Raw genomic sequence first — 230,686 nt, 5'->3', positions numbered from 1 at the left:
AGGGAAAAAATTATATATATACGTAATGAGTTCATGATTAGGCACAACCTGAATAAATGGACGCCTGTCTCTGGCTTTCCGCAACAGAAAGCGGGAGACTGCGATAATTAACCGCACCGGCAACGGGAGTACGCGCTGATGCGGAAACAACAAAGAAAATCAGGAAAGCCTTGCAGGAGGGCCGCGAGGGCTGTCGGGAACTACCCGGTACGCGTCAAAATCGAAAACCCGGATGCTCGTTAAGCATTCCTCCGGGAGCACGACGGCCGCCATCTGGAACGGCGCCGGCAGATCACTGCAGTAAAGCTGGTTGCTGTGCGCGTCCAGCCATGAAAGGTCCGAAGCGCTGTGCGGATTGGATTGAAAAGGCCCCTTCTCCCCTGTCCACTTATACGGGTGAATGTGCGATACGATCCGTCCGTTCGGCAAGCGGTGCGCATGGCGATACAGGATATTGGTGCAGAGAACAAATCCCCACATCAATAGCATTCCAATCGCCAGATTCCGATTTTGCCGCATGAAAAGGTATTCAGGTCAGAAGGTCACTCCTGCAAAGATGATGACATTTTTCGGTATCTGCAATCGGCCTCTCCAGACCGCTGTAGTTTTCTGCCGTTCGGGAAACCGTAATCTTTTGTTAACAAAAAAAGGTCTTTTTAAAGTCAAAAACCGTATACTTTTACAGATACTACGTTAAATCCAATTGTCTGAGTTTATGAGAAGAAGAGATTTTTTTAGGAACGGATCCCTCGCTTTTATAGGTACCTCGCTTTTTTCAACCCAACGCCCGCTCACGTCTGAAACGCTTCTGAAGGGCAAAACTGCCCGAAATATCATATTCATGGTCAGTGATGGCATGAGCACCGGTACGCTGAATATGGCCGACCTTTTGTTACAAAGAAAAGAGGGCCGGCGAAGCAACTGGCTGAAGTTGTATGAGCAGAATCTGGTCCACCGCGGACTGGTTGATACTTCCTCTGCCAATGCGTTGGTTACTGATTCGGCAGCAGGCAGTTCGGCCTGGGGCGGAGGCGTAAAGGTCCCTAATGGTTCCCTGAACGTAAATGCCGACGGCAGTTTTAATAAGCCTATTCTTCAGAAATTCCAGAGTGCAGGCAAATCGGTAGGTTGCGTGACCAGCGTTCCGATCGCGCATGCCACTCCGGCCGGGTTCTCAGTCAACAGCGCTTCGAGGGGGAGCATGGATGACATCGCGAAGCAATACCTCGATCTGAAATTTGATGTTCTGCTCGGTGCCGGAAAAGAAAATTTCAGCAGCGAAAAGCGCAAAGACAAAGCCGACCTCTTTGACGGCTTCAAAAAAGCAGGTTACGATGTGGTGAACAGCCGCGACGAGCTCCGTTCCGTAGAATCTTCAAAGAAGCCGCTCCTCGGGGCTTTCATCGAAAGTGCACTGCCGTTTGCGCTCGACGCTTCCAGTGATCGCGAGCTGGCGGCCAAAATTCCCTCCCTGGCCGAAATGACGGATGCAGCGATCAAAAAGCTTTCCAAAAACCCGAAAGGATTTGTGATGCAGGTAGAAGGCGGAAAGGTTGACTGGGCCGCCCACTCCAACGACGTAGGCGGGTTGCTGTACGACCAGATTGCTTTTGACGAAGCGCTAAAAGTGGCAATTGACTTCGCTCAAAAAGACAAGGAAACGCTGGTGATCTTTACTTCGGACCATGGAAACGCCAACCCGGGACTCTTCGGCAGCGCCGCCAATTTCGACAAGATACAGACCTTCAAAAACACGAATGACTGGATATTGAGAGGTATAACGCATCGTTTCACACCTGCACAGGTAATTGAAAGAGTAGAAGCCGCACAGGGATACGCCATTAAGAAAGAAGAAGCAGAACGTCTGCTGACCTTCTATGTCGCGCCCAAGGAAGAAGGACTTTACAATCCCTATAAGCTACCTTTCAAACAGCTCGGTGAAATTCAGTCAGCCTATACATCGGTAAGCTGGGCCGGAACAGGACACTCCGCCGACTTTGTGGAGTTGGGCGCCTTCGGCCCCGGTAGTGAACTGATCAAGCCCTACCTGAAAAACAGCGATCTGCACCAGATTATGCTGACCGCCGCCCAGGTACGCGTCTGACGCCGTATCATTCCGGAGCCGGGAAATCTGCCCCGTTTCTGCGCCACGAATTCACGAAAAAACTGTTTTTATTCGTGAATTCGTGGCGTCGATATTTAGCTCCTCCTACCGCTTCTCGGCAAATTCCCAAAAAAAATCTCGCAAAAAGAAAAAAAGTCAGATTGACAATTGCATCCATTTTAGTTTAATTTGTGAAATACCATAATTAAACTTCCGGTCCAAAAAGTGCGTGCGTTGGCGAATTACAGTGGATACCTGGCTTTTAAGGTCCTGGCTTTGTTGCTCCTGGTCTCTTGCGGAAAGAAAGTTGACTTGAAGGGAGCTTTTACCCCCGAAAACGAGGTCAGCTATAATTTCGACGTGCGGCCTATCCTTTCCGATAAATGTTTCGCTTGTCACGGGCCCGATGAAAAGAAACGCGAAGCCGGCCTCCGTCTTGATCTTGAAGCAGAAGCATTTAAGGCGCTCAAAGACCATCCGGATCGCCATGCGATTGTACCGGGAAAGCCTGAACAATCGGCAGTTTATCTCCGGCTGATTGCCGGGGATGAGGACGAAATCATGCCGCCTAAGTCTTCCAACCTCTCGATGACCGAGCAGGAAATAGCCATCATCAGGAAATGGATTGACCAGGGAGCGAAATTTGAACGTCACTGGGCGTTTGCCAGGCCCCGTAAACGTTCGCTGCCGGAGGTTGAAAACGAGGATTGGCCGGTCAATGAAATTGACCATTTCACATTGGCGAAGATGGAAGCGGCGGGGCTTGAACCGAACGAGCCTTCCGATTCGGAAAAACTTTTGAAAAGACTAAGCCTTGACCTGACCGGCCTGCTTCCTGACCTGGAAACCATGAATCGTTTCCCCGATTTGTCCGGAGCGGCCTATGATCAGCTCGTGACCCGGCTGCTTGCACAGCCTGCTTACGGAGAAAAAATGGCCGTAGGCTGGCTGGATATTGCGCGGTATGCCGATTCTTACGGGTACCAGATGGACAATTTCAGAACGCAGTGGCCGTGGCGGGACTGGGTAATCCATGCCTTCAACCGGAACCTGCCTTATGACCGTTTCATTACATGGCAGCTTGCCGGAGACCTGCTCCCCGGCGCAGATAAGGAACAGATCCTGGCTACAGCTTTCAACCGGAATCATAAAATTACCGAAGAAGGAGCAGTTGATGAAGAAGAGTACCGGACCGCGTACGTGTCGGACCGGACAGACACCTTCGGCAAGGCGTTCCTGGCCATGACCGTAGAATGCGCCAGGTGCCACGACCATAAATACGATCCCATTTCCCAGAAAGAATATTACCAGCTTTTTTCTTTTTTTAACCAGGTAGATGAGCTGCGGCCTGTTTATACAGCCATCGACCCTACGGTAGGTACGCCCGCCGCGTATGCCAAGAAACCCATTCTGTCAGTTGAAAAAGAAGACCTGGCCGGTGTTCTCTCCTTTATACATAAAACAGATACCAACCGCCTGATTGTCTCTGTAATGGGAGACCTCGATACCCTCAGAAAAACTCATGTGCTGCTTCGCGGGGAATTTAATCAATATGGCGATCTGGTGGAGAACGGGACGCCCGCGCAGATCCTCCGGTTCGGAAAGCAGTATGAACGAAACCGCCTGGGGCTGGCACATTGGTTGACGGACCCGGAAAATCCGCTTACTGCGCGCGTTTTTGTCAACCGGGTATGGCAGGAATTTTTCGGAAAAGGTTTGGTGAAAACGGCCGGGGATTTCGGTATGCAGGGTGAACTGCCAACCCACCCCGAGCTACTGGACTGGCTGGCGGCCGATTTTATTGAAAACGGATGGAATGTTAAAAGACTGGTGACACAAATTGTATCTTCCGCTACCTACCGGCAGTCTTCCAACCTCACAAAAGCCAAATCAGCCGCCGACCCTGAGAACAAATTACTTTCAAGAGCTCCGAGGCTCCGGGTGCCGGCAGAGTTTGTACGGGATATCCTGCTCGGCAGCAGCGGGCTTCTCCAACGGGAAATCGGAGGCCCGAGCGTAAAACCATATCAACCGCCCGGTTTGTGGGAAGCCGCAACGGCCGGCGGCGATCTCCTGCTTTCGAAGTACCGGCAGGACTCAGGCGCGGCGCTCTACCGGCGGGGCATATATTCATTTGTGAAGAGAACGGTTCCCCCGCCTGCCATGGCGATTTTTGACGCTTCCAACCGGGACCAGTGCGAGGTGTCGCGCCTGACCACCAGCACGCCGCTGCAGGCCCTGGTGATGATGAACGACCCGACCATGCTGGAGTCGGCGCGGGTTTTGGCTCAAAAGATTTCAGAGGACGGCAGTCCCCCTGAAAAAACAATTCCCCTCGCATTCCGGACAATCCTGTGCCGAAAGCCCAAACCCAGAGAGCTGGAATTACTGGCTGCCTACTACAAGGAAAGCCTTGCAGCTCTGAATCCGCGAAAGGCCGCCGAATTGCTATCTGTTGGCGAATACCCCGCTTATTCCGGTACTAAACCGGTGCCTACGGCCGCTTTGATGCAGGTCATCGCCATGTTGTACAACCTCGAAGAAACCCTTGTAAAATCGTGATGGAAAAAGAGTGGATGGAATATGGTTTATCGTTCAGCCGGCGGCGTTTTTTTTCAAAACTAAGCCTCGGCATCGGTGGGGCCGCCCTCGGCTCACTTCTTATCCCGAAACTATTTGAGGGTAACGCCGAAGCGCAAGACGACGTGCTGGCCGGCGCCCGCTTACCGCATTTCGCCCCAAAGGCAAAGCGAATTATTTACCTGTTTCAAAACGGCGCTCCCTCCCAGCTGGAGTCATTTGATTACAAACCCGGACTGGCCGGGATGCTGGGCAAAGATCTTCCGCCATCCGTGCGCAACGGTCAGCGCCTGACCGGGTTTACGGCCGGACAGGCCTCGCTTCCGCTGGTGGGTTCTTTTACTCCTTTCAAACAGTACGGAGCAAATGGTACCTGGGTCAGCGATCTTTTCCCTTATACGGCACAGATACTGGACGACATTTGTATTGTCAGATCCATGCACACGGAGGCGATCAACCACGACCCTGCGATTACTTTTTTCCAAACCGGTGCGCAGCAGGGAAACCGTCCGAGTATGGGCGCATGGCTCAGCTATGGGCTCGGCAGTGAAAATCAAAACCTGCCGGCTTTTACCGTACTCATTTCCAGGGGACGCGGAAACAGCCAGGGGGTATATGCCAAGCTCTGGTCAAACGGCTTCCTGGACTCGATTCACCAGGGCGTGCAGTTTAACAGCGGCGAAAACCCGGTACTCTACCTGAAAGATCCCAAAGGCATGGATCCTACCGACCGGCGCAAAATGCTGGACAAACTTGCCGCTTTGAACCAGGTGGCTTTTGAAGAAAGCGGCGACCCGGAAATAAATGCCCGGATCCGCCAATACGAAATGGCTTACCGCATGCAAACGGCTGTGCCCGAAACCCTCGATTTGTCACGCGAGACTGACGAGACATTCGAGCTATACGGGCCGGACAGCCGCAAACCCGGTACTTTCGCCGCCAATTGTATCCTGGCAAGAAAGCTTTCTGAGAACGGGGTACGCTTCGTACAGCTTTACCACCAGGGCTGGGACCAGCATGCCAACCTTCCCTGGGAAATTACCGGTCAGGCCAAAGACGTCGATCAACCCGCAGCCGCGCTCGTAACAGATCTGAAAAGGCGCGGGCTGCTGGATGAAACGCTGGTCATCTGGGGTGGCGAATTTGGCAGGACGTGCTTTAGCCAGGGCAATATTACAAAAGGCAATTACGGGCGCGACCATCATCCGCGCTGCTTTTCAATCTGGATGGCCGGCGGCGGGATAAAGCCGGGATTGGTATACGGTGAAACCGACGAATTCAGCTACAACGTAACCCAAAACCCGGTTCATGTCCACGATTTCCAGGCTACAGTACTGCACCAGATGGGCCTCGATCATGAAAAGCTTATTTTTAAACACATGGGCCGGCGTTTCAGGTTAACTGACGTTGCGGGAAAAGTAGTAAACGATATATTGGTATGATTGGTCAAAGACTTTACTGGGGAGTATTGGCAGGGGTTTTCCTTTTATCATGTCAGAGGGAAAAGACGGAAAACCAGTCGGCGGAGGGTACGGAAGGCCTGGTCAGCTACAATTTTGAGATTCGCCCGATCTTGTCCGACAAATGCTTTGCCTGCCACGGGCCGGATGCGGGGAAACGGGAAGCCGGGCTCAGGCTGGACGACCCTAAAGTTGCATTTAAGGTGCTGGATGAAAACCCGGGGGCATACGCGCTCATTCCCGGAAAACCCGCTATGTCGGAAGTCTACAAACGGATCACCGCATCGGACACCACCCAACTGATGCCGCCTCCCGCTTCTCACCTTAAACTTTCAGCTGAAGAAATCGCGCTGATTGAGAAATGGATTCGCCAGGGGGCAAAATACGAGGAACACTGGGCGTTTACGGTTCCGAAAAAAACGAAAGTACCCGAGGTGGGACAAACCGAATGGCCAAGAAATGAAATAGACCATTTTGTGCTCAGGAAAATGGAAAACCAGGGATTCGAGCCCAACGAGCAGGCCGACAAGGAACGCCTGCTCAAAAGGCTGAGCTTCGACCTGACCGGACTACCGCCGTCACTCGCGCTGATGAATCAATTCGACGGGTCCGATCAGTCGTATGAGAAAATAGTTGACCAGCTCCTGCAATCGCCTGCCTACGGTGAAAAAATGGCGGTACATTGGCTTGACATCGCCCGTTATGCAGACTCTTATGGCTACCAGGACGACGGCTACCGTACCCAGTGGCCCTGGCGGGACTGGGTGATCCACGGGTTCAACCAAAACCTTCCGTATGACAAATTTGTTACCTGGCAATTGGCAGGTGACCTTCTTCCGGAACCCACCAAGGAACAACTCCTGGCCACCGGCTTTAACCGGAACCATAAAATTACGGAAGAAGGTGGAGTGATCCCGGAAGAATACCGTGTCTCGTACGTATCTGACCGGACGGATCTGTTCGGAAAGGCCTTTTTGGGTATTACCGTTGAATGTGCCCGGTGCCATGACCACAAATACGACCCTGTTTCCCAGGAAGATTATTACAGCTTATTTGCATTCTTCAATAATGTCAACGAGCTAGGTATTGAATCGGTTATCGGCGGGCCGGAGACTTATGCCAAGAAGCCCTTTATGGAAGTCACCCGGCATGACATAGACTCGCTGCTTACCTTTATCAACAAACCCGATACCAACCGGCTGATCGTATCGATCATGGATGATAAGGCGGAAAAGCGCCCGACCTATCTTCTCAACCGGGGGGTATACGATGCCCCCGGCGAGCAGGTTTTTCCCGCGACACCGAGAAGTATCCTCGGGTTTAACACCAATTATCCTAAAAACAGGCTGGGATTGGCCAAGTGGCTGTTTGATCCCAGCAACCCGCTGACCGCACGTGTATACGTCAATATTCTGTGGCAAGAGTTTTTCGGAACCGGGTTGGTCAAAACCACCGGCGACTTCGGCATGCAGGGCGAGCTCCCGTCCAACCCGGCGCTGCTCGACTGGCTGGCGGTTGATTTCAGAGAAAACGGCTGGAATGTGAAACGCCTGATCAGGCAAATGGTCACGTCGGCTACCTACCGGCAATCGTCGGTCGTATCCAAAGAAAAGTACGAGGCCGATCCTGACAACCGGTTTCTGGCCAGGGGACCGCGTTACCGCATCGCAGCTGAATATATCAGGGACATTGTGCTCGCCAGCAGCGGGCTGCTGAATACTACCGTTGGCGGTCCGAGTGTTAAACCCTACCAGCCCGCCGGTCTGTGGGAAGGGGCTACTTCAGGCCGGGGACTGTTGTCGATTTATAAGCAGGACAAAGGGAGCCGCCTGTACCGGCGCGGCATTTACACCCTTATCAAGCGGACGGTGCCGCCTCCTTTTATGTCTATTTTCGATGCCAGCAACCGCGATATCTGTGAGACCAAGCGGCTTAAAACCAATACGCCGCTGCAGGCATTGGTCATGATGAACGATCCGACCGTACTGGAGGCGTCGCGTGTGCTCGCGTCCAACCTGCTGAAAGAGTCTTCCGATACGGATCAAAAGATAAAAAAAGCTTTCCAGCTTATTGTTTGCAGGGTTCCGAAGGAGGAAGAGGTAACTGTGCTGCATGACTACTTTACCAGTCAGCTCGGGAAAATAGACGCGAGGTCAGCCGAAAAGCTCATCCGGGTCGGCGAATATCCCATTGACAATCAGGTAGATGCCCGCGAAACCGCGGCCCTGATGCGCGTTATTTCAACGCTTTACAACCTTGAAGAAACCATTACGAAAACCTGAAGGGTAGTGCCTACCCTCAACATGATATCACCATGGAGAAAGAAATTATCGAACACGGATACAGCTTTAACCGCAGGCGGTTTCTATCCAATCTCAGCCTGGGTGTGGGCAGCGTGGCTTTGGGTTCTTTGCTGATGCCCGATCTTTTCAGCCGCAAAGGTGGGGAAGCCGACGCGATGCCGCTGGGCGTGCCGCATTTTGCGCCGAAAGCCAAACGGATTATCTACCTTTTCCAGAACGGCGCCCCCTCCCAGCAGGAGCTGTTCGACTATAAGCCCAAACTCCGGGAGATGCGCGGCCAGGAGATCCCGCCTTCGGTAAGGGGTACCCAACGGCTGACGGGTATGACCGCCAACCAGGCCTCGTTTCCCTTGGTCGGTTCTTTTGTCGACTTTGCCCAATATGGACAATCGCGCGCCTGGGTGAGCGAACTGATGCCTCATACCGCAAAAATCGTGGATGAGCTCTGCTTCGTCAGGTCCATGTACACCGAAGCCATCAACCACGATCCGGCGCTCACTTTCCTGCAGACCGGCGCCCAGCAGGGAAACCGCCCGAGCATGGGCGCCTGGCTGAGTTATGGTCTGGGTAACCTGAATCAAAACCTGCCATGCTTTACCGTTTTGCTTTCCAGGGGGATCGGAAACGGCCAGGGGGTATACTCCCGGCTCTGGACAAACGGGTTTCTCGACTCGGTCCACCAGGGCGTGCAGTTCAGCAGCGGCGAAGACCCTGTACTTTACCTGCGCGACCCGGACGGAATGAACCGTTCGGAGCGGCGGGAAATGCTCGACAATCTTTCCAGGCTCAACGACATGTCGTACCAGGAATTTGGCGACCCGGAAATTGCAACCAAAATTCAGCAATACGAGATGGCCTACCGGATGCAGACGGCCATACCGGATGTTATGGATGTTTCCAGGGAGTCGGATGCCATGGTGAAACTTTACGGCCCGGAGTGTTTTATTCCGGGTACCTATGCGGCTAACTGTCTCCTGGCGAGAAAGCTCGTGGAAAACGGTGTTCGCTTCGTACAGTTGTATCACCAGGGTTGGGACCAGCATGGCAACCTGCCCTATGAAATTACACAGCAGGCAAAAGACGTGGACCAGGCATCGGCCGGGCTGATTATGGACCTGAAGCAGCGCGGGCTCCTGGACGACACACTGGTGATCTGGGGCGGGGAATTCGGAAGAACAAGCTATACCCAGGGAAAACTGACGCCCGACAACTACGGCAGGGACCACCATCCCCGTTGCTTCACCATCTGGATGGCGGGCGGCGGCATCAAGCCGGGTATTGTGTATGGAGAGACCGATGAACTGGGCTACAACATTACCCAGAATCCGGTGCATGTGCATGATTTTCATGCCACGGTATTACACCAGTTGGGATTGGACCACGAAAAACTAATTTACAAGCACCAGGGACGACGCTACAGGCTTACTGATGTGGCGGGCAAGGTGGTTTCCGATTTATTAAGCTAACCTCTTGCTATGACCTTAAAAATTGAGGGTTTCGCTGCCAAGGCGTTGTGGGCAATGACCGTTTTGATTGCCTTTTTGCTTGCATTTGAATCTCACCTGAGTTTACCGTTATGGCTGCAGGCCGCCGGGAGAATGCACCCGCTACTGCTCCATTTCCCGATTGTTCTCATTCTTGCTTCCGTTTTGTCCGGCCTCCTGGAAAGACGCCCGCTCACACCGGGCTGGACCCGGCTTACAGAAATCTTGTGGCTTTGCAGCGCGCTTACCGCCGGTATTACCGTGCTGATGGGGCTTTTTCTCTCCAGGGAGGAAGGTTACGCCGGCAATACCCTGAACTGGCACAAGTGGACCGGCGCCGCTACTTTTTTCATGGCTGCATTCTGCTATTGGTTCCGGCAAAACAAAATTGCAAAGCTGCCGGCCGGCCCGCTGTACGTATTGTCTGCCTGCCTGGTAGTAGTTTCAGGTCATTTCGGCGCGGAGCTCACACATGGAGAAGGTTTTATCAGCGAACCGCTGCGCAGGAATACGGAAACACAGAACGTACCGATCGATCAGGCGCTTGTATTTGATCATGTCGTTTCGCCTATCCTGGAAGCCAAATGCACCGGGTGCCACAACACCGAAAAAGCGAAAGGAAAGCTCGTCCTGACAGACTCTTCGGCCATCGTGAAGGGCGGCAAAAACGGCGCGGTCATTACCGCGTTCCAGCCCGATGCCAGTCCTCTGATTGAACGCCTGCACTTATCGCCTGACGACAAAAAGCACATGCCTCCGAAAGGGAAACCTCAATTGACGCCCGATGAGGAAGCTATCCTGGTCGCATGGATCAAGGCCGGTACGCCTTACCGCCTGAAAGTGACGGCGCTTTCGCACCAGGATACACTCGGCCTGCTTGCGCAAAAAAAATTCAGCCGTCCTTCGGTCGAGGAACCTCTGCCTGATTTTGAAGCGGCAGATGCATCGGTGATCGAAAAACTAAACCATGAGTACCGCACGGTCGCACCCCTTTCATTCGGTTCCCCCGCATTGTCGGTGGATATTTATGGCAGCCAGGCCTACACCCCGAAAACACTCGAAGAGCTGGATCCCATAAAAAAACAGGTCGTAGCGCTTAACCTTAGCCGGATGCCGGTGTCGGATGCTGATCTGAAACAGGTTGCGGGATTTCAAAATCTCAGGAAAGTGAACCTTAATTTCACCGGCATCACCGCCAAAGGACTGGAACAGCTTACCGCGCTGAAACACCTGCAAACCCTTTACCTGGCAGGTACAAAAATCACATCAGAAGGCCTGCTGCAATTCCTGTCAAAAGCCCGGAAGGTCAGGAGTGTAATCTTATGGGATACCGGAATTGCCGCCGACCAGATAGCCAATATCCGGAAAACGTACCCGGGCGTGGCCCTTACCGGCGACTTCTCCACGAATGACACCACCCGCCTTAAACTGAACAAGCCGCTGGCCAAAAGCGACCAATGGGTATTTGACGAAAAAACTTCGGTTCGGGTTTACCACCCCGTCCGGGATGTCAAGCTGCTTTACACAACCGACGGGTCCGATCCTGACAGCCTGTCGAAAACGGCTTCGGAACCGATTGTTTTAAACAGTCCTACCAGGCTTCGGGTAAGGGCTTATAAAGAAGGATGGCTCCCCAGCGATGTAGCGGAATTCCAGGTTTTCAGGAATTCTTTCCGTCCTGACAGCGTCTTTTTGCTCAACCGGCTTAACCGGGTCCACCTGGCAGAGGGTGCGCATACCTTTTTCGACCGGCAACTGGGCGCCATCGGGGCAAATAACCCGGCGTGGGCCAACTATTTTGCGGGCGTAAGAAACACGGACCTTCAGCTGCTTTGCTGGTTCAATACGCCTGTTCCGCTGAAAACTGTCGGAATCAGGCTCATGGTGGAGGAAGAGACAGGAATTTACCCGCCTGCCGTTATCGAGATCTGGGGGGGCGAGAACGAGGACAAGCTGAAACTCCTGGCCAAAGATATAAAACCCGACCTGCCCGAGCCGCGCGAAAAACCCACCTTACGGAAGATTGAGCTGCCGGTTCATACGACAGTTCCCCCGAAGTGTTTGAAAATAGTGGTAAAACCATTCCAACGCCCGAATGAAGGCCCGAAACTGGTACTGATAGACGAAATGTTCCTGAACTAGGAAATACCTGCTGCAATCCTGTTAAAATCTCGCGGAACTTTCAGACTGTGCTTCGAGATTAAATAGGTCATTGAGCACATCTATGAGCGTTTCTGCTTCACCGCGTTTGCAGGCTGCTTTCAGCTGCAGTACAGGCAGTTTGATAATTTTCTGCATCATGGAAGAGGTCACCTTCTCTACAATCGCCAGCTCATTTTCCGAAAGGCCCTTCATGTAGCGGCTCAACTCTTCACGCCGGATTTGTTCAAGCGCTGCTTTCAGTTTGTTGATGGTAGGTGAGACGATCATCTCCTTCGACCAGTCATTAAACTCTTCTACAGAATCGTCAATGATCTTTTTTACATCCGAAACCGCGGCCACTCTTTTTTCAAGCGCGGCATCGGTCTTGGCCTTGATGGCGTCAATGTCATATAGCACCACACCGTTCAGCTCCTCCAGCGAAGCTTCAACGCTGCGGGGTACCGACAGGTCAATAAAGTATTTGTATTTGTGCAGGCTTCCGAGCGCTCCGACTCTTTCCCTGGTAAAAAGCGGCTCGCTTCTGGTAATGGTCGAAATAATGACGTCTGCCTCTGCCATTGCCTGGTCAAGATTTTCCCAGTCGACTACTTTTCCGCCGATCTGCCCGCCTACATCGTCCGCGCGCTTGCGGGTCCGGTTTACGATCGTGATCTCGGCAGTTCCGCGATTGGCAAGATTCTTACAGACGTCCTCCCCTATCTCTCCGACGCCCACGACCAGGATTTTAGGCTGGTGCATGAAAGATAGTGCCAGGTCAGCCGCAGCGTAGGAAACGGAAGCTGCGCCGTCACGAAACTCTGTTTCGAGCGCCACCCTTTTATTGGCAAAAAAAATGGTGTGCATCAACCGGTGCAAATACGGGCCGGCCAACTGGAGGTCTGCTGAAGCCTGGTAGGCACGCTTGATCTGGTTGGGTACCTGCATGTCACCGACCACCTGGGAATGAAGCCCCGTCGCCACCTCGAACAAGTGGCGGGCCGGAAGGTCTCCTTCCTCGTAAAACTCAAAAAAAGGCAAATATTCCTGGCTGTCAGTAATTCCTTTAAAAGCAATCAGCAGCTTCGCGAGCTCTTCATTCAGCGTTTGAGGTGCATTTACATACACTTCCGTTCGGTTACAGGTAGAAACAACCAGCAAATCGGAAACATCGAAAAACTCCTTTACCTTGAGCATAAAAGCCTTGGCTTCTTCCTCAGATAATGCAAGCTTCTCTCGTACAGTGAGGGGGGCTTTGTGATAGGTCAGACTAACAACCTGAAACCAACTCTGCATAACGCTTTACTTCTAAAGAATATAATGTACAAAAATAGGATTAATCCGGTAGATACCCCCCAAAACAACCCCTTGAAACTTCAATTTAGAAGGGCTATAAATTAGGTATGAGGGGTGAGGTGTGAGCTGCGAGCTGTGAGCTGTGAGCGGCACCTCACCCCTCACGACTCACCCCTCATACCTCATACCTCACACCTATTCCCCCACACCTCACCGCTAATACCGCCATCGTCCTTATATTTGACTTTCGATACCGTATTTTTTGTCAACGCGGCATACCAACGTGAAGCGGGCCAATGGAAGTAACCGAAGAGAAAAGCAAGTCAAAAATCAGCTTTAACGCGGAGTCTGTACTGAGCAGCATGCGCTGGGGGCGCTCTTTTTTTGCGTATGGTCCCAAGGAGCGGCTCAAAATCATTATCGGCGTTAACCTGATCCTGATCAGCATTGTCTCATTGATATATACGGACACCCTGGTCAGCAAGTTCGAAGAACGTGAACGGCGCCAGGTCAACCTGTATGCCCAGGTGCTTGAAAATGCGCATAATACCGTCGACAACCAGGATGTGACGCCGGTTTTCTCCATTATCGAGGAGGCCCATGATTACTACCAGATACCGGCAATTTATGTAGACGATACCGGCGAGCCGGGCTTTCACAACAATATCGACATGCCGGAAAACCTGTCGGTAGTGGAGCAGCAGGCCTTTCTAAGGGATAAAATTGCTTCCATGGCGCAGGAGCACCACCCCATCCCTGTAAAGCTGGACGGCGACAGGACCGGCTATATTTACTACAGCAGTTCGTCGCTCCTGACACAGCTTCGTTTTTACCCATATATCCAGCTTTCGGGTATATTCATCCTCGTGTTCCTGGCCTACCTCGCGTTCAGCTCGACACGGAAAGCGGAGCAAAACAAGGTGTGGGTCGGCCTGGCCAAAGAGACCGCCCACCAGTTGGGGACGCCGATCTCCTCACTTATCGCCTGGATCGAATATTTCCGTGCGGATCCTTCTTTCGACCATTCCATAGCAGATGAAATGGAAAAAGACGTACAACGCCTGGAAATGATTACCAACCGCTTTTCCAATATAGGCTCCGCTCCTACCCTTAAGACAGAAGACGTCGGCAAAGTAGTGACCGACTTTATTACCTACCTACAGAAACGGGTTTCGACAAAGGTCGAATTTTCGGTGATCAACCAGCTTCCGCCGGGGCAAACGGCGATTATCAATAAAAATCTCTTTGAATGGGTTTTTGAAAACATCTGCAAAAACGCGGTAGACGCAATGGGCGGAGTGGGAAAAATCCAAATCAGGATGGAGGCCGCTCCCAAACGGAATGAATTGATTTTCGACATCAGGGATACCGGGAAAGGGATCAGCGCAGCCAATCTCCGCAAACTGTTCAACCCGGGATTCAGCACCAAAAAAAGAGGGTGGGGCCTGGGGCTTACCCTGGCGAAAAGGATTGTTGAAAATTACCACGGCGGCAGGATCTTTGTCAAATCATCCGAGCCCGGCAAGGGCACTACTTTCAGAGTGATTATCGCCACCGATCCTACCAGGAAAATTGACCTCGCCTGAACGACCGGCCAATCGCCTACTTTTCTCCGCTTTGTATCCGTTCTTTATTTAACTTTTCCGAGGTATTTGCATTAAATTGCCCGCCATGTACAAAATCATTGTCGCAATAGATGGCTTTTCCAGCTGCGGAAAAAGCACAACGGCCAAAAAGGTTGCAGAAAACCTCGGTTACGCCTACGTGGATACCGGCGCGATGTACCGGGCTGTTACCCTTTATTTTATCGGGAAACATGTGGCGCTTACCAATCCCAGGGAAGTTGCCCAGGCGTTATCCGACATACATATTTCATTCAGGCGGAACCCGCAGACGCAGGTCAATGAAACCTACCTGAACGGATTAAACGTTGAATCGGAAATCAGGAAAATGACCGTCTCGGACCACGTTAGCCCCGTTAGTGCTATTCCTGAGGTAAGACGCGCAATGGTCGCCCAGCAAAAGCAGATGGGGCGTACCAAAGCCCTTGTCATGGACGGCCGTGACATCGGCAGCATTGTTTTCCCGGAGGCGGAGCTGAAAGTTTTTATGACCGCCGACCCTGTCATCCGCGCCCAGCGAAGACAGGCCGAGCTGCTGGCAAAAGGTGAAATGGTAGAGTTGAATGACATTCTCGAAAATCTTAAAAAGCGGGACCACCTGGACACCACACGTGCCGAAAGCCCGCTTGTGCAGCCCGAAGATGCCATTCTTCTCGACACCTCCTTTCTTACGATCGAGGAGCAGGTAGAATTGGTTACCGGTTGGGCGGATGCCAGAATTGCACGCTTGAACAGGCTTTCCGAAGCGCATAGAAAAGTCTGAGAAAATGCCTGAAAGCCAATATCTCATCGTCGGCCAGGGGATTGCAGGCACCTCGCTTGCCTGGGAATTGCTGCGGCGCGGTCAGAAGTTCCTGGTCATTGACGACCCGGCCCTCCCATCGTCATCTTTGGTAGCAGCAGGGATTTTCAACCCGCTTACGGGCCGAAAGCTCGTAAAAACCTGGCTTGCCGACACCATTTTCCCGCATGCCCTTGCCTTTTACCGGCACGTTGAAGCCGAACTCGGCATCACCTGCCTGCACACCACAGATTTGTTCAGGCCTTACCGCAACGAGGAAGAAAAAACCAGTTACCTGAAATGGGCGGCATCAGACGAATATGCCCCCTTTGTGGCATCCGGACAACCCGATTTTTCAGACGACGCATTCATCAGGGCCCCGTACAACGGACTTTCGGTGAACCGTTCGGGATGGGTCGATTTGCCACGTTTTTTGGAAAACAGTCGTAATTACTTTGAGAAGCTTGGCTGCTTTGAACCTGCACATTTCAGATCTCAGGACCTGGATATCGGGGAGGAAGCTGTGCAATGGCAGGGGCGGAGTTTTGAAAAAGTAATTCTTTGTATGGGAGTCGGCGCCGAAAACGATCCATTGTTCAACTGGTTACCTTTCAATCCCGTGAAAGGCCAGATACTGAATTGCCGGATCGAACGTTACCCGCATAGCCGGATTATCAACCAGGGTATTTTTATACTCCCGGCCGGAAATGAAAAAGTCCGGGTCGGCGCCACTTATTCCTGGCATGACCTGGATTGGGAGCCAACCGAAGACGGACGGGACTACCTTGCAGGCAAGCTGAAAAGCCTGTTAAAGGTGCCGTTTGAAATCGAAAGCCAGGTAGCCGGGATACGGCCTTCTTCCAAGGACCGGCGCCCGTTTGCGGGCCGGCACCCGGAGCATGACCGCCTTTTCATCTTTAACGGCCTGGGCACAAAAGGTGTTACCCTGGCTCCCTATTTTGCCGCTCAGCTTGTCAAATTACTTCTGGATGGACAAGAAATAATGGCCGATGCGAATATCGGGCGCTATTTTTCGTTATATTCCAACCCTAGAAAGCCGTAAAACCTCATTATGAACCTATATTCCGGACGTTTAAAACGCTCACTGTTGCTGTTGTTTGTGCTGGCCCTGGCAGTACCGAAGGCTCATGCCCAGCTGTATCCCAGCAAGGAAAAGTTCGGTAAAAACCGTATCCAGTACAGGAATTTTAAATGGCGCATCTTTCAAACCTCCAACTACGAAGTCTATTTTTATCAAAACGGGGACAACCTGGCGCGGCTGACGGCCCAGTTCGCCGAGACCGAGTTTGACCGGGTAACCGATATGCTGGGTTACACCCCCTACAACAAAATCAAGATATTTCTTTACAATTCTCCCGAAGAACTCGAACAGAGCAATATCGGGATCGCCACTTTCGACGAACTGAACGAGACGGACATTGACCTGGCGCAATCACGCCTGGAGGTGGCGTTTACGGGTGACCAGATCAGCTTCAGAAAGGAATTGGTGAATAAGATTGCCCAACTCTTTGTTTATGACATGCTGTATGGCGGCAACCTCAAAGACGCGCTCCAAAGCTCGATCCTGCTGTCGCTGCCTGACTGGTTCATGACCGGGATTGCGCGTTATGTGGCAGACGGTTGGTCGCCGGAGCTCAACAATTACATGCATGACGCCATCCAGAACCGGAACATCAGGCGCCCTTCCCTTCTGGAAGGCGAGGATGCTGCCCTCATCGGCCAGTCTATCTGGAATTACATCGCCGAGGAATACGGGAAAGACAACATATCGAATATTCTTAACCTCACCCGTATTATCAGAACCGAACAGACCAGTATTACCAGCACGCTGGGTGTTCCTTCTTTCGGCAAGTTTCTTTCCAACTGGCGGGCCTTCTACGGCGACGTCATTAATTCCGCACAGGGAAGCTACCAGACGGCAAAACCTTCCTGGACCTATAAAATCGGGGGATTGGAAAAAACTAAACCCGGCACTCACGTAGATCTTTCGCTCGACAATAAGATACTCGCCGTCAGCGAACCCAACAAGCGTAACTACAAGGTGACCACCTATAATCTCGAAACCGGGCGAAAAATGGTGATCAGGCAGGGCAACATCCTGTCTAACCACATTTCCAAGGGCGGAAGTATTCCACAGGTCGGGTGGACCAAGGACAACAACCTGGTGATACTGGTACCGGGTCACAATCGCCACCAGTTATTCCTGTACGAGAAGCTTGACACGAAAAAGCCGAAAATCGCCAGGAAAACTTCGCTTCGCAACCTGGATCACATTGTGGACATGGACGTCTCCAAAGACGGGACCACGCTGGCGGTCAGTGCCGACAAAGGCGGTCAGAATGACCTCTACCTGATCAACATCAACCGCGGGTCCACTGTGCCGCTTACAAACGATATTTACGATGACCTTTCGCCGCGGTTTGTGGGCAATTCCAACAGGAAACTGATTTTCGCCAGCAACCGGCCGAGCGACAGCCTCCGTGTGCGGGGCAATTTCAAGACCATTCGCAATTCATTGGGTCTTTTTGAGCATAGCGGCGTTCCGAGAAGCGCAAGCGCCCCGAAGCTGCTTGATTCGCTGGGGACCTACAACCTGCCCGTCTACAGTACGGAAAATGACCTGTACTTCCTGTCTGACATGAAGGGAGTCAACAACCTCTTCCGGTACAATTACAATAGCAAAACCGTTTCGCAGAATACCAATTACATACAAGGTTTAAAGGAACCGGTAGTACGGACTGCCGGGAATGGCGGGCTGGCTTATCTCCAACTGGAGAAAGGTGAAGTCAAAGTGGCTTACCTCAATCACTATTCGCCCGGGAGCATTGCAGAAACCCCTGCTTTCAGGAAGGGCATCCACGGTGTGACCTCCTTCTCACGCAGCAGTAACGCCGAAACCGGAGAGAGTACCATAGCAAAAAATGACACCGTTCAGAAGGCGGCTCTGGAAGAACCCGTCAAAAAACTTGAACTCCGTGCCGGTGAGGTGGATACCGAGAATTATGTTTTTGACGAAGATGTTATTCAGACCATCGGCGGCCGATCAGTCAGCCGGATCGGTTCGGGCCGCGGGACTTCGGCTATAGCTCCTCGTAGCAGGGTCCGGGAAAATATCAATATCAACGGTCCTTTCAATTACAAAGGCCTGTTTATTGCCAATGATTCCAAATCGGAATGGGCGGCCGACCCGATCCGGGGATTTGGTTACCGGCAGTCGATCTCGATGAATGACCTGCTTGAAAACAATGTTCTGAAGGCCGGCGGGTTTCTGGGTATGGATGGCCGCAGCTTTTTCAAAACATATGACCTGTTCCTTGAATACAACCTAAACAAGTACCGGGTAGATTTCGGTCTCAGGTACGACCGGACCAACTTTTACCAATCCGAAGCGCTGGCCGGCCCGCAAAAATACCGGTATAACCAGGTACTCCTGACCGCCGCCTATCCGTTCACCCGTACGGCACGGTTCAGCTTTTCCCCGGCCTACACCTCTACCTACCTGATCCGTACCAACGTTTCCACCCGCGACAAATCATCGCATTACGTCGGGTTTAAATCGGAGCTTGTTTTTGACAATTCCATAGTAAACGGGCTGAATATGACCGAGGGAACGAAAATGAAGATCCGGTACGAGAATCACATGGGCTTATCCCGTATTTCCGACAGTTTTTACCGGGTGAGCATTGACTTGCGCCGGTACCAGAAAATCCACCGGGACCTGATCCTTGCTATTCGTGTGGCGGGAAGCCATTCGGGGGGAAAATCGCCGAAGAAGAGTTCTATGGGGGGCATGGAAAACTGGATAGGACCGCGTCACTCCAACAATGAAACCGCCTATAACCCCTTTTTTTTCGGAGAAGCCATCGACAACCGCGATGTATTCTTTACCGAGTTCGCTACCAATATGCGGGGCTTCGGGTTTAACCGGTTAAGCGGCACAACCTATATGATGTCAAATGTGGAACTGCGCATACCACTGGTCAAGTACCTGTATCGCGGCCCCATTACCTCCAATTTCCTGCGTAACCTGCAGTTCGCGGGCTTTACCGATATCGGTACCGCCTGGACGGGCAAAGGGCCTTTCAGCCAGGAAAACAGCCTCAATACCGAGATCATCGGCGGAAACGGGCTTCCTTTTACGGCATCGGTTGTTAACTTCAGAAATCCTTACATCTGGGGATACGGCGTCGGTGTGCGTACCACGCTTTTCGGGATCTACGGGAAATTTGATTACGCCTGGGGCGTAGACAATTCCATTGTGAAAAAGCCGATCCCATACCTGACACTCGGGTATGATTTCTAACCTCCCGAAAACCCCAATAAAAAACCCGGGCCTCTGAAGGTCCGGGTTTTTTATTGGCCCGTAACCGACCCGGGTTAGCTATCGACCAACAGGCCGTCTTTCATCATCAGACGACGATCTGCCATTTCCGCCAGCTGTTCATTGTGGGTTACTATAACAAACGTGCAACCCATCTCTTTGCGCAGTTCAAAAAACAGGCGATGCAGTTCTTCTGCATTGTGAGAGTCCAGGTTCCCGCTGGGTTCGTCGGCAAAAACGATATCGGGACTATTGATAAGCGCCCGCGCTACCGCTACACGCTGCTGCTCGCCGCCCGAAAGCTGCGACGGCAGGTGCTCGCCCCTGTCGGACAGTCCCAGAACGCCAAGCAATGCTTTTCCCTTTTCGCGAATCTCCTTTTCGGTTCCCCATTTGCCGATATAGGCAGGCATGCAGACATTTTCGAGAGCAGTAAATTCAGCCAGGAGATTATGAAACTGGAACACGAAACCGATATGCCGGTTCCGGAATTCTGCCAGCTCGGTTTCGCTCAGCCTGAAAAGATTTTTATTATCGAAAGACACAGTTCCGGAGTCGGGCTTGTCGAGCGTCCCCATTACATGGAGCAAAGTGCTCTTTCCTGCCCCCGACGCTCCTACAATCGCCACCACTTCCCCGCGCCGGATCACCATATCTATTCCCCTCAAAACCTGAAGATTACCATAAGAGCGCTTAACACCCTTTACTTCTAAAAGACTCATTTGCTATAGTTTATTGGCGCATTTAACTGGCCGCTGCGAGCGGTGTACGGCGACAATCCGATGACCTCATTCTGCCCTGACAATGAATTATAAACAAGAAAATCTGCAGGGCATTTTGAATATTTCGCTAATTTGGCGTGAAAATACCAATTCTTACCATAATACTCATGAATATTCACGAATATCAGGGCAAAAGCATTCTTAAGAAATACGGCGTACGTATCCAGGAGGGTATCGTAGCCGATACTCCGGATATAGCCGTTGAAGTGGCCAGAAATCTTTCCGAACAAACTGGTACTAAATGGTATGTGGTGAAATCCCAAATTCACGCCGGCGGGCGCGGAAAAGGAAAAATTGTAGGCAGCGAACAACGCGGTGTTGCGCTGGCAAAATCGGTTGAAGACGTCAGGACCATATCAAAAAACATCCTGGGTAAAGTACTGGTGACGCACCAGACCGGACCGGAAGGGAAACAGGTAAAAAAGGTCCTCATCGCTGAGGATGTGTACTACCCGGGACCGACCGAACCCAAAGAATACTATCTTTCTATTTTGCTCGACCGTGGTCTTAACCGCAATGTGATCATGGCCAGCACCGAAGGTGGTATGGACATTGAGGAGGTTGCCGAAAATCACCCGGAAAAAATCATCAAGGAGTGGATTGATCCGCTTGTTGGGCTCCAGGGTTTCCAGGCCCGGAAAGTAGCATTTGAGCTCGGTCTTTCCGGTGAAGCTTTTAAAGAAATGGTTAAGTTTATCACTGCGCTTTACAAAGCTTACGCAGAGAGCGACGCCTCCATGTTTGAAATCAACCCGGTTCTTAAAACTTCCGACAATAAAATTCTTGCGGTTGACGCTAAAGTGAACCTGGATGACAACGCGCTGTTCCGTCACCCGGAGCTTGCCGAAATGCGCGACACGAACGAAGAGGACCCGCTGGAGGTTGAGGCAAGCGCCAATAACCTGAACTACGTGAAGCTGGACGGAAACGTGGGTTGTATGGTAAACGGAGCCGGACTGGCGATGGCTACCATGGACCTTATCAAACTTTCCGGCGGCGAGCCTGCCAACTTCCTTGACGTAGGGGGCGGCGCTAACGCACACACGGTTGAAGCCGGTTTCCGGATCATCCTGAAAGACCCGAACGTTAAAGCCATCCTGATCAACATCTTCGGCGGTATTGTACGTTGCGACCGTGTGGCTACCGGCGTAGTGGAAGCCTACAAGGCCATTGGCGAAATACCGGTACCGATTATTGTACGTCTGCAGGGTACCAATGCTGCGGAAGGTGCTAAAATTATTGACGAGTCCGGTCTGAAAGTATACTCGGCCATTGAATTCAAAGAAGCCGCCGCGAAGGTGAGCGAAGTGCTGAAGTCTATCGGCGCGTAAGCGACCGTTTAATAATGTCTTTAAAGAAGCCCGTGCACCTTGTTGAACGGGCTTCTTTGCATAGGATCCGGAATTTTCCGCCTGTTAAATCCCACCCCGATGTTCTCCTGTCAATTTGCGGCCCAAAACCATTTCTATTCGATAACCGGCCTTGCCTTGCTGCTGGCTTCGGCCGTCTTTTCCCAACCTGCCGCTACCGGGGCGGGGACAGGCGTATTCGTAAAAGGGACAAAGATCACTATGGTTCCGCCCGAAGCATTTGTCCCCGCCGGAAATTTTGCCGGTTTTCAGCAGGAGGCCTCGGGTGCCAGCATCATGGTGGTGTCCATTCCCGCGCCCTATGAAACCATTGCTGCTTCAATGAACAGCCAGGGATTTGCCAGCCAGGGTATTGTAGTGGACAACACGGAGAAGCTGCAGATTTCCGGTCTTCCGGGGATTCTCATGTCGGGCAGCCAGAAAGCGCACGGGCTTACCTACATCAGGTATTCGCTAATCTTTGGAAACGAGAAGGAAAGCATTATTATCAACGGCGCCTGTCCCGACAAAAGCGCCGGGGTCCCGGCGAAAATAAAGGCATCGATCCTGACGACCGTTTATCACCCTGATGTTTTGATTGACCCGGTTGCCGAGGCCGATTTTGAACTGGACACGAAGCCGTCGCAGCTGCGCTTTGCCGGGAATGTGGCCAATTCACTCATTTTTACGATGGATGGAAACCTACCACCGGAAGTAGCGGATAAGACCATGCTGGTTGCGGCAAAGTCTTTTTCAGAGCTCGCGGTAAGCCAGCAAAAAGAGTTCGCCACCCGCCGGCTACAGGGGCTTCCGATGACTATTGAAAAAGTAATTTCAACTGATTCGGTGATGACCGACAGCCTGGCGGGATACGAAATCCTGGCGGAAGGGACCAGCCGTGAAACCGGCATCCGCGAATTTGTCCTGCTCCATATACTTTACGGGGAAAGCTATTACTACCTGATGGTGGGGACAACGGAAAAGGAAACCATCCTGCCTCGCCTGAAAACTGTAATCAGGAGCTTCCGGAGAAAGAAACCGTAACGGAGGTACCTGTCAAAGCCCGGCGCAGCGGTCGCAGAGGCCATTAAAAACCATGCTGATCCCTTTCAGGAGGAACTTTTCAGGAAGCTGAATCTGTGGCAGATGGTACTCGGTAAGACAGTATGTTCCGTTGCAATGGTTACAATGAAAGTGTGCGTGCACATCCTGTGGGCGGCATTCGCATTCGGCGGCACAAAGCGCGTACTTGACGCTTCCCGATCCGTCATCAATGCTGTGTACCAGCTTGTGCTTTTCAAAAGTCTTTAACGTCCGGTAAATCGTCACCTTGTCGGCACGCTCCATACTGGTTTCAAGATCCGCAAGGCTGATAGCAGTATCTGCCTTTTTCAGTTCGTCCAGGACCAGAAGCCGCATGGCAGTCGGGGCAATGCCCCGTAATTGCAATATTTCCTCTCTGTTCATTGGCGTTGCGAGATGTGAGTCTTGAGGTGTGAGCCTTGAGGTGTGAGGTGTGGGGGGCTTATACCTCAAAGCTCACCCCTCATACCTCTAACATAACCGGCGGCAAAAAGATTTCTATTTCCCGGGCCGGTACCGTTTCCGGTATTCCAGTGGGGTACACCCTTTCAGAAGCCTGAACTGCCGGGCGATATTTTTGCTGTCGGTGAAGCCCAGGTCCATGGCAATTTCGAATACGCTCATCTCCGTTTCCAGCAGCCGGGTGGTGAATTTTTCCATGCGCAGGTTAAAAATGTACTTGTAAACCGGCAGTCCCGTCATTTGCTGAAACCGTTTTTCCAACGCCCGCCTGGACAGCGGCACCTGCTTCACCACATCATCCACCTGCAGGTTCTTTTCAATATTCTGGTGAATGAACTTGAGCGAAGTGGCTATGTCGTCATCGTTGGTAGCATAAATATCGGTTGACTGCCGCGTAATTACCTGGGTAGGATTTACGATGACATCGTAAAACTGCGCCGTTCCCTTTTCCATCATCTGGTGCAGCAATTTTGCGGTGTCATAGCCCCCTTTTTCAGCGTCCTGGCCGATGCTGGAAAGCGGGGGATCGGAGAATTCACAGATCATTTCATCGTTGTCCACACCGAGTACAGCCACCTCTTCCGGGATACGTATACCCGAGTGGCGGCAGGCTTCTGTAATATGCTGACCCTGGTTGTCGTCGCAAGCCATGAGCGCTATGGGTTTGGGCAACGATTTCAGCCAATGGCTGAGGGAACTGGGTTTATAAAACCAAAGCTCGCCGGTGCGCGACATTCTGTGCTCGAAATAATGCACATCGTGGCCGGCGTTTTTTACCGTATCTTCAAAGCCCTCCGCCCTTTCCCTCGACCAGACGATGTCGCTGAAACCGTAGAAAGCAAAATTCTTAAACCCTTTTTTAAGGAAGTAGTCGGCACCCATCACGCCGGCCTCATAGTGGTTCCCCGTGATATTGGGCAAATTGGTAAACCGTTCCTTAAAATCCTGTGCAATTACGGGAATACCGGCATTTACGATAAGGTCAATCTGGGGATCGTTATAGAGCTGGCCGATGATACCGTCTGCTTCCCATTCCAACGCCCATTCCAGGATCCCCTTGATCCCTATCGTCTCGCGCTGGTAGAGCGGCATCCGGCAAAAAATCCAGGGGCCATGTTCACGCGAATACCGTGCGATGCCCCTGAGAAGGCCCTTGCTATATTCCTCAGCAAAATCAATTAAAAGAATGATCTTATACATGGCTGCGTCATCTGAGGTCTACCCCGCCGATATTCAGAAATTACTTGTGATTCTTGATAATATTTTCCAGTCTTTCGTCAGGAATAAAGTCCAGCGTGTCGATCAGTTCCACTTCTTGATAACCCTTGTGGAGGGTATTAATAACGATATTGCAATTTTCCGGTACCACGGCCGATGGGACTTTCAGGCACAGATGCCCGGCGCGGTCAAACCATTCATCCCCTATTTTCCGGCAGTCCTGGTAATTTCTAAAATCCCGCCAGTTCCCGGGTAGCTCTGTTTTTATTACTTCCAGGAACAATGCGGTTGAAGGCAGCCTGATAATCATGATCCTGAAATCCGAATTAAACCCGAAGCCTTTCCGGTAATGCATCGTTTCAAGATAAGCAAGCGAGACGCTTTCGGCTGTATAAAGCACTTTTTTGCCTTCGCTGTTCCATCTTCCTGCCAGTCCGCCCGCAAATAAGGCATTTGCGTACTTTTTATGTACAATCCTGTAAACCAGCATTATAAAGGATAGCCCTGCGCCAGCTTTTCAATCTCCTCATACACAAGGTCCACGCCTCCGGAAGTAGTGATAAGATCGATCGGTTTCTCCTCAGAATTCCAGAACGGCCGGTTCATCCATAACGTAAGTTCCTCCAATGAGCCGAATACTTCTTCGCCAAAGCTATAAAGATTGATTAGCTTTAGAAGATGCTCACTGTAAGTCGGATCCAGGTATTTTTCCTGTTCTTTGTAATTACTTATCGTCCGGGGCGAGAGGTTAATGACAGAGGCAAGGGTCTTCTCCGGCATTTTGATAGCGTTGGCCAGGGAATAAAATACCTCTGTTTTCACGCCCGATCTCGCCTTTTTGACGAGCGCATATTCATCTTTTATAACAAAGTGACGAAAAGCCGGCCTCGTGCCATAAGCTCCTGCAGGTTCTGAAGCTGCAGGAGCAACTTTTTCTGCTTTATTTTTTTTATAGCCTGCCATCTTACGGTTCCTTTTCAACAAATCTAGAATTTTTTCGTTTACAAAAGCGCTTTTTTTCCATTGATTTTCTCTATTGCCATTACATGCACGATTGCTGGAACTGCAAGGGCATTTCTGATTCAGTATCAATATTAATCCCGAGAATGAGGAAAGACTTTTCCCATACAAATGTAAAAAGTACATTTGTGAAAAATTTCAATTCATTCAAGGGTAAATCCATCAACTGCATGTTTTATCAACCCATGAAATCAATCCGGCGTTTGGCGCTGGTAGGTTCGCTGCTTGTTTCAGTTCCTTTTGTCTCACACGGACAGGAGGGTAAAAGAATTCTGGTATTTTCCAAGACCAAGGGCTTCCGGCACGCTTCTATTCCGAGCGGGAAGAAAGCCTTGCAGAAGCTTGGCCGGGAAAATGGCTACGCGGTTGATACTACCGAAAACGCCACGGTTTTCACCGAGAATAACCTGCAGCGGTACGGGGCGGTTGTGTTCCTGAATACAACCGGCGACGTGCTGAACGATGAGCAGCAACAGGCTTTCGAACGGTATATCCAGGGGGGCGGCGGCTATGCGGGGGTACATGCGGCTACCGATACCGAGTACGACTGGCCCTGGTACAACAAACTGGCGGGGGCTTACTTTTTGAGCCACCCGGGCAATCCCAACGTACAGGAGGGGGAGGCCTATGCCGTCAGGAAAGATCACCCGTCTATGTTTGGTTTTCCGGACCGCTGGAAGATAAAAGACGAGTTCTATGATTTCAAGTCGTTTAACAAGGATGTAGACGTCCTGGTAAAAATCGATGAAAAGACCTACAAGGACGGCAAGATGGGCGACGACCACCCGATGTCCTGGTACCACGAATTTGATGGCGGAAAAGCGTTTTACACCAATTTCGGCCATGAAGATGCTACCTATGAAAACCCGGTTTTCCTGAAGCACCTCCTGGGCGGGCTTCAGTATGTGTGGGCAGATAAAATTGACTATAGCAAAGCCCGGCCGGAAGAAAACCGCTTCAGCAAAAACGTGCTGACAGAAGGCCTTGACGAACCGACCGAGCTGGTGGTACTGGACGATCAACGCGTACTTTTTTCCGAAAGAAAAGGAAAGGTGAAACTTTGGGACCCCAGGAAAAAAGCAATCAAAGTTGTGGCCGACGTACCGGTCTTTACCAAGTTCGAATACGGCCTGATGGGGCTGAACATCGACCCCGGCTTCAAAACCAACAAGTGGGTATACCTCTTCTACTCACCGGTCTCCGCCGCGTCCGACACCGCACAGCACCTGTCGCGGTTTGTGTATGACGACGTACGCGATACCTTGCTGCTCGATACCGAAAAGGTGGTGCTGACTGTCCCGGTCAAACGGACCGACTGCTGCCATACCGGCGGTTCCATTGAGTGGGATGCCAAAGGCAACCTCTATTTATCTACCGGCGACGACACCAACCCATTTGCATCCAACGGGTTCAGCCCCTCTGACGGGCGCCCGGGGCGCGAAGGCTGGAACGCCATGGCTACGTCGTCGAACACCAACGACCTGCGCGGAAAGATCCTCAGGATCAAGCCAAAGGACGACGGCACCTACACCATCCCGGAAGGAAATCTTTTCCCGGCCGGCAACCCGAAAGCCCGTCCGGAAATTTATGTGATGGGCAACCGGAATCCTTACCGGATTTCTGTCGACAAGCGCACCGGTTTCCTATACTGGGGCGAGGTGGGGCCGGATGCCGCGAATGATTCGCCGGAAAGGGGGCCGCGCGGGCACGACGAAGTCAACCAGGCGCGTAAAGCCGGATATTATGGCTGGCCCCTGTTCGTAGCTGATAACCGGGCCTACAACCGCTACAATTTTGACACCAAAGAATCGGGTGAAAAGTATGACGCGCTTAAGCCGGTCAACGATTCTCCCCACAATACGGGCTTAAAAGATCTGCCGCCGGCGCAACCTGCATTTATCTATTATCCCTATGCCGACTCACCGGAATTCGGTCCTATTGTCGGGAAAGGCGGCCGGAACGCAATGGCCGGACCGGTTTACTATTTTGACGACTTCGGAAATGGAAAAGACAAATTCCCGCGGTATTATGACGGAAAATTCTTCGCCTACGATTGGATCCGTGACTATATTAACGTGGTTTCGATGAACCGGAAAGGTGACCTAACCCATATTGAGCGTTTCATGCCCAATGAAAAATTCAGTCACCCGATTGATATGCAGTTTGCCGGAGACGGGTCTTTGTACCTGTTGGAGTACGGTAACAAATGGTTTGCGCAAAATGACGATGCCCGGCTTGTCCACATTACTTTCAACGCAGGTAACCGCGCTCCAAAACCGGTGATCAGCGCCGACAAAACGGTGGGCGCAGTACCTATGACCGTAAAATTCTCTTCCGTCGGATCAATCGACTACGATGGCGACGCCATCAGCTACCAGTGGGATTTCGGCCGGGGCCAGGGGAAGAGCACGGAAGCTAACCCTACCTTCGTATATAAAAGGTCCGGAGAGTACACAGCCACGCTGACGGTGACCGACGCACTCGGAAACGCCAAAAGCAGTAGCGTAACCGTCAAAGCGGGCAACGAGCCGCCGCAGGTTCAGATTGCCATCAAAGGCAACCAGAGTTTTTACTGGAACGGTAAACCGGTGGTATATGAAGTGAAAGTTGCCGACAAGGAAGACGGTACGCTTGCCGCACGGAAGATTGCACCGGAAGATGTTTACATGAACATCAATTACCTGGAAGGATTCGATAAGACCTTGCTTGCCCAGGGCCACCAGGCCAATACGGGCTTTGCGACCGGGAAAAGGCTGATCGAATTAAGCGATTGCCAGGCCTGCCATACCGTTAACCAGAAATCGATCGGCCCGACTTACAGCGAGATTGCCAGGAAGTACGAAAAAGACAATGATGCCCAGAAACGGCTGGCGAAGAAAATTATCGAAGGCGGTGGCGGCGTTTGGGGCGAGCAGGCAATGGCGCCGCACCCGCAGCACAAGATGTCGGAGACCGAGGACATGGTGAAATACATCCTGTCCCTGGCGAAGGAGCAAAAAAGCAGCAAGCCGCTGAAGGGCAGCTATATGCCCGAAAATAAGGAAAAGCCGGGCGCGTACGTCTTTTCGGCGAGCTACACCGACAAAGGCACCCACGCAATCGGGCCGCTGACGGGTGGACAAACCGTTTCGCTGCGTCCTGCTTTGCTTCCCGCGGGTGCATATGACGACGGTATGAATGTTCTGAAATACAAACTGCCCGAAGGCGCGCCGAATGCCGGGAAAGAAGTGGTCGTAGGCTCTTCCGATAAGGCATTCATCCGGTTTGACGACATCGACCTTTCACAGATCAAAAACATTTCGGTATCGGCGATGTCGGCAAAAGGACGGACATCCGGCGGTAAGCTCGAAGTCCGGTACGATTCTCCGGCAGGTCCGAAAATAGGCGAGGCAAAAATCGGAGAAGAAACCAGTCAGCCGGTGAAAATAGCGGTAAAACCTGCGGCAGTACCCGGCAAAAGGCCACTGTATTTTATTTATATCAACCCCGACGCCAAAGGCAGGCCTTTGTTTACTTTGGGCGATATTTCGTTCGAAATATGATCATCCGGTAGTGAACCGAACCATTGAGGTGGGTGTCAAAAAGGAAAACCCTTTCGGACACCCACCTTTTTTTGCGTGCCTCAGAACGTTGCCCGGAAGTACGGCACAGGGAAGAACCCCTGGCCATACTGATAGACCAAAGCATTGGTCCGTGGGTTATACGTCTGTTGAAATACATTTTTGTGAGCAGTCACATTTTGCAGGTCAAGGGCAAATTCCATGGTGCTTTTACCCATTTCCCAGCGGTAGGAGATCCGCAGGTCTGTCCGGAAATAAGGCTTTTGTCTTTCTGAGAAAGCTTCCGGCTCACGGTAAACCGCCTGCCCTTTCCTCCGGGATGCCGCAAGATCAAGCGGTGTGAAGTAGCGCCCTCCCACCAGGCTCGATTTCAGGTTGAAGCTCAGTACGTTGGTATGTGCTATCTTAATCTCTTTCCCGCCGAGTATGTTGGCGACGTATTGTGTGTTGAAGGCGGTGTTGCGCGTTACTTTGTCGCTGCCCTTGTACCTGGAGTCGAAAAGAGAGGTCGTCACCAGGAAATAGTAACCGTCGTTAAAATACCGCTCCAAGGTCAGCTCCACCCCCAGGTTTTTCCCCGAGCCGTTATTGACCAGGCTATCCTTGTCACTGGGACCGAACAGCGCGCCGGTGTTCAGCAATGAAAACGACGAGGCCTTCTGTTCTACCGGTACCCCCGAAATCATTTGCAGGTAAGGCTCTACCTTAAGCAGAAGGTGTTCCGAGAGCCGGTTTTCGTAGCTGAGCACGAAATGGTGGCTCCGTGTAAAGTCGAGGTCGCGGTTGGTACGCACGCTCCCCGATTCTGCCGGTGTCCGGATAAAATAGGTATAGATATTCTGCGACTGGCTATGCAGGCCGTAGCTTATGCCCACGGCCTGTCCCCTTCCAAAGCTGTGGCGTACTCCGGCCCTGGGCTCCAATGCGCTTTTGCCGTTGAGACCCAGGTGCTGAAAGTGAAGCCCGGCGGTGGCCATCAGGCTTCCCGACAACCTGTAACGCAGCTGGGTGTACGCCTGGGTAAGGACGGAGAACTTTCCTTTTTCGTCCACACGTAAAGAGTCGATCGTTCCTCCCGCGTGAATAGTTTTGCTGTACAGATCGAAATTGAGCAGGTCTGTCGTAACGCCGCTGTAAAGGCTGCTTCTTGCATTGAATTTATGGCGGAAGGTCGCCACAGCAGAGTATTTCCGGGTATTAAACTTCGATTCTGCAGATGGAAAAGCTTCTCTGGTAACGATGCTGATGGAATCACCACTGAACTTTTCTTTGGTCATACTGGCCCCCAGGAGCAACTTGAGGTGGGTTCGCGGCGAAAGGGTATGCTCATAGGCCCCCCCCGCTATGCTGGTCCCGTACCGTGCACGCATATTGGTATTTTCGCTGCCATAGAGATTGGTAAGGGTCGTATCGGTCTCATTACCGAGAAACTGCACCTCGCTGCTGCCCGTTATCCCGAAAAGCGAGAATTTCCCTTTCCGTCCTGCCGGTAATGACAGTTTAAAGTTAAGGTCCTGGTAGTCCGGAATCGAGCTGCCTGTGCCAAAGCGGATGCCAAGCGCTTTGAATACTCCCAGGGTGGAGTAACGGTAATTCAGCAGGAAAGAAGCTTTCGAATTCTTAGAAAACGGCCCCTCGGCGCCTATTTCAAACCCGTTGAAACCTATTTGCCCGATAAACTCATGCTTCCGGTTGTTTCCCTCCCGCATGCGGAGATCGAAAACGGCTGCGAGCGCATCGCCATACTGTGCGGGAAACGCGCCGGTCAGGAAGTCGGACTTAGCCAGCACATTGTTGTTGAGCATACTTACGGGCCCGCCGGTGGCAAAATAGGAGCCGAAGTGATTCGGATTGGGTATGTTGAGCCCCTCCAGTTGCCACAGCATGCCGGTTGGTGAGTTTCCGCGGACCACAATGTCATTCCTGGCGTCATTCCCGGAAACAACACCTGCAAAGCCCGCGGCCATACGGGAAGGATCACCAAGTGAGCCGGCATAACGTTTGGTGTCATCCACGTTAAATGACCGGCCGCTTGCCAGGACCAGCTCATTATTCGTATTCCCTTTATCTCCGGTCCTGTCGGCCACCACCATTACTTCGTCCAGCATTTGCGTTGATTCGGCCATAATCACGTCCAGTACAACTTCTTTTCCGCCGGTAATGATAAGATTGGAAAGGAGCTGGTCCTCATAACCTACAAGGGTAAGGCGAAAAGAATGGCGGCCGGTGGGTACCCCGGTAATCTGGAACTCTCCGCCCGCATCGGTCATCGTGCCCTTGTGCGGCGCGCCTTCAGGCTGGATCAGCAGCACCGAAACCCCGGCCAGCGGGCTCCTGGAAACTTCGTCCCGAACAATCCCCCTTACCGTCTGGAATAGCTGCTGTGCCTGGGAAGTGCCTGTTATCAGGAAAAAAATAGCAAAAAATATGTTTTTCATGGTTGTAATGAGGTTTGAGGGGTGAGGGGTGAGGGATGAGGTTTGAGGTTTGAGATGCGCCCACACCTCACGCCTCATACCTCACACCTACCGATAAGATTTCAGCGCTTCAGACAGTTCACGGTAGCTCTTCCGGGTCAGGCCATTGTTGTCAGTAATATCCCAGAGTGCTCCCTGGATCAGCATATATATTTCCCGCCAGGATTCCGGCTTGTAGTCGGGTTCAAACATCTCCTGCGGATTGTAATGACGTGTGAGCCCGAGGCCCGGATAGTCTTTCAGCAGGTCGAGCAATTTCCTGAGATTGGGATCGGAAGTGACTACACCCGGTTTGTACATATCCTTCCCGATCGGGTAGTCCCGGGTGTCCTCTTCCTGGTTTTCTTCCCATGGAAAAGCCTTGGAATAGTTAAGGCATCCCAACCCCAGATAGATGGTAGTAGTGTCTGTATCCGATTTTTCGTCTGAAAAAGTAGGCGGTACGTCCACCTTTACCGTAGATGTCAGGAGCCCGTCCTGCGTGCGTCCTTCACGGTTAAATACCCAGATCAACCCGGCCGGGATCAGGATGCTGACCGATACATCCAGGTGGTTGACAAAACTGACGTCCGCATAAAATGTATTCAGACTCCCGTAAAGCATCTGAGGGTTGGGGTCGAAGGATTTTCCCGGGCGCCGTACCAGCTCTATCCCGTCGGGCAGTTCCCACGGTGTACCCTGATGAGGCCCGTCGGTATTCCCGATGCCCGGCGCATGTTGTGAAGAAGGGATCACGATATCCCAGTCATTTCCGTCTTTGAGCGGGTCGTTGTTATCGCGGCAGGAGATGAAAGCTGCCAGGATAAAGAGGTATGAAACCAGTTTTTTCATTTGAATGAATACGATTATTATTAGTTGTGCAACCGCATGTCTGCGCAGTCATAATTGATGCTGCAAAACTATCCCGCCCGGCGACCCGCGCTCCGAGATTTCGACGAACCGCCTAATAGCGCTATGAAAGAGATTGTATCCGCGATAAAGCGTTTTTCCCCCGTCGCCCATATCCGTTATTTCATCGACGCAATCGTGCGTTCATCGAAACGGGAAACCGGGTATGACCATTCCCCACGATTATTGCAGGAGAAATCATTTCATACCCAATCAACTTTATTCCATGAAATCTCCTTGGACTGTCAAAAACCGGGAACCAGCTCATTCTCCCTTCCCCCCATCCCCTCATCAACACATCAAAAAAAAACGTTCGTCGCTTCTTTTGCTGGCGGTACTGGCGCAGCTTCAGATCGGGTGCTCCGACAGCGGGGTCGATCCCGGCGGTGACATGCAGGCCGAAAAAGGCTACGCTACCGGGGTCGTGAGAGACGGCTCAGGCAAGGCGCTGCCGGGGGTAAGGATCATTGTCGATAACAGTATATTCTTTAACTCAAATATTACCACTTATACCAACAACGAGGGAAAATACAAGGTACGGGTGCCCAATGGCTCCTGGTACGCGTTTGCTACCCACAACGTCTCTTATAATAATGAAAACTACTCATTCTATTTACATCCTGACAACGCGGCCGGCTTCGGTGGAGAGGGTGGCGAGCGCAACTTCGTCTGGCGCCTGTCCGGCGTTGCGCCCCAGCCTCTCTCGGGGCACTACGGCGGACTGGTCACTTTTGATAATTTCCCGGGGGTATACATTGAGCCTGCGGGAATCGAGTTTGAGCTGACCCCGCAGGGTAAGCTGGTTGACGGCAGCACAGGTACTGTGATCCGTCGGCGCGGCGACAACAGTTACGAGCTCAGCGACATTCCCATCGGAAGGTATAAGCTGAAGGCCCGGTACGAGGGAAAGCCGGTAAAATTCCGGCGATGGAACTCGGATGAGGAATTCCGGGACGAATTCGACCTGGTGTTTAAGCCGCAGATAGCCGCACAGTGCGACAACTGCGCGATGCTGGAATATTATTGGCAACCCTGAGAATGTTGCCGCCACGAATTCACGAATGGTTTAGTTTGATTCGTGAATTCGTGGCCAAAATAATTTTTAAAGAATCAGATGCTTGATATTCTGGTGATAATTCTTGCCGACCGCTTAAGCCGCAGATAGCCGCACAGTGCGACAACTGCGCGATGCTGGAATATTATTGGCAACCCTGAGAATGTTGCCGCCACGAATTCACGAATGGTTTAGTTTGATTCGTGAATTCGTGGCCAAAATAATTTTTAAAGAATCAGATGCTTGATATTCTGGTGATAATTCTTGCCGACCGCTATCTCCTGCCCGTTTTCCATTACCAGGTAAAGCCTCCCTATGTCCCGGTAGCAAAAGTCGATACGTTCGGCGTTGATAATAAAAGACCGGTGTACCCTCGTGAACCGTGCGGGATCCACTTTTTTCTCAATGGATCCGATGCCCGACGAGCTGAGAAATTCTCCGTTTACCGCCGATACGGTCGTATAATCGCCCGCCGCCTTGAAGTAAAGTACAGCATCTACCGAAATACGTTTAAGGCGCTTTCCCTGCTCTACGAACAGGCTTTGCCGGTAGGTTGTACCAACCGACGTGTCAGGCAAACGAACGCCGGATGCCTGCCGGTCCGCAATTTTTTGCAAGGCTGTTTCAAGACGCGCAGTGCCGTAGGGTTTCAGCAGGTAATCGAGCGCCTGGTGGTCGAATGCCTCCCTGGCAAAGGAATCACTGCCGGCCGTATAGATGATCTGTGGCAAATGCGCCATTTGCCCGATCAGTTCAAAGGTTTTTTCGCCGCCAAGCTGCACATCGAGAAAAAGTACATCCGGCTCGAGCGCATCAATCATCCGGATTGTTTCATAGCAGTTTTCGCTCTCTCCTATCACCCGGAACTCACCGCGGCCACCAATATGCTGGCGGATCTGGTGCCTGTATGCCTGCTCCTTGTCTGCAATCAAAATGGTATTCATAAGTATGTCGTAGTTTTTGCTGCCACAAAGCTAGATCACCCTTTTTTCCCGCAGTAGCGGGGTGGCCGGGGAAAAAAAAAATCAGTAGTAATACTGAGATTTGAGGGGATGAGGTATGAGGGGGATGTAAGTAGTTAAATGAAGAAGGTAGGACAATGCCCTCAAAATGCGTATATTGGACCGCATTGACGGCCGCAAAGCGATAACGGCAACTTCCGGTGCATACTACTTTTGCCACCGCTTTTCTGTTGTCTGCTAAAAACCATACTATCGGATACAATCCCTAAAGCCCGGTCCGGATCGCAGCAGTAAGCGTCCGGAAAAGCGACCTTATGAAAAAAATACCTCTTCTGCTGCTCCTGCTGTCGTTATTTTTCACTGCCCGCAGTGGCGAGCGTTCAGCCGATACCAGCCGTGTGTACGAATTCGTGGAAACGGCAAAATCCTTCCAGGCCCGCGGGCAAGCCGATTCCGCCGCCGGTTATTTCAAAAAGGCGGGTGAATTGTCGGAAGCCATAGGCTTTGATAACGGCCGGCTGGCATACGCCGGTAATTATGCGGCTTTCCTGTACGGGCAAATCCGGTACCAGGAAGCGCTTGAACTGGCCACCGAGGCACTCGCGATCGCGCTTAGAATCGGTAACAAGCCGAGAGCCGCAGCAGCTTACAGCACGATCGCACTGCAGCATCAGGCCATGGGAAAGCTCCGGCTTGCCTCCGAATACCTGATGAAAGCACTGGAAATTTCATCTGAAATCGGCAATCCCGGCGTAAAGGATTTGTCGGATCGCCGGAAATATTACAATAACCTCGCGTCACTCCTGATGGACCTGAAGGACGTGGAAAAAGGACTGCTGTATGCCCGGAAAGCCTATGAAATTGCCGTGTCGCTGAAAGATTCGGTGGCTATGGGACGAAGCCTGGTAAATGTGATGGTGGCCGAGGTATTACTCGGAGATCTTGAAAACGCCGAGCAGCACGGCAAAGAGTTCCTCACGATTGGGACCGCGCACAACGATAAGCAAATGCAATTCCAGGCCTACAATAACCTCGGCGATATATACCGCAGGCAAAAGAAGTTTGAGCTTGCGCTGGACAACTACCGGAAAGCCACCGCACTCCTGCCTGAAAGCGCCCCGGGGAACGAGGTATATGTGCTAACCGGAATTTCGTCGGTCTACAAGGACATGAAGCAATATCACCATGCCGATACTTACTACAACCGCGCGGCTTCACTGGCGGAACAGGAACTGGCAAAACCCCAGCTCAAGGAGCTGCTGCTTTCCGGTGCCGAAATCAAGGAGGCTACCGGGCATTACCGCGAAGCCCTTCAGCTCCGGAAGCGCTATGAAATACTCAGCGACTCACTGCTTAACCTGGAAACCCGCAACACCATACAAGAGTTGGAAGTAAAGTACCAGACTGTCGAAAAGGAAAAAGGACTGGCGGAGCGCGACCTGAAAATAAGCCAGCAGCACGGTGAGCTCGAGCGAAAAAACAAGTGGATTTTGCTATCGGTTTCGCTGGCGGTGATTCTGCTGCTGGCCTATATTTCCGGCCGCCTGATCAGCCGTCAAAAACGAAAAACAGAAGCTTCTCTACAGGAAAGGCGCTTGCTGGAAGCCCACCTTAAGGGCGAAGAAGCAGAAAGAGCCCGTACCGCCAGGGAGCTCCATGACGGGGTAGCAAGCCTGCTCTCGGCTGCGAAGCTGCAGCTCCATTCCATGGAAAAGCCTCCCGCCGGCAACGGTACTCTCCGGGAACTCATCGATATTGCCATGCAGGAAATCCGGAATATCTCGCACAATCTTGCCCCCGAAATTGTACTGAACGAAGGATTTGAGTATGCCATACGTGCATTTTGCGACCGGATCAGGCATCCCGGCCTCAACCTTGAATTTTACGTGGTCGGTATACTTCCGGAACTGGATAAAAACACGGAATTACTACTCTACAGGATCATACAGGAAGCGGTCAGCAACATGATCAGGCACGCTGAGGCTACAGAAGGAATTGTTCAGGTGGTGGGCGAAGACAGCAGGATAACCATCACGATTGAGGACAATGGAAGGGGCTTTGACCCGAACGAATTGAAAAAGACCGGAACCGGGTTACAAAACCTGTCTTCCCGGATCAATATGTTGAAGGGGATCCTGGAGATTACGTCCCGGCCGGGAGACGGGACGTCCGTATATGTTGAAATTGATACGGAAGCTTTCGGAGAATCGGGCAAAAACCGGCCTGTTGTTACCCTGTAAATCCCCCTAAAAATGAAGTTAAGTAAAACTACGGAGAAACATTCTGAGGTTTCTCTTTTACTTTGTCGAAAAACTGATGCATCCCATGATCACGCTAGGAATTGCCGATGACCATTCGCTGATCGTCAGCGGCCTGACTCATATGTTAAGCGAGGAAACGGGCGTCCGTATCCTGTTTACTGCGCATAGCGGCGCAGAAGTAAAGGCCGCCCTGAGGCAGCAGGTCCCCGATGTGCTCCTGCTGGATATTGAACTGCCTGACATAAACGGGATAGAACTCTGCACGGAAATTTCGACCCGCTACCCACAGCTTCCCGTGGTAGCGCTTACCAACCACGACGAAATTGTTTACGTGCGCAAAATGATGCGTGGCGGCGCAAAAGGCTACCTGCTGAAAGGCACTGACAAACAAACCCTGTTGCGCGCAATCAGAACGGTAAAGGGGGGGGAGCAATTTATTGACAGCCAAATTGAGCAGGCGATCCTTCAGCACACGATCATGGGTAAAAAACCGGCCGGCCAGATCAGGCTCACCAGCCGTGAAAAGGAAATCCTGACACTGATCGCCCATGAATTTTCCAACCAGGAAATAGCGGACAAGCTGTTCCTGAGCATACGCACCGTGGAATCACACCGGCACAGCCTCAACCAGAAACTCAATATCAAAAATCCCGCAGGACTGGTCAAGGAGGCCTATCTGCGCGGCCTGATTTCGTAGGCTCTGCCTTCCTGTTTTTATTTTTCACCACAGCGTGCGCCGCCATTGCAGCAATGCTTCCGTGCGCCGGTCTGAATCCCGGCACAGCCCACCACTCACACCTCACACCTCACAACTCACATGACAAGACAATTCATCCTATTTCTTATGTGCTTCTGGGTCGCCGGGAGCTGCCGTGAAAAAAACGATACCCCGACTCCGCCGGTGATGAAGCTGCTTACGGGCACAATTGCCAGGATCAGCGGCCGTACGGTTACCTATCAATTGACATACGACGGCAAAAACCGGCTGTCGGAATACAGCAGCCCCGAAGACCGCTACCGGAGCAAAATAATTTACGATGCTGACGACAAGCCGGTCAGGTTCGAAATCGAGTCTGACCGGACCGTTCAGCTCTTCGATGTGGTCTACGGTGAAAACGGTGAACCCGCCCACGCTGCGCACAAGGTTTTCGACCCGCAAAAACCGGAAGAAATTATGGAGAGCCGGATTACCTATGAAATTTCAGGCGGTAAGATCAAAAAAATGAAATTTTCCGACCAGTCAGGAGTTGTATATGCTTATACGCTCATTTATACCGGCAATAACCTGGCCAGGGTTACCAATGACGCCGGTGAGCTCATGCTGGGCTGGAAGCATGGTTCTCAAAAATCGCCTTATAGCTCAGCCAGGTTTCTGTACCCGGTAATACCTGACCTCTTCCCGCTTTTTTCAAGTGAGAACGAAATTATTGAAACGACGATCATCCTGCCCGAAAACCGCCCGGTGATTTTCAGGGAGGAATACCGCTACGATACCGGCGGCTATCCGACATCGTCGGTGATGAAGGACGAAACAGGAAACCTTGTTCACGAAATGGAATTCCGCTACCGGTGATCTGATTATGGATCCAGACCCGGCAAACCGCCCTCCGAAACCGTTTTTCCCTTGCTGCCGACAATATTTGCAGGCCCGGGTTAGCCCGGAAACTATCAAAACCAGTACATAAATTAAGCAACCGGACGATGGATACAACATACAGCCGCCATCCGGCAACCATTAGAGTTAATAGTTTTCCTCGATGCAAGTACTGAAAGATATATACCAGGTAGGCGGTGATTTGAACGGAATCACATTTGACGAACCACGCGCACTCTGGAACGATGCCAACAGCTATGTAATCAAAACAGAACAAGGCCTGATTATGATCGACTGCGGCTGCGGTGACACACTCGACCAGATTTTCCGGAATATGCGTTACTGGGGACTCCAACCCGAGGAGATCCGTTACTGTATACTCACGCACCCGCATTTTGACCACGCAGGCGGTGGACACAAACTAAAGGAAATGGGGGTGAAATTTGTGGCTATACAGGAGACTGCAGAAGCAGTAGCTACCGGTGATGACCGGTGTTGCGGGTTCCTGTACCACAAGACCTTCGTGCCTTTTGAAGTGGACCAAAAACTGGCCGACGGGGAGGAATTCGGGCTGCTGGGCCTCACCTTCAAAACCGTACACGTTCCCGGCCACAGCATGGGCTGCACGGCCTACCTGCTGACCTGGGAAGGCCGCGTTCTCAATTTCAGCGGCGATGTAATCGGTACTTTGCTGGGCGGTGATTTTGGCTGGGACGGCAGTATAGACTTCAATAAGCCGGTCTACATCCAATCCCTGTTAAAACTTTCCAGGATTGATGTAGACATAATGCTGCCCGGTCACGGGCTCATTTATTTTCACAAGCCGAGAATCCGGGTGGAAGAGGCGCTCAATTCCGCGCTGAGCCAGTGGCGCTAGCCTTTTCAAAAAAAATATAAGCATCACTATTGCATGACAATAAAACTTCTTCTACCTTTGCGCAAAATTTAGCGAACACATCCGTTCGTTTCTCTGCTTCTCAAAGGGGATATTAACGTGTTCCCGTCAACTACGTCGCCAACTCGTTTGGCCTTCAGTATGGTCCTGCAGAGCCTCCCGGGTGTATCGCGGAAGGCTTTGGTAACCCAAAATGGTGAAATTGGCTTTGTGAAACTTTTGAAACACGCTGGTCGGCCCGCGCCGGTTCGGTTGTGCCTTTACAAAACGCTTGCAAACAGAAAACAGCACAATTACTTGCCGCCGGTATCAGCTATCGGTTACCTCTGTCAAACTAAAAACAGGTAATCACTAAAAGATTAAAAAAGGTAAAATGACAATTATTGAAAGTAATTCGACCGTTGAAACATTCCAAGAGCTGGGTATTTCCGAGGAGATTCTGAAAGGGCTGGCTTCAATGGGGATTGAAAAACCCTCTCCTATCCAGGCGCAGGGTATCCCGCCGGTATTGGAAGGTAACGACGTAATCGGGCAGGCGCAAACCGGTACAGGAAAAACCGCTGCGTTTGGTATCCCCGTACTTGAAAGGGTTGACGCCAGCGAAAACGCGATACAGGCGCTCATCCTCTGCCCTACCCGCGAACTGGCGGTGCAGGTATCCGAAGAGTTGCGTAAAATCGCAAAATATGTTCCCCAGATTAAAATTGAAGCCATTTACGGTGGTGATTCCATAGAACGCCAGATTCGTTCGCTCAGGAAAGGAGTCCATATCGTGGTGGGTACTCCCGGTCGTGTAATGGATCACCTGGAGCGCGGCACACTCCACCTTGACAGCGTCAAAATGATGGTGCTGGACGAGGCGGATGAAATGTTGGATATGGGTTTCAGGGAAGATATCGAAAGTATTCTTACCGACATGCCGGAGGAAAGGCAAACTATTCTTTTCTCGGCCACCATGTCCAAGCCGATCATGACCATTACCCGCAAGTTCCAGCAGAACCCGGTATTGGTGAAGGTTGTTCGCAACGAGCTGACCAACCAGAACATTGAGCAGGTGTACTTCGAGGTGAAGCCCCAGGCCAAAGTAGAAGTAATGACCCGCCTGATCGATACGCATGATATCAAGTCGCTGCTGGTTTTCTGTAATACCAAACGCAAGGTGGATGAAATCGTGGAAGAGCTTCAGTTGCGCGGTTACGCCGCAGAAGGACTTCACGGTGACCTTCGCCAGCAGCAGCGGAACAACGTTATGAGCAAATTCAAGGCGGGTGTCACCACCATCCTGGTTGCTACCGACGTTGCGGCCCGCGGTATTGACGTCAGCGGACTGGATGCCGTTATTAACCACGACATCCCGCTCGATGAAGAGTACTACGTGCACAGAATTGGCCGGACTGGCCGTGCAGGTAAATCCGGGAAAGCGTTCTCTCTCGTTGCACGTGATGAGAAATTCCGTCTGAAAGGAATCGAAGCTTATGCCAAGGCCAAAATCGAGAAAGGGGTAATTCCTTCTTTCGAAGACATTCTCGGCGTACGGAAAGCGCGCTTTGTGGCTACCATTGCCAGTACAATTGAAGAAAACAACGACGTTACTTCTTACGAAGACGTTTTGGAATCACTGCGCCACAGTGGTTATACCATTGAGCAGGTAGTAGCTGCAATGGCTCAGAAAATAATGGGCGTGCAGAAAAATGAGTATGCCGACAGCAACCTGGCATGGGAGGAAAGAAGAGGCGACCGGCGCGGAGAAGAACGCGGCGACCGGCGTGGCGACAGAAGAGGAGGCCGTTTTGAAAGTCGTGGCGAACGCCGCAACGACAGCCGTTTCGGCGAGCGCCGGGGGAACGACCGCGGCGGTGACCGGGGTGGTTTCGGTGGCCGCAGCGAAGGACGCCGTGGCCGGGCCGAAGCCGGTATGACCCGCCTGTTCTTTAACCTGGGCAGACAGGATCACCTTGCTCCTCGCGACTTCGTAGGAGCTATCGCAGGCGAAGCCAATATCCCCGGCACGTCGATCGGTGCGATTGATATCCATGATAAATTTACCTACGTAGACATCCCGGAGCGCGATGTCCGGACTGTCCTCCAGGCAATGGACGGCAACACGATCAAAGGCAAATTTGTGAATGTAGACGTAGCCAAGTAAGGTTCTGACACCTTTTTTGAAAGAGAGAGGGGGCGCTGAGCGCCCCCTTTTATTTTTCCCGTTCAAAATAGAATATGCCCCGCTTGTTCCCGATTACCAGGTCATTCCTGCCATCGCCATTCATGTCCTGAACCACCAGTTGCAGCCCCGAACCCGAATTTTCATCAATAACGTGACGGATCCACGACGGATTTTTCCCGGGCACAAACTCATACCAGATCAATAACGGCGGATCGTGCTCGCCGGGATCATTACCGTTGTGCGCGAAGAAACGCTTCCCGGTCACAAGATCAGGCTTTCCGTCGCCGCTGAGATCAGAAACCGCCAGGCTATGGGTCTGACCAAGCGACTTATCGATCAGGTGCGTTTTCCACGTCGGGCTTCCCCCCGGACCTTTTCCCTGCTCGTACCACCATACGCCAAACTGGTGTGCAGAGGTGGCAATTACATCCAACAGGCCGTCTTTATTAAAATCGCCGGTGTACATCTGAGCGCACGGCTCGCCAAAGTCCGCCGGATGGAAAACCCAGTTCTTCTGCTTCCGGTCTTTCGGCGCCTCCCACCAGCCTTTGGTGATAATGACATCCTTTCTGCCGTCACCATTCATATCGGCAAATCCCAGTCCATGGGTATACTTGTGTGTGGCTAACGTGTCGTTATCGCTGATCACGAATTTTTCCCACTGCGTAACCCCTTTCCCTGAAGGTGCTTTGAGCCACACAAACTCTTTGGTTTTCGAATCATTGCAAATCAGGTCCGGCCGGCCGTCACCGTCCACATCTTCAAAAAGCGGGGACTCGTTCCCAACCGAGCTGTGAAGCAAATGCATGGGCCAATGCCCCGGTTTACCTTTCGGGTTCTCATACCAATACGCGGCCTCGCCAGGATGATCGATCCGGATAAAATCAACCCAGCCGTCCCGGTTCACGTCCATCGTAAAATGCAGGAAAGCATTGCCATAGGTATTTACTGCAAATGAAAGCGGCGGGGCGAGCTCGTGCGACTTCCACTCCGGCGCTTCAAACCAGTATGAGCCGGCCAGGATGTCGGGCTTGCCGTCGCGGTTGACATCGCCCACGGCTACGCCTTCGGCAAAAAATTCCTTGGTCAGGGTATGCTTTTTGAACTTCACCGGGCTTGGCGCCGGCTGTCCGTTCATACAACTTCCCGAGCCCAGCAAACCGAGCACAACCGGGATCAAAATCTTTTTCATTGGTATTCAGTTTAAGTATCAGGAATCGCCGGCGACCTCGCTATTTGGCGCTTGTGAGATAGGTCAGCAATTCATAAAAATCATTTTCAGGGATAGTATAACGGAACTGGTCGGGCATAATGGTCATGTTAACGGCCGTGTAATCCGAAATCTGGTTCTCCGGCACCGAAAACTCCTGGCCGGCATGATCGGCAAAAACCAGCGTGGCGCCTTCCTTTCGGCGGTACAGTCCCAGTTTTTGCTCACCGGAGGTAAGATTGATCTGGTAAGTCTTGAACGCTTCCGTAATGTTCCGGTTGGGCGACAGTACTTTCTCTATCAGCGCCTTTTTTCCCCAGTTACCTACTCCGTCCAGCTGCGGTCCGACCAAGCCGCCCACGCCTTTTATCTGGTGACATCCGGAGCAGTTCTGCATGAAAACCTGCCTGCCTTTTGCAGGGCTGCCTTGGTACTGGAGCGCCCCTTTCTCCCGCGTAACGAGGATGGTCTCGAGCTCTTTTTCCGACGCCTCGCTTTTTGCCAGAAGCGCGCTTAACCGCTTATTTTTCTCCTTGCGGTTCAGTTCATCCAGGTAGGTTTTTACCCGCTTGACCTGGAGCAGGTCGACAGGCGCTTCATTGGCTTCCAAGGCATCCATCACGATCTCAAGCCCCCCGGGTGCGCCCACCAGGGCCATGATAATCTCGGTCTGTAAATTACGGGAGCTGCCCGGCAGGCGCTTGCGCAATTTTTCAAGATTTTCGGCAGCGGGATTAGCTGCAATAGCCGGCACGAGCTTTTCACGATAGACGTCCGAAGTTCCGGGATTGGTAAACAAGTCGGTAAAAACCTTGGTGTAGGCATCCGGCGCGTACCGGGACAACGCGCTCACCGCCGCCTGCTGAAGCTCCAACGGGTAACCCAGGGGCAATACGGCTAGCAGGGGACCTTCCATTTTGTGGCTGCGCAGGCGGGCAAGCACCCCGGCCGCGTCCACAAATACCCGCTTCCGTTCTGTCGGGAGGCGATGCAGCTCTTCCGGCTTCATACGGCTCATCGTCGCGATCACATCGGCAGCCGACACCTCCAGCAGGCCCGACAAACCGGCCGGCGTCCCTTTTCCTGTCTTTTGAACCCCGTCGGCAATTGCCTGAAGCCGGGCCAACCGGCGCGGGTCTGACGACTGAAGTCCTTTTGTTACGCGGGAAGCGAGTGTTTCTACCTGGTCAGTCGTGACATAGGAGGCTACATAAGACAGCGCCTGATCGGATATGTCTCCTTCCGGTGCCTGCTTCAGCAAATAGGCCACCACGAAATTGGCAAGTGTTTTGTCAGGAACATCCAGGGCCGCCCGTACCAGTATACGCTCATCTTCCGGGGCCCAGTCTCTCTGTATCAGCCCGGCCGCGACGCCGCTCCCGGCCACGTTGTGGCGCAGGGCGAGTAAAACGGTGTATTTCAAATGCGAATCCAAATCAGGAGTCGATTTATACATATTCAATAACGTTGTTAGATTTTCTAACGAAACGAACTTATCCAGTACTTCAGCTGCGGAGCGCCTCACAAACGGGCTTGCGTCTCCGCAGGCAGCCGTGGCAATGCGTTTTAGTTCAGGGTTGATATGCTTTCGCTGGGCCATAATACGGAGTGAGTGGACTTTGATATTTTCCTCCGGGTCCCCGGCCGCCTGCACCAGCATATTGTCGTGCAGCACGTTTAGCCGGTACAGGAGCCACATGGCTTGTACCCTTGCCTGCCAGGACGTTCCTTTCGAGGCAAGCACCTTTTGCAGCGGCGCCACCGCTCTGGCTCCGAAAGTATCAAAAATACGATCGGCGATTCGCATCCTGATATTGAGCTGGGGATAATTGAGTTGTGAAATGAGCTCATCAAGCCCCGCTTTGGACCAATCCCGCGGTGCAGGTATAGCGCCGCCTTTGTAGGTAATCCGCCAGATTCTGCCGCTGGTATGGTCGCGGCCCGGGTGTTTGAGGTCTACTTCATAATGGCCGATAATACGGTTATAAAAATCGGCGACATAAATCGCACCGTCCGGGCCCAGCTTAATGTCAACCGGCCTGAACCAGGGGTCGCTGCTGACCAGGAAGTTTTCCTCGAATTTCAACGCCGGGGTAGACCCTTCAAAACGCACCGAATTGCGGCTGATACGGCTCGTCACCACATCGCCGATGTAAAAATTCTGCCGGTAGCCTTCCGGGAAATTGCTCCCGGTATAGTAAACCAGCCCCGAAAGTGCGGTGGAAGCCAGTTGGTAGCTGGTCATCTCGGGACCAAAACCTATGCCGGTCGGTTTTTTACCGAAATGCGGGTAGTCGGCGCCCGGGATAAGCTGGTAAAGCGGCTTGGAATGGCAGTCGACCGAGTACAGGTAGCCCTTTTCATCATAGCTGAAGCCAAAAGGGTTGACCCGGCCGAAAGTAGTCTGCTCGGCGCGGCTGCCGTCGGTACGGAACCGGAAGGTATTCCCTGAGTACATAACAAGCGAGTCGCCATCAGCGCCGGCTATCCTCGAGGTATTGGAAAAACCATGACTGGCGTGTACCCATCCGTCAAAACCCCTGGTCAGGTTGTTGATCATGCCGTGGGTGTCTTTGTAACCGAAGGGCCCCAGCAGCTTCACCGATTCGTCGGCTTTTCCGTCGTGGTCTTTGTCTTTGAAATAGTACAAGTCGGGTATGCTGTAGGCAATGGCGCCGTCGGTCATGGGCATAATGCCGATCGGGATGTTAAGACCGCTTTTGAACTCCGTAAAGACATCGGCTTTGCCGTCATGGTCGGTGTCTTCCAGGATCATGATCTTGTCCTTCCCGTTCTTTTCGTCAGCCGCCATGGGGTATTCGGTGGACTGTGTCACCCATAGCCTGCCCCTGTCGTCAAACTCTATGTTCATAGGTTTGCCGATCTGTGGTTCCGACGCAAACAGCGTGATTTCAAAACCGGGCGGCAGCCTGAAACCTTTCTGCTCCTGTGCCGGTGTCTGGAAATCGGTGGTCCGGACGTGCTCCGCATACTTGCTGTCGTCCTGGGCAACGGAAGCGGGCTTACGGGGTTGCGTGCATCCCGCTGCCAGCGCAAGAAAAAGTGCTGTCCGGAAAAGCTTACTCTCTGGAATAAAATGCATATAGGTGTTTCAGGGTATTTCAGGAATTATACTTTGCCGGCTCAAAAAACTGAAGCCGGCAGCTCCGGGCAAAAGCCCGCTTTTCAGACCTTGAGCGGATCGGGATGTACCCAGGGCCCGCGGTAGGCGCGCGTCAGCCTGGCCGTTGCTTCGGGGTCATTTTTGACCGTCCTCGTTTTCGGGTCGTAAACAAGCGGGCGACCCAAATCCATGGAAAGGTTGGCCAGGATACAGGAAGCGGTCGAGATATGTCCTTCCTCGATATCGGCAACCGGCCTGCCGCCGGACTGAATGGCATCCAGGAAGTTAAGCATATGCAGGCGGGTAGCCGGGGCCGCATTCAGCTCAATTCGCTCTTCTTTCAGGTCCTCCGGGTACATCTCCTTTTCATACACCACATCTTTGTGAATTTTCTCGCCTTTTCCCTGCGGGATAAAATCATACGCCATCGTACTGCCCCAGAGTGTTCCCTTGTCGCCGTACAAGGTAAAGGACCAGGGATAATCCGGGTTGGCCGGCGTGCCCCAGGTGCGGTGCTGCCAGACACAATTCAGGTCGTCGTATTCAAAAACCGCATTCTGGGTATCCGATATATTGGATTTCCCTTCTTTCTGAACATAGACCCCTCCTACTGAGCTGATACTTTTGGGCCAGCCCAACTTCAGCATCCACCTGACCGTATCGAACATGTGGACACACATATCGCCGGTGATGCCGTTTCCGTACTCCCGGAAGGTACGCCACCAACGGATGTGCGGCAGGCCGTCATAGGGGCGCAACGGAGCGGGCCCCGTCCACATTTCATAGTCAAAGTAGTCGGGTACCGGCTCTACAGGCGGGTTCCCGTTGGCCCGCATATGGTAGTAGCAGCACATTTCCACATGCGAAATTTTACCGAGGAGACCGGCGTCCACAATATTTTTTTTGGCGTCGATGAGGTGCGGTGTGCTCTTGCGCTGAGTACCTACCTGGACAACCTTGCCGTACTTCCTGGCGGCGGCCACCATCGCCTCCCCTTCCATTACGTCTACACTGATGGGCTTCTGAACGTACACGTGCGCCCCGGCCTTGACCGCGTCAATCGCCTGCAGGGCATGCCAGTGGTCCGGTGAGCCAATGATGACGATATCCAGCTTGTTTTCGGCAAGCAGCTTCCGGTAATCATTATAAAGCCGGGGCACTTTGCCGGATTTCTGGCGCTTGCTTACCAGTTGCCCGGCGGCATTCAGGATATTCCGGTCGGGGTCGCAAAGGGCCACCACGTCTACATCTGTGACCTGGATCAGTCTGAACAAATCACTTTTACCATACCAGCCGGTACCGATCAGCGCCACCCGGTAAGGTTTGGGCGGATGGATGAGGTCCATGCCGCGTGCGCCGAATGATGCCAATGCCAGAGATGCTGTGGCTCCCTGCAAGAATTTCCGCCTGTTGATATAGAATGCGCTCATGCTCGTTAATGTTGAAAGAATAGTAAATCGTACTCGTTACGTCCAAAAGAAAATTAATTGTCTTTTTTACTTTTTTTCATCGGTACCGGCGAGGGTACGAAATGGCATTATGTCCATTTCTTCCATTTAAAATAGGCATACAGCCCAATTGCGGTTACAATCATTACCGCCCAGACGATATAATAGCCGTTGGCAAGGTGGAGCTCCGGCATGTTGTCGAAATTCATGCCATATACACCGACCAGAAAAGTCAGGGGCATAAAAATGGCTGAAAACACGGTAAGGGTTTTCATGACCTGGTTCATCTTGTAGCTCATCGACGACAGATGGACATCCACAAGACTGGCCATAAGATCACGGTAAATTTCAATGGTTTCAATGACCTGGATAGCGTGGTCGTAAAGGTCCCTGAAATAGGGTTCCACTTCCGGTTTAACAAACCCTGATTCGTCCCGCATTAAGTCCAGCAACATTTCGCGCAACGGTAAAACACAGCGCCGCATGACGGTAAGATCCTGTTTGAGCCCATACAGATCGCCGAGCTTGTAATTGGCGCTGCCTTTCATGATCTCATCCTCGATACTTTCCAGTCTTTCTTCAAGCTTTTCCAGGACAAGGAAGTAGTGGTCGACAATAATATCGATAAGCGAAAACAGCAGGTAATCCAGCCCGTTCGAGCGGGTTTTGCCTACGGAGGTTTTCAATCGCCTTTCCACTTCCACGAAGGCATCTTCGCTGATTTCCTCCTGGAAGGAAAGCAGGACGCCGGGCTGGACCACGAAACAGATGTGCTCCACTTCCATCCCGGACTCGATTCCCGGCGCTTTTTTTCGCGGCCCCGATTCCGGAACCCGGTAACTGAGCGCCTTCAATACGATAAAAAGCGAGTTTTCCCCCAGCCATTCCATTTTAGGCTTTTGTATGGTATTGAGAATATCTTCCAACACCAGGGGATGAATTTTAAAGGTTTTGCCGAGATGCGCAATAATCGCGGCATTGTGAATCCCGTTGACGTCGAACCAGTTGACAGTGCCGGGATGTGAAAAAGAAAGGAAGTCCTCGATGTCCTTTTTCCCCGTCAATTGCTCTTCACGATAAAATTCCTTGTTGTATTGAATCCTGGTTACGATCGTATTCAGGTCTATGTCCGGCCCCACATAGGTTAACGTCCCCGGGGAGGTCAGCAAGTTCTGGTTCTTTCTGTGCTTTCGTTTTGCCATGGCAGGTGTGGGTCTTGAGGTGTGAGGTGTGAGGTGTGAGGTGTGAGGCGCCTCTCACAGCTCATAGCTCATACCTCACCCCTTCAATTAAATTTCATCGAATACAAATTTGCATCTTTCATTTCGATCTTCAACCTGACCGTCTTGCCGGCCAGGGCAGAAACGTCACGTTTGCCGCCCCAGTTGACGATCCGGCGAATTTCATTGCCGATTACCGGTTGACAGTCCTGCAGCCCGAAACCGCTTACCGGCTTACCGTCGGCCCCCAGGACCGCGATCCGTATGGCCCCGGCAGCCGAAGTCGAATAGTTGATTTCAAGCTCGGTCCCCGAGAAAACAAACGGCTTCGTAAGCACTGTGCCTCCATTGTAACCAGCTTCCAGGGAGGCAAAACCATCGATCCGCATGGAATACCGTTTGATGTGCGCAGTTGGCTGCGCATAGTCTTCATTTACGTAGACCGACATTTCTTCCGGCCCTGTCTCGACTACATTCAGCAGCGGATAGTTAGATCTTGAAACCCAGTTGCGCAGCCCGACGCCCGGGCGTATAAACGACTCCATAAAGGTCCGATCGTATACATTACTGCCCCTGCTGGTCATAAAAATGGCATCGGAACAATCCTTGTAGTATTTAGGGTTTACATTCAATGCCGCCGCCTGCGATTCACTGACCACCTGCCGGTCGGGCATAAAACGGGCCCCGATGGCCACATAAATCTGGGGAGCACGGTAATAGGCAGAGGTTTGCTGTGTATACAGGTGCTCCAGCGGCGTATTCCCGAAAGTCATCGGGGCAGTTGTGCTCCAACTGACAAAATCTTTGGAAGTTGCGCGGCTCACCGAGCGAAACCCTTTGTACCCGCCGTCCGACCAGGTTCTGAAATAACAAACGTATTGCTGTTCGCTCTCTGACCAGAAAACGACGTTCTGAGAGTCAAACATCCCATCCCGAATCACCGGTCCATCGCCAATTTTCTCCCAGTGAATTCCGTCAGCCGATCTGTAGGCAAGCAATCCGCTGGCGTCTGTACCGCCAACGGCCTTGTAACGCGCGTTGGCAGGGGCCTTGGGATTGGTATCCAGGAACGGGCTGAAGTTGTGCGTCGCCGGCGCCGCCGCTGCCAGCACCACATTGTTTTGTTTACTCCCGTTCAGCTCATAAAGGCCAAGATTCGGCTTCACCCAGTTTTTCCCGTCACCGGACTCCGCATAGCAGGTTACCTCGTTCGGGTTTCCATCTTTTCCGGCAACCGGCACGCCCCTGTAATACATCCTGAAAAGCGGGCCGTCTTTTATGACCGTTCCATAACCACAAAAGGCCCCCTCCCAGGGGCTGTCAAAACGCAGCACTTCGCCCTCAGCACGCGGGTGATGCAAAGTCAAGCGGACATGGTCCGCTTTTTCAATCAAGTAAGAGTCAACAAATAACTCCCGCTGATTGCCAATCCGCACAGGTTCATTCTGGGCAACTGAAAAGGAAAGGCCGGCCGGCCATAAAACGACTGCAAGATAAAACCAGGTAAAACGACTTGGGGCTTTCATTGGGTAGGTATGAGGTTTTAGGTATGAGGTTTGAGGGATTGCAGGCCCGGCACAATATAAGGTAAAAGTAACTTTGGAGTGCAATGGAAGGTGGAAATCAGAAGTCGGAAGTCAGAAATCGGAAGTCGGGAATTGGGAAACACTATCCGACCTGTACGGCCGCCCTCAAACCTCAAACCTCACCCCTCAAACCTATTTTCCAACGAAATGCCTATCTTTAAAGGCGTGCAGGTAGCTGCGCCGATTTTCATTTTGTCAAATTAAATACCAGACCGTTATGTCAAGGAAAATTTTGTTGCTTGCCGGCGATTATGTCGAAGATTATGAAGCGATGGTACCGTTTCAGGCCATGCTCTCAGTTGGGTTGAAGGTTGACAGCATTGCGCCGGACAGGAAAAAAGGCGATACGGTACCGACAGCCGTGCATGATTTTGTCGGAGATCAGACCTACAAGGAAACTCAGGGTCACAGGTTTGCCATTACCGCCGATTTCGACCAGGTAAACCCCGAAGATTACGACGGGCTGTACATTACCGGGGGCAGAGCGCCCGAGTATATCCGGCTTAATAAAAAAGTGCTGGACATAACCCGTCATTTCTTTGAAGCCAATAAACCGGTAGCCGCTATTTGCCACGGTATCCAGGTACTAACCGCCGCTAAGGTGTTATCGGGAAGAACTTTAACCGCCTATGTAGCCGTAGGACCGGACATAGAGCTGGCCGGTGGAACCTGGAAAAATGTCCCTGCAGACCAGGCGGTGGTGGACGGTATGCTTGTCACTTCTCCCGCCTGGCCCGGGCACCCGGCCATCCTGCGGGAGTTTTACAAGCTTTTGGGTGTGAGAATTGAGATGTGAGGTGTGAGGTGTGAGGGATGAGCCGTGAGGGCTGAGGAATGCTCCTTTTCCCCAGCTACTCTTAAACCCAATACCTCCCACCCAACACCTCATACCTTACACCTCACACCTCACACCTCATACCTAACACCTCATACCTTACACCTCATACCTAACACCTCATACCTAACCCCTCATAGCTCTCTACATGTTTCTTTCTGAATTTTCCCTTAAAAATGGCGCTGCTGTCCTGGTTTGGGCCGGGCTCACCTTTTCTTCTTTTTCTTCGTTTTCCCAAAAGCTGTCGGCAGGAACGCCCGAATCGGCGGGCATGAGCAGCGAAAGGCTGAAGCGGGTTGACCGCATCCTGCAGTCGTTTGTAGACGAGGAACGGGTAGCGGGAGCTATCGGCTTTGTGGCCCGTAACGGCAAGATCGTATACCATAAGTCTTTCGGCTACAATGACCTGGAGGCCCGTACCCCGCTTTCGAAAGACGCCATCGTACGTATTGCCTCCCAGACTAAGGCCATTACCAGCGCCGCAATTATGCTGCTGTATGAGGAAGGGCATTTTTTGCTGGACGACCCGGTTTCCAGGTACCTTCCCTCGTTTGCCCATCCAAAGGTCCTGGAGACTTTCAATCCCGGTGATTCTACCTACACCGCCCGGCCGGCAAAAAGAGAAATCACAATCCGCGATTTGCTGACCCATACTTCCGGGATAGGTTATGCGGTAATCGGTACAAAAGAGGCCAATGCCATTTACGCCAAGCACAACATACCGGTAGGTTTGGAAGGGCCGTCGGCCAGTCTTAAAGAGGTGATGGAGCGCCTTGGTGGACTCCCGCTCTTCCATGAACCTGGTACCAGGTACCTCTACGGGCTCAATTCGGATGTATTGGGGTACCTGGTCGAGGTGATCAGCGGGAAAACACTGGCCGACTTCTTCCGGGAAAGGCTCTTTAAACCCCTGGGAATGGACGACACCTATTTCAACTTACCTTTGCAGAAACAGGAGCGGCTGGCCGTTTTGTATACGGAAAATGCCGACCGGAAAACCGTGAAGGTATCCGACCACGGAAGCCCGCTGGCCAAAGACGGTAAAATGCTTGAAAACTATCCCCGGTCAAACGGAACCTATTTTTCAGGTGGCGCCGGCCTGTCTTCCACGGCTTATGATTATGCTATGTTCCTGCAGATGCTCCTCAACCGCGGGCGTTACAACGGTCACCAGATCATGAGCCCCACTACCGTTAAAATGTTTACTGCCAACCAGATCGGCCACCTGACTGAAGGTAAAAACAATTTTAGCCTGGGTTTTGGAATTACCACCGAAGCACAGGCATTGAAACTGCCGATGGCCGCCGGCACCTTTGATTGGGGCGGCGCCTTCGGCACACAATACTGGGTAGACCCGGTTGAAGGAATTGTAGGCGTGGTCATTACCCAAAAGCAGCCCAGCTCCTGGGGCGGCGAGCTATCGGGAAAGTTCAAGGCCGCTGTTTACCAGGCGATCACGCAATCGAACCAGCCGCATTAAACGAGCGGATCCGATTTTTACTGTTAAAATGCCTTCGCCGGCGGTCTATGCTTTCAACCATTGGTCAAACCAGGCGAAGGCATCTTTTTGCATCTGGCGGTCGAACTTGTGACGTCCGTCGTAAAAGCCGCTTTTATACCGGTCGGCAGCGCCCGCTTTTTTGAAAACATCGGCCAGCACCTTGTCGGCAATCTTCATTTCAGGAAGCGTATACAACTCATCCTGGTTGTTGTTGAGCACCATCGTCGGAAGCGGTACGCGCAGGCCAAGGATCTCGGGAAATTCGAGGTAATTGGGAAGCAGGGGCGTATAGGTCATCCAGGTATGCGTAAAAGACTTGTTCAGGGCGAAATCCTTCCAGGTCGACATAAACCCTACACAAACCGCACATTTTATTCTTTCGTCCAGCCCTGCGAGGTAGACCGTTCTGAGGCCGCCGCCGGATAATCCGCCGCAGCCGAGTTTACCGGCGTCCACGTCCGGTCGCGCGGCCAGGATATTCAACGCGATCTGGTCTTCGCTGAGGAATACGCCCGGCCAGGTAGTGCCGGCGCAAAAAAGTGATTTGGCCATAACGTTTTCATGGTACCCGGCCCAGGTATTGTACTTTTCGATGTTCTCCGGCAGCTCCGGGTCTGCATCCGATTTATCGGAGGTCTTCAGCTCTCCCCAGGGTATCGGGGACATGTCTTCATAAAACACGCGCCGGCTGCCGAAAGTAAAGGCATCGTGCACCAACACCACATAGCCCTTTTTTGCGATTTCATTGGCCCATGCGAGGCCATCGTAATCTTCCTTCTGGTGCTCCGCGATCATCGGGTGCTGCTCGTCGGAGGTTTTTGTAATCTTCCGGATTCCGAAATATTTTTTGCCGCCGTGATCGTGCAAAGCCAGTATGCCGGGCAGTTTTCCTGTTGCATGCTCCGGCTTCAGCACAAGCGCGCTTGTAGGTCTGCCATAGGGCAATTGCCAGGAGACCTCTTCGATCAATAACCCGTCATACCGGTATTCCTTACCTTTTCTGACTATCGGAACCAGGTCTGCGCCCGGCGCCGCAATTAGCTTGAGCGTCTCGGTGCGGGCTTCTTTTTTCCATTGAGCGAGGTTTTGCCGGTCCGGGTTCCTGAACGAAAGCGCGGGGAGGCTCGTCTGCCTGGCGACGGCCCAGGGGCCGTAATTGCCGATAATACTTTTTTCTGGTAACATAACAGGGTTAGGTTCGGGATAATTACCGGTTGAATAAGGGAAATTCAACACGGGAAAGGTCAGCGCAAGCGCAGCGGATTTCCGCAAAAAAGCCCTTCTGTCAGAAGGGAGGGAAGCATCATGCAGGTCATCCATAACTTGGGTTGGATAAATGTTGCGTTAAGATAGAAAAAGGCCGGCAAATTACCTTTTGCCGGCCCTCAATTTACTATCATCGGCGCGTTACCCGCTTGTTTTCAGGAATTACGCCAGTGCCGACACCGAAGCCCCATCAATTGAAATGAGCGATGCGGAAGCCTCGTCCAGGTAATAATGGCAGCTGGGGTGCTGCTGCAGAATGCTCGCGGGGAACAGGTTGCTCACTTCCTGCGTGAGGCTGTTTTTTACGGCCTCAGCCTTTCTCTCGTCCGGAACCGAGCAGATAATGTGTTTTGACTTCATAATCTGCCTGATCGACATGCTGATGGCTTGCTCCGGTACTTCCTGTAGCGAGCCAAACCAGCCTTCATTCAATTGCTGCATGCGGCAGGGACCGTCCAGGTCCACCGTCAGGTACGGCTCCTCCGTGTCAAAATTTGCGGGCGGATCGTTAAAAGCCAGGTGCCCGTTCTCACCAATACCTACGAGCGCCACGTCAATCGGGTGAGCAGTAATGAGGTCGCCCAGCTTTTTACGCTCGGCCGCTACATCGCCCTCGCCGCTGATCAGGTATGCGGCCTCAAGCGGCGGAAGCATCTCCAGGAAGCGTTCTTTCAGGTATTTCCTGAAGCTGGCCGGATGGGTTACAGGCAGACCTATATATTCATCCAGGTGAAACATCGTCACTTTTGACCAATCAATTCCCTCTTCCGCTACGAGCTGTTTAAGCGTTTCAAACTGGCTGGTACCGGTTGCCACGATCAGGTTGGCATGTCCTTTTTCTGCAATTGCGCTGCGTAAAAGATCGGCTGCATGCACGCCTGCTGCGCGGCCCAGCTCCTGCGCATTTTCAAAAACTGAAATACTCATTGTCTATGTTATCTGTTACATCAAAAAAGTTTATGAAAATCGCCGGAGGATTAACCCACAATAACAATTTCAGTGTTACCGCCCGTCGACATTGAAATATCCACCGGTTTATTGCTTTTCCAGGAACCGCCGGTAAAATCCGGAAAGTCGATGGAATTTGAACGGTTGGCAATCGACCATTCGCTAAGCGGTATGGTAGCGCTCCAGGCTGCCGCGTCATATACATCCATTTCCAGCGGCAAGCCATTCCTGAGACAGTCGATCATGCGCCAGTCCATCAGGAAATCCATTCCGCCGTGGCCACCTACTTTTTTGGCGAGCTCCCCGATCCGTTTCACGATAGGCGGTTCATATTGTTTCTCCAGCGCTTTGAATTCTTCTTCTTTCAGCCACTCATGCCCCTTGGCTACCCGCCCGGGCAGCGGGTATTGCTGTGCCACTCCTTCGGTGCCACTCACCAGGTGAATACGCGAGTACGGGCGCGGGCTGGTGACATCATGCTGTACCATCAGGGTCTTGCCTTTTTTGGTCCTGATGGTGGTCGTATTCATATTTCCCCGGTAAGACTTGCCGCCAAACTCCTTATAGTGCGGGTCGGAAGCTGCAAGTTTGTCGGCGCGCGGTTTCAGCATGAAATCGTTGCTTGACATGGAAACGAGGTAATCATACTGGTCGCCCCGGTTGATGTCCAGGACCTGGCTGATGGGGCCAAGCCCGTGCATGGGGTACAAATTGGCATTGCGTAAGTTGGCCCGCAGCCGCCACAGGTCGTACCGTTTGCTCTGGTCAAAAAGTGAATCGAACAGGTCGTGGATATAAGCGCCTTCCACGTGCAGGACCTCGCCGAAATACTTCTGGCGGGCCATATTGAGCGTCAGCAGTTCAAAGAAGCCATAGCAGCAGTTTTCAAGCATCATACAGTGCTTTTTGGTGCGCTCCGAAGTCTCCACCAGGCTCCAGCATTCTTCAAGCGTGAGCGCCGCAGGGATTTCCACCGCCACGTGCTTGCCTTTTTCCATTGCATACAGGGCCATAGGGGCGTGCAGGTACCAGGGCGTACAGATGTATACCAGGTCAATGTCATCACGGTCTACGGCCTTCTTCCACGCTTCGTCACTGCCGGTATAGACTTCCGGTTTATGCCGGGTTTTGTCAAAAAACTTTTTCGCCCGGTCCAGCTTTTCAGGCACCACATCGGCAATGGCCCTGATGTCTGTGTTGGCAATGTTGACCATCCGCTGAATGGCACCATACCCCCGGTTTCCGAGGCCGAGGTAGGCAATTTTAACGGTATCAATTTTCGGGGCGGCATAGCCGGTCATATTAAAGGTCTGCTTATGTACCTTTTTTGACAAGTCATAAGTATTGGTAAAATGAGACGAAGCATGCGCGCCGGTAGTTCCTTTCGCACAGGCGCTCCATCCGTTCAGCGCCAGACCGCCCAAACCGGCCGCTTTTAAAAACTCTCGTTTATTCATAGTTATTTACAGATAAGGTGTTTAAGATGAATAGCAACGTCGGAACTCCCTGAAGAAACAGGGACTATTTCGGCAATTCTACAAAAATAAACCTGTATCAAAGCGAGTTCCGTCACGAATAATACTGGTAACGTTCTCGAAACGGGCCGGTTCAGGCGGCCTGGAGAAAGCTAACATTAGAACCTGCATTTTATTAGCTTTGCATAGTTAGCGTCATTCCGACACTATTAAAGCGTCAAAATTCAAATTCACCAACCTAAAGTTCCTTTATGAAGACATGGATTACTGCATTCCTGTTAATTTTTTCCGCCATAAGTGGTTTTGCGCAGGAATATTATGAGCTAAAGAAGTACACCCTCAGCAATGAAGCACAGGAAAAACGATTGGACGACTACCTGAAGAACGCTTACCTTCCGGCTGCAAAAAAAGCCGGGATTCAGGCCATAGGTGTGTTCAAGCCGGTGGCAAGCGATAAGGAGAATTTCGGAAAAGTTGTTTTTGTACTCACGCCTTACCCTAACCTGGGTTTATTTGAGAAACTTCCGTCACTGCTTGAAAAAAATGCCGAATATCGCGAGAAAGGCAAAGACTACCTGGAAGCTGCGCACGACAATGCGCCTTATAAGCGAATCGAGGGTACGCTCATGCGTTCGTTTTCGGGCTCTCCCCGTCACAAGAAGCCGAACCTGAAATCCCCGGCCCCGGAGCGTGTATATGAATTGCGCAGCTACGAGGGGCCGACCGAAAGGCGGTACCTCAACAAAGTCGCCATGTTTAACAAGGGCGGCGAAATTCCTATTTTCAACCGGCTGGGATTCAATCCCATGTTTTATGGAGAGGTGTTGGCAGGAAAAGATCAGCCCAATATGATCTACATGACCACCTTCGAAAACATGAAATCAAGAGATGAGCATTGGGAAGCTTTCCGGACGGATGCTGAATGGGGGAAGCTGAAAGCAGACCCTAATTATCAGAACAACGTTTCGGGGCGATGGACCTTTCTCCTTTTCCCGACCGATTATTCCGACCTTTAAGACCCGGTCTTAAAGGGTATCGTACCCTACTTCTACCAGGTACAAACCATGTGGCGGCGCCTGCGGGCCCGCCATTTTTCTGTTCTTTGCCAGGATCAGCGCTTCGAAATCCGCAACGCTCCGTTTCTCCTCCCCGACCTGCAGCAAAGTCCCAACCAGGGCCCGTACCATCCCGCGCAGAAAACGATTGGATTTAACATGGAATTGCAGCACCCGCGGATCCTCATTTTCCCAATAGGCCTCCGTGATGGTGCATTCGAAATGGTTGACATCGGTATGAATCTTGCTGAAACTCTCAAAGTCCCGGTGGCGGAGCAACAGGGCCGCTGCTTCATTCATGCGGGACAGGTCGACGGGCTTCCGGTAATAATAGGCGCCATATGGCGAAAACGGGTCTTTCCTGCGCGTGATCCGGTAGCAATAACGGCGGTGCGTGGCGTCGAACCTTGAGTGAAAATTTGCGTTTACCGGGATTACCCTTTCCACTGCAATGTCAAAGGGCAGCATCCCGTTCAACCGGAAAGCCAGGTCCTCAGGATTCGCAATAGCTCCCTCCACGTCAAAATGTGCAAATTGCTGGCGCGCGTGAACGCCTGTGTCGGTCCTGCTGCTGCCGGTTAACCGGATCGGCTCACGAAGCAGAACGGAGAGCTTTTCTTCCAGCACCTGCTGAACGGTAATCCCGTTGTCCTGGATCTGCCACCCGCAATAGGCGGTACCGTTATAAGCGTGTTCTATAAAGTAACGCATTTGATAAGTATAGAGGCCGGCTTTCGCCTAAAAATCAACCCGCGTATAGTCCTTGGGTTCTACGTGAACCAGGACATTCCCGATGTTAGGGATCTTCTCTTTGAGCGTATCCGACAGCGTATGGGCCAGGAAATGGCCTTCCGAGACAGTCAGCTCGCCATCTACGATCGCGTGCAGGTCTACATAAAAAAACATACCGGACTTACGCACATAGCATTTTTCGGTACCGAGCACGCCTGGAACCGTATCGGCGACCAGCCTTATTTCATCGACAAGGTCATCATATACCTGTTCATCCATTAATTCCCCCAGGGCAGGCCGGAAAATCCGGTAGCAATTGTACAAAATAGCGACTGCTGCCAGTAAAGCCGCCCAGTCGTCGGCGGCCTCCCAGCCCTCTCCCATCACATTGGCTATTGCAATGCCGGCAAATGCGGCAACAGAAGTGATGGCATCGCTCCGGTGGTGCCAGGCATCGGCCTTGAGCGCGGAGCTGTGCGTTTCTTTTCCCCTTCGCATTACCCACTGGTAAGAGATTTCTTTCCAGCCAATGATAATTCCCAGGATCCAAAGCGTCCAGGAAGCCGGGAGCTCGTGCGGCGTTCCTATGTTCTGAACCGCTTCGTGCGCGATGATCGCCGCCGAAACCACCAGGAAAGCCACTACCGCGAACGTAACCAGAGGTTCAATCCGGCCGTGGCCATAGGGATGGTTGTCGTCGGCATCCCGGTGTGCATACTTCAGCCCCAGTAACACCAGGACTGAAGAAAACACATCCGAAGTAGACTCAATTGCGTCGGCGATCAAGGCAAATGAATTGCCGAGTACGCCGGTTATGCCTTTCGCAAGGGCAAGCCCAAAACTACCCGCAATGCTGAAATAAACGGTTTGTATCGCGGTCTTTTTTTGAGACATCGTACCTGTTCCGATTTATTGCTCCATCCACTTCCGGGCATTCACAAATGCTTCCATCCATGGGGTCACTTCATCATTTCGGTCTGCCGGGTAGTGGGCCCAGTGCCACTGGAACAAGGAACGTTCAATATGCGGCATGATTACCACGTGGCGCCCGGTTTTGTCGCTCAGCACGGCGGTATTGTAATCCGAGCCGTTCGGGCTTGCCGGGTAAGCATCGTAACCGTATTTCCCGAGAATCCGATATTCACTCTCGGCGTAAGGCAGGTAGAATTTACCCTCGCCATGCGATACCCAAACCCCCAGGGTTGCCCCCGCCAGGGAAGAGAACATTACGCTGTCGTTGGGTTGAACCGCAATGGAGGTAAAAATACTTTCGTGCTTGTGGCTGTCGTTGTGGAGCATCTTCGGATGCTGCTCATGTTCCGGGTAAATCAGCCCCAGCTCGACAAACAGCTGACAGCCGTTACATATGCCGACCGAAAGCGTATCCTCGCGCCGGAAGAAATTGGTAATGGCAGTCCGGGCTTTTTCGTTGTATTTGAAAGCACCGGCCCATCCTTTCGCAGAGCCCAGCACGTCGGAATTCGAGAAACCACCTACCGCGCCGATGAACCTGACATCTTCAAGGGTTTCACGGCCTGAAACAAGGTCCGTCATGTGAATGTCCTTCACGTCGAAACCTGCCAGGTAAAGGGCATTGGCCAGCTCTCTCTCTGAATTGCTTCCTTTTTCCCGGATAATGGCCGCTTTGGGCCGGGGCTGATTGCCGGCAGCCGGCATCTTACCCGTAAAGCCTGCAGGGAAACGGTATTGAAGCGGCTGCACTTTGTAGTGATCGTAACGCGCTTTGGCAAGCTTTTCCCCGGTCTGGTGAATATCAAGCAGGTAGGAAGTCCTGAACCAGGTATCCCGCAAATCGGGTATGTTCAACGTCAGTTGGGTATCGTAGTGCCTGATGGTCATCTGATCGGCTGCTACAACATTCCCGATTTTGTGGAATGCAATTCCCTTTTCGGAAAGCAGCGCCTCGACTTCGGCCGGGGCCTGGATGATGACACCGATATTCTCGGCAAACAGTGTTTTGACCAGGTCACTTTCGCCTAATGAGGTTAGATCAAGCCGCGCGCCCAGGTTTACATCTGCAAATGTCATTTCCAGCAGGGAGGTGATCAGACCACCGCTGCCTACGTCGTGACCGGCCCGGACAAGCCCCTTGCCGACCAGTTCCTGCAGGGTGTTGAAAGCCAGTTTGAATTGCTCTGCGTTCTGTATGTCTGGCGCTTCGGTGCCTATCGCGTTCAGTACCTGGGCCAGTGACGAACCGCCCAGCTTGAAGCTGTCACCTGACAGGTTCAGGTAATAAATGGATCCACCGTCCTTTTTAAGCACCGGTTCAACGACTTTCCGGATATCGGCACAATGGCCGGCAGCCGAAATGATAACGGTTCCGGGTGCAATCACCTCCTTGTCCTTATACTTTTGCTTCATCGACAGGGAATCTTTTCCGGTAGGAATATTGATCCCGAGCGCAATAGCGAAATCCGAGCAGGCTTCTACCGCGTTGTACAGGCGGGCGTCCTCACCGGGGTTGCGGCATGGCCACATCCAGTTTGCCGATAGCGAAACACTTTTCAGGCCGTTTTCCAGCGGCGCCCAAACCAGGTTCGTCAGTGCCTCCCCGATCGCGTTGCGGCTGCCGGCTCTTTCGTCGATCAAAGCGGCCAGCGGGGAATGACCGACCGAAGTGGCAATCCCGTCTTTACCGTTAAAATCCAGCGCCATTACACCGCAGTTATTCAGCGGCAATTGAAGCGGGCCGGCACATTGCTGTTTGGCAACTCGTCCGCCCACGCAGCGGTCTACCTTATTGGTGAGCCAGTCTTTCGAAGCTACCGCCTCCAGTTGAAGCACCTGCCGGAGATAGCTTTCCACGCGGGCGGCGTCATAAGCAAGGGGCCGGTACGCCGCTTCTACCGAGCGGTCGTCCATAATCGTTTTGGGAGAGCTTCCGAACATATCGGCCAGCGCAAAATCCATCGGCTTGGCCCCGGTCGTCTCCGATTCAATTGTGAAACGATGGTCGCTGGTTACTTCTCCTACTACGAACATGGGGGCGCGTTCACGCTCGGCCAGTTCCCGGAGGGTGTCCAGGTGCTCTTTGCCGATCACGAGCCCCATTCTTTCCTGGGATTCGTTACCGATGATTTCCTTGGCCGAAAGCGTTGGATCGCCAACCGGGAGTTTATCAAGATCAATATGCCCGCCAGAGCTTTCCACCAGCTCAGAAAGGCAGTTGAGATGCCCCCCGGCGCCGTGGTCGTGGATGGAGACGATGGGGTTTTCCTCATTTTCTACGAGGCCCCGGATCGCATTGGCTACCCTTTTTTGCATTTCCGGGTTGGATCGCTGGATGGCGTTAAGCTCAATCCCCGAACCGAACGAGCCGGTATTGGCCGAAGAAACGGCCGCGCCGCCCATCCCGATCCGGTAGTTGTCACCGCCCAGGATTACCACCTGGTCGCCGGGCTGAGGCTCTCTTTTCTTAGATTGTTCGAGCTTGCCATAGCCAATCCCCCCAGCCTGCATAATAACTTTATCATAGCCCAGCCGGCGGCCGTTTTCTTCATGCTCAAAGGTAAGTACCGACCCGGCGATGAGCGGCTGCCCGAATTTATTACCAAAATCGGAAGCCCCGTTCGAGGCCTTGATCAGGATATCGATGGGAGTTTGATACAACCACTCCCGTTCTTCCATGCCGTCTTCCCACTCCCGCCCTGCTTCGAGGCGCGAATAGGCCGTCATGTAAACGGCGGTCCCGGCCAGCGGAAGCGAACCCTGCCCGCCGGCAAGGCGGTCCCTGATCTCACCGCCCGAACCCGTGGCAGCACCATTAAACGGTTCTACCGTGGTGGGAAAATTATGAGTCTCGGCCTTAAGTGAAATAACTGAATCAAACGGTTTTGTCTCGTAGTAGTCGGCCACATTCGCTTTTTTGGGTGCGAACTGCTCTACTTTCGGTCCTTTTAGAAAGGCGACGTTGTCTTTGTAAGCCGATACAATGTCGTTCGGATTGGCCTGCGAGGTTTTTTTGATCAGTTTGAAAAGCGAATCTGTCTTTTCCTCGCCATCAATTACGAAAGTCCCGTTGAATATCTTATGACGGCAGTGCTCCGAGTTTACCTGTGAAAACCCGAACACCTCCGAATCGGTCAGTTTTCTGCCCAGTTTTACGACGAGCTCATTCAGGTAGTCAACTTCCTCCCGGCTCAAAGCGAGCCCTTCCTGTTCGTTGTAGGCACCGATATCCTCAATTTCCAAAATGGGTGAGGGCTGAATGTCTACCGTAAATATCGACTGGCTCAGCGATTCAAATTTCTGGTGGAGCATGGGGTCAAAATCCCGGAAGGTCTCCTCTACCTTTTCAAACTGCTCGATACGGAGAATATGCCCAATACCCATATTCCGGGTAATGTCGACTGCATTAGTACTCCAGGGGGTAATCATGGTAGCCCGGGGGCCAACAAAAAAGCCATCCAGGCTTTCAGCTTCAATCCGGAAGGCTTCTCCGAAAAGCCAGTTGAGCTTCTCGATGTCTTCATCGGTTAAACGCTGATCGGATTGTACGGCAAAAACTGAAGCGGATTTGTTTTCAAAAAAGTAAATCATGGTAGCGATTAATGACTATGCAAATATAACTCCTTTTTCAGCCTTAACCTGCTAAAAAGGGGATAAGTATCAGCGTCGCGGTAGCAAAACTCGTTTCAGGTTTGTATCTTTTCAGTCGGCAATCATCAACCCGATCCAAAAGCCGTCGGCGGCTAAACAATCCTGGTGATTAGAAAAGAGAAGGATAGCCACTTTAAGCAGGTATCCGATGTGGTAGCGGGCGCGTTCCCGGAAATTAGTGGCCGGCCATAGCCGGCACTTACGGGATTTTCCGGCCGTTGGATGTATAAGGGAGATTGCGGTTTGCACGTTTTTGCCTTTCTTGATCGTTAACGAATTAGAATCCAGACCTAAGCAAAATGAGCCTTCACACAGAAATACCTTTTCAAAACGGCTTCGCCGAAGTAAACGGCCTGCGGATGTACTATGAGCTGTACGGAGAAGGGGAACCGCTCGTGCTGCTTCATGGCGGCGCATCGACGATCCAGACCTCTTTCGGGCGGGTGATCCCGTTCCTGGCTCAAAAACGCAGGCTCATTTGCATGGAGCTGCAGGCACACGGCAGAACCGGCGATCGCGACGCCCCGATTTCCTTTCAACAGGATGCCGACGATGTGGCTGCGCTGCTTGTGAAGCTGGGCATTCAACAGGCAGACCTCCTGGGCTTCAGCAATGGCGGTATGACGGCCCTGCAACTTGCGATTCGCCATCCGCGCTTTTGCAACCGGGTGATTGCCGCCTCGGTGCTGTTAAAACGGAACGGCGCACCCGATCTGTTTTGGGAATTTATGCGCAACGGCACCTTTAACGACATGCCGCAAATTTACAAGGAAGCTTTCCTGGCACTCACCCCCGATCCGGAGAAACTCATGCGCCTGTACCGGAAGTGCTCGGACCGGATGGTGTATCTGGAAGATTTCCCCGATGAACAGCTTCAGAAAATAAAATCACCGGTATTGTTTATCAATGCGGTACAGGACGTGGGGTCAAGAGAACACATGGAAGCGATGGTCCGGCTTGTCCCTGGCAGCAGCCTGGTAGTACTGCCGGGTGGGCACGGCGGTTACCTGGGCGAAGCCACCGGGCCTGCCATCCCCGACGGAGAGATGCCGTCGGCTCTTCCGATCATTGACCAATTTTTGAGCAGCCGGGACAGCCAGGCCGGATAAACCCGCTCATCGTTAACTTTAGGGACCAGGCCCGCTACCTGCGTTTACCAAACTCGAAACTGACTATGGATAACTCCGAAAAACACCACCAGCGCATAGCCAATATGACTTTTTCGTCCGTTTACCCCCATTATGTTGATAAAGTCGAAAAGAAAGGGCGGACAAAGGAAGAGCTTACCGAAGTAATCACCTGGCTGACCGGGTTCGACGATAAACAAATTCAAAGCCTGATCGAGGAAAAAGCCACTTTCGAAACTTTTTTCCAACGGGCGAAGCTCAACTCCAACGCGCACCTTATCACGGGCGTTATCTGTGGTTACCGGGTGGAGGAAATTGAAAACCCGCTTACACAGAAAGCGAGGTATCTGGACAAGCTCGTGGATGAGCTGGCAAAAGGCAGGAAGATGGAAAAAATTCTGAGGACCTGACAGGCCGGGCCAACCTTAAAGAGCGCGACTCGCTCCTGCTTTTACGACACAAAACACCTATATGAGGATTTTCCGTATACCGTGGAAACATCAAACGGCCCTGCTACAGGCAGGCGCCATCTTCCTGTTGATCCTTTCGGCTCCGGGTTCCTATGCCCAGACTACCAGGTGGACGCCGACTTTCGACCAGTTTAAAATCGTACCCAACTACAATTTTCCAGACCATCACATCAGGACTTTACGGGACTACCTGTTTTTCGGTTTCAGCAGAATTTCAAAAGAAAGCGGCATTGTCTATTTTCGTGTAAACGGGAAGGGACAGGTCGATTCTATCCGGATTGACGGCTTTTTTAAGCCCGAAATCCAGAATTGGCTAAGAAATAACATAGAAAGTACGAACGGGAAATGGACCTTGCCCCAAGGCACGAAAGAATCGGATTTCTGTTGGTTTACCGCCTTCTTTTCCAACCGGAAAATACCCGTCAGGACAACGCTCTCTATTTTTTACCCGGTTGGAAATTTTTCCGTGGCCATAAAAAAGCTGCATCAGGCTCTCCTGAACCAATCGGAATACTTCGAGGCCGAGCAGCGCCGACTAAACCACCGCCAGCACCTGGTTCATACCGACGCCGGCGTTATCGTAAACCCGCTGGTCTACCCGGAAGAAATGTCTTATAAATAACCTTTCAGATTCAGGCACGCCGTTATACCACGCTGTAAATTTTTACATCGGGCCTTCCCTTCAGATAAGGCTGCAGGGAAACCAGCAACGGCCCGATCCCTACCGATCCTGTTCATTTGGAAGCGCCTGCATTTCCAGCGCTTTTCCGTTCGCGTCATAATACATTTCCTTTCCGTCCACCTGTGCTGAATAATAGGTATTATCTCCTACCTTGATTTCATATGGCGAAGTCACGTTTTTTCCGGTCAGCGCGCTCTGAACGGCAGAAGGCAGACCGTTCATGGTGGTGCCGGTTCGCGCTTCGATTATTCTGCCGTCCCGGCCATATAGAACCGCTTTGTTTTTGCCATCCTGCATGAATGAACTTCTATACACGTCGTTGTTATATTCCCATCGCGCGTCCTGAACACCCGAATAATCGGTACCGAAACTGGATTGGATATTTTGAGGAACCGTGTTCATTTCTACTGAGCTATAGGTTCCCTGGCCCATGTAGGGAAATCGTAAAGCCCGGCTGTCCTGGGCCGGTGGAACCGGGGCCGAGGGAGCGGCCGGTGGCGTTACCTGTGCAACAGCTCCGACAACCCAACCGGTCATCAGTGCTGTCAATAAAATAGTGCGTTTCATAACGATCTGATTTAATTTGTTAATCCTGACCGACAAAAATACCTTGCCAAACTCCTGTTAATCAAACCCATAAATAACCCAAAAACACTATACGTACGCTACCGGAACCTGTCCCGCCGACGGAAAGAGGGATTGTGACCGGGCTTCCACTGCACGACCACCCTGTCGCTTCAAAAAGGTAACTGAGGTATACGGCGCAAAAAGTACCACAGCCTGTTTCACCCGGCACGACATACCTCTCATTCACCTTTATATTTTGCCGAAACCCACCCAAAAGGCGTCAACGGGCTAAATCCGAAAGATTTCAAACCATTCATGCCGCCTCTTAGCCGCAACGGTACGGCTTTTGTTGGTACCTCTACCTAAACGTTATGGCCCAGATGTATAACAAGGAAGAAAATACCAGCCGGCAGCCCTGGTGGGAAACCGGGGTCATCTACCAGGTTTACCCCCGGTCATTCCAGGACACCAACCAAGATGGCGTAGGCGACCTGAATGGTGTTATCCAAAGACTCGATTACCTCAAATGGATGCAGGTGGATTGTATCTGGCTTTCACCGGTATTCCGCTCACCCATGGCTGATTTCGGCTACGACATTTCAGACTACACGGGTATAGACCCGCTCTTCGGGTCTATCGACGATTTTGACCGGCTGATCAGTGAAGTCCACAGGAGAGACATGAAACTCATTCTCGACCTGGTACCTAACCATACTTCCGATCAGCACCCCTGGTTCCGGGAATCCCGCAAAGACTTGCACAACCGGAAAAGAAACTGGTACATCTGGCAGGATGGAGGCCCCGACCATACCCCACCCAATAACTGGAAAAGTGTTTTCGGGGGGCCCGCCTGGGAATACGACTCCGCCACCGGCCAATTCTATTACCATGCATTCCTGAAAGAACAGCCTGACCTTAACTGGCGGAACCCCGAGGTGTGGCAGGCCATTCTGGATGTAATGAGATTCTGGCTTGAAAAACATGTGGACGGGTTCAGAGTAGATGTAATGTGGCACATGGTAAAAGACGAGCTGCTGCGAAATAATCCGTCGCAGCCCGGGACAGACCCGGCCAGCGATTTTTACGACGATTACCTGCCGGTCTACTCCACCGACCAGCCCGAAGTTCATGAAATCGTACGGGCCATGCGGGAACTGCTTGAAAGCTATGGTCAGAAAGTACTCATTGGTGAGATTTACCTGCCGGTAAGCAAATTGATTCATTACTACGGAAAAGATAATAAAGGAGCGCACCTCCCCTTTAACTTTCAATTGCTGACTGCAGAATGGAAGGCTGAGCAGATATCCGCGATCATTAACGAATATGAAGGTGCGCTCCCCGAAGGCGGCTGGCCGAATTGGGTCCTGGGCAACCACGACCAGCGCAGAATTGCAACAAGGATAGGCCTTCCGCAAGCCCGGGTAGCTGCCATGCTGCTGCTGACCCTGAGAGGTACGCCGACCCTGTACTATGGTGAAGAAATCGGCATGACCGACGTGGCGATTCCCCGGTCGGAAATTGTAGACCCGCAGGGCCTGGGATTCCCCGACCTGTATGCCAGCCGCGACCCGGGCCGCACGCCCATGCAGTGGGACAGCTCACCGTACGCCGGTTTTTCCCAAACAAAAGCCTGGCTGCGGCTGGCTCACAACTATAATGAGGTCAACGTGGCCAACCAACAGCACGCACCTGCTTCCATGCTGAATCTTTACCGGAAATTAATCGATTTGCGAAAAAATGAGCCGGCATTCACCAGGGGCGCTTACACACCGCTTTACACCGACCAGCAGGTGCTCGCCTATGTAAGGGCAGCTCCGGAAGGTGACAAGTTCATGGTGGTACTCAACCTGACTGCCGGTCCGGCACGTTTCGACCCGCCCCACCAGCAATGGCACGGAGAAGTTGTGATCAATACCCTCCCGGGCCGGGAAGGATTACCGACATCAGGCCCTATCTTGTTAAATGGCGACGAGGGCCTGATTATCCGCCTGGAGCCCGGAGCCGGCCAACCGGAGGATCCTGCTTCCACGGAGGGGCTCGCCACTACAGGTTCTACTCCGCCGAGGATCAGGTAATAGCCTGCATGATCAGGCCATCTCTCCCCACAAGGCGTCGACCAATGCCTGCCATTGTACGCCGGAGAGGCCCGAGGCCGCGAGGTTCCCCACTACCGCATTCCTCATTTTGTCAGCCAGATTGGTTGTATGCTCCGTGTTCGCGCTAAGGTTGCGGTCATAGATGGCACAGGTAACGCTCAGATCATCCCGGTATACCACCATGGTGCTGGTAGATTGCGGGTTATAGAAGTGGGCGACCTCACTTTTTTTCTTTTCAGGGTTCGCGGCAGGCCGTACCCTGAAAGCCACGTACTCCAGGTCTTCCCTCGCATCTTCTTCCATTTCCTCTATCAATGCCCAGTCAAAACCCTCTCCTTCGAAGGTCCCCGGGCCGGGAATATCGATTCTTATCCTGAGCCCTTTCGCCGCTTTTCCCGATACTTTCTCGCCATTTTCATCTACGAGCTGAAAGTCAGCCAGGGCTTCATTCGTATAGGCGCCCCACTCGTTCACGTTCAACAGTCGCTCCCTGGCTTTTAGATAAGCCATATTCGCTGCGTCGGTATCGGCAAAAGTCTTTGTACTTCGGGCGCTGAGCATCCTGCCAACAAACTGTTCCGGCAATATTTCGGGCTGAAAACCGAACCATTTTTCTGTGAAGCTTTCCATAGGTTTCATAATATTTGCGTTGATTTTGAGCTGATGTTTATAGCAAATTCTTTCGTTTTTTGGCGATCGGAACGCGGCATAACGTGTGCGTTCCGAAGCTTTAGCGATCGTACAGTGCCGCGTATTCTCTGAGTACCCCCGCATGCCGGGCGGTAAGCTGACCCTTTTTCAGGCGCCATACCCAATTCTGACTGCTAACCGAACCGGGGCGGTTCATCCTGGCGTTTTCATCAAGCCCCAGCAGGTCCTGTACGGGAATAATGACTGCCCCCGCCACTGAAGCGTAAAGTAGCCTGATGAGCTTGAAAGGCAGGTTTTCCTCGTTCACGTTTTGCCCCAGATAGGCGTTCACCCGCCGGCGTCCGCCCGCGCTCAGTTCGTGGCGGTACCACCCTCTTACAGTATTGTTGTCGTGCGTGCCGGTGTAAGAAAAAAAATCGGCGGTATAGTGGTGAGGGATAAACCCGGAAACCGGCATATCCCTTCCGAAGGCGAACTGAAGCACCTTCATCCCCGGCAGCGCCCATCGTTTCCGCAATCGACAGACGTCATCAGTCAAATCTCCAAGATCTTCGGCAATGAATGGCAAATGTCCCAGCCTGCGTTTCATGGCCTTGAAAAAACCTGAGCCGGGCCCCCGCCGCCAGGTTCCACCTGCGGCAGTTTCTGCTTTTGCCGGAATTTCCCAGTAGGAAGAAAATGCCCTGAAATGATCCAGGCGGATGCATAATCAACATTTCCCGGGGCCCTTTCGTATTCTTTCAAATCCCCGTTTGTCAGCCATCCTTCCTCCCGCATCAGATCGGGACTGATCAACAAGCTGTTGCCGGCCATACCGGACAAAGCAGCGTAGGGAGAATGGGACTGGCCGCCATCGGTAGGCCCAACGGGAAGTACCTGCCAGATTCGCTGGCGGGCCGCATGCAAAAAATCAATAAAGCGGTAGGCTTCAGGACCGAGATCCCCAATGCAATACGGCGAGGGTAGACTGGTTACAGGCAAAAGGAGTCCTCCATACCGGCGGTGTTCGTTTTTCCAGGCAGAAAAGTCCGTCTGCCTCTCTTCCAGGCGCTTGTCCTCCGGTTTAGGTGTGTAAGTCATGGCTTCTGTCTCTTCCGGGTGGGAAAGGCCAAAAGCATGCCACTTTCATTTGGACCGCCCTGCGGGAAAGGTGGTTACAGCATTGTGTTATTAAAAGCATATTTCCCCCAATCTGTAGAAAACCTACTCAACCGCCTTTCTATATTTCCGGAGCGGCGGTACCGCTTTTTTGGCGAAAGGCCGGTCTTCCCGGCGCCGTTTTCCGGTTTCCCTTTTTGGAATTTAGTCCCTGGAATGGAATTGGTCCGCTTGTTTCAGACTGGGGTCATTCTTAATTCGCCGCACCGGCAACCTTTATAACCAATCTGCCCCTCCCACCTAATCCACACATCTATGTTAAACGCGGGTTCTTATTACAGGAAAAACGGTTCATGCCTGTTCAGGGTCTGGGCACCGTTCAGCAAGCAAATGACGCTGCACCTAGTTTTCCCGGACGAACGGGAAATTGAAATGATACCAAAACCGGAAGGGTATTTTATAGCGGAAGTTGAAAAGCTTCCCGCCTCTACACTTTATTTCTATAACCCGGACGGCGAAGCAGATTACCCGGACCCGGCATCACAATTCCAGCCCAAGGGCGTGCATGGTCCCAGCAAGGTTGTGGATCATCATACTTTTGCATGGACCGACCACGAATGGAAAGGAATTCCTTTACAGGAGCTGGTGCTTTATGAACTGCATGTGGGTACCTTCACACCCGAAGGCACATTTGAAGCGATAATCCCCCGCCTCGAGACGCTCAAAAGCCTGGGTGTCAATGCGCTTGAACTCCTTCCGGTAGCGCAGTTCCCGGAGAACCGGAACTGGGGCTACGATGCCGTTTACCCCTATGCTGTGCAGGATTCTTATGGCGGGCCGGAAGGGCTGAAAAAACTGGTCGATGCCGCTCATCAGGCTAACGTCGCCATTTTCCTGGACGTTGTCTACAATCACCTGGGACCCGAAGGGAATTACCTCGGAAAGTTCGGCCCTTATTTTACCGACCATTACCGGACGCCCTGGGGTGACGCCATAAATTTTGACGGTGACTATTCGGACCCGGTCAGAGCGTACATCGCCGATAATATTCTTTACTGGGCGCATTATTTTCACGTCGACGGCCTCCGGCTGGACGCCATCCACGAAATATATGACCGCGGGGCGGTATCCATCTGGGAATTGATCCATAAGAAGCTGAAGGCCAATCCGCCTCTCACCGGCAACCGGTTTTATCTCATTGCCGAATCCGATCTGAACAGCCCGCGGGTGGTACAGCCGCCGGAATCGGGCGGACATGGGCTTGACGCGCAGTGGCTCGATGATTTTCATCATGCGCTGTACGTATTGCTTGATAAAAAAGGGAGATCACGCTACGCCGACTTCGGAACGACCCGACACCTTCAAAAGGCTTATGAAGCCGGTTTTGTCCATAGCGGCGAGTACGTCGGTTTCCGGCGACGCCGCTACGGCAGGTCGTCGGCCGGAGTACCCGGAGAGCGCTTTATCGTTTTCAATCAAAATCACGACCAGGTCGGCAACCGGGTAAACGGTGAACGGCTGAGCGTACTGGTAGATTTCGACCATCTGAAGCTTGCAATGGGAGCCTTGTTGACTGCTCCCTATATCCCAATGCTTTTCATGGGGGAAGAATACGGGGAGGACGTCCCGTTTTACTACTTTGTAAGCCACTCAGACCAGGACCTGATCAATGCGGTTTCCGAAGGGAGAAAAAGCCTGCTCGCTGCTTTCAGTAACGAAAAGGAATTTCCCGATCCAGTCGACCTGGAAACTTTCCGGAGGTCAAAAATCGATTGGGAAAAACGCCGGGTCGGCAGGCACAAAGTCTTATGGGAGTGGACAGAGCGTCTCCTACACTTGCGGAGGACGCATCCTGCACTGAAAAATTTCAACAAAGACGCCACCTGGACCGACCTTATCGGTAACAATGGACTGGCGCTTTACCGCGCGGGCGAAGAGGCGGAGCACCTGGTGCTGGCCCTTTTGAATTTCTCTGAAGAGAGCCTGTCATTCCGCCTTCCGGATGATCGTAAATGGGGAGTTCTGCTCAACTCTGCCGACTTACGATGGCAAAGCACCTACCAGGAAGGGGGAGCGCATACCGCCCCGCCGGAACCGGAACAGAAAAGTGTCAGGGTTAAACCGCTTCAATTCATCCTGTTGGACCGTTATGCCGGCGAGCACGACTCACGGTAAATGCGGGAAGGCGGCTTTGAGGAATCAAACCGCCTTTTTATCAGGATTCATCCAGGTCCCGGCCTTGCAGTCCGGATAGTGCCGGACCAGTCAGAAGGGAGCCGTCAAATGAAAACCTGCTGCCGTGACAGGGGCAATCCCACGACCGTTCGGTATTGTTCCAGCTGACCTTGCAGCCGAAATGTGGGCATACCGCATTCACTGCATAGATTTTTCCCGTTTCCGACTTATAAATTGCGAGCGATTTGCCCTCCCATTCGACCACCCGTGCATCTCCGGGTGCGAGCTCGGTCAGCAGGCTGATTTTGTCATTTTTCCAAAAACCGGCCAGCCATTCCGCCACTACATCCGCGTTTTCCATTACCAGGTTTTTGGCCGAAGCGAGCGGTTTAAGCCGTGAAGGGCTAAAAAGCGATTCAAACTCGGATTCGCCGGACATGATTAGCTCTGAAATCAAAATGGCTGAAAACGTGCCAAAGGTGAAGCCATTCCCGCTAAACCCGGTGGCCACGAAAGTTTCCTCCCGCCCGGGGTAACGTCCGATATAAGGCAGGCCGTCAGCGGGCTCAAAGTATTGGGAAGACCATTTATAGGCTATTTCAGAAACGTTGAAATACGCTCTCACCATTGCTTCAAGCTGTCGAAACACGTTTTCGGTATTTTCTTCGTGGCCGCATTTATGATCAAAGCCGCCCGCAATGACATAATCCCGGTCACCAACCCGCTGGGTCCTGAAATAATTGTAGGGCTCTTTCATATCGTATGCCAGCCCGTCGGGATAGTGGCCGTCGGCGAGCGTAAAGGCAACTGCGTAACTTCGGTAGGGGGCGCATAAGACCGAAAACTGATTTACACCCGGCGGTATATGTGTGGCATATATCAGCCGGCGGGCCTTGATAACACCTTCCATCGTAGACACTTTGTGGTAGTCAGTCTCCCTTTCTGTTTCGTCAACCAGCGTATGTTCCAGGATGATCCCCCCGCTTTCTTCGAATCTTTGTGCCAATGAACAGAGGTAGGCGCCCGCGTTTACCTGCCCCTGCGCTTCAAAACAACAACCGGCAAGAAAAGGCAGCTTTACCGGACAGTCCGACACGGGGTATGCCGTAAGACCGGCACGCAGGGAGGCCTCCCGGATTTCGTCAAGCCGTTGCCGCTCTTCCGCTGTTGCCGCTACCAGCCAGGCGGTCTTGCGCTCAAAGTTACAGGCAACAGCCGTTTCGGCGGTAAACGTTTCCACGAGCGCTATCGCCTTTTCGCCGGCTTTGGCTACCAGGCGGGCTCCCGATAGCCCGAACCTTTTTTCGATAAGGGGATAAGGCGTATCCATGAGCGTGTTGAGGTGAGCGGTTGTGCCCAGGCTGGTTCCGAACCCGATGGTGCGCGCCTCTGCCAGCAGGCAGTCAAGGCCTGCTTCCTGCAGGAGCACGCCGGTAGTAAGGCCGGTTATCCCGCCTCCTACGATAAGAGCGTCATAAACTTTATTGTAATCACAGCCTCCACTGTTCAGCGGCTGGTAGGGTGCCGGCCAATCCTGCCACAAGCTCCTGTTTTTCCCATCTCTGTTCATAATAGTAGTGTATAATGCAAAGGTTGATCTTGGGCCGTTTTTTTCTAAAAATACTCAGACAGCTGCCGGCCCATTCATTGAAGCGTCGCGGCTATTTTCCCGTTTGATTGTGAGGAGCGTCGACGGGCTTGGATTCCGGAGATCCTTTTTGCCGCAAAAAAATAGTCAGAATGACGATGGAAGCGATGGATAAAAATTCGCTTTGCCAGTTTTGGAAGGTTTCAAACCAAAAATCGGGTTCAGCCAGGAACTCGCTTAGCGGTACCGCAGGCTCGTCGTTTAAAAGTTTTTCCTCGTTAAAATTCCGGTAGCTCCCCAGCAGGTGCCCACCCCAGCTTCCCGCAAAAAGTAAGGCAAAAACGATCGACAGGGAATGTTTGTAAATACGTAGGCGCCATCCACCGGCCTTCACCGGGGCCGGTGACGACGCCGAGGGCAATGGCTCCCGATCTACCTCTTCCGGCAGCTCAGGATCTTTGGATTCGGCAGACCCCACCTGCCGGAGGAAAATCGTCAGCACCACATACAGGAACATCTGGAAAAATTCGCTTTGGAAATTTTCGAAAGTAGCCGAAATAGAGTGCCCTGACCAAAAATAGGCAGAAAGGCTCACCGCTTCTTTTCCACGTTCCTCCAGTTCATGGGTGTACAGGCGCCAGCCAAAATAGATCTGTGCTCCCCATGACAACAGGAACATCAGGATAAAAATTATTGAAAGGCTGTTCCGGTAAAAGATATTTCGTGCGGGCAGTTTCATGGCTGTCTTTCATTTCGTGCCAAAAATTTATATCTCCGGCTTCCGGTAACCGGCGTCCTGTCAGCCATTATTTAAAAACGTATACCAACCTGCGCCTTGTACTATCGTTAGGAGGCAAATCTGTCGTTCTCAACCAGGAGAAGAAGCAGATTATAAACGGCCGCAGCCTGCGGGCAATCCCGACCTGGCGACTTTGGTAGATGGTTTGGGACAATGTGCCCGGCGGGATGCTGCAGATTTCCTCAGATCGGGTGAAAAAGCGAATCTCCCATAAAAAGCCGGTTGGGATCAAACCTGCGGACCACGGTCGCCGCGCTCCGGCTTACCCGATTTGCAGAAATTAACGCGCGCCTGGCACGTGCTTTGAAACTGAGTCAGCCAGGCGGACATCGAAAAGTGTCTGCAACTGCATTCACTCACTACAAAATATGAAAAACGTTCACCGGAAATTCCATAAGAAAACGCGAGTTCTCCCGGGAAAACCTTTCCCGCTTGGCGCCAGATACGATGGCAGCGGCGTCAACTTCGCTATCTACTCAGAAAATGCCACGGCCGTCTTCCTGTGTCTTTTTGACCGGAACGGCCCGCCGGAAGAGACCGACCGGTTTCAGCTTGAAGAAGTTTTGCACAATGTATGGCATATTTACCTGGAGGGGTTAATGCCCGGCCAACTTTACGGTTACCGGATCGATGGCCCTTACGATCCGGCCAACGGTTTTCGTTTCAACGTCAATAAATTGCTGATCGACCCATACGCCATGGCGATAACGGGTAGCCTGCGGTGGCACGACGCGCTGTTTGGCTATAAAGTCGGGTCGCCGGAAGAAGACCTGAGCTTCGACGATACCGACAGCGCACCCTTTGTACCGAAGTCGGTTGTGATTGATCATCATTTTGACTGGGGAAACGACGCCCCTCCCGACATCCCCTACCATAAAACGATCATCTACGAAGCGCACGTGAAGGGGCTCACTTACCTGCATCCCCGGACTCCTAAAAAACTGCGCGGAACTTACGCGGCGGTAGCCCATCCGGTCATGCTCGACTATTACCGGAAATTAGGAATCACAGCCATAGAGCTCATGCCGGTTCACTATTTCCTTTCAGACCGCCATCTCGAAGAAAAATCGCTCACCAATTACTGGGGTTACAATACGATCGGCTACTTCGCTCCCGATCCCCGCTATACCCGTACCAAAGCCCCGCACACGGTAATTTCGGAGTTCAAAACCATGGTAAAAAAGCTGCACGAGGCGGGTATTGAGGTGATACTCGACGTCGTATACAACCATACCGGCGAAGGGAATCAACTGGGCCCGACGATTTGCCTTCGCGGAATTGACAATTCGGCCTATTACCGGCTTACAGAAGATCGCCGCTATTATATGGATTATACCGGGACCGGCAATACCCTCAATTCAACCTTGCCGAATGTACTGAAACTTATCATGGACAGCCTTCGCTATTGGATTTCAGAAATGCACGTTGACGGCTTCCGGTTCGACCTGGCTTCGGCTCTTGCCAGGGAACTGCACGAGGTAAATCGCCTGGGCACTTTTTTCGACATTATTTACCAGGATCCTGTCATTTCCCGCGTAAAGCTAATCGCTGAACCCTGGGATGTGGGCGAAGGCGGTTACCAGGTAGGCAAGTTCCCGATGGGATGGGCTGAATGGAACGACCTTTACCGCGATTGCGTACGGGATTACTGGCGGGGTGAAAGCGGCATGCTGGCCGAACTGGCGGCTCGCTTCACCGGCAGCTCCGATCTTTACCAGAATGACTTCAGACTTCCCACAGCGAGCATCAACTTCGTGACCGCTCACGACGGTTTTACACTGCAGGACCTGGTTTCGTACAATGAGAAAAACAACCTGGCCAACCAGGAAGAAAACCGGGATGGCGAGAACTATAATCGCTCCTGGAACTGCGGCCACGAGGGGCCCACCACCGATGAAGCCGTTTTAAAACTCCGGTTGCGCCAGAAGAGAAACTTTCTTACCACGCTTTTCCTTTCGCAAGGGGTGCCCATGATCCTTTCCGGCGACGAATGGGGACGCACCCAGGGGGGAAATAACAACGCTTACTGCCAGGACAATGAAATCTGTTGGCTGAACTGGGACCGGGCCGACCCGCAGTTCCTGGCTTTTACGCGCAAACTGATTCATTTCAGGAGAAAGCACCCGGTGTTCTTCCGGCGCATGTGGTTCCGCGGCCAGCCGATCAAAGGACATTGGATCGAAGACATCGCCTGGTTCACCCCCGACGGGCTGGAAATGCCGGATGAAAGCTGGCAGCATGACCGGGCGGCCTCGGTGGGCATTTACCTCAACGGATACGGAGTACCTACAGGCGATAAGGGCAAAAAAATTGTGGATGACAGCTTCTACATTTTATTTAACGGGATCCCGATAGACGTTTCCTTCCGGCTCCCGCCCCCTGTCTACGGAAACAGCTGGATAAAGGTAATTGACACCGCTGCCGGCATGTCCCGCGAAAAAAGCAAAATATACGCACCGGGCGACTACCTCCACGCCGAGCGTTTCAGCCTGGTTGTACTCAAATCACCCAAACCGAAACAACTGCCGGAGCAGGTGGCTCCGCAATAAAATACGGTCACCTTCACTCCCGCGCCAGGCGGCGGGTACCCGGTAAGGGAATTCACTTACAAAACAGGCGGCTGACGGGTCAAAGCGTTCAGCTCCTTCGAAAGTACCTTCTGAAACCGGTGTGAGAAAAGGGCGGCGACATGCTTTCCCAACTTTCCGGCAGGCGGCAGATAGCGGATCAAAACCCGCACGTCGGTGCCGCCGCCTTCGGCATCCGTAAAAGTTACCTCCCCTGCGTTCCCGATATCGGACCCCTCCAGGGACTGCCAGCTGATGCGCTCGTCGCGCTGGTCGTGGCTTATTTCGGCGGTCCACTGCACTGTGGCGTAAGTGTTGGGCACGCTTACGGTCCAACGGGAATGAACGGGGTCGATTACTTCTATCTTTTTAATGTGCGGGAAGAGAGCCGGAAGATTGCCGAGGTTTTTCCACATTTTGTACACCTCCTTTCTGGGCTTGTCGACCTTTACCGTTGCCGAGAGCTCTATCGGCACAAAATCGTTGCCTTCTGCCGTATTGCGGTTTATCGCTTTGTTCAGGGTACAATAGCCGGTAACACCCCGCTTAATCAGGTACATGCCAACGGGCACCGCAGAAAGTTCATACCATTTGCTTTCCCGCGGGTGACCCGACCCGCGGGTTGCCCATATACCATATACAGTCAGGGCGACTCCTGACAGCGTTGAGACGATCCGCTCACCAGTGCCGATGTTGATATAGCTGTAGTTGGACGGATCCAGGACGATTTCGCTTTCCCGGTCGGAAACCCGCAAAAAATTGTTGGCAGTTTTCATAGTCATAACGTTGATTTTCAAACTAATAAACCATCAACCGCCTGGCGGCGGCTTGCTTTACCCGGCTGCCATTTCCGTGCCATCCCCGGCCCTGTCCCCTTTTTCTGCGCGGGCAACTCAAGCGCCGATGCCTCCGGGGGGAAATTAACAACAGTATGCGTAACAAATCCCCAAATAACGCCAGGAACGTTTTGCCGACGGAATGCCCGGCAGGCACCCCGCCCGTCCTTTTTTAAAAACGTTCCATCGTAAGCCCGTGATTGAGCATGGCGCCGGCAATATTGCCGGTAGAAACCGCAGAAGCCACCGAACGCATCGGGGAAGAATTGTCGCCACAGGCAAAAATCCCGTTGACAGTGGTTTTCTGCCCCGCATCTACCTTGATTCTCCCGTGTTCGGTTAGCTCACAACCCAGCAAAAACGGGAGATCCGAATGCTGAGTGAACGGAATGGCGGCATACACGGCATCGAGCTCCATTTTACGCCCGTCTTCAAAAACTACGCTCCTGACATGCCCGCCATCGTGCTCAATTTCGGAGACGGGGGTGCTGACCACCTGTATACCGCGGCTGTCCAGCTTTTCCAGCTGTCCGGAACTGAAGTCGGGCTGGCCGGATGTCAGTATCGTAATTTTACCGGTAAGATTGTTTACCAGCGAGGCCAGGTGCAAAGCCTTTTCACCGTTGGCCATAATGCCTGTATTTTGTCCCCGGTACTCGTAACCATGGCAATAGGGACAATGAATTACGGAAATTCCCCAGCACGCCGCAAACCCCTTTATGGCCGGCATCGTGTCTTTTATACCCGTTGCAAAAATCAATTTCTCAGCGTTAAATGTCGCCCCGGACCGGGTAGTCAGCTCGAAGCCGCCCATGCTTTTTGTCCCCCCCACCACTTCGTCCCGGCGGAAAGTAACGGTGTCGTATTTCAGTACCTGCGCTCTTGCCTTTTCCGCAATTGCACCGGGCTTCTCACCGTCATGTGTGATGAAGTTATGAGAATGAGGCGTTTGGCGGTTACAAGGTAACGCACTATCAATAATCAGCACTTTGCGCAGGGCGCGGCCCAAAGCCATCGCCGCCGATAGTCCTGCGTAGCTCCCGCCGACAATAACAGCTTCGAAACTCCGGCCTTCCGCCGGAGAATGTGCTTCCTGCTCTTTCATTAAAATACACTTTAAGTTGGTTTATATTTGCAACATTGTTGCAAATATAAACCAACTCTTTCCATACCTGCAACTGCATTGCCGATAAAACCTGCGTATTCTTCATTTACCCGGTAGTCAGCGGGATCAACAAAATGGTCGGGTCGCCGCGAATTTTACCGTATGCGGTTGACAAGATATTTGCCATGCTCTTAGCTTTCGGGGAAAGCGCCGGAAGAACTGACACACGCACAAACCCGAAATTGTACAAAGTTTCATTCCCCGACATGAAAACAGTTTGCGCGTGCGTTTCATCCGAAACGCATAGAAACCGATAGAAAAATTTCTATACAGATAACAAGAGATCCATCTAATCAACCACTCCTTTGGCTTACCCGGGGAATCCATAATCAACTACCCGGAACAGGTTTTTACGACTGCATCGTGCGATGTATCAGCAGGGCTGCAAGTCATCCTACTTCTTCTTCCCAAAGCCTTTAAAATGACCTCTTACGTATTAATGACAAAATTGCCACACCATTTAGCCAAAATTTTCTACTACGCCAATAGAATTATGTTGGGATATTTGTCACATCTCTATTATTAGAAAATCGTCTTCACTATTAATAAAACAAATTCCTGTCGCTATGGCTATGGGAAATCATGATACACGTTATGATCTGTCACGTCAATTTCCTTTTCTAAATACCCGGCCTATGTAACCATGGATTATCCAATTCCATGGACATGCTGCACAACTGAACTGTGATCGAGATAAGGCAAAGCCTTTCGGGAAACGGGAACCAACTCCCGGGTGGGACAATTGTGCCCTCCCGGTATTGAGGGACAATGATCAGACAACCGCATAAAGTACTCCTAATTTCAAACTATTAACCCCAAATATTCACATGATTAAATAAAAAACCACGTAAAAAGTACAAACTCTTTATTAATTAATGCAAACAACTTTATGAAACGAAATGTACTAGTTGCCACTGCCGCGCTTGCCTCAGCAATGCTCGCGGGATTGGGCGCCCGGGCTCAAACGCCCGGTGGGGTTTCGCCGGCCGTCTGGTACCGGGCCGATGCCCCCAACTCAGTGTTTTCTGATGCGGGTACTACTGTCGCCTCCAACAACGCAACGGTCCAGCAATGGAATGAAGCGCGGGGAAACGGGCAGAACCTGTTGCAGGCCACATCCAGCGCGCGGCCGGTGTTTTCCAACAGCTCCGCGCTGGCCAACTTTAACCCTACTGTTACCTTTGACGGGAGCAATGACTTCCTGCAATTCACGGCCGGGGCAGGTGTAAACCTGATCGACCGCGCCAACGGCTCCATTTATGCCGCCGGGTACGTGAACAACCTGAAGCAAAGCGGGTTTGCGGGTTTTCACGCAACCATGGACTATCCCGGGCTTCATGTTTTCGGGAGCAACACCAAGCTTCTCTTCTTTACCGGCGGGCCGGGCTACCAGGGTCTGAGCGCCGCGTCAATGACAAAAAGCACCTTCTTTACAGCAGGTTCGGGCTGGCAGAACGGTGCAGGTACCAACGCCAGCTATGCGGCCGCTACCGTTTCACTGAACGGTACGCGCACCGACTATTCGGCAAGTGAGTTGTATAACGCCAACCTGAGCACCGGAGCACGTGATTTCCGGATCGGGGCCGATAACAACTATGGTGCATTCAGCGGTCAGCTGAACGAGGTCATGGTGTTTGAAGACAAGCTGACTTCAGACCAGATGGACCGTGTAGAGACCTACCTGGCCATCAAATACGGAACCACCTATGCCGCCGGAACCCGGGATTATAAGAATTCTGCCGGAAACACGGTATGGAGCGCATCCGCAAATACAGGTTCTCATAACAACATCGCAGGTATCGGTCGCGACAACAATGGCTCCCTGCATCAGAAACAGTCCTGGAGCACCAACCCCGGGTCACAGGTTCTGATCGGTACCGGCACGCTGAACGCAACCAACGCCGGTAACACTGCGTCACTGACCGACGGTCAGTTCCTGGTTTGGGGGGATAATGGCCTGGCTAAATCGCCAAACGTAGTCATTTCCGGTATCAGTGGCATCAGCCACAGGTTCGCTTCCATCTGGAAGGTGCAGAACACCGGGAACGTAGGTACCGTTCGCGTGGCCTGGGTAAAAAACCTGCAGAACCTCAGCCTGATCCAGAGTTCAGACGCGGTAATCAACTCGTCTGATGTTGTCACGAATATGTCGGCCAATGAAACCGAAATCAATGGTGTTACCTACAACTATGCGGATGTAACGCTGGCCAACGGTCAGTATTTTACTTTTGCGGCCAAAGTGGCGGCCCCGGGCGGTGTCTTTACCGACCTCAGGGTCTGGCTTAAGTCCGACGCGGGCTTTGCGCCGGGCGAATGGTATGATCATTCCGGTAATTCAAACAGCTACACCCAGACCAATTCTAGTCGTCAGCCATTTACCGCAACCAAGTCCTACAATTTTAACCCGGTAGTTGATTTCGGAACAACAGGCAGCGACGCCCGCTTTATGGTGGTGCCCGCCGGTAAGCCTTACTCGGCCAATGGTACCAGCAGCTCCGTTTTCACAGTCAACCTGGACAGAAGCCTCGGCGGGTACGCCGACATTCTGGGGTTTGGCGCCACCACAACCACCGCAAGCCTGATCAATGCGAATTTACCTGTGTTAACAAGGCTGGGTGTCAACGTGGTTAACTACCCCTATTCGGATTCTTCTCCGGCCCTTCCGGCCGTTGTAGCCAACAGGCTCTACCTGAACGACGTTTCGTTTACTGTAGGCGTGGCCGGTGTTAAGTATGGCCAGAACGGTACAACGGGTTCAAACAATCAGACCTTTGCAGCCGGGTACTCGAAGCATGCAAACGGTAGTGTACTGGGTTCGCAACCCGAAGTAAGGAACGGGTTGATCGGCGAGGTGATTGCTTATGAAAGAGATCTGACCGAAGCAGAAAAACAGCGTGTAAGGACTTACACTGCCATTAAGTACGGCATTACACTGCCGCACAACTACATCGCCAGCAACGGTACCACGGTTATCTGGGACCAGACGACCAACAGTGGTTACAATCAAAACATTGCCGGTATCGCAAGCGATGAGGGAAGTGCCCTGGTCCAAAAGCAGTCGCAAAGTATCAACAGCGGTAGCCAGGTCCTGATTGCCACAACCGGTTTGGCTGCCAGCAACGCGTTAAATGGCAATGCGCTGTCAAACGGCCAATCGCTGGTTTGGGGAGATAACGGTCTTGGAAAAGTTCCGGCGGTGGCTATTTCTGGTGTTTCCGGGGTTAATTTCCGCTTTGCATCCGTATGGAAGGTACAGAATACCTCCGGCGTCGGGACGGTAAGAGTAGCATGGCCCGCCGGGTTAACCAACCTTACCTTGATCCAGAGCAGCGATCCTGCTTTTACTACAGTAGGAGCTTCTACGCTGATGACCTCCAACACAACGCCGGTAAATGGCGTGTCCTACAATTATGCGGACGTGACACTTGCCAATGGACAGTACTTTACTTTCGGAGCCCAGTTGAATGGTCCGGGTGGTGTTGCACTGAACCTTCGCGTATGGTTGCGTTCGGATGCAGGATTCTCACCGGAATCGTGGGCTGATTTGTCCGGAAATGCCAACAACTACACCCAGACAAACAGCACCCGCCAGCCGTTTGTAGCCGACAAGCTGTACAACTTTAACCCTGCAGTTGATTTCGGTACAACGGGTGGGGACGCTCGTTTTATGGTAGTTCCAGCCGGTAAGCCATATTCGGCAAATGGTACTGCCAGTACTTTGTTCACGGCGTTCGTCAACCGTTCCGTGAGCGGTTATGCCGATGTCATTGGTTTTGGTGGCACTACGACCGGGGCAGCTCCTACCCAGGCGAACAACCCGGTTTACACCACTTTGGGCTCCAACCCGATTTTGTATCCCTACAGTAACCCGGGTGCCAAGGTGCAGTCCTACAAATTGTATCTGAATGATGCCTCTTTCACAATCGGATCGGGCGGTATCAAATACGGTCAGAATGGCGAGCTCGCACAGGTAAACACCAATGTTACGGCCGGAAACGCTCTTCATAACAACGGTAGCGTACTCGGTGCCCAGGGCGAATCAAGAAACGGCCTGATCGGCGAGACCATCGCTTACGAGCGGGATCTTACCGAACCAGAGAAACAGCGGGTCCGCAGCTACGTGGCGATCAAATACGGTATCACCCTGCCGCATAATTATATTGCAGCAAATGGAACGACCGTATTCTGGGATCAATCAATCAATACCGGCTACAACAAGAACATCGCCGGTATTGTAAGAGATGACCACGGTTCACTGAACCAGAAACAATCATGGAGCATCAACTCTTCCAAAGAAGTACTGATCAGTACAACAGGGTTGGCAGACGACAATGCAAGCAATGCAACTATGCTTACCGATCAGCAGTTCCTCGTATGGGGAGATAACGGCCTGGCAAAAGGACCCACTGTTGCTTTCGGAACCATCTCCGGTTTGCCTTACAACCGTTTCGCAGCCATCTGGAAAGTACAAAACACGGCGTCGGTCGGAACCGTACGCGTAGCATGGGCAAAAGGATTAGCTAATTTGAAGCTGGTTCAAAGTAGCGATGACGTGATTGATCTGTCTGATGCCGTTACGGAGATGTCTTCTACCATAACAATTGGCGGCAAGGAATACGCTTACGCCGATGTAACGCTGGCAAATGGCAGCTATTTTACATTCGCAGCCTTTGTACAAGGCCCGGGCGGGATCACCAACAACCTCACCCACTGGTACAGAGCCGACTATGACGTAGAATCACTCGGCGAGGGAACAGATGCTTCTGAATGGGCTGACTTTAACGGCGGGGTTATTTCTACGCAAGTGGGAGATGCCGACATGCCGAAGTTCAAAACGGGTGCTGCCGATTACTTCAACTTCAACCCGGGTCTTAATTTTACCGCTACGAACCAAAAGCTCGGAAATATCACGGAAAGAACGCTTAGCGCACTTGATTTCGATATTTTCACAGCCACAAAAGAGTCGATGGCCGGTGGCCGGTTCTTCAACATCGGTAGAAACAACACTACGTTTGACGGTTCCAACTGGGATTCACCGGGTCTGTATGCCAATAGCGCGATCGCAAGAAGAAACAATACGGGATCGTTGCTGGTCAATGGCTACCTGGGCGGTGGAAACCCCGACTTTTCAGGTAACAGCCCGAGCATCATGTACTATACGTTCAAAGATGTCTCGATCGCGAAAGGTCTCAACGGCGGCGCAACAGGCACGCCTCTTGCACACGGAGCCATAGGTGAAGTAACCGGGGGCCATGTTTTCGGCTCCAACAGCGGTGATGTTACTTTGGGTGATGACGGTGGCTTTGTCGGGAACATCGGTGAACTGATCATTTACGGCGCGGGTGCCGTATCGGCTACCGACCGTAACAAAGTAGACAGCTACCTGGCTATCAAGTATGGTGTAACAATGGCTGCCGGCAGCAACTACACCACTTCCGCGAATGCGGTTATATGGGACGCTACCGCCAATGCAGCCTACCACAACAACATAGCAGGTATCGGCAACGACTTCCGCTCGGCCCTGCATCAGAAGCAAAGCCGGAATCAGCATGCCAATACGAACAACCAGGTAACCATCGGGTTGGGCGGCATCGCCGGGACGAACGCCGAAAACACCAACCAGCTTGCCGACGGGCAATTCCTCGTGTGGGGTGATAACGGCAATACGCAGGCCATGACCAACACAGCCAGTACCTATACTGCGTTTGTATACGCGGGCAGCATCAACAATGCCCGTCGTATGAACCGTATCTGGAAGGTACAAAACACGAATGTATCCGGGGAGACCCTGATCCGTTTCCCGAAAGCATCGGTCGGAACCACTACACTGACCAACGATGCATGTGCCGGCTATGTGATCATTTTCGCTTCTAACGCAGAGTTCACAAGCAATGTAACCGCGGTTCCTTTGACTGAAAACGGCACGGACTACGAAGCGGTTCATGCGTTCCCGAACGGAGCCAGCTACTTCACCTTTGGTAAAGTAACCCCGATCACAACGGGTACCGTTTATCTGCCGGGTGTAGTAGAAGAATCCAACGAGTACAACGACAATTGCGGTACTGGCGAATGGACGTATTACCGCAATACGACTGATGCTACACAGAAGTTCTTTGCAGCTTCCAATCTTTCGTCGACCATTCTGGACAACCTCACTGTAAAGGTAACGCCCGAGGGTGTGACCTACGAAGAGGGTACCAAGATGACCAAGCTGATGCCGCGCATTACTACCGTTACAGACGCTTCCGCGTCAGCGTTTACGGGTGGGAAAGTACGGATCTACTACAGCGCATCGGAAATGGCGGACACCGAGGTGCCGGCAGCCCTGGTAACCGGATGGTTCAAGTATGAAGGTACAGCAGAAGAGGTAATCGCCAACGTGTACGCTTACGGCAAGCTTGAGGCAGCGAAAGCTGTTCAGATCACGCCTGATGCCAGTGGTGTTGAAGACGGTATCAACTATGTCGAATTCCACAACCTCACTGCGTTCTCTTCGTTCGTGTACCTGTCGACTACCGAAGGCTCGGCTTTGCCTGTAACACTGGCTTACTTCAATGCGGCCAAAGAAGGAAACGGGGCTAACCTGACCTGGGCTACTTCGGAAGAGGTGAATAACCAGGGCTTTGAAGTCCAGAGAAGTGCCGACGCACGTTCATGGCAGGCAATCGGCTTTGTGGGCGCTAAAACGCCGGGAGGCAATAGCAAAGGGTTGCTGACTTACGACTTCTCTGATGCAGCGCCTGTCCGGGGAATCAACTATTATCGCCTGAAACAGCTGGATGCTGACGGATCACATATCTACAGCGCTATTGAAGCACTTCGTTTCGAAGCTGTGAAAAAAGCACTTGTGGTGTATCCTAACCCGGTAACCGACGGGAAACTGCTCCTGACCTTACCGCAATCAGGTGCTTTCAAACTTTCGGTATTCAATATCGCCGGTGTGGAAGTTCTGAAGACGGCTCAATCAGGAAATTCAGTGGATATCAGCGGCCTGCGTACCGGTGTGTATGTACTGCGGATTACCTACGCAAACGGAGAAGTTCACAGCAGAACATTTGCGGTAAACTAATCTGACGAATTGCAATAATTCGAAACGGGATCCAAATTTTTTGGATCCCGTTTTTCTTCCAGCCCTCCTGTCAGTTTAAAAGCCCCGTATCAGGCATACATTTGCCGGTTATCAAGCGCGTTACTTTCTCTTCACAGCCCCCTAGATCAAACTACTCTTCTTAAGTGCCCGTTTTTAAAAAATGGGTGTAAATCATCTTCGAAAATGGTGTATCCCCAGCATAATCCATCTCTGGAGCTTAGCCCCGGAACCTTCAGGAATGCACTTCATATCAGACGATTAAGCAAGATCCGATAAAAGGAAGGCCACTGGGTTTATCCCGTATAGCAAGCCGCATAAGAAAGTCTTGTCTATTTGGTAGGAATATCGTATGAATGATCAATTTACCCGGCTTACCCGTTGGCGGCAGAAATTTTGTCTGCTAGGTTTGTATGTGTCATTTGCATAAAATTATTTCGACACAACCTGTCAAATTATCACGCTAAAAACTGGCCCCTATCAATGCAATTAAACCGACTACTATGTCGAATTATCACGCCATACGGAGCCTGTATTTTTGTTTTGCACCCATGAATGTATGTACGCGTAAAGTGTCATGAAATCGGAATACAAAAGAGTTATTTTAATAATCTCGGACCAAAAAGACTTACATGATTTCGGGAGAGAGGTATTGGGTAGAAGCTTTCACCTGGTAGATGGTACCGGTGGCGAACAAGGATTTGCCCGGATCCGTCAGCTCAACCCCGACCTGATCATCTGCGACCTGCTTTCGCCCGGGCCCGATGGACTGTCGATTTGCACCAAGTTAAAATCAGACCCCACTACCGGCCACATTTCCATTATTTTACTAGGTCCGCCGGCCCTTGAGATCGACGGGTTCAGGGCAGGAGCAGACGATTATATCCTGGCCCCTTTCGACAGCAAAGTGCTGGCCCTGAAAATCAAGAACCTGTTCCGGATGCGGGAAGCATTATACGGTCAGTATTTGCTGGACATGTTTGTTCAGGCCGGAACGGATGAGCCGGGTGGCGCCTTTCTCGAAAAGCTGAGACAGCTTGTGCATGACAATATTTCATCCCCCGATTTCGGCGTCCACGAAATGGCCTTCCAGATCGGCTTAAGCGTTTCGGTTCTTTATCGCAAACTTCGGGTGCTGACGGGAGGAACCGTGAACAAATTTGTCAAGGCAATCCGTATGAGACGGGCAATGCAATTGCTGGAGACCGGTGTTTATTCCGTAAATGAAGTGGCGACCGCGGTCGGGTTCGAAGACAGCAAATACTTCAGCAGGGAGTTCCGTAAATTGTTTGGGAAAACACCCATGGAAGTGAAGCGCCTCAGAAATAAACGGGATTGAAGTGATCTAATCAACGCGGATTTAAGTAACTTCGCAGAAAACAGGAAATGGTGTCTTCCTGACCCAACCGCCCCTATCGGGCTGATGGCGCCTGTTAGAACTATACGCCTCCCGAATGGCGTACTAATAGGTATTTTATGTCATCATTTTATCGTCGCGCTTTACGCTTTGCTGCTCCCGGTTTCCGGCGTTTCCCTATTGTTTTCTTTTTAGTCAAATGGCTGATGCTTTCGGCCCTTATCGGGGTTTTCGTCGGATCCGCTTCCGCACTGTTCCTGGCTTCACTGGATTGGGCCACTGACTGGCGGGAAGGACATACCTGGGTAATTGCTTTTTTACCGCTCGGCGGCCTGGCTATCGGCTGCCTTTACCACTACTGGGGCAAGGATGTAGAAAAAGGGAACAACCTTTTGCTGGACAATATCCATCGTCCCTCCGGGATTATTCCTTTCAAGATGGCGCCGTTTGTCCTCATCGGAACGATAGCGACGCATTTCTTCGGCGGATCTGCCGGGCGCGAAGGGACAGCATTGCAGATCGGCGGGTCGATTGCAGACCAGTTCACCCGCATGCTGGGACTACGCCCGAGAGACCGCAGGTTAATTCTTATTTCAGGTATTGCCGCGGGGTTCGGATCTGTTTTCGGTACCCCACTGGCCGGAGCAATTTTCGGGTTGGAAGTATTCTTTCTCGGCCGGCTGCAATATGACGGGTTATTTCCAGCCTTTGCGTCGGCTCTTTTTGCTGACCTCGTCACCACCGCCTGGAACGTTGGTCATACCCATTATCACATCCCGCTTGTTCCGGGCCTTTCACCCGTCAACCTGCTCTGGACGATTCTGGCAGGCGCGGCTTTCGGAATCACGTCAGTTATTTTCAGCACGCTCACCCATGCCATCGGCGGGTTTTTCAGGAAGTATATTGCTTTTCCACCGCTGCGCCCGGCAATCGGCGGGATCATTGTTGCTTCAGCCGTCTTCCTGCTGGGAACTACCCGGTACATTGGTCTGGGTATCCCGACCATTGTTGAGGCATTCAACAGCGAACTTCCACCCTACGACTTTGCGCTAAAAATTCTTTTTACCTGTGTCACGCTCGGCGCGGCCTTCAAGGGCGGCGAAGTGACGCCGCTCTTTTTCATAGGGGCCACACTCGGCAATGCCCTCTCCTATTTCATCCCTCTACCAACAGGTTTACTGGCCGGCATGGGATTTGTTGCCGTATTTGCAGGCGCGGCCAATACTCCGCTCGCCTGTACCTTCATGGCCATTGAACTGTTTGGCGCCGAATCGGGCGCTTACGTGGCAATGGCCTGCGTGGTTTCGTATTACTTTTCAGGCCATCGCGGGATCTACGGCTCCCAGGTTATAGGACAATCCAAACACCTGCAATACCGCCACGAAGAAGGAATGCCGCTTTCTTCAGTGAAGAAAGGAGGTCGGAAATCGGAAGTCGGAAATCGGCGCGTTAGCGATTTCTGATTTCCGATTTCCGATTTCCGATTTCCGATTTCCGATTTCTGATTTCCGATTTCCGATTTCCGATCCCCCCTACCTCCACCCCAACCCGGGCGCCACGTGTTCCAGTATGGAAGACAATATGTGAACATTGTAATCCACGCCCAGCGTATTCGGGATGGTTAAAAGAAGGGTATCCGCCTCCCGGATCGCTTCGTCTCCGGCAAGCTCTTTGATGAGCTGGTCGGGTTCCGCGGCATAGCTTCTTCCGAAAACAGCGCGTTTACCCTGTTCAATCATACCGAATTTATCGCCCCGGCCGGATTCGCCCCCAAACAGGTAGCGGTCCTGGTCATTTACCAGCGCAAAAACAGAACGGCTCACCGACACTCTCGGTTCGCGGGTATGCCCTGCTTTCTTCCAGGCCTCCTTGTAAAGTCGAATTTGCTCAGCCTGCTGTACGTGAAAGGGCTTGCCGCCTTCATCGTACTTCAGGGTGGAACTTTGAAGGTGCATGCCGTTCTCGGCCGCCCAAACGGCGGTGGCATTGGAAGCGGCTCCCCACCAGATACGTTCCCGAAGTCCTTCAGAATGGGGCTCGAGGCGTAGCAAACCCGGCGGGTTAGGAAACATGGGGTACGGGTTAGGCTGCGCAAAACCGATACCTTTCAATTTTTCGAGGAACTCCAGCGCTTTACGACGCCCCATATCGGCATCGGTTTCTCCTTCCGCCGGTTCGTAGCCAAAATAGCGCCAACCCTCTATGACCTGCTCCGGAGAACCCCGGCTGATGCCCAACTGCAACCGTCCTTCCGAAATCAGGTCGGCCGCTCCGGCGTCTTCCACCATGTACAACGGGTTTTCATAGCGCATATCAATCACCCCTGTTCCGATCTCGATGGTATTCGTTTTGGCGCCAATAGCCGCAAGCAAGGGGAATGGCGATGCCAGCTGGGCCGCAAAATGATGTACTCTGAAATAGGCCCCGTCCAGCCCAATTTCTTCCGCGGCCACCGCCAGATCAATCGACTGCCTCAGCGTATCACCCGCCGTGCGCGCCTGGTAGGAAGGATGGTTGGCCCAATGACCGAATGATAAAAAACCGATTTTTTTCATGTAGCGGTGAGGTGTTAGTTGTGAGGTTTGAGGGGTGAGGGGTGGGGTGTGAGCCACTATGGATGGCCTAATTTAAAGAAATAAATTTAATAGGTAGCAACCGGTGTATTTCCCTTCAGCCCCCCTGCACCAATTCGTCCTTTGGCCCACCCCTCATACCTCATGCCTCATATCTGATATCCAATAAAAAAATCCGTATTTTTATCCTGACATAGGGTTGTCACATCACCCGGATACCTTTGTTGCAGATAGTTAAAACTGACACATATGAAAACAGCATTTCAGGTAAGGGGGCTCGCCACTATAAATTTTTACGCAGTCGATCATGAAGGAGCCAAGAAATGGTACAGCGAGCTTTTCGGTATGGCCCCATACTTCAGTGTACCCGGTTATTTTGAATTTCGCCTGGGCGACTACCAACAGGAATTGGGGTTTATCGATGCGCGTTATGCGCCGGGCGCAATCCCGGAGAAGCCTGCCGGCGAAATTGCGTACTGGCATGTGGACGACCTGGAGGCATCGCTTCAACACCTGGTTGACCACGGTGCGAAACTGCACCTGCCGGTTACCGATCATAGCGGCGGCAAAGGTAATTTTGTAACCGCCTCGGTCACCGATCCTTTCGGCAATATATTCGGCATCATGACCAACCGGCACTACCTGGATATATTCGAAGAAAATCAAAAAAATAAATGATGGAGACCAAGGACGGGAAAATGGCGATATACGCCAAAGACCGCGGCGAATGGCGGACATGGTTGCAGGAAAACAGCGACCGCGAAAAATCGGTCTGGCTCATATTGTTCCATAAAAAAAGCCAGACCCCTTCCGTTAATCTTATTGAAGCGACCGAAGAAGCGCTTTGTTTTGGCTGGATTGACAGCCTCTGCAAAAAAAGAGACCACGAGAGTTATTATCTCACTTTTTCCATGCGCAACCCCAAAAAAAGCAAGTGGAGCCTGCCCAATATTCAACGGGCGGAACGAATGATTGAGCAGAAGCTTATGACCGCCGGCGGACAGCGCATGATAGACATCGCCAGGGAAAAAGGCTTGTGGAACAATGCATAACGAAGTGACCGTATCCTGGCCGGCGAGGTCTATTTACTCCTTTACAATGGTCATGGTTTCCTCCGGCGCTGCCCGGTCAGCAAAAATGACTGTCAGGAGATAAACACCGGCAGGAATATCTTTCATATCCAGGGTTGTTACGTGCTTATCGGCAAGGTCCCCCACAGGCGTGGCTTTGACAAGCCTTCCCTGGCGATCATGCAATTGCAGCGACACTTTCCCGCGTCCGGCCGGTCCCATCCAAACCGACAGTTTGTCTTTGACCGGGTTCGGTCCTGCCTTCCACAACCGGGCGGCCGTAGCGCATGCCGCTTTTACAATTCCGGTGAAACCGGTGCTGCCGTCATGGTCTACCGCCTTAATCCGGTAATAAGCATTGCCCGATTCCGGGTCAGAAAAGGAGTAACGACCGTTCCCTGTTTCAGTTCCCCGGACGGTGATTTGCCCTATGCGGTCCCATTGATCGCCATTCGGGCTGCGTAATATTTCGAAACGGGCGGCATTGATCTCCAATACCGTCTCCCATGTAAGACGAACTGTATTTGAATAGCAGGCGGCAGCAAAACCGGAAAACCGGACCGGCAGGGAGGTTGCCGCGTCGCTGGCCGTCCACCGGGAAAAGCTGCCGATCCCGGCCAGTTCCAGCCAGTTGAGGCCAGAGTTTTTAACCGAACCAATTTGCGCAACCCAATCGTCGCCCCCGGAACTTTTCCATAAGCCGAGCTCATCTTCTTTGTTGCCGTTCAATTCACTATCCCAATAATGGAAACGGAGGGTAGCGTTCAGCGCCGCGTTGTTGGTGGGGTTAATGTCGTAGTACCTACTAATTGAAGCCTCGTCTCTCACCTTCAACGGCCCGTGCCCGCGCCGGATGGTGGTAAGCCCGAGGTCCACGGCGGAGGTGACCGTTGCCCCCAGGTTACCGGGATTCGCGGCTTGCGGCGCATTCAGCTTCGTACTGATCTGAACATAGCCCTGATCCCCGGTAATGCGACTGCTTTCCGACTCCTCCTGCAGGGTCGCATTGCCCAGCAAGGTAATGACCTGCCCGCCCAGCCTGAGAAGCCCGCCGTTGAACCGGATGGAGTTCCGTATGTTTATTTTCTGTTTCAGCAATACGGACTGCCCTTCACTTTTAGCGATTTCCAGATCATTAAAATCCGTGACACTGGCACCGGTTATCTCGTTATCCGACGTTCCGGCAAATACGATCCTGCCGCTTCCTGCCGGCGCATACAAAGTGCCGTCGTTGTTAAAATCTGTGTCGAAAAGCGAAATCACAGCGCCCGGGCCTGTCCCCAGCGTTGTGCCCGCCTGTATCCTGATCACATTCTGAGCGGCAGCACCGCTGTTCGCGCCATAAGTGCCAATAGCGACCAGGACGTATCGTATCATCCTATTATTAATTCCCGGCATCTTCATTTCCTGTATATTAAAAATTGAAAATCAGCAGCTTCTGAATGATCTTCCAAATCCCAGAATTTGGCTCGGAAATATCCCGCATTCGGGTCGTATCGACCGAAAGACGCCAGCCGTCTGAACAACTCTCTCGATGTCAGGATGATGATCGCATCGGTAACCCCCGTTGACCATGAGAGCCCCTCTACCCGGATCCGGTATTCAATTTCTCCCAGATTGTCGTACTTTTCTACCTGGAAATTCCCGGTACCGCTGGAAATTGCGCCATCGGCCGTTACCAGGCCATAGCAATAGGGAACCAGGTCATAGTCTCCGGTTTCAAGCCTGGTCACCTTCCCGGAAGCGCTCATGCGCAGATCTCCGTTGTCTGTCCAGAGCCGGTAAGTGTTGCCGGTCATAAAACGGGTTTCCCCTGAACTGTTTCCGGCATTGGTCCCGAAGCGGAGGTTGTTTCCCGATAGTTGTACGAAGGCGCTGTTCTCCCCGGCACTCTGAAATTGCAGCCTTCCTGTAGGGTTGTTAACCAGGAAATCGCTGTTATCCATCAGGATATTGCCGGAGAGCACACGGAGATTACCATTTGAAACATGTAGCTTTTCCGTTGGGGCGGCATTCCCGATGCCGATACTGTCGGAAAAGTTATACATCCGGTTCTTTACCGATGATTGCTGCCAATAGCTCTGGTCGAGAAGATAGCGCCAGGTAGTGCCGGTATACAAAAACAAACGCCGGTAGCCGGTTTCGGAAACCATCAGCCCGGGAGCGGGCGAAGCTATGGCGGCCCGTTGTGCCTCCGACATACCCGGGGGTAAAAAACCTTTGGTTACACTTTTAACTTCGAGCATGGCGCTGGCGACAGGTGCATTTGCACCGATCGATACGCCCTGCTGCGCCAGGCAGCCCAATGGCAGCCATAGCAAAATTCCCAATACTCTTTTCATAGGAACGGCAGCGGATAGGGTCAGGGATTAAACACCAGGAAGTTAAAAGAAGCATCCTGCCTGACTTTGGTTGAGATGTTGCTGAATTCGATGTATACACCACCCCCCGGATTCGGGTTGAACCCCGTATATACCCTTACATTTGAATCCCGGGGCGTAATCAACGCGACCGATTCTATCGTCATGCCCGGATAAGTGACATAGTAGGTCCCTTCCGAATTTCGCCTTACGGACGCATTCGGCGTCGAAAAAATAACGGACCCATCCTCTCTGACCTGGCCGTAACAGGCCGGCAGCAGGTTGTTGGAGGCCGTATTGGACCGCATCAACTTCCCGTTGCCGGTCATTTCCAGGCCTGCTTCGCTGATCGTTACGCGATCGGCCCCCTGGGTACGGATAATGACTGTTCCATCCGTGTTGGAAGCATTGGTCCCCAACCTCAGATCATGTCCTGACAGTTGTACAAACCCCTTATTTTCTCCGGCCGCCTGAAGTTGAAGGGTACCGTCGGGTTTGTTCATCTGGATATTCCCCAGGTCTAGCTTTATATCCCCTCCCGACACTCTCACGTTACCGTTGGCCACATGCAGCCTCTCTGACGGCGCCGCTGTGCCGATCCCGATACTGTCGGAAGCATTGTAAACGCGCTGCCGCGTGGGGGACCGGGCCCAGAAACTGTTGTCGATCAGGAACCGCCACGTTCCCTGCTGGAACTGGAAAAGTTTTTGTGCATCGGTATCGTACACCAGCAGGCCGTCGGCCGGTGATGCGATGGCTTGTCGTTGTGCACCCGTCATCCTGGGTAGGAGAAACCCTTTTTCGGTGCTTTGCACGTCCAGCATAGCACTGGTATGCGGTGTCAGGGTACCGATACCCACGCCCTGGCCGAAAAGCCCGGGCGTAACGGCAGCCACCCAAACCGGTATCAGGAATAGCTTTTTCATACGCTTTTTTTTGAACAAAGCTACCGGTTGCAGGGATCGCGCGCCATCGCGAAAACGGGTGATTTGAGGAATACCGCGGCCTTGGTTTTCCGGCTATGCGCAATTCCGGATCAGCACTATACGAGCCCGTCCCGGATGGCCTTTGCCACCGCCTCTGTCCCGGAATTAACGTGCAGCTTGGCATACACATTCCGGATGTGGGTTTTTACCGTATCGAGTGAAATGTACAGATCGGCAGCAATCATCTTGTAGCTTTTTCCCTTCACCAGCATCTTGAGTATGTCTTTTTCGCGGGCAGTCAGTTGGTAATCGGCCGGCAACGCCGGTATCATTTTATCCCGGAACAGTTCCAGCATCCGGCGTGCGACACCGGGGCTCATGGAAGAGCCGCCATTTTTCACATCGCTTATCGCCTCCAGGTAACCCGCCGGCGAAGTGGTTTTAAGCACATACCCGGAAGCGCCGGCACAAATTGCATTGAAAATATAGTTGTCGTCAAAAAAAGCGGTCTGTATCAGCACTTGTACGGCAGGGAAATGCTGCCTGATCAGCCGGGTCGCTTCAATGCCGTTCATACCGGTCATTTCAATGTCCATCAACACCACGTCACAAGGGATCTCCCGCAGTGAAACCAGCATATCCTCACAGCCGGGATAGCTGCCGGTACAGGAGAAACCTTCCGCCGTATCCAACAAAACCCGCAGCGTATCGCGGAGGTGTATGTTGTCTTCAAAAATCGCAACCCGTATCATTGCCGGCTATTTTTTTACAAATTTCATACTTATACGCGTATGAAACTATCGCGAAATGGGGTGAAACGGATAATGCGCCCGGTCCACCTGGCAGCTTACCCCGGAATGAGGCAAATTACGGTTGTCCCCTTGCCTGGTGCGGAAGTGATCGTCACAGAGCCGCCCACCTCTCTGGCCCGGTTCTCAAGGTTGGCCAACCCATTCCCTTTACGGACCGTAAGGAGGTCAAAGCCTGCGCCGTCATCAGCTATTTTTAGTACGATCGTCTCGTCGTTCCTTCGAATACTCACGCTGATGGTGGCTGCAGAAGCGTACTTCAAAGCATTGTTCACTGTTTCTTTAAAAATCAGGTAGAGCGCCTTTCTTTTGTTCATATCCAGTTTCGGAAGCTGGAGCTGGTCGCCATCAAAACTGGCGGCTATTCCTTTGCTGCCGCACATTTCATACAAAAAACGCTCCATTCTTTCCCGCAGATCAAGCCCGTCATCACCGGCCGGTTTGATCATCCAGACAATATCACCCATTTTTTCCATGGTTTCCCGGGAGTAGGTCGTTACTTTTTCAAGGATTTCATTACGGCTATCCGCCCGTGTTCCGGACGCCATTTCACTTAACATACAAATGCTGCTGAGCGAGCTGCCTACCTCATCATGAAGGTCAGCTGCAATGGCATTCCGTAATTCCATTTCAGCCATACGCTGCCGCATGCGGTGCCTGCTTACCAGTAAAAAAATCCCTGCCAGCACGAGTGCAAGCAATAGCAACGCCGCTGCAACGACGAACTGCTGCCGGTAAAGCCGCTGTTCCTGCAGTTCCCGGTTCTTATTGAGCAGCTCGATTTCGTTGTTTTTCTCTCTTACCTTGAACGACGTTTCCAGTGCTGCAATATCTTCATCGTATTTCTGCCTGGTGAGCGTGTCATGCAACGCCTCGCTTTTCTGAAGGTAGAAATAGGCTTCTTTGTGGTTTCCTGTGGCCGAATAAGCCTCCGCCAGGGCCTGTGCCGCTGCATGCTGCGCCTCGGTCAGCGCATTGTCTCCCGTAATCGCATAGGACTTCAACCCGGCGGCAATGGCTTCGGCGTAGTTCCGGCGATGCAGGCTAACCTGCCCAAGGTGGTTGTACATATTTGCCTGCTGTACCTCGTTACCTTGTCTGACTGCCTGCCGCATACCCAGTTTTGCACTTTCTTCTGCTTTCTCATACTGCCCGGCCGACAGGTATGCGTCACTCAGGTTACCGTAATACATGGCCAGGCTGATTTCGTCCCCGGCCTCCCGCGCCAGTGAAAGCGCCTTATTGAACTGGCTGATCGCGGCATCATAATTACCGATACGCTTGTCGATATTGCCCAGGTTACTGGCTACGATTGCCGCCATTTTTTTATTGCCGAGGCGATCGTATAGCCCGGCTGCCCGCAGGTAATACCGCCCGCTTTCCGGATAGTTCTGCTGGGCAAAATACACCGATCCGAGCGTCTGCAAAATACGCGCCCGGCGGTCGTCGCTATTCGCCAGCTCGGCATAATGCAGGGCAGTATCACAATCGGCAAGGGCTGTCCGGAGGTTCCGCAGTTGCATTTGAAAGTCGCCCCGGTTGAGGTAGGCCAGGGATATACGCGCCGGTTCACCGGCCTTTTTTGACCATACGATTGCCGAATCGACGTACAGTATTCCCGAATCAATCCGGGAAGCCGCCCCATAGGCAAACGAAAGGTTGAGGTAACACCCTGCCACCCCCCGGACATAGCCCAGTTTTTTCCCCAACTCCACTCCCGATCTCCCGTAACGTATCGCCTCGGAAGGCGTGGTATTCGCCACAATCCCGGTAAGCATCCGGTAAAGAATGACCCGGTTGGTATCTTCACCCCCCCTCTCAAGGGCCTGAACCAACGAATCTACCCGCAGCTGAGCCCTGCAGGCAACACTCAGAAGCAGCAGCCAAAGAAGCGACAGGGAGAGTTTGGCCATTGGGGGGAGGTTTGGGGAGGAAGTCGGAAATCGGAAATCGGAAATCGGAAGTCGTTTTTTTCGGTTGCGGTGGTATAAAGTGCGACCGTGCCGAGTAGTCTGCAGGGTGGCGACGCTGAATACAAATTTATTACGGGGTAATTGCGGGTAAAAATATAACTTTCCTGGAGAATATTGTGCTACCCGGTCAGATTCTCTGTGGTTTCTTGTTGAGTATGTACCCAAAAAAAGGCTGCTCCCTGACGGTGCAGCCTTTAAGAACGTACATGGCAGATTTTAGTAATTCAGGGACAGGCCGGCGCCAAAACCCATATCGCTGTCGTAGTGGGCACGAATACCGATGTTTCTTGTAATGATGTAACGCAGATCAGCCATGTATTCCAGGTCGGAGTTAACCATAAAGCCTGCCCTTATCCGTCTCGAAACCGGGATATCCTCTCTCATCAGCGACAACCGGAAGATCCCGTCATGGTAGACTTCGGCCTGCAGGTTCACCAGCATAGGCAATGTATACATGACCCCGAGGCTTACTGCCGCCCGGCTGTCTTTTTTGTTGACTTGTCCAAACAGGTTTTTTTCATGCTCGTCTATGCCCATTTTGCGGTAACGCCAATCGAAACCGATAAAAGGCATCAGCCACTGCATCTTGCCGATATACCTGCCGAAATGCGTTTCCACTTCATAGCCATGCATGTTGTTATAGCCCAGCCGCCACTCCGTGCCCAGGCTGTATCTTGCATTCATGAGCATGGCCTCCCCGTCGATCCCGTTACTGGCAAAATCGCTCTGTGCCATTAAGTGCGGCATATTGCTTTCACGCTGCAGCATTTTGTAAGCCTTAGCCTTGTCTTGCAGGTAGGGATTCCGGTAGTCGTCTACCGAAAAGACCCGGTTCATTCCGGCCATCATATGATACAGGATATGGCAGTGGAAAAACCAGTCGCCCTCTGTATTGGCCAGGAACTCGATCGTGTCGGTTTCCATGGGCATAATATCAATTATATTTTTCAGCGGTGCATGGTCACCATGCTGGTTCAATACCCTGAAATCGAAACCATGCAAATGAATCGGGTGCCGCATCATGGAATTGTTATAAAGCGTAATCCTCAGCACCTCCCCTTTTCTGACCGGTATTTTGTCCGTTTCAGACAGTACACGGTTGTCCATGCTCCACACATAACGGTTCATGTTCCCGGTGAGCGTAAATTTTATATCCTTAACGGGCGCCTCAGCCGGTAACCTCGTATCGTGCGGCGATTTGAGCATGGCATAATTCAGCGTAACGATATCTCCCAGGGCGTTCGGATTGTAGCGATTGGGATCTTCATCCGGATTTGCTTTTTCCTGGTGCGCATGATGATTCATACCCTCATGCTGCCCGGCGTTTTTTTCCGTCTTTTCGCCGCGGGCTTTTTTCTTGCCTTCCCCGCTTATTTCAGGGTACATCACCACATTCATGTCCATCTGGTTCAGGCTCATAGCCATACCCATATCGTCCAGGTTGCCGTCCATACGCATCATATCGTTCATCATCTTCATGCCGTCGAAGTATTTCAGACGCGGCAATGCTCCCACCGTTTGTTTGGTTCCGTCACCCAGAAAGTAGCTGGCGGAGCGGGTACGGTCTTCGGTAGTAGCCATGAATTCAAATGCCTTCCCGTCTTCCGGAATGGTCACTACCAGGTCGTAGGTTTCGGATACGGCAATGATCAACCGGTCTACGTCCACGGGCTCAACATCGTTGCCGTCGCTGGCGACCACGGTCATTTTTCCACCGGCGTAGCGCAGCCAGAAATAAGAGGATGCTCCCCCGTTGGAAACCCGCAGCCGGACTTTGTCGCCCGCTTTCAGCGGTTTACCATCAACGGTCTTCAGGTCGGTCAGATTGGTCCCGTTGAGCAAAATTTTATCATAATACACGTCGCTCACGTCCATTGCCAGCATCCGCTTCCATTCGTTGGTCAGCTTGGTTTTTAAACGCCCGCTGCCGATGGCCTCCGCGTAACTTTGGGTGGCGCCCTTCTTGATGGCAAACCAGTCGTTGGCAGCGTGCAGCATGCGATGGATGTTGTCCGGGTTAAGATTGGACCATTCACTGATCATGATGGGAACGGCAGGTAAATCATCGATGCCTTTCCGAAAGGTTTTGTCGTCCTTTCTTTTGTGCATGATAAAGCTGCCGTACATCCCGATCTGCTCCTGCATGCCGGAGTGGGAATGGTACCAGTGCGTACCATTTTGAATGATCGGGAAACGATAGGTATAGCTTGTGCCCGGTTTGATCGGCATTTGGGTAAGAAAGGGCACGCCGTCTTCCTTGTTAGGCAGGAACAGGCCATGCCAATGCAGGGAAGTTCCCTCTTTCAGCCGGTTGTGAACTACAATTTCGGCCGTATCCCCTTCTGTAAATTCAAGGGTAGGCATCGGTATCTGCCCGTTTACGGCTATGGCACGCTTTTTCTTTCCGGCGTAATTGACAATCGTGTCTTCAACAACCAGGTCGTAATGCACCACTTTTTGGGCAAAAATTACCGGGGCCAGGAGTAGCAGTGCTACCGTTAATAGCGTGTCTTTGATGTTCATCTTGTCTGTGATCTGGTTGGTACCGGGATGCCCGCACGTCATCACCTAGCTTTTGGTCGCTGTCACCTTCCCGCAGGTAAGCATGGAAGCGCCATAGTACGGATTTTTGATCTCTTTATGAGTGCTCAGCCAGTAGGCCTTTTTCATGGGACAATACTGGTAGTAAACCGGCGAGCTTACGGCGTCCGCCCCTTCTACCAACTTCCACATAAGTGTAGAGACATCGTTGAAAGACGCCCTCTGCTTTTCGAGGTTGCTGCCGGCTTTACTCAGCTTTTCGGTAGCTTTCAGCAAATCCTGTTTCCGCGAAAAATCTGCCTCACTTTTTACAGCTTCATGAAAAGTGGTGATGGCGGCCCCAGCTGCTTTGGCATCGCTATCGATCAGCGCATTTTTAACCGCCAGGTAATGCTTCAGCAGGTTATCTGTATTTTGGCCGAACGCCGATACTCCCATCAGCGTTATGACCAGTGCAAAAAAGATTTTTTTCATAGGAATGGAAGTTTTGAGGTGTGGGGTGTGAGACGTGAGGTTTGAGGTTTGAGGGGTGAGGCGCCAGGACCTCATGGCTTATAGCTCACGCCTCAAACCGGCTTGTCGTCAGGCGTTCAAGGGCTCCGCCTTAAAGCCTTTTCTTTTGATGATGGCAACTACCTCATCCGGTGTGATCCCTTCGGATTTTACGGTAAGGATCTTGTCGTCGTTGGTGATGTCTACCTCCCACTCGCAAATCCCGTCGGTATTATCCAGGTCGGATTGCACTTTCGATACACACCCGCCGCAATTGAGGTTTGTTTTGAATATCAGCTCCTTGTTTTCCATTTTCTTATTATTTCTTACAGTTAAACGATAATGCAAATTTCGCTCCGATCTGCCTGGTTCTGTTTACAATTTTCCCGGTTTGATTTACAATATTTGATGGTAATGGCCCGAAGTATCTTAAACGCACCAAGTATACGTCGCTTCCGGAGTGGACGACGAAACAGGCGGCCGGCCTACATTTTCTCTTCTCCGGGGCGCCTTTTCATAATCTCCAGTTTGCTCTTTCTTACCTTCTTGAAATAAGAAGGCGTACACCCGGTGATTTTCTTAATTTGACCGGAAAGGTAGGACGCATTTTTATAGCCCAAATCGCCCGCAATCCGGGTAAGTGAATGTTCTGTATATACCAAAAGCTCCTTTGCTTTTTCAACCACCCTGGATTGAAATATGCTCTTTACTGACAGGCCGAATTCGGACAGTAATATTTGATTGACTGTATTGTAATCCTGGTCCAATTCGGTTGTGATTCGCGTTGACATCGTCACAGATTTGCCCGTTTCCAAGCGGGTTTTAATTACCTGGTCTGCCGCGAGTTTTACCTTCTCAAGTAAGGCTGAAGGGTCACTATATGTTCTTTGAGGTGACATAACCGTTTACTTTAAAGAGTGGCAATTATTTACATCAGATTGGCACTCCGATACGACCAATACCTGTATCTGTGGTCGTTAAGCACCAGGACCGGCACGCAAGACTACGCCGAAGCACCATACTGATAATAAACGATTTATCAGGCGCAACAGCCGGTTGAGCAGCCGGCAGAATTATTGCTGTTGCCTGTCGCTACTTTGTAGCCTGCTTTTTCTATAGCGCTCACCAATTGGGTCGTAACACCATCGTTTTCAACGGAAACCAATAGCTTTCCGGCTTCTATATTCCGGATATTTATGCCTTCAATACTGTTGACAGCTCCTTTTACTCTGGACTGGCAATGTGCGCTCTGCATATCGGGTATGCTTAATTCTATATTTTTCATCTTGTTTTTTGTTTTGGTTTATACAAATTTCGGAATTAATTCATCCGGAATTGTTACGATATTTCTCTTTTGATTTGTAGCTTTTTTTGATTTAATCGGTCGGGATGACGGGGAGAATCTGGTCGGGGTGACCGGCCCCCTCCCCGTCATTCCGAGCGCAACGCAGTGGAGCCGAGGAATCTCCCTAATAAACATAAAAAGCCATTCTTCAAAAACATGGGTGGTGGGAGCGGGAGATCCCTCCGCTTCGGTCGGGATGACCCTCCGGTTGGAGCGGCGCCATCCATCGTGTTGTCAATGGTAGCGCATCTGCCGGATGGTCATCTTGAATGGAACGCAGTGGAACTGAAGGATCTCCTGTTGCTATAAAAAAGCCCTCTGAAAGGGATTGGGTGCAGGGACCGGGAGATCCCTCCACTGCGGGATGACCTCCGGTTGGAGCGGCGCCATCCATCGTGTTGTCAAAGGTAGCGCATCTGCCGGATGGTCATCCTGAATGGAACGCAGTGGAACTGAAGGATCTCCTGTTGCAATAAAAAAGTCCTCTGAAATGGATTGGGTACCGGGAGCGGGAGATCCCTCCGCTTCGGTCGGGATGACCCGGAGGAATCTGGTCGGGGTGAAGGGTGAACGCAGCGCTTCCATCCACATGACAGATTAAAGCCACGAATTCGAGAGAAGCGGCGCTGGCTGGCTTTGATTTAAATAAACAACCTTTAGCTTTTGACCTGGTTGAGGATCAGACATCCGGCAGATTGTGTTAAATGGGTTCGACGGGCTCACCCGCCATCCGGATGGCAGCCTCCGGTAGGCAGCCTTCGACGGGCTCAGGCGCCGTCCGGTAGACAGCCTTCGACGAGCTCAGGCACCATCCGGACGGCGCCTGAGCCTGTCGAAGGCTGTTCTTTGGATACCCATTCAATAGAAGCCATACGTTCCATTATCAGCCATCTGTAACTTTGTTGTACAGAATGCACGAATAGAAACAGCTCATTCGTGAATTCGTGGCCCACACCCCCTATTTTTTCCACTTCAGGCGCAGGCTGTTGCTCACCACACTCACACTGCTCAATGCCATGGCGGCGCCGGCAATCATAGGATTCAGCAGGAAGCCGTTAACCGGATACAAAACGCCTGCCGCGACCGGGATTCCTATCAGGTTATAGATAAATGCCCAGAACAGGTTTTGTCTGATGGTTGCGACCGTCTGTTTCGACAGGCGAATTGCCTGCGGTATTTTGGTAAGGTCAGATGAAATGATCGTCATTTTGGCCACATCCATCGCAATATCACTTCCTTTTCCCATCGCAATGCTCACATCAGCCGTGGCCAGCGCGGTGCTGTCGTTGATCCCGTCGCCCACCATCGCCACTACCTTGCCCTGCCGCTGAAGCTCTTTTACGAAATCGGCTTTGTACTGCGGCAATACCTCCGCTTTATAATGTTTGATACCGGTCTGGCCCGCTATGGCGCTTGCAGTAGCTTCGTTGTCGCCGGTGAGCATGTACAGGTCAATACCCATATCCTGCATTTCTTTAATGGCCTGTACCGAAGTTTCCTTGATTTTATCGGCAATCGCAATGACCGAAAGCGCTTGTTGCTTGTCGGCAAACCAGATTACCGTTTTCGACTGTTTACCCCATTCCTCGGCCTGCTGCTGCAGGGTTCCGGCAATTCCGATATTGTTTTCCGCCAATAGCTTTTTATTCCCGACGTAGTAGGTCTCACCGGCATAATCGGCTTTGGCCCCTTTACCGGTAATACTGTCAAAATTTGACAAGGCTACGGTTGCTGCGCTTTCGAGATTTTTCACAACAGCGTCCGCCAACGGATGCTCCGATTGTTTTTCGATGCTTAGAAGGATGCCTTTTGTGGTATCGTCGTTGTTCAACCACCGGATCCCGGTTACCTGCGGTCTGCCTTCCGTAATGGTACCGGTTTTATCCAGCACAATGGCATTCACTTTCTTCGCCAGTTCAAGGCTTTCGGCATCTTTGATCAGGATCCCTTTTTCGGCGCCTTTACCGACACCCACCATAATGGCTGTAGGCGTAGCCAGACCCAAAGCACACGGACAGGCGATCACCAGCACCGTTACTGCGGCGAGCAACCCTTGCACCACGCCGTTGTCGCCGCCGAGGATGTACCACAGCGCGAAGGTCAGGACCGCGATGCCAATCACTACCGGCACAAATATACCCGCAATCTTATCGACCAGCTTTTGTACGGGCGCTTTACTGCCCTGGGCATCCTGCACCATTCTGATGATCTGGGCGAGCATGGTTTCGCGACCGACTTTCACCGCTTTGAACCGGAAGCTCCCTTTCTGGTTGATCGTTCCGGCAAATACCTTTTCATTTTCTTCTTTCAGTACGGGAACCGGCTCGCCGCTAAGCATACTCTCATCCACATACGACGTTCCGGATACCACCATGCCATCCACCGCGATTTTCTCTCCGGGTTTTACCAGGATGGTATCACCCACGTTTACATCCTCAATGGCTTTTTGGCGTTCACTGCCGTCTGCTTCTATTACGATTACCGTTTTAGGCTGCAATCCCATCAGTTTTTTGATGGCGGACGAAGTGTTGCCTTTCGCCTTTTCCTCCAGGAGTTTACCCAGCAGGATAAACGCGATAATGACCGCCGCAGCCTCGAAATAAACGTGGGCGTGCAGTCCTCTTTCATGCCAGAAATCCATGAAAAGCATATTGAACACGCTGAAGATATAGGCGATTCCCGTGCTCAGGGCCACCAGCGTATCCATATTGGCCGAACCATGGCGGGTCTGTTTCCAGGCGTTGATGAAAAAGTCTTTACCCAGCCACAGCACCACCGGTGTAGCAAAAAGCCACATGATCTCGTTGGCGTACGGCATATCCATAAAAAACATACCGATGACCACCACCGGAAGCGACAGCAAGACCGCCCAGATCGTTTTGTTTTTCAGCTTTTTATACTTTTCTGCATGCAGGGTTTCCAGCGTTTCCTGTTGCCGGGATTCGTCTTCTATCAGCAGATCGTAGCCTACGGATTGTGCCGTTTTTTGCAGCCTGGAAACATCGGTCATGTTCGGCAGGTACTCGACAGTCAGGTTCCCGGTGGCAAAATTCACCGAAGCGCTTACGACGCCCGGTTCATATTTCATAATACTTTCCACGCTTCCCGCGCACGAAGCACAGGTCATGCCCAGAACGGGAAGGGACTTTTTAACGGTGGTAACGCCGTAGCCAAGCTCTTTAACAGCTTTCACCGCTTCCGCCACCACTTCGTTGTCGTCGACCGTAATGGCCGCTCTCCGGTTATTGAGTTCTACCTGGTGCGTTTCTATACCTTTAACCTGAGCGAGGCCTTTATCGACGATCAGCGCGCAGTGCTCGCTTTCTACGCCCTCCAGGGGAAGGTACACAGGTTCTTTGTTACTAGTAGCCATATCTCGTTAGCTTTGTTTTACGATACAAAATTGGCGACTAAACCCGGGCCGGCTGTTACGGAATTATGGAATTGATTTACAAGATTTCAGTTCGTCAAAGTAAGCCTGCCCGGCAGCAACGCCGACTACGCTAAAAAAGCTTCCCGCAATTACTTTCCTTACGGTGGTAAAGTTTCAATCTGGTTTGGCAGGAAATACCGCAAATGAAAAAGGGTTTCTTGCGAAACCCCTTTTTCAATCCGTTGCGGCATCATTTCTTCCAGCCTTTCGTCAGCTGATTGGGGACTTCCTCTATGGTCCCGCGGTGCGTCTCCGCAGCTTTTTTAAGCTCGCTTACCAGGGCGGGATTGGTCCCCGCAATATCAAACCGCTCGGAAGGGTCGGTCATCACGTTGAATAAGGTGGGCGTTTGCAATACTTCAATTTTGGGCGGATACCCTTGCGGGTTGTTGGATTTGAAGTACAGCTTGTGCGCACCTTTTCTGACGGCAAACAATTCGGTTCCATGATAGAAGTACATCACTTCCCTGGGAGCGGCGCTTTCGCCGCGGAAAACAGGCGACAGGTCGTACCCGTCGAGCACACGGTCTTGGGGTTGCTTCACGCCTGCCAACCGGCAAATGGTGGGTAATAGATCAAGTGTGCTACCCATTTTCGAAACCACGCCGGGTTTAACATCTTTGCCCCAGATCACACAGGGCACGCGCTGCCCACCCTCGTAGCTGGTTCCCTTACCGCCGTACAAAAGCCCGGCCGAGCCGCCATTCTCCCCAAATACCAGCCACGGGCCGTTGTCGGTAGTAAACACGACATAGGTATTTTTGTCCAGTCCCTCTGCCCGGAGGGTCTTAAAAATCTCGCCTACGCTCCAGTCTATCTCTTCGATCACATCGCCATACAAGCCTCTTTCACTCTTGCCTTTGAAAGCGTCGTTGGCATAGAGCGGGATATGCGGCATGCTATGCGCCAGGTACAGGAAAAACGGTTTGGATTTATGTTCTTTTATAAACCTGACCGACTCTTCCGTATACCGCCGGGTCAGCGTCGACTGCTCTGCAGGCCGTTCAATTTCCTTCCCGTTTCTCATAATCGGCACGTTGAAGCCCCTGATGTCCGGGTTGGTCTTCTGGAAGCGGTCATAGGCATATTCCTTGTTCCGGTCCATGTCGTTGGAATAAGGAATGCCATAATAATAGTCGAAACCGTTGGCATTGGGAGAATATTGGGGCAAATGCCCCAGGTGCCATTTTCCGACACAGGCTGTGCTGTAATTTTTCGTTTTCAGCAATTCGGCTATGGTCAGCTCCTTTTCAGGAATACCGCCCTCCGAATCCGGGAAAAGCACCCTTCTCGCATCCGGCCCCTCCATACCGCCGCGAACCGGCAGCCTGCCGGTCATCAGGCCGAAGCGGGAGGGCGTGCACACGTTGGAAGCGACGTAAAAGTTGGTCCACTTCTGCCCCTCTGACGCCATTTTGTCAATAAACGGCGTTTTGATCGTAGGGTGTCCGAAACATCCCAGATCCCCGTACCCCTGGTCGTCTGTAAAAATGACAATAAAATTGGGAGATTGATCGCTATGCTTATGCTGGCCAATCGCCTGTTGCGCGCACAGCGCAAAAGCGGAAAAGATAAAACATTTGAGTTTTTTCATAGGAATGGGATTTGAGGGGTGAGGTGTGAGGGGTGAGGTGTGAGGGGTATTGCCGCTCACATCTCAAGCCTCATACCTCACACCTACCTCTCGGGCCGCTGCCAGGGTGTCTGGCCGCCCTTTTGGATATAAGTCATTAATAATTTGTTCAAAGCATTTACTTTTTGCGGCTCCCGGTCCGCGAGGTTTTCCTTTTCATAGGGGTCGGCCTCCAAATGATAGAGTTCCAGGGGAGCATAAGGACTATTCTGCAATAATTTCCATCCATCATCAATCAGCGCATGGTAGTCCTTGCCGCCGTATCGCAGTCCTCCTTCTCTTCTCACAAAGTACAGGGATCTTTTTTGCATTTTCGTCTTGCTGTTAAAAAGTATATCGGCAAAACTCGTCCCATCGTAACCGTCGCCCTCCTGTCCGGAAACAATCGCCTGCAGAGTCGGTAGCACATCCATGGTCATCAGCTTTTCATTTGAAGCCGTTCCCCTGGCAATCCGGGCGGGCCAGGTAGCAAACGCCGGGATGCGGATCCCGCCTTCATACATGCTCTGCTTCCCGTTCCGGTAAGGTTGGTTGTTGGCCAGGTCATCCAGGTTTCCGCCGTTGTCGCTCAGGAACAGGATCAGTGTATTGTCGTACCGGCCCGATTCTTTCAAAGCCTTCACCACCCGGCCTATTCCATCATCCAGGTGCTCGATCAAAGCCACCAGCTTTGCCCGTTTGGGGTCTATTCCCGGCTGTCTGGCCATGACCTTGTCGTACCAGGCCTTAGGCGGCTGAACAGGAAAATGGGGTGCATTGTAAGCCAGGTACAGAAAGAAAGGAGCGGTTCCCTGCGCGGCTTTACGGATATAATCAACCGACCAGTCGGTAAACAAATCAGTAGCATGCCCTTGAGGATAGATAATACTGTCGTTTTTACGCATAAAATTGACTCCATGCCGCTTATGATCATGGTAATCCTCCATCATATCCTCCAGCCAGCCGTGAAAGTAGTCGAAGCCCTTTTGATTGGGTAAATTCGGCGCTTCCAATCCTAAATTCCACTTCCCCACCAGGGCGGTGGTGTAGCCGTACCTTTTCAGAACGCCCGGCATAAGCGGAACATCAGGCTTCAGGTAGCCCCAGTTATCATGCTTGTGGTACCTGATCAAACCGGGCACGCCCACCGCGTCAGGGTAACGGCCGGTCATCAGTGCGGCGCGCGTCGGCGAACACACCGGAGAATTGGCGTAAAAACTGTCAAACCGGACCCCGTCCCTGCACAAGGCGTCTATATGGGGCGTTCTTACGTCTCCCTGGTTGTAATACGAAACGTCATTAAAGCCCAGGTCGTCCGTGAGAATGACGAGAATATTGGTTTTTTGAGACTGCGCGAACACCATCGGCGGCGCCAGCAGAAACAACAGGATACACTTCGTAAGCTTGCTAATCATGGAGATATTACCATTTCGGGTTTTGGTTAAGACCGGGATTCAGCGAGATTTCCCCGACAGGGATAGGAAGCAGATTGTAATACTCCAGATACCCGGCCGGGAACCTCGTTTCAATCACTCCGCCGAGGTGGTCCCTGATCGTCAGCGGGTAAATATCTTTCCCGATGTTCCACCGCCTGATGTCAGACCAATACAAGCCTTCCAGGGCAAATTCTATTCTTCTCTCGTGCCTCAGCTTCCGGCGGGCTTCGGCCTGCGACAGGGTTCCCGGCAGCGCAGAGATTTTTACGTCGGCCCGCTCGTTCCGGATCCGGTTGATCAGGGCAATCGCTCCCGGGATATCCCGGTTCAGCTCAATCATAGCCTCCGCTTTGGACAGCAGCACATCGGCATACCGCATTACAATGTCATTGATCTCCGACTGACCTGAAACCGGGAGGTCTGCCATATTGTTTTCCCTGTATTTGCGGCTGCTCAGGTGTTTAAGCCGGTTCCCCGGATGGTTAAACGCGCCGCCGGGATAGATGTAATTCGGGAACTGGAAACCCAGGATATACGAGCCGGGGATCACGATGGTGAACTGCAGCCGCGGGTCCCGGTTCTTGAACCTGTCTTTGGGATCTACGGGAGAACCGTCAATGGTCTCGTAGGCATCTACCAGGTCGTCGGTAGGGACGTAGCGGCTTCCCCTGGTAAAGCTGCCGGTTCCTGTACCGCAATACTGGTCATGAAAAGAACCCTGGCTGTTTTCGCCGCGGATGTACTGGATATCGAAAATCACCTCCGCATTGTTTTCGTTCTCCTTTTTAAACAGGCCTTCGTAGCTCGGGAACAAGCTGTAAGTGTTTAATCCTTCTATCTGCGTAGCCATCTCCAGCACTTTATCATACTTGTTTTGATACAACCAGGCCCTCATTTTCATCGCCATGGCAGCACCTTTCGTAGCCCGTCCTTTTTGCGGCGCCTTAACAGCAAGGTTATTGATCGCCACGTCGTAATCAGAGATGACCTGGCTCCAGGTTTCATCAAGAGAGGCACGCACGAGGCTCTTGGCCTCGTCGGCCGATATGGCCGTGGTGATGAGCGGAACGCCGCCGTAAGTATCGGCCAGCAGGGAGTAGGCCAGGCCTCTCAAAAAATGTGCTTCGCCGGCGTAGACCTTACGCTTGTCGTCAGGCAGATCTACCTGGTCCAGTATCTTCAACAGGTAATTGGCCCTGAAGATAATGGCGTAAGCGCGGGTCCAGCGGTAGGTAACCACGTCGCCGTCTGACGAGGAGAGCTGCCCGTTGCCCATCTTGGCAATGGGTGTATTGCCCCAGTTGAATGCATTGGGCGTGGCGCCGTCAAGCACGCCAAACCCGAACAATCCCTGGTTATAGATAGAGTTTTCCTTCAGCAGCGAGTAAACGCCATTCAGCGTGTACAGGATGTCCGTTTCATTTTCCGGAAAACGGGCGGAGGTGATCTTGTCTTCAGGAAACACCTCCAGGTAATCGGCACAACCCGACGCGCCGAAAAACAGGAATAAGTATATCAGTCTTTTGAACATGGCCTAAAAATTTAAATTGACACCAAATGACAGAATTCTCGGAACGGGATATATCGCAGCCCCCGCGTCGAACGTGTTTCGTTCAGGGTCATACCCGTCGTATTCTTTGCTCGCGATCGTCCAGAGATTTTGCGCGTTCAGGTACAGGTATGCTTTCTGAACCTTCAGCCGTTCGGTAATTTTGCCGGGCAATCCGTAGCCCAATTGCAGATTTTTGACTTTCATAAAGCTGCCGTTCACTACCCAGAAGTCAGAATCCGCGCTGTTCCAGGAATCGTCAAATCGTGCCATAGGCAACTCTGACCCGCTGTTTTCAGGCGTCCAGGCATCCAGCCACCGGGTTTGGATGACGCGATTTTCGAAAGCCAGGTTGGTAAAAATGTTGCGGTTAAACAGGTTGACCCCGCTAACGCCCTGCAGCAGGATATTCAGATCGAACCCTTTGTACTTGAACGAAGGGGAAATGCCGTAGGTAAATTTAGGTATGGTATTCCCCAGTGACTGTTTGTCCTGGTAATCCATCCTTCCGTCGTTGTTCACGTCCCGGAACTTCAGGTTGCCGGCCCGCGGTACAAACCCGTTGGCATACATATGCTCCTTTGCTTCTGCATCCGACTGGTAAATGCCCTCCGTTTTGTACCCGTAAAGTTCGCGGAAAGAATACCCCTCGCGGATGAGAAACAGCTGATCCGGCGATCGTTCGGTACCGAAGTCCGTCACTTTGTTTTTAATGTAGGTCAGATTGAAGCCTACGTCGACTTTGAGGCGGTCTGCCCCCGGGGAGATATTGCGGTAATTCAGGATAACTTCCACACCGTCATTCTGCATGGCCCCCTTGTTTTCAAAAGGAGCGGTCAGGCCGCCAAGCACAAGGGGTATCGGCAATTGTACCAGGATGTCGGTGGTGTTCTTTCTGAAATAGTCCGCCTCAACCGAAACGCGGTTGTTCCAGAAGCCGGCCTCCACCCCGATATCCAGGGTAGAAGTCTGCTCCCAGGAAATATTTTCATCGACGAGCGACGTAATCGCCATCCCGGGTGCAAATGCCCCGCCGAAGCTGTTGCTGAGCAGGTTACTTTGATCTATTATAGTCAGGTACGGCGCGTAGCTGGCCACATTCTGGTTACCCAGCTTTCCCCATGAAGCCCGCAGCTTCAGGTTGGAAACCAGGTCGGAATGGCGTAAAAACGCCTCTTCCGAAACCCTCCATCCGAGTGAGACACCAGGGAAATACCCCCACCGGCTGCCTTTTCGGAACCGGGAAGAACCGTCTGCCCGGAAGTTGGCCTCGAAGAGGTACTTGTCTTTGAGCGCGTAATTGACCCGTCCGAAATAAGATAAAATGCGCAGGCGGTTCATATTGCCGGTCCCCTGGATACCCGCCGTTCCGGCGTCGACCTGGGTCAGCCCCTCTTTGGGCGGGTTGTTGCGCCGGGCAAATACATTCTGTATCTTATTACTTTCGTTCTGAAAACCTGCGAGCAATTTGAAATCGTGGCCGTTAAATGCCTTCGACCAGGTAAGAGTAGAAAAGAAGTTGGTATTCATCGAATAGTCCGCGCCGCGGTTCATCTCCAGTCCTTCCCGGTTATAGTTGCGGGTAGTGGTTTCGATACCGGAATCCGTATAACCAAAAACACTGGTATTGTACCGGTCAACCAGGCTCCATGCGCCGTTGGATGAAAAGGTGGTTTTGAACAGCAGGTCTTCGGTAATGTTGAAGTCTGCCGTGGTGTTGATCATCATCAGGTTGTCCTGGGTGGTGGTACGCCCGTTGGCAGCGTCAATCAGCGGGTTCCGGTTGTCGTACAACATGGCGCCCGCCTCGTCAAAGGCCTCTACAGAGCCGAAACGCCCCTTGCGGTCATAAGCTGCGGTATAGGGTGTGGCGCCGCCAAGCATTTCGAAAACCCTTCCGAGGGAGCCATAGTGAACATCGGCATAGGGCTCTTTCGACAAGCGGTTCAAAAAACTCAGCCTTCCTGCCAGTTTAAACCAGGAGTTGACCCTGGTGTCCACATTGGCACGAATGCCGAGCCTGCGGGAATTGGTATTGGGAACGAGGCCCTGCTGGTTGAGGTTGTTAAGCGAAAGATAGGTGGAGGTCCTCCCCGACGCACCGGAGATGGACAGGTTGTTTTGCTGGATCAGGGCGTTGCCGAACAACTCCCTGAACCAATCCGTGTTGGGATATTTGAAAGCATCCCCGCCGGATTTGTAACTGTCGATCAACTGTTGCGGAAAAATCGGGCTGGAACCATTGTTGGCCATCGCCGCATTGGTCAGCTCCATACTTTGCGCGCTGTTATTGATGAGGCTAAAGTGCCTACCCAGCGACTGTATGCCCACGTACGAATTAACGTTTACCTGCATCTTGTCGCTGTCTGCAGCCATTTTTGTAGTAATCAGCACGACGCCATTCGCTGCCTTCGAACCGTAGATGGCAGCACTCGCAGCGTCTTTCAACACCGAAATCGACTGAATGTCAGAGGGATTGAGCTGATCAAAAGAGCCTTCCACACCGTCGACGATAATAAGCGGATTGGAATTGTTGAGTGTGCCCCAGCCCCTGATACGTATCTGCGCGCCGTCGCTGCCCGGCTTGCCCGAATTCTGGCTGACCCAAACCCCCGACGCCGTGCCGCCAAGAGCCTGCGAAGCGTTCGTAACCGGTCGGTTGTTCAACTTGTCGTCATATTGGATCGTCGAAATTGCGCCGGTCAGGTTAACTTTCTGCGTCCCGCCATAGCCTACTACCACCACCTCTTCCAATGATTTTGTGTCGACCCTCAGGCTGATCTCGATATGTGTACGCTCTCCGACGGCCAGCTCCTGGCCCAGGTAACCGACAAAGGAAAAAACCAGGATCGCACCCGGGCCCGGCACTTCAATGCTGAACGAGCCGTCCACGTCCGATATCATACCCGTCTGTGTGCCCTTCACGAGGATGCTGACACCCGGGAGGCCCTCCCCTCTTTCGTCAGTGACCTTGCCGGTCACCATATGGGCCAAACCGGGCCGTTGCAGCTCCAGTTTTGATTGGAATTGCAGCTTTTTAGCAGCGCTGTTCTGACTTTTCCTGATTACAATATTGTGCCTGAAAATTTTGTAGGTCAGCGGTAGTCCTTCAAAAAGCTGTTTTAACGTTTCTTCAATGGATTCCCCGCGGATGTTCACCGATACCCGGTGATGAACCGGGATTTCGATCCGGTCGTACAGAAAAAGATAGTTCGTCTGGCTTTCTATGGCCTTCAGCGCCGACTCCAGCGTAACATTTCTTTTTTCCAGTGATATTTTCTGGCTATACCCTGTACCCCATACCTGGGTGAGGGCCGCGAGCAGAAAAAAGGTCAGCAGTTTCATTTTCATCAACAAGTTAGGCGGCATGATCAAATCATACCACGCCTTGTGGCGGGATATGGGTTTTATCTCCATATATTTGTATGGTTTGGGTAAAACATGAGTTGCTTTCTGAACAAAGGTTATTTCGTGAAAAGCCCGGACTTCGCAGGGAGAATGTTGCAAGCATTTTCCCTGTTTTCTTTTGGGCCCCGGATCAATTATGGTGATTTTGCTTTTACAGCCATGGCTGGTAATTATAGAGTTAAAAAATTTCGCGCAATAACGAACCTTTATAGATATACGTTCACGGTACTATGATCATCTTCCTTCCTTCCATCCGGTAGTTGATCCCCGCATATTGAAGCATGGACATAAACTCCGACAGCTCCACGTTCCGCGGCACCTTTCCTGCCAACTGCTTTTTGGGAAGAACACCTTCATAGGCGATATCTATATCGTACCAACGTGAGACCTGCTGCATAATCGACGCTATGTCGGCTCCTTTAAAGTAGAACAGGTTATTTTTCCAGGCCGTCACCTCTTCGACGTCTACCGGTCCGATACTGATTGTTCCGTCCCGGCCCACGCTGGCCGCCTGCCCGGGTACCAGCTTATTTCTTTTATTTCCGCTTTTCAATGCAACGGATCCTTCCACGAGTGTCGTGCGCGAAACCGCCTCGTCGGGGTAATTGGCAATATTGAACTTGGTACCGAGGACTGCCACTTCATTGTCGCCGAAAATAACTTTAAACGGCCGTCTAATGTCTTTTTTAATATCGAAAAAGGCTTCTCCTTCTATCTCCACCTTCCTTTCAACGGCGCTGAACCCTGTCGGGAACCTTATCGATGAGGAGGCATTGAGCCAGACCATACTGCCGTCGGGTAACCCGATTTTATACTGTCCTCCCCTCGGTGTCGATATGGTATGATTCCCATTGGCGGGGTGTTCATTTCCCGCGGCTTTGTATTCAAGATAACCGTCAGTCACCTTATTTATTTCAATCGCACCCTGTCTGAGAATCAGGCCGTCAGCGGCCTCATCCAGCAGGACGGTCGAACCATCGGCCAGCGTCAGCATTGCCCGGTTGCCCCCCGGTTTAATAGCCGGTTGTACACGGGCGGTAAGATCCGCTTTACCTGTCCCGTCGTTGCCCCATTTCAACCAGGCGCCTGAAATACAGATAAACGCCACTGTCGCAGCGACGGCGTATTTTCCCCATCTGCCTATTCTCCGGCCATTGTCCCGAATTTCGCCACCGTCGCCCTCTCCTTCAAAGTGATCAGTCGGCAAAGGCGGGATGATTGAATTCAGTATCCTGTTTTTTATCGCCTCGGGTAAGGCCTGATCCGTTTCATTGAGGGTGTCCCATGCCTCTTTGGTCAACTCCGATAAGCCTTCGTCATGTTCGGACTTTCTCACCAGCTCCATCAACTCATCCGTCTCCCTCTCGGTAGCCACACCATGATAATAGCGCTGAAAAAGGTAGGACAGCCGGTTATTCGGTTTTCTCATTCGATTTGGTACAAGTCAATAAAACCTTATGCCCTTAAAGACAACAGGCTACAAAAAAAGGGGGTATGACTGCTATACTTTTTTCTAAAAAAATGCTTCCCTTAGAGATACCGGGGGCAAAGCCTTACTACAAACAACTAAAAATCAATAATTTAACATCAAACTACCATTGCAGATTTTTCCGCCCTATGCGGAGAAAAGCAAGGAAAGAATTAATGATATACTGGCAGATGCCTTATCGAGGACGTAGGTGCTGATAGACTCGGTGGCCAATTGCAGGTACTTTTTTACGGTCTCCCTGGACAGGCCCATCTGGTCTGCTATCTCGGTGTATTTTTTTCGTTCGTGCCGGCTTAAAAGGTACACTTTCTGCTGTTGTGGCGGAAGGCGGTTGATTGCTTCATCGATCAGCCCGTAGGGCCCCGGGTCTTCGGGTTCGGAGGAAATAAAAGATTTTTCTACGAGGTTCCAGCCATCGTCGGTAAAGGTTACGCGGTCTCTTGCAACTTTTTTGAGGCTGTTCAGGGCCTGGTTCTTCGAGACAATGTAAAGGTAGGCCCGCAGATCATGGATCTGGGACAAAGTCTCGCGGCTCATCCATATCTTCAGAAACACATCCTGCACAATTTCCTCCGTGAGCTCAGGCGACCGGGTGATGCGCATAATATGCGTAGCCAACATTCCGTGGTACTGCTCGAACAAGGCCCGGAATGCCCTTTCGTCGCCCCCTGCTACTTTCAGAAGCAACACTTTCTCATCGTGCAGACGGGCATACGATATCATGGTTACCAATAAATATTTAAAGCGAACGGGCAAATATACCAACCAAGCCTCTATTTCTTCATGTAAATACTAAAAATTGTTCATTTTGAACATTCCGCCTGAGGAACTCCCCGGTGCCAGCGCAACGGGTATTACCACTTTTTTTGGACATTTGCGTCAGACACCAATACTCAGTCCGATCTAACCGGCGAAAAGCTTTGGCGTCATAATTCATAAAGCATTTTTTTACCAGCCATTCCAACTTTCGTTCAATGAGACTACTCGCAAAAACTTGCTTCCTGGTAATCATACTTGGGCTTAAAGCTTACGCCGGAGGCGACAAGCCGGAGGTGGCATACCGGACGGAGACGCTTGTCATAACCAGGCTTGCCGAAAATGTTTATGAGCATACGTCTTTTTTGAATACCCGGACCTTTGGAAAAGTTCCCTGTAACGGTATGGTAATAACGGCCGGGAAAGAAGCCGTTGTATTCGACACGCCGGCCGATGACCCGACCTCCGCCGAGCTGATTGCCTGGATCAGCAGCGACGTGCCCCGCATTATAAAGGCGGTAGTAGCTACGCATTTCCATGAAGACTGCGTAGGCGGACTAAGAGAGTTCAGAAAACACAGCATTCCTTCTCACGCGAGTTTCGGGACGATAAAGCTGACAAAAGCGGCAGGCTTCCCGGTCCCGGACAAAGGTTTCAGAGAAGCGCTGGCGCTGGGTGTCGGCGACAAAAAAGTGGAAGTCCGTTTTTTTGGCGAGGGACATACCAGAGACAATGTAGTCGGATATTACCCGGATGAGAAAGTCCTCTTCGGCGGCTGCCTCATCAAAGAGCTGAATGCCGGCAAGGGTAACCTGGCCGACGCCAATGTCAAAGCCTGGGCTGAAACCGTCAGGAAAGTAAAAGCCGCATACCCGGATGTAAAAGTTGTCATACCCGGTCACGGTAAAACCGGCGACAAATCCCTTCTCGATTACACGATCGGTTTGTTCAGCGGGGAATGACCTTCGCCCCCTAAAAAAAGTACCGGAAGCACAACAGTGGCATCACAAATCGAGAAACGGTTTGTTGTCCATCAGGTATTTCACCAGGGAAGCGGTATTTTTAAGATTCAGCTTGGCCAGGATGTTTTTGCGATGAGTTTCAACGGTTCTGACGCTCAGATAAAGCCGGTCGGCAATTTCGCTGTTGGTGAGCCCGTCTATAATCAGCCGGGAAATGTCCAGTTCGCGGCTCGATAGCTGCACGCTTTCCGCCGCGCTGCCGCTCTTGACGGGTGCCTGGCTGACTTTATCGCGTATGGCCCGGGCGATGTACACCTGGTTGTTCAACACAGTCGCCAGCGCCTCATAAAGCTCTTCTTCATCTGCGTTTTTTACCAGGTAGCCATCTGCCCCCGCCTCCAGCATTTTGACAATACTCGATTCGTCAGCCAGCATCGACAATACCACAATTTTCACTTTCGGGTAAAGTGACCTGACTTTCAGTGTGGCCTGGTACCCGTTCATTACCGGCATATTGACATCCAGCAAGAGAATATCCGCCGTATGCCCCGCCAGGAGATCCAGCACTTCCTGTCCGTTGCGGGCCACCGCAATTACCTCATATTGCTCCCTGTCCGACAACAGCAGCAACATGCCTTTGATGAACATCGTATGGTCGTCGGCAATTATTATCTTTTTCATATCCGGTTTGCATCTCGCTTCCCGGGCGCGGCTTCCACCACATCCCGCGGAACAGTCAGTGTGACCGCAGCACCTTTCCCTATACTGCTGTCGATAATAACGCTGCTGAAAATTGCCTGCGCATGTGTCTGTATATTGGTAAGGCCGTACCCTTTTTTGACAAAATCGTATTCAAAACCCTTCCCGTTGTCTTCATAGAGGAATACCAGGCCATCCTCCCGGTTCACCAGCGAAATATAAATCCGGTCCGCGCCGGAATGTTTCAGGGTATTGTTGATCAGCTCCTGGCAAATCCGGTACACCGAATACTGGATCGACCGCGGGATATGGATTCCCTGGGTGTCGATACTGGTTTCTATCCTGACGGTGGTGATGCGTTCTATGTTCCATGACAATTCCCGGATAGCGGCTTCAAGACCATTTTCATCCAGGGTTTTAGGGCTCAGGTTGAACAGAATGTTCCGGAGTTCCGAAATGGTTTCATCCAGCAGGCGGGTGGTATCCCGGTAGGTCTCCAGGTACTGCTCCGACATCCCCTTGGCAGTCGCCTGGATGTATAGCTTCAGCGACGACAAGCGGCCACCCAGGTCGTCGTGCAGATCAATGGCAATGCGCTTTCGCTCCTCTTCCTGGGAACTGATCATGATCCGCAGTTTTTCCAATTGGCGGTTCCTGATCCAGCGCCCGAAAACAAATGTTGCCAGTAGGGCCAGTGCGATACCCGCGAGCGCCAACAGGAACCGGAAATCGGTCCGTTTCCAGAAAGGTGTTTTGATGTTGATTTCCAGCACCGTCGGTAACAAACTGCTATGCGCAAACACCTGGAACCGGTAGTTACCCGGCGGCATGCGGGCGTAACGGACCTCCGTAGCACCGGTGGTTTCAATTGGCTCATTGTCATAACCGATCATCTGGTAGGTAACTTTCCGGTGCGGCGCGTTGTCAAAATCCAGTGGCGTAATATGGAAAGTCAGGGTGTTGGAAGTATGTTTCAGATCCAGTTTTTTTAATCCGACTGCGGCAAACTTGTAATAGGGTTCGTCATTAATGGCGATGTCGGTAATCAATGCTTTTACCGGCGCTCCGCGGACATTTACCGCAGACGGGTCAAAACTGTTGAGACCGTTGCTGCCGCCTGTCATCATCCGGCCGTCAAGAAGCTGCACCAGGGTTCCTTTGGGGAAAACCGGTTGCTGAAGTCCGTCCGACTCGCTGTAGTGATCGAAGTGTCCAGTATCCGGCCGGTAACTGTACAGGCCATTGTTGGAATTGATCCAGAGCCTGCCGCTGCCATCCCGGTTGAGATCGGTACAATGGGCCGTTAGCAAGGGTTTCTCACCGAGCCTCCCGCTGACCGGATCAAACGTGTACAGACCGGAAGTAGTCCCCAGGTACACGGTGTTTCCGATCGTGGCCACCCGGTTGATATTGTAGGGGGTCCGCGCCAGTTCCTTTACAATTTTGAAACCTTGACCAACACGCCGTACCAGGTAGAGGTTGGTATAAAAAGTCTGCAGCAGCAGCTCGTCTTTACCGATAAAAGACAGGTTGCTCACATTGGACCATTCCAGAGAACCGGTCAGCTCCTTCAGGAAATTGACGTGAAGTGCCTGGTCTCCCTTTTTCTCCAGATAGGCCGGCCCCTGTGTGGTGCCGATCATCAGTTTACCATTTACCGGATCCGTCGTGGCATGATTCAGCTCCGAAAAGACCGGATCGATCTTTACCTTCCGAAGTTTCCCGGTGCGGAAAGAATACAGGAAGAACTCGGGGGTTTTCGACTGGATCAGAAGCTCGTCGTTTCCGAAACGGAAGATCCGGCTGATGCCTTCGCCGGGCAGGTAACGGGCGCAGATTTTTTTAAGTGCCGCATCAAGCACCACCACGCCGGAGGCATCAGTGCCGCACCATACCTGCCCGTCCGGACTTTGATAGACTGCGTTTATCGCATTCGTGATCCCCTGCTTTGCCGCCGTTTCGTTGTCCGGCACAGGCATAAAAATCATGGGTTTAACAGGAGCATAATCCACTCCCTTTCCGTGTATGGAAACGAAAAGGTTGTCGTGCCGGTCGATAAATAGTTTTGTGATATGATCGCCGGCGAGGCTGCCGGGATTTTCGTTCTGATGGCTATAATGCGCAACAATTTTCTTTTTCGTAGGATCAAACAGCTTCAGACCATCCCCGTTAGTCCCTACAAAAAGCAGGTTTTTATAAGGATAAATACAGGTAACACCCGCCTCGAAATGGTGTATTTCGCTGGCGCCGGTATGGGGATTGAGCCCGATAAGCCCTCGGTCGGCGGCAATCCAGATTAGAGAATCAGAGACAATCGTTACGCCATCTACATGCAGCGCGGGCGCTTTCCTGAAATATTCACGGGTCCGGACAATTTCGAGGCCCTCCAGTGAATGGACGAAGATGCCACCGCCGGAAGCATTGGTAACCATCCATTTTACCTTTTCTCCGGGGCGCTGACCCACCACCGACCGCCCGTTCGTATGGTTGCTTAACAGGCGAGGCTCCCCGCCGTCATATACGTAGATTCCGCCGGCCATATTGGCCCAAAGCCTGCCCCGGTCATCTACGTGAAACGGGTATGCGTAATAGTAATTCCCGTTGTTTACCGATGGGAATACCAGGCGTTTGAAAGAACCATAGAGGGTATTATGTAAGGAAAGCCCCCGCTGCGTACCCACCCATACATTCCCGTTGCCTGCTTCCAGGAACCCCATTATCATGTTTCCTTCCAGGTTGAGGCTGTCAATGGTTTTGTCCTGGAAAGTAGTACAGGTGGTGCCGTCAAACCGGTTCAGGCCGTTCAGAGTGCCGATCCACAGAAAACCGGTAGTATCGCCGGTCAGGAGAATGATGTTTGGATCGGAAAGCCCGTTCCGGTAGTCCAGGTGGCGGAAATGCACCGCCGGAGGCAAAACCTGGGCATAAACGCCGGACACCGCTGAAGCAAACAGCAGCAGACCGGACCAGAATGCGAGCAGGTATAACCTCATAGCAATGGCTGTTTACTCAATAACTGCAAAAGTATCCTGATAATCTTAAATAAAGCCTACGGTTATCTGAGAAAAAATCCGTTTAGCCGGAGGGGGCCGGGCCGCGAATTCACGAACAAACTCCTTATTCGTGAATTCTGTACAACAAAGTTACAGATGGCTGATAATGGAACGCATGGCTTCTATTGAATCGGTATCCAAAGATCAGCCTTCGACGGGCTCAGGCGCCGTCCGGCAGGTTCCTGCCGGATGGTGCCTGAGCTCGTCGAAGGCTGCCTACCGGATGGAACCTGCCAGATGGCGCCTGAGCTCGTCGAAGGCTGCCTACCGGAGGCTGCCATCCGGTAGGCGGGTGAGCCCGTCGAACCCCTTTAACACAATCCGCCGGATGTCTGATACTCAACCAGGTCAAAACCTAAGCGTTGTTTATTTAAATCAAAGCACCAAACGTGCTTCAATGGAATTCAAGGCTATTATTACCGTTTACTAAATAACGGTAAATATGTCTCGCTCATCTTCCCCGAAAATCTGTCAAAAATGCGACAGCAGGCTATTTTCGGCCTTCCGCAAAAGAAATTACACCTTTTTTGGTATTGAATCCGGCCGGGGGCGCACGTAGTTTTGCCGGTGCTGACAAGAGACAGCGGCAAGATTGTTCCCTAACCCGAAATTAACGCGCTGAAAAAGCCGACAGAAAAGCGAAATGGTATGAAAGCTCATTTGCATTTGCTTTTGCCCGGTTTCCTGTTTTGTGCCCTTCAAACCCAGGCACAGGACATCGCCAATGTCGGCAGGCAAAAGCCTTTTGCCATCAGCGGAGCACTTGATATCCGCACCATTGCCTACCGGTCGGAAGGCATCGCTGCCCGGAGAAGCCCCTTTTCATGGGTGATTTCGGGCAGCCCGACCATCTCCGTGTACGGTATCAGCATCCCGGTGTCGTTTACTTTCAGCGAGCAGGAACGTTCGTTCGCTCAGCCTTTCAACCAGTTCGGCCTTAGCCCGACCTACAAATGGATTACGGTACACGGCGGATACCGAAACATCACCTTCTCGCCGTATACCCTTGCCGGACACACTTTGCTGGGCGGTGGTGTAGAACTGCGGCCCGGAAAATTCAGGGTGGGCCTCATGACCGGCAGGCTGAACAGGGCCACGACCGTAGATACCACTACCGGCGCCCTCAGGCCTTATAGCTTTTCACGCTTCGGGACCGCCGTGAAGGTAGGCTACGGTTCAGAAACCAGTCATGTGGACGTCAGCTTCCTCCAGGCAAAAGACCACGAAAAAAACTTTAAGGGAAACCCCGATTCGGTAACAGTAAGGCCGGCCGCCAACTCGGTGCTGGGGGTGGGATTCAAATTCGGATTCCTGAAAAACTTCCAGGTATTCGGCGACGGCGGCGTCAGCATTTACACCCGCGACAGCCGGTCGGACCTGGTCATGGAAACCGATTCTTCCCGGAAGCTTCTAAGCGGAATGATCAGCCTTTTCAAAGTCAATGGTACCAGCGAATACTACCTGGCCTACAGCGGCGGAGTGGGCTACACCAGTAAATACTTCTCGCTGAAGATCATGTACAAGTACGCAGACCCCGGCTTTAAATCAATGGGCGCCTACTATTTCCAGGACGACCTCCGGAATATTACCCTCAACCCTTCGTTCAACGCCCTGAAGGGCAAACTGCGGTTTACAGGCAGTATCGGTATCCAGGAAGATAACCTGAAAAAACTCAAAGCCGCAACCACCCGCCGCATTATCGGCCTGGCCAGCCTTTCCTGGGAAATTACGGACAAGCTTGGCGTGGATGCGAATTATACCAATTACACTTCAAATGCCGAGCCGACCGTAACCCTGATCGAAAACAAGTACCTGCTGGCCCAGACCAACAGCAATATCTCGGTCACGCCCCGCCTGGTGATGCCCGGAAAAACCACCACCCAGGTGGTGCTTCTGTCCTATAACCTCAGCAGCCTCAGGGACCTGAACAAGGATACCCTGCGGGCCGGCAACATCCGGTCGCAGGTGGCTTTCCTGAACCATAACCTGACCTGGAACAAGCTGGGAATGACCCTCATGTCAGGGTTGAATTATACCACCAACGAGCTGGCCGTGGGTAATTTCACCAACTTCAGCGGTATGCTGGGTTTTTCTAAAACTTTCCTGAAGAACAAGCTGATGGTGAGCAGCAACAACAGTTATGTGCTCACCAAACCGATAAAAGGGCGCGGGAGAATCATGAACCTGGGCGGGAATGTGGCCTACATGCCGGCCAAGGGGCACCGCTTTTCTTTGAGAATCAACTCTATGGACAATCGTATTGAAAGGGACGACGCGGATCCGGTTCGGTATTCGGAGCTTACGGGCGAACTGGCCTACACCTTTAACTTCTGACGTGATGAGAAACCTGGTGTTGTTTATCGGAGTTATGTGCATGGCACTGAGCACCTGGGCACAGGGCAATTCCGTCAGGCTGACGCTCAACCTGATCCCTCCCTACTCCACCAGCCTCACCGATTACCGGCCTTCGCCTTCAGGGCCGGGCAAAATGATCGTGACCATACAAAACCTGGCCAACCGCGAGCAGCGGATTTATATACGTGCCGAAGTCAGGGGGGAGAACAATGGGGTCCGGATTTACACCAATCCCGATTATGTTCCGGCCACGCCGGTGGTACTCGCGCCCATGGAAACGAGACAACTCTTCCCGGCGGAAATTATGGAAATCTATGACCCGAACCGGCTGGTCTACATCGGTACCGACCAAAGGCAGATCCGGAATTCGGACCGGGTGCCGGAAGGCCTCTACTCGGTCTGTATCCGCGCCTACGACCATACACCCGGCCGCACACAATTTCCGTTGTCCGCCGAAAACCCCTCCGGCTGCGCTACGGCCTATATGCAGGATGCCGAACCCCCGATGCTCATACAACCTTTCCAGCATGCCGAGGTCAGGGCTTTCCAGCCTCAAAACATCATTTTTTCCTGGAATCAGCCGGCCGGCGCCGCTCCGGATACCCGCTATCGACTGCGTATACTGGAAATGTTTGAAGGAGACGGGCGTCATATTGATCCGAACGTAGTGTATGAATCTTCACGGTCGCCCGTATTCGACCAGGAGGTGATGGGCACGAACTATATCTATGGACCGTCGGACCATGCACTGGTACCCGGGCGGCGGTATGCATGGGCGGTTACGGTGGTAGATCCTGCCGGGAAAACCTCGTACCGGAACAACGGCCGCAGCGAAGTAAGGGCCTTTCTGTTCAAGGATTTTTCACCAGCACCCATAGCGCCGGCAGCCCCGCCACCCATCGTAAAAAAGAACAGCGAAAAGGAAAAACCGGCTGCTCCGGTTGTGTTGTCCAAGGTAACGTTTGTACGGGACCTGGAGATCCGGAACCTGGTTCTCAATACCTTTAAAGGAAAACTTGTGTGGGCCTTCCGGAAATCGGAAACCGGGTATGTGGCGGCGCCCCCACCCACCCGCGAGGAAGTTCCCGGATCCGGTTCCCGCACGCTCGGCGATTTTGCCCAGCCCAGGGATTTCGCGGTAATGGAAGCGTCACCGGGGATGCTGGACCGGCTCACAAAAACAGGAAACAGCGCGCCGGCTTCAGGTAGTAACAAAACCGCCGCTCCTGCGCTTTCAACCGGTAATCTTTATGCTTTCGGCGGAGGAAATACGCATGTCGAACTGCTTTCAAACGCCGTAGTCGAAAGCAGCTTTATAAGTGAAATGATGCGGAGGCAGCGCCACCAGGCCAGGATACTATCGCTGGCCGATGAGAAACGGTACCCGCTGGCCGACACAAAAATAAGCCTCTATCTTCAGAAAAAAGTGGGCGGACAGAGCGCGGCACCCGGCAGCAACGGCGTGGAAGGAGATCTTCTTGCCGGTCAGGCCATGACCAATGCCGCGGGCGAGTTTTCAATCACCTATACCGACGAGGTGCCGCCGGGATACGAAGCTTTCCTTAAAATCGAGAATCCTTACTTTGAATTCGCGGCTTATGATATCCCGCTGGTAAAAGGAGAAAACGGCACTTACGACGTCGGAGAACTGACGGGGCTGGCCAAAACCTTCAGGATGCGCGTCAAAGTGGTCAACGAAGAGGGTTCAGAGCTCGACCTGGCCACTGTAAGGCTGGAACGAACCGCCGGGTTCTACAACAGTGTCTCCACCAACGGCAACCTGGTGCACGAAGTGATGAAAGACAGTCTGAGCGGCCAGCCCGCCGAAGTAGTCGCGGTGGGCAAATCAGGGTCATTCTGGCCGAGGATGTTTTACAGCCGGAGTTTTTCGGACTCCTATTCCGTGGTTATCGAAGGCGAAGGGATCCGGAAGACGGTTCGTAATGTGAGCCTCATTGACTTCGGCATGGAGGACCTTTCCGAATCGGGCAATGTGGTTTTCCTCGAAAAAAGTTACGTAGCCGACATCGCCCTGCCGGTGGTGGAGGGCCGGGTACTTACCCGGAACGGGGAAATACCAGCGGCAGGCGCTATCGTCACCGTACGCAAAAAGGGCAGCAAGTCCGGGCAAACCACACAACGCGCGGATGGCACGTTTGTTATGATGGTCGATCTTTCGGCCAGATCAGCAACCGCGGATAGTCTCGGGCGCTTTAAGGTGGAAAACATTCCTACCAGTCCCGAAGCGGCCGAGGTGGTCGTCCAGTACAAAGGCAAAGAAACCAAACACGACAAAGATCTGTACCTCTCGCAGCGCGGGTTAAAAGAGGTAATCGATCCGCTGTTCGTCAACGCAGAGCTCGTCACGGTAGTCGGTAAGGTGGTAGACGTTAACGGCGAGCCGCTTCCCGATGCAACGCTCAATTGGAAGAATGGCGGAAAGGCGTTTTACAGCGATGAAGAAGGTAATTTCACCGGAAGCCAGACTGAAGGAAAACATACGCTTATTGCCCGGAAACCCGGCTTCAGGGACACCGAGTACGAGGTAGACCTGAAAGTGGAATCCAAGCAGAAGGGCTCCTATAAACCGTCTGCAGCCGGCAACCTTCTGACCGGGCAATGGGCACAATCAGTAGCTAGCGCCCGGGCACAGTTTACCGGGACCGGCCAGTACGCCGGGCAGGCGGTCGTACCCAAACAGTCTGCGAAAAAGCCGGAACAGGCGCCCGAGGGGAAAGCCCCGGTACTCAGTTCGAACCTCGCGGCGTCGCAGTTGGTCACGACAACCGCCGCATTAAATTATTACAACGTGTTTTCCGACGGTTTAGGCACGGAGTCGATCTCTTCCGGGCATGTCGTTGTGATGAGCAGGTTTTATGTAAAGGCGATCGTAAAAGATGATGCTACCGGGCAGCCGGTCGCCAACGCGAAAGTCTCGACCGAAGGAGGTACCGCTGTTTCGCTGACCAACACATCCGGAACCGCAGTGGTCGGAGATGTGCCTGGCGGCAACGCGGCGTTGATCGTAAGCGGACCGGAAGGGTCTTTTTACGCGACACGCAAAGCCGAGATCCTGATGGAAGTTTCAAAAGATACCCTTACCGTAGAAGTGACGCTCAAAGCCGGGGCAAAGGCAGCGGGGCAGGTGAAACAAAACGGCAACCCGGTAGCCGGCGCGACCGTCGCGGTAGAAGGTCTTGAGCACATTTTCACGCTGGCCGACGACCAGGGCCGGTACACGCTTTCGGGCATACCGGTAGGAGAATATACGCTGATTGCCAGCAAAGAAGGGATGCTGGCCGATCAGAAAAGCCGGCAATTCGATGCGAAAGAATCCTATACCCTTGATTTTAACCTTACCGATCCCGGGTTTAATGCTTCCAGCCTGCTTGGTTTCAAAATGGTGCTGCACCGGTCGAAACCAGGGCCGGGCCCCAATGAATTCATTATTTCCGGGGAGTTGAAAGACCTTCCTGACAACCCGGTCTTCAAAAACGCGGGCAATGGTGCGCTCACGCTACGTTTCTCCGATAAAATCATCGTAAAAGACGGGAACACCATCTACCCCAAAGGCGGGGAGCTGGTTACCGATGTCTCCGAAATCAGGCTGAAGGCCTTCGGCTACCTGGCTGTACGGCTAAAAAACAGCACGGGAATCAGGGTGCGGCCGGCTTCGCCCGGCAATCGGACGGAGGGTGAGATCACTGGCGAAGCTGACCTCGATATAGGCGCCACTTTTGCATCGCTATCCGGGATTACGCTGCCGTCGACGCCTGTTAAGATTAAAACGGGCAATGCCGGCAATACCATAGCGCCGATTTCCAGCACTGGTTCCCTGTCGCTTACTTCGTTCGGACTGTCGGGTGCAACGGAAGGCTGGAGCCTTTATGATATCAAACTTATACCGGACCTGGCCGGCTGCAATGTCGATAAGGACGGGATCAACCTGAAGGGGAAAATCAAAATAGAGGGCGTTCCGCTTCTGAACAACCAGGAACTGAAGCTGGACAGGCTGGTCATCAGCAAACGCGGTGAAATAAAGGACGCGGGTATCAGCCTCAACCCGGCGCCCGTGCTCACCCTGGTTACCTGGAAGCTTAAGCTGAACCGCGTCGCCATCAACCAGTACGGCTTGAAGCTGAGCGGCGACCTGGATGTGCCGGTACCTTCCTCCGAAACGGCGAAAATTGCGGTAAAAGAGCTAGGGATAAACGGAGAATCACTGACCGGCGGCACGTTCCTGCTGCCGTCGGCCGGCATCGATATTTTCGGGCAGGTCCGTTTCAAGACCAACCCGGGCAAGGACTTCACGATCCAGAAAATAGCCGGGTCCACCCATTACCGGTTTATCGGGGCAGGTACCATCGATCTGCCGAAATGGATCAACCAGCGGATCAAGCTCGATCATTTCAGCGTCGCAACCAACGGCGACTTCTCGGTGGTGGCGGAAACCGACATTGAAGTGGATTTCGCCGGGATGGCAAAGCTGGGGATCACCAAGTTCGGTTTTGCCTCAAATGTCTCACAGATTACGGTTGGCGGAAAATTCAGGCTGAATATTCCCATGTTCGGAGCGGGAGCAGAAGGCACTATGTACTTTCGCAAAGGGCAGGCGCCGCGCATGGACGAGCTCGGAATTTACTTCGATCTGGCGTCCGCCATCGCGCTGGAAGCCAAAGTAAAATTCAATGAGACCGAGTTCAGGGGAAAAGGCGGGCTCAAACTTGCCGGCATACCGGGCGTCGGACTGGAGTTCTGGTATGAGAAAAAGAGCGCCGGGCCCCGGGTGGGTGCGCAGTTCCTTGCCAATGTCGTTATTCCGATAGGTCTCGTCAAACTGGACAAACTGACCGGCGGCTTCGACTTTGACTTTTCAGCCAACATTTATAGCATCAATGCCGGCGGGCGCATCACGGTAGCACCGGATCCTTACGGGGTGGTGGCGCTCGACCCCGTAGCGGTCAAAGTAACGTCTGCGCCCGGCGGACCTATTTTTGAAGGCGGAGCTACGGTCAGGGTCATGAATTCCTGGGCCATCGGCTCGGCCACGATGAAACTGGATTTTAACCGCAAACAGTTTTTTATTGACGGTGAATTCGGGGCCGGCTTCAGCCTCATGAAAGGGGTCAACGTAGAAAGCAGATCGGGTGTCCACCTGGAGCTTTTCACGGGGGCCGGCAACAACTATTGGTTTGTAGCCGGTTACTCGAGAACGAACATCCTGGGTATTTTCGATACCGGCGTTACGATTGCAGCCGGGTGGAATGTTCCCAAAAGTACGCACGCCTCACTTGCGGGCGTCCCGGATTTCGTGCTGACCAACGGCAGGCTGTACGGCGGTTATTTCGGAGCGTACTCGAATATCGACATCGGCTCCCCGTCGATCAACTTCCTGGGACTGGCACGCGCCACTGTCTGGTACAAAAATACGGGAATGAGCGAAGTATATGCCAACCTGAAATCCAATGCTTTCGGGCTGAAGATTGCGTCTTCATGGAATGCAGGCGGAAAAGTAACCGTATTCAAGGTGGGCGATATCGCGCATGCCGATATTGGTTTTGCAGGTGCGCTGGAAGGATATTACAACAGTAACGCATGGGGGCTCCGCGGCAGCCTTTCCGGGCATGTGAGGGGCCACATCGGGTGTGACGGAGGCTGCAACTTTATTACCTGGGGCGGGTGCTTCAACGCCTGCCTGGTAGGCTGTGAAGTATGTCCTATTCCCTGCGGATTTAAGGTCTGCGCGGGTGCTGCCGCCGATGTCTCCTACCAATCAAACGGGGGCTTCGACGTAAAACTTAGACTTTTCGAATAAGATGAAACTGCTAAAAATCGTGTGGCTGGGGTGCCTGACGCTGCTTTTCGGGCAGGGATATGCACAGGTGGTAATACGCGAAGGCAAAGAGGCGGTCTATGTGTTTCTTGCCGACCGCCGGTTGTCGGTCGGGACGCCCCTGCAGTCGGTGGTCGGCGTCAACCTGTCGCGGGCAACGGGCGACGATCCCCTGTTCAAACCGTTGGGAAAAGTTGTGGCAGCCGAAACGGTTGCGGATTTCAAACGCATTGCCGGAGAAGGCGTGCTCAGGAACATACAGGAGCTGAAAGGGCTGAAAAGCGAGCTGGAGGCCTGGGAGTATGTCCGGAAAACGCCCAACCTGTCTGATTACGGGCTGATTGTGCTCAACCCGGATTTCGGTGTGGCGATGGGCGCGGTGTACAAGGATGAAGAAGTGAAAAAGCTGCCCGTCAGGAATGTCCGCTATCGCGCCGAATTTATCACCGCCGACGGGAAGGGGAACCAAACCCTTACCGGCAACCTGATACTTGGCACACCTCCGGCCATCGGCAAACCCGTGCTCGACTATATCAGCGAGGGCGATTCGGCTGTGATCGTAAGCTGGAAGCTGAAACAATCCACCTCCCCCGATGCCCTCCTCGGACAGGTGTGGGTCCGGGAGAAAGCCAATGCACCTTTTCAAAAAGCAGGCTATGCCTTTGCTAACAGGGGAGAAAAGGATGATGACCTTACTTTCACCTGGCAGCAGGAGGTAAAGCCTGGTCTCTCTTATGGCCTGTTCCTGGAGCCACAAACCCTCGTGCACCTGCCGGGCCCGGTATCCGACACCGTGTCGCTTATTTCACGTAACTTCAAAAGCCTGGCCCAGATTCCTATCGCTTCGGTGAAAGACACCGCAGGCGGGATCTACCTGTCCTGGAAAGCATTGACGGCCCTTTCCTTTTTCAGTGGGATCGTAATCGAACGGAGCAGGCAGCCCGCCGAAGGTTTTGTCGTGCTCGACACCATTCCCGCCGCATCGACCTCGTACACAGACGTGCAGGTACTGCCCGACGTGTTGTACCACTACCGTTTCCGGATGTTAAGTATCCGACGCGACCTTTCTCAGCCATCCGCCTACGTCTCCCACCGTATGCCGGTCAGGAAGCGGCCTATTGAAGCCCCGGAGGCGTTGAAGCTGAACTACGACCGGGAAGGACATCCCGTTATTTCCTGGAAACGCGTGATCTCACCTGAAGTAAGCGGATACCAGGTTTTCCGGACCCTGCAAGGCAACGATCATTTCGAGCTGGTATCCAACCTGCTTACTGACTCGGTTTTCACCGATACCACCGTCCGGAACAGCAGGATCGTTTACAAGTACGGCGTAAAAACCCTGAACTTCGAAAACCGCACGAGCGAACTTTCGGCGGTGGTGTTCGGACAGCCCGGCAGAGCTATCCCGCCCAAGACGCCCTATGATGTGGAAGCGTATACCGAACCTGGAAAAATAACCCTGCGGTGGAAAGACATGGCCTCCTACGACGCATATATCCGGGGATATTCCGTGTACCGTAAACAGGTAACGATCAGCTCAAAACCATTGGAAGGCGAGCTCTTGCCATCGGACCTGACCCGGGAGGGTTTCCGGAAATTGCATGAAGGGCTCGTACAAGGCGTAGTATTTGCCGACAAGGAAGCGGCTGCCGGCGCGACCTTCGTCTATGCCGTCACCGCCACCGATCTGTATGGCATTGAAGGAGCTGCATCGGGTGCAAAAAAGGTAAACGCCGCACCGATCACCCTTAGGGCGCCCGAAATTTATGCCAGGCCCACCAGCAAGGGTATCGAAATTACCTGGAGCGATGTGCTCGTACCCGGGGTAGACAAGTACCTGCTGTTCGTCCGGCCGGACAATAAGAAAGAATACACCTTGCTGGCCGAAATCCCACCCGGACGGGAGGTATATGTCAATACCGGCGTGAAACCCGGGCAGCGCTACTACTTTGCGATGCAAATCAGCGGTAAAGGAGCAAAAAGCCCGTTGGGAATTGAAAAAAGTGCACGAAAGGACTGACCAGGCGGTAAAAAGCGCCTGAATTCATAAAAGGGCAATACAATGAAAAGTATGATCCGGAAGGCTTTGGCAGTGCTGCTGCCGGCCATTTGCTACACATCCTGCCTTGAAAAGGTCGACCCCGAGCCGCCTACGCTTTCCGTGGTGAGCGTGACCGGCGTGGGCGTGAATACGGCCAACCTCACTTCTGCCATTACCAAGGCCGGCAACCAGGAGATCCTGGACCACGGATTTGTATTTTCCCAGTCGGGCGAGAACCCGGCAATTGACAATACCAGCATCAAAAAAGGCGCCATTGACAGGGCTACCCCAACGCCAATCACCATAAACGGGTCGCTGACCGGCCTCAAAACGGCTGCGGAGTATTACGTTTGGGCCTATGCGCAACTGCAGTCGGGTCCTGTATTCAGCGAGGCGGTAAAATTCAAAACATCCAACGTAACGCAGCCGGGTGTAAAGACCGAAGGTTACGAAGCGGTAACGGTCAGTTCTGCCCGCCTGAAAGCGAGCATTACGGCCAAGGGAACCTACCCCGTGTCCGAATATGGAATTGTATGGGGCGGCGCATCCGATCCGACTACCGCTTCACTTTCCAAATATGCGGTGAAAGGAGACGTAGCCAACGTACCGTTTGCTTTCTCGGCGAATGCAGCGGGCTTGACCGCCAACTCTACCTATCATTTCCGGGCCTATGTCATTTCCAACGGGGTGACCACCTACGGGGCTGACCTGAGCTTCAAAACATCAGAAGTGGTTCAGCCGGGTATCCGTACCGACGGCGCTTCAGAGGTAGGCAACAATTCGGCCCGGCTCTCGGGAACGGTTACCGGGGGCGGCTCCCACGCTATCTCCGAAAGAGGCGTAGTATGGGGAACGGGCCAGAACCCGACCACCGACCAGGCGAAGGCATCACTCTCCGGCAATGTAACCGAATTCCCTTCCGGGTTTACGGTGGAGGCCCGCAATCTTTCCCCCAACACCACTTACCACTACCGTGCCTATGTGATTGCAAACGGCGTCACTTCCTATGGCGCCGACAAAACCTTCGCTACGGGCGCGAGCCTGCCGGTAGTGGTCACCAATGATGCCGCCAACCTGACGCAAACCTCTGCCGTATTAAACGGGAGTGTCAATTCAGGGGGCTCTTACGCGATTTCAGAGATCGGCATGGTCTGGAGCAGCACTCAAACCAACCCGGCCGTTGATAATAGTGCCAAGGCCTCGCAAGGTGGTACCAACACCTTTCCTTATACCTATAAATTCACAGCTGGCAACCTTTCCCCCAATACAACCTACTATTACCGCGCCTATGTAATATCCAACGGAATCGTATATTATGGCGCCGCGAGGTCGTTCCGTACCGCGAGCGTCGTAAAAGCCACCGTAACGACACACGCCACAATTACGTCGGTCTCGGGCTCGGGCTGGCCGGTAAAACTGAGCGGTGAAGTGACCAAGATGGGTACTTACCCGATACAACGGTACGGGTTCCAGTACAGCATTGGCGGAACCGCCTTCAATGCGCAGACGGCAAAGGAGGTAAGCGGAAGCACGACTTTCCTTCGCACCACACCTTTTACTTTTTCGAATCAAATCTCTTACCGCCAGTGCGGGTCCAACCTGTACTTCCGGGCGTATGTGATCGACAACGCGGGCAACCAGGCGTTCGGAGAGATCCGTTCGATCATTGTGGGGTCTTGTGTAAACTGATGGATGACAGGTCTTTATTGCCCGCCTACTTACACCGGTCGAGAATGCGACCGGCCAATTCGGTGGCTACCCGTTTATTTTTTTGCATGTCATTGCTTACATCGGCTCTTACCTCGAATTTTACGCCATTTTTCAAAACAATGAGCTGACCTGTTTCTACATTCCACGTCGCCGCATCGCCGAGATCTTCAACGGTCCTGTAGCCCCTTGATATTTCCTGAAATGCGTCGGTAAGCGCGTTTCCCGTTTTCCTGATTTGTTCTTTGCTTATATTTTGTTCTTTTGCCCTTTTCAAAGCTTTTTCAGCATCAGCATTCCCCGAACTCCCTGCGGCGGCTTCGCTGAGCGCCTCTTTCGCAGCCGCTTTTTCCGCATCTGTGATGACCCTGTAACTTTGGTTGAAGGTATTTAGCGACATTGGTTGAATCGATCCGACCACGACCACATCGGGCAGCTCTATTTCCTGCCGGATGCCGCGAATCTTGCCCATCCGCCCGTTCTTGAATTTATACAAAAACTCATGCGTTTCCGGGTTCTTGAGAACGTTGCTGTATTCCGTCTCCAGCACCTCGCCGGAAAATCCGGTCACGGAAAGTACTTCACTTTCTGAAAGCAGTTGGTCGTACTTGTGCTGATAAGCCAACAGGCAACTATTTCCCTCTTTCTCATCGTTATTTTTTGATTTACTGCTAACTGCATGATCAATATTTTCCCCGCTACCCCCTTTACTTTTCCCGCCGCCGGTACAGGACAATACTCCCCATAAAGCTATTATTGCAACAAGTGTTGGTTTCATCTGTATTCATTTAGTAGTAAGAGAAATCAGTTTCCCTGCGGTGTTGATCCGTAAGTTCTCATTGTTTTATAAACTCAACCCGCCGGTTTTTTGCTTTACCCGAGGCAGTGCTGTTACTTTCCAGGGGAACCTTTTCTCCCTTTCCGTCTATGAAGAGTTTCTGCTCCCGTATCCCGAATTCCTTCACCAAAGCAATTTTTACCGATTCGGCACGCCTCCTGGAGAGCGCCAGGTTGGCGTCGCTCGGCCCGTCGCTGTCGGTATGGCCGACAATCAGGACATCGGTACCTGCTGCTCCAACGGCTGCGGCCGCTTCCTTCAATGCAGGCCAGGATTCAGGCTTGATTCGGGCGGAGTTCAGGTCAAAATAGATATTGCCCGTTGAGAACCTGCCGGTGCCTTTTATCTCCCCTGTCGCGTCAGTCCCGCCCGACGCCAGGCGTATGTTGGTAAAATACAGGCCGTCCCCCCAAAGGTTGGTGGCAAATAAAAGGCTGTACCGCCCACCCCGGGGCAGCGCATCGGGCAGATCCAGGTATTTTTTCTCATCGATGTAGAGTTTTATATGCGATTTGTTCCTCGATACTGAAATATGCCTGATCGCACCCTTTGGCCAGGCATCCTTATATTCTTTTCTAAAAAGATTACGCTCGTCAAGTCCGTATTCACGGGTGGCAGAAACGTACATTAGGTCGACGGAGGGATGAACATCCAGTTGTATTTGCGGCTTGTCGTCGAAATGAAAGCTGAAGTCCAGCCGGTTAACGCCTGCACTGGCCAGTATCACTTTCAAACCGCCTTCCATTTCACTCATCCTGTCGAGGTCGGCGTACATATCATATTCGAGCGTGAAAGTCTCAGGGAGACTTTCGACCGGGATCGGTACAAAATTTCCCTTGCGGGGCATTTTGTACCATTTTTCATTTCGCCGATCTATGCTAACGATGCCCGGCGCGGTACCCTCGTCCCGGTCCCATTCGTTTAGTCCCCACTGCCCTGACCCGGCGGTAAAATCTTCAAAAAATATTACGTCTTTCCCCGGTTGAAAGTCTGACTTTTTGTAGGGTTGAAAGTCCGTAGCTACAGAGTCCGTTAATAAGGAAGCGCCGGAATTGCGGTCATTACTACCTTTTTCCTGGTCGTTACTACTCTTTTTTGTGTCTGTGTCGGCTTCCGAACTGCCGCTTCGCTTTTCTTTTTTCCTGAAAATACTGCCAATTCCTTCCTCCACCTTGTCCAGCCCCCGGTCCATTCCCTGGTCGATGCGGCTATTGGCCCTGTCTGTCGCCTTGCGCTTAACGGTCTGGTTGGGGTCAATGATCTGGGCTTGAAGAGAGACCGCATAAAATAGTCCGGGGATCAAAAAGCCTAAGTTTCTCATCTTGAATAAAATATTATTATTGAGCGACAAAGTAGCCCGAAACAAACCTGTAAGTAAACAGACAGTTAGCCATCGGCATTTTCGGAAGAGTCATTGTAGCTGCTCAAATAGTTACGACGGACAAAATGCTAAGTCAGGTCCGTAGCGTGCTCACCGCTTCTGTTTTGTTAGCGTAACTAGTGTTAAATTTGGTTAATGGTCGCTTATCAGTTACGTATGTGCCTCGCTGTTGTCATGACAGCCCTTCCCTTGTTCATATGGGCGGCGGACCCTGGTTTCCAGCTGAGCGCGCTCCGCGATTCGCGGTTCTTCAGCGAACTTCCCGGCCTTGTATGGCAAAATTCGTACGCCCCTACGCCGGTCACGCTCGACAATAACCGTTGGAAACCTGCTGACGATCCCGGTGCTCCGGCAGGTCCTTATACATGGGTACGTTTGAAAATCAGGAATGATCTCGGGAATCCGGTTCCGGTCGATTTCCGGATCCCCCACGCAGATAGCATCAACTTTTTTGTAAGAAGCGAGAAATCATTCTCTTCTGTGATCACGGGACCTTACGTTGCGGCAAGAAACTGGCAATACCGGGAAAACGCGTCCCTGGTGCCTCTGGAATGTGAAAGCGGAAAAGAATATGAAATTTATATCCGGCTTTGGAGCGCCCCGGGGAGACCTTTTTCATTTAAGGATTGCCGGTTACAAACTCGCTTACAAACACTTACCGAAACGGTAGAAGGTTACCGTCAAGCTGTTGACCGCACGGAATTCAACGGCTTCTTTCTCGGAGCAATCGGATTCGCACTGCTTTTCTCCTTGGTGATTTTTCTGCGAATTCGTGAAAAAATGTTTCTGTTTTACGCGCTTTACCTGCTGGGAATAGCCGCATACGCTGTTATTGTGAAAACGCTCCCCTACTCCTCGATCGCGAAGGCGGCCTACCTGGATTACCCGCTTACCTACAAATTGGGCGAGCCTGTTCAATACCTTTCATTTGCAGCCTATATGGCTTTCGGTAAGCATTTGCTGGACACCAACCAGTACCCTCTGCTCAATCGCGTGATCCGGGCGCTGATGCTTGCTCTGCTGATTTCGGGCTTCGGTCTGTTACTCTACAACTTCCTTGATTTCCGGTATCAATTACAGGAAAAAGCCTTCATCGTATCCAGGATTGTGATTTTGCCGCTCTCGGTCATTCTGGTGGTCTGGATAGCTGTTACCGTACAGTCGCCGATCAAATGTTTTTTTATTATTGGCAGCTCTCTTTTCCTTTCAGGCGGGTTACTGGCCGTTTTAGTCGATCCCAAAACCAGGCATTTATTTTGGGATACAGCTCCGTTTAGCCCCGTCTATATATTTAAAACCGGGATACTTGCAGAAACCTTCTTTTTTGCACTGGCTTTGGGTTATAAGCTCCGTATGAATCAAAAGGAAAAAGAACATGTAACCCGCTCTTATATTGAGCAGCTGGAATTCAACCGGCGCCTTGTAGCAAATGAAAATCTGCGGCTTGAAAAAATGGTGCAAGAACGTACCGAAGAGATGATCCGGAAGAACGCAGAACTGGAGATGCAAAACCAAAAACGGATAAAGAGCGAATTCGAGAAGCAGTTGGCAGAACTCGAAATGAAAGCACTCCGAAGCCAGATTAATCCTCATTTTATTTTCAACAGCCTGAACTCAATCCGGTACCAGATCCTGAAAAAAGATTATAAGAAAGCGTCGGATTACCTGGTTCGCTTCGCCAAACTGCTCCGGAAAATACTTCAGTCATCCCGCGAACAGGTTATTTCGCTTCAGGAGGAACTGGATATGGTGTCGCTTTACCTGGATATGGAACGCCTCAGGTTTAGTGATAACTTCAGCTATGACATCATTGCAAACCCGGCAATAGACCTGGATGAGATCCGGGTGCCGCCGATGTTAATCCAGCCCTATGTTGAAAACGCGGTGAAGCATGGTCTGATACACAGTCTAAAGCCGTCTAAAGCGATAACTGTCGAGATCAGCCTTGAGCCGGAGGGCTGCAAAATCGAGATACGTGACAATGGCGTCGGGAGAAGCGGCGTGCCCCGCGGAAAGGAAGAAAATACTTCGGGACTGGGCCTGAAAATTACCACTGAGCGGGTCGCCCTTTTTAACCAACAGTACCGGCATCGTATCGCCGCGGAAATAATTGACTTATATGAGAATAACCACCCGTCAGGAACGCTGGTGGTTTTGACATATCAATCGGAAACCGACCAACCCTTACAAGAATGACTCATTATAGCGCAATTCTGATCGACGACGAAATCCACTGCAACGAAAGCCTCGAGTTGCTCCTTGCGGAGTGCTTCCCGCAGGTGGTGGTTGCCGCCAAATTTTCAACGCCGGGAGAAGCTCTGAGCTGGTTGAAAAATAACCGGCCGGATCTGGTATTTCTGGATATCGAGATGCCGGGAATGAACGGGTTTGAACTCCTGGGACGACTAGGCCCCTCCCTTCGTTTCGATGTGATTTTTGTAACCGCTTACGATCAGTACGCGATCAAGGCGTTTCAGTATTCGGCTATTAACTACCTGTTGAAGCCTGTAGATCAGCAGGAACTACGCACCACACTGCTCCGGTGGTCTGAGCGAACAGAAAAAGTACTTTCCACAAAGCAACTGGACCTCATGTATGAGTTGTTAAAGCAATCGGCCCGGGAAAAAAAGAGGATTGCTCTACCTACTCACGACGGTTTGGAGTTTATTGAAATACAGCAAATAATACGTTGCGAGAGCGATAGCAACTACACGCGGATCCATTCTTTCAACGGTGAACGCCACCTGATTTGCCGCACTTTGAAAGAGGTGGAAAAAGTTTTGGGAGAATCCGGTTTTTTAAGGGTTCATCACTCGCACCTGGTCAACCCGTCTTACGTACAGAAACTTATCAGGACCGACGGCGGGAGTATTGTAATGGTGGATGATACCGAAATTCCGTTTTCGAAGGGTAAAAAAGACAGGATGTACGAATTGATCAGCCGCGCGGAAAAGATTTAAGAATTTACGACCTGTCAGCACGCGCATATGCTTCAGTACGGCCCCGCGCCACATAAGCGGGATGGTCGAGACTAAAGTACCCCGCATGGGTGTACGGTATCAAAATAACCTGTCGCTCCGGAAAGAAAATAAACTTATTTGCAACTAAATTTATTGAAGCAAAGAAGAAAATTTGTTTTTTCTGTCATCCTCGTAAAATTGCAGGCAGAAAACGTTGACTTCTTCCAATTCTATAAATACAGGCGGAATGTCGTTGCGAATAACACCAGAAGACGAAATACGGCTTTGGTCGGCCTATCGGGAAGGGAATAAAGATGCTTTGGGAACGCTCGCAGAGCATTACTACCGTACGCTTACACGATATGGGCTGAAGTTCGGGGTGGACCGCTTTGTTGTTGAAGATTGCATTCAGAACGTTTTCCTGACCTTATGGCAAAACCGCAGCCGGATCAGTACGACAGGGTCCGTAAAGTTTTATCTTTTCAAATCGTTCCGGCACGATATCCTGCACTACCGTGACGCCCAGCAGCGGTTCAGCAGGGTTGATGAAAGCGAATGGGACTGGTCCTTTCCCGACCGGTTTAACGCCGAAGCGCATCTTATTGAAAAAGAATCGTTTGCGGCAACAATCTCTCAACTGCAGACCCAGCTGTCGGCTTTGCCCAAACGCGAAAGAGAAGCCGTCTACCTGCGCTACTATGAAAACCTGGAGGTTCACGAAATTGCCGAAATTATGGGCGTAAACCGGCAATCTGTCTCTAATTTTCTTCAGAAAGCCTTAGGCAGGATCCGTTCCCGATGGATGTCCACGCTGGCCGCTCTCCTTGTATTTTATTAAAATAACCGGCCAATGGTTTAAGGGAATACCCGCCTTCTCCCTCATCCCCGCTATCTGAATAATATTTTTTTTCAAAAAAGGGTATATCGGGGTTTCCCGTTCCTGATAACCTTGGAAAACCCAAAGCGGTCCTGGTCAGAACCGCATTACCGATACCCGAAAAATATGGCTGAGCTTTATTCGCTGGAAGACTTTCTGGAAAATGAACGGTTTCTGGAATGGTTCAGGTCCCCTGACCCCGAAAACGATGCCTATTGGAAAGAATGGCTGGAAGCCAATCCTTCGCAACGCCCCGTATTCGAATCCGCAGTGGCGGCAATGGCATTGCTTGGTGGAGATCAGCCGGAATTCTCTGATAAATATATACGTCAAAAAGTAGCGGTTATTAAGGAAAATATGGCGGAAGGCCCTCCCGCCGGTAAACCTGTTTTCCGTGTGAGTACCTCCTTTCTACGATGGGCTGCAGTCGTTGTCGTCACAACAGGGCTCGGCTGGCTGCTGGTAAAGCCCGAAAGCTTCTTCCGGGAAAAGAGCTCTCATTCTTCCGTACCGGTAACGACAGACCTGGTAAAATCGTTTGCCAACAACGGTGATGAACCAACCCTGATCAACCTGCCGGATGGCTCCTCGGTTGTACTTACAACGGGTAGTAAAATCGAGTACGTGTCAAGGAGCGGATCATTCAGGAGGGAAGTAAAACTGACGGGAGAAGGTTTTTTCGAGGTCGTCAAAGACCCCGCAAACCCTTTTTATGTATACACCACCCACCTGATTACCAGGGTACTCGGAACGAGCTTCCTGGTGCGGTCTTTCGATAACGAGCCCAAGGCCACGGTCACCGTCCGGACCGGAGCCGTCACTGTCATCCCGCAGAAGGGCGATAACAGAACGGGTAAAACATCGCCGGATACCTTACTCCTCACCCCCAACGAGCAGGTCAGCCTGGTAGTGGCTACTGACGAAATGATCCGCCAGAAATGGAGTAGCCGCCAGAACAATCCCCTGCCCCAACGGCTGCAACACCCGGCCTACGAGTTTCACCTGACACCGGTCGCCGATGTTTTTGCACTATTGGAACAAACTTACGGCGTTACTATTCAGTATGACGCTGAAAAACTAAAAAACTGTACGCTTACCGCAACGCTTTCGGATGAGCCCTTCCTGGACAAAATCAGGATGATCTGTATCGGGATCGAAGCCGACTTTGAAATGAGCGGCAACCGCATTACAGTTACCGGAAACGGTTGCGCCAATGAATAACTTAACCTGAAAGCCTGCTGACCAGTATGAGAAAAAGCTGATGTAAGAAAAAAGCGGTAATGCTGCGAACATCACCGCTTCCTGTTTCCCTGAAAACTTGTGTTGGAACCACAAAGCCTGTCTTCCCGGGGAAGACCGGGGATGTTTTTGCCAATTCGTTTCGAAAAAATTAACCAAAAACATTCGAAGTTATGCATTTATTAGTACCTAACCGAGAGGTGGCTCTCAGAATTATGAGAATTAGCTTCTTACAATGCCTTATTGCACTGTCATTTTTCCAGCTCAGCAAAGCCGGAGAAGGGAAAGCGCAAGAGCTGATGGACAAGACTGTAAACCTGTCCGTCAGGGAAGAAACCCTTGAAAACGTACTTTCACAATTAGAAAAGCAATCCGGCACCACCTTCTTGTATAGCCGGCAACTGATTGACTCCCAACGAAAAGTAACTTTTGCCGCGTCAGGCAAAAAACTCTCGAAGGTCCTTGAACAGGTATTGAAGCCCCTTCACCTTAAATACGAGGTAATGGGCAGCCAGGTTATTATTAAAAGGGATCTCGGGGAAAATAAACCGCCCCGTACGTCACCGGAGGAAAACCCGGCTGTTTCGTTGCCGGCCAACACCGTTACCGGGAAAATAACCGACGAAAAAGGCGAAGGGCTTCCCGGGGTAAGCATACTGGTCAAGGGAACCCAGCAGGGAACAATCACCGATGAAAGTGGTAATTTCCGGCTGGACGTTCCGGAGGGTTCCGTCCTTATACTGAGTTTTGTAGGCTATGAGACTCAGGAAGTTAGCGTCGGCAAAGAAACCATTCTCAACCTGTCGCTGAAAGTAGATCAAAAATCACTCGAAGAAATCGTCGTGGTGGGCTACGGGACCCAGCGCAAAGCCAACGTTACCGGCGCGGTAGATGTGATATCCGATGAGCAGATCAAAAACCGGCAATCCCCCACCGTCTCCCAGCTTCTACAGGGCCTTTCTCCGGCCATGACGTTTTCAACCAATAACTACGGTTTCCAGCCCGGCGCTGAAATGAATATCAATATCAGGGGAACGGGCTCCCTGAACGGGGGGCAGCCTTACGTGGTGATTGACGGGATACCGGGAGATATGAACCGGATCAACCCGGAGGACATTGCTTCCATCTCCATTTTGAAAGATGCGGCTGCCTCTGCTATTTATGGCGCACGCGCGCCGTACGGCGTAATTTTAATTACCACGAAGTCCGGCAATACCGACGAAAAACTCAGCGTTTCCTATAGCGGGAATGTTTCGGTCGCTACCCCCCAGCGTCTGCCGGCCATGCTTAATTCCTATACCCATGCCAGGATTGTAAATGAAGCCGGCGTTCGCGGAGCCGGGGGAAGGGTCTTTTCCAACGAAACCATCGACCGCATTATCGCCTATCAAAAAGGTGATTTCGATTACCTGAAGCAATTCACCGTTCCGGATGCAACCTACTTCGAAACCGTGGCGCTGCCCAACGGTACCTGGGGAATCAACCAGCAGGGAAATGCCAACTACGACTGGATAGACGAATATTACGGCAGTGCCGTCAACCAAAAGCATGACCTTTCCATACAGGGCGGATCGCAGAAGACTTCCTATTATCTTTCCGGCGGGTATGTGGGCCAGGAAGGTGTTCTGAACTACGGGACAGATACCTATTCGCGGGTGAATATCATGGCCAAAATAAAGACCGCGATTGCCCCCTGGTGGGACATCGGTTACCAGCCCCGGTTTATGAAAAGCAATCGGGTCAGGCCTTCGATGGACAAGCAGGGAGAATACGACCTCGTCTTTCACCAGATCGCGCGAACGATGCCTACCAATGCAAAATACGATGCTTACGGCAACCTGATGATCCAGTCGAAAATCCCCTGGATCAGCGACGCCGGAAATGATCATATCGAGACGGCGGAGAACTGGCAAAGCTTCAATACGGAAATCAGGCCGCTTAAAAACTGGAAAATCAACGCGGATTTTGCCTACCAGTCGGTCAATATTTTCCAGTCCCATCAGGAAATGACCGTGTACGAGACCATGGTAGATAAGTCCGTCGTTCCGACTTCCAATACGATACCGAGCAATATTCAGGAATACCACCACAACAACAATTACTGGACCACGAATATCTATAGCACATTCAACACCAGTATCGGCGAGAAACAACACCTTACACTCCTGGCCGGTACCCAGTTTGAAAAGAGCAACAAGCGGTACCTCGACGCGTACAAAACCAACCTGCTGGTTCAGAATGTCCCGTCGCTGCGGACTGCATCCGGGGTGCCGTCCGTGCTCGATTCCCTGGGGCACTGGTCTACGCAGGGTTACTTTGCGCGGTTCAACTACGATTTCGATAACCGCTACCTGCTGGAAGCCAACCTGCGGCGGGACGGGACTTCACGGTTCCGGCGAGGGAACCGCTGGGGAACCTTTCCTTCTTTATCTGCTGGCTGGAATGTCAGTAATGAAGGTTTCTGGCAGCCGATCAGGCATGTGGTCAATTTACTTAAATTCCGGGGGTCCTGGGGGCGCCTGGGCAACCAGAACGTAGACTCCTACCTGGACCTGAATCTCATCCCGATCCAGACCGCACCACTGAACTGGATCTTCGGCTTCGGACAAAGCAGGCCGATCGGTTATACCACTGTGCCGCAGCTCGTCAGTCCCGATCTCACCTGGGAAACCGCGACCACGAAAGACGTCGGAGTTGATATTGCAGTGCTGAACAAGCGATTGACCGGCAGTTTCGATTGGTTCGAACGGACCACCACCGACATGATCGGGCCGGCAGAAGCACAACCGGGCGTACTGGGTACCGCGTTGCCCAAAGCGAACAACTCCACGTTCCGTACCCGCGGCTGGGAGCTTTCCCTGCGGTGGAACCAGTCGCTGAACCAGTCGTTTTCCTACTTCGTAACGGGTAACCTGTTCGACGCGCGCTCCTTTGTCACCAAATATGTAAATCCGACCGGCACGCTGTCATCCTGGTACGAAGGCAAGGAAGAAGGTGAGATCTGGGGCTACACTTCCAATGACCTGTACCGTTCGCAGGGTGACATCGACCAGCATCAGGCAGCCACCAACCTTTCTTTTATATGGAACGGGATCTGGAAACCCGGGGACGTACGCTACGAGGACCTGAATGGCGATGGGAAGGTAAATAACGGAAGCAACACCATCAGTGATCATGGCGACCTGAAAATTATCGGGAACAGCAATCCGCGCTATCAGTACGGAATTTCGGCCGGCTTCAACTGGAAAAACCTGGATTTCTCGATGTTATGGAAGGGCACTGCCAAACGGGACTTCTTTTTTGGTCCGCTGGATAACATTTTCTGGGGATTCAGGCATTTTAACCAGGTATCCCTGTTCGACGGCCACCTGGACTATTTCAGGGATGCCGAGGGAGATAAGTACACCGGTCTCTATGAAGGAGCAGCCAACATCAACCTCGGCGCCTACTGGCCGAGACCGTATGCAAATGACGCCGAGAATGAAAAGAACAGGGTAGAGTCGACCAGGTACCTGCAGAGCGCTGCTTACCTGAGGCTGCAAAATGTACAGGTCGGCTATAACATGCCTTCCGCACTTGCCTCGAAACTGAAAATGCAGCGGGCCCGCGTTTATTTTTCAGGCGAAAATTTGCTGACCCTCACCAAACTGTCGCCGGGTATAGACCCGCTTGCGATCAGCAGCGCCCGCGGCGCCGGCAAGACCTACGGCGCCGACCGGATGTTTTCACTGGGACTGATGCTGACCTACTAGCTGCGGGCAAACGCCTGCAGAAGGAATATAATAAAAGAGCAACCGTAACCGCCGGTATGGCTGACGGGGCCACAACTTAGCAAATAGACATTTAACCCTATTTCATTCCGATGAAAAGCATTGTCAACCTGGGTGTTTTCTTACTTCTTTTACTTACCATTTCGTCCTGCGAGAAGTTCCTGGAGCTCCCTCCCAAAGATGCGATCAGCAACGATGATTACTGGAAATCATCGGCCGACCTGGAGAAATATATTTTACAGTTTTACCCGAAGCTGCCCCGGCACAGCACTGCGGGAACAATGCCGATGGAAGACGCCTCTTCCGATAACCTGATTCTTGCCGTTCCCGACCTTGTGCTGAATGGCGGCCGGACCGTCACCACCGGATCGTGGAGCTCCGACTGGACCAACATCCGGGATATTAACTTTTTCTTCGACAACTACGGCAAGGTGCAGGACCGGCTGGAAAATTACCGTCATTTCCTGGGAGAAGCTCACTTTTTTAAAGCCTGGTTTTATTTCCAGCTGCTTAACCAGTACGGCGACGTTCCCTGGTATACCTCCGCCCTGCTGCCCGGTTCTGAGGAACTGCACATTCCCCGGACACCCCGCAATGTGGTGGCCGATTCGATCCTGGCGCACGTAGACAAGGCTATTGGATACCTCAATCCGAGAAGCGCGGCCGGCAATACCCGGATTAACAAAGAAGCTGCGCTCGCTTTCAAAACCCGCGTGGCACTGTACGAAGGGACCTGGCAGAAATACCACCAGGGCACTCCTTTTGCCACATCAGGGGCACAGCCGGAGAAGTATTTCCAGGCCTGTGTGGACGCGGCCAAACAGCTTATGGACGGTAATTACGTAAGGGGGATCTATAGCACCGGCAACCCTGACGTTGATTACTATACGCTGTTTGGAATGGACAATATGTCCAACATTAACGAAGTCCTCCTGTACAGCGCCTCCAATGCGGCCGAAAATATGGGTAATAACGTGCAGCTTTACACCACGGTGCGCAGCCAGCGGCTGGCCGTTACCTGGAACCTGGTGACGTCCTATCTTGGAAAAACAGGCCTGCCGTATAACTACCTGGCGACGGCAAAAGGCGTCAAGGGCAATGATTTCCTGCGCAAAATAGCGGCAGACTGTGACCCCCGGCTGCATGCCACCGTATGGATACCGGGCGACCTGCGAATAGCAGGCAACAACTCAAGGTTCGATAAGCCGTTTGTGGACCAGGGCGGAGAAAATCTGTGCGCCACCGGTTTCCAGGTGAAAAAATTTTCCAATCCCTACTCGCGCGCAGCGGGAAGCGACCAGTCGGGCGGGTTCAGCGAGACGGGGTATATCATCTTCAGATTTGCAGAAGTACTGCTGAACCTGGCCGAAGCACAATACGAGCTCGACCAAACCGTAGCCTACGATGCATTGAACCTGCTGCGCCGCAGGGCCGGGATGCCGGACTTTAAAGTGTTGCCTCAGTCCGGCGATCCGAATGCTGAATCCTACGGGTACCCGGTAGCCGACGCACTATACGAGATCCGCAGGGAGCGCCGCGTGGAGCTTGCCCTGGAAGGGCGCAGACCGGACGACTACAGGCGGTGGGCCGCACATGAACTATTCAGAGGAAAACGGTTCTACGGGTATCCTTTTCTGAAATCCGAGTTCCCCTCCTACAATCCGCCGCTCCAGGGTGACGGGCTGATCGACTATTTCAGGAGCCAATTGCCGGACGGCTACCGCTTCCGGCCGGAGCGCGATTATCTCGATGATATCCCCCAGCTGGAAAGAACGCTGAACCCGAACCTTTCACAAAATCCGGGCTGGTAATGAAACGAACCAATCAATTCAAATTTGCCTTGCTCCTGTTTTTTCTTCCGGCGCTTGCCATTGCGCAGAAGAAGAGTAAGCCGAATGTGCTTTTCATTATCTCCGATGACCTGACCACCACCGCGATCTCGGGTTATGAAAACCAGGCCTGCCGTACCCCGAATATCGACCGGCTTATCGCAGAGGGTACCCGGTTTACAAGGGCTTATTGCCAGTTCCCGGTGTGCGGGCCTTCCCGCGCCTCGCTCCTGTTCGGCTACTACCCCCATGCGACGGGCACGTTTGGTTATGTGAGCGGAAGGGAAAATGTGGGATCCGACCGGAAATCCTGGCCCCAGTTTTTTAAGGAAAACGGTTATTACACAGCCCGCGTAGGTAAAATTTTCCATATGGGGTCGCAGGACTTTATTGACGGCACTGATGGCGCCGACGACAAAAGCTCATGGACCGAGACTTTTAACAGCGCAGCACCGGAATGGCAGACACCCGGCAAAGCCGAATTGGTACAAAACAATCCGTATGGAACTATCGAGCGGGAAAGAGGAAACCTGCTCCAGATTGTACAGGCCGAAGGCAGCGACCTGGAGATGGTCGACGGGCAGTCTGCCAAAAAGGCCGTGGAGCTGATCGGTAAGCACAAAGACAGGCCGTTTTTCCTGGCGGTTGGCTTTTTCAGGCCCCACGTACCGTTTGTCGCCCCCAAAAGGTACTTCGACGCCTATCCACACGAGCAGATGGTATTGCCCCCGCAGGTCATAAACGACTGGGACGACATCCCTCAACAGGGAATCAATTATGTGACCAGTGTGAACGGGCAAATGACGGAAGAGCAGGAAAAAAAAGCCGTTGCCGCCTATTATGCCTCCACTTCCTTCCTGGACGACCAGCTCGGAAAAGTACTCCAGGCGCTCCGCGACCAGGGCCTGGAGGACAATACCATTGTAATCTTTACGTCTGATCACGGTTTTCACCTGGGCGAGCACCGGTTCTGGATGAAGGTCAGCCTGAAGGAGGAATCTTCGCGGGTACCATTGGTTATCAAAGTCCCCGGAAAAAAACCGGCTGTCTGCCACTCGCTTACAGAGCTGCTCGACCTTTACCCCACCGTTGCCGGTCTTGCCGGTTTAAGTCCTTCGCCTCACCTGCAGGGTAAAAACCTGGCAGTGTTATTCGATGATCCCGAAAAGGAAGTGCGTCCTTACGCTTTCTCAGTTTCGGCCACTAACCATAAATTTTCGTTCCTGATCCGTTCTGAAAAATGGGCCTACATCCAGTACGGCGAAGACGGTGCCGGGGGAATTGAGCTGTTTGATATGGAGTACGACAGCAAGCAATTCAATAACCTCGCCCTGAATCCGCAGTATAAATCAACGGTAGCGCGCTTCAAAGAAGAGTTGAAACGCAAGCTTGACGAGGTTCGGACCAATGACCTCGGGATTACTTACCAGGGAAAATAAATTCAACTCTGTCCCAAAACCCGGCTTTTTATGAAAAAAAGATTGCTCCTGATCCTCTCCGCATTTTTCCCCACCTGCCTGCCAGGCCTGTCTCAGGGTGGAGCAACAGAGAAGAAGCCCAATGTGATCCTGATCATGGCAGACGATCTCGGCTATGAAATGCTGGGCTGCTACGGGAACCAGGCCAACCTCACCCCCAACCTCGACCGCCTCTCGGCTTCGGGGATGAAGTTTGAAAGGTGCTATTCCACCCCGCTGTGCACACCTTCCCGCGTGCAACTGATGACGGGCAAGTATAACCACCGCAACTACACAGGTTTCGGGTTGCTGGACCCCAAGGAAACGACATTCGGGCATATGATGCGCCGCCAGGGCTACAAGACCGGTATTACCGGGAAATGGCAGCTCTATGGAAACGAACGTCAGCGACAGCTGGCCGGCGGGAAAACCGGGACATTGCCTGCCGATGCGGGATTTGATGAATTCTGCCTCTGGCAGGTGGACACACTGGGTTCCCGCTATAAAACCCCTACCGTTTATACAGACAACGGTAATTCTGTAACGCTCGAAGGGAAATACGGCCCCGATGTGTTCAACGAGTTCGCCCTTTCGTTTATCGATAAGCATCGGAACGAGCCTTTTTTCCTGTATTATCCCATGTGCCTTACCCATGCACCATTCGAAGCTACGCCGTTTTCCAGCGATTTTTCCCAAAGTACGCGGGAAGATCCGAAATATTTTGACGACATGGTCCGGTATATGGATCACCTGATAGGAAATGTCGTCAAGCGGCTTACCGAATTGCGCCTGCTTGAAAATACGATGATCGTTTTTATAGGTGACAACGGTACCGACAAAACCATCACGTTTGAAATCAACGGGAGGAAACGAAAGGGAGAAAAAGGTACCACAACGGACGGTGGCATTCATGCGCCAATGCTCGTCAGCTGGAAAGGCCGCGTTACTGCCGGGACTACGTCCGGCTCGCTGATAGATTTCACCGATTTTGTCCCTACTTTGCTCCAGGTATCAGGCGCCCGGGCCGACGCCTACTCCGGGCTGGACGGAGTCAGCTTCTACCCTTTGCTGTTGGGCGAACGGTCAAAGGAGAGGAAATGGGTTTTCTGCCATTATGCACCCAACTGGGGGAATTATCAGCCGAAAACTTTTGCGCTGGATACCCGGTGGAAAGTTTATTCAACAGGCGAGGTATTTGATCTCGGCGCCGACCCCGACGAAAAAAAACCGTTATCGCCGGAACAGCTTTCCAGGACCGACAAAAAGGACGTTGGAAGGCTTCGGCAGGTAATAAAAAGAATGTACCAATAGAGATCAGACATTGGCTTTAAAAAAGGGACCGGTCTTACAGAGCCGCCAAAAACAGGCTGAACGTTACCCGGAGAAGGTCTTGACGCTGGAAAAAATATTCAGTTCAAAAAGTAAGGAACTTTCTAACAGCAAATAAATGAGCAGATTGAAATTCGTTTTATTGATAGCTTTCCTGCCTGCATTCGCGCTCGCACAAAAGAAAAGCAAGCCCAACGTACTTTTCATCATTTCCGATGACCTGACCGCCACCGCGGTCTCAGGTTACGAAAACCAGGCGTGCCAAACTCCCAATATAGACCGGCTTGCCGCGGAAGGTACCCGGTTTACCCGGGCCTATTGCCAGTTTCCCGTTTGCGGCCCCTCGAGGGCTTCGCTCCTGTTCGGTTACTATCCGCATGCAACCGAAACCTTCGGCTATGTCAGTGGAAGAGATAAAATGGGACCGGGCAGGAAGTCCTGGCCGCAGCTCTTTAAAGAAAACGGTTATTATACCGCGCGGGTCAGCAAGATTTTCCATATGGGGATACCCACCCACATTGAAAGCGGCGGTGATGGTACGGACGACCCGGACTCCTGGAACGAGACCTTCAACAGCCAGGCAGCAGAGTGGCAAACGCCCGGCAAGGCCGAACTTGTACAGAACAACCCATACGGTACAATCGAACGAAAAGGAGGGAATGTGATGACGATTGTGCAGGCCGATGGCGATGACCTGGTCCATGCTGACGGAAAAACCGCTCAGAAGGCGGTTGAGCTGATCAAAAAACACAAAAGCGAGCCTTTTTTCCTGGCCGTGGGCTTCGTGAGGCCACACGTGCCTTTTGTCGCCCCGAAAGCCTATTTTGAACCGTATCCGTACAACCGCGTTGTTCTGCCCCCGCAAGTGGTCAATGACTGGGACGACATCCCGGAACAGGGAATCAATTACGTAACCAGCCTGAACGCGCAAATGTCTGAGGAACAGGAGAAAAAAGCCATTGCCGGGTATTACGCGTCGGTTTCTTTCATGGATGCCCAGGTTGGCAAGGTGCTCCGGGCACTAAAGGACGAAGGCCTGGAGGACAATACGATCGTGATATTTACATCCGACCATGGCTTTCACCTGGGCGAACACCGGTTCTGGATGAAGGTAAGCCTCAAAGAAGAATCCGCCAGAGTACCGCTTATTATTAAAGCTCCCGGGAAGAAACCGGCAGTATGCCATTCTTTCGCTGAGCTCCTGGACCTGTACCCTACCGTGGCGGCACTGGCGGGCCTCAACACCTCACCGCACCTGCAGGGGAAAAACCTCGCGGAACTCCTGGATCGGCCTGAAAAGCAGGTACGTCCCTATGCCTTTTCCGTTTCGGGCAGAAAAGACAAACAATACTTCCTGCTCCGGTCAGAAAAATGGGCCTTCATCCAGTACGGGGAAGACGGTTCCGGCGGTATGGAATTGTTCGACATGGAGCACGACGTCAAACAGTTTAATAACCTGGCAATGAATCCACGGTACCAGTCGACAGTCGATCAGTTCAGAGAGGAATTAAAACGTAAATTGAAAGAGGTGCGGACCAATGACCTGGGTATCAGCTATAAGTAATGCGATCTGACAGGTGGTTACCACATGTGGACAGTTTTTTGTCCTTCCGGCACGACCAGGCTCCAAGGACATCGTACACCCTTTAGTTAATAATCACCTCATCGACGAACACCCAGCCTTTCTCTCCTTTTTTGGGATGCCAGGCCGGAAGTTTTCCAACCGGTTTGGCGATGACTCTGATACAACCCAGCAACCTGGGTTCAAAGCCTGCTTCCAACAGGAAATCCTCGTTCCCGGGTACCATCTTTTTTGGCATGGCGGGCCTTATCACCTTCAGAAGCGCCAATGAGTCGGGGTTAGCGCCCCCCCACACTTCGAGACGGGCCGGCGGAAAAATAAAACGGTTCAGGTTTTGCAGCATACTGAGCGTTACGCTGCTGACTTTCACCGGTTTCCTGAAGAAGAGATCCGATTGAAAGTCTGTATCCCGGTACCCTAGCCAGTCGCCGCTGTTGGGTAGTGTAATGCTCCTGATGCCATCCGAGAGGGTTTTGCCGCCTTTCCCTTTAAACTTCGCATCAGGCGGTGAAATAAGGTGAACGCTGTCCGCACGGTAATTTGCCTTGATAAAAAACCGCTCGACGGGCGCGCTCCCGAGCCATCCCGCACGGAATGCCCGCGCTACCAGTTTCGTATTTTGAGAAATGGCAATAGGGCCGCTGTATACGGCGGATACGGCACTATCGGGAACGGTACCGTCAAGGTTATAACGGATTTCCGCGCCTGGAATCCGGTGGCTTAAGCGTATCCTGGTGCCGCCGGTAAGAATTTGTTCCTGGTTTTCAACAGTAGGCGCATTCAGCGCAATTACTACGGTATCGCTGCGAAAGCCGGATTCGTAGCGGATCTTTTTGCTCTTCTTCAAATGAGCGAACTCATCTGCCGACAGCGGGGTACTCCACAGGTAAACGTCACGAAGGGAGGGTATTTCCTCCAGCGTTTTCAGGTGCGTTGCCGTGACAGCCGTACCGCTGAGCGCGAGTTCCTTCAGGAAAGGCAGCTTTTTTAGCTCTGAAAGCGTATTGCCCTTTATATCCGTAAAATTCAGCAGCAGTTTCCTGAGCCGGGAGAAGCGGGCAATCGTCTTCAAATCCTCGTCTCCTACCGGCATTTTGCTCAGGTCCATCGATATAACCTGGTCCCCGACCGGCAGCAAGTCGCTGATATCGCTGTTTTTGAAAGCAGCCCGGTTATAAAAATTGACAACCAGGGCGGGAGATTCCGGGGCCAGCGGCTTCACGATCCGGTAATTGGTGTTGAGCGCTGCAACTCTTGAAGCGTCTGCCGCTTTGAACGCATACATATCCTCAGCAGAACCCGTTCGGAGAACCGCCTGCGCATAACTGTACAGCGGGCTCTCCCGGGGCAATTCGCTTACTTTCCCGTCAAAACCGGAACCGCTTTTTATCCATGCCGTCAAGAGAACCACCTCGTCTTCGGTAAGCTGGGCTTTGCCCCTGGGAGGCATGTGTTTCTTGTCATTTGCAGGCAGGTGCACCCGGCGCAGCAAAAGCCCCAGGTCAGCCTGCGTAGTGTCCCAAGGTATGCCGTTTTCGCCACCCTTTGCCAGAAGTTCGCGGGTATGCATCTGTAGTCCACCTTTTGCTTTATCGGCATTGTGACAGGGGTAGCACTTTTGCTGCAGAACCGGCTGTACAAGATCCCTGTAGACCTGGGCATCCTCAAGCGCCACCCGGGCTTTTTCACCGGCAGCCGGTATCAGAAAATCGTTGCCGTGGGTAAGGTTTCCCCCCAGGTGCCCCGCCGCCATCGTCACCAAAATAAAAACGACCGCTACCGCTTTCGCAGAGAAATTCCACGGGGTGCGCCTTACCGGGATTGCATACCAGGCCAGGCTTCCCAACGACACGCCTATTCCCAGCCATTTGTGAAAAAAAATGGCGTCGGCCTCGTAACCGTCTTCTTGCGACAGAACAAAGCCGGAAAGCGCCGCAACGGCCGCCGTGAGCGTGCCTGTCAGCAGCAGTGTATCCGCCAGCCCGGCGTGCCAGCGGTTAGAGCCGGGTTTTTCGACGACGATCACCCATCCCGCAAATAGCAGCAGCACAACCAGCGGAAAATGGAGCACCAGCGGGTGAAAACGCCCGACCAGGTACATCCAGCCCGGGGTCACCAGGCGATCTTCAAATACAAGAAAAAAGACAAGCAGCCCATTCAGGAAAAATGCCGTATTATAAAGCACTCCCTTCCAATCAGCGAAAAAACGGCGCACGGTCGGCGATTAAAAAGTTATGCAATAATTCCTTTGACCAGCTTACCGCTCACATCGGTCAGGCGGTACCGCCGTCCCTGGTGTTTAAAGGTCAGTTTTTCATGATCAAGGCCCAACTGGTTCAGGATTGTAGCGTGTAAATCATGAACATGTACCGGGTTACTGACAATATTGTAGCCGAAATCGTCAGTTTCGCCATACACCAGGCCGGGCTTGACTCCTCCCCCGGCCATCCAGATCGTAAAGGCCCGCGGATGGTGGTCCCGGCCGTAATTATCCTGTGTAAAAGCTCCCTGGCAATAGTTGGTCCGGCCGAATTCACCGCCCCAGATCACCAGTGTTTCATCCAGCAGCCCTCTTTGTTTCAGATCGGTTACCAGGGCCGCCGATGCCTGGTCAACGTCCAGGCATTGCCCGCGGATTTCTTTGGGCAAAGCCGCGTGCCCGTCCCAACCCTGGTGGTAAAGCTGGACAAACCGGACACCCTGCTCCGAGAGTTTCCGGGCCAGGAGACAATTAGCGGCGTAGGTTCCGGGAACCAGGCAATCCGGGCCGTACATCTTTACGACAGACTCCGGCTCCTTGCTCATGTCGGCTACTTCAGGCACTGCTGTCTGCATCCGGTAGGCCATTTCGTACTGCTGGATCTTGGCCATAATCTCCGGATCCCCGAATTCATCATAGGTCCCCTGGTTGAGGGCGGCGAGTTTATCCAGCATGCGGCGGCGCTCGGCGCGGTCCATACCTTCGGGGTCGCCGAGGTACAGCACCGGGTTTTCTCCGCTGCTGAACTGAACACCCTGGTGAACCGAATCCAGGAACCCATTGGTCCACAGTTTGGAATACACGCCCTGCCCGTTCCCCAGACCTCTGGACAGAAGCACGCAGAAACCGGGCAGGTTCTGGTTTTCGCTCCCCAACCCGTAACTTAACCACGACCCCATACTGGGCCGGTTACCAACCTGAGCCCCGGTTTGAAAAAAAGTCAGCGCCGGGTCATGGTTGATCGCATCGGTATGCATGGATTTAATGATACAAATGTCGTCGACAATACGCGACGTATAGGGAAGCAGTTCACTGATCTCGGCCCCTGATGCGCCGTAACGGGCAAAATTGAATATGGAGCCGGCCAGGGGAAAATTTTTCTGGTTGGCGGTCATCCCCGTAAGGCGCTGGCCGCCTCTGACGGACTCCGGCAAATCCTGTCCGAACATTTTATTCAGCAAAGGCTTGTGGTCGAACAACTCAAACTGGGAAGGCGCACCGTTCTGGAACAGGTAAATCACCCGTTTGGCCTTGGGCGCAAAATGCGGTTGCCCCGGAATCAGGCCGCTTCCGCCTTCATCACCGCCCTTACCGAATATATCGGGCACCAGCAGCGACCCCAGCGCAGCGCTTCCAAGGCCGAGGCTCAACCTGGAGAGAAAATGTCTCCTGGTGCTGTTCATTGCAAAATCAAAAACGGGTTTTTCCATAATATCCTGTTGATTATTTACAACCGGGCCTGTCGTTAGCTTTTGGTAATGGTTTCTTCCATGTTATAAATCGTACTGATGGTACGCATCAGCGCGGCGGCACGACTGACCTCGTAATGTGCCTCGTGCAAGTGGTCGCCCACATTTAATACCGTCTGCGCTTTCTTCCTGTCTTTTGAAAAGGTAGCCAGCTCTGTATGATAATAATCGGTCAGCAATTCTATTTCATTGGCGGTGGGATTGCGACAGACGATGCGCCGGAACAATTCGGTAATCTGCTTGTCGAGTGGGATCGTTCGCGTGCTCATGCGCTCGGCCAGTACCCGTGAAGCCTCTAGCACCGTTGGGTCGTTGAGCATTACAAGTGCCTGGAGGGGCGTATTGGTTCGCTGCCGCTTCACTTCACAATGATCCCTGTTGCTGGCGTCGAAGATGATCATGGCCGGTGGTGGAAGCGTCAGCTTGATAAAGGTGTACAACCCTCTGCGGTAGAGCAAACCGTCGGTATCCTGGACATACCGGGCGAGGCTCCCGCGGTTGGCCGTAGTCGCTTCCCAGATTCCCTTCGGCTGGTAGGGCTTCACACTCGGCCCTCCTATCTCCGGATTCAACAGACCACTGGTAGACAAAACAATATCCCTGATCAGCTCCGCCGGTACGCGGGTGCGCACACCTCGCGACAGGTAAATATTCTCCGGGTCTTTTTCCTGTTTCTCCCGGGTGGTTTTGGACGATTGCCTGTAAGTTGCCGATACAACCAGCTGTTTAACCAGCCTCTTGATGTTCCAGCCATGGTTCATAAAATCAACTGCAAGCCAGTCGAGGAGTGCGGGATGGCTTGGGAGATCGCCCTGCATGCCAAAATCGCCGGTACTTTTCACCAGACCCTGTCCGAAAATTTCCTGCCATACCTGGTTCACAAATACGCGGGCCGTCAGCGGGTTTTCCTTTGCCACCGTCCATTGGGCCAGGCCCAACCGGTTTTTAGGATATTTCAAAGAATCGAACTTCATCACCGCCGGAAGCGCGCCGGCTGTCACCACTTTGCCCAAAGCATCGTATACGCCCCGGTTCAGGACATGGGTAGCGGGCGGCGTCTCGCTTTCCCCCATGACCGATACCACAATCTGGCTGGTATCAGGGGCGTTAATGAACGAAAACAGGTTTTTAACTTCCGTATTGGAAATGGTGAGGACAGGTGTTTTGGCCGGACCGCTCCCCGCGCTCCCGTCGAAACCCTTCTCCCTGGAGCTGTTGAAAAATGCAAACAGCCGGTAGTAATCCTCCTGGGAAACCGGGTCGTACTTATGGTCATGACATTGCGCGCATTCGACGGTCAGACCCAACAGCCCGGATGTAAAAGTCCTGGTTTTGTCGAGGTGATACTCCACCCGGTATTCTTCGGGAATAACCCCGTCTTCTTCCGTGATTTTGTGGTTTCTCAGGAAGGCCGTTGCCAGGATGTGCTCCTTATTTGCGTCAGGCAGCAGATCACCCGCCAGCTGCCAGGTGACAAAACGATCGTAAGGCATGTTACTGTTGAAGGCATGGATCACCCAGTCCCGCCAGGCCCATTGTGTCCTGGCATCATCATTCTGGTACCCGTACGAATCCGCAAACCTGGCTACGTCCAGCCAGTGAAGTGCCATCCGCTCTCCATAGGCTTTCTGCGACATGAGTTCGTCAACCACTTTTTCGTACGCATTTTCGGAATCGTCGTCCAGGAACTTTTGCTGCAGCTCGAGTGACGGCGCAAGGCCGGTGAGGTCAATCGATAACCTTTTAAGCAGCTGCGCCCTGTCGGCCTCCTCATTGGGCGAAAGCCCCAACCCTTCCATCTCTGACAATGTGAACCGGTCGATCTCGTTTTTAATCCAGTCAGGGTTGTCTACTTCCGGGAGCGGTTGCTGGACGGGTACCGTGAAAGCCCAGTGCGGCTCATACTTTGCCCCCTGGGTAATCCACTTTTTCAACACCAGGATTTCATCCTCATTCAAAGTACTCAGGTGCGACTCCGGGGTCGGCATTACATAACCGGGATCCGCGGAGGTGATCCTCCGATACACTTCCGACGCCTCGGGGTCTCCGGGGACAATGGCAAAACCCTTTCCGTCTTTCAGCTTTGCATAGGCACTCTCGGCCATATCGAGCCGGAGACCGGCCTCCCGTTTGTTCGCATCGGGACCGTGGCAGGCAAAACATTTATCGGATAGTATCGGCCTGACTTCGTAATTGTAGGACACCTCGCCGCTCCCCGTCCGTGCACCGGTAATCTTTTTTTTTAAAATAACCATAATAAGGCCACCCAGCATCAAGGCCAGAAGTGCATAGGTTAAGTTTCGTCGCATAACTATCAATCTGTCTGTTTATGATGCCTTTGTTGTCCCCGGGTTACCGACACCAAGCAAACACCTCAGTAATATGCAAATTTATACAGACACTATTATACTTTTTTATAACTAGTTGAATGGTGGTGATAGAAACTCCTGCACTTATATCTCCCCGGCAGCTCCGTTGAGCCCGTTTTTTCTTAAAACAAGCCGATACGATTTTCAAACGTTTGCATATTTTTTCAAACGTTTGCACCTGGCGTTGAATATATTCTGTTATTTATAAATATAGTCCCATTTGTAAATTTACCTGATCAACAAACTTTATCAGAAAGCATAGGTGTACAATACTCCCGACCCGTTTTGCATGGAAGTCTGCCAGGGCGATTGCCCGGCGGCTTCAGACCTATACCGGGCAAGTCCGGTTGGCCATGGCGCTGTATGACCGCTGAAGACCGGCGTTCAAACCGCCCTGAGAATATATTTCCACTCTTGTTGTCCTTGTCCCGAGCCGGGGTAGCCGGTCGGTTTCGCCAATATTTTAAAATCAAATACACAAGTTTTCCGGTTCATTTCTCATCAAACCTTCGTTCCAAATGAAAAAAACGATTCCTTATTTTTTATCACCGCACCGCAGCGTCACCGCATGGCTCGTGGCCCTGTATATGGTGGTCGGCGCCCCGGCACCCGGCATCAACTCAGGCGGTGGGGCCTTGTCGGCAGCGTTTGCTGCGACCGGCCCGAAGAGGAACGCCGAAAAAGAAATCAGCGGCCAGGTTCGCGACGAAAAAGGGGAAAGCCTGCCCGGAGTAAACGTTGTGATTAAGGGAACCCAGCGGGGCACCACAACGGATGCGCAGGGACATTTCACCCTGACCGTAGAGGAAGGCGCTTCCCTTGTGTTTTCTTTCGTAGGATACCTCACCCAGGAAATCATCCCGGGAAACCGGTCGTCCCTGACGGTAACGCTGCAGTCGGATAACAAATCACTGGATGAAGTGGTGGTGATCGGATACGGCACCGCCAAAAAAGGCGATCTGTCTGCCGCAGTTTCCACAGTACCGGACATGGCCCAAATAAAAAACAGGCCGGTGCTGAACGTTGAAAATATGATCCAGGGAAAAGTGCCCGGCGTTACAGCCGTCAGCAGCGGGGGGCACCCGACCAGCAGTCCCAAGGTAACCATCCGGGGAATGGGCTCGCGAAGCGGTGAAAGTGTGCTGTACGTAGTAGACGGTGTACCGGGAGCTCCTTTTAACCCGGCGGATATCGAATCGATCACCGTACTGAAAGATGCCGCATCGGCAGCGATTTACGGTGCATTTTCCGGATCTGCCGGGGTAATCCTGATCACAACCCGCCAGGCCGCCCAGGGTAAGCCCAGCATAGAGTACAGCGGCTTTGCCGGTATAAAGCAGGCCTGGAGGCTACCGCAGTCGCTGCGCGCCGAAGATGAAGCGAAGGTATCGAACCTGGCCTATACCAATGCGGGCCTGCCCACACTCGACGGGTGGGACGCAACCAAAAATCCCTATGCGCAGGTCACGCGTACCGACTGGGTCGACGAGATATTCCGCACCGGCGTAGTGCAGCGCCATAACGTGAGTATCAATTCGGGAACGGAGAAGTTTTCGACACTTGTGCAGGCGCGTTACGAAAAGGACGAAGGCACCCTGCTGAACACTTACAACCAGAACCTTTCGCTCCGACTCAACGCGAACTACCAGTTCAATAAAAAAGTACGTTTCAAGCAGGATGTGTTCTGGAACAACAACGACAAGCGGGGAACCGAAACCTCAAGCGGGTATAGTGGCACCGTACTATCGGCAATTTATATGCCCCGGTCGGCCACTGCCTACTATGAAGACGGGTCGTTCGGCGGGGTTGGGCCCCGCGATTCACAGTACCTGGGGATACACGGCGACGCGATCAACCCGGTAGGAACCCTGCTCCGGAACCAGCCTTTCAACAAGTCCTCGCAGCTTCAGTCCATTTCGGAACTTACCATTTCCGACCTGGTCCCGGACCTTACATTTGTGTCGCGTTACTCCTACCGGCAATCCAACTGGCAATACAGGGGCTTTACCCCGAGAAGGACCGAGCCCGGAAAACCCAACAACTCCAACATGCTGGCCGACTCAACTGACAAGGGGTATCACTGGATTTGGGAAAATACACTGAGCTACAACAAAACACTGGGCAAAAACAGTCTCGGCCTTATGTTGTCCACGACGGCACAGGAAAACGGCGGACATGGCTTTAACACCGGCGCGCGCGGGTTTGAAAACGAAGCCGAATGGGCGCAATACTTTGTAAACGCTACTATTTTTGACCAGGACCGTCCGGCTGACTACAATTGGAAAGACAGGAACGCGTCCTACGTCGGAAGGTTGTCCTACAGTTGGGCGAACCGTTATTTCGTTACCGCCAGCTACCGGTTCGACATCGCCGGGCGTCTCGCCGAGGGATACCGCGGTAAAGGATTCCCGGGGGTAACGGGCGCCTGGAAAATCAGCTCTGAACCGTTTTTCCAGAATCGCATGGTTGACCTGCTGAAGCTTCGCGCAAGCTGGGGGCGCATCGGGAATATCGGCTCCATCGGTACCTACTATGGCTACCCGCGCCTGAGTTCGAACCATACCTACCAGATCGGCAACGGTGCGCCGCTGTCCAACTCGTTTTATGTAAACAGCCGTTTCAACCCGGAACTGTCTTGGGAAACCTCCGAGCAGACCGACTTCGGTTTGGACGTGAGCCTGCTGAAAGAAAGACTCTCACTGACGGTAGACTATTTTAATAAGAAGACCTACGACCTTATCAAACAGCAGGATACCGGTTGGCCGAATACGCAGGGCTACGGCGCTCCGCTTATCAACCAGGGCCGTATCCGCAATTCCGGTTGGGAGGTGGCAGCTTCCTGGCGGGAAACCAAAAAAGAATTCACCTACGAAATCGGCGGAAACCTGGCGACACTGAAAAACAGCGTTGACTACATCGACGGCAACCCGAACTCTTTCTGGTCGTTCGGCGATTCCTGGAGGGGCATCCTGAATCCATACCGTTCGGTAGTAGGACAACCTTACTATTCGTACTGGCTCATCAAAAGCGACGGTATTTTCCAGACCGACCAGGCCGCGGCAGAATATGTCAGCGCGGGCGGAACCCGTATTCAGCCCAATGCAAAAGCCGGAGACCTGAAGTTTATTGACGAAAACCAGGACGGGAAGATTGACGACGGCGACCGCGTATTTATGGGCAGCGCATTCCCGAAGCTCACGTACGGGATCACCGGCAACGTCACCTGGAGAAATTTTGACCTGAGCATCTTCTTCCAGGGAGTAGGCGGTGTAAAACTGTTCCATGCATTTAAGCAGTCAACCCTGAACGGCGCCGAGCAAGGGTACAACCGCTGGGATAAAATCCTGGACGCCTGGTCCCCGCAGAATACTGGTTCCGATATCCCGATGATCCGCGCCAACGATCCCAACCGGAACTTCGCAACCAACTCCGACTGGTACCTGGAAAGCGGGAACTACGTACGTCTGAAAAACCTGGCCATTGGCTACACGTTCAGGCAGATCAAAGGCATCGACAATTTCCGGGTGTACCTCAGCGGCGACAACCTCCTGACCTTTACGAAGTACTCCGGGATGGACCCTGAAGTAGGCGGCATTGGTCTGGATGGCGGACAGTTCCCGATATCGCGGGTTTACTCACTTGGTCTCAGGTTAAAATTCTGATCCGAAAAATTAAGAATAAGATGAAACAGCTATGAGCCGCAGGGCCAGCCCCTCACGACTCACCGCTCAAAACTCACAACTTTTATTCCTATGAAATTCAGGTTTCTCTCAAAAACAGGCGTTCTCGTGTTACTCGCTTTTTTAAGCGGATGCGGCGAGAACTGGGTGGACACCAAACCCAACGGCGAGCCCACCACTGCATTTTTCTGGAAAAGCGAAGACGACGTGGCCAAAGCAGTGGCAGCCATGTACGTCCCGATGCGGTATGAATCTACCTGGGGCCGGAACCTGTTCTGGATGCAGGCGGCCAGCGACGACCTGGTCATCGGCCGGACCAGGTCGGAAAGCGAAAACATTAAAAATTTCAACGTTACAGGCCGGGAAGGTGGTATGACCGGCGGCTGGAATGACGTATACTGGATGCTCAACAAAGCCAACCAGGTAATTGAAGGGCTCAAAACGGCGACCAACGTGTCGGAAGAAGTGAAAAACCGCGCCCTCGGCGAAGCCTATTTTGTCCGGGGATTTGCGCATTTCTGGATCGCCTACCTGTGGGGCCATGAAAACCTGGGCGTGCCTTTTGACGGCCCCGAAAACGGTGAATACGGCAAGCGGATTGCACCGCAGCTTCCTTCTGTGAAAGACAATTATGCCCGGATTGTGGCTGATCTTGAAAAAGCCGCAGAACTGTTGCCGTTTTTTGAAACCTACGGCGATGCCGACCGGGGGCGTGCGCACAAGGCCGCTGCATGGGCCTACCTGGTAAAGGCATACGCCTACTGGGCGCAATATGATGCTTCGAAATGGGCATTGATCCCGCCGTTGGCCGACAAGATCAGGGTAGAAGGCAAGCGGGGGTTGATGACGGGAAAATCCAGCGCGCGGGAGAACTACCAGAGTGTATTCAGAATCGAAAACAACTGGGGACCGGAGTACATCTGGTCGGTAACCTCCGGGCTGCAGGGCGGTTCTGAATTTGTCGGCGTGGTACTCGAAAACAAAGGCTGGGGTATTTTCAACGGCTGGGGGTACTTTCAGCCGACGGAGGAACTCTACCAGGAATACGAGGCCAACGATCCCCGGCGTGAGGTAACCATCCTGAAATTCGGGGACAAGTTCACCTACTTCGGCAAGGAACGCTCGTATTATTCGACCAACAGCCTGACGGGTTTCCAGATCAACAAATACATGGAGCCTTACAGCTACGGGAGCAATGAAGATGCGAGTACGAACCTGATGATCAACCAGAACGGAGATTACCCTACCACAAAGCTCAACCTCCCGCTGATGCGCTATGCGGAAGTCTTGCTTTTCAAGGCGGAGGCGCTGATCATGCAGGGCAAAAACGGCGAGGCGGCGGCGCCGTTGAACGAGCTCCGGGCCCGGGTGGGTTTGGCGCCGAAGGCCGCCCCTACCCTGGCGGATCTGAAGCACGAGCGTCGTGTGGAGCTGGCCTGTGAGTGGACGGACCGTCTCCAGGATCTTAAACGCTGGAAAGACTATGCTGCAATCAACGCACCGCTGCACGGGAGAATTCATGCGAGCAAAACCGATCCCAAGTCTCCCTATACTGTCCAGGAAGTATGGAAAGCCCGGAGTTTTGACCCGGGCAAACACCTCGCCTGGCCGATCAGTCCCGACGAAATCGCAAGGTCCAACGGGGAATACAGACAGACGCCGGGCTGGTAGATAAGGTAAGCTGTTTTATCCGGATTCCCGGGGAAATACAAACGGTATCGGTGTATTTCCCCGGGAATTTTAGTAGAAATCCAACGGGCGGATTACCCCGGGTGATGCGAAGGAAACATTCGGGGGCGTCGGTTACCGGTTCCAACTTTCCGACAGGTTTTCAGATCCTACTACAAAAATCGGGGGGCTTTTTTTCGCCACACAGAAAGAGCTCCAGCCGGACTGCCTGCCAGCAAACAGCTATTATATGAAGAGAAACGCTACTTTACTCGGAATAACCTGCATGCTATTGTCATTGTACGCTTGCAGCAAAAGTGAGATAGACAGCCGGATTCAGGAAATCGTGTTGAAAGAAGGCGGCTCGGGTACACTAAAAATTAACGAGGAACAACTTCCCGTTAGGTTATTGGCAGTAAATATGCTCTTTAATGAGGGGGTGGTAACAGAGAAATTTACCACTTATCACCGCGTATACAGTGTGATTTTTTCAATCGACAATGATACGCTTCAGTTAAATACTGCATTCGAGCGAATAAATGAGCAGCCTTTTAAAGAGCGGTCACCGGACGAAACGTTCAGGGGACAGACCGTTACGTATCAGTCTTATCAAATTGGAATAGCGCACCTGTATCCTGAATCCAGTACCGACCCGTCGTCAGGCACCGTTGCCAAATTATTAGTGAGGGATTTTTGATAGCCAAAATTCATTTTCGGACTTTAGCAAATCAGCTAAAATTATCCAAACTATCTACGGCGTAAATATATGGGGAACTGATAAATGGTAGGCTTAAGGTAGCAGGTGAACCTGTTGAAATTTTTCAGCAGGCTGGACTCCGGTCGTAAGTTCCCAGGGAACTTACGAGGTGTTCCGCATTCTGAGCTCACTCCCATACGCAGCCGCGATACCGGTTTCGCCGACCGGACCTTCCAGGTTCTTTAGTCGTGTACCCGGACAAAATCATCCGGAATCCAATTAAAATTTTTTAAAAAAGGCTTGGCAGACTGGTCCGGCAGTTAGAAATTTCACTAATTTCCGGCACACATGCTGTCCTTTTTGACATGCTTATTGTTTCATCACGTTGCCCGGCAGGGCGCCCGTCAATTGTATACTACTAACTAAATTATTTTTCTATGAAGCAGTTTACCGTACCATTATTAGGTTTAGCAATACTGTGCGGCGGGGCGTTCCCCGCTCTTGCCAGGATGCCGGAACCGATGAAAACCACCAACTAGAAAACAGCCGACCGAAAGGTTACCGGCACTGTTGTCGACGACCAGGACCAGCCCCTGCCCGGGGTAACCGTGATGCTGAAAGGTACTGACCGGGGTGCTTCGACCAATGTGAGCGGGGAATTTGAACTCATCATCCCCGACGATCAACTCGCTTCCGCAGTGCTGGCTTTCAGTTTTATCGGTTACGAAACCCAGGAAATAGCGCTTGGGGTTAATAGTGTACTTAACGTAAAAATGGCCGCTTCGGTCAACCAGCTGGACCAGGTTGTGGTAGTGGGCTACTCCGCCAAGAAAGCCCGGTTCCTGTCGAGTTCAGTCACTACGATCAGCAATGACAAACTGAGGGATGTGACTTCCAACGAACTTCCCAATCTCTTACAGGGAAAAGCGCCGGGTGTGGTGGTTTCATCGAGTTCCGGCGACCCTACCAGCCCGGCAACCGTCGTCATCAGGGGTTCGGGAAGTATCTCGGCCGGCACTGCGCCGCTTTATGTGGTCGACGGGAACATAGACGGGTCATACAACCCGGTCGATGTGGAGAGCGTTACGGTTCTAAAGGATGTAGCGGCTACCGGCTTGTACGGGTCGCGGGCAAGCAACGGAGTAATTATCGTGAACACGAAAATGGGTGCTCCGGGTAAAACAACCATCAGCTTCAACAATTCGGTCGGCTTTGCGAACGCCACAACAGGCAAATTCCGCCTGATGAATTCTCGGGAACTATTCGATTTCCAGAAGACTTTTTACGACCGCGACCCTTCGGTGACCAATATCAATACCAACTGGTGGGACGAGGCCTTCAGGACAGCCATGGTCAACAACCACAACGTGTCGGTTTCAGGCGGAACCGGGAAGACTACGTTTTATGTTTCGGGTAACTTTTATAAGGAGCAGGGAACGATTGTGCAGAACGACAAGACCGGCTATAGCCTCCGCACAAACCTCCAGTCGCAGCTTACCAAACGGCTTTCGGCCAAAGTACTCTTTAACGGTCAGTATATCCGGGACAACTATTTTACCAGCAATGCGCTCGGCGACGCCTACATCAACCTGCCGTTTGACCCGGCTTACGACGCAGAAGGCAAGCCTACCGACGGCCGGTCTTTCCCGAACTGGCTGGGACGTGACCGTGAAAATTTCCTCCACTCCATCCAGTACAACCACGCCGGGGCCAACAGCCTCCGCATCACAAATGACATCAACCTCGATTTTGACCTGACCGACAAGATTACGTTGTCGAGCTATAACCGGGTCAACTTCGGAAATGGCAGCAGCCAGTCCTACAACGACCGACGGACCAAGCAGGGCGGAGCCAACGGCGGCGAGCTCCGCAATGCCACGAGTTACAACCACCGGCTGCTTACCTCAAACCGGATCAGGTATGCCGAGGAATGGGGCAGTCATAACCTCACGCTGCTCGGGGTTGCAGAGGCAGAAACGGCCTATGGAAAAGCCACCGCAACGTCAGGCAAGGGCCTTCCGCCCGGGCGCGACGTAATGTCGGTCGCTACCGAACCGCTGGAAGCCCCTACCGGTTCTTACGACCAGGTAGGGTTCCGCAAGTACCTCGGACAGGCCGATTACAGCTTCGACAACCGGTACTTCCTGGTAGGGTCTTTTGTGAATGAATTTTCGTCGCTCTTCGGGAAGAATAACTCCACCGCCAACTTCTACCAATTAGGGGCGTCGTGGGTACTGAGCAACGAATTGTTCCTCAAAAATAACCCCTTCGTAACATTTGCCAAGCTGCGTGTGAGCCACGGGACTGTCGGGAACGCCGCGATTCCGAATTTCGCCTCGCTGGGATTGTATACCATCAGCCAGACCGCGAGCTACGCCAACCTGCCTGGCGCCGCACCTTCGCAAAAAGGAAACCCTGACCTTACATGGGAGAAAAACCGCTCCACCAATGTCGGGATAGACGTCAGTCTCTGGAACCGGGTCGATGTGACCGTCGATGTCTATACCAAGCAAGCCGACGACCTGCTTTACCAGAAGCCGCTTGCCGCCACTACGGGGTACAGCTACGTATGGATAAATGCCGGCTCCCTCAGGAACAAAGGAGTGGAGTTTAGTATTGTATCGCAAAATCTAAAGGGCGAATTCGAATGGGAAACCAATTTCAACATGGCATTCAACCGCAACAAAATCCTCTCCCTGAGCGACGGGGCCGAGTTTTTTAACCCTGGCGACAGGCTGCCGCTTGCGGCCGGGCACGACATGGGCGACTACCATCTGCCGATCTGGGCGGGCGTAAACCCCGACAACGGGGACCCGCAGTGGGAAAAGGTAGTGAAAGCCGCCGACGGCACCATTACCAAAGAGCTTACGAACACCTACAACCAGGCCCAGACGGCGGTCTCACGCCAGTATGCCGGCAAATCGGCCACGCCGAATTTTACAGGCGGCATTACCAACACGCTCCGGTACAAGGGAATAACGCTTTCCGCTTTCCTCAATTTTGTTAGCGGAAACTGGATCTATCATGACGCGCGCGCCTATTTCGACAACGACGGTCTGTATGAGAGCTACAATTCGATGGTACTGGTCAACGGATGGTCCCGCTGGACCCAGCCGGGAGATATAGCCACGCATCCGAAACCGATCGTGGGCGGCAACAAGGACTCCAACCAGTCTTCTTCGCGATACCTGGAGGACGGAAGTTATCTCAGGCTGCGCAACATCAGGCTCGGCTACGATATCCCGACCACGCTCATGAACAAAATCGGATTTGCGGGCGCCAATATATTCGTGAGCGCCGATAACCTTGTCACCTGGACCAGGTTTTCCGGTACGGACCCTGAAGTATCGCTGTCGCGTGAGGGAGGAAATTTCGGCTTCGCCGGTTATCGGTACCCCATCAGCAAAAAGCTCATGTTCGGACTTAATTTTTCGCTCTGACCAATCCGGGGCTATCATCATTAACAAAAAGGAAGCTCGCGCCGTATGGCCCGCAGCTCAAACCTCATAAATATGAAATCAAGACCATATCAATACCTGCTTGCCGGACTGGTGTTTGCGCTTGGGACATTTTCCTGCGAAACCTACTACGAGCCGTCCACCAGCATCAACGAGGAAACTGCGCTGAAAAATGCCGCCGACGTAGAAACAGCCACAATCGGGACCTACGCCGTGCTGCTCCAGGCGGCTTATGTGAGGAGTGTACACTTCCTGATGGAGTATCCCGGCGACGCGGTGGCCCAGGGACAATCTTCGGCCGACGACCTCACCCGGGCATACCGCTATACCCATATCAATACCTCGGGACATTGTGCCAATTTCTGGGGACAAGCCTACAAAGTGATAGCGGCAGCCAACAAAATTATCGCCTTCGTGCCTGACGACGCCCCGGCCGACCTGGCGCAGCTGAAAGGGGAAAACCTGTACCTGCGCGCCATGATGCACTTCAACCTGGTGCGTGTTTTCGGAAGGCCGTATCCACAGAACAACGGTGGCAACCCGGGCGTGCCTCTGCTGCTCGACGGCCTTACCGACGAGCAGACCACTACGCTGGCCAGGAGCACAGTGAAACAGGTGTATGAATCGGTGATTGCCGACCTGGTCAAAGCGGCCGGGCTCATGTCCGTTGAGAAGACCAACTCATTTGCATCCAAGGAAGTAGCGTATGCGCTCTTGTCAAGAGTCTACCTGTACATGGAAGACAATGCCAACGCAGTCAAATACGCCGACCTCGTGATTGGCAGCGGGCGCTACAGCCTCCTGACCGGCTCCGAATACCCTGGTTACTTCAAACAGGTTCCGGCAGAGAACAAGGAGACTATTTTCGCCATCCGGCACACCAAAGTGCAGGACCGGGGGTTTTCATCCATCGGCTCCATGTATTTCAGCGGCGACCGTTCGGGGAACGCGCTCGGACAGGGTGCGAGCGGCTGGGCCGAGATATATGCCTCTCAAAAGTACGTGGACTTCCTGGATAAAAATCCCGGCGATCTGCGGCATTCTTTCATAACGCCCTATCTTCTCGGCGGAGTGTTGCAGCGGAATCCCAAGCTGAACCCGACGACCCCCATGTATTACATCAACAAGTACTCGCTTCAGGAGGAGATCATCAACCTCAGTTCTCCGGTCTACCTTCGCCTGGCTGAAATGTACCTGATCCGTGCCGAAGCCAATGCCAAGCTGGGCAAAACCGCCGAGGCACTGGCCGATGTTAACCTGTTGCGGCAAAGGGCCGGGCTATCGGGAAATGCCCTCCATACTACGGCCGGACTCGCGGCAGCCGGCAAATCGGTGCTGGATGCCGTGCTCGACGAAAGATACCTGGAGCTGGCGTTCGAGGGACACAGGGCCTACGACCTTTTCAGAAACAACCGGGCCATGGAACGCAACTACCCGGGCACGCATTCACTCAACAATACGCCTACAACGAATGTGACCCAGAAAGTGCTTCCGACCGACCCCCGCGTGATCTTTTTTATCCCGCAGGCCGAAGTAGACCGGAACTCCAAACTGGAGCAAAACCCGTAAGGGGCGTGCCGTCCTTTTCTGTTCGCACTACGGTGTCTGACACAGTGATGTCCGTGAAAAAGAGTCCTTCTTTTAAAGGGGGACTCTTTTTCATTGTACCTCTAAACCAGAAAAACAGACAATCCGGAGATGATGTGCCAAAATCGTATTTTTTTTCACTATACGCCCCAGTAAAGGCGAAACAAAGACCGGACTAGTCGAAAATCCTCGTATCGCCCGGTTTTTGCTGTTTCCTGACATGCTCCAGCCATTCTTCCACCGTAGCATTCCTCATCAGGTGCCCCGGGACATATTTCCTTTCTTCCCAAGGCTCAAAAAAGATCTCGAAATCCTCTTCTTCTTTTGTAAACCTGATTTCCTTGCGGATGATTACCTTATAGTCCTCCAGCTCTTTCAACAGCCACAATCCTTTGTTGTCGACAACACGCATTTTCCGGGGCATCAGGAAAAATAAATTCCCGGTTTCGCCGACAGGGCGGGTCGCAGTTCCGGACAGCCGCATTCTGTTGGGATCCCATTGAAGGTTTTTTACCTCAACCGCACCTTGCTGGATGTGCATGTCGGTTGACAATAGCCAGGGGTGCTCCCGGTTTTCGAAGATACGGAACAGGCGACAGGATTTCGGGGGAATGCTGTACCCGAAACGTTCCTTGTAGGTCCCGCAATATTCTTCCGTCCAGAATTCATATATACAGTAAGGCTTTTGCGTATCCAGACCCAGTTTCGCGAAATCAAGTTCAGCGCTATAGGCGGTGTCGTCATGGTTAAAGACCGCCAGCAACTGGTAGCTCCCCCAGGAAGTCAGGACCGGCAGCTTCAGATACCTCGAATAGTTATCCGGATATACGTTATCAAAAAGGTCGACCGGGGTCGGCCAGCCTTTTGTTCTCGGCAGGCACAGCTTGGCCATCCGCAGGCGCTCGCTGTCGATTCTCCGGAAGTCGTCGTCGAACAATAGCGGACTACCGCACAACCCGAACATGGTAGTGGTAATCCGGGCATGTTCCAATGGTACCGGTTTGTCAATCGTGAAAAAATTGATATCGTTGATGTACAATTTACGGTGTGTAAAATAAGAAGCCGCCGCGTTCTGCACCAGGTAGTGCGTGTTGGCATAGTGATGGTCATTCAGCACATACATGGCGTTCCCCCAGTCGCTCAACGGCGTTCCCTGGCCCTGTAAAGGACGGCTTTCCCCGTAGTCACGCCCCACGCGGGCCGCGTTGATGATGCCGCCGTAGGCAGGTGTGGAAGAGACGGCCGTTTGCAGGTGTGTGTCGTCGCCGGCTGTTTTCCTGATCATTTTCAGAATGCTCCCTGCTGCTTCCAACGGGGTTTTCGACGGGTCATGCAGCCTGCTGTTACCGGGGACATCGAGAAAGTCCAGCATGTAGAAACGGACTCCGATCTTGCGGTTGTACGTGAAAACATCTTTCAGATACGCTTCCGTATTGGGATGCGTACCGTCCAGCCAGTATTTGGTCAGGCGGGAAATACGGGTGGTGTCGTCCCGGTTTTCCGACCAGTTCAGCCTTTGGCTCATTACTGCTCCGGCTCTGTCCCGCAACAGGTTTTTCCGGTTGCTTTCCAGTACGCCGTCTGCTTCGCCGGCAAACCAGAAGGGAGACACCCACACCCCTGCTTTGAAACCGTATTTGTCCAGCTCCCGTATGAAGTTTTCATAACCATTGGTAAAGGAAAAATGTCGCTCGTTGGCTTTTTTCCAGTTGCCGGGAATACCGTCTTTTAGTGAATTGAGCGTGCTGATGCGAAAAATGTCGGCATCAAACCCTTTCAGCTTATTTCTGAAAGCCTTGATGTTTTCGATCGACACTTCGGCATATCCGCCTTCATGTTCATTCCAGCCATCTATCCATGCGGCCCCACTGAGCCCCACCGGCGGCAAGTCTGCCAGGACAGGCTTTTTGTCCCTGTAAATCACATTTACCCAGTTCTCCAGGGCTTTGTAAGGGTCGGTTTGAAAGGAAATATTGAGTTTTTCGGAAACCAATTCCTGTTTCGGCCTTAGGTCATACTTGCCAAACCGGCAGGTAGCTTTGTATTCCTCTATGCCTTCGCCGGGAGAATAGCGCAGGCTATGGCTGCAGCGCATCCGGTCCATGGTAGTAAAAGCCGACATAAACGATCGCTTCGTGGATGGATCGAACAGCAGGCAAATGTTTTCGGAAGAATGGTTGCCGTTGTCGCTATTGAGCAACTCAACGCGCATGTCCCAGGTATGCCACCTGAAAAACCGCCCGTTGCCCGGATCAGTCCCCAGGGTAAAGCGCCCGCCTTGCGCTTTTGACAGGCTGACCACATTCCAGTTTTCAACCGTAAGAACGGTCCGGCCTGTATTCTTTAAAGTGGTCAATATTTCCAGCCCGTCACGGGAAGGCACAAAATTCCAGATCCAGCGGCAGTTGATTTCGGGGAAAGCGTATTCCACCCTTTGTCCCGGGCCGTATGCCGTACTTGTCTCTTTTGAAGAAACGAGCCTGGCATTATTTAAAGAAAATAGCTTCCCGTTTATTTCAACGGATCCATTTGCTCCCTCTAAGCCAATAAATTGGCCGTCGGGTGTTTTCAGGTCAAAGCCTCCGTCACGGAAATCCAGTTTCCAGTCAGGGAAATGTGAGGGCGCTGCAGGCCGGATTTCAACTGTTGCCGCTCTTTCCTGCGCTTCCGATAGAAGAGGTGTTACGGCTATTAACAGCAACCACAGCACTTTGGTATGATTTAACATAGTTCGATAGTATTGTATACGTGGGCCCAACGGTTTTTCCGATACGTACAAACCCGGCCAGGACGGGCGCAATCTCCGGCAGACGCGACAGATCGGCAAAGTTTCGGACCATGGCTGAGAAGGGGCACCTGGCGCCGCATTGAGTCTTTCTTGCGTTGGACACACAATATAGGGGTCATTTTTTTCTTTCAAAAGAAAAAAAAACAAAACAACCGGGACAAAATCACCTATCTTTACTCATTACTGTTGAAGAATGCTTTCCGCCTGTATTTACTCGTTTGTTTTTGTTTGGCTTTTTTCATTTTTCGATTCATTTAAATCAAAAAATAAATGCGCCAGCAAGAAAAAACCCGGTTCTGCCCGGAAACAAAGAGTCATTTTTATACCACTCTGAAAAAGAGAGTTGACGCCCATTTCCGGGAAAGTAACCTCTCCCGCCATGGCGACGGCAGAATGATCGTGAAGACGGTATTTTTCCTCTCTGCCTATATTCTTCCGTTCCTTCTCTTCCTCATCTATACGCCGCCCCTTGCCTTTGCATTTCCGTTGTGGCTGATGATGGGATTGGCGGTTGCCGGCATCGGGATGAATATTATGCATGACGCGAACCACGGGGCCTATTCGCGCAACGCAGACATAAACGAGTGGCTGGGATATACGCTTTACCTGGTGGGAGTGGGTGTAAAAAACTGGAAATTCCAGCACAACGTACTGCATCATACTTATACCAACGTCACGGGCCTTGACGAGGACATCAGAGACAGAGGTGTAGTGAAGCTGTCACCTCACTTAGTCGCCGGGCGTCCTCACCGGTGGCAATGGCTCTATGCTTTCTTCTTTTACAGTATCCTCACACTATACTGGGTGACGCTAAAAGATTTTTTCCAGTACCATGGCTTCATAAGAGCCGGGGTTAACCGCCAGAGCCGGTCTGAGAACAGGAAGATGCTGGCAGGATTGGTTTTGGTAAAGCTGTTCTACTTCGGCGTATTTTTCGGACTGCCGGTACTGGCGCTCAACATGCCGTTTGGCGAGGTCCTGCTGGGCTTTCTTATCATGCATGTTACCTCGGGACTTATCCTGACGACCATATTTCAGCTCGCACATTCTGTGGAAGGCACAGCCTATCCGTTACCCGACTCCACCGGGATGATCAGGAAAGACTGGGCGATCCACCAACTGGAGACTACCGTCAACTTTTCCGGAGGCAACAAAATACTAACCTGGTGCCTGGGCGGCCTGAACTATCAGATAGAACACCATCTCTTCCCGAAAATCTGTCACGTCCATTATCCTGAAATATCGGTAATCATCAAGCAAACCGCAGAAGATTTCGGATTAAGATACCTTGAGAACCGCTCCCTCAGAGTAGCCTTCGTCTCCCACATCAGAAGCCTGAGGAAATTTGGACTGCCTCCTATCAACGAAGCAATAGGGTAATCACACGGCCGGTTTTCGGCTTTCCAGCGCCCCTGGGATCAGCCATTTTGAATCAGCGGTCAACTATTAGCTTCCGGGTAAATTGCCCGCCATTTTTCAACGTCACTCTAACCATATAGATACCGGTCGGCAAACTGCTGATATCAACTTCTCCGGAAATATTTACCCCGGACCGAAGCGCTTCCCGTCCATTGATATCGCAGATACTAATCCCGTCAATGAGTTCCGGTTTTACCGGCAGATGCCTGAATAGAATGGAATTTTTAGAGGGATTAGGGTACAATACCGCGTCTTCATCCGATGTCAACCTGTGCAGCACGGTCACGATTTTGCTTAGCGCAAAGCTTCCGTCACGATCGGTGATTTTTAACCGGTAATAGTTGATCCCCTTTAGCGGGTGGTGGTCTGTCACCGAGTAGTTTCGCGGCGCAGTAAAGTCCCCTGCTGCGACGGGCACGAGTCCGACGGGCTCCCAACCTGCGGCGTCGCTGCTCCTCTGGATTTCAAAGGAAAGGGCATCCACTTCGGAGGAGGTCTTCCACGACAGCTGTGTCACGCCATTTTCGGGGTTTGCTCCAAATGATTCCAACGTAACCGGGAGACTGGTTACAGACGATGTAAAACCGAACGTCGAGAAAGACGTGAGCCTTCGGAACTCAACATAACTGACGCCGTTTTGGTCGCCGTTCACAACCAGTAGATTCGTCGTGACACCGGTTGTTAGCTTGCCGTCGTCGGCGAAATCAGCCAGAGTTGCCGCGGCGGATCCCTCCTTTTTAAACCAGGTACCGGTGCCGTCCGGCAGTTGAGCGTCTGTCAGTTCTTCCGGTGTGAAATAATACCGAACCGTCATATTGGGTTGAGACGGCAGCGTTCCCAGGCTACTGACTGTAACCAGGCGGCGCATCAATGTGGCAGTCGAAGCTCCGTTGCTGAACCGGGCCGGTTCGTCCAGCACGCGGATATCAGCCTCCAGCTTCGCTTTTGCCAGTTCTTCACCGGTCAATCCCTTTATCCCGATCAAGGGGCGCCCGTCAGCATTCAGAAGGTAGGAAAAGCCTTCTTCATCGACACATGGAGTGAATTGTTTTGCGTGAACATCCGCAGCAGCTACTGCCGGTGTACCGGGGCTGTTTATTGCGGCTAAGGTAACAAACGACTCTCCCTGGGAGAACCGGAGGATGGTCCTATAGGATGAAAAGAGCGTCGGAGTGGTTGGATTTTCGTAGATAAGTGCAGGAGTAAGGGGATAAGCCGTGTAGGTAGCAAACGTTGAATCGGCGCTTACCAGCAGCCTCACGGGAGCGCAGGGATCCAGGGACAGACCGCCTTCGGGTGCGACCAGAGACGCCATAAAAACCTGGACCGAGTCGGAAACCCCGCTGTTTTGAACACGCCAGATCCTTTTCAGGCGCTTCCCCCCGGGCATGGCTACTGTATTGGTCTCATTTGCATACTCATGGTAAGTGCCTTTATCTCCGATCAGCAGGAAAGCATTATCGGTTGAAATCCGCGTGTTGGGGTCGCGGGTTTCGAGGAGGACCTCGGGGTACACACCTCCCCAGCTATGCCGGATATCCAATCCCAGCGCATCATTCCGGCCAATGCCGACGATGTGGTGGTTAAACGCTCTCGTCTGATCCCAGAGGTCGTTTGTACCGTTCAGGGTATAGCGCCCCCCTCCGGCTATTCCCACTGTCAGCGGCAGACTATACCTGAGCGAAAGGTAGGTTTCCACCCGCTGGCGTTCGGCGTCCGAAAGCCGCCTGTTGTAAATGATAAATTCAGCAAACTCGTGCCTTTGCTCAAATTCGCCCGGAGGGAAGGCTGCATTGGCGTTTATATACACCCAGCCATTGTTAAATGCCAGCGTATTGCCCGCATCAATTGCGGCAGATTCACCGCTAATTGATGCTATTTTGGGTAGGTTACGCTGATTCAAACCATAAGAAAATGTGAAAGAAGATATCTTGAAACCTTTGGGGCTTGGTCTGGATTCCCGCACGTTAACCGTTCGGTTGTTTGTAATTTTGAAACGGTTGTCCTGAACACTTCCCTCCCCGACTGTGACGCCCGGATAAGCCGAAAGGCCACCGATTCCCCAGGACATCTGCTGGTAAGTACCCGCAGAAGTCGAGTTACGCCGGCAAACAGCAAAAATTGTATAAGAAGCCTCCGGATCATTAGGCAACATTTCGGCCCGAAAGCCCCGTCCTTCCATAACAATGGAAAAATTCCTGTTCAGATCGTCTTCATACTGATTCAGGCGGGCATATGCCGCATTGGTCTGTGAAAACGATTCCAGGACCGTAGCGCCGACTTTTGGCGGCCATCGTTGCGCAGCGACGTCAAAATTTGCAGCATCGTACCACGCAAATAATCCCGAGCTCACGCCTGCCGGAGCTCCCACCCCTTGCGTGAAGCCTACCCGGACAGACACGCAAAACATGAAAAGTGTGCTTAATAAATAGATAAATGATTTCATGACGTTTTCCTTAGTTTAAACTCAGGGGCCCAGGCACTACAGGTAGAAACGTAATCTGGATGGATGATACTTTCGGAGCGATTCTGTTCCGGAAAAATGAGCTTACGGCTACTTTTCAGGCGCCCGAAGCCATAGTGCTTGTGTATACAATTCGATTTCAACTGTGTAAAGGAAAGGATTTTCTTATTTGAAAACCATACCAAAAATTTGGTATTTTCTGCGCCGCCTTCCGGTACATACTATAGATATACTTGCATACGAAAAGAAACAACATTCTAAAACTTAAATATTTTTTAAATAAACATTTTACTACACAATAGAAAAACAACTATATTTGTAGCGATAACCTTTCCGGGTCTCATGCCCCCCGTTTACGAGACTTTGGAAAGTGAATTGCACTTTATTTTAGAACAAGGCTGAATCCTATGAGCTCATCGTAAGCAACGGACTAACCGGGTATCCTTCCAGGTATATCCTCCGCAGACTTTTTTTCTATCTATAGCGATTTAACATCCCTGCCCCCCAATCGGATAATCTATCGTTCACATAATTTTTGGTAATTAATATTCATGAAAACGTCTATTTCAAGCTTGTACGGTTTGTGTGCCGTAGCCCTATCCCCCTTTTTTAAGCTAAATTCCCTCTTTTTCCGGTCGGTAGGTTTTGCTTCAGTCCTTATGCTCCTGTCAGCGGGCAACACTTTCGGTCAAGACATACCCGACTGCCACTGTACTTCAAACGACGTTACTTCGGTAACCGCCTCGCTTGCAAAGGATGCCCAGGGTACTCCCCTGACCAGCACCGGCTGTGACGGCACCACTGAAACCGCTTATCTTACTTTTACCTTCACCACGCAGGCTACGCAAAGACAGGGAGCATACGGTGAGGTGATCTACACGCTGAACGGTGGCGCTCAAAAGGTAACCAGCCAGTGTTTTCCTTACGTTTATTCAGGACAACAGGTTACCTTGTCTCTCCCGGTAGAGTATCACTGCGGCGACCGTATCGATATAGTCGGGATGATCTTTGCATGGGGAACTCAGGGAAATACCCAGGCGGATGCGGAAGCATTTTGTCAGATACAGCATTCGATGTGCGACAATGTGAGACCCCACTGCTATCAGCCTAAAGAGACGCTTTCTGTAGGAACTTCGCTAATTTCTGGCTTCGATGTTACCAAATCATGTGAGGGAGTCGCCAATGGTGGAACACCGGCGGTTACCATCAACGGTAAAGCTACCGGCGGTACCGAGCCTTATACTTTTGATTGGGATCTTGACAACGACGGCACCTGGGATATTCTTGGCGAGCAGACCGTTATGCCTTTGCTGGCAACAGGCACCCATTCTGTTTCGGTCCGGGTTACCGACGCATTGGGAGAAGTGGCTACGTATAACCAGTCCGTTTTAATTGAAAGCTGTATCAATTTGCCTGTCGCTTACGCATATATCAAAGCTTCTCCGGCTTCGGAACAGGGAGTGGAGGTAGAATGGCAGACCACCTCGGAAGAGAATAGCAGCTATTTTGAAGTAGAACGGTCTGCGAATGGTCAGAATTTCAGGAAGGTGAGCGAGGCAATATCCGAGCCTTTCCGCACAGCCGGTAACGGCCTTAAGACCTACCGCTTTACCGACGTTCATGCACCCGCAGGCCGGAGCTACTACCGGCTCAGGCAGGTGGACCTTGACGGGACAAAAAATTATTCGAAGATACTGTCAGTGAGCATGAGTGAAGGCGGGAAGGGTAAACTTGTCAAAATTTCGCCGAACCCGGTGCAGGACAGAGTGAAAATAGAAATTCTCTCAGCTCCGAAGGGTGATTTTTCTGTGGAAGTGATCGATATGGCAGGCAGATCCCTCCGTTCGGTCAATGGCGTCAACAGGGCCGACGGTTTCCGGTACGAGTTCGACACCCACTCTTTGCCGACAGGGCTCTACCTCTTGTCAATTAGGGTTGAAGACCAGTATTTTATACGCAGAATTATAAAATAACACCGGTTGCACGATTATTCTCCGGGTCTGCCAGCCGAAGTTTATGCCGGTGACCCGGAGTATTTTCATGAACAGTATCGTTGATTGATATTTCCAGAAGAGTTGCTGGCAGTGGGAATCTAATTTAATTTCCACCGAGACCTCTTTTATAACTACTGATCGCGTCTTCAATATCCTCCTTAATAAATTCCCAGTACTTTCCACGGAGGCAAATCGGCTCAAAATCATCATCCGCACGATGGAAATCCGTGAAATTTTGGAGAATCACTTCCTTGTCATGTCCATAGGCATAGCGTTGTTTATGCAGTTCCAGCATGATATCGATGGAAACGCGATTAAGCAGCTCGTGCAAATCCCAAAAGTCTTTTTTTCGCCCGCCACGCTGGATAACATCAATTTTCATGGCAATAATTTCTTCTATTGTCGCGAATCTAATATCATCGACGATTAGGACGGGTTGAATAAACGGATCTGTGTAAAAGATATCTAGTTTAATCGCATCATCTTTGTGGATCCCTATCATGTAAGACTTTCCAAAAGACGGAGTCAAGTTCCCAAAATGGCTGGAAAAAGGAAATGTCTTTTCAATAAATTCATCAATAGCATTAAAATCAATTTTACCATAGGAAATATCACTGAAAAGATCGATATCCACAGACATCCGGTGCCCCAACTGAAGACTTAGTGAGGTCCCGCCTACCAGTCTGAAAGCAGAAAACTCATCAGCCTTCATCAATCTTTTAAGGCTGTCCAGCAGGGTTCTTGTGACTGTTCGGTAATATAGCATATTAGGTCAAACGAACATGGGCTAATGGTGTGTCATTTAAGGCCAATTTTACTTTTACAGCCCCATAGAAACGTACGATTTCATTTTGTTCCTCCAGGTTTCCTCTTTCAAAGACCCGCAGGATTACAGTTTTGAATTGCCTGTCCCAATCGATACTGTTTATATCCGTATCCCAAAACAGAGATTTTCTGAATAGAGAGAGATCGGGTGTATGCCGCTCCTGCTTTTGTTTAATCATTTCAATGTCATGCCAGGTTTGCAGAACAGCTAACGCGCCTTCTTCGATTCCCAATGCTTTCTCTATTTTTAAGGCGAGCGATGTATTAAGCCCCCTCTTTCCTCTGGCAATAGCATTCAAAACCTGCGGGTGCTCTCCTATTGATAAAGCAAGCGTTCGTTGCTTGAGAGATCTTTTTTTTAGTTCCCGCTCGAGCACGATCCCTGGATGAATACCCTTGTATTTTTCGAACCTGTTATTCATACAACAAATATAAACAAACTTGTTTACATTTTCACATTCCGCCCCATCCGGTATACGCTGCCGGATAACTGTTTTTATAACCCTTCCGCGTACTCAGCAGGGTATTCATGTTTACCTCCAGGATGGGAGACACGGCGCCTGTATTACCCGCGTAGCAGCACAATCAGGCGCAATTTTCTCCATAGGCCGTTCACTAGCGTGGAAGCGATCCATTGACTGCGGAGGATCAGCGGTGCCGGGCAATGGCTTTACACCAAGCACATTGAAGAAAGATTCCCGGTTTTTTTGTTGCCGTTCATGCGGAAGATCGCTTGAAACCGGCACTATGAAAAACGGGTGGGTGTTATTGCCCATTCGTCCCTCTTCTACTGCGTCTGCATCGATGAGCGGCAATACGGTAATTTTGGTATTTTTTGTCAGCGCGGTCGCATCGTTATCACCTGAAAACAGCCATAGTAAAAACTCGTTAAGCACCCGGCTTGTGCCGGTTTCAAAAGCATGGGCTCTTACCTGCAGCCATATTCCGTATCGTTCTTTTTCTGCTGCCGGAGGGTACAGCCGGAAACCATGCACGCGCCGCCCGCCCATGGTTTTGCAAAGTTCAAAACCTTACGTTTTGGGACTTTTCCTGCTTGCCCGCAAGACTCAGAAGCCGGATTTAACCCCTATTGATACTGGAATAAATCTACATTTTTTTTAACTGGAACCCTGTTTTCCCGGATTCCGGCCCGGAAACAAAATCTTCTTTTTTAACCGTATAGCTGCTAAAATTTCACCTGTAACCGCCCCCGGTGCAGCGGAAAATTTGCAGTCAGATCAAAAAATATTTCTAAAAGCACTATATATTTGAAAATAGTTATACTGTATTTAACTACACTCAACGAATTTATTCTATGGATACCACCTCTACCCCGCTATTGTCCGGGAGAAAATCTTTACAATCTCCCCTGAGCAAACTTGCTTTCGGATCTTTAATTTGCTCACTGTTGGTTCCAGCAGGCGCTTATGCACAACGAACTGACACCCTGATGGTCGGACGTGACCCGGCCCAGAACAAACGTATGGTTCTCTTTCAAAACGGAGGTTTTTTCCTGGGAGGTGAGTATACTGGAGATCCGTCAGGTAACGCGGTGCCTGTCATGGGGGCCGGTACGCGTTTGATGTGGTACCCGGAAAAAGCGGCTTTCCGCGCGGGATCCGTGGCCGGCACACAGTGGGATGGCGCCAATATTGGAGACTACTCCGTAGCGATGGGTAATGGTGCACGCGCATCGGGTAATTCCGCGACCGCTTTTGGATTGCGGACGGGCGCTGTGCAACAATCGTCATTTGCTGTAGGTGAAGACAGTTATGCAAGCGGGGCCGCTTCCGTTGCAATGGGTTACCATGCCCATACGAATGCCCGGCAAGGGAGTTTTGTATTTTCCGACAGGTCCTCGATAGATACGCTGCGCGCCGGTGTTAATCACTCGGCCAGCTGGCGCACCAGCGGCGGGTTCCGGATATTTACGTCGTCCAATCTCAGTACCGGAATGACCTTCCAGAGCGGCGCTTCGGTGAGCAACTGGGGGCAGTCAAACGCAGTCATTTCCACCTCCACAGGCGCTATGCTGACCACCGGCGGCGTATGGCAGAATGCATCGGATGTGAACCGCAAACATGGTTTTGAGCAGGTATCGAACGAAGAAATCCTGGAAAAGCTTCGCAAACTGCCGGTAACCCGTTGGAGCTACAAGACAGAACCAGACCACATTAAGCACATCGGGCCAATGGCGCAGGATTTCTACGCGGCTTTCGGACTAGGCAATGACGAGCGCGGCATCGGGACCGTCGATGCCGATGGTGTGGCGTTTGCAGGTATTAAAGCGCTGGAAGAACGGACCCGGAACCTCGCGGCTGAACTGGAAAGCCTGAAAGCTGATAATGCAGCACTCCGCCAGCAAATGCGTGACAATGGAAATTCCTGGACGGGTTTTGCCGGTTTTGGGTTGCTTGCCCTTGTATTCGCGGGAAGTCTGGCAATGACACGGCGACGTACAGCCCCGGGCGGTACCCGCATGTTTTAGCTTTGAGCATGTAGTGCTGTTTAACTTCCTGTTCTTTTACTTAAATCTATTCCAAGTGAAAATCATATATGTTTTGGCAGTCCTCGCGGGGCTTGGCGGGACCGCCGCTGCGCAGGGTTTGACCACCGTCAACGGAACAGTTGCAGTCCGGGGCGGTATTTTGCAGGTAAAAGGCAATCTGCAGCTGGGTGGTGGCTCATTCACCAATGACGGCAATGTTTTTGTTTCCGGGAACCTGGTCAACAACCAGGCTATGGCCGAGACCGGTACCGGAGCGCTGACACTCGATGGTACCGGCACACAAACGGTAAGCGGTACCCAAACGTATTTCACCCGTTTGCTGACAGTCAACAATCCTGCAGGCATTGTACTTGACAACAGCATCAAGGCCGGAGGGAGAGTAGATCTCCTCAACGGCATCGTGGAGGCAACCAACGACCTCGCCCCGCTGGTAATTGGCGATACCGCATCGGTGCTGGGCGTATCCGACGCAAATCACGTGGATGGCTACGTAATGAAGACCGGAACGGGCAGCTTTACTTACCCGGTGGGAGACGGCGCCAGGTACCAGCCTGTCACGGTGGAGCTAACCGATAACAGCGCAGGGATGAGCGTGCGTTACCTTGCGGGAGACGCCGGCACAGGAACATTCACAACAACCGGCGGCTCCAACATCGCCCTCGAAGCCTATAACAACGAAGAGTACTGGGACATCGCGCCGAAGGGCACCGCGACCGGCAAGGTAATTATCACCTATGATGACTATAAAAACCCGACCATCACACCTTCAGAAGACCCCGATGTTTTCAGCGTGGCCCACCTTACCGGGGGCAATTGGCTCAACGAAGGAAATCATGTGACGGGCACCATAAGTTCCGGTTCTGTAATGAGCGAGGTCATATCAGCCTGGAGCCCATTTACACTCGGCGCTATCCCGGAAACTCAATTGCCGGTGACGCTGATCAGTTTTAATGCGAAGGTAGTCGAAAACAATGCGCAGCTCGAATGGCAAACGGCCAGTGAGGACAATGCCGCCCATTTTGACATAGAAAGAAGCCTTGATGCCAGAAGCTTTCAAAAAATCGGTGAGGTCACCGCTACAGGTAACAGCAATACCCCGCAACGTTACAACTTTACAGACCATTCCCTCGGCAACCAGCTACAAACCGTTTATTACCGGCTTCGTTCCGTCGATTGGGATGGTACCTACAGCTTGTCAAAGACGGTATCCCTACGCCCCCCCGGCCTGAGCCACTATGCAGGCGTATACCCCAACCCGGCCCTTAAGGGAAGTACGGTAACCGTTTCAACCGGCATTCCGGTGGGCAAGGTAAATCTTTGCGATATGCTGGGACGGCCGGTAGCGGTAGGTACTTCATCGCTTCCTGACGGGTCCGTCCGGGTAAACCTGGATGGTGTTGCCTCCGGACTGTATCTTTTGAAACTTACTACCAGCCAGGGTGTTGTAAACAGCAAGCTGGTTGTTGAATAATTTTTAACCTTTCCTTATTTTTTTATTTATCGATTTGAAACAGCCATGAGCTTTGAGGTATTAGCTACAAGCGGCACACAAACGGCTGATGAATAAATAGCTCACCCCTCACAGCTCACAGCGGTCCGCCGCTGCGGCTCAAACCTTTTTATACATATGAAACGCCTTATCATTACTTGCTTATCTCTTCTCACAGCTTCCCTTTGTACTTATGCCCAGGTGGGGATTGGCACACTTACGCCCAAAGCCGGCCTCCACGTGGCCGACAGCAGCGTCGTTTTTTCCGCTCCCGGTGACGTCGCCGTTATTAAACCTGTACCCGTTACAGGCGAAGGGCGGCGGATGATGTGGTATGCGGATAAAGCAGCGTTCAGGGTCGGGTATGTAGGTTCATTTTCAAACAGCTACTGGGACGCCCCCAATATCGGGAAGTATTCGTTCGGAGCGGGCCAGCATGTCCGCGCATCCGGCGAAAGTTCGTTCGCTGCTGGTCTGGCTACCACAGCATCCGGCGAGGCATCGGTGGCATTCGGGAACAACGGTACGGCGTCCGGAAACCGCGCGTTGGCGTTCAACGGCACGGCAAGTGCAACGGGGGCTATCGCATTGGGTAGCGGCGCTCAAGCCACCAATGACGACGCCATCGCTCTTGGGCCGTCAGCGATCTCAGGCGGGCTTGCATCGGTGGTAATCGGCCCCTCTATTGCGCTAGGCGCATTCTCAATCGCCATTGGTTTGCAAAACAGTGCAAGGGGTAACTTTTCGATGGCGCTCGGCAAGAATGCGCGGGTCAGGCACCAGGGTTCTATCGTGATCAGCGACGGCAGCGCCGGATTTAGCAGTGACAGCGCTTACAGTACCACCAACAACCAGCTGACCATGCGTTTCGCCGGTGGAGCACGCGTTTTTACCAATCAAGGCCTTACCAGTGGGGTCGACATCGCAGCCGGCGGTGGGTCATGGAGTAGCGTCAGTGATAGGCGGAAAAAAGAAAACTTCAAAGCGTTGGACACCGAGGAAATCCTTCTCAAGGTATCTAAGCTTCCCCTCACCAGCTGGAATTACAAAAGTCAACCCGCGACGACAAGGCACATCGGACCAATGGCACAGGATTTTTATGCGGCCTTTAGTCTTGACGGGATTGGGAATGACACAACCATCAATACCGGTGACATCGACGGCGTGAACATGGCCGCTATCCAGGCACTTGAAAAACGCACCAAACAGTTACAGGAGGAAAATGATCAGCTGAAAGCCAAACTCGCAGCCATGGACGAGAAAATGGCGGTCATTGAAAAAATGATCCTGGCCGCACCGCGGAAAGAGGAGTTGTCGGCTTCCAGGTAGTCCGGGCCTTCCCGACCAGTTCCGGGTAGTGTCTGGCATCTGAATACTTGCCCCAAATTATGATTTCGGTATAATGCAGCCTGTTTACGCTTTCGGTCCCTGCGACCGGAAGCGTAAAGCCAGGCCTGTTTGGCAAATCACTGGATTCTATCAGGCCTGCCATAACTCCCCGGCGCACGTGGCAGTAACAGGAATGTCTCCGTCAGCAAAAGTTAGCCATTTGCTTTAAAAGCAATAACTTAGCGACGTACCAACTGCGTTTCTACATGCCAATGAAATTCTGTATTCAAAACCTAGCAACTACACGGGTTGTCCTGTTCACCTGGCTTTTGGCGACCGGATCCGGCTTAGCTTTCGGCCAATCCACAAGCGACAACCGCCCCAATATCGTTTTTATACTGGCAGACGATCTGGGCTACGGCGACGTAGGATTTAACGGTCAGCAGAAAATCAAGACCCCAAACCTGGACAAGCTGGCCGGCCAGGGGATGCGCTTCACCCGTTTTTATGCCGGCACAAGCGTCTGCGCCCCTTCGAGGTCTTCCCTGCTGTCCGGCCGGCACACCGGCCACACTTACATAAGAGGCAACAAGGGGGTTGAGCCGGAAGGCCAGCAGCCGATTGCCGACAGCGTGGTTACCGTAGCCGAGTTGCTTCGCGAAAAGGGCTATGTCACTGCGGCGTTCGGGAAGTGGGGATTGGGAGCGCCCGGTTCAGAAGGTGATCCGCTCCGCCAGGGCTTCGACCGGTTTTACGGTTTCAATTGCCAGTCGCTCGCACATCGCTACTATCCGGCCCATTTGTGGGACAACGATAGCAAGGTCATGCTGAATGCGAACGGAAACCTGGAAAAAACCGAGGTTTACGCACCGGACCTGATCCAGGACAAGGCGCTGGAGTTCGTCGCTTCGCGGGATGGGAAAAAGCCATTTTTTCTTTTTTTACCCTATATCCTGCCACATGCCGAGCTTATCGCCCCCGATGATTCGCTCTTGCAATACTACAAAGGGAAATTTCCCGAAACCCCCTTCGCCGGCAACGACTACGGGCCCAACGCTACCCCGGGAGGATATGCGTCACAGCTTTTCCCGCGCGCCACATTCGCCGCCATGGTGGCCCGTCTGGATCAATATGTGGGGCAAATCATGGAAGCATTACGTAAAAAGGGGCTCGACAGGAATACGTTGATTATTTTCACCAGCGACAACGGTCCTCACCTGGAGGGCGGGGCCGATCCGGATTTCTTCAATAGCGGCGGTGGTTTCAGAGGCTTTAAGCGCGACCTGTACGAGGGCGGGATCCGGGTGCCGACGGCGGCGTACTGGCCCGGCGTGGTCAAGCCGGGTGTCAGCCACCATGCGGGTGCGTTCTGGGATATATTACCCACTTTTACTGATCTGGCGGGGATAAAAAAACGATCGGCAACAGATGGAATTTCGCTCGTCCCGACTTTACTGGGCAAAGGAAAACAACCTGAACACGACTATCTATACTGGGAATTTCACGAAAAGGGCGGCCGGCAGGCGGTGAGCCGGGGCAATTGGAAAGCCGTACGGCTCCAGGCCAATGATCCTGCAAAAACCAAGGTCGAGCTGTATGACCTTTCAAAAGATCCAAAGGAAGCGATCGATCTTGCCAAAGCCAATCCCGGCAAAACAGCAGAACTGGTCAGGTTGATGAACCAGGCGCACACCCCCTCGGCCTTGTTCCCCTTTGGCGGCGAAGGAAAATGAGAGATGTCATTGGTTAGACACTACTTATTTACAGAATAAAAAAAATATAAAATATAACTTTTACGTTTTATACTAAAACTCAATATCCCATGGCAATCGTAAAAGTACTGGAGGTAATAGCTTCTTCCCCAAAAAGTTTTGATGACGCGGTTCAAAACTGCGTTACCGAGGTTTCAAAAACCATCCGAAATATTGATTCGGTTTATGTAAAAGACATGAAGGCCCACGTAAAAGACGGCAAGATCAGTTCCTATGGCGTGGTGTGCAAGGTGTCCTTCCGGGTAGACGAGGTCAATTAACAACCGGGCCCCAGGTAGCTAAAATGCAAAAGCACCTGAAAACGGTGCTTTTGAAGGGAGAATAATGGCTGGCATTGCCTACTTCGATACCGGCACAAATTCGGGTGTAATTTTACGGATGATTACCCAGGCCAGGAGAAATGACAAACCGCAGACGGCAAAAATGAGGTTATAACCGGCCACAATATTGCCGGCTGCTTTGTAATAATCCAATGTATAGCCTACAAACATGGGGAATAGCACGCCTCCGATAGCACCGGCCATCCCACCGATACCGATCACCGAGCTGACCGAGCGTGCCGGCAGCATGTCCGACACGATGGTATAAATATTGGCGCTCCACGCGGCGTTTCCGGCAATGGCAACGCTCAGCAACCCCACCACCAGCCACATGTCACCGGCAAAACGCGCTGCCATAACAGGTACCACGCAGCAGGCCGAAACCAGCAAAGCCACACTTCTGGCCCGGGAAACGCTCCATCCTTTCCCGATAAGCCGCGACGACAGCAGACCGCCGCCGATGGCGCCGATGGTTGCGGCCGAATACACAATAACCAACGGCAATCCCGGCTTCTTCAGATCCAGTTGAAAGGTGCTGCTGAAATACGACGGCAGCCAGAACATGAAAAAGTACCAGATAGGGTCCGTCAGGAATTTCCCCACGATAAAGGACCAGGTTGGGCGCAGTGAAAAAAGGCTCAGCCAGGTTTCCCGGGCGTCAGGGGCCGCGTTTTCGCCGGTTTCCTTCGGCTCGTCGTCGATACGGATGTAACGCAGCTCCTCTTCCGATACTTTTTTGTGAAGCGAAGGACGCTCGTACAGGAGCCGCCAGGCGATAAGCCATACAAACCCGATACATCCCGTAATAACAAACGCGAATTCCCAACCGTAGGCGCCCAGCAGCCAGGGAACCAACAGCGGGGCTACGCAGGCCCCGATATTGGCGCCGGAGTCAAAAATGCCGGTAGCCAGGGCCCTTTCCCGCTTGGGGAACCACTCCGACACGGTTTTTACCGCCGCCGGGAAATTGCCCGATTCACCCAGCCCAAGCGCTGCGCGCGCCATCCCGAACCCCAGGGTACTCCGGACCAGGGCATGGCTCATCGCCGCGATACTCCAGAGCGTCACCGAAATGGAGTAGCCCGTTTTGGTGCCGATACGATCAATGATCCGTCCGAAAACCACAAGACCCAAGGCATATGAGGCCGTAAAGGCCATCACGATGTGGCTGTAATCCGTTTCGGTCCACTGGAATTCTGCTTCCAGGAACGGCTTAAGCAACCCCAGCACCTGCCTGTCCAGATAGTTGATGGTGGTGGCAAAAAAAAGCAAGGCGCAAATGGTCCACCTGTAAGTTCCGCTTGATGGTTTTGTCATGGGTCTGTAGAAATCAGGGCAACGCCCGGCAACAAGGTAATGACGAGTAACAACGGGAAAAATCCCTGAATTTTAACGAAAAACTCCCTCCCGGATGTCCGCTATCCTTTCTGCGCTGTCGTGATCCAGGAACAGTACGGCCTGCGGCAACGTGCGTAAAATCGTGGAAGGATAAGTTTCAGACACGGGTTCTGTTAACGTATGGTACACCGCCGCGGCTTTTGATTTTCCCGGCACCATACAGTAAATGGCCTGCGCCTTCAGCAGCGCGGGAATTGTCAGCGTAAACGCATCAACCGGTACTTCTTCAAGCGTGGCGAAACATCCTTCGTTTACCTGCTGCTGCCGGCATGGCACGTCGAGGTCCACCACTTTAACGAGGTAAGGATCATGGAAATCAGCCATATGGGGATCATTAAACGCAAGATGCGTGTTTTCCCCGATTCCCATACAGGTGATGTCGGTAGGATACGCCTGCAGCAGGCCGGCATAACGCCTGCATTCTTCTTCCGGTAACGAAGGGTTCCCGTTCAGGTAAAAAACTTCCCTGAACGGCGCCCGGGCAAACAGCCGTTCCTTCAGAAAGGCGCCGAAGTGCTGAGGCGCCCCCACCGGCAACCCCAGGTATTCGTCCATGTGAAAGGCGTTCACCCGCGACCAGTCGACGGTACGGGTCAGCAGCGCCGCCAGGAATTCATTCTGTGACGCTGCTGCCGCAAAAATAACGTTGACAACTTCCTGGGTCTCAAGCAGGGCCATGATTTTTGCAGCCACCGCATCGGCAGCCGTCTCCCCTACTTCCTGTCGGTTCCGGCAGATTTTCACGGTTAACTGGTCTGCTACGTATTCTTTAGAGATAGACATTGAAATGATGTTACAATTAAATACTGATTCGTGGTTGATACCGGCGCAGCTGCTCCTTCTTACATTCTGAATTTAACACCGGCCCGCCCCCAGAACGAGAAAAACTGCTTTTGGTACATCCGGGAGCGCTCCCCGAAGTAATCAAGCTGCGGCGCCTGCGTCAGGTTCTGTGCCTCGAGGTATACAGAAAGGCGGTCCGAAATGCGGTAGGACGAATTGGCGTCGATCTGGATGCGGTCGTGGCGGATCACATCCGTATCGTCGTCACTGCCCAGCAACACCGTGTAGGCACTGTTATAATTCAGGTTTCCCTGGATACTGAAGCGTTTGTGGCTGAACGACAGTGAGGCATTGGCCGTATGATCGGCCTGTCCCGGCAGCCGGAGGTTTTTCCGGAACTGGGCGTCGGCATTCGAATGCGTATAGGTGTAGTTTGCGAGTATAGAAAGCCCTTTCAGAATCCCCGGCAAAAACGTGAGGTTAGCCTGGGCATTCAACTCGATACCAAACACCTTGGCGCTGTTCCCGTTCAGCGTGCGGAACCATCTCCACCCGGTATAACGGCCGGCATTCTCAAATTCGTCCCCGACAATATTGGTGACGCTGTTGTACTGGAACTTGTCGATTTTCTTATAAAAAACGCCGGCCGACAGGATACCCAGGTTAGAAAGGTATTTTTCGTACATCAAATCCACGTTGGTGGAGAAGGCAGGCGCAAGTTCCGGGTTGCCATCCGTTACGGTTTCGCTCAGGATACTGAGGATTCGTCCCGGAACGAGGTCCACGAAATTGGGGCGGGAATAGCCGTAGGTAAGGGCTGCCCGCAGCAACGACGAGCTGTTCAGGTCGTACTTGAACTGGACGTTCGGCAGCACCTTCAGATAGTCGTTCGTTTTACGGTTGGGGGTAGTGGAAGTCCAGACGCCCTCCTCGTCGGTTTCGACGATATTTCCCTTGTAGTCTACGTGGGTTTGCTCAAAACGGACACCGGCCAGAAACATGAGCTTGTTGAACTGGATCCTGTTCATGAGATAAGCCGATGAAACACGCTCTACCGCATCGTAGTAGTAGGTATCGATGCTGTTACGGGTAGCAGGCCCATTGATCGGGAACAGGTCGGTTCCCAGGTTCTTATCCAGGAAGTCAATCGTTTTGTCCTTGTCAACTCCCAATCCGAAATTCGTATTCCCGTCGAGCAGCTCCCCCGATACCTCCGCGGGGCCCGAGAAGTTCGTAAGTTTTCCTGCCCCGGCATCACCGGCGTAGGTGGTCACGATCGTTTCGTCCGGCCGGTAGCGCCTGTTGTGCATGCGCTTCACCTTCACCCCGGCTTTGAAAACGGCGGCATTGTCCCCGATCGAATACGGCACGCTGCCGTTCACCCGGGCGGTAATATTTCTGCCTTTTGTATTCCACCAATCCCTTTCCACCGTGTTATAGGTATACAGCGAAGCGTCGTTTTTCCAGTCCGTGCCGTAGGCTTCCAGGTAGTCGGTAGCAATATCGGAGATCTGGAGCGGGATGTTGCCGGTGACAAAATTGTAGATTCCCGAACGGTTTATAAACCCGGATTCGTTGACGAATACGCCCGCATCGAGCTTTACTTTACCGATTACGGTTTCGCCCTGGACGTTAAAATTGAGGTTGCTGTTATCCTCCGTTGCCGACTTGATTTCGTTGTACCCGCGTCCCCGTGAGTTAACAAAGACCCCTTCCTCGTTCAGTGTCGTACGGCTGGTCTGCATCCGCGTGCGCTTCCGGTAGCGCGTCAGTTTGTTGTAATGGTCGCTGTACATGAAGTTGGCCACGATGTTCGTAGTCGGGCTGAAGTTGTAGTCGACGGTGGCCGATGCCCCTGTCCTGGTACGGTCGTTTTCTACGTACAGCAGCCGCACGTCGGTCGGGAAATAGATCTCTCCTTTACCGTAATCATTTTTTTCCCAGACCTGGGCACGGATTTCGTCGTAACCGTTTTTGGTTTTGAAGTAGCTGCCGGTCAGCATCACGCCAAGTTTCCCGTTCGGATTTTTGTCGTCTGCAAAAAAACGTTGTCCCCAGGAAAGGTTTCCGATAGCGTTAAAGTTGCTCCGGAGGTTGTTGTAGCCTGTTCCCAGATCCACCGCGAGGCGACTGCGCAGCGAGCTCGCGGTAGGAGTTTTCATGTTGATGGCGCCGGCAATGGCGTCGCCGTCCTGGTCGGGCGTAAGGGTCTTGACAACCTCCATTGAAGAGAGCACGTTGATGGGAATGACGTCGAGCTGCGCATTCCGCGAGCCGTCTTCCTGTGTACCCATGATCTGCTCGCCGTTTACGTTGATGTTCGTAAAGTTCCCCGGCGTCCCGCGTAATTGTACGGTGGCGCCCTCGCCGCTGCTGTTCCGGCCGATGGTCACCCCGGGCAGGCGCTGAAGCGATTCCGCTACGTTCAGGTCGGGGTAACGTCCCATCAGGTCGGCGGAGATTACCTGTTTCAGGTTATCGGAATTGCGCTGCTGGTTCAGCGCCTTCTGCTGCCCTTCCAGCGTCGCCGTTACCGTCACTGCAGAGAGTGTCACAATAGCAGACGCCATGCGGATGTTCTGGAACACGGTAGCCCCGGCATTGACGGTTACTTCCTTTTCCTCCGGGTTGTAACCCATGTAGTTGACGCGGAGCGTCTGCGCCCCGGCGGGAACATTGACCAGCACATAGTTACCGGAAAGGTCGGTAGGAACTCCTATGTTGGTTCCCTTGATAAAAACCGAAGCACCGGGGAGCGTTTCACCGTTTACACCGGTTACCTGTCCTTTCACGGTTCCATGGGTTGCCTGCGCGATCAGTTGCGGGCAAGCGGCCGCCAGGCAGAACAGCCAGGCCAGCACGCAGGTCCGTACGGTCGGGATCTTGATTCGTGTCATCATAATAGAATTTGGTTGATTGTAAAGGGTCACAGTAGCTTATTTGAACTTGTAATGCATATAATCGGCCAGGAAACGCACGGCAAAACTGGAACCGATATCACGGTTGGTAAGCCAGATTTTCCCTTTCCTGGAACGGGTCCTGGTTTCCAGCACGGCGCCGCGCAGGTTCGGATCAGGGTGGTCTTCGGCATACCGGTTTTGAAGCAGCCAGGCCACCGATTTTTCGATATTCGCATCAAATTGGTGGTATCCCTGTTCGGAAAGCGCGATCCACACAATACCCGCCAGCGATACCGCCGAGCCGGTGGCGGACCCTTTGTCCGGCTCGCGGCCGTTCAGGTAGTTGTTGTAGTAAATGGTACCGTCTTTTTGCTGGGCCCGGGCAAACACCTCGGCCGTCCGTTTCGCGCCCTCGAGGTATTTTCTATCGCCGGTAAGCCTGAAGGCGTGGATCAGCGACTCGGCGTACCACAGCGAAAACCGCGGGTGGAACGACTGTTCCTCCACGAAATTGGGCATAAAGCTCATCCATACACCCTCCGGCCCCTGCAGCTCCAGGAGGCTGTTGCAGAGGTTGATATAGGCTTCCCTGAATTTTTTATCGCCGGAGAACTCAAAGGCGTCCTTGAACAGCCAGCCTTCCGTATTGGGCCGCGACACATCAAACAGCTTCTGGTCTTTTTTGTCTTTCTGCTTCCAGAACGGGCTGTATTCCTTGAGCACTTCTCCCGTTTTCGAATCTACGTTGTCGTAGCAGACGCCTTTTTCCGGGTAATACATATGTTTCATCATCCAGTAGGCGGCGGACGTAGCCACCCGGGCATAACGGGGATCACCCGTTACCCGAGATAGCTCGTAGATCCCGGGAGTACCGTCCGACACGGTCGCAAACACGATAAAGTCCTCGCCCAGCACGTCGCCGTGGATGGCCGAAACCATTCCTTTCAGCACAGGATGATCCTTTATTTCGAGTGACGCCCAGTAGTTTCCCCCTCTTTTTGCCGCCTCCAGGTAACTGTTGTTTCCGGTGAGCTTATAGGCCGCCAGCAAGGCGTACACTGCCTGGCCCGTATGCCAGGGAACCTCGTATTCGTACCATTTGCCTTCTGTCAGGTTATAGTCGCATCGTGATTTCCCTTCTTCATCCAGCAATACTTCCGATATGTACCGGGCTGTCTGGTTAACGGCCTGCACTACCTCCTCTTTTTTTACCTGCGCCTGCGCGACATATCCCGAAAGAGTCAGCAGAATGATGCAATACCACCTGTTATTCGGCTTCATAACTTTTGTTTTTTGAATTGGTCTGATATTTGTGCTTGTGATTGATTACTTCGGTTTCGCCGTCCAGGCGGACACTGTAACGCCAGGGTTGTCCGGGTTGCCAGGGTATTTTGAGGAGCAATTGTCCCGTAGCTCCCTTTTTCAGTGCTACCGGAACCTGCTGCGGATTCCCGATAGCGGCAGCGGCGGCAAGCGTCCCGATTTTTTTCCCGTTGCAGAACACTTCCGTTCCCGCCGGTCCCGAAACATAAAGATTGGCAATATCGGCGTCATTGGCTTTGAGGGTACAATAAGCGTAGGCTGCTACCTCTTTTTTCCCGTAATAATGCTCCAGGTCAATCGCGCCGCCATCCGTTGATCCGAATTTCCGCCACCGGTAGTCTTTCCCTTTGAAAATGCTGATACCGCCCGGGATCGGCGGGTGATCATACTCCGGGTTTTCCGAATAGAGAAACGACGGCAGGCCGCCCGCCTTCTCCACGGGGTACGGTCCGGCCAGCAGCCAGTACTGGAAATAGGTATAAGGTGTTTCGGAGATGTCGAGCCCGATAGCGCCGGGATCCGGCAATTGCCGCGTTTCCCGGGCTTTCACCAGCGATGCTTGCAGGTTTCTCAGCGGGATTAGCTTGGCCTCGTAGCCGGCGGTCACGACATCGAGCCAATATTCCTGGTTTTCCTGCATCCAGGCGGTTTCAAAGCGCGTTTTAAGCTTCTCAAGGCGATCCGTTAACCCTGCAACCGCGGTTTCGGAAGCCTGCAGCAGTTTCACCGCGTCTCCCGGGTTCCCGGCTTTGCCTGCCTTCCGGTAGGTAAGGGCCACTTCCGGCAATGTGGTCCTGAGGTCCATGATCAGCGCATACTGGTCTATTGAAAATTGCAGTGCGGCCAGGTCAGCGTTGTTCCGGACCGCCTTTGCCCGCCCTGCAAGAGCAGCCGCGTCCGCGAGAATTTGCCTGGCCTGCGGCACAGAACTATTGTTCAGCAGCAAGGGTTTACCCGGATCGGAAAGCAGTTTCTGCAACCATATCTGGTCGTTCAGGTTGTAAGTCAGGGTCAGCCTGCGCAGTTCCATCAGGCGGAACAAAGCCTTCACATAATTGTCATCTGCAGTCCCGTAGGCGGTAAGTCCGTAACGTGAATCGAAGGAGCGTTCCGGTAGATGCGCCAGGTTCCAGCTCTTTTCCGCTGCCTGGTAAACGCCGTACCAGTCGCCTGAGAAGAGATAGGTGCCGCCGTCGTCCCAAAGCGTGGTAAAGGCCCCGGTCGCGCCCTGCTTCCGCCCGGCCTCGAGGAAACCCTTGATATTGCCTTTGGCCATCACCATATCCGGGAACATCCGGTACGAATTGAGCACGCCCGGACAAACCATGTATTCCAGGCCGCGGCTGGCAAACGGCCGGATCCACTGGTCGTAGCTTTTCTGATCACCGTATTCCCAGGTCAGGTAAACAATATCCCGCGGCAGCATGTCCGCTACCGTCTCGTGCTGAATGACAATATCCCCCCATACCATCATCTTTTTACCGTGACGGGTTACCACATCGTGTAAAAACTTCAGATGGTCGGCGTAAAACCGGTCGGGCCCGATGCTGTCGATATACGCCTTTGATTTTCCCTTGTTGAGGTCGAAGGTTTCGTCGCAGTTGACATTGAACCAGGGGGCGTTAAAGGCATCACAAAGCTCGCCGATCACATTTTCCAGGAACTTTCGCGCCTTGGGGTCCAGCGGGGAAATGAGGTTGGCCGTTTCGCCCATGGACTTGTACTGCGGCAGCGACAGGATTTTTTCAAAATGCCCGAAGGATTGGAAACTACCGATGAGCTTCATGTGATACTTTTCCGCATAGGCCGACAGCTCGCGTATCTGGGCAATGGTAAGTTTGCCGTTTTCGGGAGCGAAATCAGGATGCGACAGCGGCTGTACCACGTGCTCGATATAAAATGAAAGGTAGTTGATCTTCAGTTCGGCGAGTCTCCTGATCTGCGCCCGGACGTATTCCGGGGTGGAAATGGGTCCTCGGCTGATGTCGTCGTAAATTACCCGGGTCGGGAAAACGGGCCAGTCCGCAATGAATAAGCCGGTCTTCCAGCCGGCGCGTGTCAGCTGGCGCAAGGTCTGAAGGCCATAAAAAAGCCCTGTTTCGGAAAAGGCCGCAATAAATGGATGATCTGTGCTGAAGTCGAGTACATACCCTTCAGTGCCCAGGCTGTCGCTGAAAGCCCGGCCGGTCTGTAAAAGCCGCTCCGAGGCACCCGGCTGCAGCAGCCGCAGTTCCACTGTGATTTCCTTCTTTTTGCCCGCATTCTGCCTGGGGAATTCCGGCCGGAACCCTGCCCAATGCTTCTTCAATCTCTCCAGTTGACCGGTTGCGAGGCCGATGCCGCGGAATGCGACTTCTGCCCCGAAGGTTACGGGCGCTGTCCCCTGCTTTACAACCTGGGGAAACGGCAATACCGGCAGCGGGCCTGCTTCCCCGGAAATTCCTGGTTGACCCGGTGTTTCGCACAGGGCATTGGACAAAAAGGCAAGCTGAAAAAATACCAGCAACAATCTCTTTTTCATATCAGGGTTGGTTCGTCGGGGGGACCGTGTCAATCGTTACCGTGTTGTTAAGGGAGGTAATTTCCCGGAAGTTACCGGACACCGTTATGGTGAGCTGCCGGTTCCTGCGCCCGGAAACCAGCGGAAACGCTACCGGAAGGTTTCGCGGAACCAGATCGTCGGGAGCTTCCAGCAGGGCTATTTCCTGCCGTTGCTCCTCCTTGCCGTCGACCAGCAGTCGCACGGTAATTTCCTTTGCCGGGGCGTTGCCGATGTTGTGCACGGAACAATATACTTCCGGCTTCCCCGCCCCGTTTTGCCGGATACCGCCCGCACTTACGGCCACGTCGGCGAGTTTGTACGGTAAAGCTGCCCCTTGCCGGAGCCGCCGTACATGTACCACCACGCCCTGTTTTCCCGGCAGCCTGAACGGCACTGCCCCTACCCGTTCGGTGATTTTCACCGTTTGGCGATCTTGTATTTTCTCCGGGACGGTATCGTCATTGGCATCGGTCCCAAGGGTTATTTCATACTCGCCTGGGGCCAGCATCCAGGTGTACATCGTGACTTCCCGGGCCGGACCGGCGTTGTACAGCGAAATACAGGCCGACGTGTCGTCGCCGCGCCTGACGAACACCGCTACATTCGGACCGGTGTTTTTCCAGGTTGCAACCAGGGAAGGGTACTCAAATCCGCGACCGAAATGCCCGGTGTACATGCCGGTAAGCAGCTCGCTGCCCCTGGCATAGACCCGGTCCGTAAACCGGACTTCGCTCGTCATCAGGGGAAAATTGTACCGCAGCGACTCCAGGAGCCGCTCAAACCCTTCGAGCAGTTTTTCAGTGTCGCCGGTAAGCAGGTACCGGTTGTAAGGCGAACCGTACTGACCTGTGAGCGACGTATTTCCGGTTAACCGGTCCGTCAATGCGAACACGTTCCCGAAGGGATGCGCGCCGGCAGGTTGGTCTTCTCCTCCCCGGACAAGGGTCTGTCGGGTCCACTCCAGAGTACCGGGCTGCGGGTTCGGGTTACCCGGCCCGGGTTCTTTCATCAGGGCGGCCACCTGCTTCACCGGCTGCAGGAAAAGACTGTCTCTGGTGATCCCGTACATTCCCGACAGGTGGTTATAGAGCTCTGCGACATGTCCCAGGTGGTCCCATTGGTAATACTCGTACCTGAGCTCAGGATCATACCATTGCGGGGCATACCCGCCGATGCGCTCGTTTTCGAAGCAAACAGCCGGTGGTATTACGCCTGCCGGCTTCCCGTTTTCCTGTTTCCGGGCATCTTCCACCCACGCGGAGGCCCATTCTGAGAGCTCGCGTGTCAGGCGGGGCGTCCGGTTGTACCATGCCAGCCAAAGCCCTGGCAGCAGCGCCCGGGCATTCAGGGGAACGTCTACGCCGTAGGGCGGCCCGTCCCAGGTTTCGGTCGCTGAAAAATAATACGACTTGAAATGCCTGTGCCCGTGTGCGTTGACGGCAGACCAGACGCTCCCGAAATTCTGCATGCTGATCATGGCCCTTTCCAGGTACACCGGGTCTCCGTAACGGGCCAGGAACATGCCCGTATGCGAGTCCCGGAACAGTTCGGCCGAATGCTCCACATCGTCCACCTTTTTGTCATACCCCCGTACCAGCGCACCGCTGTTCCAGATCCCGTCGGCCAGGCGTGTATAACCGCTCCTTGCCGTTTCGTCGTCCGCACCGAGAATGGCAGGCAGCCACCAGCGGAGCATTTCCACGTCGTCACCGTACTTTCCTCCCAGCTCCCCGTTGGCCGCCTGCCGGTGTTTTACCCACCAGTGAATCACCTGCTGCATACGATTCATGGCTTCGTTCTGAAGCACGGCCCAGCGGGGCGCGTTACCCGGGTCCAGATCGGAAACAAAGGGTGTTTCCAGTTGTTCTCCACGGTACATCCGGATCAGCTCATGCCCCGGATAGAGCGACGCCAGTTGATCAAAATAAGCTTTCTCCCGGCTGTCAGGGAGTAACATACGGTCTTCCTTGACCAGCCAGAAATGCGTTTTTGCCAAAAGATAAAGGGCCTTGCCGTAGAGCGGATCTTCCGGGTCCGCTACCAGCTGATTCAGCAGGTCAATGACTGCGTACATCCGCTGAATCTGGTTCATGCCCGTCCTCCGGGTTGCCCAGCTCCACCCGCCCATTTCGTAATAGTCACAGGCCTGGCGGTATTTCCGGACCATGTCGAGCTGGTTGACCGCAGCCAGGTTGTTTCCTCCGGCTTGTATTTTTCCCTCCAGCCCGCCAATGGTTCGCAAAATCTCCGCGGTATCGGTTTCCGGTCCCGGCGAAAATGCTGTTACATGAGGCGGCGTTACAGGGCGGAATTCAAGGGCATATATTCCAACGTTCCCGTTTCCTTCCGGCGAAATCCTAACCGTTGCTTCATCACCCGCTATCCGCACTTTCCGCCGGATGGTCTGGTAAGACAACCGGTACCAGGGCGTCACCACGCTGTCTGCCAGCGGGCGGCCGTTCAGCGACAACTTCATGCGGAGCGGCTCGCTACCGGGATAGCCCACCATGATACTCACAAAATAACTTCCCGGTTTGAGCCTGACCCGAAAAACCAGTTCACGGGAAGCCGTAAGGCCGTCCCGGAACAACGTGTCCGGCAGTTTGGCATACAGGGTATCAAAACCGGCGGACGGCGGGACGAGCCACCCGTACCCCCGGGTCCGGTCGTATACCGTTTCCGGCGTTACCTTTACATAACCGGGCCTTGCCGCAGCACCTGCTTTTCCGATATCGAACAGGTAATTCCTGTCCGGCTCCCCCCCTGCCGCAGCAAACAAAGGGAAACACCAGGTGAACAACAACAAGCCTGCAACTAACCTCACTATATATACGTTATCTATTATTAACCAAAAAACTACCTGCTACTGACCGGTCCGGATACCTTTCGAAGTCTTGTCCACATCCAGGAACTTCGCGGGTAAGCCGCCCTGCGAAAGAAAACCGCCGGTACTTTCCCGGACGGCGACTACCGGCCCGGAGGTTGAAGATCCGGCAGGTACGCTCAATCCTGTCAACGAAAATCCCCGGGTATCGGACCAGTAAACGGCCGGACGGGCGTCGGTCGTTTTCGTGGTGAGCCGGATCCCCGAAAGATGCACTTCTTCGGCATGACTTATGTAAAAACCGTAGGCCGGTAATTTGCCGAACATGGTGGCCTCCGGGTAACTGTCTTCCTTCTCATCCGATAGTGGCCGGAAATCTGCCCGGGTTCCGCCCCCCGCCGATTCGACGGTGATGTCACTGAGTGAAATACGTTCTACCCGGGCCGATTTGATACCCGTGATGGAGCAGCCAATGTTACTGCTTCCACGCGCCACCACGTTTGAAATACGGAGGTCACGGAGTTGCCCCGGGCCGGGAACGGCCGCGGTTTCCACGTATTTCCGCGCCCGGTTACCCAGCCTGATAAAAATCGGGACTTCAGGGCCCTCAATAACCAGGTTACTGATCGCTACGTTTTCCATGATACCGCCATCCACCATCTCCAGCGCTAACCCGGCAATACCCGCCGGCCGGCCGTAGATCGTTTTGGTCTGTGCCGAAGGCCGGACGACGCAGTTGGAAATAGTGATATTACGGAAACCGCCGGTGGATTCGGTACCGAATTTGATCGCATTGCAATGGCTGCTGAGGATGCAATTGGTAATTGTGATAAACTCAGACACCCCGGGCGATGAGCTTTTGATCGTGATCCCGTCGTCGTCGGAGTCGCCGGTCACATTCGAAATCATCACGTTCCTGCACCCGTCGATGTCAATCATGTCGTTGTTTTTGTTGGAATGATTCCAGATGTCCACCCCGTCGATCCGTACCCGCTCACATCCCAGGTAGTGCTGCATCCAGAAAGCGGAGTTGCGCAGGTGAACGCCCGTAACGGACACGTCCTTGCAACCGGCAAACCATAACAGGTAGGGCCGGTTGCGGTAACGATCGGGCTTTTTGAGCGTAGTCGTTACAAACGCGCTTCCCTGGCCGTCGATGGTTCCCCGACCCTCAATGGCCACATTTTCCTGCCCTTTGCAGAAAATAAGCGCCTGTTTTGCCCAGTCGCCGCCATAAAACGGTATTCCGGGGTCCTGGTAGGGATAGGCAGAGGGCGAGGTATGCCCGAGCAGCGTAGCCCCCGCCGCGATGTGCAGGGTTACGTTGCTCTTCAATACCAGCGTGCCGGTAAGGTAGATTCCCTGCGGCACATACACGGTTCCGCCGGTAGCAGCGCACGAGTCGATGGCTTTCTGGATCGCACCGGTGTTGACGGTTACGCCGTCCCCGATAGCACCGGACCGGCGGATATCATACGTTTTCGCTTCGGCGCCCAGGAGCCCCGCGCCTACGATCAGCAGGGTTATCAACATCGGTCGGTATCGTCGCATCCTACTCGTCATCATACACTCAATAAAAAGTAAGGGTTAAGTAAAACTAAAACTCAGGGTAATGATCGCCAATTATCTTCAGGTCAGGATTTCAAATCGCTCCAACTGTTGCTCCAGCCAGACGGCCGTACGCCGGTACGCATCTTCCGGGTCTGCGGCGCCGTTTTCTTCGCCGCCTACGTCGATTGCCAGCCGGCCGCGGAAGCCTGTGTCGCGCAGCGTGGCAAAAAAGGCGTCCCATGGAATGTTCCCTGCACCCGGCGGCAAATGCTCCACCCGGCTGCCGGTGTTATCGGAAATATGAATATAATTGATTCTGTCCGTAAGCCGCATCAGGCTCAGCGGCAGGTTGTCGTGCACCAGGAACTGGTTGGCCGTATCCAGGTTAAACTTCAGGTTCGGCGCATTTACGGCGTCGGCAAATAGCAGGAACGCGTCGGTGGTAGCGGTAAGACATCCTTCGCAGGGATGCAGGTGATAGTCCAGACCGTATCGGGCGGCAATCCGGCAGGCCTCGCGGAAGGTCCCGGTCAGTTCGTGCCAGTACACGGGCCATTCAAAGCCGGGCGGCGGAAGCAGTGATGCCAGCGCCTCGCCGTTGTAATGCCGTTTTACCTGCTGATCGGCCGGGTAATGCAGCGGCAGCAACGGACCATTGTCCAGCACCCCGGCCGCCCCGAGGAATTTTGCAGTTTCACAGCCCATTTCAAAAAACTCAAGGTTTTCCAATCGTTCCCCGTCGGCCACGGCGCTCATACCGGGCAAGACGGTACAAAATACCGGCACTTCAACCCCGTATGCGTCGAGCGTGTCGGCCACCTGTTGCCGGTTCTCAAAAAGGTACCGGATGTTGTCAGGGCCAATTCCTTCCAGCTCCATCGACGTAAACCCGGCCGCGGCCATTTCGCGAATGTGCTGTACGGTGGCCGTCACCGGCGGCGGGTACCCGTACCGGGAAATAATAAAGAGGTAGGCGCAGGTAATCCGGGTGTCAGAAAACATAATTTTCGGGTTTCGTGCACGTGCCCGGAATGGTTCAAATAAAAAAGGACTTAAGTGTTCCTGTTCTTGCTGTCCTTTCTGAAATGCCTTCCGGGCACGTGCACAAAATTAAAAGAAAAAAGAATAAAACAAAACCATTTATGGCTTTTTTAAGCTTTTTAATAAGGAAACCAAGTAATGGGGGAAGTATAAGCGCGGCGAGCGGAGGTTTAGCGGGTAGCCGCGAATTCACGAATAAAGTGGTTTTTATTCGTGTATTCTGCACAACAAACTTACAGATGCCTGATAATGGAACGCATGGCTTTTATTGAATGGGTATCCGAAGATCAGCCTTCGACAGGCTCAGGCACCGGCCTTCGACAGGCTCAGGCGCCATCCGGCAGGCGCCTGCCGGATGGCGGGTGCCGGATGGCGCCTGAGCTCGTCGAAGGCTGCCTACCGGAGGCTGCCATCCGGTAGACGGGTGAGCCCGTCGAACCCCCTTTAACACAATCTGCCGGATGTCTGATCCTCAACCAGGTCAAAAGCTAAGCGTTCTTTATTTAAATCAAAGCTCCAAACGCGCTTCCATGGAATTCGCGGCTATTTACGAAACCTCGCCTTCAATCTTCTGCCGGATATCTGACACATAATACGGATCGACTTCCAGGACTTTACAGATCAATTCTGTAGGCAAGCCTTCGTGGATCATATTACGGACAGTCTTTTCAGTTTTCTCCTTCCTACCCATTTCAACTAAAACATCTTTTGTGCTCATCACTGTGCTTTTTATGTTTGCCGGTACTTCGTCGATAAGTCTGATAATTTGTTCCTCTTTGAGATCGCTTATTCCAAAGGTATAAACAATCAGAACACGCTGCAAGTTCTTTTCTACATCTGCAGCCAGGGAGAGGATGGTGGGGATCCACCTCACCAAATCGACTTTTAACTGGCTGTATTTCAGTGCAAGGAACGACGCCTGGAGGAATTTGTTCTCCAGAAGCTGGATTTGTTTATCGGGGATTTCGCCCAAGTCATGGTAGACATACTCGTAGTCAGGAACAAAAGGCATGAGCTCACTGTCAAGACCGGCCATTAGAGCGCCCAATGTCCGGTAGAGCCACCTTTCCCGCCCATGATATAAAAGCACAGGGATAATGGGAGATAGCTTTTTGTCCTCCGTAAGCTGTTTCCGGTGTGCTGAGGCTATGTAACCGAGCAGTTGTACCGGGGTAGATTTATCGGGCCTGCTTTTGTGTTCGAGCAGCAGCGTGATCTTTACTTCCCGGCTGTCTTCTTTCAAACGGCAGGAATATACGATGTCGCTTATCGTCTTCCGGAGCCCTTTGGAGAGATAGGTGTCCGGTAGCTGGGTGAGCGCTGACAGATCCAGCCGTGCCGCGATATTTTGGGGCAGGCACGACCTGAAATAGTCGATGGCGATTTCTTTGTCGGCCAGGATGGCACGCACAAAGTTGTCATGGAGGGTGGTATTCATGCGTTCAGTATAGTATGAGACCGAAGATTCAGTATAGTATGAGACCGAAGATAAGGATTTCTTTGAAGAATCCGGAGGACATTTTTGCCGGCATGCCCGGAAGTGATAAAACAGACAAAGGCTGTCCGGATTTTCAATATAATTTGTGTCTTTAACGCCTACCCAAGCGGCCCCGCGTCACATTTTCACTGCGGATGACCGACCGTACACTTCAAGCGCGCGTACCTTCGCCTGAGATTCTTTCATTGTTTCCGCAGTCGTTCTTTACTCGCCCACCAGGCTTTAGAGCAGCTTCGATGGCCCGTGCAGGTATCACTCCCGCCTTAAGCTCTTCACCGGATTTGTTCTTGCCGCCCGGATTGCCTGACCGCTGATCGTCAGCAGCGCCACCGCTACGGAGAGGATCCCGGCGGCCGCGAATATCCACCATTCCACATGGATGCGGTAGGCAAAATTGTCGAGCCAATGCTGCATAATCCACCATCCGACGGGGATAGCGAGAAGCAAGGCAATGGCGACCATCTTTACAAAATCCGTCGTCAGCAGGAATACGATTTTACCCACGGACGCACCGAGTACCTTCCGTATGCCGATTTCTTTTACACGGCGTTGTGCCTGGAACGCCGCCAGGGCAAAAAGTCCCATACACGCGATCCCGATCGTGATAAAGGAAAACAGGAACATCGTACGGCTGGTTTGCTGCTCATGCTGGTACAGGTCGGCAAAATCATCGTCCAGGAAATGATACTGGAAGGGCGTTTGCGGTTTTACTTCCTTCCATACTCCCTGGATACGGTCCAGCGCCTGCGGCATCTGGCTTCCCGAAGCTACTTTGACAAAAACGTTACCAAAATAATTGTATTCAGGGAAAAGCACCACGGGTTGTATGTCTTCTCTCAGGGAGGCAAAATTGAAATCCCGCACCACCGCTTTAATCTGTCCCTTACGGCCGTTCAGGTCGATCTGTTTTCCGATGGCGGTTTCAGGCGTCCATTGCAGCGCCTGTACGAAACGCTGGTTAACGACAAAACTATAGGAACGGGCGTCTGTAGTGTCACGGGCACGGGCAATGTCCTGATCCGTCAGGTCGGAGCCCGCCAGGATCGGAATCTCAAACACCGATACAAAATCCTTTTCAATCGGGATGGCCGTTACGCTCAGCTCAAAATCGGCGCTTTTTCCTTCGGCCCTGTTCACGTTGTATCCGCCCTGTATGTTTACCGGTGAGTCATAGGAGGCGCTGAAACCACTAATAGCCGGCAACGCCAGCAGTTTGTTTTTCAGGGTGGAGCGGTCATTGTCCGAAAGCATGTCGCCGTCCAACACCACAATCTGCGAACGTTGCAGCCCCGTGTTTTTGGTTTGAATATAACGGAGCTGTCTTGTCGTCACCAGCGTACAGATGATGAATAACATGGAAACGGTAAATTGGAAGACGATAAGCGCATTGCCCCAGGTAAACCTGCCCTGTCGGGCCGGGCTATTGCCTTTCATATTCTGCGTCGGCTTGAAAGCAGAAATGACAAAAGCAGGCCAGCTTCCGGCAAGCAGTGACACACTGACCGCGAAAACCAGAGCGCCCGGGCAGAAAACGGCGCGCGACTGCAGATTGAGCTGGATGGTGGCGCCGATGTAGTCCGCAAACGGCGGAAGCAGGAGATGCGCGAGCAGCAGTGCGGGGAGCAGCGAAAGCAGGACCATCAGGCAGGCTCTAAGTCTGTCGAGGATTTACCGGGCCCCGGTTACATTGGTATGTTTCGAAAGGAGGCTTCGTGAATTCTGTACAACAAACTTACAGATGCCTGATAATGGAACGCATGGCTTCTATTGAATGGGTATCCAAAGATAAGCCTTCGACAGGCTCAGGCGCCGGCCTTCGACAGGCTCAGGCGCCGTCCGGATGGTGCCTGCCGGATGGCGCCGTCCGGATGGCGCCTGAGCTCGTCGAAGGCTGCCTACCGGAGGCTGCCATCCGGATGGCGCCTGAGCCCGTCGAAGGCTGCCTACCGGAGGCTGCCATCCGGATGGCGGGTGAGCCCGTCGAACCCCTTTAACACAATCTGCTGCATGTCTGATCCTCAACCAGGTCAAAACCTAAAGGTTGTTTATTTAAATCAAAGCCAGCCAGCGCCGCTTCTCTCGAATTCGCGGCTACCGCCTCAATGCAATCCGGTATACCACTGTTTTCGTAAACCCGTCCGTGGGCGGCGCAATCTCCAGTTCTACGGGCATGGTCTGCAAAGCCGGATAGGGCGTCCAGTAGTCTTTGGCGTCGCGGCCCACCACCAGCTCTGCCGTACCGTCCGTTTCGAGCACAAAGCCAGCGTCCTTTCCCCGGATGCTTACCGTGCGGGTGTCTTCCCGGGTCACTCCGGCGCCATCGGCCAGGACAATGGGCTCTGTTATGGTCACAACGGGAAAAGAATCGTGGTAGGTAAGGGTAATCCTTTTCTCAATATAGGTATCGGCAAACGTATATGAAATGGCGTACCCCACTCCCCCATTGATCCAATCCCTGTTTTTCAGCTCGCCGACAGCCTTTACCTCAAAAGGAACGCGATCCTTTTTAACCACTTCCAGACGTGCGTCAAATTCGAACAGGTTGGTGAAGTACCCCAGCGAATCGGTATAACTGATCCTCGGCGTCAGGCATTTCACGCCCGGCGCTTCGGGAAAGCTCATCGGTTCCGGACGTGAATATTCCGTTACGCTCGAAGCCTGCAAGGCCCCGTAACCCTCGGCCCAGAGATAGGAAACAGCACCCCCGTTCGGCCTGAACATGTACTTGCTGCGTGAGCCGCCACGCTGGTCTTTGTAACGATACCCGGTGAGAGTAGCCATAAAATGCCCGGTTCTTACCTGCACCACGTCCAGGTTATCATGGTACAAGAGCCAGCCGGTGCTGTCTGCCGGCAGCGGAGCCGCCTGCCTGGTTGCTGCCGTTTCGAGCCGGTAGGCCAGCGCCAGGTTTTTTGCTTTTGTAAAAGTGGGGTAAATGCACGGCGGCGTCGAAAAAACGCGTGCATGGTGCGGGCCATAGCCGATCAGGCCACCGGGAACCCGGTTTTTCTTCAGGAATTCCAGGTTCCGGTAGGAAGCGGCGGCATACCGTTTGTCCTCTGCGCTATACAGCGAAAACAACACCTGGCAGCCGTCGGACGTAGCGCCGCCGTACAGGGTCCACTTATTGGACCGGATTCCCCATGAATTGTCCAGAGAACCGTCCGGGTATACAAAACTGAGATGGGTTTGCAGCGCGTTCCTGACCCGGTTGTTAACCAGCGTATCGCCGGTGATCCGGGCATACAGCCCCAGCCCCCACAACGACATTTCCATTTCGTACCCCAGGTCTATACCCAGCTTGTACCTTATACCCCGGCCGCCTTCCCCGTTGATAAACCCTTTTTCGTCCATTTTTGAAACCGTACGGCGGGCGAGTTCCCGGGCGCGCTCCCTGTACCTGCTGTCGCCGGTGAGCTCAGCGGCCTTAGCCAGTGTCGCGGTGGTGGTGGCTACGTAGTTGATACTCGCAAATTCTGGGCTCATCACGCGGAACAGGTAATCTGCCGCTTTCCGGATCGCCTCGTCCCAGCTTTCCTGGTCCTGCCGGTCCAGCTCGTCCGCCAGCTCCTCGCGGGCCAGCATCAGCATAAGCAGTTGATCGGTTGTGGTGCCTGTCCATTCCTCCGGCGTTTCCTTCCAGCTCCCGTCGGGCTGCTGCTGCCTGATGAGCCAGGCTGCGGTCGAAATGGCTGCATTCCGGTATTTCCTGTCTTTCGTAAGTTGGTAAGCGACTGCCAGGGGGTATACCGCTTCGGAGGCTCTTGTATGCAGCACATCGCAATGTTTACAGGCGATCGCACCACAATCCGGATGTGTCTTTTCAGCCACCTGAAGGTGCAGCAAGGGCTCGGCCAGTTCCAGGAGCAAACCGGCATAGGCCTCTTTCAAAGGGAGCGATTGCGCACCCGCCAGGGTACAGGCAAAATTTCCTATCATCACGGCGGTTATCCGGAGGTACTTCATACGACAAGGGTTAAATCCGGTGCCCGATTAACCAGGTTCAAAAAATACGGGCACGTGCACGAATTTAACGAAAAAAATTAATTCCTGTAGAATCTGTAGTTCGCGCTGGTAACGATGTCGATCGGGATCAGGTAATCTTCTATAGCCGGGACGGACATCACGAGGTGCCTGAACAGGGTCATTACACCGCGATAACCCTGTTCCTGGGGTTTTTCGCAAATCAGGAAATCGATGTAACCTTTTTTGAGGTAGTCGATGTTGCTGCTCAGGAAATCGTACCCGATCAGTACAATGTCCTTCCGCCCGGTTTTTTCCAGCCATTCGGCCACCAGCACTACCCTGGAATTGGTAACAAAAATAATCCCTATCTCCTTCTCCCGGGCCAGCAACGCCGATAGCCCGGCGGAAACGGAAACATAATCCGTATCGGTCGTATGGAAATGTACCAGCGGCTCTTCGGAGCGCTTTTCCCTGAAATAAGCCAGAAACCCTTCTACCTTCCCGAGAATAGCAACGTTATTTTCTATTTCCCTGGCAATATTGACGACCATCACTTTCTGGCCCGGCTTAAGGCAATAGTCGGTGAGCTGTGCAGCCAGGTACCCGCTGTCGAAAAGTTCGGGGCCAATATAACAAAGCCGCTGCTGCCCCGGGATATCCGAGTTCATCAGGACCGCCGGGATCTGCTTTTCCCGGCAGAACCCGAGCAATTGTATCGATTCCTCTTCAAAAGTCGGGGTAATCAATACGCCGTCGGGCTGATCGACCATAATTTGAGCGACCTGCCTGGCGAAGGTGGCCTGCACGTTCTGATCAAAGAAATAGTGCTTGAGCTCCACGCCATACGGTTTTATTTCCGTTTCGGCCTTGTCGATCCCCTCGAGCGGCGCTTTCCAGTATTCGGTTTCTTCAGACACAGAAGGCAACAGCACGCCGAGGCGTACCGTTCCCCGCGACGCCAACGCAAGCCGCCTGGCCAATACATTGGGCTGGTAATCCAGCTCCTCGATAATAGCATTGATATGCCGTTTTGTCTCTTCAGAAACACCCGGTCTGTTATGGATGACGCGGTCTACCGTACCCCGGGAGACGTTAGCCCTTCTTGCAATTTCCTTTACACCGGCTAAAGGGTGATCTTTCTTTTGTCTCACGAGGTTCAAATTGAATGTCCAATATATAAACAAACAGGGATGGATTGTATACTCGCTTGCGGTATTCATTGAACTTCCCGCAAGAGTAGACTATACCACAACCCCAGACCTGTGGCGAAGGCCGCAACCTTCCGAAATGAAGTAAACTATATCCGCTTCCAACTTTTACCTTAGATGCGTACTCTATGTTTAAAAACATTCAAGATGAGAAGGGCCCTATACTTCCTGTTGATTTTCATGCCTTTTGTTTCGTGCAAAAGGAAGGCACCGAACCTCGCGCTTGACGCCTCCAGCCAATTTAAATTCACTGGTATTTTTGAAACAAGAGATTCCGATAACCTGAAAGGAAGCATAGATTTGATAATCAACGATGGCTATTATCATTGCTCCAGCAGCCTGCCCTTTGGAAGAGGGGCTGGAAAAGTAGAAGTTAACAGCTTTTCAATAAATTTTATCGATACACTTTTTTTTCCAATACCCACAATATGGGGCCCCTCCTATGTTCTCTCCGGGGAACACTCCTATAGGTTTGATGGCAACCACCTTCTCATTTGGAAAGAAAAAAATATAGGTAGTGTTCACTACAAATTGAAGCTTGCGAAATAAAACCGGCCGACCCAAAAATTGAACGAAAATCAACATGTAGATCAGGAGCGGGTTTGGCAACCAGGAAGAAATCACACCGGAAATTCAATGCTTCGCGTGAGAAACATCTAAAGATATTACCGGGTTAACGTTCGCCATTGTGACAGTATCCCAATATATTTTTGTGACTTTCTCCCACTCGCCTCCATTTTTTCTACCATATAGAAATGAAACCGGCTTATCGTAGGTGAGCGCAATTGTTGGTCCGATACCATATTGTCCTCTGTCATTCTTTAGCAAATATCTGTTACCTGAGCTGTTAACATTTAACCATTCAACGCTTACAAAACAACCGTTTGGAGGAAACGAAATATGATATTCACTGAGGTCAAAGCTATTCAAACTATTCGGTTTAAAACCATATAAAATAATATTCTCATTGGTGACAGGTCTCCCTGGAACACCATCAATTTCTTCATAAAACTGTATCCTGAATGGCGAATTGAATATTCCAGTTTTAGAAAAAAGTATATTCAGAGTATCTATTTTCCCTAAACGACCGTTCAAATTTTGAATATATAATGCCATTTCAAAGTTGCTCCCTTCGTAGGCCCCCATATATAAACTGGTAGACTTCACGCCGAATACACCATATTTCTTTGATTGTTTCCTACGGCCTGGCACATTGGTTTCAAATTTATCGTGTGGAGTAAATTTAACCAGTGCAATCTCGTTTAATTTATTTCGTAAAATTGGGATCAAAGCGGGTTTGTAACCGGGAGCCGCAACATGGACGTCAGTTGAAGCAGCTATAAACTTCTTATCTATTTCAAACTTCCCCAGGGAATCCGCGGCTATACCGTATGATTTGTCAGCACTGGAAATAAGAGCATAAGCAATGGCCTGTTTATTCGTAGAATCATAAACTACTCCCTGCACAGTCTGTGATAACGCAATATTGGAGACTAGCAAAAATGCGGATAAGTAGGTCAAAAATTGCATATCTATTTCAGGTGCGTTAACCTTGCTAAGTTATATACTTTCCTTCTTTGTGCCCCCGTTTCAGAAGGCATTTTTCGCGGAGCCGCAGCATACCAGAATATATTAACTATACGAATATGTCAAAAGACTACGGGGAATACGCATTATCCTGTTTCGCCAGCACAAAAACGGTTCCGGCAGGGTCCTGGATCCAATGGTACCCTTCGGGCAGTTTTTCCAGTTCATCGCAGGTATGAACGCCGCGCTGTTGCAGGTACGCCGTTGCCTCCGCTACTTCCGGCGTACGGAGTTCCAGCCAGGTTTCCGAATGCGTATAGTTATCAACACAATCCAGCCAAAGCACATTCGCACCGAATTTTACCTGATGGGTTCTTGAAACCGTGGGGTTTTCGATGGGCTTTTCCAGCACGTCCAGTTTCAGGACGTCCCGGTAAAAGTCAACGGTCTGCTGGTATTTGCTTTTGGGAATCTTTACGGCGATGTTCACGCCTCCTTCAAATTTTACATCCATTTTTTACTGGTTTATGGTTTGGGTCGTCATGATACCGGAATTGCTTACCAGAGTGCCGTAATCTCATTCCCCTGTTAAAAGCTGTCTTATGGAAGCCAGGTGAGCAAACAAAACAACGGGAACCACAAAGGTCGGCAGCCAACTGAACGGAAAATACAGCACTGCGATATTGGGTTGCCCGAAAGCCAACTGTTGTACAGGAGAGGGAGCAGACAGAATTGCGTGGATAACAACATTCAAAAGTAATCCCAGGCACCCTATATTCCAGGCAAGAATAAGGCGCTTCGTCATCACACGCTTCGTATAACCGAAGAAAACGACAAACGGCGCAGTTATCCCGGCGACGATATCGAAGTTCTGCCCTTGAAACGTCATCAGCTCCGGAACGGTACCTTGCAGAAACAGCCACCAGAGCACAATTTCCACCGGCACACGCACCATATGTAAATAAGTCAGTCGTGATGCCGGCAGTTCGCCGATAAACGCCTTTCCCCGAGCGGTGAGAAACGGCAATGCCACGGCTATTAGCGCCGGCAGGAGTCCACCCCATACGATAGCCGGGGGGAATGCTTCCGGGTTGTAACTGTAGAAATTGCTATATGCCAGCGCCCCCTGCAATAGCAGCCAGGCCGAAAGTCCAATTAAAACAGGAAGCGAATTTTTCGTCGCCCGGTAAAACAGGAAGAGTGTTGCAACGGTAGTCGCTCCGAAGACCCAGGATATGCAGGCAGGTAAGTGCTCGATCATAATTGCAAAAATACCAGTCTTCAAAAAAACAGGACTTGCCTTATGCCAAGAAAGATGGGTAGGGTACTGTATTACACCAACCAATACGCGTAAAGTGTACCCCAAAAGCCGAGAAAACTTTTGGAGCGCACTTTACTGTTGAGAGCGCTTTTACTTATATCTGATCAAATTCAACCCGTAACGTTGAAACTGTCATGATATTCCACAGAACCCTCCGGTACCTTTCCGGTAAATGACCGTATCTGGAAATACTCGGCCGGAGCATGCGGGTATTGCAGACGCGGGTCACTCCTGAATCCGAACCGGCCGTAGTAAGAAGGCTCGCCCAACACCACACAACCGGCTGCATGCAGCTCCGCCAGTACGTCGAGGGCGGTCCTTATCAGGCAGGAACCTACACCGGATCCCTGTTTGGAAGGGATTACCGACACAGGCCCCAGTCCAAACCAGTTTTCACCACCTGAAGAAATGGTTACCGGCGTTACAGCGATATGCCCGATCAATCTCCCCTCCTCCTCTGCAACCAGGGAAACGGTAAGCTGACCGCTTGCCCGCAAGGCTTTGATGATAAACGATTCGGTTCCACTGCTATAAGCCGCCGAGGCGAATGCATCCCTTGTTACCTGGTCGATGGCACCGATGTCAGAAGGCTCTTCCCTCCTGATTGTATAATTGGATTTGTGCATTGCTAACTGAAATTAAATAAAACAGGAAATTTACCCTCTGCAGAAGGCGCAGAGGCTACCAATAAAATTATCAGCTGAAAATGTAATTACCAGGATGGCAATTACTGTAACACAATATCCATCATAGGTTCAAATTTAGGAAAAAGTATAGTTTCATCCAATTTTAAAAAAATGACCGACAGGGCTTGGAAACGGCCTTCAAAGAAAGCACAGCATTCACCGCAGCAGGTGCTCCATCGTGTAAATAGGCCCGATACCAGCTATAGAAATACGCTTTCTACGGGATGTGACGCGCCAGCTGGTAGCAAAAGGTAAACATCCTGATCACCGGTATTTACAGGAATGTTTTAATACATAAGCCCACAATAGCGGCAACGAGAATGATATAGGGCTCTTGAATCTTCTTAACATAAATCAGAGCCAACACAGTCGATATTGCAATAATAGCAGAAGGGATATCCACGATCGAACGAGTGGCTATGACAAACACAGAACCTACCAGGGCGCCAACAACCGCGGCTGTAATCCCGTCCACAAATGCTTTGATGCTGGTGTTTTTGGAAATTTTCTTAAAGTAAGGCGCGGGCAAAACAGTAAATACAAAGCATGGAAAAAAAACGCCTGATGCGGCAACAGCGGCACCTGCGAATCCCGAAACCAGGAAACCTATAAAACCCACGGTGATTACCACCGGGCCGGGTGTAATCATTGCCACCGCCACCGAATCCAGAAACTGCTGCTCGTTGAGCCATCCCATTTGATTGACCACCCCCGCTTGCAAAAACGGAATGATAGCCAGTCCGCTACCAAAAACAAATGCACCCGCCTCGGTGAAAAACAATCCAAGCTGGGTAAGCTTGCCGGGATGGAACTCCCAGAACCCGGTTCCGGTCAAAAGGATCACCGAAAGCGCGTTTCCCTTCCTTTGCATCCATTTTGGCGGCGCTTTCACTGCCATATACACCAACCCTAAAAAGATAAAAAGCCAGACCTCTTCTCTTTCCAGAACGGCAGTCACTACAGCCATTGTAAAAAAGAAAACCCAGAGCAGCCACCGGCTTCTGATCGCCTCCGGTTCGATTTTACTCACTGACTTTAGCGTGAGCTTATAACAACTCAAGGTAATGATCCCTATGACAGCAGAACCGACACCGTAAAAGACCGATTGCATCCAGGGCAAACCTCCATAAACTTTGTAGGCCATACCCAGCAATACCACCATAATAAAGGAAGGGAGTACAAAGGAAAGCCCGGTCAATGTCGCCCCCCAGATACCATAGTGAACGTAGCCAAGATAGATTCCCAATTGAGCCGCCAGGGGGCCAGGTGCAAGCTGCGCCAGCGCTAACCCCTCGCGGTACTCGTCTTCACTGATCCATTGGCGCTGCTCTACCAAGTCCCGGTGCATATAGCCCACCAGTGCTACGGGCCCTCCAAAGCCGAGCGCGCCCAGCTTTAAGAAGTATTTTGTGATGTCTGCAAGACTATACCTGGCGGCGTCTTTTTGCGCGGTTACAGTTTCCATATGTGTTTTTCTTTTTGAATGTATTCGTCCCTGCATAGAGCGCGTCACAGACTTTTGCGCCGACTTCAAGCATATGGTGGTTGATCGCGCGGACTTCCAGGCAGGTACCAGGTCATTTCCTGGCAAAGCAATCGTATGGATTGCCTGGGCCCCATTGTAAGTGCCTTTTTAGCAACTGCGGTCTCGACTGAAGCTATCGCTTGGGCTGGTAGCGCCGGTGTTTTTAACGGTGCACCACTGGCAGCAGGCCTGTAAAGACCCGTCGGTCCCGCCGCAGCGAAAACCGAACTTGTTTTCAGCCTGTTTCTTCTGAAAAAAAGGGTATCAGTCATCATCTTTGCGTTGGTCGGATCACGTTTGGCATAATGTATGGATCCCCTGCAATACTATCACATTTGCCCTACCAAAGGATAGAATAAAAATTACGTTTTGTATAGATTTTACTTTTGATTAACAATTTCTGATGTTGGGAAATTTTGACATGCGCGGCCACAGATCCGCTAACGGCCTTTCCGAATCCTGCCACGACACGGGTTACGGTTCAGGCAGGAAAACGGTATATCGGAAGCCGGTTAAAGCAGGGCAATTTATCCGGGGTGGTGCTGCAGTTAGCAACACTGGTCCGGCAGCAAGACTATTGTTGGCAAGCAACGAGTTAGTAGGCCGTTATCACCAAGTCCGCTCGGATGAAAGTTTCGAAGTCCTTTGTGGTTGCATTTCCTTTTATCTCTCCGAATCTTTTTGCAATTACTTTCGAAGGGATAACACGAAGCTCTACTTCGAAAAAACCTTCAGAAACATTTGAGATACTACAGCCCTAACATCCGCATCAATCCCCGGTCAGAATCAATCCCACTGCCCCGGGAAAGTCATATAGAAAACAACCTTTTCCTGATTCCATGACTCTTATCCCAAAAAACTAAAACACCCAAGTATTGCTTGAAATGAAAAATATCTTCTTACTCCTGCTTTTGGCCTCTATAATTTCCTGTAAAAATGCACCTCAAGAAGAAAAGCTATCGCAAAACCCTGAAAAGTACCGAAATGGCGAATCCTATCGGATTACGGCGGGAGAGCAGGCAATACATCTGAACATTTTAAGAATAATGGAATCGAGGTGTCCGAGCGGAGTTAAATGTATCTGGCAGGGCCACGCGGGGGTTATGTTTGAAATCGGTATTGGAAAGAAAATTTTCACCGATTCTGTTTACACATCCACCTATTCGAATATGAGTTTGTCTAATACCCGGGAATTTACCGTTGATGGTAAAACCATACGCGTTACCTTGAGAGGGGTAACCCCGTACCCTTGCTACCAGTGCAAGAACATACCTCCAAAACAGGAAGCCATTATGGAAATCAGGCGGGTGTGGTCCAGTCCGTCATCTGACCTAGCATCCGATGTTCACAGACCGGTTCCGACCTTAGAAACCATCGCGCGCTCGTTGCTTCCCGTGAACACACGGGTTGCTAAATTAGCAAGCGCCCCATGGCGGGCTATTCCTTATATTCTGTTTAAGTGCTCTGCCGCCCTACGGCGGTGGTCAGTCAACCCAAAATTCACATCCAGGATATAAAGCCGCAAAAGCTTGGCCCGCAAAGCCCCGGCTTCAAGAAAAAACCTGGACTTTGCGGGCTTACCCGACAATAATACGGAACGTGTAACAGAAGCGAAGCCGCGATAAACCGCTACCGGGACCGTTTCATGTCCATTACCTGGCTACGTCAAATGTGTAAGTTCCTACCCGGCGGACTGCCTTGTAAGGTTTCCCGTTATGCTCGCCGGCCTCTTCTGAAAAGACCGCTGCTTCAGCCTGGTAGCGGCCTGCCCAGATCGGTGAAAAGACTACATTCCCTTTGCTGTCACTCCGGAGGTCCCTCTTCCATCCGCTCGGGGAAAATATCTCTACATGTACTTTTTCAGCCTGCTCTCCTTTCAGCAGCACATCCAGGCTCAGCGGCTTGTTGACTTTATAGAGTTTAGACGCGTCGGCCCATATCTTCAATTGCCCTTCGTTAAAGCCGGGCTGGTTGCCTTTACCCGACTTGCCGATATTTACCGTTGCAACGGAATTGTACTGCAGCCTGGTCGTTCCGGCCAGGTCCTTGGGTTCGTGGCTTACCGTCAAAAGGTAAACGCCATCCTCCTCCGGCGTAAATTCTGCCAGGTGGTGATCGGTTCCGGCGGTAGTAGCGAGCTGTATCTTCTTTCCATCGGGGCTGGTTATAAAAAGTTTGAAATCCGACATGTCAGAGAACCATTTGTCGGCAGCATCATGCTGGTTATCTCCGAATTCTCCCCAGAAAACTTTCACCGCCTGCTTTTCTCCCTTCTTTGCGGGGCCGAAGGTTTCAATCCAGAGTGCATGGGCAGACAAACTGCCGGCAGTTATGAAAGAGAGTACCGATAAGATGATTAGAATACGTTTCATTGTAAGTAAATGGATTAAGTAGGTTAAATTCAGTAGTCGACCTTGACGATTGAAGTGATATTGCCTCCCTCGACCTTCATCCCCTGGGTAGCTGTTCCGTTGTTGACATTGATTTTGTAGATGTAGTTGCCGGCCGAAGTGTTGATTCCCACATAACCCGTCGATTTCTCAGTATCTCCGGTGTTGTTATTGTAGGGAGACGAGACCGACAAGATTTCGGGAACGCCCGTCACCCACGTAAAAGTCTGGTTAAAGACGTCGGCGATCGCCAGCCTTCTCGGCGCCGCTACCGTATGGTTGGCATTTCCGTACATACTGAGCAGGAATTTCCCATTCCCGAAATACGTCTGCTGCGCGATTTTATAGCCGCCTGACTTTTCCTGAACATTGAAGAAGTAGCTTTGATCGAACTCAGTTGTGCCGCTTTTAATCCTTACGAAAGCAGAAGGCCTGGTGCTGACCGGAGCCCCGTTGCTGGTGGCACTCGCCGGGGAGAACCCGTAAATATCGCCGTTTTCAACCACCTGGAGACCATTGTTGAAATAAGCGCCGATAAAGCTGGTTCTGTTGTCTTTGATCACTTTTTCGAGGGTAAGATCCGGGTATGAGAAAACAGCGATCCAGGTGCTGTCCGGATAGGCAGTACCAAATACGTCGGGCGCCGCCCCCTTGATACTCATGTAGGGGGCAAATACTTTGTTCCCAACCTGTGTAGCCCAGGTGAAATGCGCCCGCTCGCCGTTACCGGCCAGCTTGACGACGTTGATTTGCGTCTCTTTTACAATCTTGGATGAATCGGCGTTTATCCGGATGGCCAGTGCCGTTTCTGTTCCGCTCCTGGGGACCTTGAGCAGCAAAAGGTCATCTTTAACGGGCGCGAAAACCTGGACCGTTTCGGTTTGAAAATCGGACCATTTTTCGAGCTTGCCGTCTGCGTTGAGCTTATAGGTGGTAACCGCTCCGGGATTACCCTGGCCGTACAGCAGGCTGAAGAACCTGTGCTTGTGCTGCACATAGTATCGGTAGCTGCCGTCCTGCTCAATGCCCTGGCCGACCGTGCTCAGTATTCCCGACTCAAGCTGCCCGCTGGTAAGCAGGTAGTCGGCCACTCCCTGAGCCCCGCTCGAGGCCGCGATCACATAGGTGGTTTTCCCGAGCAGTTGCCCGTCACCGTCTCCATTACCGGGATCCGGGTCATTTTTGTCGCACCCGCTGAACACAGCTGCACAGCACAATAGCGCCAGTATACTATTTCTTGTTTTTGTTACCATGGTGATTATACTTGTTATTTGTTAATACTGAATTTGTAAAGTCATATCTGCCTGCCCCTCAGGAAATAGCGGAGCTTTATATAAAAGGCGCGGCTGGGTTTCTGAAGGCTGAAATTGTCGTAGAGCTTCGCATCCGCCAGGTTTTTGCACTCCAGGGCGATGTTATAGCGGCCGCCGGCCAGCGTATAAATGATGTTGGCGTCGTGGGCCAGTTGCCTGGGGATGTCGAGCTTATCGTTGCCGAGGCTGGGCCAGTAGAGATAATAAGCGTGTACATACAGCAGGTTATAGCCGACTGTAAGCGTGTTGCCGGGCGATCCCACATTTTTAAAAAAAACGGAGGCGTCCGCATTTCCGAAAAGGAAGGGCATATTGGGGATCCTGTCCCGGTAAACCGCGCTCACTACCGTCTGGTTTTCTTCAAATTTTGTATTGTTGCGCAGGTTCTGGTAGGTCATATTGACGCCGAATGCAAGCAATTGCTTAAAGGAATACCGGATTTCCCCATCAAACCCCAGGTTGGTCACGTCAGCCAGGTTGGCCATTACCTGCTTGGTCTGGTTGGCATTAAGCCGCGGCAGGATGAAGCCCCGGGCGTCGCGGTACAGGGCGTTGGCGTCGACGGAAAAGCGGTGTATGGAATTGATGTGCGCGTGGTAACTGATACCCAGGTTATAGTTCTGGCTGCTTTCGGGATTAAGGTTGATATTGCCTTCGAGGTTCAGCAAATCGCCGTACAGCTCTTCGGTTTCGGGAAGCCGGTAGCTCTTTTCGTAGGAGATCTTGGCCTGGAAGTTCCTTCTCAGGAAATAGGTGCCCGCAATACCGTATCCATATTTCTCAAAGCTGTTCTTTTGCTGCAGGTACGCGACATCTCCCCAGTTGCCGGTAGGATTATAGGAAACGCCGTACTTGTTGTGCTGGGTAAACCGCTTGAGGAAAACTGACGAATTCCATCGTTCGCTATGGCTATATTTGTAGCTCAATCCCAATACGTTTTTACGGTTGATCCGGGGTTGCTCATAGTTATCGCTGCCCGGAAAAAGCTCGTCTTTCCCTTTTCGGTTGAAAGTATTGAACACGTTGTTGAGGATCACCGAATGTCGCTCGCTGATCTCGTAGCTTGCATTGGCCGTTACCAGCCCGTTGTTATTCCGGAATTTGTACAGCGACCTTTCCCTTTCCGCACCCGGACCGGCAAATTGCTTGAACTGCCGGAACCAATTGTATCTCCGGTAAACCGTGTCGACATTCTGCTCCTGGCCCAGGTTGTAGTTCCCGGTGATATTAACATGCAGCCCTTTTACGATAAGGTCCCGTTTCTGGTACCTGATGTTCGGCATAACAATATTGCCCCGCCTGTACCAGTCGCCGAAAACACTTACCATCCTGGCTCCCGTTTGTATGTCGGCTTTGTTCTTACCGAGTGTGACGCCCACCAGCAGCTTGTCGGCATACTTTTTTCCTACCACACCTACATTGGCAATAAGGGTTTCGTTATGGTAGGTGTCGTGAAACCGTCTCAGCCTTTGGTTGCGGTAATATTGACCGGTATTGATATCGGCTACGTCAACGGTGATCCGGTAGTTGTTGTCGGAGTAGTTCTGAAAAGCATTGAGCTGTACCGTAAACCCGTTTTTTGTAGTGAGCCCGGCGTTGACGGCGCTTTTATGCGTATTGAACGACCCAAAAGAGTAGGATACATCCAGGTAGGAATTCCGCGAATTACTGGTGACGATGTTCACGGCCCCTCCCAACGCATCGGCGCCCAGCCAGATCGGCACCACGCCTTTATAGACCTCGATCCGCTCTGCCAGGTTGATCGGGATGTTGTTGAGCTGAAAAGAGGAGCCGAAATTGTCCATCGGCACCCCGTCGATAAAGAATTTTACCTGGCGGCCGGTAAACCCGTTGAGCGAGAAGCTCATCCTGGAACCGACTCCCCCGCTTTCCCTTACCCTGACTCCCGATACCCTGTCGAGCGCGTTTGAAAGATCGAGGGTCGAGTTGTGCAGCTTTTTGGCATCTACAGCGATCACGTTATAGGCGAGCCGGTTGACTTCCTTTGCTTCCGACCGCCCGAATACCGCTACCTCGCCCAGTTCTTTCGTATCGGAAGTTAGCTTGAAATGAACGGTTTCATTTTTCCCGTTTGAAACCCTGACTTCTTTTTCCTGCGACGAATAGCCCAGGAAGCTCGCCGAGACGACGTACTTGCCCGAAGAAATCCCGTTCAGCTCGAACCGCCCGTCTGCATTGGTCCGAACTCCGGTCGAATATCCTTTGATCAGCACGTTTGCCCCCGGCAGCGACTCTCCGGAAGCGGTTCTGACCGTGCCGGTAATGGATTGTGCAAAAGAAGACAACTGTATAAAACAGCACACCGCAAAGGACAATATAATGCTGTTACGCAAAATGTAGTGATTCTGCATTGTTCTTGAGAATGTTATGATGTCTGGAGGCGAATACCCATTCTACCTGCCTGTTCCCCCGGCCTGCCGGTTCGGATTTTATTCAGGTTTCCCGCTGAACGCGGTAAAGTTAATTCATTATTTATAATTAGACTAAATAAATAATAAGAAAAAAACAACATTCCTTATCTGATCAAACAGAAAGCCGGAATTTTACAATCAAGCGAGGTTCTCTTTTCCGGAAAGTCCTTACCTCTAGTGCTGTACGGCGAGAAGACCGTGGCCGCCCTCATGAGGTTTTCAGGCGCCTGGTTACCTGCTGAGGCCGGCCCGGGCGTTCCGAAGGGGTTACATTCTCTTTCCCGAGCATATTAAACGGTTTGGCCTGCCGGGAGACTTTAACGTAGGCGAACGCGCTGGTAACGGCCAGGAGCACAAACAGCGTGTCTATAAGGAAGATATCCACGGCCCCGTCCTTCCAGGTATTCCACATCCAGAGGCCCGTGGCAATCCCGTTTGCCAGCGGGACCGCCGCGCACAGGAAAACAGAAAGTAAAAGCACCTGTTTGTTCATGAGCGGAAGGTTCCGCCACAGCATCAGGTAAACCGCCAGAACCAGCCAACTGTAGAAGTATACGTTGTATATCAGCGACTGGTCGACAGCCTTTGCTGCCTTCAGCATGATAAAGGTAAATGCCGTAACGGGCAGCATGCTCAGGCAGGCTGCCATGAAGAAGTTGGAGGCCCAGAAATTGAAAACGCGCTTGTGCTTCGGTACACTGACCTTATCCCTGGCCACGAGCCAGATCATGATACCCGACAGGATAACAACGCAGCCCATTAGCCCGAGTATAAAAAATACGATCCTCATCGGCGTTCCACCGAAATCACCGAAATGCAGGTGGTAAACCAGGCTTTTTACCCGGTCGATATAGTTGGTGCCGGTGAATGGAGATTTTTCCCGCAGGACTTTCCCGGTGGCAGCTTCGACCAGTACAAACCCCGACCCGGCGAAATTGAGCTTGGGGTCGGCCTTCGATTCCAGCGCTACCTGCATGCTTTGGTCCAGGTAATTCAGGATATGGATTCTTGTAACCGGGTTTGAACCCCATTTCCCTTGCCATTCCTGTACGAATTTATCCAGGTCGAAGCCCGATACCTCCAGGGGCGAATACGTATATTCCACCTTAAGGCCCCTGTTGTATTGCAGCTCCTCGTAAACTTTATCGGTATCCCCGTCAAAGAGAACCTTTCCAAACGGCCCCAGGAGTACGAAATTGACAATTAGTATGACGCCGGTTACGGCAAAAACGAGCTGGAAGGGGAAGCCGATCACGCCGAGAGCCGTATGCATATCCGTCCAGACGGTTTTCCACTTGCTCCACGGCCGGAAAATAAAGAAGTTCGAAACCATCTTATCCCAGTGGAGGAACAGGCCCGTAATGAGGGCAAACAGGAAAAGAAATGAAACGATCCCCGCCAGCAGGTACCCGAAAGGGGTGCCGAGGTTGACCGGAAGCGGTACCTGGTTAAGCTGCGCCAGGAAATGCAGGCGGTAGAGGAACTCGCCCATGGTGTAATTGTCAGCATAGGACCCGGTCTTTTTATCGCTGAAATAATGCGAGAAGTAGGCCGAATCTCCGTCTCCGCCCCGTCTGCCGCGCCCTCTGCGCCTGCCTGCCTGCTCTTTTTTAGGCTTACTGATGGTGCTATCCATCGAAGCGCTCATGTTGACATAGGTCCCGTTGCCCTGTCTGAATGTGTAGAAGTCCAGGTTCCGCCCCCTGAGGTTGTAGTGGCGCGAAAGGGAATCAATCACGAAATTATATTCCGGCGCGGGTTTACGGGCTACCGTGGAGGCGCCCGTCTGCCAGGCGATTATTTCATCCTTGAAAAATGAGAACGACCCGGCAAAGAAGATTACATAAAGCAATGCGGCAATAATGATCCCGCTTATGGTGTGCGTATGGAAATAGATGTTGTACTTTCTGGCATCCATGGTCAAAGATTTATTTCAATAAATACGGGAGTGCGAAAAGGCAGGTCAGCACGAGGTAGGTAAGCCATACCTGCCACACGTTCCGGGCTATGAAAGCCCAGAGCAGCAGAAACGCCCAGAGTATATACCCTGAGAAAAAGGCGGTTGCAATGACTTTTTCCCGGGGGAGAAAGGACGCAAGCAAAAGATGAAAGCTCATCATCACGGCATAGCCGCCTGCAGTTCCGGCCAGTATTTTGTTCAGGCGCATCCAGGGAGATCTGGTGAGGTATTTTTTGTTGGCGGGCATGTGATCAGCTGGTTATGATTTCCAACATCGCGACAAGGCAGTAAACAATCAGAATAGATCTCACCCCGAAATAGTGGAAGGGGAAGAGCAATACGGCAAGGCTCCCGGTCATCATCAGCAGGACGATACTGCCGAACAGTCCGCTTCCCGGCCCGAGAAGCTTCATGCAGAAGAAGCCGGCGGTCGCCATGATCAGAACCGATAGCAGCCTGCTGTACCGGGCGTTGGCGGCCAGGTAAGTCAGTGCCTTGTTTTTCTCGGGCCAGGCAACCCGCTCAGAGGTGTTCATCCAAAGGATAAATGCACCAAAATACATAAGGGATAGTGTTGTAAACATAGGGATGCAACGGAGTGTTGTTAGACGTTGCAAAGATAGAGGGGATTATTCCGAAAATTAAACTTATTTAGACTAATTATTTTTAAGGAGTAAAAACGTGCTGATACAAAGCCTTTTACTTTCCTTGGGATGCTCGTGGCCATACCTATGGTTTTCCACTGACAGACGAACAGCATTGCTCCCAGCGGAAAAAACTGTCATTCACCAACAAAGAAAAAGGGATAATAGTATCAGTTATCGGAATAAAAGCCTCACCTTTCAGGGGCCAACAATTCTGGAACACCCGGAGAGTGTTTCTGGTGACGATACAGAAACAAACATTGCGATCAAAAGGAAAATATCCCGCATAATTAGTTCCGTCCGGCCTTTCATTGAACCGCCAGGAAGTCATGGACGGAACGTTTCAAGAAATCGTGCGTAAATCAATTTCATCAGATGCGAGAATTATTAGTACGAAGCGAAACGATGTTTCAACCCGATTCCAGCCGGGTGATAGCCAGGTTCCTGTTTACCAGCACAGAAAGGAGCAAAAATATTATTTCTTCCCTTCTAAGCCTCCCGGACCGGGAGCAGCAACAGGTATTGTCCAGGGTTCTTAGGAGATACTCGAAGAGGCATAGAAATATTCTCAAAATATTCGAAAGACATTTCAGAAAGCTGGAAAGGGTATTCAACGAGATGGAGCTGCAGCCCGGTTCACTGAGTTTATCTCAAAAAATGCTGATCGGCGCCTATTTTACGATGGAATATTCTATTGAGGCGGCTGCATTCTTTAACCCCTCTATAATGGAAGATCCGGATCAATCGTCGGTGGAACGGGGAGAAAAGCGCATTATCATCAGCTTCAGAGCAACCGGAGAAGGGCATATTTCGTCCATCGTATTCCGGTCCGCAATAATAGACCGTGCAAACCGGATCACAGTTGAAACGCCTGGCAGGATGCTCGACTCGCCAGAGCACATCCGGAACCATGTTTTCAAGAAAGGCTCGTTTCTCAGGAAACTCAGAGAAATGCAGAATTTTAAGGACATTGCTTATGGTTTGATTAGTGAAAAGCTGACCGAAACCTTCACATACGAAGAGCTCAAGCGTTATGTAGAGGAGGTTCGGAGCGGAATCGAACTGGACGAATCCAGCTCCATTTTTCTCCGGGAAGCGATGTGGCTGGCCTCGTCGCATTATGAAATGGACTTTTCTCTGGACACTGATATTTCGGAGAGAGTTATCTTTCCGATAGCTGATACGGAAAAAAAAGGGATTGAAGATGCACGGTTTGTCAGGTTCATCGACGAAGGAGGGGCCGCTACTTATTATGCCACTTACACCGCCTATGATGGAACCTCGATTTTACCCAAGCTACTCGTCACAGAAGATTTTTATCATTTTAAGGTACTGCCTATACACGGCGAAGTAGCTCAGAACAAGGGCATGGCGTTATTTCCAAGGAAAGTGAACGGAAAATACGCGATGTTATGCAGAATAGATGGGGTCAGCAATTATATTGCCTATTCCGATAATATAAATGTCTGGAGAAATGCCTACCTGTTGCAATCGCCCGTTTTTCCGTGGGAATATGTACAGGTTGGTAATTGCGGATCCCCTATCGAGACAGAAAGAGGATGGATTGTTATCACACACGGCGTGGGTGCGATGAGGGAATACGTACTGGGTGCCTCTCTCCTGGAACTGGAGCATCCGGAAAATGAAATCGCCCGCCTAAAGACACCCCTGTTGGTTCCTAATCAGAAGGAGCGCGAAGGGTATGTCCCCAATGTCGTATATTCTTGTGGAAGCCTTATACATAACGAAAGCCTGATTATTCCCTACGCTATGTCGGACTATGCTTCAACGTACGCTGTGGTGAAACTCGATGAACTATTTGCCAGATTTGAATCGGGAGGATAACCGGAGGCCGAGCTCTTCCTTAAAGTAAGCCGGCTGCCTGAACCGGAAATACGGGTATTCCCTGTGAAACCGCAGTTTCATTTTTCCATAAGGCTGAGTATTTGCATGAGCAGAAGGCGATCGAGGGAAAAATACCGGCTTACATAAAGGTTCTGCTTACATTTTCGTCACTTCCTCAAAGGCTTCCAGTACAGTAAGATGGGAGATCAGGTAGGCCAACGTGCTCTCGGCTCCCTGGTTACGGTTTACGCCGTAACTTTCAAGTCCGTCGCAGCAACCTTTCGTTTCAAAATCATATAGACTGATTCTTAGATCATTTTCGCCGAGAAACCACATAAAGCAAGTATATAGCCTGGAAACATACGCCTGATTTTTGGTGAGTCGGAATGCCTGGTGAAACATCAGCACCATGGCAAGCGCATCCAGCGGCTGTTGGGCAAACACAGACTGATCGCCATTCTGTTTATACCACTCTTCATTGCCAACAATGGATAAATATCCATTCTGGAGGGTAATATCGGCCAGGAAATCCATACTTTCGAGGCCGATCCGCGCTACTTTCTCGTCTTTAATAAATTCAGCTGCATGTAAAAGCGCCAGAGGGAGGAAGCCGTTATCGTATGCCAGGATCGGTTCAAACCAAGCCCAGTCTGGTTCCTGGTGGCGGTCAAATTCAGTTATGAGTTTATCCGATAAGTCGCGTAGAACCCGGGTCATTTCCTCATCGGCAGGGTTACTTTTCAGATAATAACAAACCCCTACGATCGTGTTGGCGATACCTCTCACTGACCGGAGTCGGCCAAAGTTCGGTACCGCATCAAAGAAAATCTCGCGGCCGGTCTGGTAGTATGCGTCATTAGGGGCGTTACCCAACAGGTACCCCAGCGACCAGATTGCACGACCGAAAGCATCTTCAGAACCCACTTCATCCAGGAAGCTCCGGTTAAAGCTCAGGAAATTCCTGAATGCGCCGTCTTCATTTTGCATGTAGTTAATATAACTCAGGTAGGTGGGGGACAGCTTAAGAGCAAGCGGGTGCTTGTTTCTTTTATAAGCCATCAGGACCATGAGTAAAGCTCTTGCATTGTCGTCCAGGCAGTATCCTTCTTTCAGGTTGGGTATTCCATACTTGGCGTGCTGAATAATGCCAGTGTCGTCGGTTAACCTCAATACATGGTCCAGTTGGAATGGCGGCAGGGTAAGCGGATTTAAAACCTGCGGTTTCCTTTCTTTAACATCGGGTTGCACAGCTACTATTTCCGCCGAAAGTTGTATATATTTTTCACCTATTTTAGGCCAGGTGATTTCCCGTCCGTACGCAAAGGCGTTACTCCTCAGTACCCGCATTTCCTCCGGATTATCCAGTAAATCCAACAGGATATCTCGTAGCGCCCATACATCCTGAAATGGAAAGAGCCTGCCTCTGTCGTTTGCCAATAATTCTTTAGCATGCCAGTATGGGGTAGAAATCACCGCCGTCCCGGCGCCAATGGCATATGACAGGGCCCCGCTGGTGATCTGCGCTTCATTGGTGTAGGGAGTGATGTAGATATCGGCAGCGGAGAGGTATTTGAAAAGTTCTGACTGACTTATAAACTCATTTAGAAAAATCACATGTTTTTCAATACCGAGCTTCTGTACCTGGCCGGCGAGGTAGACCCGGTATTCTTCCCCTGAATGCCTGATCACATGAGGGTGTGTCTTTCCGAGGACAATGTAAACCAGCTCCGGGTACTTATCTATAACCTCGGGAAGAGCCTTCAAAGCAGTTTCAATACCTTTATTTCTTCCGATAAACCCAAAAGTCAGCAACACTTTTTTCGAAGATAGCCGGAATTCCTTTTTTGCCCATAGTTGATCAAAGTGGATATCAGGCACGCCATGCTCGATTTTCACAATTTTCTTAGCGCTAATCTCATACTCTTCAGTAAGCATCTCAACTGCTGTCTGGCTCATAACGACAATCGAGTTCGCGAGCTTACAGATTTCTGTCAGCACCGCTCGTTCGTTATAGGATGGGTTCCTCAGAACCGTATGGAGGGTCACCAAAAAAGGGACTTCCAAGCGATACAGTAAAGGCAATATGTAGATACCATTTTGCCCGCCAAATATCCCGAATTCATGTTCCAGAATACAAATATCTACCCCGCTGATATTGATCAGATCAGCCGCTTTCAGGTAGTCTGCCTGTTCCTCCTGCCTGATAGACATGATCACTTCTTCCGGGTAGTCGTACCTTTGGCTGTTATCATCCACTGCGATAACAATTCCCTGATGGATAGTGCCGTTACCTCCCCTGCCGATGACAGAACTGAAGAGGTCTTTGGTAAATGTACCGATCCCGCACTGGCGGGGCGGATAGGTAGCTATAAATGAGATTTTCATGTGCAGTATTATTTTATTAAGTCAACTCAATTATTTCACATAAATTGAGATTAAGGTAGTGGTGTTACTAATCAGGAATTATTAAAAAAGTATGTTCAGGAATATTAAATGATTACCTTTAAGAAAAAACATATACGACAATGTCTAAAGAGAAGTCAGAGAAAAAGGAAAGCAAGAAGAAGCCTCAAAAAAACCTAAAGGAAAAGCGGGCGGAAAAGAAAGATAAACGCGAGGATAAGCGTCGGAAAGAGTAGCTATTTTGTACGTTTAAAAAAGAGGACAAATAGGTATATTAAAACCTATGACAAATATAGCAATATAAATATTAACAGAAATTGCTATGTTTCTGCGCTCTTCAACAGTCAAAATTATTCGATTAAAACACCGGTATTTCCGGGCACTTTACGTTCATAGAACTTTGTAGAGTATCGAGTTCATGTTGACCCCGGCTCCCATAGCGGCCAGTATCAAATACTTCCCCGGGTTAATGGCGTGATTTTCCAGCCGGCCTTTCAACATTAAATCATACATAGTGGGCAAAGTTGCGACCGAACTATTTCCCAGCCATGAGATTGTCATGGGCAGCAGATTTTTAGATGGAACAGGCAGATCATGCAAACTAAAAAGTTGCCTGAGAACCGCCTCGTCCATCTTTTCGTTTGCTTGATGAATGAGAAACTTATCGACTCTGCTCAGGGGGAATTCTGCTTTTTCGAGCGTTTCTTTTATCATTCCGGGCACCGTCTTCAGTATGCTCTCGTAAAGCCTGTGCCCGTTCATTTTTAGGAATAGCATATTCCCGGAAAATTCCGGATTAGATGAACCACCCATCCGGATAAGGTAAGCAAAATCGTCTGTATAGGACTTAACTGTACTAGCCAGTATACCTACCGGGTCTTTACTCCTGATGCTCTCCAGGATTACTGCACCGGCTCCGTCCGAATAGATCATACTGTCCCTGTCATGCGGATCGCAAACCCTGGAAAGTGTTTCAGCCCCTATGACCATAATTTTTTTCGCACTCCCTGATTTCAAAAGCTGATCTGCCTGGATCACCCCTTGCAGCCACCCCGCGCAGCCAAAAGGCAGATCCAGGGCCAGCGTTGAAGGATTCGCGATCTTAAAACGATGCTTTACCCTGGAAGCCAGGGCAGGAACAAATTCACTTTTGCGATTGTCAGCGCGGATGTCTCCGAAGTTATGCGCTACAATGATTCCGTCCAGGCTTTCGGGATCCGTTCCAGATGAGATCAGCGCATCCTCTGCAGCCAAAAAAGCGATATCGGAGGCAACCAGATCGTCTGTTACATAACGTCTTTCCCTGATACCAGAGATCTTTTCTAATTTTTCGATGATTTCGGCAGTCGGCTTGCTCACTTTGGTCCCGTTTTCATCATAAAACAGATGGCCGATAAAATCCTCATTTAGGACTCGACGGGTTGGTATGTAACTTCCACTACCGGTGATAACTGTATAGTTCTGCGACTTCATAATGCCGGTAAGATTTCTGATCTGCTCACAAATGATGAATTAGAAACCGATGACAGCGGTTTTTAATTTTGGGAAGTAATGTAACCGAGCTTCTACCGAACATAGTAAGCTTTAATTTCATAGCCTCCTTCCGGCAAAGAAATTAGCTCAAAATCGTGGCTCAGCAACGCTTTATAAGCAACTCCAAAAACAGTATTACAATCAGAAAATTTTTCACCATTTTTGTAAACTATGTCACCGTATTTTATATTAAATTTTGGTGTAACACAATTGTCGTTATGAGAAAATATTTCATTAAAATTCAGTTTCATTATTCCGCGCAGTTAATTGTTATTTTCTTACTTTTTACGAAAAACAATACTTACTATTTTCTATATTTTTAAAAAACATTTGGAGCCTCTTGATGAAGCCCCAAATGTTCTAATCTCCTTTCGAAGCACCGGCATAGCTTTACGCTATTCTTACGTTAATTGCATTTAGCCCCTTTTTTCCCTGAGCTACATCAAAAATCACTCTGTCATCTTCACGTATCTCGTCGAAAAGACCGGACGAGTGAACAAATACGTCTTCGCCTCCTTGTGTGGGGGAAATAAAACCGAACCCTTTAAGGGTATTAAAAAATTTTACAATTCCTTCTTTCATTACTCTACTTGTTTTAAATTAAATTATTTACTTATTTTTTTCTTCACTAGCAAAATAGCGCTGAATCTCTTGACTTATTTCGGTTTGAATCAGCCACATTTGCTTTCATTAAAGAGGGTTATCTGCAGAATTTTACAGGCGTGCTCGCGCAATTACACACACATTGGGAAGCTCTATGTCGATCCCTCCGACCGCAATGTCGGTAGTAATCAGTTTACGAATCCGGCCGTACTTTGAATCACCAAACGCTTTCCGCCTGTTTTCCGGAACCGGTCCACCGGCGCCGGGGCGATATAGCCCGAATTCGGAAGTTGCCCGAAGAATCAAATCTATTAAGCTACACCGTCGACTGTTTGTTGCCTGCAGGGGAAAATGTACGAGGAAGCGGCTGTTCCTTCCTCCTGATTCGTGGTGTGCAAGGCTTTTACGGCAAAGAAAAAGTGCCCGCACAACTCTCCGGTCAATCAGTAGGCCGGCATAATTTTTATACTATGAAAAGTAAGAATCAGATTAAAAGGCGGCTGGAATAGCGAAAACTGAGGAAGAGAAAAACTCTGGTTGGATCAGAAGTAGCAAAGGCAGAAGCCAGATTATATTTGAAACAAAGGTAGTCAAACTTATTAACACTACCTAATTTATTTTACCCGTACATTTATTGTTGCCGAAAGCACGGTGCTACAGCACACCTTTCTTTTGTTATATTAATACCTTCCGTCCGTAGGACAGTAGCCTGATGTTATCACAAGCATGCCTGTTATCCAGCCGAACTGGGCCACTACAGAATGCTGAAGGTCAGACCGAGGCCTGCTGATGCGGGAAGCGTTATAATAGTTGGATTTGAAAAATCTCCGCCTTTATTTACGTATATACTATTAAGGAAGCTCAGCCACTTCAGTTATCGGGGACCTGAGTTCAGAAAACAAAATCCACAGTCGATCAGATGCGCGACCTGCATGCCTGTCTCGGAAGGAGTAACCGCTACCAAACTATTTCCAATAAATCAAAACAAATCCCATACTCTTGCGTTTTATTATTGAAGAATGTCAACTGCCCGGACCTAATGTTTTTTTGCTTGGCCTCTCATTTTTCGATTCGTTTAAATCAAAAAAGAGAATGCGCCAGTGAAGAAAAATCCGGTTCTGCCCGGAAACAATAACAATATTACTTAACAATAGGAATTTCGGGTTGAAATACCCGGAAAAGCACCGGTCGTGCAGAAGGGCACGCGTTCTCATCTCAATAGTTTAAAAAATCTGACCTGCTGCGCATCATTGAGGCGGTCGGTTGAGGTTGTACTTTTTTCGTCTATCCATTGTATTATCCTTTTTACTTCCGATCCGGGGATTTTATTTTACTTGTGGCAAGGTGTGTTTCACAAATCCTGTGTTTCTGCCTCCGCCATATTTTGCGATATCGGTTTGTCATAATAGAAAAAAATATAAAACAGGCGTTTCCGGCCAGTTCCGCATCAGAAGTCGGGAAAATGGTTAGCGCCTATTACCGTCACATCAGTGATCTCTGTATTGAGCCGATATTATTTTACACCGCCCCTGCCTCCCTGAGGAAAAGTTTGACGACCTTCGAAAACACCTGTGTGCTGGATGATTTATATCGTTTGAGACGAAATGTAGTTTTACTAGCCTCTCACTACGGGAACTGGGAATACCTGATCAATCTGCCTTCCCAGACCGCCTATACAGTTTCTTCAGGATATTCTCCGGCAAAGAACAAGGTAGTAGACCGCCTTTTGCGCAGGATACGATCCCGCTTTGGCGTAAACCTGATCCCCAAACATCTTCTCTACCGACGCTCCATCGAACTGCTTCAACAAAACGACAGGCGTAATATTGTGGTTTTGATAGCTGATCAGCGGCCCGCTCCCGATAGCAGGAAACACCGTCTGACTTTTTTGGGCCTCGAAACGGACGTACAGATTGGAGCAGAACGTATGGCCAGGCATACCAACGCAGCGGTAGTCATGGTAGAATCCATGAAAGTTACGCGCTTTAAATACCATTACCGATTCGAACTTCTGGGAGACCAGCCGGTTGATGCTGCATATTCGCTAGCTATTACGACTACCTATTTCAAACGATTGGAAAATTCAATCCGTTCTTCTCCTGTTTACTGGCTATGGTCTCATGACAGGTGGAAAGATCGGAACCAGCCATCCACGAAAGCTTGAAGGCCCTATTAAGTCGGTCCTCTCCCAAGATCCGGCATCATGTATACAAGATGAAAATAGCAAATGAAAGAGTTTAAGATATCAAAGCAGATCACGAACAGGGAAACTGGTTCTGTCAATAAATATTTACAAGAAATTAGTAAGATGGAAATGGTCACCCCTGATGAAGAAGCCGAGCTGGCACTGCGGGTGCGTCAGGGCGACCCGTTGGCTCTGGAAAAACTTACTAAAGCGAACCTGAGATTTGTCGTATCTGTAGCAAAAAAATATCAGAATTCCGGCATACCGCTGGGCGACCTGATTAATGAGGGAAACCTGGGTTTGATAAAAGCCGCAAAAAAATTTGACGAAACCAGGGGGTTTAAATTCATTTCGTATGCCGTTTGGTGGATTCGCCAGGCCATTATCCAAAGCCTCACCAGCCATTCACGAATGGTAAGATTACCCCTCAATAAAGTAAATGATTCCTATAAAATTCAGAAGTATTTCTCGGGCCTGGAACAGAAGTACGAGCGTGACCCTACTGTAAACGAGCTCTCCGATGCGACCGGAATATCATCCGATATAGTGGAACACAACCAAAGATATCCAGGCTGGCACCTGTCACTGGACACCCCTTTTCATGACGGGGACGGAATCTCTTTGCTTGATGTTATACCGGATTCCGGTTCGTCTGATCCGGATCGGCCCCTGCTAAAGAATTCTTTACAGATGGATATTCGGGGAATACTTTCCAAACTGGATTCAAGAGAACGGAGCATACTGGTCAGCTATTACGGATTGGACGGACAGCCGTCAGCGACACTGAACGAACTTTCCAGGCAATATAATATGACTACGGAACGTGTGCGTCAAATTAAAGAAAAAGCGTTACTAAGGCTAAAAGGGATGCGTGGATCCGAAATTTTAAGATCCCATCTGCAATAAACACCGCCTATTTTATGGGAAGGGGACCGGTAGTCTGTCCCCTCCGCCGTTATAGCAGATTTAGTAAATACCTTAGCTGGAAACATAGTACTTGTCCCGCAGCCGGTAAGCAAGATTCACCAGGGCTATCAATGCAGGAACTTCAACCAGCGGGCCGATAACGCCAACAAATGCCTGGCCGCTGTTGATCCCGAAGACGCCGATGGCTACCGCTATCGCCAGCTCGAAATTGTTCCCGGCAGCGGTAAAGGCAATGGAAGCATTTTTTGAATAGTCCGCTCCCATGCGCCGCCCGGCAAAGAAACTTACTAAGAACATCAGCACAAAGTAGATTACCAACGGCACAGCGATGCGCAGCACATCTACCGGGATCTGCATGATCAATTTCCCTTTCAGACTGAACATGACCACGATGGTAAAGAGCAAGGCAATCAGCGTGACCGGTGATATAAATGGCACGAAGGTCTTCTCAAACCAATGTTCCCCTTTTATCCTCATCAGCGCAAAGCGGCTGATGACACCGGCCGCAAACGGAATACCCAGGTAGATGCCAACACTTTGGGCTATCTCTTTCATGCTGATGGGCACGTTCATGCCTTTAACACCAAAGAGCGGCGGCAGCACAGTTATGAAAATATAGGCGTAAACACTATAGAGCAGTACCTGGAAAATGCTGTTCAGGGCTATAAGCCCGGCAGCGTACTCCCTGTTGCCACCGGCCAGCTCGTTCCAGACAACAACCATGGCAATGCACCGGGCCAGGCCGATCAGGATCAGCCCCGTCATGTATTCGGGCTGCTCTTTCATGAAGATGACCGCCAGCAGGAACATCAGCACGGGGCCGACAACCCAGTTCAGGAAAAGAGAAAGGAGCAGTACTTTCACGTTGGCAAACACCTGGTGCATTTTTTCATAACGGACTTTGGCAAGCGGCGGGTACATCATGAGTATCAGCCCGATTGCAAGGGGAAGGTTTGTTGTTCCGTTGGAAAAAGAATGGATGAAGGCTTCCGAAGAGGGAATAAAATATCCGATCCCCACGCCCAATACCATTGCCAGAAATATCCATAGTGTGAGGTAACGGTCCAGGAAGCCAAGTTTTTTTCTTTGATACAAGGGTGTGCGGCTATGGGTCATCCGGATTAATTGAGATACTTATTAACAAATTGCTGTGAAAAATCTTTTATGGTATTGCGAACCGATCTGAAAGCAGCCGCTATCTCTTCTTCCGAGCCGGTTGCCTTTGCCGGGTCCGGGAAGTTTTCATGAATCTTCTCTGCAGTAGAGGGAAAGAAAGGACACCGTTCCTTTGCGTTGTCACACACGGTGATGACGTAATCGAAATCAATATCCAGGTATTCAGAGATATTATTGGAGGTATGCCCGGCGATGTCAATGCCGTCTTCAGCCATTGTCCGGATCGCCCCGGGGTTAACGCCGTGGGTTTCGACACCTGCGCTATATACCTGTGCCTTACTGCCCGCGAAATGACGGAGGTACCCTTCCGCAATCTGGCTCCGGCAGCTATTGCCTGTACAGAGTACTAATATTTTCTTCATGTTATGTGGTATCAACAATTTAACAACAACCGCTTCCAGGCCTACAGCAAGCTGCTACAGCAACTTCGGGGACCTGCCTTCCGGCGTTCTCCTGCGGAACCCCGCATCTATCCGGCGCAAGGCAGGCGGTCTGCTTGGGCAGGAGGATGAAGTCTGTGCCGTCAAACCCCAGGTCGTACCTGCCAATGGTTTCAGACTGGTATTCAACCTCTATTTCCAGGTCGGCGATGCCCAGTTTTTTTTCCGAAAGGGCGATAATGCCCAGCAACTTGCCGGCCTTCAACCGGTGTTCGTAATCGTTGGCATCCCATAGCTGGAAGTTAGCCACCTTTTCGTGCCGGACAGTGCCGCCGCAATCAATAAAATCTTTGGTGATGATCCCCACCTCGGTGACATGGAAGTGTTCGGGCACACTTGATCCGTCCGGCTTCCTGAAATTAACACGTTCCAGGACCTGTAGATGTTCTTTGATTTCTGATAGTTTCATTATACTTTATTTTTGACTTATTGCAATATTACGATTGATTTGAGCAAAAAATTAACAGCAGCTTTTGGGTTCGTTATAGGAAGCAAAGAACACCGCGAGGTCGCTCTTCAGCCGTTCCCAGACTTTCGGCTCTATGCAATAGCAAACCGTTACGCCTTCAATAGTGCCCTGGATGATGCCGGCGTTCTTAAGCTCTTTCAAGTGCTGGGAAATAGTTGCCTGCGCCAGGCCCAGTTCTTCTACCAGCTCCCCACAGATACAGGCATTGGCGCTGATGATCTGCTGCAGTATGGCAATACGCGCCGGATGCGCGAGCGCCTTCAGCATGGTTGCCATCCGGTTCTGTTCATCCGTAAATATTTCTGCTTTCGTAAGTCCCATAGGTGACATGACAATCAATCGCAATATTACAATATATGTATTAAAATTCCAAAGTGCGGCATGAATTTATCCACCGGGTTATTCGCTTTTTTCCTGGCCCTCCCCTACCAGACCGGGGAATTCTCGTGCGTCTGTCAGCGAAACAACCACCAGCGCTGGTAGGCGGCGACGAATCGGGTCAAGCACAACACTTCAGGATAAATAGAACGTCTACAGGTCTACCTTATTAAAACAAAGCTTTCCTGTCTGAAAACCAGCAAACAACGATAGTCGTGCCTTCTATCGGCTCTTCCGCGCCGGCTTCGAATTAGATCCGTTCTATTAAAATTATTGAAAATAACAAAGAAGATAGTTTTTTTACCCATAATTGACTAATTTTCCACCCTTTCATATCCCGGATTGCTGCGTCATTTGGAAAAGAATAAATTTCTTTCATCAATACGAATTTATTCTACACAGAAAGGCTACCCAGGAACACACTTTAAACATCAAAATATGACATAAAACTGCTCCCCCTCAGGAAGGCTGCCAGGCTGGCGCTTCTTTTACACCATGACATTATGGATATAGCGCATTCCTCAGAGAAACTTATCCCGTCGTCACGCTATGCATGATTGTACATTCTGCTGCCTCGCGCACTGAATGATTTTAAAAGTACCTATCCGAACAACTGAAATTTAACAAATTAATTCCAATGACCAACTTCCCCCCCCTTAGGAAAAACCGGCAGCTGGGTAAGCTCATCCTGATATGCCTTTTGCTGGTTTCATTTGCATCCGTAGAAGCGCAGCCCTGCCCTAACCTGGCGGGCGGAACAAGCACTTTCCGCTTTTCGGAGCCCTTTAATGAGACGTATTTCCCGTCAGACCTTCCTGCGGGGAAAACCGGCAGAGCACGCTCGACGGCCGGTCGGATGATAATAGAGGAAACCATGACCACTACTTACCCGCTCCGTACCGTAACGATCAACCCTGAATTTACGGACGGTACAATGGGCAGT

At 51.9% G+C, this 230,686-nt stretch carries 158 protein-coding genes, 1 pseudogene and 1 riboswitch (1 of these 160 cut by a window edge); of the genes and pseudogenes, 68 read left to right on the top strand and 91 right to left on the bottom strand.

Features of this window, described 5'->3' with window-relative positions; genetic code table 11:
• Together ABD852_RS02445 and ABD852_RS02440 are read right to left on the bottom strand one after the other, a co-directional pair.
• Positions 1-35, bottom strand: partial view of a TonB-dependent receptor gene (locus tag ABD852_RS02445; protein WP_345026416.1) — the 5' end (the start) only. 2,245 nt of this gene lie to the left of the window's left edge; only the first 35 of its 2,280 coding nucleotides appear in the window; it begins with the start codon at positions 33-35; its stop codon lies off the left edge, out of view.
• A 124-nt stretch (positions 36-159) separates the two neighbouring features.
• On the bottom strand, positions 160-519 hold the full coding sequence (locus ABD852_RS02440) for a hypothetical protein (protein WP_345026415.1): 360 nt from the start codon (positions 517-519) through the stop codon (positions 160-162).
• A 196-nt stretch (positions 520-715) separates the two neighbouring features.
• Between ABD852_RS02440 and ABD852_RS02435 the strand changes: the two genes are divergently transcribed.
• The 6 genes from ABD852_RS02435 (at position 716) to ABD852_RS02410 (ending at position 12,073) form a co-directional block, all read left to right on the top strand.
• On the top strand, positions 716-2,104 hold the full coding sequence (locus ABD852_RS02435; RefSeq protein ID WP_345026414.1) for an alkaline phosphatase: 1,389 nt from the start codon (positions 716-718) through the stop codon (positions 2,102-2,104).
• A gap of 234 nt (positions 2,105-2,338) precedes the next feature.
• Positions 2,339-4,666 carry a PSD1 and planctomycete cytochrome C domain-containing protein gene (locus ABD852_RS02430; RefSeq protein ID WP_425568749.1) on the top strand — a complete coding sequence of 776 codons (2,328 nt, stop codon included), beginning with the start codon at positions 2,339-2,341 and terminating at the stop codon, positions 4,664-4,666.
• Positions 4,666-6,126 carry a DUF1501 domain-containing protein gene (locus ABD852_RS02425; RefSeq protein WP_345026413.1) on the top strand — a complete coding sequence of 487 codons (1,461 nt, stop codon included), beginning with the start codon at positions 4,666-4,668 and terminating at the stop codon, positions 6,124-6,126. Before ABD852_RS02430 ends, ABD852_RS02425 begins: the two co-directional genes overlap by 1 nt.
• Positions 6,123-8,426 carry a DUF1553 domain-containing protein gene (locus tag ABD852_RS02420; protein WP_345026412.1) on the top strand — a complete coding sequence of 768 codons (2,304 nt, stop codon included), beginning with the start codon at positions 6,123-6,125 and terminating at the stop codon, positions 8,424-8,426. Before ABD852_RS02425 ends, ABD852_RS02420 begins: the two co-directional genes overlap by 4 nt.
• 32 nt (positions 8,427-8,458) lie before the next feature.
• A complete protein-coding gene (locus ABD852_RS02415; RefSeq protein WP_345026411.1) occupies positions 8,459-9,913 on the top strand; it encodes a DUF1501 domain-containing protein in 1,455 nt (484 codons plus the stop codon).
• Between the two features lie 9 nt (positions 9,914-9,922).
• Entirely contained in the window at positions 9,923-12,073 is a 2,151-nt protein-coding gene (locus tag ABD852_RS02410; RefSeq protein WP_345026410.1) for a c-type cytochrome domain-containing protein, read from the top strand.
• A gap of 21 nt (positions 12,074-12,094) precedes the next feature.
• Here ABD852_RS02410 and hemA read toward each other — a convergent pair whose 3' ends face one another.
• The gene (hemA, locus tag ABD852_RS02405) at positions 12,095-13,366 is read right to left on the bottom strand and encodes a glutamyl-tRNA reductase (RefSeq protein ID WP_345026409.1); all 1,272 of its coding nucleotides are present in this window, start codon (positions 13,364-13,366) and stop codon (positions 12,095-12,097) included.
• A 296-nt stretch (positions 13,367-13,662) separates the two neighbouring features.
• Here hemA and ABD852_RS02400 point away from each other — a divergent pair, with 296 nt between their 5' ends.
• The 4 genes from ABD852_RS02400 to ABD852_RS02385 all read left to right on the top strand — a co-directional run bounded on the left by ABD852_RS02400 (position 13,663) and on the right by ABD852_RS02385 (position 20,093).
• Positions 13,663-14,952 (top strand): sensor histidine kinase, encoded by a 1,290-nt coding sequence (locus tag ABD852_RS02400; protein ID WP_345026408.1) that lies wholly within the window; start codon positions 13,663-13,665, stop codon positions 14,950-14,952.
• Positions 14,953-15,037: 85 nt separating this feature from the next.
• The gene (gene cmk / locus ABD852_RS02395; protein WP_345026407.1) at positions 15,038-15,751 is read left to right on the top strand and encodes a (d)CMP kinase; all 714 of its coding nucleotides are present in this window, start codon (positions 15,038-15,040) and stop codon (positions 15,749-15,751) included.
• Between the two features lie 4 nt (positions 15,752-15,755).
• Positions 15,756-16,832, top strand: a complete 1,077-nt coding sequence (locus ABD852_RS02390; protein WP_345026406.1) for an NAD(P)/FAD-dependent oxidoreductase — start codon at positions 15,756-15,758, stop codon at positions 16,830-16,832.
• Between the two features lie 9 nt (positions 16,833-16,841).
• Positions 16,842-20,093 (top strand): hypothetical protein, encoded by a 3,252-nt coding sequence (locus ABD852_RS02385; RefSeq protein WP_345026405.1) that lies wholly within the window; start codon positions 16,842-16,844, stop codon positions 20,091-20,093.
• Positions 20,094-20,167: 74 nt separating this feature from the next.
• On the opposite strand, the gene ABD852_RS02380 is transcribed toward ABD852_RS02385, so the two are convergent.
• The gene (locus tag ABD852_RS02380) at positions 20,168-20,833 is read right to left on the bottom strand and encodes an ABC transporter ATP-binding protein (protein ID WP_345026404.1); all 666 of its coding nucleotides are present in this window, start codon (positions 20,831-20,833) and stop codon (positions 20,168-20,170) included.
• A 167-nt stretch (positions 20,834-21,000) separates the two neighbouring features.
• Between ABD852_RS02380 and sucC the strand changes: the two genes are divergently transcribed.
• Together sucC and ABD852_RS02370 are read left to right on the top strand one after the other, a co-directional pair.
• Positions 21,001-22,224, top strand: a complete 1,224-nt coding sequence (gene sucC, locus ABD852_RS02375; RefSeq protein WP_345026403.1) for an ADP-forming succinate--CoA ligase subunit beta — start codon at positions 21,001-21,003, stop codon at positions 22,222-22,224.
• A 99-nt stretch (positions 22,225-22,323) separates the two neighbouring features.
• Positions 22,324-23,286 (top strand): hypothetical protein, encoded by a 963-nt coding sequence (locus ABD852_RS02370; RefSeq protein ID WP_345026402.1) that lies wholly within the window; start codon positions 22,324-22,326, stop codon positions 23,284-23,286.
• 12 nt (positions 23,287-23,298) lie between these two features.
• On the opposite strand, the gene ABD852_RS02365 is transcribed toward ABD852_RS02370, so the two are convergent.
• The 4 genes from ABD852_RS02365 to ABD852_RS02350 all read right to left on the bottom strand — a co-directional run bounded on the left by ABD852_RS02365 (position 23,299) and on the right by ABD852_RS02350 (position 25,968).
• Entirely contained in the window at positions 23,299-23,709 is a 411-nt protein-coding gene (locus ABD852_RS02365) for a Fur family transcriptional regulator (protein ID WP_345026401.1), read from the bottom strand.
• Between the two features lie 114 nt (positions 23,710-23,823).
• Positions 23,824-24,987: a DNA-binding transcriptional regulator gene (locus ABD852_RS02360; protein WP_345026400.1), complete on the bottom strand. Its 1,164-nt coding sequence runs from the start codon at positions 24,985-24,987 to the stop codon at positions 23,824-23,826.
• A gap of 40 nt (positions 24,988-25,027) precedes the next feature.
• Positions 25,028-25,495: an RES family NAD+ phosphorylase gene (locus tag ABD852_RS02355; RefSeq protein WP_345026399.1), complete on the bottom strand. Its 468-nt coding sequence runs from the start codon at positions 25,493-25,495 to the stop codon at positions 25,028-25,030.
• Entirely contained in the window at positions 25,495-25,968 is a 474-nt protein-coding gene (locus ABD852_RS02350; RefSeq protein WP_345026398.1) for an antitoxin Xre-like helix-turn-helix domain-containing protein, read from the bottom strand. The genes ABD852_RS02355 and ABD852_RS02350 overlap by 1 nt, the downstream gene beginning before the upstream one ends.
• Positions 25,969-26,210: 242 nt before the next feature.
• Between ABD852_RS02350 and ABD852_RS02345 the strand changes: the two genes are divergently transcribed.
• Complete coding sequence (locus ABD852_RS02345; RefSeq protein ID WP_345026397.1) at positions 26,211-29,567, top strand: ThuA domain-containing protein; 3,357 nt, start codon at positions 26,211-26,213, stop codon at positions 29,565-29,567.
• 80 nt (positions 29,568-29,647) lie between these two features.
• Here ABD852_RS02345 and ABD852_RS02340 read toward each other — a convergent pair whose 3' ends face one another.
• Both ABD852_RS02340 and ABD852_RS02335 read right to left on the bottom strand, forming a co-directional pair.
• Complete coding sequence (locus tag ABD852_RS02340; RefSeq protein ID WP_345026396.1) at positions 29,648-32,023, bottom strand: TonB-dependent receptor; 2,376 nt, start codon at positions 32,021-32,023, stop codon at positions 29,648-29,650.
• Between the two features lie 87 nt (positions 32,024-32,110).
• Positions 32,111-32,893 carry a hypothetical protein gene (locus tag ABD852_RS02335; protein WP_345026395.1) on the bottom strand — a complete coding sequence of 261 codons (783 nt, stop codon included), beginning with the start codon at positions 32,891-32,893 and terminating at the stop codon, positions 32,111-32,113.
• A 283-nt stretch (positions 32,894-33,176) separates the two neighbouring features.
• Between ABD852_RS02335 and ABD852_RS02330 the strand changes: the two genes are divergently transcribed.
• A complete protein-coding gene (locus tag ABD852_RS02330; RefSeq protein ID WP_345026394.1) occupies positions 33,177-33,986 on the top strand; it encodes a carboxypeptidase-like regulatory domain-containing protein in 810 nt (269 codons plus the stop codon).
• A 245-nt stretch (positions 33,987-34,231) separates the two neighbouring features.
• Here the strand turns inward: ABD852_RS02330 and ABD852_RS02325 are convergent, their stop codons facing one another.
• On the bottom strand, positions 34,232-34,948 hold the full coding sequence (locus ABD852_RS02325) for a LytR/AlgR family response regulator transcription factor (RefSeq protein ID WP_345026393.1): 717 nt from the start codon (positions 34,946-34,948) through the stop codon (positions 34,232-34,234).
• Positions 34,949-35,280: 332 nt separating this feature from the next.
• On the opposite strand from ABD852_RS02325, the gene ABD852_RS02320 reads away from it, so the two are divergent.
• From ABD852_RS02320 to ABD852_RS02300, 5 genes are all read left to right on the top strand, one after another.
• The gene (locus tag ABD852_RS02320) at positions 35,281-37,206 is read left to right on the top strand and encodes an ATP-binding protein (protein WP_345026392.1); all 1,926 of its coding nucleotides are present in this window, start codon (positions 35,281-35,283) and stop codon (positions 37,204-37,206) included.
• An 85-nt stretch (positions 37,207-37,291) separates the two neighbouring features.
• The gene (locus ABD852_RS02315) at positions 37,292-37,924 is read left to right on the top strand and encodes a response regulator (RefSeq protein WP_345026391.1); all 633 of its coding nucleotides are present in this window, start codon (positions 37,292-37,294) and stop codon (positions 37,922-37,924) included.
• 120 nt (positions 37,925-38,044) lie between these two features.
• Entirely contained in the window at positions 38,045-38,800 is a 756-nt protein-coding gene (locus ABD852_RS02310) for a hypothetical protein (RefSeq protein ID WP_345026390.1), read from the top strand.
• 184 nt (positions 38,801-38,984) lie between these two features.
• Positions 38,985-39,698, top strand: a complete 714-nt coding sequence (locus ABD852_RS02305) for an MBL fold metallo-hydrolase (RefSeq protein ID WP_345026389.1) — start codon at positions 38,985-38,987, stop codon at positions 39,696-39,698.
• 391 nt (positions 39,699-40,089) lie between these two features.
• Positions 40,090-41,862 carry a DEAD/DEAH box helicase gene (locus tag ABD852_RS02300; protein WP_345026388.1) on the top strand — a complete coding sequence of 591 codons (1,773 nt, stop codon included), beginning with the start codon at positions 40,090-40,092 and terminating at the stop codon, positions 41,860-41,862.
• A gap of 49 nt (positions 41,863-41,911) precedes the next feature.
• Here ABD852_RS02300 and ABD852_RS02295 read toward each other — a convergent pair whose 3' ends face one another.
• From ABD852_RS02295 to ABD852_RS02275, 5 genes are all read right to left on the bottom strand, one after another.
• Positions 41,912-43,075, bottom strand: coding sequence for an FG-GAP-like repeat-containing protein (locus ABD852_RS02295; RefSeq protein WP_345026387.1), 1,164 nt, complete (start codon positions 43,073-43,075; stop codon positions 41,912-41,914).
• Between the two features lie 40 nt (positions 43,076-43,115).
• Positions 43,116-46,196 carry a PVC-type heme-binding CxxCH protein gene (locus tag ABD852_RS02290; protein ID WP_345026386.1) on the bottom strand — a complete coding sequence of 1,027 codons (3,081 nt, stop codon included), beginning with the start codon at positions 46,194-46,196 and terminating at the stop codon, positions 43,116-43,118.
• 83 nt (positions 46,197-46,279) lie between these two features.
• The gene (locus tag ABD852_RS02285) at positions 46,280-47,647 is read right to left on the bottom strand and encodes a Gfo/Idh/MocA family protein (RefSeq protein ID WP_345026385.1); all 1,368 of its coding nucleotides are present in this window, start codon (positions 47,645-47,647) and stop codon (positions 46,280-46,282) included.
• A 107-nt stretch (positions 47,648-47,754) separates the two neighbouring features.
• Positions 47,755-48,867 carry a magnesium/cobalt transporter CorA gene (gene corA / locus ABD852_RS02280; RefSeq protein ID WP_345026384.1) on the bottom strand — a complete coding sequence of 371 codons (1,113 nt, stop codon included), beginning with the start codon at positions 48,865-48,867 and terminating at the stop codon, positions 47,755-47,757.
• Between the two features lie 83 nt (positions 48,868-48,950).
• The gene (locus tag ABD852_RS02275; protein WP_345026383.1) at positions 48,951-50,411 is read right to left on the bottom strand and encodes a glycoside hydrolase family protein; all 1,461 of its coding nucleotides are present in this window, start codon (positions 50,409-50,411) and stop codon (positions 48,951-48,953) included.
• A 277-nt stretch (positions 50,412-50,688) separates the two neighbouring features.
• On the opposite strand from ABD852_RS02275, the gene ABD852_RS02270 reads away from it, so the two are divergent.
• Together ABD852_RS02270 and ABD852_RS02265 are read left to right on the top strand one after the other, a co-directional pair.
• On the top strand, positions 50,689-51,267 hold the full coding sequence (locus ABD852_RS02270; RefSeq protein WP_345026382.1) for a DJ-1/PfpI family protein: 579 nt from the start codon (positions 50,689-50,691) through the stop codon (positions 51,265-51,267).
• Between the two features lie 187 nt (positions 51,268-51,454).
• On the top strand, positions 51,455-52,786 hold the full coding sequence (locus ABD852_RS02265) for a serine hydrolase domain-containing protein (RefSeq protein ID WP_345026381.1): 1,332 nt from the start codon (positions 51,455-51,457) through the stop codon (positions 52,784-52,786).
• A gap of 45 nt (positions 52,787-52,831) precedes the next feature.
• Here ABD852_RS02265 and ABD852_RS02260 read toward each other — a convergent pair whose 3' ends face one another.
• The 3 genes from ABD852_RS02260 to ABD852_RS02250 all read right to left on the bottom strand — a co-directional run bounded on the left by ABD852_RS02260 (position 52,832) and on the right by ABD852_RS02250 (position 56,478).
• On the bottom strand, positions 52,832-53,992 hold the full coding sequence (locus ABD852_RS02260) for a hypothetical protein (protein ID WP_345026380.1): 1,161 nt from the start codon (positions 53,990-53,992) through the stop codon (positions 52,832-52,834).
• 243 nt (positions 53,993-54,235) lie between these two features.
• Positions 54,236-55,000: a glucosamine-6-phosphate deaminase gene (locus ABD852_RS02255; RefSeq protein ID WP_345026379.1), complete on the bottom strand. Its 765-nt coding sequence runs from the start codon at positions 54,998-55,000 to the stop codon at positions 54,236-54,238.
• Between the two features lie 50 nt (positions 55,001-55,050).
• Positions 55,051-56,478 (bottom strand): Gfo/Idh/MocA family protein, encoded by a 1,428-nt coding sequence (locus tag ABD852_RS02250; protein ID WP_345026378.1) that lies wholly within the window; start codon positions 56,476-56,478, stop codon positions 55,051-55,053.
• A gap of 269 nt (positions 56,479-56,747) precedes the next feature.
• On the opposite strand from ABD852_RS02250, the gene ABD852_RS02245 reads away from it, so the two are divergent.
• A complete protein-coding gene (locus ABD852_RS02245; RefSeq protein WP_345026377.1) occupies positions 56,748-57,512 on the top strand; it encodes an NIPSNAP family protein in 765 nt (254 codons plus the stop codon).
• A gap of 9 nt (positions 57,513-57,521) precedes the next feature.
• On the opposite strand, the gene truA is transcribed toward ABD852_RS02245, so the two are convergent.
• Genes truA through purL form a run of 3 tightly spaced genes read right to left on the bottom strand, consistent with a single transcriptional unit; the run spans position 57,522 to position 62,846 of the window.
• On the bottom strand, positions 57,522-58,262 hold the full coding sequence (gene truA / locus ABD852_RS02240) for a tRNA pseudouridine(38-40) synthase TruA (RefSeq protein WP_345026376.1): 741 nt from the start codon (positions 58,260-58,262) through the stop codon (positions 57,522-57,524).
• Positions 58,263-58,289: 27 nt separating this feature from the next.
• Positions 58,290-59,177, bottom strand: coding sequence for a cation diffusion facilitator family transporter (locus ABD852_RS02235; RefSeq protein WP_345026375.1), 888 nt, complete (start codon positions 59,175-59,177; stop codon positions 58,290-58,292).
• 15 nt (positions 59,178-59,192) lie between these two features.
• Positions 59,193-62,846 carry a phosphoribosylformylglycinamidine synthase gene (gene purL / locus ABD852_RS02230; protein WP_345026374.1) on the bottom strand — a complete coding sequence of 1,218 codons (3,654 nt, stop codon included), beginning with the start codon at positions 62,844-62,846 and terminating at the stop codon, positions 59,193-59,195.
• 359 nt (positions 62,847-63,205) lie between these two features.
• On the opposite strand from purL, the gene ABD852_RS02225 reads away from it, so the two are divergent.
• The 3 genes from ABD852_RS02225 to ABD852_RS02215 all read left to right on the top strand — a co-directional run bounded on the left by ABD852_RS02225 (position 63,206) and on the right by ABD852_RS02215 (position 65,125).
• A complete protein-coding gene (locus tag ABD852_RS02225) occupies positions 63,206-64,015 on the top strand; it encodes an alpha/beta fold hydrolase (RefSeq protein WP_345026373.1) in 810 nt (269 codons plus the stop codon).
• 65 nt (positions 64,016-64,080) lie between these two features.
• On the top strand, positions 64,081-64,443 hold the full coding sequence (locus tag ABD852_RS02220; protein ID WP_345026372.1) for a DUF2200 domain-containing protein: 363 nt from the start codon (positions 64,081-64,083) through the stop codon (positions 64,441-64,443).
• 61 nt (positions 64,444-64,504) lie between these two features.
• Complete coding sequence (locus ABD852_RS02215; RefSeq protein ID WP_345026371.1) at positions 64,505-65,125, top strand: hypothetical protein; 621 nt, start codon at positions 64,505-64,507, stop codon at positions 65,123-65,125.
• A 99-nt stretch (positions 65,126-65,224) separates the two neighbouring features.
• Here the strand turns inward: ABD852_RS02215 and ABD852_RS02210 are convergent, their stop codons facing one another.
• Positions 65,225-65,752: a hypothetical protein gene (locus tag ABD852_RS02210; RefSeq protein ID WP_345026370.1), complete on the bottom strand. Its 528-nt coding sequence runs from the start codon at positions 65,750-65,752 to the stop codon at positions 65,225-65,227.
• A 371-nt stretch (positions 65,753-66,123) separates the two neighbouring features.
• Here ABD852_RS02210 and ABD852_RS02205 point away from each other — a divergent pair, with 371 nt between their 5' ends.
• Positions 66,124-67,827: an alpha-amylase family glycosyl hydrolase gene (locus ABD852_RS02205; RefSeq protein ID WP_345026369.1), complete on the top strand. Its 1,704-nt coding sequence runs from the start codon at positions 66,124-66,126 to the stop codon at positions 67,825-67,827.
• 12 nt (positions 67,828-67,839) lie between these two features.
• Here ABD852_RS02205 and ABD852_RS02200 read toward each other — a convergent pair whose 3' ends face one another.
• The 3 genes from ABD852_RS02200 to ABD852_RS02190 form a co-directional block, all read right to left on the bottom strand.
• Entirely contained in the window at positions 67,840-68,487 is a 648-nt protein-coding gene (locus tag ABD852_RS02200) for a hypothetical protein (RefSeq protein ID WP_345026368.1), read from the bottom strand.
• Positions 68,488-68,578: 91 nt separating this feature from the next.
• Entirely contained in the window at positions 68,579-69,160 is a 582-nt protein-coding gene (locus ABD852_RS02195; protein ID WP_345026578.1) for a 4-alpha-glucanotransferase, read from the bottom strand.
• Complete coding sequence (locus tag ABD852_RS02190) at positions 69,085-69,579, bottom strand: 4-alpha-glucanotransferase (RefSeq protein WP_345026367.1); 495 nt, start codon at positions 69,577-69,579, stop codon at positions 69,085-69,087. The genes ABD852_RS02195 and ABD852_RS02190 overlap by 76 nt, the downstream gene beginning before the upstream one ends.
• A 333-nt stretch (positions 69,580-69,912) precedes the next feature.
• Between ABD852_RS02190 and treZ the strand changes: the two genes are divergently transcribed.
• Positions 69,913-71,772, top strand: a complete 1,860-nt coding sequence (gene treZ, locus ABD852_RS02185) for a malto-oligosyltrehalose trehalohydrolase (protein WP_345026366.1) — start codon at positions 69,913-69,915, stop codon at positions 71,770-71,772.
• Positions 71,773-71,812: 40 nt separating this feature from the next.
• On the opposite strand, the gene ABD852_RS02180 is transcribed toward treZ, so the two are convergent.
• Both ABD852_RS02180 and ABD852_RS02175 read right to left on the bottom strand, forming a co-directional pair.
• On the bottom strand, positions 71,813-73,342 hold the full coding sequence (locus ABD852_RS02180; RefSeq protein WP_345026365.1) for an FAD-dependent oxidoreductase: 1,530 nt from the start codon (positions 73,340-73,342) through the stop codon (positions 71,813-71,815).
• A 91-nt stretch (positions 73,343-73,433) separates the two neighbouring features.
• Complete coding sequence (locus ABD852_RS02175) at positions 73,434-74,099, bottom strand: DUF6766 family protein (RefSeq protein WP_345026364.1); 666 nt, start codon at positions 74,097-74,099, stop codon at positions 73,434-73,436.
• Between the two features lie 428 nt (positions 74,100-74,527).
• Here ABD852_RS02175 and glgX point away from each other — a divergent pair, with 428 nt between their 5' ends.
• Positions 74,528-76,708, top strand: coding sequence for a glycogen debranching protein GlgX (glgX, locus tag ABD852_RS02170; RefSeq protein ID WP_345026363.1), 2,181 nt, complete (start codon positions 74,528-74,530; stop codon positions 76,706-76,708).
• Positions 76,709-76,764: 56 nt separating this feature from the next.
• On the opposite strand, the gene ABD852_RS02165 is transcribed toward glgX, so the two are convergent.
• Together ABD852_RS02165 and ABD852_RS02160 are read right to left on the bottom strand one after the other, a co-directional pair.
• On the bottom strand, positions 76,765-77,502 hold the full coding sequence (locus ABD852_RS02165; protein ID WP_345026362.1) for an SRPBCC family protein: 738 nt from the start codon (positions 77,500-77,502) through the stop codon (positions 76,765-76,767).
• Positions 77,503-77,734: 232 nt separating this feature from the next.
• Positions 77,735-78,667 carry an NAD(P)/FAD-dependent oxidoreductase gene (locus tag ABD852_RS02160; RefSeq protein ID WP_345026361.1) on the bottom strand — a complete coding sequence of 311 codons (933 nt, stop codon included), beginning with the start codon at positions 78,665-78,667 and terminating at the stop codon, positions 77,735-77,737.
• 949 nt (positions 78,668-79,616) lie between these two features.
• On the opposite strand from ABD852_RS02160, the gene ABD852_RS02155 reads away from it, so the two are divergent.
• The 3 genes from ABD852_RS02155 (at position 79,617) to ABD852_RS02145 (ending at position 88,634) form a co-directional block, all read left to right on the top strand.
• Positions 79,617-85,796 (top strand): DUF8202 domain-containing protein, encoded by a 6,180-nt coding sequence (locus tag ABD852_RS02155; RefSeq protein ID WP_345026360.1) that lies wholly within the window; start codon positions 79,617-79,619, stop codon positions 85,794-85,796.
• Between the two features lie 595 nt (positions 85,797-86,391).
• Entirely contained in the window at positions 86,392-87,153 is a 762-nt protein-coding gene (locus ABD852_RS02150) for a helix-turn-helix domain-containing protein (RefSeq protein WP_345026359.1), read from the top strand.
• A 34-nt stretch (positions 87,154-87,187) separates the two neighbouring features.
• Positions 87,188-87,254: riboswitch (Fluoride riboswitch) on the top strand.
• Between the two features lie 36 nt (positions 87,255-87,290).
• Positions 87,291-88,634 (top strand): voltage-gated chloride channel family protein, encoded by a 1,344-nt coding sequence (locus ABD852_RS02145; protein ID WP_345026358.1) that lies wholly within the window; start codon positions 87,291-87,293, stop codon positions 88,632-88,634.
• Positions 88,635-88,703: 69 nt separating this feature from the next.
• Here ABD852_RS02145 and ABD852_RS02140 read toward each other — a convergent pair whose 3' ends face one another.
• On the bottom strand, positions 88,704-89,726 hold the full coding sequence (locus ABD852_RS02140; RefSeq protein ID WP_345026357.1) for an LLM class flavin-dependent oxidoreductase: 1,023 nt from the start codon (positions 89,724-89,726) through the stop codon (positions 88,704-88,706).
• Positions 89,727-89,993: 267 nt separating this feature from the next.
• Here ABD852_RS02140 and ABD852_RS02135 point away from each other — a divergent pair, with 267 nt between their 5' ends.
• Positions 89,994-90,422 (top strand): VOC family protein, encoded by a 429-nt coding sequence (locus ABD852_RS02135; RefSeq protein WP_345026356.1) that lies wholly within the window; start codon positions 89,994-89,996, stop codon positions 90,420-90,422.
• Positions 90,419-90,796 carry a YdeI/OmpD-associated family protein gene (locus ABD852_RS02130; RefSeq protein WP_345026355.1) on the top strand — a complete coding sequence of 126 codons (378 nt, stop codon included), beginning with the start codon at positions 90,419-90,421 and terminating at the stop codon, positions 90,794-90,796. The genes ABD852_RS02135 and ABD852_RS02130 overlap by 4 nt, the downstream gene beginning before the upstream one ends.
• Before the next feature lie 33 nt (positions 90,797-90,829).
• On the opposite strand, the gene ABD852_RS02125 is transcribed toward ABD852_RS02130, so the two are convergent.
• The 10 genes from ABD852_RS02125 to ABD852_RS02080 all read right to left on the bottom strand — a co-directional run bounded on the left by ABD852_RS02125 (position 90,830) and on the right by ABD852_RS02080 (position 101,200).
• Positions 90,830-92,191: a hypothetical protein gene (locus tag ABD852_RS02125; protein WP_345026354.1), complete on the bottom strand. Its 1,362-nt coding sequence runs from the start codon at positions 92,189-92,191 to the stop codon at positions 90,830-90,832.
• Between the two features lie 23 nt (positions 92,192-92,214).
• Positions 92,215-93,156, bottom strand: a complete 942-nt coding sequence (locus tag ABD852_RS02120; RefSeq protein ID WP_345026353.1) for a hypothetical protein — start codon at positions 93,154-93,156, stop codon at positions 92,215-92,217.
• A 20-nt stretch (positions 93,157-93,176) separates the two neighbouring features.
• On the bottom strand, positions 93,177-94,100 hold the full coding sequence (locus tag ABD852_RS02115; RefSeq protein ID WP_345026352.1) for a hypothetical protein: 924 nt from the start codon (positions 94,098-94,100) through the stop codon (positions 93,177-93,179).
• 116 nt (positions 94,101-94,216) lie between these two features.
• A complete protein-coding gene (locus tag ABD852_RS02110; protein WP_345026351.1) occupies positions 94,217-94,852 on the bottom strand; it encodes a response regulator in 636 nt (211 codons plus the stop codon).
• A 95-nt stretch (positions 94,853-94,947) separates the two neighbouring features.
• Complete coding sequence (locus ABD852_RS02105; protein WP_345026350.1) at positions 94,948-96,822, bottom strand: tetratricopeptide repeat-containing sensor histidine kinase; 1,875 nt, start codon at positions 96,820-96,822, stop codon at positions 94,948-94,950.
• 276 nt (positions 96,823-97,098) lie between these two features.
• Entirely contained in the window at positions 97,099-99,447 is a 2,349-nt protein-coding gene (locus ABD852_RS02100; RefSeq protein WP_345026349.1) for a multicopper oxidase family protein, read from the bottom strand.
• A 3-nt stretch (positions 99,448-99,450) separates the two neighbouring features.
• Positions 99,451-99,897, bottom strand: a complete 447-nt coding sequence (locus ABD852_RS02095) for a DUF3347 domain-containing protein (RefSeq protein ID WP_345026348.1) — start codon at positions 99,895-99,897, stop codon at positions 99,451-99,453.
• 108 nt (positions 99,898-100,005) lie between these two features.
• Positions 100,006-100,227: a heavy-metal-associated domain-containing protein gene (locus ABD852_RS02090; protein ID WP_345026347.1), complete on the bottom strand. Its 222-nt coding sequence runs from the start codon at positions 100,225-100,227 to the stop codon at positions 100,006-100,008.
• Between the two features lie 173 nt (positions 100,228-100,400).
• Positions 100,401-100,706: a helix-turn-helix domain-containing protein gene (locus ABD852_RS02085; protein ID WP_345026346.1), complete on the bottom strand. Its 306-nt coding sequence runs from the start codon at positions 100,704-100,706 to the stop codon at positions 100,401-100,403.
• A gap of 248 nt (positions 100,707-100,954) precedes the next feature.
• Positions 100,955-101,200: a heavy-metal-associated domain-containing protein gene (locus ABD852_RS02080; protein WP_345026345.1), complete on the bottom strand. Its 246-nt coding sequence runs from the start codon at positions 101,198-101,200 to the stop codon at positions 100,955-100,957.
• 496 nt (positions 101,201-101,696) lie between these two features.
• On the opposite strand from ABD852_RS02080, the gene ABD852_RS02075 reads away from it, so the two are divergent.
• Positions 101,697-101,861, top strand: coding sequence for a hypothetical protein (locus tag ABD852_RS02075; protein WP_345026344.1), 165 nt, complete (start codon positions 101,697-101,699; stop codon positions 101,859-101,861).
• 357 nt (positions 101,862-102,218) lie between these two features.
• Here ABD852_RS02075 and ABD852_RS02070 read toward each other — a convergent pair whose 3' ends face one another.
• From ABD852_RS02070 to ABD852_RS02040, 7 genes are all read right to left on the bottom strand, one after another.
• Entirely contained in the window at positions 102,219-104,633 is a 2,415-nt protein-coding gene (locus tag ABD852_RS02070) for a heavy metal translocating P-type ATPase (RefSeq protein WP_345026343.1), read from the bottom strand.
• Positions 104,634-104,883: 250 nt separating this feature from the next.
• Entirely contained in the window at positions 104,884-106,287 is a 1,404-nt protein-coding gene (locus tag ABD852_RS02065; RefSeq protein WP_345026342.1) for a sulfatase family protein, read from the bottom strand.
• A gap of 83 nt (positions 106,288-106,370) precedes the next feature.
• Positions 106,371-107,720 (bottom strand): sulfatase family protein, encoded by a 1,350-nt coding sequence (locus tag ABD852_RS02060; RefSeq protein ID WP_345026341.1) that lies wholly within the window; start codon positions 107,718-107,720, stop codon positions 106,371-106,373.
• Between the two features lie 7 nt (positions 107,721-107,727).
• Complete coding sequence (locus tag ABD852_RS02055; RefSeq protein WP_345026340.1) at positions 107,728-109,272, bottom strand: RagB/SusD family nutrient uptake outer membrane protein; 1,545 nt, start codon at positions 109,270-109,272, stop codon at positions 107,728-107,730.
• Between the two features lie 3 nt (positions 109,273-109,275).
• The gene (locus ABD852_RS02050; protein WP_345026339.1) at positions 109,276-112,707 is read right to left on the bottom strand and encodes a TonB-dependent receptor; all 3,432 of its coding nucleotides are present in this window, start codon (positions 112,705-112,707) and stop codon (positions 109,276-109,278) included.
• A 211-nt stretch (positions 112,708-112,918) separates the two neighbouring features.
• Complete coding sequence (locus ABD852_RS02045) at positions 112,919-114,127, bottom strand: FecR family protein (RefSeq protein ID WP_345026338.1); 1,209 nt, start codon at positions 114,125-114,127, stop codon at positions 112,919-112,921.
• A 186-nt stretch (positions 114,128-114,313) separates the two neighbouring features.
• Positions 114,314-114,910 carry an RNA polymerase sigma factor gene (locus tag ABD852_RS02040; protein ID WP_345026337.1) on the bottom strand — a complete coding sequence of 199 codons (597 nt, stop codon included), beginning with the start codon at positions 114,908-114,910 and terminating at the stop codon, positions 114,314-114,316.
• 251 nt (positions 114,911-115,161) lie between these two features.
• Between ABD852_RS02040 and bla the strand changes: the two genes are divergently transcribed.
• Positions 115,162-115,905 (top strand): subclass B1 metallo-beta-lactamase, encoded by a 744-nt coding sequence (gene bla, locus ABD852_RS02035; protein ID WP_345026336.1) that lies wholly within the window; start codon positions 115,162-115,164, stop codon positions 115,903-115,905.
• 42 nt (positions 115,906-115,947) lie between these two features.
• Here bla and ABD852_RS02030 read toward each other — a convergent pair whose 3' ends face one another.
• Together ABD852_RS02030 and ABD852_RS02025 are read right to left on the bottom strand one after the other, a co-directional pair.
• A complete protein-coding gene (locus tag ABD852_RS02030; protein ID WP_345026335.1) occupies positions 115,948-116,586 on the bottom strand; it encodes a response regulator in 639 nt (212 codons plus the stop codon).
• Positions 116,583-119,597 carry a sensor histidine kinase gene (locus ABD852_RS02025; protein WP_345026334.1) on the bottom strand — a complete coding sequence of 1,005 codons (3,015 nt, stop codon included), beginning with the start codon at positions 119,595-119,597 and terminating at the stop codon, positions 116,583-116,585. Before ABD852_RS02025 ends, ABD852_RS02030 begins: the two co-directional genes overlap by 4 nt.
• Positions 119,598-119,763: 166 nt before the next feature.
• On the opposite strand from ABD852_RS02025, the gene ABD852_RS02020 reads away from it, so the two are divergent.
• The 5 genes from ABD852_RS02020 to ABD852_RS02000 all read left to right on the top strand — a co-directional run bounded on the left by ABD852_RS02020 (position 119,764) and on the right by ABD852_RS02000 (position 131,575).
• Entirely contained in the window at positions 119,764-120,087 is a 324-nt protein-coding gene (locus ABD852_RS02020; protein WP_345026333.1) for a hypothetical protein, read from the top strand.
• 218 nt (positions 120,088-120,305) lie between these two features.
• Entirely contained in the window at positions 120,306-121,991 is a 1,686-nt protein-coding gene (locus ABD852_RS02015) for a hypothetical protein (protein WP_345026332.1), read from the top strand.
• 4 nt (positions 121,992-121,995) lie between these two features.
• Positions 121,996-127,827 (top strand): carboxypeptidase regulatory-like domain-containing protein, encoded by a 5,832-nt coding sequence (locus ABD852_RS02010; RefSeq protein ID WP_345026331.1) that lies wholly within the window; start codon positions 121,996-121,998, stop codon positions 127,825-127,827.
• Between the two features lies 1 nt (position 127,828).
• Positions 127,829-129,865 carry a fibronectin type III domain-containing protein gene (locus ABD852_RS02005; RefSeq protein WP_345026330.1) on the top strand — a complete coding sequence of 679 codons (2,037 nt, stop codon included), beginning with the start codon at positions 127,829-127,831 and terminating at the stop codon, positions 129,863-129,865.
• Positions 129,866-129,907: 42 nt separating this feature from the next.
• Positions 129,908-131,575: a hypothetical protein gene (locus tag ABD852_RS02000; RefSeq protein ID WP_345026329.1), complete on the top strand. Its 1,668-nt coding sequence runs from the start codon at positions 129,908-129,910 to the stop codon at positions 131,573-131,575.
• A gap of 25 nt (positions 131,576-131,600) precedes the next feature.
• On the opposite strand, the gene ABD852_RS01995 is transcribed toward ABD852_RS02000, so the two are convergent.
• Both ABD852_RS01995 and ABD852_RS01990 read right to left on the bottom strand, forming a co-directional pair.
• Complete coding sequence (locus ABD852_RS01995; RefSeq protein ID WP_345026328.1) at positions 131,601-132,371, bottom strand: hypothetical protein; 771 nt, start codon at positions 132,369-132,371, stop codon at positions 131,601-131,603.
• 58 nt (positions 132,372-132,429) lie between these two features.
• Positions 132,430-133,752, bottom strand: a complete 1,323-nt coding sequence (locus ABD852_RS01990) for an OmpA family protein (RefSeq protein ID WP_345026327.1) — start codon at positions 133,750-133,752, stop codon at positions 132,430-132,432.
• A 234-nt stretch (positions 133,753-133,986) separates the two neighbouring features.
• On the opposite strand from ABD852_RS01990, the gene ABD852_RS01985 reads away from it, so the two are divergent.
• From ABD852_RS01985 to ABD852_RS01945, 9 genes are all read left to right on the top strand, one after another.
• Positions 133,987-136,008, top strand: coding sequence for a histidine kinase (locus ABD852_RS01985; RefSeq protein ID WP_345026326.1), 2,022 nt, complete (start codon positions 133,987-133,989; stop codon positions 136,006-136,008).
• Positions 136,005-136,772 carry a LytR/AlgR family response regulator transcription factor gene (locus tag ABD852_RS01980; RefSeq protein WP_345026325.1) on the top strand — a complete coding sequence of 256 codons (768 nt, stop codon included), beginning with the start codon at positions 136,005-136,007 and terminating at the stop codon, positions 136,770-136,772. Before ABD852_RS01985 ends, ABD852_RS01980 begins: the two co-directional genes overlap by 4 nt.
• 247 nt (positions 136,773-137,019) lie before the next feature.
• A complete protein-coding gene (locus tag ABD852_RS01975; RefSeq protein WP_345026324.1) occupies positions 137,020-137,610 on the top strand; it encodes an RNA polymerase sigma factor in 591 nt (196 codons plus the stop codon).
• A 165-nt stretch (positions 137,611-137,775) separates the two neighbouring features.
• Complete coding sequence (locus ABD852_RS01970; protein WP_345026323.1) at positions 137,776-138,870, top strand: FecR family protein; 1,095 nt, start codon at positions 137,776-137,778, stop codon at positions 138,868-138,870.
• 233 nt (positions 138,871-139,103) lie between these two features.
• On the top strand, positions 139,104-142,640 hold the full coding sequence (locus ABD852_RS01965; RefSeq protein WP_345026322.1) for a TonB-dependent receptor: 3,537 nt from the start codon (positions 139,104-139,106) through the stop codon (positions 142,638-142,640).
• A gap of 110 nt (positions 142,641-142,750) precedes the next feature.
• Positions 142,751-144,469, top strand: coding sequence for a RagB/SusD family nutrient uptake outer membrane protein (locus tag ABD852_RS01960; RefSeq protein WP_345026321.1), 1,719 nt, complete (start codon positions 142,751-142,753; stop codon positions 144,467-144,469).
• Positions 144,469-145,926, top strand: a complete 1,458-nt coding sequence (locus tag ABD852_RS01955) for a sulfatase (protein WP_345026320.1) — start codon at positions 144,469-144,471, stop codon at positions 145,924-145,926. The genes ABD852_RS01960 and ABD852_RS01955 overlap by 1 nt, the downstream gene beginning before the upstream one ends.
• 30 nt (positions 145,927-145,956) lie before the next feature.
• A complete protein-coding gene (locus ABD852_RS01950) occupies positions 145,957-147,255 on the top strand; it encodes a sulfatase family protein (RefSeq protein WP_345026319.1) in 1,299 nt (432 codons plus the stop codon).
• Positions 147,256-147,391: 136 nt separating this feature from the next.
• The gene (locus tag ABD852_RS01945; protein WP_345026318.1) at positions 147,392-148,837 is read left to right on the top strand and encodes a sulfatase; all 1,446 of its coding nucleotides are present in this window, start codon (positions 147,392-147,394) and stop codon (positions 148,835-148,837) included.
• A gap of 82 nt (positions 148,838-148,919) precedes the next feature.
• On the opposite strand, the gene ABD852_RS01940 is transcribed toward ABD852_RS01945, so the two are convergent.
• From ABD852_RS01940 to ABD852_RS01930, 3 genes are read right to left on the bottom strand one after another with little or no spacing between them, the layout of a single operon-like run.
• Positions 148,920-151,070 (bottom strand): FN3 associated domain-containing protein, encoded by a 2,151-nt coding sequence (locus ABD852_RS01940; RefSeq protein ID WP_345026317.1) that lies wholly within the window; start codon positions 151,068-151,070, stop codon positions 148,920-148,922.
• A 17-nt stretch (positions 151,071-151,087) separates the two neighbouring features.
• Entirely contained in the window at positions 151,088-152,545 is a 1,458-nt protein-coding gene (locus tag ABD852_RS01935) for a DUF1501 domain-containing protein (protein WP_345026316.1), read from the bottom strand.
• A 35-nt stretch (positions 152,546-152,580) separates the two neighbouring features.
• Positions 152,581-154,893: a PSD1 and planctomycete cytochrome C domain-containing protein gene (locus ABD852_RS01930; protein WP_425568745.1), complete on the bottom strand. Its 2,313-nt coding sequence runs from the start codon at positions 154,891-154,893 to the stop codon at positions 152,581-152,583.
• 578 nt (positions 154,894-155,471) lie between these two features.
• On the opposite strand from ABD852_RS01930, the gene ABD852_RS01925 reads away from it, so the two are divergent.
• The 5 genes and pseudogenes from ABD852_RS01925 (at position 155,472) to ABD852_RS01905 (ending at position 166,025) form a co-directional block, all read left to right on the top strand.
• Positions 155,472-158,615: a SusC/RagA family TonB-linked outer membrane protein gene (locus ABD852_RS01925; RefSeq protein ID WP_345026315.1), complete on the top strand. Its 3,144-nt coding sequence runs from the start codon at positions 155,472-155,474 to the stop codon at positions 158,613-158,615.
• A 90-nt stretch (positions 158,616-158,705) separates the two neighbouring features.
• Positions 158,706-160,304 (top strand): RagB/SusD family nutrient uptake outer membrane protein, encoded by a 1,599-nt coding sequence (locus ABD852_RS01920; RefSeq protein WP_345026314.1) that lies wholly within the window; start codon positions 158,706-158,708, stop codon positions 160,302-160,304.
• Positions 160,305-160,551: 247 nt separating this feature from the next.
• Positions 160,552-160,998 carry a hypothetical protein gene (locus tag ABD852_RS01915; RefSeq protein ID WP_345026313.1) on the top strand — a complete coding sequence of 149 codons (447 nt, stop codon included), beginning with the start codon at positions 160,552-160,554 and terminating at the stop codon, positions 160,996-160,998.
• A gap of 563 nt (positions 160,999-161,561) precedes the next feature.
• Positions 161,562-164,438, top strand: a pseudogene (locus tag ABD852_RS01910) (SusC/RagA family TonB-linked outer membrane protein); the annotation flags it as partial.
• Between the two features lie 72 nt (positions 164,439-164,510).
• A complete protein-coding gene (locus tag ABD852_RS01905; RefSeq protein WP_345026312.1) occupies positions 164,511-166,025 on the top strand; it encodes a RagB/SusD family nutrient uptake outer membrane protein in 1,515 nt (504 codons plus the stop codon).
• 193 nt (positions 166,026-166,218) lie between these two features.
• On the opposite strand, the gene ABD852_RS01900 is transcribed toward ABD852_RS01905, so the two are convergent.
• Positions 166,219-168,771 (bottom strand): alpha-amylase family protein, encoded by a 2,553-nt coding sequence (locus ABD852_RS01900; protein ID WP_345026311.1) that lies wholly within the window; start codon positions 168,769-168,771, stop codon positions 166,219-166,221.
• 330 nt (positions 168,772-169,101) lie between these two features.
• On the opposite strand from ABD852_RS01900, the gene ABD852_RS01895 reads away from it, so the two are divergent.
• Positions 169,102-170,211: a fatty acid desaturase family protein gene (locus ABD852_RS01895; RefSeq protein ID WP_345026310.1), complete on the top strand. Its 1,110-nt coding sequence runs from the start codon at positions 169,102-169,104 to the stop codon at positions 170,209-170,211.
• Positions 170,212-170,263: 52 nt separating this feature from the next.
• Here the strand turns inward: ABD852_RS01895 and ABD852_RS01890 are convergent, their stop codons facing one another.
• Positions 170,264-172,696 (bottom strand): T9SS type A sorting domain-containing protein, encoded by a 2,433-nt coding sequence (locus ABD852_RS01890; protein WP_345026309.1) that lies wholly within the window; start codon positions 172,694-172,696, stop codon positions 170,264-170,266.
• A 677-nt stretch (positions 172,697-173,373) separates the two neighbouring features.
• Between ABD852_RS01890 and ABD852_RS01885 the strand changes: the two genes are divergently transcribed.
• The gene (locus ABD852_RS01885; protein WP_345026308.1) at positions 173,374-174,687 is read left to right on the top strand and encodes a T9SS type A sorting domain-containing protein; all 1,314 of its coding nucleotides are present in this window, start codon (positions 173,374-173,376) and stop codon (positions 174,685-174,687) included.
• 124 nt (positions 174,688-174,811) lie between these two features.
• Here the strand turns inward: ABD852_RS01885 and ABD852_RS01880 are convergent, their stop codons facing one another.
• From ABD852_RS01880 to ABD852_RS01870, 3 genes are all read right to left on the bottom strand, one after another.
• A complete protein-coding gene (locus ABD852_RS01880; RefSeq protein WP_345026307.1) occupies positions 174,812-175,420 on the bottom strand; it encodes a nucleotidyl transferase AbiEii/AbiGii toxin family protein in 609 nt (202 codons plus the stop codon).
• Positions 175,421-175,475: 55 nt separating this feature from the next.
• Positions 175,476-175,955, bottom strand: a complete 480-nt coding sequence (locus ABD852_RS01875) for a helix-turn-helix transcriptional regulator (protein ID WP_345026306.1) — start codon at positions 175,953-175,955, stop codon at positions 175,476-175,478.
• Positions 175,956-176,066: 111 nt separating this feature from the next.
• On the bottom strand, positions 176,067-176,543 hold the full coding sequence (locus tag ABD852_RS01870) for a M14 family metallopeptidase (protein ID WP_345026305.1): 477 nt from the start codon (positions 176,541-176,543) through the stop codon (positions 176,067-176,069).
• Positions 176,544-176,848: 305 nt separating this feature from the next.
• Here ABD852_RS01870 and ABD852_RS01865 point away from each other — a divergent pair, with 305 nt between their 5' ends.
• From ABD852_RS01865 to ABD852_RS01845, 5 genes are all read left to right on the top strand, one after another.
• Positions 176,849-178,021, top strand: a complete 1,173-nt coding sequence (locus ABD852_RS01865) for a tail fiber domain-containing protein (protein ID WP_345026304.1) — start codon at positions 176,849-176,851, stop codon at positions 178,019-178,021.
• Between the two features lie 55 nt (positions 178,022-178,076).
• Entirely contained in the window at positions 178,077-179,513 is a 1,437-nt protein-coding gene (locus ABD852_RS01860) for a T9SS type A sorting domain-containing protein (RefSeq protein ID WP_345026303.1), read from the top strand.
• Positions 179,514-179,669: 156 nt separating this feature from the next.
• Positions 179,670-180,860, top strand: a complete 1,191-nt coding sequence (locus ABD852_RS01855) for a tail fiber domain-containing protein (RefSeq protein ID WP_345026302.1) — start codon at positions 179,670-179,672, stop codon at positions 180,858-180,860.
• A gap of 329 nt (positions 180,861-181,189) precedes the next feature.
• Entirely contained in the window at positions 181,190-182,593 is a 1,404-nt protein-coding gene (locus ABD852_RS01850) for an arylsulfatase (protein WP_345026301.1), read from the top strand.
• A gap of 89 nt (positions 182,594-182,682) precedes the next feature.
• Positions 182,683-182,892, top strand: a complete 210-nt coding sequence (locus ABD852_RS01845) for a dodecin family protein (RefSeq protein WP_345026300.1) — start codon at positions 182,683-182,685, stop codon at positions 182,890-182,892.
• Between the two features lie 78 nt (positions 182,893-182,970).
• On the opposite strand, the gene ABD852_RS01840 is transcribed toward ABD852_RS01845, so the two are convergent.
• From ABD852_RS01840 to ABD852_RS01805, 8 genes are all read right to left on the bottom strand, one after another.
• Positions 182,971-184,269 carry an MFS transporter gene (locus ABD852_RS01840; protein WP_345026299.1) on the bottom strand — a complete coding sequence of 433 codons (1,299 nt, stop codon included), beginning with the start codon at positions 184,267-184,269 and terminating at the stop codon, positions 182,971-182,973.
• A 72-nt stretch (positions 184,270-184,341) separates the two neighbouring features.
• Positions 184,342-185,133, bottom strand: coding sequence for a glucosamine-6-phosphate deaminase (locus tag ABD852_RS01835; protein ID WP_345026298.1), 792 nt, complete (start codon positions 185,131-185,133; stop codon positions 184,342-184,344).
• 59 nt (positions 185,134-185,192) lie between these two features.
• Positions 185,193-188,033 carry a TonB-dependent receptor gene (locus tag ABD852_RS01830; RefSeq protein ID WP_345026297.1) on the bottom strand — a complete coding sequence of 947 codons (2,841 nt, stop codon included), beginning with the start codon at positions 188,031-188,033 and terminating at the stop codon, positions 185,193-185,195.
• Positions 188,034-188,069: 36 nt separating this feature from the next.
• A complete protein-coding gene (locus ABD852_RS01825) occupies positions 188,070-189,314 on the bottom strand; it encodes a hypothetical protein (RefSeq protein WP_345026296.1) in 1,245 nt (414 codons plus the stop codon).
• The gene (locus ABD852_RS01820; protein WP_345026295.1) at positions 189,301-191,877 is read right to left on the bottom strand and encodes a glycoside hydrolase family 20 zincin-like fold domain-containing protein; all 2,577 of its coding nucleotides are present in this window, start codon (positions 191,875-191,877) and stop codon (positions 189,301-189,303) included. The genes ABD852_RS01825 and ABD852_RS01820 overlap by 14 nt, the downstream gene beginning before the upstream one ends.
• A gap of 1 nt (position 191,878) precedes the next feature.
• Entirely contained in the window at positions 191,879-194,722 is a 2,844-nt protein-coding gene (locus ABD852_RS01815) for a hypothetical protein (protein WP_345026294.1), read from the bottom strand.
• 39 nt (positions 194,723-194,761) lie between these two features.
• A complete protein-coding gene (locus ABD852_RS01810) occupies positions 194,762-196,273 on the bottom strand; it encodes a glycoside hydrolase family 28 protein (RefSeq protein ID WP_345026293.1) in 1,512 nt (503 codons plus the stop codon).
• Between the two features lie 78 nt (positions 196,274-196,351).
• Positions 196,352-197,275 carry a sugar phosphate isomerase/epimerase family protein gene (locus ABD852_RS01805; protein ID WP_345026292.1) on the bottom strand — a complete coding sequence of 308 codons (924 nt, stop codon included), beginning with the start codon at positions 197,273-197,275 and terminating at the stop codon, positions 196,352-196,354.
• 288 nt (positions 197,276-197,563) lie between these two features.
• Here ABD852_RS01805 and ABD852_RS01800 point away from each other — a divergent pair, with 288 nt between their 5' ends.
• Positions 197,564-197,734, top strand: a complete 171-nt coding sequence (locus ABD852_RS01800) for a hypothetical protein (RefSeq protein WP_345026290.1) — start codon at positions 197,564-197,566, stop codon at positions 197,732-197,734.
• Positions 197,735-197,861: 127 nt separating this feature from the next.
• Here ABD852_RS01800 and ABD852_RS01795 read toward each other — a convergent pair whose 3' ends face one another.
• Together ABD852_RS01795 and ABD852_RS01790 are read right to left on the bottom strand one after the other, a co-directional pair.
• Positions 197,862-198,752, bottom strand: coding sequence for an Rpn family recombination-promoting nuclease/putative transposase (locus ABD852_RS01795; RefSeq protein WP_345026289.1), 891 nt, complete (start codon positions 198,750-198,752; stop codon positions 197,862-197,864).
• A gap of 312 nt (positions 198,753-199,064) precedes the next feature.
• Complete coding sequence (locus ABD852_RS01790; RefSeq protein ID WP_345026288.1) at positions 199,065-200,453, bottom strand: ABC transporter permease; 1,389 nt, start codon at positions 200,451-200,453, stop codon at positions 199,065-199,067.
• A 107-nt stretch (positions 200,454-200,560) separates the two neighbouring features.
• Here ABD852_RS01790 and ABD852_RS01785 point away from each other — a divergent pair, with 107 nt between their 5' ends.
• Positions 200,561-200,806: a hypothetical protein gene (locus tag ABD852_RS01785; RefSeq protein WP_345026287.1), complete on the top strand. Its 246-nt coding sequence runs from the start codon at positions 200,561-200,563 to the stop codon at positions 200,804-200,806.
• 97 nt (positions 200,807-200,903) lie between these two features.
• Here the strand turns inward: ABD852_RS01785 and ABD852_RS01780 are convergent, their stop codons facing one another.
• Both ABD852_RS01780 and ABD852_RS01775 read right to left on the bottom strand, forming a co-directional pair.
• Entirely contained in the window at positions 200,904-202,778 is a 1,875-nt protein-coding gene (locus tag ABD852_RS01780) for an ulvan lysase-like protein (RefSeq protein ID WP_345026286.1), read from the bottom strand.
• 77 nt (positions 202,779-202,855) lie between these two features.
• Positions 202,856-203,929 (bottom strand): LacI family DNA-binding transcriptional regulator, encoded by a 1,074-nt coding sequence (locus tag ABD852_RS01775; RefSeq protein WP_345026285.1) that lies wholly within the window; start codon positions 203,927-203,929, stop codon positions 202,856-202,858.
• Positions 203,930-204,133: 204 nt separating this feature from the next.
• On the opposite strand from ABD852_RS01775, the gene ABD852_RS01770 reads away from it, so the two are divergent.
• Complete coding sequence (locus ABD852_RS01770; RefSeq protein WP_345026284.1) at positions 204,134-204,535, top strand: hypothetical protein; 402 nt, start codon at positions 204,134-204,136, stop codon at positions 204,533-204,535.
• Between the two features lie 84 nt (positions 204,536-204,619).
• Here ABD852_RS01770 and ABD852_RS01765 read toward each other — a convergent pair whose 3' ends face one another.
• The 11 genes from ABD852_RS01765 to ABD852_RS01715 form a co-directional block, all read right to left on the bottom strand.
• Positions 204,620-205,516, bottom strand: coding sequence for a carboxypeptidase-like regulatory domain-containing protein (locus ABD852_RS01765; protein WP_345026283.1), 897 nt, complete (start codon positions 205,514-205,516; stop codon positions 204,620-204,622).
• 127 nt (positions 205,517-205,643) lie between these two features.
• Entirely contained in the window at positions 205,644-206,027 is a 384-nt protein-coding gene (locus ABD852_RS01760; RefSeq protein ID WP_345026282.1) for a VOC family protein, read from the bottom strand.
• 63 nt (positions 206,028-206,090) lie between these two features.
• Positions 206,091-206,774, bottom strand: a complete 684-nt coding sequence (locus tag ABD852_RS01755; RefSeq protein ID WP_345026281.1) for a hypothetical protein — start codon at positions 206,772-206,774, stop codon at positions 206,091-206,093.
• 170 nt (positions 206,775-206,944) lie between these two features.
• Entirely contained in the window at positions 206,945-207,460 is a 516-nt protein-coding gene (locus tag ABD852_RS01750) for a GNAT family N-acetyltransferase (RefSeq protein ID WP_345026280.1), read from the bottom strand.
• A 334-nt stretch (positions 207,461-207,794) separates the two neighbouring features.
• Positions 207,795-208,985, bottom strand: coding sequence for a chromate transporter (locus ABD852_RS01745; protein WP_345026279.1), 1,191 nt, complete (start codon positions 208,983-208,985; stop codon positions 207,795-207,797).
• 1,712 nt (positions 208,986-210,697) lie between these two features.
• Positions 210,698-211,417: a DUF4198 domain-containing protein gene (locus ABD852_RS01740; RefSeq protein ID WP_345026278.1), complete on the bottom strand. Its 720-nt coding sequence runs from the start codon at positions 211,415-211,417 to the stop codon at positions 210,698-210,700.
• 29 nt (positions 211,418-211,446) lie between these two features.
• Positions 211,447-212,688: a DUF4374 domain-containing protein gene (locus tag ABD852_RS01735; protein WP_345026277.1), complete on the bottom strand. Its 1,242-nt coding sequence runs from the start codon at positions 212,686-212,688 to the stop codon at positions 211,447-211,449.
• A gap of 41 nt (positions 212,689-212,729) precedes the next feature.
• A complete protein-coding gene (locus ABD852_RS01730) occupies positions 212,730-215,120 on the bottom strand; it encodes a TonB-dependent receptor (protein ID WP_345026276.1) in 2,391 nt (796 codons plus the stop codon).
• Between the two features lie 268 nt (positions 215,121-215,388).
• Entirely contained in the window at positions 215,389-217,098 is a 1,710-nt protein-coding gene (locus tag ABD852_RS01725) for a PepSY-associated TM helix domain-containing protein (protein WP_345026274.1), read from the bottom strand.
• 10 nt (positions 217,099-217,108) lie between these two features.
• On the bottom strand, positions 217,109-217,387 hold the full coding sequence (locus ABD852_RS01720; RefSeq protein WP_345026273.1) for a hypothetical protein: 279 nt from the start codon (positions 217,385-217,387) through the stop codon (positions 217,109-217,111).
• 4 nt (positions 217,388-217,391) lie between these two features.
• The gene (locus ABD852_RS01715; RefSeq protein ID WP_345026272.1) at positions 217,392-217,703 is read right to left on the bottom strand and encodes a hypothetical protein; all 312 of its coding nucleotides are present in this window, start codon (positions 217,701-217,703) and stop codon (positions 217,392-217,394) included.
• 456 nt (positions 217,704-218,159) lie between these two features.
• On the opposite strand from ABD852_RS01715, the gene ABD852_RS01710 reads away from it, so the two are divergent.
• Positions 218,160-219,629, top strand: coding sequence for a glycoside hydrolase family 130 protein (locus ABD852_RS01710; protein ID WP_345026271.1), 1,470 nt, complete (start codon positions 218,160-218,162; stop codon positions 219,627-219,629).
• A gap of 156 nt (positions 219,630-219,785) precedes the next feature.
• Here the strand turns inward: ABD852_RS01710 and ABD852_RS01705 are convergent, their stop codons facing one another.
• From ABD852_RS01705 to ABD852_RS01690, 4 genes are all read right to left on the bottom strand, one after another.
• On the bottom strand, positions 219,786-222,014 hold the full coding sequence (locus tag ABD852_RS01705; protein WP_345026270.1) for a glycosyltransferase family 4 protein: 2,229 nt from the start codon (positions 222,012-222,014) through the stop codon (positions 219,786-219,788).
• A gap of 408 nt (positions 222,015-222,422) precedes the next feature.
• Positions 222,423-223,505: a 3-oxoacyl-ACP synthase III family protein gene (locus ABD852_RS01700; protein WP_345026269.1), complete on the bottom strand. Its 1,083-nt coding sequence runs from the start codon at positions 223,503-223,505 to the stop codon at positions 222,423-222,425.
• A gap of 92 nt (positions 223,506-223,597) precedes the next feature.
• Complete coding sequence (locus ABD852_RS01695) at positions 223,598-223,816, bottom strand: hypothetical protein (protein ID WP_345026268.1); 219 nt, start codon at positions 223,814-223,816, stop codon at positions 223,598-223,600.
• Between the two features lie 139 nt (positions 223,817-223,955).
• A complete protein-coding gene (locus tag ABD852_RS01690; RefSeq protein ID WP_345026267.1) occupies positions 223,956-224,147 on the bottom strand; it encodes a cold-shock protein in 192 nt (63 codons plus the stop codon).
• 1,357 nt (positions 224,148-225,504) lie between these two features.
• Here ABD852_RS01690 and ABD852_RS01685 point away from each other — a divergent pair.
• Both ABD852_RS01685 and ABD852_RS01680 read left to right on the top strand, forming a co-directional pair.
• Entirely contained in the window at positions 225,505-226,332 is an 828-nt protein-coding gene (locus ABD852_RS01685; protein ID WP_345026266.1) for a lysophospholipid acyltransferase family protein, read from the top strand.
• Positions 226,333-226,395: 63 nt separating this feature from the next.
• Positions 226,396-227,259 (top strand): sigma-70 family RNA polymerase sigma factor, encoded by an 864-nt coding sequence (locus ABD852_RS01680; RefSeq protein ID WP_345026265.1) that lies wholly within the window; start codon positions 226,396-226,398, stop codon positions 227,257-227,259.
• A gap of 72 nt (positions 227,260-227,331) precedes the next feature.
• On the opposite strand, the gene arsB is transcribed toward ABD852_RS01680, so the two are convergent.
• From arsB to ABD852_RS01660, 4 genes are read right to left on the bottom strand one after another with little or no spacing between them, the layout of a single operon-like run.
• Positions 227,332-228,396, bottom strand: coding sequence for an ACR3 family arsenite efflux transporter (gene arsB / locus ABD852_RS01675; protein WP_345026264.1), 1,065 nt, complete (start codon positions 228,394-228,396; stop codon positions 227,332-227,334).
• 5 nt (positions 228,397-228,401) lie between these two features.
• On the bottom strand, positions 228,402-228,818 hold the full coding sequence (locus ABD852_RS01670; protein ID WP_345026263.1) for an arsenate reductase ArsC: 417 nt from the start codon (positions 228,816-228,818) through the stop codon (positions 228,402-228,404).
• A 19-nt stretch (positions 228,819-228,837) separates the two neighbouring features.
• Positions 228,838-229,305, bottom strand: coding sequence for a DUF6428 family protein (locus tag ABD852_RS01665; protein WP_345026262.1), 468 nt, complete (start codon positions 229,303-229,305; stop codon positions 228,838-228,840).
• A gap of 51 nt (positions 229,306-229,356) precedes the next feature.
• On the bottom strand, positions 229,357-229,686 hold the full coding sequence (locus ABD852_RS01660; RefSeq protein ID WP_345026261.1) for an ArsR/SmtB family transcription factor: 330 nt from the start codon (positions 229,684-229,686) through the stop codon (positions 229,357-229,359).
• A 694-nt stretch (positions 229,687-230,380) separates the two neighbouring features.
• Between ABD852_RS01660 and ABD852_RS01655 the strand changes: the two genes are divergently transcribed.
• On the top strand, positions 230,381-230,686 hold a 306-nt coding region (locus ABD852_RS01655; protein WP_345026260.1), incomplete at its 3' end, for a hypothetical protein.

Origin of the sequence: Ravibacter arvi (assembly GCF_039540405.1) — a bacterium.
Taxonomy (GTDB): Bacteria; Bacteroidota; Bacteroidia; order Cytophagales; family Spirosomataceae; genus Ravibacter; species Ravibacter arvi.
This window is presented reverse-complemented; position numbering and strand designations above follow the sequence as displayed.

Excerpts from the sequence above, each read along its gene's own strand:
- ABD852_RS01760 (WP_345026282.1), bottom strand. The coding sequence starts at position 206,027 with ATGGATGTAAAATTTGAAGGAGGCGTGAACATCGCCGTAAAGATTCCC.
- corA (WP_345026384.1), bottom strand. The coding sequence starts at position 48,867 with ATGGCAAAACGAAAGCACAGAAAGAACCAGAACTTGCTGACCTCCCCG.
- ABD852_RS01730 (WP_345026276.1), bottom strand. The coding sequence starts at position 215,120 with ATGCAGAATCACTACATTTTGCGTAACAGCATTATATTGTCCTTTGCG.
- ABD852_RS02435 (WP_345026414.1), top strand. The coding sequence starts at position 716 with ATGAGAAGAAGAGATTTTTTTAGGAACGGATCCCTCGCTTTTATAGGT.
- ABD852_RS02330 (WP_345026394.1), top strand. The coding sequence starts at position 33,177 with ATGAAATCTCCTTGGACTGTCAAAAACCGGGAACCAGCTCATTCTCCC.
- ABD852_RS02145 (WP_345026358.1), top strand. The coding sequence starts at position 87,291 with ATGTCATCATTTTATCGTCGCGCTTTACGCTTTGCTGCTCCCGGTTTC.
- ABD852_RS01915 (WP_345026313.1), top strand. The coding sequence starts at position 160,552 with ATGAAGAGAAACGCTACTTTACTCGGAATAACCTGCATGCTATTGTCA.
- arsB (WP_345026264.1), bottom strand. The coding sequence starts at position 228,396 with ATGACCCATAGCCGCACACCCTTGTATCAAAGAAAAAAACTTGGCTTC.
- ABD852_RS02390 (WP_345026406.1), top strand. The coding sequence starts at position 15,756 with ATGCCTGAAAGCCAATATCTCATCGTCGGCCAGGGGATTGCAGGCACC.
- ABD852_RS02085 (WP_345026346.1), bottom strand. The coding sequence starts at position 100,706 with ATGTCAACGCGAATCACAACCGAATTGGACCAGGATTACAATACAGTC.
- ABD852_RS02165 (WP_345026362.1), bottom strand. The coding sequence starts at position 77,502 with ATGAAAACTGCCAACAATTTTTTGCGGGTTTCCGACCGGGAAAGCGAA.
- ABD852_RS02005 (WP_345026330.1), top strand. The coding sequence starts at position 127,829 with ATGAAACTGCTAAAAATCGTGTGGCTGGGGTGCCTGACGCTGCTTTTC.
- ABD852_RS02365 (WP_345026401.1), bottom strand. The coding sequence starts at position 23,709 with ATGAACAGAGAGGAAATATTGCAATTACGGGGCATTGCCCCGACTGCC.
- ABD852_RS01905 (WP_345026312.1), top strand. The coding sequence starts at position 164,511 with ATGAAATCAAGACCATATCAATACCTGCTTGCCGGACTGGTGTTTGCG.
- ABD852_RS02260 (WP_345026380.1), bottom strand. The coding sequence starts at position 53,992 with ATGTTACCAGAAAAAAGTATTATCGGCAATTACGGCCCCTGGGCCGTC.
- ABD852_RS02325 (WP_345026393.1), bottom strand. The coding sequence starts at position 34,948 with ATGAATACCATTTTGATTGCAGACAAGGAGCAGGCATACAGGCACCAG.
- ABD852_RS02265 (WP_345026381.1), top strand. The coding sequence starts at position 51,455 with ATGTTTCTTTCTGAATTTTCCCTTAAAAATGGCGCTGCTGTCCTGGTT.
- ABD852_RS01930 (WP_425568745.1), bottom strand. The coding sequence starts at position 154,893 with ATGCGACGAAACTTAACCTATGCACTTCTGGCCTTGATGCTGGGTGGC.
- ABD852_RS01670 (WP_345026263.1), bottom strand. The coding sequence starts at position 228,818 with ATGAAGAAAATATTAGTACTCTGTACAGGCAATAGCTGCCGGAGCCAG.
- ABD852_RS02095 (WP_345026348.1), bottom strand. The coding sequence starts at position 99,897 with ATGAAAAAAATCTTTTTTGCACTGGTCATAACGCTGATGGGAGTATCG.
- ABD852_RS01740 (WP_345026278.1), bottom strand. The coding sequence starts at position 211,417 with ATGAAACGTATTCTAATCATCTTATCGGTACTCTCTTTCATAACTGCC.
- ABD852_RS02420 (WP_345026412.1), top strand. The coding sequence starts at position 6,123 with ATGATTGGTCAAAGACTTTACTGGGGAGTATTGGCAGGGGTTTTCCTT.
- ABD852_RS01870 (WP_345026305.1), bottom strand. The coding sequence starts at position 176,543 with ATGGGCGGGCGGCGCGTGCATGGTTTCCGGCTGTACCCTCCGGCAGCA.
- ABD852_RS01845 (WP_345026300.1), top strand. The coding sequence starts at position 182,683 with ATGGCAATCGTAAAAGTACTGGAGGTAATAGCTTCTTCCCCAAAAAGT.
- ABD852_RS01955 (WP_345026320.1), top strand. The coding sequence starts at position 144,469 with ATGAAACGAACCAATCAATTCAAATTTGCCTTGCTCCTGTTTTTTCTT.
- ABD852_RS01840 (WP_345026299.1), bottom strand. The coding sequence starts at position 184,269 with ATGACAAAACCATCAAGCGGAACTTACAGGTGGACCATTTGCGCCTTG.
- ABD852_RS02360 (WP_345026400.1), bottom strand. The coding sequence starts at position 24,987 with ATGTATAAGATCATTCTTTTAATTGATTTTGCTGAGGAATATAGCAAG.
- ABD852_RS01960 (WP_345026321.1), top strand. The coding sequence starts at position 142,751 with ATGAAAAGCATTGTCAACCTGGGTGTTTTCTTACTTCTTTTACTTACC.
- ABD852_RS01710 (WP_345026271.1), top strand. The coding sequence starts at position 218,160 with ATGCGAGAATTATTAGTACGAAGCGAAACGATGTTTCAACCCGATTCC.
- ABD852_RS01660 (WP_345026261.1), bottom strand. The coding sequence starts at position 229,686 with ATGGGACTTACGAAAGCAGAAATATTTACGGATGAACAGAACCGGATG.
- ABD852_RS02245 (WP_345026377.1), top strand. The coding sequence starts at position 56,748 with ATGAAGACATGGATTACTGCATTCCTGTTAATTTTTTCCGCCATAAGT.
- ABD852_RS02210 (WP_345026370.1), bottom strand. The coding sequence starts at position 65,752 with ATGAAACGCACTATTTTATTGACAGCACTGATGACCGGTTGGGTTGTC.
- ABD852_RS01830 (WP_345026297.1), bottom strand. The coding sequence starts at position 188,033 with ATGATGACACGAATCAAGATCCCGACCGTACGGACCTGCGTGCTGGCC.
- ABD852_RS01965 (WP_345026322.1), top strand. The coding sequence starts at position 139,104 with ATGAGAATTAGCTTCTTACAATGCCTTATTGCACTGTCATTTTTCCAG.
- ABD852_RS01770 (WP_345026284.1), top strand. The coding sequence starts at position 204,134 with ATGAGAAGGGCCCTATACTTCCTGTTGATTTTCATGCCTTTTGTTTCG.
- ABD852_RS01835 (WP_345026298.1), bottom strand. The coding sequence starts at position 185,133 with ATGTCTATCTCTAAAGAATACGTAGCAGACCAGTTAACCGTGAAAATC.
- ABD852_RS02335 (WP_345026395.1), bottom strand. The coding sequence starts at position 32,893 with ATGAAAAAACTGGTTTCATACCTCTTTATCCTGGCAGCTTTCATCTCC.
- ABD852_RS02385 (WP_345026405.1), top strand. The coding sequence starts at position 16,842 with ATGAACCTATATTCCGGACGTTTAAAACGCTCACTGTTGCTGTTGTTT.
- ABD852_RS01690 (WP_345026267.1), bottom strand. The coding sequence starts at position 224,147 with ATGAAAGAAGGAATTGTAAAATTTTTTAATACCCTTAAAGGGTTCGGT.
- ABD852_RS02090 (WP_345026347.1), bottom strand. The coding sequence starts at position 100,227 with ATGGAAAACAAGGAGCTGATATTCAAAACAAACCTCAATTGCGGCGGG.
- ABD852_RS01950 (WP_345026319.1), top strand. The coding sequence starts at position 145,957 with ATGAAAAAAAGATTGCTCCTGATCCTCTCCGCATTTTTCCCCACCTGC.
- ABD852_RS02310 (WP_345026390.1), top strand. The coding sequence starts at position 38,045 with ATGACAAGACAATTCATCCTATTTCTTATGTGCTTCTGGGTCGCCGGG.
- ABD852_RS02125 (WP_345026354.1), bottom strand. The coding sequence starts at position 92,191 with ATGATACGATACGTCCTGGTCGCTATTGGCACTTATGGCGCGAACAGC.
- ABD852_RS02270 (WP_345026382.1), top strand. The coding sequence starts at position 50,689 with ATGTCAAGGAAAATTTTGTTGCTTGCCGGCGATTATGTCGAAGATTAT.
- ABD852_RS02190 (WP_345026367.1), bottom strand. The coding sequence starts at position 69,579 with ATGACTTACACACCTAAACCGGAGGACAAGCGCCTGGAAGAGAGGCAG.
- ABD852_RS02275 (WP_345026383.1), bottom strand. The coding sequence starts at position 50,411 with ATGAAAGCCCCAAGTCGTTTTACCTGGTTTTATCTTGCAGTCGTTTTA.
- bla (WP_345026336.1), top strand. The coding sequence starts at position 115,162 with ATGAGACTACTCGCAAAAACTTGCTTCCTGGTAATCATACTTGGGCTT.
- ABD852_RS02155 (WP_345026360.1), top strand. The coding sequence starts at position 79,617 with ATGAAACGAAATGTACTAGTTGCCACTGCCGCGCTTGCCTCAGCAATG.
- ABD852_RS01800 (WP_345026290.1), top strand. The coding sequence starts at position 197,564 with ATGGAACGCATGGCTTTTATTGAATGGGTATCCGAAGATCAGCCTTCG.
- ABD852_RS02425 (WP_345026413.1), top strand. The coding sequence starts at position 4,666 with ATGGAAAAAGAGTGGATGGAATATGGTTTATCGTTCAGCCGGCGGCGT.
- ABD852_RS02380 (WP_345026404.1), bottom strand. The coding sequence starts at position 20,833 with ATGAGTCTTTTAGAAGTAAAGGGTGTTAAGCGCTCTTATGGTAATCTT.
- ABD852_RS01715 (WP_345026272.1), bottom strand. The coding sequence starts at position 217,703 with ATGTATTTTGGTGCATTTATCCTTTGGATGAACACCTCTGAGCGGGTT.
- ABD852_RS02305 (WP_345026389.1), top strand. The coding sequence starts at position 38,985 with ATGCAAGTACTGAAAGATATATACCAGGTAGGCGGTGATTTGAACGGA.
- ABD852_RS01805 (WP_345026292.1), bottom strand. The coding sequence starts at position 197,275 with ATGTTTTCTGACACCCGGATTACCTGCGCCTACCTCTTTATTATTTCC.
- ABD852_RS02075 (WP_345026344.1), top strand. The coding sequence starts at position 101,697 with ATGGAACGCAGTGGAACTGAAGGATCTCCTGTTGCAATAAAAAAGTCC.
- ABD852_RS02410 (WP_345026410.1), top strand. The coding sequence starts at position 9,923 with ATGACCTTAAAAATTGAGGGTTTCGCTGCCAAGGCGTTGTGGGCAATG.
- ABD852_RS01920 (WP_345026314.1), top strand. The coding sequence starts at position 158,706 with ATGAAATTCAGGTTTCTCTCAAAAACAGGCGTTCTCGTGTTACTCGCT.
- ABD852_RS01945 (WP_345026318.1), top strand. The coding sequence starts at position 147,392 with ATGAGCAGATTGAAATTCGTTTTATTGATAGCTTTCCTGCCTGCATTC.
- ABD852_RS02350 (WP_345026398.1), bottom strand. The coding sequence starts at position 25,968 with ATGGCAGGCTATAAAAAAAATAAAGCAGAAAAAGTTGCTCCTGCAGCT.
- ABD852_RS02040 (WP_345026337.1), bottom strand. The coding sequence starts at position 114,910 with ATGATATCGTATGCCCGTCTGCACGATGAGAAAGTGTTGCTTCTGAAA.
- ABD852_RS02220 (WP_345026372.1), top strand. The coding sequence starts at position 64,081 with ATGGATAACTCCGAAAAACACCACCAGCGCATAGCCAATATGACTTTT.
- ABD852_RS01980 (WP_345026325.1), top strand. The coding sequence starts at position 136,005 with ATGACTCATTATAGCGCAATTCTGATCGACGACGAAATCCACTGCAAC.
- ABD852_RS02320 (WP_345026392.1), top strand. The coding sequence starts at position 35,281 with ATGAAAAAAATACCTCTTCTGCTGCTCCTGCTGTCGTTATTTTTCACT.
- ABD852_RS02150 (WP_345026359.1), top strand. The coding sequence starts at position 86,392 with ATGAAATCGGAATACAAAAGAGTTATTTTAATAATCTCGGACCAAAAA.
- ABD852_RS02290 (WP_345026386.1), bottom strand. The coding sequence starts at position 46,196 with ATGCATTTTATTCCAGAGAGTAAGCTTTTCCGGACAGCACTTTTTCTT.
- ABD852_RS02205 (WP_345026369.1), top strand. The coding sequence starts at position 66,124 with ATGGCCCAGATGTATAACAAGGAAGAAAATACCAGCCGGCAGCCCTGG.
- ABD852_RS02110 (WP_345026351.1), bottom strand. The coding sequence starts at position 94,852 with ATGATACGGGTTGCGATTTTTGAAGACAACATACACCTCCGCGATACG.
- ABD852_RS01695 (WP_345026268.1), bottom strand. The coding sequence starts at position 223,816 with ATGAAACTGAATTTTAATGAAATATTTTCTCATAACGACAATTGTGTT.
- ABD852_RS01735 (WP_345026277.1), bottom strand. The coding sequence starts at position 212,688 with ATGGTAACAAAAACAAGAAATAGTATACTGGCGCTATTGTGCTGTGCA.
- ABD852_RS01665 (WP_345026262.1), bottom strand. The coding sequence starts at position 229,305 with ATGAAACTATCAGAAATCAAAGAACATCTACAGGTCCTGGAACGTGTT.
- glgX (WP_345026363.1), top strand. The coding sequence starts at position 74,528 with ATGAAAAACGTTCACCGGAAATTCCATAAGAAAACGCGAGTTCTCCCG.
- ABD852_RS02060 (WP_345026341.1), bottom strand. The coding sequence starts at position 107,720 with ATGATTAGCAAGCTTACGAAGTGTATCCTGTTGTTTCTGCTGGCGCCG.
- ABD852_RS02295 (WP_345026387.1), bottom strand. The coding sequence starts at position 43,075 with ATGAAAAAGATTTTGATCCCGGTTGTGCTCGGTTTGCTGGGCTCGGGA.
- purL (WP_345026374.1), bottom strand. The coding sequence starts at position 62,846 with ATGATTTACTTTTTTGAAAACAAATCCGCTTCAGTTTTTGCCGTACAA.
- ABD852_RS02140 (WP_345026357.1), bottom strand. The coding sequence starts at position 89,726 with ATGAAAAAAATCGGTTTTTTATCATTCGGTCATTGGGCCAACCATCCT.
- ABD852_RS02050 (WP_345026339.1), bottom strand. The coding sequence starts at position 112,707 with ATGGAGATAAAACCCATATCCCGCCACAAGGCGTGGTATGATTTGATC.
- ABD852_RS01810 (WP_345026293.1), bottom strand. The coding sequence starts at position 196,273 with ATGCGACGATACCGACCGATGTTGATAACCCTGCTGATCGTAGGCGCG.
- ABD852_RS02010 (WP_345026331.1), top strand. The coding sequence starts at position 121,996 with ATGAGAAACCTGGTGTTGTTTATCGGAGTTATGTGCATGGCACTGAGC.
- ABD852_RS01785 (WP_345026287.1), top strand. The coding sequence starts at position 200,561 with ATGGAACGCATGGCTTCTATTGAATGGGTATCCAAAGATAAGCCTTCG.
- ABD852_RS02415 (WP_345026411.1), top strand. The coding sequence starts at position 8,459 with ATGGAGAAAGAAATTATCGAACACGGATACAGCTTTAACCGCAGGCGG.
- ABD852_RS02255 (WP_345026379.1), bottom strand. The coding sequence starts at position 55,000 with ATGAGTATTTCAGTTTTTGAAAATGCGCAGGAGCTGGGCCGCGCAGCA.
- ABD852_RS01885 (WP_345026308.1), top strand. The coding sequence starts at position 173,374 with ATGCTCCTGTCAGCGGGCAACACTTTCGGTCAAGACATACCCGACTGC.
- ABD852_RS02200 (WP_345026368.1), bottom strand. The coding sequence starts at position 68,487 with ATGAAACCTATGGAAAGCTTCACAGAAAAATGGTTCGGTTTTCAGCCC.
- ABD852_RS02235 (WP_345026375.1), bottom strand. The coding sequence starts at position 59,177 with ATGTCTCAAAAAAAGACCGCGATACAAACCGTTTATTTCAGCATTGCG.
- ABD852_RS01985 (WP_345026326.1), top strand. The coding sequence starts at position 133,987 with ATGACAGCCCTTCCCTTGTTCATATGGGCGGCGGACCCTGGTTTCCAG.
- ABD852_RS01795 (WP_345026289.1), bottom strand. The coding sequence starts at position 198,752 with ATGAATACCACCCTCCATGACAACTTTGTGCGTGCCATCCTGGCCGAC.
- ABD852_RS01925 (WP_345026315.1), top strand. The coding sequence starts at position 155,472 with ATGAAAAAAACGATTCCTTATTTTTTATCACCGCACCGCAGCGTCACC.
- ABD852_RS02105 (WP_345026350.1), bottom strand. The coding sequence starts at position 96,822 with ATGGCCAAACTCTCCCTGTCGCTTCTTTGGCTGCTGCTTCTGAGTGTT.
- ABD852_RS02025 (WP_345026334.1), bottom strand. The coding sequence starts at position 119,597 with ATGAGGTTATACCTGCTCGCATTCTGGTCCGGTCTGCTGCTGTTTGCT.
- ABD852_RS01725 (WP_345026274.1), bottom strand. The coding sequence starts at position 217,098 with ATGGATGCCAGAAAGTACAACATCTATTTCCATACGCACACCATAAGC.
- ABD852_RS01750 (WP_345026280.1), bottom strand. The coding sequence starts at position 207,460 with ATGCACAAATCCAATTATACAATCAGGAGGGAAGAGCCTTCTGACATC.
- ABD852_RS01705 (WP_345026270.1), bottom strand. The coding sequence starts at position 222,014 with ATGAAAATCTCATTTATAGCTACCTATCCGCCCCGCCAGTGCGGGATC.
- ABD852_RS02030 (WP_345026335.1), bottom strand. The coding sequence starts at position 116,586 with ATGAAAAAGATAATAATTGCCGACGACCATACGATGTTCATCAAAGGC.
- ABD852_RS02250 (WP_345026378.1), bottom strand. The coding sequence starts at position 56,478 with ATGAATAAACGAGAGTTTTTAAAAGCGGCCGGTTTGGGCGGTCTGGCG.
- ABD852_RS02130 (WP_345026355.1), top strand. The coding sequence starts at position 90,419 with ATGATGGAGACCAAGGACGGGAAAATGGCGATATACGCCAAAGACCGC.
- ABD852_RS02355 (WP_345026399.1), bottom strand. The coding sequence starts at position 25,495 with ATGCTGGTTTACAGGATTGTACATAAAAAGTACGCAAATGCCTTATTT.
- ABD852_RS02175 (WP_345026364.1), bottom strand. The coding sequence starts at position 74,099 with ATGAAACTGCCCGCACGAAATATCTTTTACCGGAACAGCCTTTCAATA.
- ABD852_RS01890 (WP_345026309.1), bottom strand. The coding sequence starts at position 172,696 with ATGAAATCATTTATCTATTTATTAAGCACACTTTTCATGTTTTGCGTG.
- ABD852_RS01995 (WP_345026328.1), bottom strand. The coding sequence starts at position 132,371 with ATGAAACCAACACTTGTTGCAATAATAGCTTTATGGGGAGTATTGTCC.
- ABD852_RS02045 (WP_345026338.1), bottom strand. The coding sequence starts at position 114,127 with ATGAGAAAACCGAATAACCGGCTGTCCTACCTTTTTCAGCGCTATTAT.
- ABD852_RS02285 (WP_345026385.1), bottom strand. The coding sequence starts at position 47,647 with ATGAGCGCATTCTATATCAACAGGCGGAAATTCTTGCAGGGAGCCACA.
- ABD852_RS01875 (WP_345026306.1), bottom strand. The coding sequence starts at position 175,955 with ATGAATAACAGGTTCGAAAAATACAAGGGTATTCATCCAGGGATCGTG.
- ABD852_RS01970 (WP_345026323.1), top strand. The coding sequence starts at position 137,776 with ATGGCTGAGCTTTATTCGCTGGAAGACTTTCTGGAAAATGAACGGTTT.
- ABD852_RS02070 (WP_345026343.1), bottom strand. The coding sequence starts at position 104,633 with ATGGCTACTAGTAACAAAGAACCTGTGTACCTTCCCCTGGAGGGCGTA.
- ABD852_RS01755 (WP_345026281.1), bottom strand. The coding sequence starts at position 206,774 with ATGATCGAGCACTTACCTGCCTGCATATCCTGGGTCTTCGGAGCGACT.
- ABD852_RS01780 (WP_345026286.1), bottom strand. The coding sequence starts at position 202,778 with ATGAAGTACCTCCGGATAACCGCCGTGATGATAGGAAATTTTGCCTGT.
- treZ (WP_345026366.1), top strand. The coding sequence starts at position 69,913 with ATGTTAAACGCGGGTTCTTATTACAGGAAAAACGGTTCATGCCTGTTC.
- hemA (WP_345026409.1), bottom strand. The coding sequence starts at position 13,366 with ATGCAGAGTTGGTTTCAGGTTGTTAGTCTGACCTATCACAAAGCCCCC.
- ABD852_RS02315 (WP_345026391.1), top strand. The coding sequence starts at position 37,292 with ATGATCACGCTAGGAATTGCCGATGACCATTCGCTGATCGTCAGCGGC.
- ABD852_RS02400 (WP_345026408.1), top strand. The coding sequence starts at position 13,663 with ATGGAAGTAACCGAAGAGAAAAGCAAGTCAAAAATCAGCTTTAACGCG.
- ABD852_RS01680 (WP_345026265.1), top strand. The coding sequence starts at position 226,396 with ATGAAAGAGTTTAAGATATCAAAGCAGATCACGAACAGGGAAACTGGT.
- ABD852_RS02160 (WP_345026361.1), bottom strand. The coding sequence starts at position 78,667 with ATGAAAGAGCAGGAAGCACATTCTCCGGCGGAAGGCCGGAGTTTCGAA.
- ABD852_RS01895 (WP_345026310.1), top strand. The coding sequence starts at position 169,102 with ATGCGCCAGCAAGAAAAAACCCGGTTCTGCCCGGAAACAAAGAGTCAT.
- ABD852_RS01855 (WP_345026302.1), top strand. The coding sequence starts at position 179,670 with ATGAAACGCCTTATCATTACTTGCTTATCTCTTCTCACAGCTTCCCTT.
- ABD852_RS02015 (WP_345026332.1), top strand. The coding sequence starts at position 120,306 with ATGAAAGCTCATTTGCATTTGCTTTTGCCCGGTTTCCTGTTTTGTGCC.
- ABD852_RS02020 (WP_345026333.1), top strand. The coding sequence starts at position 119,764 with ATGGAACGCATGGCTTCTATTGAATCGGTATCCAAAGATCAGCCTTCG.
- ABD852_RS01975 (WP_345026324.1), top strand. The coding sequence starts at position 137,020 with ATGTCGTTGCGAATAACACCAGAAGACGAAATACGGCTTTGGTCGGCC.
- ABD852_RS02080 (WP_345026345.1), bottom strand. The coding sequence starts at position 101,200 with ATGAAAAATATAGAATTAAGCATACCCGATATGCAGAGCGCACATTGC.
- ABD852_RS01700 (WP_345026269.1), bottom strand. The coding sequence starts at position 223,505 with ATGAAGTCGCAGAACTATACAGTTATCACCGGTAGTGGAAGTTACATA.
- ABD852_RS02120 (WP_345026353.1), bottom strand. The coding sequence starts at position 93,156 with ATGAAAAGAGTATTGGGAATTTTGCTATGGCTGCCATTGGGCTGCCTG.
- ABD852_RS02345 (WP_345026397.1), top strand. The coding sequence starts at position 26,211 with ATGAAATCAATCCGGCGTTTGGCGCTGGTAGGTTCGCTGCTTGTTTCA.
- ABD852_RS01745 (WP_345026279.1), bottom strand. The coding sequence starts at position 208,985 with ATGGAAACTGTAACCGCGCAAAAAGACGCCGCCAGGTATAGTCTTGCA.
- ABD852_RS01765 (WP_345026283.1), bottom strand. The coding sequence starts at position 205,516 with ATGCAATTTTTGACCTACTTATCCGCATTTTTGCTAGTCTCCAATATT.
- ABD852_RS02370 (WP_345026402.1), top strand. The coding sequence starts at position 22,324 with ATGTTCTCCTGTCAATTTGCGGCCCAAAACCATTTCTATTCGATAACC.
- ABD852_RS02115 (WP_345026352.1), bottom strand. The coding sequence starts at position 94,100 with ATGAAAAAGCTATTCCTGATACCGGTTTGGGTGGCTGCCGTTACGCCC.
- ABD852_RS02100 (WP_345026349.1), bottom strand. The coding sequence starts at position 99,447 with ATGACGTGCGGGCATCCCGGTACCAACCAGATCACAGACAAGATGAAC.
- ABD852_RS01865 (WP_345026304.1), top strand. The coding sequence starts at position 176,849 with ATGGATACCACCTCTACCCCGCTATTGTCCGGGAGAAAATCTTTACAA.
- ABD852_RS02300 (WP_345026388.1), top strand. The coding sequence starts at position 40,090 with ATGACAATTATTGAAAGTAATTCGACCGTTGAAACATTCCAAGAGCTG.
- ABD852_RS02055 (WP_345026340.1), bottom strand. The coding sequence starts at position 109,272 with ATGTTCAAAAGACTGATATACTTATTCCTGTTTTTCGGCGCGTCGGGT.
- ABD852_RS01720 (WP_345026273.1), bottom strand. The coding sequence starts at position 217,387 with ATGCCCGCCAACAAAAAATACCTCACCAGATCTCCCTGGATGCGCCTG.
- ABD852_RS02440 (WP_345026415.1), bottom strand. The coding sequence starts at position 519 with ATGCGGCAAAATCGGAATCTGGCGATTGGAATGCTATTGATGTGGGGA.
- ABD852_RS02225 (WP_345026373.1), top strand. The coding sequence starts at position 63,206 with ATGAGCCTTCACACAGAAATACCTTTTCAAAACGGCTTCGCCGAAGTA.
- ABD852_RS02215 (WP_345026371.1), top strand. The coding sequence starts at position 64,505 with ATGAGGATTTTCCGTATACCGTGGAAACATCAAACGGCCCTGCTACAG.
- truA (WP_345026376.1), bottom strand. The coding sequence starts at position 58,262 with ATGCGTTACTTTATAGAACACGCTTATAACGGTACCGCCTATTGCGGG.
- ABD852_RS02180 (WP_345026365.1), bottom strand. The coding sequence starts at position 73,342 with ATGAACAGAGATGGGAAAAACAGGAGCTTGTGGCAGGATTGGCCGGCA.
- ABD852_RS02135 (WP_345026356.1), top strand. The coding sequence starts at position 89,994 with ATGAAAACAGCATTTCAGGTAAGGGGGCTCGCCACTATAAATTTTTAC.
- ABD852_RS01900 (WP_345026311.1), bottom strand. The coding sequence starts at position 168,771 with ATGTTAAATCATACCAAAGTGCTGTGGTTGCTGTTAATAGCCGTAACA.
- ABD852_RS02000 (WP_345026329.1), top strand. The coding sequence starts at position 129,908 with ATGAAAAGTATGATCCGGAAGGCTTTGGCAGTGCTGCTGCCGGCCATT.
- ABD852_RS01825 (WP_345026296.1), bottom strand. The coding sequence starts at position 189,314 with ATGAAGCCGAATAACAGGTGGTATTGCATCATTCTGCTGACTCTTTCG.
- ABD852_RS01935 (WP_345026316.1), bottom strand. The coding sequence starts at position 152,545 with ATGGAAAAACCCGTTTTTGATTTTGCAATGAACAGCACCAGGAGACAT.
- sucC (WP_345026403.1), top strand. The coding sequence starts at position 21,001 with ATGAATATTCACGAATATCAGGGCAAAAGCATTCTTAAGAAATACGGC.
- cmk (WP_345026407.1), top strand. The coding sequence starts at position 15,038 with ATGTACAAAATCATTGTCGCAATAGATGGCTTTTCCAGCTGCGGAAAA.
- ABD852_RS01820 (WP_345026295.1), bottom strand. The coding sequence starts at position 191,877 with ATGAAAAAGAGATTGTTGCTGGTATTTTTTCAGCTTGCCTTTTTGTCC.
- ABD852_RS01880 (WP_345026307.1), bottom strand. The coding sequence starts at position 175,420 with ATGAAGGCTGATGAGTTTTCTGCTTTCAGACTGGTAGGCGGGACCTCA.
- ABD852_RS02065 (WP_345026342.1), bottom strand. The coding sequence starts at position 106,287 with ATGAAAAAACTCAAATGTTTTATCTTTTCCGCTTTTGCGCTGTGCGCG.
- ABD852_RS01790 (WP_345026288.1), bottom strand. The coding sequence starts at position 200,453 with ATGGTCCTGCTTTCGCTGCTCCCCGCACTGCTGCTCGCGCATCTCCTG.
- ABD852_RS01990 (WP_345026327.1), bottom strand. The coding sequence starts at position 133,752 with ATGAGAAACTTAGGCTTTTTGATCCCCGGACTATTTTATGCGGTCTCT.
- ABD852_RS02340 (WP_345026396.1), bottom strand. The coding sequence starts at position 32,023 with ATGAAAAACATATTTTTTGCTATTTTTTTCCTGATAACAGGCACTTCC.